General features: G+C 46.1%; 187 protein-coding genes and 2 tRNA genes (1 of these 189 cut by a window edge). 87 read left to right on the top strand and 102 right to left on the bottom strand.

Translation table 11 applies throughout. The annotated features are described in order from the left end of the window. Positions 1-205: 205 nt before the first annotated feature. The 11 genes from DW896_RS04970 to DW896_RS04920 are packed head-to-tail and all read left to right on the top strand — an operon-like array spanning position 206 to position 8,686. On the top strand, positions 206-1,231 hold the full coding sequence (locus DW896_RS04970) for a hypothetical protein (protein WP_005644320.1): 1,026 nt from the start codon (positions 206-208) through the stop codon (positions 1,229-1,231). A gap of 39 nt (positions 1,232-1,270) precedes the next feature. Beyond that, complete coding sequence (locus tag DW896_RS04965) at positions 1,271-1,900, top strand: DUF4141 domain-containing protein (RefSeq protein WP_005644326.1); 630 nt, start codon at positions 1,271-1,273, stop codon at positions 1,898-1,900. Positions 1,901-1,919: 19 nt separating this feature from the next. After that, positions 1,920-2,924 (top strand): conjugative transposon protein TraJ, encoded by a 1,005-nt coding sequence (gene traJ, locus DW896_RS04960; protein WP_009276388.1) that lies wholly within the window; start codon positions 1,920-1,922, stop codon positions 2,922-2,924. A gap of 23 nt (positions 2,925-2,947) precedes the next feature. Then, a complete protein-coding gene (gene traK / locus DW896_RS04955) occupies positions 2,948-3,571 on the top strand; it encodes a conjugative transposon protein TraK (RefSeq protein ID WP_005644329.1) in 624 nt (207 codons plus the stop codon). Positions 3,572-3,583: 12 nt separating this feature from the next. Then, a complete protein-coding gene (locus DW896_RS04950; protein WP_005644331.1) occupies positions 3,584-3,889 on the top strand; it encodes a TraL conjugative transposon family protein in 306 nt (101 codons plus the stop codon). Continuing rightward, a complete protein-coding gene (traM, locus tag DW896_RS04945) occupies positions 3,882-5,150 on the top strand; it encodes a conjugative transposon protein TraM (RefSeq protein ID WP_009276387.1) in 1,269 nt (422 codons plus the stop codon). The genes DW896_RS04950 and traM overlap by 8 nt, the downstream gene beginning before the upstream one ends. A gap of 23 nt (positions 5,151-5,173) precedes the next feature. Next, positions 5,174-6,157, top strand: a complete 984-nt coding sequence (gene traN / locus DW896_RS04940) for a conjugative transposon protein TraN (protein ID WP_009276386.1) — start codon at positions 5,174-5,176, stop codon at positions 6,155-6,157. A 2-nt stretch (positions 6,158-6,159) separates the two neighbouring features. Next, the gene (locus tag DW896_RS04935) at positions 6,160-6,732 is read left to right on the top strand and encodes a conjugal transfer protein TraO (protein WP_009276385.1); all 573 of its coding nucleotides are present in this window, start codon (positions 6,160-6,162) and stop codon (positions 6,730-6,732) included. A 12-nt stretch (positions 6,733-6,744) separates the two neighbouring features. After that, positions 6,745-7,611 (top strand): toprim domain-containing protein, encoded by an 867-nt coding sequence (locus DW896_RS04930; protein ID WP_009276384.1) that lies wholly within the window; start codon positions 6,745-6,747, stop codon positions 7,609-7,611. 39 nt (positions 7,612-7,650) lie between these two features. Further along, positions 7,651-8,157: a DUF3872 domain-containing protein gene (locus DW896_RS04925; protein WP_119992927.1), complete on the top strand. Its 507-nt coding sequence runs from the start codon at positions 7,651-7,653 to the stop codon at positions 8,155-8,157. A gap of 13 nt (positions 8,158-8,170) precedes the next feature. Further along, positions 8,171-8,686 (top strand): glycoside hydrolase family protein, encoded by a 516-nt coding sequence (locus DW896_RS04920; RefSeq protein WP_008779475.1) that lies wholly within the window; start codon positions 8,171-8,173, stop codon positions 8,684-8,686. 76 nt (positions 8,687-8,762) lie between these two features. Here DW896_RS04920 and DW896_RS04915 read toward each other — a convergent pair whose 3' ends face one another. Both DW896_RS04915 and DW896_RS04910 read right to left on the bottom strand, forming a co-directional pair. Next, on the bottom strand, positions 8,763-9,689 hold the full coding sequence (locus tag DW896_RS04915; RefSeq protein WP_009276382.1) for a hypothetical protein: 927 nt from the start codon (positions 9,687-9,689) through the stop codon (positions 8,763-8,765). Positions 9,690-9,733: 44 nt separating this feature from the next. Next, the gene (locus DW896_RS04910; protein WP_009276381.1) at positions 9,734-10,024 is read right to left on the bottom strand and encodes a DUF4120 family protein; all 291 of its coding nucleotides are present in this window, start codon (positions 10,022-10,024) and stop codon (positions 9,734-9,736) included. 322 nt (positions 10,025-10,346) lie between these two features. Between DW896_RS04910 and DW896_RS04905 the strand changes: the two genes are divergently transcribed. After that, the gene (locus DW896_RS04905; RefSeq protein ID WP_005647127.1) at positions 10,347-10,691 is read left to right on the top strand and encodes a hypothetical protein; all 345 of its coding nucleotides are present in this window, start codon (positions 10,347-10,349) and stop codon (positions 10,689-10,691) included. Between the two features lie 60 nt (positions 10,692-10,751). On the opposite strand, the gene DW896_RS04900 is transcribed toward DW896_RS04905, so the two are convergent. The 15 genes from DW896_RS04900 to DW896_RS04830 all read right to left on the bottom strand — a co-directional run bounded on the left by DW896_RS04900 (position 10,752) and on the right by DW896_RS04830 (position 21,977). Beyond that, positions 10,752-11,462 carry a hypothetical protein gene (locus tag DW896_RS04900; protein ID WP_009276380.1) on the bottom strand — a complete coding sequence of 237 codons (711 nt, stop codon included), beginning with the start codon at positions 11,460-11,462 and terminating at the stop codon, positions 10,752-10,754. Positions 11,463-11,464: 2 nt separating this feature from the next. Then, entirely contained in the window at positions 11,465-11,830 is a 366-nt protein-coding gene (locus tag DW896_RS04895; protein WP_009276379.1) for a hypothetical protein, read from the bottom strand. A 10-nt stretch (positions 11,831-11,840) separates the two neighbouring features. Beyond that, complete coding sequence (locus DW896_RS04890; RefSeq protein ID WP_106624701.1) at positions 11,841-12,863, bottom strand: LPD29 domain-containing protein; 1,023 nt, start codon at positions 12,861-12,863, stop codon at positions 11,841-11,843. Between the two features lie 12 nt (positions 12,864-12,875). After that, positions 12,876-13,085, bottom strand: a complete 210-nt coding sequence (locus tag DW896_RS04885) for a hypothetical protein (protein WP_005647134.1) — start codon at positions 13,083-13,085, stop codon at positions 12,876-12,878. Between the two features lies 1 nt (position 13,086). Continuing rightward, the gene (locus DW896_RS04880) at positions 13,087-13,719 is read right to left on the bottom strand and encodes a hypothetical protein (protein ID WP_106624702.1); all 633 of its coding nucleotides are present in this window, start codon (positions 13,717-13,719) and stop codon (positions 13,087-13,089) included. Next, positions 13,716-14,300, bottom strand: a complete 585-nt coding sequence (locus DW896_RS04875; RefSeq protein WP_106624703.1) for a hypothetical protein — start codon at positions 14,298-14,300, stop codon at positions 13,716-13,718. The genes DW896_RS04880 and DW896_RS04875 overlap by 4 nt, the downstream gene beginning before the upstream one ends. Before the next feature lie 37 nt (positions 14,301-14,337). Further along, entirely contained in the window at positions 14,338-15,267 is a 930-nt protein-coding gene (locus tag DW896_RS04870; RefSeq protein ID WP_106624704.1) for a hypothetical protein, read from the bottom strand. A 90-nt stretch (positions 15,268-15,357) separates the two neighbouring features. Next, positions 15,358-15,645 (bottom strand): hypothetical protein, encoded by a 288-nt coding sequence (locus DW896_RS04865; RefSeq protein ID WP_005647140.1) that lies wholly within the window; start codon positions 15,643-15,645, stop codon positions 15,358-15,360. Between the two features lie 21 nt (positions 15,646-15,666). Next, a complete protein-coding gene (locus DW896_RS04860; protein WP_005647142.1) occupies positions 15,667-16,035 on the bottom strand; it encodes a hypothetical protein in 369 nt (122 codons plus the stop codon). 12 nt (positions 16,036-16,047) lie between these two features. Further along, positions 16,048-16,362 (bottom strand): hypothetical protein, encoded by a 315-nt coding sequence (locus DW896_RS04855; protein ID WP_106624705.1) that lies wholly within the window; start codon positions 16,360-16,362, stop codon positions 16,048-16,050. 20 nt (positions 16,363-16,382) lie between these two features. Beyond that, entirely contained in the window at positions 16,383-16,880 is a 498-nt protein-coding gene (locus DW896_RS04850; RefSeq protein WP_005647144.1) for a hypothetical protein, read from the bottom strand. Between the two features lie 11 nt (positions 16,881-16,891). After that, positions 16,892-17,092, bottom strand: a complete 201-nt coding sequence (locus DW896_RS04845) for a hypothetical protein (protein WP_034530148.1) — start codon at positions 17,090-17,092, stop codon at positions 16,892-16,894. Between the two features lie 15 nt (positions 17,093-17,107). Continuing rightward, complete coding sequence (locus DW896_RS04840) at positions 17,108-20,110, bottom strand: N-6 DNA methylase (RefSeq protein ID WP_117880949.1); 3,003 nt, start codon at positions 20,108-20,110, stop codon at positions 17,108-17,110. A 79-nt stretch (positions 20,111-20,189) separates the two neighbouring features. Then, the gene (locus DW896_RS04835) at positions 20,190-21,131 is read right to left on the bottom strand and encodes a hypothetical protein (RefSeq protein WP_009276376.1); all 942 of its coding nucleotides are present in this window, start codon (positions 21,129-21,131) and stop codon (positions 20,190-20,192) included. Positions 21,132-21,149: 18 nt separating this feature from the next. Then, positions 21,150-21,977, bottom strand: a complete 828-nt coding sequence (locus DW896_RS04830; protein ID WP_009276375.1) for a DUF4121 family protein — start codon at positions 21,975-21,977, stop codon at positions 21,150-21,152. Positions 21,978-22,588: 611 nt separating this feature from the next. On the opposite strand from DW896_RS04830, the gene DW896_RS04820 reads away from it, so the two are divergent. The 12 genes from DW896_RS04820 to DW896_RS04765 all read left to right on the top strand — a co-directional run bounded on the left by DW896_RS04820 (position 22,589) and on the right by DW896_RS04765 (position 45,427). Further along, positions 22,589-24,076: a TolC family protein gene (locus DW896_RS04820; protein ID WP_022402419.1), complete on the top strand. Its 1,488-nt coding sequence runs from the start codon at positions 22,589-22,591 to the stop codon at positions 24,074-24,076. 103 nt (positions 24,077-24,179) lie between these two features. Beyond that, complete coding sequence (locus DW896_RS04815) at positions 24,180-25,430, top strand: efflux RND transporter periplasmic adaptor subunit (RefSeq protein WP_005837154.1); 1,251 nt, start codon at positions 24,180-24,182, stop codon at positions 25,428-25,430. An 11-nt stretch (positions 25,431-25,441) separates the two neighbouring features. Then, complete coding sequence (locus tag DW896_RS04810) at positions 25,442-27,847, top strand: FtsX-like permease family protein (protein WP_057281060.1); 2,406 nt, start codon at positions 25,442-25,444, stop codon at positions 27,845-27,847. Between the two features lie 30 nt (positions 27,848-27,877). Then, a complete protein-coding gene (locus tag DW896_RS04805; protein WP_117713675.1) occupies positions 27,878-30,265 on the top strand; it encodes an ABC transporter permease in 2,388 nt (795 codons plus the stop codon). 14 nt (positions 30,266-30,279) lie between these two features. Further along, complete coding sequence (locus tag DW896_RS04800) at positions 30,280-32,655, top strand: ABC transporter permease (protein WP_117713676.1); 2,376 nt, start codon at positions 30,280-30,282, stop codon at positions 32,653-32,655. 18 nt (positions 32,656-32,673) lie between these two features. Beyond that, the gene (locus tag DW896_RS04795; protein ID WP_008664546.1) at positions 32,674-35,073 is read left to right on the top strand and encodes an ABC transporter permease; all 2,400 of its coding nucleotides are present in this window, start codon (positions 32,674-32,676) and stop codon (positions 35,071-35,073) included. A 23-nt stretch (positions 35,074-35,096) separates the two neighbouring features. Then, positions 35,097-37,454 (top strand): ABC transporter permease, encoded by a 2,358-nt coding sequence (locus tag DW896_RS04790; protein ID WP_005837160.1) that lies wholly within the window; start codon positions 35,097-35,099, stop codon positions 37,452-37,454. 37 nt (positions 37,455-37,491) lie between these two features. Next, the gene (locus DW896_RS04785; protein WP_005837161.1) at positions 37,492-38,166 is read left to right on the top strand and encodes an ABC transporter ATP-binding protein; all 675 of its coding nucleotides are present in this window, start codon (positions 37,492-37,494) and stop codon (positions 38,164-38,166) included. A gap of 159 nt (positions 38,167-38,325) precedes the next feature. Continuing rightward, positions 38,326-38,613 carry a RyR domain-containing protein gene (locus DW896_RS04780; protein WP_005837162.1) on the top strand — a complete coding sequence of 96 codons (288 nt, stop codon included), beginning with the start codon at positions 38,326-38,328 and terminating at the stop codon, positions 38,611-38,613. Positions 38,614-38,637: 24 nt separating this feature from the next. Continuing rightward, a complete protein-coding gene (locus DW896_RS04775) occupies positions 38,638-39,033 on the top strand; it encodes a hypothetical protein (protein ID WP_022402415.1) in 396 nt (131 codons plus the stop codon). Between the two features lie 13 nt (positions 39,034-39,046). Next, positions 39,047-40,975, top strand: coding sequence for a hypothetical protein (locus DW896_RS04770; RefSeq protein ID WP_243634821.1), 1,929 nt, complete (start codon positions 39,047-39,049; stop codon positions 40,973-40,975). A gap of 99 nt (positions 40,976-41,074) precedes the next feature. Next, on the top strand, positions 41,075-45,427 hold the full coding sequence (locus DW896_RS04765; RefSeq protein ID WP_119992925.1) for a hypothetical protein: 4,353 nt from the start codon (positions 41,075-41,077) through the stop codon (positions 45,425-45,427). Here DW896_RS04765 and DW896_RS04760 read toward each other — a convergent pair. The 3 genes from DW896_RS04760 to DW896_RS04750 all read right to left on the bottom strand — a co-directional run bounded on the left by DW896_RS04760 (position 45,405) and on the right by DW896_RS04750 (position 48,528). Continuing rightward, positions 45,405-46,091: a hypothetical protein gene (locus DW896_RS04760; protein WP_119992923.1), complete on the bottom strand. Its 687-nt coding sequence runs from the start codon at positions 46,089-46,091 to the stop codon at positions 45,405-45,407. The genes DW896_RS04765 and DW896_RS04760 overlap by 23 nt on opposite strands. Positions 46,092-46,434: 343 nt before the next feature. Next, positions 46,435-47,241 carry a M48 family metallopeptidase gene (locus DW896_RS04755; RefSeq protein WP_119992921.1) on the bottom strand — a complete coding sequence of 269 codons (807 nt, stop codon included), beginning with the start codon at positions 47,239-47,241 and terminating at the stop codon, positions 46,435-46,437. Between the two features lie 99 nt (positions 47,242-47,340). Continuing rightward, the gene (locus DW896_RS04750) at positions 47,341-48,528 is read right to left on the bottom strand and encodes an aminotransferase class I/II-fold pyridoxal phosphate-dependent enzyme (protein WP_022402410.1); all 1,188 of its coding nucleotides are present in this window, start codon (positions 48,526-48,528) and stop codon (positions 47,341-47,343) included. Between the two features lie 207 nt (positions 48,529-48,735). Here DW896_RS04750 and DW896_RS04740 point away from each other — a divergent pair, with 207 nt between their 5' ends. The 3 genes from DW896_RS04740 to DW896_RS04730 all read left to right on the top strand — a co-directional run bounded on the left by DW896_RS04740 (position 48,736) and on the right by DW896_RS04730 (position 52,070). Next, a complete protein-coding gene (locus tag DW896_RS04740; protein ID WP_005827827.1) occupies positions 48,736-49,779 on the top strand; it encodes a diacylglycerol kinase family protein in 1,044 nt (347 codons plus the stop codon). 131 nt (positions 49,780-49,910) lie between these two features. After that, positions 49,911-51,668, top strand: coding sequence for an aspartate--tRNA ligase (gene aspS, locus DW896_RS04735; RefSeq protein WP_005837170.1), 1,758 nt, complete (start codon positions 49,911-49,913; stop codon positions 51,666-51,668). A gap of 21 nt (positions 51,669-51,689) precedes the next feature. Then, entirely contained in the window at positions 51,690-52,070 is a 381-nt protein-coding gene (locus DW896_RS04730; RefSeq protein ID WP_005827823.1) for a GtrA family protein, read from the top strand. Between the two features lie 26 nt (positions 52,071-52,096). Here DW896_RS04730 and DW896_RS04725 read toward each other — a convergent pair whose 3' ends face one another. The 3 genes from DW896_RS04725 to DW896_RS04715 all read right to left on the bottom strand — a co-directional run bounded on the left by DW896_RS04725 (position 52,097) and on the right by DW896_RS04715 (position 54,815). Further along, positions 52,097-52,984, bottom strand: coding sequence for a carbon-nitrogen hydrolase (locus DW896_RS04725; protein ID WP_005827821.1), 888 nt, complete (start codon positions 52,982-52,984; stop codon positions 52,097-52,099). Positions 52,985-53,024: 40 nt separating this feature from the next. After that, positions 53,025-54,140 (bottom strand): agmatine deiminase family protein, encoded by a 1,116-nt coding sequence (locus DW896_RS04720; protein WP_005837171.1) that lies wholly within the window; start codon positions 54,138-54,140, stop codon positions 53,025-53,027. A gap of 138 nt (positions 54,141-54,278) precedes the next feature. Continuing rightward, positions 54,279-54,815, bottom strand: a complete 537-nt coding sequence (locus DW896_RS04715; RefSeq protein WP_022402408.1) for a ferredoxin domain-containing protein — start codon at positions 54,813-54,815, stop codon at positions 54,279-54,281. A 92-nt stretch (positions 54,816-54,907) separates the two neighbouring features. On the opposite strand from DW896_RS04715, the gene DW896_RS04710 reads away from it, so the two are divergent. Both DW896_RS04710 and DW896_RS04705 read left to right on the top strand, forming a co-directional pair. Next, the gene (locus DW896_RS04710) at positions 54,908-55,531 is read left to right on the top strand and encodes an ATP-binding cassette domain-containing protein (protein WP_022402407.1); all 624 of its coding nucleotides are present in this window, start codon (positions 54,908-54,910) and stop codon (positions 55,529-55,531) included. A gap of 11 nt (positions 55,532-55,542) precedes the next feature. Further along, positions 55,543-56,352, top strand: a complete 810-nt coding sequence (locus tag DW896_RS04705; RefSeq protein WP_005827813.1) for an ABC transporter permease — start codon at positions 55,543-55,545, stop codon at positions 56,350-56,352. Between the two features lie 2 nt (positions 56,353-56,354). Here the strand turns inward: DW896_RS04705 and DW896_RS04700 are convergent, their stop codons facing one another. The 3 genes from DW896_RS04700 to DW896_RS21655 are packed head-to-tail and all read right to left on the bottom strand — an operon-like array spanning position 56,355 to position 57,565. Next, positions 56,355-56,765, bottom strand: a complete 411-nt coding sequence (locus DW896_RS04700) for a DUF4891 domain-containing protein (RefSeq protein ID WP_005837172.1) — start codon at positions 56,763-56,765, stop codon at positions 56,355-56,357. Positions 56,766-56,789: 24 nt separating this feature from the next. Next, positions 56,790-57,236, bottom strand: coding sequence for a hypothetical protein (locus DW896_RS21660; RefSeq protein ID WP_243634820.1), 447 nt, complete (start codon positions 57,234-57,236; stop codon positions 56,790-56,792). Further along, positions 57,215-57,565, bottom strand: a complete 351-nt coding sequence (locus DW896_RS21655) for a DUF4377 domain-containing protein (RefSeq protein ID WP_243634819.1) — start codon at positions 57,563-57,565, stop codon at positions 57,215-57,217. The genes DW896_RS21660 and DW896_RS21655 overlap by 22 nt, the downstream gene beginning before the upstream one ends. Before the next feature lie 188 nt (positions 57,566-57,753). Here DW896_RS21655 and DW896_RS04690 point away from each other — a divergent pair, with 188 nt between their 5' ends. The 8 genes from DW896_RS04690 to DW896_RS04655 all read left to right on the top strand — a co-directional run bounded on the left by DW896_RS04690 (position 57,754) and on the right by DW896_RS04655 (position 68,623). Further along, a complete protein-coding gene (locus DW896_RS04690) occupies positions 57,754-58,848 on the top strand; it encodes a Nif3-like dinuclear metal center hexameric protein (protein WP_005827806.1) in 1,095 nt (364 codons plus the stop codon). A gap of 5 nt (positions 58,849-58,853) precedes the next feature. Next, positions 58,854-59,693, top strand: coding sequence for a zinc ribbon domain-containing protein (locus tag DW896_RS04685; RefSeq protein WP_005827804.1), 840 nt, complete (start codon positions 58,854-58,856; stop codon positions 59,691-59,693). Between the two features lie 145 nt (positions 59,694-59,838). Then, positions 59,839-60,993, top strand: coding sequence for a PCMD domain-containing protein (locus DW896_RS04680; RefSeq protein WP_005837174.1), 1,155 nt, complete (start codon positions 59,839-59,841; stop codon positions 60,991-60,993). A gap of 25 nt (positions 60,994-61,018) precedes the next feature. Continuing rightward, positions 61,019-61,801: a porin family protein gene (locus DW896_RS04675; RefSeq protein ID WP_119992929.1), complete on the top strand. Its 783-nt coding sequence runs from the start codon at positions 61,019-61,021 to the stop codon at positions 61,799-61,801. A gap of 93 nt (positions 61,802-61,894) precedes the next feature. Next, positions 61,895-63,328, top strand: coding sequence for an efflux transporter outer membrane subunit (locus DW896_RS04670; RefSeq protein WP_009038382.1), 1,434 nt, complete (start codon positions 61,895-61,897; stop codon positions 63,326-63,328). A gap of 25 nt (positions 63,329-63,353) precedes the next feature. After that, on the top strand, positions 63,354-64,457 hold the full coding sequence (locus DW896_RS04665; protein WP_119992919.1) for an efflux RND transporter periplasmic adaptor subunit: 1,104 nt from the start codon (positions 63,354-63,356) through the stop codon (positions 64,455-64,457). A gap of 25 nt (positions 64,458-64,482) precedes the next feature. Beyond that, positions 64,483-67,596, top strand: coding sequence for an efflux RND transporter permease subunit (locus DW896_RS04660; protein ID WP_055288554.1), 3,114 nt, complete (start codon positions 64,483-64,485; stop codon positions 67,594-67,596). A gap of 136 nt (positions 67,597-67,732) precedes the next feature. Next, entirely contained in the window at positions 67,733-68,623 is an 891-nt protein-coding gene (locus tag DW896_RS04655; protein ID WP_005837179.1) for a CblA family class A beta-lactamase, read from the top strand. 30 nt (positions 68,624-68,653) lie between these two features. Here DW896_RS04655 and DW896_RS04650 read toward each other — a convergent pair whose 3' ends face one another. After that, a complete protein-coding gene (locus DW896_RS04650) occupies positions 68,654-69,103 on the bottom strand; it encodes a type I restriction enzyme HsdR N-terminal domain-containing protein (RefSeq protein WP_044467574.1) in 450 nt (149 codons plus the stop codon). A 64-nt stretch (positions 69,104-69,167) separates the two neighbouring features. Between DW896_RS04650 and DW896_RS04645 the strand changes: the two genes are divergently transcribed. The 5 genes from DW896_RS04645 (at position 69,168) to DW896_RS04625 (ending at position 74,170) form a co-directional block, all read left to right on the top strand. Continuing rightward, complete coding sequence (locus DW896_RS04645; protein ID WP_005837181.1) at positions 69,168-69,944, top strand: AMP nucleosidase; 777 nt, start codon at positions 69,168-69,170, stop codon at positions 69,942-69,944. A gap of 42 nt (positions 69,945-69,986) precedes the next feature. After that, positions 69,987-71,006, top strand: coding sequence for a DNA polymerase III subunit delta (holA, locus tag DW896_RS04640; protein WP_119992917.1), 1,020 nt, complete (start codon positions 69,987-69,989; stop codon positions 71,004-71,006). Positions 71,007-71,915: 909 nt separating this feature from the next. Next, a complete protein-coding gene (locus DW896_RS04635; protein WP_119992914.1) occupies positions 71,916-72,377 on the top strand; it encodes a helix-turn-helix domain-containing protein in 462 nt (153 codons plus the stop codon). A gap of 117 nt (positions 72,378-72,494) precedes the next feature. Next, positions 72,495-73,271: a dihydroorotate dehydrogenase electron transfer subunit gene (locus tag DW896_RS04630; protein ID WP_005827777.1), complete on the top strand. Its 777-nt coding sequence runs from the start codon at positions 72,495-72,497 to the stop codon at positions 73,269-73,271. Next, positions 73,259-74,170, top strand: a complete 912-nt coding sequence (locus DW896_RS04625) for a dihydroorotate dehydrogenase (RefSeq protein ID WP_009038379.1) — start codon at positions 73,259-73,261, stop codon at positions 74,168-74,170. The genes DW896_RS04630 and DW896_RS04625 overlap by 13 nt, the downstream gene beginning before the upstream one ends. Positions 74,171-74,263: 93 nt before the next feature. Here the strand turns inward: DW896_RS04625 and trmD are convergent, their stop codons facing one another. After that, positions 74,264-74,941, bottom strand: coding sequence for a tRNA (guanosine(37)-N1)-methyltransferase TrmD (gene trmD, locus DW896_RS04620; protein ID WP_119992912.1), 678 nt, complete (start codon positions 74,939-74,941; stop codon positions 74,264-74,266). An 89-nt stretch (positions 74,942-75,030) separates the two neighbouring features. Between trmD and ligA the strand changes: the two genes are divergently transcribed. Together ligA and dapA are read left to right on the top strand one after the other, a co-directional pair. Beyond that, positions 75,031-77,028 carry an NAD-dependent DNA ligase LigA gene (gene ligA, locus DW896_RS04615; protein WP_119992910.1) on the top strand — a complete coding sequence of 666 codons (1,998 nt, stop codon included), beginning with the start codon at positions 75,031-75,033 and terminating at the stop codon, positions 77,026-77,028. A gap of 103 nt (positions 77,029-77,131) precedes the next feature. Further along, positions 77,132-78,025: a 4-hydroxy-tetrahydrodipicolinate synthase gene (gene dapA, locus DW896_RS04610; RefSeq protein ID WP_005827769.1), complete on the top strand. Its 894-nt coding sequence runs from the start codon at positions 77,132-77,134 to the stop codon at positions 78,023-78,025. A gap of 494 nt (positions 78,026-78,519) precedes the next feature. Here dapA and DW896_RS04605 read toward each other — a convergent pair. The 5 genes from DW896_RS04605 to DW896_RS04585 form a co-directional block, all read right to left on the bottom strand. Beyond that, a tRNA-Arg gene (locus tag DW896_RS04605) sits at positions 78,520-78,593 on the bottom strand. Positions 78,594-78,616: 23 nt separating this feature from the next. Further along, a tRNA-Arg gene (locus tag DW896_RS04600) sits at positions 78,617-78,690 on the bottom strand. A 75-nt stretch (positions 78,691-78,765) separates the two neighbouring features. Further along, positions 78,766-81,063, bottom strand: coding sequence for a patatin-like phospholipase family protein (locus tag DW896_RS04595; RefSeq protein ID WP_008664510.1), 2,298 nt, complete (start codon positions 81,061-81,063; stop codon positions 78,766-78,768). A gap of 181 nt (positions 81,064-81,244) precedes the next feature. Further along, complete coding sequence (gene htpG, locus DW896_RS04590; RefSeq protein WP_009038377.1) at positions 81,245-83,293, bottom strand: molecular chaperone HtpG; 2,049 nt, start codon at positions 83,291-83,293, stop codon at positions 81,245-81,247. Between the two features lie 111 nt (positions 83,294-83,404). After that, positions 83,405-85,933, bottom strand: a complete 2,529-nt coding sequence (locus tag DW896_RS04585) for an ATP-dependent Clp protease ATP-binding subunit (protein WP_009038376.1) — start codon at positions 85,931-85,933, stop codon at positions 83,405-83,407. 301 nt (positions 85,934-86,234) lie between these two features. On the opposite strand from DW896_RS04585, the gene gyrA reads away from it, so the two are divergent. Both gyrA and DW896_RS04575 read left to right on the top strand, forming a co-directional pair. Then, positions 86,235-88,763 (top strand): DNA gyrase subunit A, encoded by a 2,529-nt coding sequence (gyrA, locus tag DW896_RS04580; protein WP_005827761.1) that lies wholly within the window; start codon positions 86,235-86,237, stop codon positions 88,761-88,763. Positions 88,764-88,793: 30 nt separating this feature from the next. Further along, positions 88,794-90,035: a M48 family metallopeptidase gene (locus tag DW896_RS04575; protein ID WP_005837195.1), complete on the top strand. Its 1,242-nt coding sequence runs from the start codon at positions 88,794-88,796 to the stop codon at positions 90,033-90,035. 184 nt (positions 90,036-90,219) lie between these two features. Here the strand turns inward: DW896_RS04575 and DW896_RS04570 are convergent, their stop codons facing one another. The 19 genes from DW896_RS04570 to tsaD form a co-directional block, all read right to left on the bottom strand. After that, entirely contained in the window at positions 90,220-91,350 is a 1,131-nt protein-coding gene (locus DW896_RS04570; protein WP_005827758.1) for a universal stress protein, read from the bottom strand. 80 nt (positions 91,351-91,430) lie between these two features. Next, entirely contained in the window at positions 91,431-91,706 is a 276-nt protein-coding gene (locus DW896_RS04565; RefSeq protein WP_085929906.1) for a DNA-binding protein, read from the bottom strand. Between the two features lie 249 nt (positions 91,707-91,955). Further along, positions 91,956-92,801 carry a tetratricopeptide repeat protein gene (locus tag DW896_RS04560; protein WP_005827754.1) on the bottom strand — a complete coding sequence of 282 codons (846 nt, stop codon included), beginning with the start codon at positions 92,799-92,801 and terminating at the stop codon, positions 91,956-91,958. Between the two features lie 10 nt (positions 92,802-92,811). Continuing rightward, a complete protein-coding gene (locus tag DW896_RS04555) occupies positions 92,812-94,656 on the bottom strand; it encodes a BatD family protein (protein WP_009038374.1) in 1,845 nt (614 codons plus the stop codon). Positions 94,657-94,678: 22 nt separating this feature from the next. Continuing rightward, positions 94,679-95,389 (bottom strand): tetratricopeptide repeat protein, encoded by a 711-nt coding sequence (locus tag DW896_RS04550; RefSeq protein WP_008664501.1) that lies wholly within the window; start codon positions 95,387-95,389, stop codon positions 94,679-94,681. Continuing rightward, positions 95,386-96,414, bottom strand: coding sequence for a VWA domain-containing protein (locus tag DW896_RS04545; RefSeq protein WP_005827751.1), 1,029 nt, complete (start codon positions 96,412-96,414; stop codon positions 95,386-95,388). Before DW896_RS04545 ends, DW896_RS04550 begins: the two co-directional genes overlap by 4 nt. Before the next feature lie 80 nt (positions 96,415-96,494). Then, positions 96,495-97,478, bottom strand: coding sequence for a VWA domain-containing protein (locus tag DW896_RS04540; RefSeq protein ID WP_009038373.1), 984 nt, complete (start codon positions 97,476-97,478; stop codon positions 96,495-96,497). A 95-nt stretch (positions 97,479-97,573) separates the two neighbouring features. Then, on the bottom strand, positions 97,574-98,653 hold the full coding sequence (locus DW896_RS04535; RefSeq protein WP_009038372.1) for a hypothetical protein: 1,080 nt from the start codon (positions 98,651-98,653) through the stop codon (positions 97,574-97,576). Between the two features lie 7 nt (positions 98,654-98,660). After that, complete coding sequence (locus DW896_RS04530) at positions 98,661-99,530, bottom strand: DUF58 domain-containing protein (protein WP_005827747.1); 870 nt, start codon at positions 99,528-99,530, stop codon at positions 98,661-98,663. 168 nt (positions 99,531-99,698) lie between these two features. After that, positions 99,699-100,694, bottom strand: coding sequence for a MoxR family ATPase (locus DW896_RS04525; protein WP_005827745.1), 996 nt, complete (start codon positions 100,692-100,694; stop codon positions 99,699-99,701). Between the two features lie 193 nt (positions 100,695-100,887). Then, entirely contained in the window at positions 100,888-102,069 is a 1,182-nt protein-coding gene (locus DW896_RS04520; protein ID WP_009038371.1) for an HU family DNA-binding protein, read from the bottom strand. Positions 102,070-102,096: 27 nt separating this feature from the next. Next, positions 102,097-102,369, bottom strand: coding sequence for an HU family DNA-binding protein (locus DW896_RS04515; protein WP_005827742.1), 273 nt, complete (start codon positions 102,367-102,369; stop codon positions 102,097-102,099). A 78-nt stretch (positions 102,370-102,447) separates the two neighbouring features. Further along, on the bottom strand, positions 102,448-103,746 hold the full coding sequence (gene rimO, locus DW896_RS04510) for a 30S ribosomal protein S12 methylthiotransferase RimO (protein ID WP_009038370.1): 1,299 nt from the start codon (positions 103,744-103,746) through the stop codon (positions 102,448-102,450). Beyond that, on the bottom strand, positions 103,743-104,702 hold the full coding sequence (gene ftsY, locus DW896_RS04505; RefSeq protein WP_005827738.1) for a signal recognition particle-docking protein FtsY: 960 nt from the start codon (positions 104,700-104,702) through the stop codon (positions 103,743-103,745). The genes rimO and ftsY overlap by 4 nt, the downstream gene beginning before the upstream one ends. 251 nt (positions 104,703-104,953) lie before the next feature. Next, complete coding sequence (locus tag DW896_RS04500; protein ID WP_005827735.1) at positions 104,954-105,112, bottom strand: DUF4295 domain-containing protein; 159 nt, start codon at positions 105,110-105,112, stop codon at positions 104,954-104,956. 14 nt (positions 105,113-105,126) lie between these two features. Further along, positions 105,127-105,315 carry a 50S ribosomal protein L33 gene (gene rpmG / locus DW896_RS04495; RefSeq protein ID WP_002560155.1) on the bottom strand — a complete coding sequence of 63 codons (189 nt, stop codon included), beginning with the start codon at positions 105,313-105,315 and terminating at the stop codon, positions 105,127-105,129. Between the two features lie 20 nt (positions 105,316-105,335). Then, on the bottom strand, positions 105,336-105,596 hold the full coding sequence (gene rpmB, locus DW896_RS04490; protein WP_004291052.1) for a 50S ribosomal protein L28: 261 nt from the start codon (positions 105,594-105,596) through the stop codon (positions 105,336-105,338). 121 nt (positions 105,597-105,717) lie between these two features. Continuing rightward, complete coding sequence (locus DW896_RS04485; RefSeq protein ID WP_009038369.1) at positions 105,718-106,185, bottom strand: CinA family protein; 468 nt, start codon at positions 106,183-106,185, stop codon at positions 105,718-105,720. Between the two features lie 13 nt (positions 106,186-106,198). Next, a complete protein-coding gene (gene tsaD / locus DW896_RS04480; RefSeq protein WP_117713683.1) occupies positions 106,199-107,221 on the bottom strand; it encodes a tRNA (adenosine(37)-N6)-threonylcarbamoyltransferase complex transferase subunit TsaD in 1,023 nt (340 codons plus the stop codon). A gap of 204 nt (positions 107,222-107,425) precedes the next feature. Between tsaD and DW896_RS04475 the strand changes: the two genes are divergently transcribed. Continuing rightward, the gene (locus tag DW896_RS04475; protein ID WP_117713684.1) at positions 107,426-111,898 is read left to right on the top strand and encodes a translocation/assembly module TamB domain-containing protein; all 4,473 of its coding nucleotides are present in this window, start codon (positions 107,426-107,428) and stop codon (positions 111,896-111,898) included. A 157-nt stretch (positions 111,899-112,055) separates the two neighbouring features. On the opposite strand, the gene dnaB is transcribed toward DW896_RS04475, so the two are convergent. Further along, complete coding sequence (dnaB, locus tag DW896_RS04470; protein WP_008664493.1) at positions 112,056-113,627, bottom strand: replicative DNA helicase; 1,572 nt, start codon at positions 113,625-113,627, stop codon at positions 112,056-112,058. Positions 113,628-113,924: 297 nt separating this feature from the next. On the opposite strand from dnaB, the gene ispE reads away from it, so the two are divergent. Together ispE and DW896_RS04460 are read left to right on the top strand one after the other, a co-directional pair. Beyond that, positions 113,925-114,758, top strand: a complete 834-nt coding sequence (ispE, locus tag DW896_RS04465; RefSeq protein ID WP_009038366.1) for a 4-(cytidine 5'-diphospho)-2-C-methyl-D-erythritol kinase — start codon at positions 113,925-113,927, stop codon at positions 114,756-114,758. Between the two features lie 83 nt (positions 114,759-114,841). Continuing rightward, a complete protein-coding gene (locus tag DW896_RS04460; RefSeq protein WP_005827722.1) occupies positions 114,842-115,336 on the top strand; it encodes a PepSY-like domain-containing protein in 495 nt (164 codons plus the stop codon). Positions 115,337-115,405: 69 nt separating this feature from the next. Here the strand turns inward: DW896_RS04460 and purT are convergent, their stop codons facing one another. Further along, positions 115,406-116,572, bottom strand: a complete 1,167-nt coding sequence (gene purT, locus DW896_RS04455) for a formate-dependent phosphoribosylglycinamide formyltransferase (protein WP_005827720.1) — start codon at positions 116,570-116,572, stop codon at positions 115,406-115,408. A gap of 138 nt (positions 116,573-116,710) precedes the next feature. Next, positions 116,711-118,228: a DUF4301 family protein gene (locus DW896_RS04450; protein ID WP_008664488.1), complete on the bottom strand. Its 1,518-nt coding sequence runs from the start codon at positions 118,226-118,228 to the stop codon at positions 116,711-116,713. A gap of 105 nt (positions 118,229-118,333) precedes the next feature. Between DW896_RS04450 and DW896_RS04445 the strand changes: the two genes are divergently transcribed. Together DW896_RS04445 and DW896_RS04440 are read left to right on the top strand one after the other, a co-directional pair. Further along, positions 118,334-120,553, top strand: a complete 2,220-nt coding sequence (locus tag DW896_RS04445; protein ID WP_005827714.1) for a bifunctional (p)ppGpp synthetase/guanosine-3',5'-bis(diphosphate) 3'-pyrophosphohydrolase — start codon at positions 118,334-118,336, stop codon at positions 120,551-120,553. Between the two features lie 16 nt (positions 120,554-120,569). Beyond that, entirely contained in the window at positions 120,570-120,941 is a 372-nt protein-coding gene (locus tag DW896_RS04440) for a diacylglycerol kinase family protein (protein ID WP_008664485.1), read from the top strand. Here DW896_RS04440 and DW896_RS04435 read toward each other — a convergent pair. From DW896_RS04435 to DW896_RS04425, 3 genes are all read right to left on the bottom strand, one after another. Next, entirely contained in the window at positions 120,917-121,894 is a 978-nt protein-coding gene (locus tag DW896_RS04435) for an MFS transporter (protein WP_009038365.1), read from the bottom strand. The genes DW896_RS04440 and DW896_RS04435 overlap by 25 nt on opposite strands. Next, positions 121,875-122,696 carry a 3-methyl-2-oxobutanoate hydroxymethyltransferase gene (gene panB / locus DW896_RS04430; protein ID WP_034523185.1) on the bottom strand — a complete coding sequence of 274 codons (822 nt, stop codon included), beginning with the start codon at positions 122,694-122,696 and terminating at the stop codon, positions 121,875-121,877. Before panB ends, DW896_RS04435 begins: the two co-directional genes overlap by 20 nt. A gap of 76 nt (positions 122,697-122,772) precedes the next feature. Next, entirely contained in the window at positions 122,773-123,420 is a 648-nt protein-coding gene (locus DW896_RS04425; protein ID WP_005837215.1) for an HAD family phosphatase, read from the bottom strand. Between the two features lie 118 nt (positions 123,421-123,538). Here DW896_RS04425 and DW896_RS04420 point away from each other — a divergent pair, with 118 nt between their 5' ends. After that, entirely contained in the window at positions 123,539-124,894 is a 1,356-nt protein-coding gene (locus DW896_RS04420) for an MATE family efflux transporter (RefSeq protein ID WP_005827703.1), read from the top strand. A gap of 151 nt (positions 124,895-125,045) precedes the next feature. On the opposite strand, the gene DW896_RS04410 is transcribed toward DW896_RS04420, so the two are convergent. From DW896_RS04410 to DW896_RS04395, 4 genes are read right to left on the bottom strand one after another with little or no spacing between them, the layout of a single operon-like run. Further along, the gene (locus DW896_RS04410) at positions 125,046-127,349 is read right to left on the bottom strand and encodes an ABC transporter permease (RefSeq protein WP_117688998.1); all 2,304 of its coding nucleotides are present in this window, start codon (positions 127,347-127,349) and stop codon (positions 125,046-125,048) included. A gap of 19 nt (positions 127,350-127,368) precedes the next feature. Beyond that, positions 127,369-129,672, bottom strand: coding sequence for an ABC transporter permease (locus DW896_RS04405; RefSeq protein WP_008664474.1), 2,304 nt, complete (start codon positions 129,670-129,672; stop codon positions 127,369-127,371). Positions 129,673-129,693: 21 nt separating this feature from the next. Beyond that, positions 129,694-130,377, bottom strand: a complete 684-nt coding sequence (locus DW896_RS04400; protein ID WP_057097889.1) for an ABC transporter ATP-binding protein — start codon at positions 130,375-130,377, stop codon at positions 129,694-129,696. 24 nt (positions 130,378-130,401) lie between these two features. Beyond that, positions 130,402-132,717, bottom strand: coding sequence for an ABC transporter permease (locus DW896_RS04395; RefSeq protein WP_035448587.1), 2,316 nt, complete (start codon positions 132,715-132,717; stop codon positions 130,402-130,404). Between the two features lie 284 nt (positions 132,718-133,001). On the opposite strand from DW896_RS04395, the gene DW896_RS04390 reads away from it, so the two are divergent. The 6 genes from DW896_RS04390 (at position 133,002) to DW896_RS04365 (ending at position 140,824) form a co-directional block, all read left to right on the top strand. Further along, entirely contained in the window at positions 133,002-133,808 is an 807-nt protein-coding gene (locus tag DW896_RS04390) for a metallophosphoesterase (RefSeq protein WP_008664467.1), read from the top strand. After that, complete coding sequence (locus tag DW896_RS04385; protein ID WP_005827685.1) at positions 133,783-134,520, top strand: hypothetical protein; 738 nt, start codon at positions 133,783-133,785, stop codon at positions 134,518-134,520. Before DW896_RS04390 ends, DW896_RS04385 begins: the two co-directional genes overlap by 26 nt. A gap of 307 nt (positions 134,521-134,827) precedes the next feature. After that, entirely contained in the window at positions 134,828-136,198 is a 1,371-nt protein-coding gene (locus DW896_RS04380; protein ID WP_057097888.1) for a sigma-54 dependent transcriptional regulator, read from the top strand. Then, positions 136,188-137,495, top strand: a complete 1,308-nt coding sequence (locus tag DW896_RS04375; protein WP_119992908.1) for a PAS domain-containing sensor histidine kinase — start codon at positions 136,188-136,190, stop codon at positions 137,493-137,495. The genes DW896_RS04380 and DW896_RS04375 overlap by 11 nt, the downstream gene beginning before the upstream one ends. A gap of 94 nt (positions 137,496-137,589) precedes the next feature. Continuing rightward, positions 137,590-139,041, top strand: coding sequence for a potassium/proton antiporter (locus DW896_RS04370; protein WP_005827676.1), 1,452 nt, complete (start codon positions 137,590-137,592; stop codon positions 139,039-139,041). A gap of 115 nt (positions 139,042-139,156) precedes the next feature. Further along, positions 139,157-140,824 carry a long-chain fatty acid--CoA ligase gene (locus tag DW896_RS04365; RefSeq protein ID WP_005827674.1) on the top strand — a complete coding sequence of 556 codons (1,668 nt, stop codon included), beginning with the start codon at positions 139,157-139,159 and terminating at the stop codon, positions 140,822-140,824. Between the two features lie 343 nt (positions 140,825-141,167). Here the strand turns inward: DW896_RS04365 and DW896_RS04360 are convergent, their stop codons facing one another. From DW896_RS04360 to DW896_RS04330, 7 genes are all read right to left on the bottom strand, one after another. Beyond that, positions 141,168-143,321 (bottom strand): glycoside hydrolase family 97 protein, encoded by a 2,154-nt coding sequence (locus DW896_RS04360; protein ID WP_005827672.1) that lies wholly within the window; start codon positions 143,319-143,321, stop codon positions 141,168-141,170. 21 nt (positions 143,322-143,342) lie between these two features. Beyond that, positions 143,343-145,841, bottom strand: coding sequence for a glycoside hydrolase family 31 protein (locus DW896_RS04355; RefSeq protein WP_005827670.1), 2,499 nt, complete (start codon positions 145,839-145,841; stop codon positions 143,343-143,345). 34 nt (positions 145,842-145,875) lie between these two features. Further along, positions 145,876-147,681, bottom strand: a complete 1,806-nt coding sequence (locus DW896_RS04350; protein WP_005827668.1) for a glycoside hydrolase family 66 protein — start codon at positions 147,679-147,681, stop codon at positions 145,876-145,878. Between the two features lie 13 nt (positions 147,682-147,694). Then, positions 147,695-149,191 carry a SusF/SusE family outer membrane protein gene (locus tag DW896_RS04345; RefSeq protein ID WP_005827666.1) on the bottom strand — a complete coding sequence of 499 codons (1,497 nt, stop codon included), beginning with the start codon at positions 149,189-149,191 and terminating at the stop codon, positions 147,695-147,697. A 19-nt stretch (positions 149,192-149,210) separates the two neighbouring features. Further along, positions 149,211-150,701 carry a RagB/SusD family nutrient uptake outer membrane protein gene (locus DW896_RS04340; RefSeq protein WP_165859033.1) on the bottom strand — a complete coding sequence of 497 codons (1,491 nt, stop codon included), beginning with the start codon at positions 150,699-150,701 and terminating at the stop codon, positions 149,211-149,213. A 14-nt stretch (positions 150,702-150,715) separates the two neighbouring features. Continuing rightward, positions 150,716-153,718, bottom strand: coding sequence for a TonB-dependent receptor (locus DW896_RS04335; RefSeq protein ID WP_005827660.1), 3,003 nt, complete (start codon positions 153,716-153,718; stop codon positions 150,716-150,718). Between the two features lie 249 nt (positions 153,719-153,967). Further along, entirely contained in the window at positions 153,968-155,626 is a 1,659-nt protein-coding gene (locus DW896_RS04330; protein WP_008664452.1) for a DUF6377 domain-containing protein, read from the bottom strand. Positions 155,627-155,832: 206 nt separating this feature from the next. Between DW896_RS04330 and DW896_RS04325 the strand changes: the two genes are divergently transcribed. From DW896_RS04325 to DW896_RS04315, 3 genes are all read left to right on the top strand, one after another. Continuing rightward, on the top strand, positions 155,833-157,134 hold the full coding sequence (locus tag DW896_RS04325; RefSeq protein WP_117588861.1) for a GNAT family N-acetyltransferase: 1,302 nt from the start codon (positions 155,833-155,835) through the stop codon (positions 157,132-157,134). A gap of 34 nt (positions 157,135-157,168) precedes the next feature. Further along, complete coding sequence (locus tag DW896_RS04320) at positions 157,169-157,636, top strand: hypothetical protein (RefSeq protein WP_005827650.1); 468 nt, start codon at positions 157,169-157,171, stop codon at positions 157,634-157,636. A gap of 245 nt (positions 157,637-157,881) precedes the next feature. Further along, entirely contained in the window at positions 157,882-158,325 is a 444-nt protein-coding gene (locus DW896_RS04315; RefSeq protein WP_005827646.1) for an Hsp20/alpha crystallin family protein, read from the top strand. An 80-nt stretch (positions 158,326-158,405) separates the two neighbouring features. On the opposite strand, the gene DW896_RS04310 is transcribed toward DW896_RS04315, so the two are convergent. The 6 genes from DW896_RS04310 to DW896_RS04285 form a co-directional block, all read right to left on the bottom strand. Then, entirely contained in the window at positions 158,406-159,542 is a 1,137-nt protein-coding gene (locus DW896_RS04310; RefSeq protein ID WP_005827644.1) for an acyltransferase, read from the bottom strand. A 312-nt stretch (positions 159,543-159,854) separates the two neighbouring features. Further along, on the bottom strand, positions 159,855-160,970 hold the full coding sequence (locus DW896_RS04305; protein WP_005827641.1) for an ABC transporter permease: 1,116 nt from the start codon (positions 160,968-160,970) through the stop codon (positions 159,855-159,857). Positions 160,971-161,082: 112 nt separating this feature from the next. Next, a complete protein-coding gene (locus tag DW896_RS04300) occupies positions 161,083-162,186 on the bottom strand; it encodes an ABC transporter permease (RefSeq protein WP_005827637.1) in 1,104 nt (367 codons plus the stop codon). 47 nt (positions 162,187-162,233) lie between these two features. Continuing rightward, on the bottom strand, positions 162,234-163,691 hold the full coding sequence (locus DW896_RS04295) for an ATP-binding cassette domain-containing protein (RefSeq protein ID WP_005837247.1): 1,458 nt from the start codon (positions 163,689-163,691) through the stop codon (positions 162,234-162,236). Further along, positions 163,669-164,559 carry an HlyD family secretion protein gene (locus DW896_RS04290; RefSeq protein WP_005827632.1) on the bottom strand — a complete coding sequence of 297 codons (891 nt, stop codon included), beginning with the start codon at positions 164,557-164,559 and terminating at the stop codon, positions 163,669-163,671. Before DW896_RS04290 ends, DW896_RS04295 begins: the two co-directional genes overlap by 23 nt. Before the next feature lie 34 nt (positions 164,560-164,593). After that, positions 164,594-165,856, bottom strand: coding sequence for a TolC family protein (locus DW896_RS04285; RefSeq protein WP_005827630.1), 1,263 nt, complete (start codon positions 165,854-165,856; stop codon positions 164,594-164,596). Between the two features lie 191 nt (positions 165,857-166,047). Here DW896_RS04285 and DW896_RS04280 point away from each other — a divergent pair, with 191 nt between their 5' ends. Then, positions 166,048-166,941, top strand: a complete 894-nt coding sequence (locus tag DW896_RS04280; RefSeq protein ID WP_034529753.1) for an AraC family transcriptional regulator — start codon at positions 166,048-166,050, stop codon at positions 166,939-166,941. A gap of 2 nt (positions 166,942-166,943) precedes the next feature. On the opposite strand, the gene DW896_RS04275 is transcribed toward DW896_RS04280, so the two are convergent. The 5 genes from DW896_RS04275 to glmS all read right to left on the bottom strand — a co-directional run bounded on the left by DW896_RS04275 (position 166,944) and on the right by glmS (position 175,943). After that, positions 166,944-167,492 carry a methylated-DNA--[protein]-cysteine S-methyltransferase gene (locus DW896_RS04275; protein WP_005837253.1) on the bottom strand — a complete coding sequence of 183 codons (549 nt, stop codon included), beginning with the start codon at positions 167,490-167,492 and terminating at the stop codon, positions 166,944-166,946. Positions 167,493-167,529: 37 nt separating this feature from the next. Beyond that, complete coding sequence (carB, locus tag DW896_RS04270; protein ID WP_005837254.1) at positions 167,530-170,766, bottom strand: carbamoyl-phosphate synthase (glutamine-hydrolyzing) large subunit; 3,237 nt, start codon at positions 170,764-170,766, stop codon at positions 167,530-167,532. 217 nt (positions 170,767-170,983) lie between these two features. Continuing rightward, the gene (gene carA / locus DW896_RS04265) at positions 170,984-172,060 is read right to left on the bottom strand and encodes a glutamine-hydrolyzing carbamoyl-phosphate synthase small subunit (RefSeq protein ID WP_005827621.1); all 1,077 of its coding nucleotides are present in this window, start codon (positions 172,058-172,060) and stop codon (positions 170,984-170,986) included. Between the two features lie 8 nt (positions 172,061-172,068). Next, a complete protein-coding gene (locus DW896_RS04260) occupies positions 172,069-173,952 on the bottom strand; it encodes an amidophosphoribosyltransferase (RefSeq protein WP_119992906.1) in 1,884 nt (627 codons plus the stop codon). A 146-nt stretch (positions 173,953-174,098) separates the two neighbouring features. Then, positions 174,099-175,943 (bottom strand): glutamine--fructose-6-phosphate transaminase (isomerizing), encoded by a 1,845-nt coding sequence (gene glmS / locus DW896_RS04255; protein ID WP_057256482.1) that lies wholly within the window; start codon positions 175,941-175,943, stop codon positions 174,099-174,101. 365 nt (positions 175,944-176,308) lie between these two features. On the opposite strand from glmS, the gene gltB reads away from it, so the two are divergent. From gltB to asnB, 3 genes are all read left to right on the top strand, one after another. Next, complete coding sequence (gltB, locus tag DW896_RS04250) at positions 176,309-180,862, top strand: glutamate synthase large subunit (protein ID WP_371413377.1); 4,554 nt, start codon at positions 176,309-176,311, stop codon at positions 180,860-180,862. Between the two features lie 84 nt (positions 180,863-180,946). After that, positions 180,947-182,305, top strand: a complete 1,359-nt coding sequence (locus DW896_RS04245; RefSeq protein WP_117589607.1) for a glutamate synthase subunit beta — start codon at positions 180,947-180,949, stop codon at positions 182,303-182,305. 41 nt (positions 182,306-182,346) lie between these two features. After that, a complete protein-coding gene (gene asnB, locus DW896_RS04240; RefSeq protein WP_057256479.1) occupies positions 182,347-184,074 on the top strand; it encodes an asparagine synthase B in 1,728 nt (575 codons plus the stop codon). A gap of 68 nt (positions 184,075-184,142) precedes the next feature. On the opposite strand, the gene DW896_RS21435 is transcribed toward asnB, so the two are convergent. From DW896_RS21435 to DW896_RS04145, 21 genes are all read right to left on the bottom strand, one after another. Beyond that, the gene (locus tag DW896_RS21435) at positions 184,143-184,235 is read right to left on the bottom strand and encodes a smalltalk protein (protein ID WP_005837261.1); all 93 of its coding nucleotides are present in this window, start codon (positions 184,233-184,235) and stop codon (positions 184,143-184,145) included. Positions 184,236-184,275: 40 nt separating this feature from the next. After that, positions 184,276-184,779: an HU family DNA-binding protein gene (locus tag DW896_RS04235; protein WP_005827604.1), complete on the bottom strand. Its 504-nt coding sequence runs from the start codon at positions 184,777-184,779 to the stop codon at positions 184,276-184,278. A 164-nt stretch (positions 184,780-184,943) separates the two neighbouring features. Then, the gene (locus tag DW896_RS04230) at positions 184,944-186,185 is read right to left on the bottom strand and encodes a DegT/DnrJ/EryC1/StrS aminotransferase family protein (protein ID WP_119992904.1); all 1,242 of its coding nucleotides are present in this window, start codon (positions 186,183-186,185) and stop codon (positions 184,944-184,946) included. A gap of 70 nt (positions 186,186-186,255) precedes the next feature. Beyond that, positions 186,256-186,846 (bottom strand): sugar transferase, encoded by a 591-nt coding sequence (locus DW896_RS04225; protein ID WP_005827596.1) that lies wholly within the window; start codon positions 186,844-186,846, stop codon positions 186,256-186,258. A 14-nt stretch (positions 186,847-186,860) separates the two neighbouring features. Next, entirely contained in the window at positions 186,861-187,667 is an 807-nt protein-coding gene (locus DW896_RS04220) for a glycosyltransferase (protein ID WP_081027380.1), read from the bottom strand. Continuing rightward, a complete protein-coding gene (locus DW896_RS04215; RefSeq protein WP_005827594.1) occupies positions 187,639-188,907 on the bottom strand; it encodes a CDP-glycerol glycerophosphotransferase family protein in 1,269 nt (422 codons plus the stop codon). The genes DW896_RS04220 and DW896_RS04215 overlap by 29 nt, the downstream gene beginning before the upstream one ends. A 90-nt stretch (positions 188,908-188,997) precedes the next feature. Continuing rightward, positions 188,998-190,770, bottom strand: coding sequence for a transposase (locus tag DW896_RS04210; RefSeq protein WP_119992902.1), 1,773 nt, complete (start codon positions 190,768-190,770; stop codon positions 188,998-189,000). Positions 190,771-190,842: 72 nt separating this feature from the next. After that, entirely contained in the window at positions 190,843-191,178 is a 336-nt protein-coding gene (gene tnpB, locus DW896_RS04205) for an IS66 family insertion sequence element accessory protein TnpB (RefSeq protein ID WP_117952054.1), read from the bottom strand. Beyond that, entirely contained in the window at positions 191,172-191,534 is a 363-nt protein-coding gene (locus tag DW896_RS21430; protein ID WP_165852962.1) for a hypothetical protein, read from the bottom strand. Before DW896_RS21430 ends, tnpB begins: the two co-directional genes overlap by 7 nt. Positions 191,535-191,609: 75 nt before the next feature. Next, complete coding sequence (locus tag DW896_RS04195; RefSeq protein ID WP_005827593.1) at positions 191,610-192,986, bottom strand: bifunctional cytidylyltransferase/SDR family oxidoreductase; 1,377 nt, start codon at positions 192,984-192,986, stop codon at positions 191,610-191,612. Then, the gene (locus tag DW896_RS04190; RefSeq protein ID WP_005827592.1) at positions 192,983-193,978 is read right to left on the bottom strand and encodes a glycosyltransferase; all 996 of its coding nucleotides are present in this window, start codon (positions 193,976-193,978) and stop codon (positions 192,983-192,985) included. The genes DW896_RS04195 and DW896_RS04190 overlap by 4 nt, the downstream gene beginning before the upstream one ends. Before the next feature lie 4 nt (positions 193,979-193,982). After that, entirely contained in the window at positions 193,983-195,365 is a 1,383-nt protein-coding gene (locus tag DW896_RS04185) for an O-antigen polysaccharide polymerase Wzy family protein (RefSeq protein WP_005827591.1), read from the bottom strand. Next, complete coding sequence (locus DW896_RS04180; RefSeq protein WP_005827589.1) at positions 195,362-196,456, bottom strand: glycosyltransferase; 1,095 nt, start codon at positions 196,454-196,456, stop codon at positions 195,362-195,364. Before DW896_RS04180 ends, DW896_RS04185 begins: the two co-directional genes overlap by 4 nt. Beyond that, a complete protein-coding gene (locus DW896_RS04175) occupies positions 196,453-197,340 on the bottom strand; it encodes a glycosyltransferase family A protein (protein WP_005827587.1) in 888 nt (295 codons plus the stop codon). Before DW896_RS04175 ends, DW896_RS04180 begins: the two co-directional genes overlap by 4 nt. After that, positions 197,324-197,950 carry a CatB-related O-acetyltransferase gene (locus DW896_RS04170; RefSeq protein ID WP_057097879.1) on the bottom strand — a complete coding sequence of 209 codons (627 nt, stop codon included), beginning with the start codon at positions 197,948-197,950 and terminating at the stop codon, positions 197,324-197,326. Before DW896_RS04170 ends, DW896_RS04175 begins: the two co-directional genes overlap by 17 nt. Continuing rightward, entirely contained in the window at positions 197,947-199,191 is a 1,245-nt protein-coding gene (locus tag DW896_RS04165) for an oligosaccharide flippase family protein (RefSeq protein WP_165491347.1), read from the bottom strand. Before DW896_RS04165 ends, DW896_RS04170 begins: the two co-directional genes overlap by 4 nt. A gap of 176 nt (positions 199,192-199,367) precedes the next feature. Continuing rightward, positions 199,368-199,985: a transposase gene (locus DW896_RS04160; RefSeq protein ID WP_158562836.1), complete on the bottom strand. Its 618-nt coding sequence runs from the start codon at positions 199,983-199,985 to the stop codon at positions 199,368-199,370. A gap of 326 nt (positions 199,986-200,311) precedes the next feature. Further along, a complete protein-coding gene (locus DW896_RS21425) occupies positions 200,312-200,464 on the bottom strand; it encodes a hypothetical protein (RefSeq protein ID WP_005827578.1) in 153 nt (50 codons plus the stop codon). A gap of 10 nt (positions 200,465-200,474) precedes the next feature. After that, positions 200,475-202,043, bottom strand: coding sequence for an ATP-binding protein (locus tag DW896_RS04155; RefSeq protein ID WP_057097876.1), 1,569 nt, complete (start codon positions 202,041-202,043; stop codon positions 200,475-200,477). 73 nt (positions 202,044-202,116) lie between these two features. After that, complete coding sequence (locus DW896_RS04150; protein WP_057097875.1) at positions 202,117-202,602, bottom strand: UpxZ family transcription anti-terminator antagonist; 486 nt, start codon at positions 202,600-202,602, stop codon at positions 202,117-202,119. Between the two features lie 23 nt (positions 202,603-202,625). Next, the gene (locus DW896_RS04145; RefSeq protein WP_057256474.1) at positions 202,626-203,162 is read right to left on the bottom strand and encodes a UpxY family transcription antiterminator; all 537 of its coding nucleotides are present in this window, start codon (positions 203,160-203,162) and stop codon (positions 202,626-202,628) included. 615 nt (positions 203,163-203,777) lie between these two features. Here DW896_RS04145 and DW896_RS04140 point away from each other — a divergent pair. The 11 genes from DW896_RS04140 (at position 203,778) to DW896_RS04090 (ending at position 215,085) form a co-directional block, all read left to right on the top strand. Continuing rightward, positions 203,778-204,137, top strand: coding sequence for a hypothetical protein (locus DW896_RS04140; protein ID WP_008664386.1), 360 nt, complete (start codon positions 203,778-203,780; stop codon positions 204,135-204,137). Positions 204,138-204,317: 180 nt separating this feature from the next. Beyond that, positions 204,318-204,683, top strand: coding sequence for an SH3 beta-barrel fold-containing protein (locus DW896_RS04135; protein ID WP_022401220.1), 366 nt, complete (start codon positions 204,318-204,320; stop codon positions 204,681-204,683). A gap of 24 nt (positions 204,684-204,707) precedes the next feature. Continuing rightward, positions 204,708-205,409, top strand: coding sequence for a Lin1244/Lin1753 domain-containing protein (locus DW896_RS04130; protein WP_005827562.1), 702 nt, complete (start codon positions 204,708-204,710; stop codon positions 205,407-205,409). A gap of 59 nt (positions 205,410-205,468) precedes the next feature. After that, on the top strand, positions 205,469-206,233 hold the full coding sequence (locus DW896_RS04125; RefSeq protein ID WP_005837303.1) for a glycerophosphodiester phosphodiesterase family protein: 765 nt from the start codon (positions 205,469-205,471) through the stop codon (positions 206,231-206,233). Between the two features lie 340 nt (positions 206,234-206,573). Next, positions 206,574-207,422, top strand: coding sequence for a diaminopimelate epimerase (dapF, locus tag DW896_RS04120; protein WP_117990767.1), 849 nt, complete (start codon positions 206,574-206,576; stop codon positions 207,420-207,422). Positions 207,423-207,449: 27 nt separating this feature from the next. After that, positions 207,450-208,682 carry an LL-diaminopimelate aminotransferase gene (locus tag DW896_RS04115; RefSeq protein ID WP_117951993.1) on the top strand — a complete coding sequence of 411 codons (1,233 nt, stop codon included), beginning with the start codon at positions 207,450-207,452 and terminating at the stop codon, positions 208,680-208,682. Between the two features lie 85 nt (positions 208,683-208,767). Beyond that, positions 208,768-209,493: a hypothetical protein gene (locus DW896_RS04110; protein WP_117951996.1), complete on the top strand. Its 726-nt coding sequence runs from the start codon at positions 208,768-208,770 to the stop codon at positions 209,491-209,493. A 78-nt stretch (positions 209,494-209,571) separates the two neighbouring features. Beyond that, complete coding sequence (locus DW896_RS04105; protein WP_005827548.1) at positions 209,572-209,928, top strand: P-II family nitrogen regulator; 357 nt, start codon at positions 209,572-209,574, stop codon at positions 209,926-209,928. Between the two features lie 232 nt (positions 209,929-210,160). Then, complete coding sequence (locus tag DW896_RS04100; RefSeq protein WP_371413376.1) at positions 210,161-211,378, top strand: ammonium transporter; 1,218 nt, start codon at positions 210,161-210,163, stop codon at positions 211,376-211,378. A 45-nt stretch (positions 211,379-211,423) separates the two neighbouring features. Continuing rightward, positions 211,424-213,613 carry a glutamine synthetase III gene (locus DW896_RS04095; protein ID WP_117952000.1) on the top strand — a complete coding sequence of 730 codons (2,190 nt, stop codon included), beginning with the start codon at positions 211,424-211,426 and terminating at the stop codon, positions 213,611-213,613. Between the two features lie 173 nt (positions 213,614-213,786). Next, positions 213,787-215,085, top strand: coding sequence for a S28 family serine protease (locus DW896_RS04090; RefSeq protein ID WP_117952003.1), 1,299 nt, complete (start codon positions 213,787-213,789; stop codon positions 215,083-215,085). 109 nt (positions 215,086-215,194) lie between these two features. Here DW896_RS04090 and DW896_RS04085 read toward each other — a convergent pair whose 3' ends face one another. After that, the gene (locus DW896_RS04085) at positions 215,195-215,779 is read right to left on the bottom strand and encodes an HdeD family acid-resistance protein (RefSeq protein WP_117952006.1); all 585 of its coding nucleotides are present in this window, start codon (positions 215,777-215,779) and stop codon (positions 215,195-215,197) included. 627 nt (positions 215,780-216,406) lie between these two features. Here DW896_RS04085 and trpB point away from each other — a divergent pair. The 11 genes from trpB to DW896_RS04025 form a co-directional block, all read left to right on the top strand. Next, positions 216,407-217,582, top strand: a complete 1,176-nt coding sequence (gene trpB, locus DW896_RS04075) for a tryptophan synthase subunit beta (RefSeq protein ID WP_182020408.1) — start codon at positions 216,407-216,409, stop codon at positions 217,580-217,582. A gap of 62 nt (positions 217,583-217,644) precedes the next feature. After that, positions 217,645-219,045 carry an anthranilate synthase component I family protein gene (locus DW896_RS04070; protein ID WP_117952012.1) on the top strand — a complete coding sequence of 467 codons (1,401 nt, stop codon included), beginning with the start codon at positions 217,645-217,647 and terminating at the stop codon, positions 219,043-219,045. Between the two features lie 118 nt (positions 219,046-219,163). Then, the gene (locus DW896_RS04065; protein ID WP_117945590.1) at positions 219,164-219,790 is read left to right on the top strand and encodes an aminodeoxychorismate/anthranilate synthase component II; all 627 of its coding nucleotides are present in this window, start codon (positions 219,164-219,166) and stop codon (positions 219,788-219,790) included. A gap of 49 nt (positions 219,791-219,839) precedes the next feature. Next, on the top strand, positions 219,840-220,835 hold the full coding sequence (gene trpD / locus DW896_RS04060) for an anthranilate phosphoribosyltransferase (protein WP_005837316.1): 996 nt from the start codon (positions 219,840-219,842) through the stop codon (positions 220,833-220,835). 4 nt (positions 220,836-220,839) lie between these two features. Further along, the gene (gene trpC, locus DW896_RS04055) at positions 220,840-221,667 is read left to right on the top strand and encodes an indole-3-glycerol phosphate synthase TrpC (protein WP_117952015.1); all 828 of its coding nucleotides are present in this window, start codon (positions 220,840-220,842) and stop codon (positions 221,665-221,667) included. A gap of 96 nt (positions 221,668-221,763) precedes the next feature. Continuing rightward, positions 221,764-222,387, top strand: coding sequence for a phosphoribosylanthranilate isomerase (locus DW896_RS04050; protein WP_057089591.1), 624 nt, complete (start codon positions 221,764-221,766; stop codon positions 222,385-222,387). A gap of 185 nt (positions 222,388-222,572) precedes the next feature. Next, complete coding sequence (trpA, locus tag DW896_RS04045) at positions 222,573-223,352, top strand: tryptophan synthase subunit alpha (RefSeq protein ID WP_117652637.1); 780 nt, start codon at positions 222,573-222,575, stop codon at positions 223,350-223,352. A gap of 141 nt (positions 223,353-223,493) precedes the next feature. Further along, positions 223,494-224,534, top strand: a complete 1,041-nt coding sequence (gene ansA / locus DW896_RS04040; protein WP_005827512.1) for an asparaginase — start codon at positions 223,494-223,496, stop codon at positions 224,532-224,534. Positions 224,535-224,714: 180 nt separating this feature from the next. Beyond that, positions 224,715-226,997, top strand: a complete 2,283-nt coding sequence (locus DW896_RS04035) for an LruC domain-containing protein (protein WP_118358053.1) — start codon at positions 224,715-224,717, stop codon at positions 226,995-226,997. Between the two features lie 25 nt (positions 226,998-227,022). Further along, on the top strand, positions 227,023-227,382 hold the full coding sequence (locus tag DW896_RS04030) for a PleD family two-component system response regulator (RefSeq protein ID WP_005837322.1): 360 nt from the start codon (positions 227,023-227,025) through the stop codon (positions 227,380-227,382). An 18-nt stretch (positions 227,383-227,400) separates the two neighbouring features. After that, a protein-coding gene (locus DW896_RS04025) for a sugar transferase (RefSeq protein ID WP_087333155.1) crosses the window boundary here: on the top strand, positions 227,401-228,405 show its 5' portion. 162 nt of this gene lie beyond the right edge of the window; the window shows 1,005 of its 1,167 coding nt (coding positions 1-1,005); its start codon is at positions 227,401-227,403; its stop codon lies off the right edge, out of view.

The raw sequence follows: 228,405 nt of genomic DNA, 5'->3' as shown, positions 1-228,405 counted from the left end.
GGAAACCTACCATAGAAATATGACAAGGCGCTGGGTGCTTAGCCTACTGCTACACCACTGAAGAGACCGAAAAACTTGAGCTGATGCGGCTTACGGAGAAACTCGGAGGCAATATAGAGCTTGCCATCAGGCAGTTGGCTGATAGCAAGCGGAGCCAGGTGAAAGGGATTGGAATCACATGAAAACCGAAAAACAATCACGAATCATGGAAATGAAAGAATGGATAAAAGAACAGCAGCGCCGCTATCTGGACGAGCCGCGCCTCAAGGAGTTGACGGAAGTGATGAAACAGACAAGGGTACTTGTCCGGAAAAAAGAGTACCGGAAGCTGACGGAACTGGTCAGGCGGTACAGGAAGTCGGAGGATGTGATTACCCAAGTCTCCTGCCTGTTGTCAGCCTCGTACCTGTTCCCAACACCGGAAAAAACGGCGGAAACGGCCAGGTCGGAACTGATGGAGGCATTGAAAGATACTTATTTCATGGAGAAGAACGGTTCCCGGCTTATGGATATCAGACCTGAAGAAGCCGTCCCTGTCCACCGAATGCTTGCCATGTACACATTCATGCAGGATGTTTACTCGAAGGAAAATCCGGAAAGCAAGCAGGAACGTCCGTCACCGCAAGAAGTGCGGTCATCTGTCCGGATTCTGGACTTCCATCGGAAAGAGAGCGACATGTGGGAACTCTGCAACCTGGCCGTGCATCTTATGCCACCTTCACGGTATGTGGCACTCAGGTACGGGCTTGCGGATGATTATGACAGGCTTGACAGGCTGAACCGTTCCGGGCCGGAATCGGCATATGATGAGGGGGTGATATTGGAAAGCCGTCTATGCAGGAATGCGGAAAAGGCTGCGGAAAGCATCAAGGATGTCCGTCTGCCGGATTTCTATTTGGAAAGACTGGATGGAGAACTGGAGATTTTGGGACGGATTGCGGCCTCACCGGATGTGGTTCACGACATCCTGCAAATCAGTCCTGACTTTCTCGCCAAGTACGGCATAGACAAGAACGTTTCCGCGACGGAACGCTCGTGTCAGGCAGAGAAAGCCTACCGGGAGCTGGATGCCCGTTTCGTCAGAATGACCGGACGCAGGCCGTATGCAGACGAACTCTTCGCCTCCATCAGACGCAAGAGGGAGAATTCCGGAATAGAGAACCGACCGAGACAGGCGCAACGGACCATCCTCCGGAACCCGCCGTCCAAAGGGCGGAAAATGGGAATCTGACTTTTAACAGAATTATTCACAATTAAAAATAGAAACATCATGAAAAAGAAAATTCTTATGCTGTGCATGGGCTGCTTCCTTGTCAGCCTCACAGCGAAAGCCCAATGGGTAGTGAGCGACCCGGGCAATCTGGCGCAGGGAATCATCAATGCTGCCAAGAACATCGTTCACACATCCTCCACTGCCACCAATATGGCGAATAGTTTTCAGGAAACCGTGAAAATCTACCGGCAGGGCAAGGAGTATTACGACGGGCTTCGCAAGGTCAAGAACCTTGTCCGTGATGCCCGCAAGGTACAGCAGACCATCCTGATGGTGGGCGATATCACGGACATCTATGTCACCAGCTTCGAGCGTATGCTCAGCGACCCGTATTTTACGCCGGAAGAACTGAGCGCGATTGCTTTGGGATACACCAAACTGCTGGAAGAAAGTGCCCATTTGCTGAACGATTTGAAGACGGTGGTCAACGAGAACGGGCTTTCCATGAACGACAAGGAAAGGATGGATATCATCGACCGCTGCTACAACGACATGTTGCAAAACCGCAGTCTGGTACAGTATTACACCAACAAGAACATCGGGGTGTCCTACCTGCGCGCCAAGAAACAGAACGACCTAGACCGCGTGATGGCACTCTACGGCTCACCGAACGAACGTTATTGGTAATTCCTAATCCGCTTTCATTATGTTATTGTTGGCTATAGATTTTGACAACCTGCATCAGATTTTACAGAATCTGTATGTGGAAATGATGCCGCTCTGCTCAAAGATGACCGGTGTGGCAAGAGGCCTTGCCGGTCTGGGAGCGCTTTTCTATGTGGCGTATCGTGTATGGCAGGCTCTGGCACGTGCCGAGTCTGTGGATGTCTTTCCGCTTTTGCGTCCGTTCGCTTTGGGGCTTTGTATCATGTTCTTTCCGACACTCGTTCTGGGTACGCTGAACAGCATCCTCTCGCCCGTCGTGAAAGGGACCCATACCATATTGGAGTCGCAGACCTTTGACATGAACGAGTACCGGGCACAGAAGGACAAGCTGGAGATTGAGGCGATGAAACGGAATCCCGAGACAGCCTATCTGGTCGACAAGGAGACTTTTGACAACAGGCTGGACGAGCTGGGTGCGTTTGACGCTATAGAAGCCTGCGGGATGTATGTGGACCGCGCGATGTACAACATGAAAAGGGCCGTACAGAATTTCTTCCGGGAACTGCTGGAACTCCTGTTCAATGCGGCGGCGCTGGTCATCGACACGCTGAGGACATTCTTCCTGATAGTCCTTTCGATACTCGGTCCGGTTTCTTTCGCCATCTCCTGCTGGGACGGTTTCCAAGCTTCTCTCAGCCAGTGGTTCGTCCGCTATATCAGCATCTACCTTTGGCTTCCTGTCAGCGACCTGTTCAGCAGTGTGCTGGCGAGAATCCAGGTGCTGATGCTACAGAGGGATATCGAGCGGCTTTCCGATCCGGATTTCATCCCCGACAGTTCAAACGCGGTTTACATCACTTTCCTCATTATCGGCATCATCGGGTATTTCACCATACCGACCGTATCAAACTGGATTGTGCAAGCCGGAGGCGGTGCAGGCAACTACCTCAAGAATGTGAACCAAAGGGCATCCCAGGCCGGTTCCCTGGCGGCTGGTACGGCAGGAGCAGCGGTGGGAAACATTGCCGGAAGGCTTATCAAGTAATAACAGTATAAAACATTTACAGAATGGAATTCAAATCATTGAAGAATATCGAGACCAGCTTCCGACAGCTGCGTCTGTTCGGGATTGTCTATCTGTGTGTATGCACGCTACTTGTGGTTTTTTCCGTGTGGAAGGCTTACAGTTTTGCGGAAGCGCAACGGGAGAAGATCTATGTCCTGGATGAAGGAAAGTCGTTGATGCTGGCCCTTTCACAGGACTTGGAGCAGAACCGTCCGGTGGAGGCAAGGGAGCATGTCAGGAGGTTCCATGAACTGTTCTTTACGTTATCCCCTGACAAGAGTGCGATTGAGGGTAATATCCAACGGGCCATGTTCCTCAGTGACCGTTCTGCCTATGCCCATTATGTGGATTTGGCAGAGCAGGGATATTACAACCGGATCATTTCGGGAAACATGAGCCAGCGGATTGGGATTGACAGTGTCAGGTGCGATTTCAATACCTATCCGTATGAGGTCGTGACCTATGCGAAACTCTCCATTATTAGGGAGAAGAGTGTGACCGAACGCAGCCTTGTCACACGTGGCAGGCTGCTGAACTCCACCCGCAGCGACAATAATCCGCACGGTTTCATCCTTGAAGCCTTCCGTGTGGTGGAGAACAGGGATATCAAAGTGTATGACCGTTAAAATTTTGAATGTATGAAACAAATGTTTGTAAGAATCAAGGAAACCGTTGCAGAAAAGCTTCGGGGTTTGTGTGCCGGGCTTTCTCCGGAAAAGAGAATGTTGACAGTCATCGTGCTGGCTGTCCTGTTTGCTCTCGGAAATTTCTATCTGATTTTCCGCGCCATCTATGACATCGGGCGGGAAGATGTACAGCGGGACATCATTGAGATAGCCCCGTTGGACATTCCGGATATCGTTCCTGCCGATACACTCCCGGATAAAAGGGTGCAAGAGATGGAAGAGTTTTTTAACCGATTCAATCAGAAAGAAAATGAGTAATGATATTAATAAATTAAAACAGAGGCTGGAAATCAGGAAATACCTGGTTTTTGCCGGGATGTTCCTTCTCTTCCTCGGTGCGATGTGGCTCATTTTCGCACCGTCCGAAGAGGACAAACAAAAGGAGGAGAAAAATGCGGGCTTCAATACCGAACTGCCTGACCCGAGAGGAGCCGGCATAGAGGAAGACAAGATTGCCGCCTATGAGCAGGCTGACATAAAGCGCAAACAGGCGGAAAAAATGCGTACACTGGGAGACTTCTCAGGTGTTGCGGATGAAAACTCCGGAGCTGTCGTGGCATTGTCATCGGATGCGGATACCAAGGATGGCAGTCCACGTGCAAGTGACAGTAGGAATGAAGCCCGCTCTTCATCCGTCTCCGCCTACAATAACATCAACAGGACTCTCGGCAACTTTTACGAGTCACCGCAGGAAGACCCGGAAAAGGAGGCGTTGAAAGCCGAGGTGGAACAACTGAAGCAGACGGTTGCCGCACAGAATGCACAGCCGGGTTATGAGGAACAGGTGGCACTTTTGGAAAAGTCCTACGAGCTCGCAGCCAAGTACATGCCGGGTAATGGCGGCAAAAGGATGGACAGCCGCCCGGAGGATGAAGAAGCCGGACGGGATGGGAACATGAAGGCCGTTCCCGTCGGGCTGGTCTCCACTCCCGTGGTTTCATCGTTGCCGCAACCGATCCGGGATTCCGTGCCATTAACGGGAAGGAGATTGGCGGAAAAATTCCATACCCCGATTGGTCACAGGGATGAAAAAGACGTGAGGAATACCATACGGGCCTGCATCCACGGGAACCAGACTGTAATCAGCGGTCAGGGCGTGAGGATGAGACTGCAAGAACCGATGCGTGTAGGAAAGCATGTCCTTCCCAAAAACTCCTTGCTCATCGGAGAAGGGCGCATACAGGGAGAAAGGCTTCACGTCAATATCCTTCAGGTGGAATATGGCGGTACCATCATCCCCGTGAAACTTGCCGTGTATGACAATGACGGACAGGAAGGCATCTTCATTCCGGGATCCATGGAAGCAAACGCCGTCAAGGAGGTTGCCGCCAATTTGGGGCAGAATCTCGGCACGAGCATCTCCATCACCAACCAGTCTGCAGGCGACCAGCTGCTTTCCGAACTCGGGAAGGGTGCCATACAGGGTGTCTCGCAGTACATCTCCCGGAAGATGCGTGAAGAGAAGGTGCATCTCAAATCCGGCTATACCCTGATGCTTTATCAGAATGACAATCAATGACAACCCATTAAAATTCAATCAACATGAAAAAGTTATTTGTAATGCTTGCCCTTGCAGGGGGCACCATGGGTGCCTTTGCCCAGACTGAAACCGACAGTACAGCGGTAGTAAACAAAGGAATCACACCGGTCAAGGAAGTGTATCCCCAAAAAGAGGAAGACGGGGACCTCTATCACGGGCTGACCCGAAAACTCACTTTCGACCGGATGATACCGCCGTACGGTCTGGAAGTGACTTACGACAAGACCACGCATATCATCTTCCCGTCTTCGGTGCGTTATGTGGACCTCGGATCGCCGAACCTCATTGCAGGCAAGGCGGACGGTGCGGAAAATGTCATCCGTGTAAAGGCTACCGTAAAGAATTTCCGTGAGGAGACCAACATGTCCGTGATAACCGAAAGCGGAAGTTTCTATACATTCAATGTAAAGTATGCGGAAGAACCGTTGTTGCTGAACATCGAGATGAAGGATTTCATCCATGACGGAAGCGAAGTGAACCGTCCCAACAACGCCCTTGACATTTACCTGAAGGAACTCGGCAGCGAGTCTCCGAAACTGGTATATCTCATCTCGAAGTCTGTCCACAAGGACAACAAAAGGCACATCAAGCATATCGGGAGCAAGGCGTTCGGCATCCAGTACCTGCTGCGCGGTCTTTACACCCATAACGGGCTGCTGTACTTTCATACACAAATCAGGAACCGGTCCAACGTACCTTATGAAGTGGATTTCGTGACATTCAAGATTGTGGACAAGAAGGTGATGAAACGTACCGCCATCCAGGAACAGGTGATATTTCCTTTGCGTGCTTACGACTATGTAACAACTGTCGCAGGGAAAAAGGACGGGCGCACCGTTTTCGTCCTGGACAAATTCACCATTCCCTCGGACAAGGTGCTGGTGGTGGAAATGCACGAGAAAAGCGGTGGAAGGCACCAGACCTTCACCGTGGAAAGTGAAGATATCGTGAGAGCCAGAGTTATAAACGAACTTAAAGTGAAGTAGCCATGAAGAAGTATCTGTTCCTATTCGTTACAGCCGTGTCGCTTGCCCTGTTCCCGGGGCGGGCACATGCCCAGCGGTATCTGCCCGGGATGAAGGGCGTGGAACTGCGCGGAGGATTTGCGAACGGCTCGAAATCCCCCTTGAATCATTATGCCGGATTTGCCGTTTCAGGATATACCAAAAGAGCCGACCGTTGGGTCATAGGTGCCGAGTATCTGATGAAGAATTACGGGTACCGGAACGTGAATGTGCCCTGCGCACAGTTTACGGCAGAAGGCGGCTATTACCTGAAATTCCTGTCGGACCCGACCAGGACGGTCTTTCTCTCCATCGGCGGTTCCGCACTGGCCGGCTATGAAACCGTGAATTGGGGAGACAGGATGCTGTTTGACGGTTCAACGCTGCTCGCCAAGGATGCGTTTGTCTATGGCGGTGCGATAACCCTGGAACTTGAGACTTACCTGACAGACCGCATTGTCCTGCTTGCCAATATCCGGGAACGTGCCTTGTGGGGAAGTTCCCTGGATCTGTTTACAACCCAATTCGGATTGGGAATCAAATTCATTATCCATTAAAACTGTACATCTATGACTATAGAAGAGATAAAAGCTATCCCTATCGCCGCTTTTCTGGCAAGGATGGGATATGAACCGGCAAGAAGACGGGGTGACGAATACTGGTATCTGGCCCCGTACCGGGAGGAACGCACCGCCTCGTTCCAGGTGAATGTACGAAAGGAAATCTGGCATGACTTCGGCACCGGGCAGGGAGGTGACATATTCAATCTTGCCGGGGAGTTTATCGGCAGCGGGGATTTCAAGGCGCAGGCCAGGTTCATCACAGAGACATGGGGCGGCCTCGCCCCCGAGCACAAGACCGTTTCCCGCACTGATGAGAATGACAGGGAGGATCTCCTCAAGAAGGAGAGTTTCACGGATGTACGCTTCGGGCCTCTATACAACAGAGTCCTGCTCCGATATCTGGCGGAACGCGGCATTAGCAGCGATGTGGCTGTACCGAACTGTCGGGAAGTCAGATATACCTTGCACGGGAAACGGTATTTCGCCATCGGATTCAGGAATGTCAGCGACGGATACGAGTTGCGCAACCGGTTTTTCAAGGCCAGCCTGTCACCTAAGGACATTTCACTGATGGATAACGGTTCGGACACATGCAACCTCTTCGAGGGGTTTATCGACTGCCTTTCGTGGCTGGAACTCGGTCTGGGATATGGAGACGACTATCTTGTGTTGAACTCGGTGTCATTGCTGGAACGCTCGTTCCCTATTCTTGACAGGTACGAGAGGGTCAACTGTTATCTGGATCGGGATGAAGCCGGACGGCGCACGCTGGAGGCACTCCGCAAACGCTATGCGGATAAACTGGTGGATTGTTCCTCTTTGTATAAAGGCTACAAGGACCTGAATGAATACCTGCAACATAAGTTCCTGTAAGTGTCGAATAAAGTATAACGTATTAAAATCTGATAGAATATGAATGCAATGAATAAAAAAAGAGGATTGGCCGGAATGGTGGCAGTCCTGTTCCTGGGTCTGGCGGTTTTGCTGTTGTTCGCCTGTTCTGATGAAATGGAAATACAGCAGTCTTATCCGTTCAAGGTGGAGAACATGCCTGTTCCCACACGTATAGTAAAAGGCGAGACGGTGGAAATACGCTGTGAACTCAAACGTGAAGGACATTTTTCCGATGCCCGCTACACCATCCGCTATTTCCAGCCGGACGGCAAGGGTACGCTCCGCATGGATGACGGGATGGTGCTGCTGCCCAATGACCGCTATCCCCTTGACAGGGAGGTGTTCAGGTTATACTACACTTCTGAATGCGAAGATCAGCAGACAATTGACATCTATTTTGAGGACAACAGCGAACCGGCACAGCTTTACCAATTGACTTTTGACTTCAACAACGAGACGGAGGACGAGGATTCCGTCGTGACTGCGGATAGTAAGGAATTGCCGGTCACAATTGTCGGACACTAAGCCGGTCCTGCCTATGATGAAGTTAAAAGCAATATGGTTTGCGGTACTTTCCGCCACGGTCTTTTTTCCGGGTATGCCTTCAAGGGCGGAGAATCCGGTAAAGGCAAGTCCGGACAGGTTCAGTCTTGCGGTCGAGTGTGTCAAGCGATTCGAGGGCTGGCATGGAGAGAAAAAGCATTGGCCTTATGTCGGGTGGGGTCACAAGGTTCTTCCCGGGGAGAGGTTTACCAACAGCATCTCCAAAGCGCAGGGAGACTCCATTCTGAGGGAAGACCTCCGTAAGCTGTGCCGCATGTTCAGTTATCTGGGGCGTGATTCTTTATTGGCAGCAGTCCTTTCATATAATGTGGGACCCTACAGATTAAAAGGATATGGAAAAAGACCGAAAAGCCGTCTGTTAAAGAAGCTGGAGTCGGGAGACCGCAATATTTACAAGGAATATGTCTCTTTCAGGTGCTATAAAGGAAAAGTGGTTCCGAGCATCGAACGGAGAAGGAAGGTGGAATTCATGCTGCTTTTTGAAGAGTAAATGAAAAAGGGAGAATCTTTCAGTTGTTATCACTGTCAGGTTCTCCCTTATTTCTTTGGCTTGAGAAGCTTGCATGTCAGTTTATCGGAACGGCATACTGTACTTCCACCTCTTCAGAGAGACGGGAAAGCAGCAGTTCCGCCATGGCTCCGTTCTGCGGAATGAGAGCCGGAAAATCTGTTTTCCCGGGCTTATATATTTCAGTGGCTACATTGTACAGGTCCCATGCGGTAATCTGTCCTTTGCTCATGGCCAGTTTCAGCACCTCTTCCGTGAAGACAGAAATCTGGCTCTGGTTCAACGGGTAGGTTTCCACAGTGGATGACAGGTTTCTGTCCGAACTGTCATGGGAAACGCGCAAGGCTGTCAGCAGGCCGATGTACAGGTAGATTTCCTCCATCGGGACAATCCTGCGTTTCAACCGCTGTATCCGTTCGATGTCCTCGTTCATGTTCACCTCGAAATTGGCCAGCCAGCCGTCCACGGTTTCGAAGAGCTCATCGGTTGTCACCTTCTTTTTCCCGTAATTGCAGATGCTCCGCTGCGGTGAGAGGATGCACTGGTTATGGCATATCTTCACGCAGGGGCCTATGGCTGCCTGTATGCCGTCCTGGTGGTAGGCGACGACCAGTGTGGTTGTCAGCTCGTCTGTCTCCCAATCTCTGATCCGGATAGTAGCGAAAATACGGCGCAGGATATGGGCTTCCACGGCTTTTTCGCCATGTGTCTGTTCTACCTGCGGGAGGATGCTCACTCCCGGCTGTGTCTTGTTTCTGTTCTGGGCAGCGAAGATTTCTTCCACCTCATAATCGAGATTGTATTTCTCGCAGATGTCCATCATGCGCCGGATGACCTGATAATGGTAGATGCCCTGCACCGGATTGTTGTAGATGTCATTTTCTTTATAGGTGCGTTGAAGTGTCTCGAAGTTCATCACTTCAATTCCGTTTTTCTGGAAGTCAAACTGCTGTTGTCTTTCCATTACTGCCAATGTCGTTTCCATATTGAATTGAATTTTATAAAGTTAATATTGTCGTTTGCCTCTCATCAGGTGTGTATCTGCCATCCATGGAACGGCTGTAGTGTCACGGCGAAAGAACGGTCCGGTATTCCGTGATAGAGCAGGCCGCCCACGATGCCCGTCCTTCCATCGGGATAGCATTGGGTGAAGCCGAACGAGTACGGGGCATGGTCATAGTAGAGTGAGATTTCGCTGGGACAGTCAGGATTTTCTTCCCAGCTCTTCAACCGTTCCAGGCATTTCTGGAGTGAGGTGTCACCGATGGATTCGGCATAACGCTTAACATTCTCGAAATGTTCTTGATTCAGGATTTTCATGATTCATTGTATTTTATCTGTTAAACATGTCCGGCTCCGGGAGCCGGTATTTTTATTTCTCACCTGCCTGACTGTCCCGTGGCAGTACCCGCAAGGTTTGGCGAAAGAAAATACCGCAGCCGTCAGGCGAGGATGATTTTCTTTCAGCCAACCCCGCAAGGGGCCTGACATTGACAGGGTACACCGGACACGGGACTACCTTTGCAGGGTGGGAAATAAAATACACGGTAGTGTGCTTTGCATGGTCTGTGGCGATTCTCTTCCTGATTTGTTCGCCATTGCCGGACAAAAGATGTATTTTTGCAATTCTAATTTCAGTTTTATGGAAAACTATATAAAGAAAGCGGCGGATGCTTTCCTTGTGGAGCGTCCGTACGGTATGCGTGTGGATTACAGGAAGAAAGGATTCGTGCTGTTTAACCGTAACCTCAATGTGTTGGGAAATGCGGAACAGACCCGTCTGGAAGAACTGCCTCTGGAGCGGTTCAATGTGGAGGAGATTCCGTTGGAGGGTGAAGTCGTGGAGGAACACGCAGGATTTACCGATGTATTCTTCTATACCGATCTGACCAATCCCTATGCCGGATATGTGCTGAATTTGCAAAAGCTTAAAGCCTATAACCGGTTGATGTTTCCGCTGGCAATGGCGCTGAACCGTGAATTGTGAGGCCGGAAGCCGGTAGCGGTAACAGCTGCATGGAGCAGACCGTTACCGCTCCGGATTTAATTATTTGCCCTCTTTTTCTGTAATGAACGCCAGATAGGCGGACACGGCCTTATGGCATCCGGTAAAGTCCGGAGTCCGGCAGCCCTTGATTTTCCGGAAACTGACGGTGCCGTTCCTGTCAATGCCCCTCACATGCCTATTGAATGTCCCTTTGGTTCTGATATGGATGTCAAAACCGTCCCTTCCGGTGATTTCAAGGAACATTTCTCCCGTGATCCGTTCCCCGTCCAGGAATTTCCGTTTCTGTTCATTGAGCAGCCACTGATGTTGCTCTTCCTGCACTCTGCGCTCTTTCGCCTCTTTCTCCTTCTGCTCCCTGCGTTTCTGCTCCTGTATTCTTTTATACTCCTCACGGGCTTGCACCAGGGAAGTGGTATCAAGTCCGAGAGCCTCGAACACGCGGACGGAGATCAAATTGACGAAGGCTCCTCTTTCCGCACTTTGAAGCGTATCCGCAATCCAGTTCCTGCAATAGGTGGCGGCTTCCTCTCTGCAACCTTCTCCCTTGAGAAACCGGCGTGAATACTGCCCGCTGGAAAAATAAACGTTTTCAATCCGGCAGACCACATGGAAACAGTCATCGTCTTCATTCCCGTATTCGTTCTTTCTCGACAGGGAGAGATATACATTCTTCGCATACGGCTCCAGTTCCATATAAGAAGCCACGACGGTATTCCCGTCAGACTTGTACTTGAACACTTTTGCTTTCATTGTTACATTTTTTTTGATTGTCCGTTCATATAATCCGTAATTCTCATTTCCAGTTCATCGTATATCCGGTTGAACAGTTCCTGGTACTCTTCCAGAAAAGCCCCGTCCGTATCGCACATGTCTTCGAGTGTCTTTCCATTTGCACGGCACAGCTCCGTATCGGCCAGCTCACAGACAATTTCGTTGAGCATCGAGCGGTCCTTGTCTTCGGGAAGCAGCCCTCCTTTTTTCAGGAGGCAGTAATTACGGATATTGATTCGCAAATACAGGTCCGCCTCTTTCCACCGTCCATCGGGAAAAAGAGAGAATGCCTGTTTCAGTCCGTCGGGCTGTCCGCCCCACCATTCGTTCAAATTGTTCGGTTCCATATTGATAAGTTTAATTGATTACTGTCTGTTTGGTTTGCCATTGCCGATGGGCGGTGATGTATTCCTGTCGTTCCTTCTCCAGTAACGCTTCTGCTTCGGGAGTGTAGCCGATAAAACGAATGTAACCGCCGTTATATCCGGTAAGCTTGCACCGAATACCGGCTTTCTCCAATTTGTCGATCCGTTTCTGAGCCAGTTTCGCGCTTGAATAATCCTTCGGCCAGAAATAATGCTCTCCGTGTGAGCCGTAATGGTCTTCTCCGAGTATCATTTCGCCGGAATGCCTCCTGTGTTCGATGAAATCGAAACGGGCTGTGCCCAACGCCTGCCTGATGGCCTTGTGTGCCGGACCTTCGGGATGCTTGAACACTTCCGGCTTGTCCTTTCCCTTGCAGTCAAGTTTCGGCAGTTCCACCTTGTAAGGCTTCCGGTAACTCCCTATAGCCAATGTCAGGTAGAAATTGGTATGGAAATAATCCGTCATCGCATCGCTGTCATCGAAGTTGTATGACATGACAAAGTCACAGACATTCAGCATCACCTCCTTGGCACGGTCTGTAAGATCGGGGTTCCGCTCTATGTTGTAGTGGTTGATATGATCCTGCACTTTGCCGGATTCCCTGGTGAACGCCTCAAAGTCCGCACTCATTAGTTTGATGTAAATGGAATTGTAGTTCTCCCGTCTGACGGAGAACTTATATCTCGGATAGGTTTCCTTTAGCCAGGTTCTCACAAGTTCTACGATTTCAGGGGCATGTTGCCCTTTGTAGTTGTGACCTTTCCAACGGTATTCATTATACACGTACTCGGTATATTCCTTTGCCGTGGCACCCGAATAGTCATGTTCATACCCGGTTGATGCGGCAGAGACATCCGGTTTGTCTTTCCAGACTTTAAAGAGCCTTTCAAACTCGGTGTTCACCTGTTGCATGATGGCAGTGTCACCACCCTTGTCCGGGTGGTGCTGCAATGCCAGACGGCGGTATTCCTTCTTCAGGTCCGCCAATGAATGTATGTTATGAAAATAAGCCATAGCTATAGGTATTTATGCCCCTGCGAGGCGGTTGATAAAATATTCCTGGTTGTCAAGGTCAAGCCCGAGGTTGCTGCACGCCATTTCGATGTCATCTTCCCTCAGGTCGTCCGCCTCTTGCAACTCGCGCAGGTACCGGATTTCAGAATCCAAGTATTCCTGCGCTTCCATATGGCTGCAACTGCATGAGTTGCTAATCTGTTCAATGATGTTAATCTGCATATTATTCGTTTTTAGAATTATACCTGTTGTAAATTTCCCGTTTATGTTCGTAGTCCCGGCTGTTCCACCATTGGTCTGCCGCATCAATGAATGTCTGCGTATTTTCTGAAGGCGGAGAGTCACAGACTTTCAACCCTGTGATTTGTTCCTTTGTTTCAAAACCGCACGACTTCCACCAACCCTGCATCTTTTGTGTGAACTCCGCCTTAGTACAGAAAAAGACCTGAACGCCACATTCTTCGCACCATTTCCCATCGCACCACAGCCCGTTATTGTCATCATGCACATATCTGATACGTTCATCCGTATTGGCGTTTATCCATGCTTGGATTTCCAACTGCCGTGAACCGCATTCTTTACAGACAAGGATGTCGGAATCGTCCGGCTCTTTTCTGAAAGCCCTGCCGTCATAGAGTGCAACGGCACGTTCCACGAGTAGTTTCTGGTTGTTTTCCGATAACTCGGCAAAGAACCGTTCCGCCGCACCGAATATGGACTTGTCCGCCAATGCGGACCATTTATCCCAGAAGTGCCGGTACATATCTCCAAATACGGCCTTGCATTCTTCCTTGCTCCAGGCGTTCCACATATAGTAGAAGAAGCTGGAGACTGCATTTTCCGCTTGATATTTCATTGTTCTTCAGTTTGTGGTTCTACTTTGCTCTCTTCCAGTTGCTGCCATACAGCCTCATACATTCCGGAAAGCCAGTCGATGTTACTGGCTCCGAGTTCGAACGGGCTGTAACATTCCACTTCATCACCGCTTTCTTTCTCTTCGGCAAGGACGGTCAGGCTGCAGTCCGTTACCCGGAGTCCTGTCACCCTGCATTCGTAGGGGGCTCCGTTCTTGCCAAACCATATCACCCAGACCGGATCATAATCCTCTTCCGGAAACCGTATCGCATTCATGGCATGGTCATGGAGCAACTGCCGTATCGCTTCGATGATGTCTTTTCGCAGTTCTTCGATCCTGTCTCCGAATACCGACATGGGGGATTTCCCGCCTCGCTGCCTTACGGAGAGAACCTGGAAGTCCGGATGACAACCGAACTTCCAGTCCGTCACTTCATCGTCATCCCGCGTTGTGTGGATGTTGCCGCCCAATACCAGGCCGCAGTCTTCCGCCACCATGCTTTCCGCTTCTTCACGGTCTTCCGCCACCACTGTATAAGTACCCTCGAAGATGTACCTTACTTTTACATCGTATTTTTCCATAATCTTCTATGATTTGATTGTTGATTAGTTGATTTTATCAGGATACAATGCGAACCGCATCTCCGAAAAAGGAGTCGTCCACCCCATATACATGCCGGACCGAACAGTCATATTTGGAACGTTCGTCATCCAGCCGGAAGCGGAAACCATGATAGTCCTTGACTTCCAATTTCAGCTTTACGTCCCGTTTCAGTTCCATTTCAAGCAGGCTTCCACCACCATACGTCGAACTGAAAAGTCCGCAACAGTTGCCTTTGGGGATAATGACCTCTTTCAATGAAAAGTCGGCTTCATACAGCTCTTTCAGGCTTACCCTGCCGATGTAAGTCAGCAGGTTCGCCCCGCAGCAGGAATTGATAAGTTCCTCGTAGAATTGTTCGTAGGAAACCTGCTCCTTGCCGTTCCGGTTCTTACGGTTCGGGAAACGCCCGTAAGCCCTGTAGCCGTGCTCTGTCAGGATTTTCTTTACTCTCGCCGGATTGAGGTTCAGGCTGTCCACCATGTCCCCGAAGTAGGATTCCTCGTACCTGTAACCGCCTTGCGATTCAAACCAGTTGGAGTTGATGCAGTCATAGTTGGAAAGCATCTCCACACGGATAGGAATGTCGTCCGTGTGCCTTACCAATTCCTTCACCACGTCCGAATCGTTGCGGCTGTAAATCTCGTCACGGATTTCATCTTCGTATTCATCGAAGAAGTCATCGACCGCTTCCCCGTCAAAGTCATGGAATACGGTACATTCCTCTTTCAGTTTCGCAATAATCTCACGGACAGCTTCCCATTCGGCATCGCTGTACCACTCGTCTGCCTTTTCCCACAAATGTTCGCGGCTCTTGCTGTCAAGGCATTTTTGAATCAGTCCGCAATGGTTGTCAAGATTGTCATTGTAGTCCGTCCATATTAGTGTATAGGCCGGTTCCATCAGGGATTTGATGAAATCCAATGTCAATGTTTTCTGTTCATCCATTTCTGTTACCTGTGTACGGCAGGATTCCTTTTCCCGTACATACCGTTATAAATGACGGAAGCGGCCTTCAAGCCGCCTCCGTGTTGTTTCCTAACCATACAGTTCCTTCACGATCTTGTCATATATTTCCTTTGCCATTTCCGTATTCCGGTTGAAGTGGAAATAAGCCGTGTATCTGTATCCTGTTCTTGGCACTCCTCCGCACTGCTGTATTGCCCTGTCTATCTCCCAGTCGATATCACCTATGCCAAGAGATATGCTTGTGCCATGCAGCATACACCGTGCGAGTTTCAATGCGGAATCTGTCTTGTCTTCCTTGCGCAACCGGTCGAAAGCCATCAGCGCGATTTGTCTGTTTGAAATCTTTATCTCTTCCATGATATTTTGCATCTGTTTGGGTCAGACAATCCCGGTAAGTTGCCTGAATCGCGCAACTATTTCATTGCATTTGCTTTGGGCAAGTTCCTCATATTTTTTGCAAATGGCACAGTATGCCTTCCAAGGTTGGCCTCTAAGCTCGTGCTCGTATGAGGACCTGACCAATTCCGGATATTCTTCAAAAAGTGTCTTGAATGCTTTACGCCATTTGCGCCCTTGCCACAATCCGTTTGCTATCAATGTTATGAATTCAAACATCTGTTCGTCTGTTTTCACATCCAATGCATAAAAATGGTCTGTTGTCGGCCACACGTTGTTGGAATGCTGCCAAGTTTCTATCTGCTTGGTTTTGGCATTGTATGCCATTCTTGTAATTACCTGGTGACTCATATTGATATGTTTTTAGTTCATTACCGTATTGTCTCTTTTCCTGTCACGGCTTGCCAGCATCCCGAAATGGATGCTGAATATGCGCCGGCTGAAGCAGAGCGGCGAGTTGTATTCCACCCGTTGCCACAGGGTAAAGTGGTTGTCGGAGAATGACCATCTGAAATATCCTGACAACGAGCCGAATCGCGGGTTTGCATTCCTGTTTATCAGGAACCTGTTCACATCCACGATGTGCCCTGCCGTCAGGAGAATGTTCAGTATCTCCACAAACGCCATTTGCGAATAGGGGTCAACCGGCATTACCGGTCCTTTGAAGTTGATTTCCATCTTGTATATGTTTATATGCTTTAATCGTAATTGTCATCGAATACCTCGAAGCGGGGAATACCCGTGTCGAAATAGTTGCTTGATATGCCCGGACAGTACAGCAGGCTGTCATCCCCGCTGTCCGGGCAAGGCTCATCGTCGATATAGGCCGCATTTCCATAAAGTTCGATATAGTGCGCCACCAGCAGGTGCGGGTCTTCCGTACTGATGTCATGCCCGTAACGGTCACACCAGTCGAAGAAGCAATCCTTGTCGGGTTCCTCCAGCTGTTCCATCGCCTCCCTTATCTCGAAGAAGTTGGGACACAGCCATTCCCGGTTGATGAGCAGGTCCGGGATTTCCTCCCATTTCGTGTACCTGTATTCCGGAGTTTCCTCTTCGGGGAACAGTTCGGAGCAGGTGCACAGGAATTCCCCCATGTCGCCGAAGTCGGACATTTGCAGCAGGTTGTCTTTTTCCTGCCCCATGTCTATGAGATGCTGCGTGGTCACTGCCACTTCTGCCTGATTCAAGTCCATGATATTCTTCATTATAGTTTATGATTCGGAACCGGGGATTTCATTCCACAGGCTCCAAAAGGTCCGCACCCCGGCAGTGCAGGGTTTTTCGGGAAAATACCGGAGCCTCCGGCGAGGATGATTTTCCCGAAAACCGCTTGCGGCATGACCTTGCCCTGCCGGTAAGGGGGCGGGCTACCTTTGCCTGTGGAATGGAATCTGCGGTTTCTCATTTGTTTTTCCATTTTTCAGTTCATGATGCGCTGGCTTCCCCAGCTGATGTGTATCTTGCCTTCGCTGTCCCGTTCCCTGACCAGCAGGCTCTCGATGACGGACATGGTGACGTCGAACTCCTCGAAGATTTCCGACTGTTCCTTTACTTCGCCCGTCTTGATGAACTCGTTCAGCCGCTCTTTGGTAAGCACCAGCGCCATCAGGTTCTGCTCCACGGAGTCCTTGTAGGTGACATAATGCACGTCCTTCAGCTCTTTGGAGTCGAGACGGATGAAACGGAAGTAGAACTGCTCCATCTTCGGGATGTTCCATTGCAGGGATTCAAGTATCACGTCGTTGCAGGTGGGTATGTTCACCGAACTGCTCAGGCTCTGCTGCGTGCATACCAGTATGCCGTTGATGGTGGAATCGAACTCCGTCACGATGCTTTGCCGTTTCTTGAACGCCACGTCTCCCTTGACCACAAATACGGGACGGTCAGGAAAACATTCGCGAAGACGGCTCTCGTAAAGGTCGAATGCGGCTATGGACGTGCAGCCGACAGCCACCTTGCCGGGTATCTTCCGTACCAGCCTTTCGATGTACCTTGTCTTGTTCGGAATCCCGTCTCCGGAATAGCCCTCTATCAGGTGTGGGACGGAGCAGGCCTTGATGAGCAGCTTGATCTGGCGCATAAGCCGGAGTCCGGCATCCTTCTTTGCATCCCCCGTGCTGTTGTAATACAGTTCGCAGATGCGGCAGAACTCCTCGATGATGACACGGTAAACCTCACGCTCGCCGTCGGACGGGCTGACGGTATGTGTCCGTATCTTGTATTTCTCTCCTGCAAAGTCCCTGAACTTGCGTGTAATGACGGTCTTCCCGATAAGGCCGGCCAGCTCCTCCTTGTTATAGACATCCTGGTTCTGTTTCTCAATGCCGAACACGGTGGATTTCCCCGGACAGTGGCAGGCACGGAAAAGCACATGCCCCCTGAAAGCGGGGAACGGCTCACCATAGTGCGGATTGTTATCTTCCTCTATCTCCTTGTCCCTGCTCTCGTGGTACACTCGACTGCTCCAACAGACCATGTTTATGGAATTGTTATACAACAATTCAAACTGGCTGTACAGTTCGGCGATGTTGTTGCGTGTGGTCGTACCGGTGTCGAGTATCTTGTATTTGAGGCGGCGGAAGAGACCGAGGATATGCCTTGTACGTTGTGACGACGGGTTGGTTATCTCGTCCGACTCGTCGAAAACAAGGCACAGTTTTCTTGAACTGCGTTTGACAAACCTTGCCATGCCCCGTTTCAGCTTGCCGAGCATGGAGGTGGATAGGACGAGGAACACGCCTTCCGGCACAGTTTCCAGGTCGGCATTCTTCCTTGCCACCCGGAACTGTTCCCTGTTTATCGAGAGGAAGGGTATCCATGTCATATTGGTGGCGATGGCAGGAGCCAGTATGATGACATTCCGTACTTTGCGGAATTTGAGCAGGTATTTGGCACGATGGTACACGGCGGCTGTCTTGCCCGAGCCTTGCTGCCAGTTCAGCAACGCGTGGCGTTTCTGCAAGACGAGGTTCAGGTCGTGTTTCTGGAGCGTGGTAAACTCGCAGGTCTCGCCGTCCTTGTTGATGAATGCACACCGGTCCAGGTATTCTTTCAGCCTGTCATCTTCCTCCATTTCCGGGAACTGCCGGTTCTGCATTTCATATTCTCTCCGTTTGCGTCGTATCAGTTTCTCCGCCGCACGGATTTGATGCATGTTCTTTTCTGTCGGCACTTCCGGTATGGGCAGTTCGGCACGCTCCAGCACGAGGTCGTTGATACTCGCCGCCTTGTGCGGAACTTTGTCAAGGAGTCGCGGAGCATATTGTTTCAGTTTGAAGCCGTATGAGGTCTTCACCAATGCCACTTCCTTGCGAGGTACGGTATTTTGCGAGGTGATGTACCTGCGGATGACGGCAAGCACTTTCTTCGGGGTCAGCTTGTTCTTCTCCCATTGCTCCACCTGCTCCCGCGTGGCGTTCTCAGGCGGTTTCTGGTTACGGAACTTCGTGACCAACGCTTCCGCCTTGTCTATATGTTTGTTCAACTTGGCGTGCGCCTTCAGCTCGTACAGGTACTTGGCAAGTTTGTACTCGAACAGCTCAAGTTCTTCCTTGTCGATCCGGTTGGTTTCGCGCATCAGGTCGAAACGCAACCGGTGTTTCATCGCCCTTGCCTCGCCGATGCGCTTTTTCAGCTCGTCCGCCGTTATGAATTCCTCCGCGTTGTAAGCCTGCATCTTGATGTGGCCCGATTTACGGAGAAATACCATGATTTTCGTATTGAAGTCATGGACTCCGACTGCGGCAAAGGCTGACGGGGCCAACTTCGTCTGACCGACAAATGAGAAATTGCCGTTTATACCGGTTATCCGTGTCTTCTCCCAGAACTCGCTCTGCATGAAAGAGCATGGCACGATGACCATCAGGATTCCTGCCGGATTAAGCACATCGTAAGCCTTGTCCATATAGTATTCCTGCGACAGTTTGTAGTCGAACTTCAAGTTAAAAGGAGGATTGCCGATGATAACATCGAAACGTTGTTCCGGATAGTATTGCCGGATGTCGCATTTCTCGATATGGGCTTCCGGGTAGAGGTATCGTGCGACAGACACGGCCTTGCCGTCTATGTCGAAGCCGTAGGCATTATGCGGGTTGGGCAGATGGTTGAAGAAATTGCCCATACCGCAACACATGTCAAGAACCATTTCGGATGAGACAGGACACAGCATATCCACCATGTCCCGGCATATTTCATGCGGGGTGAAGAACTGTCCCATCTCGAACTCCTTCTTCGCCTGGGCATACTCATGGTAGTTGGCAAAGTCGGACTGTTTGAGGTTGTGCAGCCCTCCGATACCGGTATAGCAGTTGTAGATGCTCTCCGCCGGAATGAGGTCCTTGCCGGAGTCTATGGCGAAAAGTATCTTCTCGTTGACTTCGGCACGCATACCTTGCGGTATCTGTTGGGGGATGATGGCATACATGACTTTATCTGTTTATCGTTAAAAATGAAAACACCCCGCAAGGATTGCCTTACGGGGTGCTGTGTAAATCTTATCATGGTCAGTTTTCTCTTAGGGTGATTTCATCCAGATGCAGACGCTTGAAACAACTTTCGGCTGCCGCACTGTCCTTGAACCGGACATCGATACGTCCGTTCTTGTAGAATCGGATTTGCTCGGCATTGGTGGTCGTAAGGTCGTACCAGTCTGTGACAGAAATGTCGTTGTCATCAAAACGGATAATCATCTTTGAATTTCCATTCAGTATGTCATCCGCACCGTAGGCAATGCCGGCACACAGGGTTTCCAGTTCTCCGCCGTAGTTGTAGGAGATTCTGTTCCTTTGGTTGTATTGCATGGAAAAATCGTCGAAACGGATGATTTCGGGAAAGATTATCTTGTCCTTCTTCAACTCCGTCTTGACTTTGCTCCAGTATGCCGGTCTGACAACTTTGTTCAGGCGTGCGAGCAGTTCTTCCACGGCCGTTTCCCGGAAACTCTTGCCGCCCAAGTGTTCGATGACTACATCTACATATGTGTCATAAACAGGACGGAAGCCCATCGGAAGGGTTTTTTCGTCTATTTTATACTCAGGAACCGACACTTTGTAAGTCCTGTTGAAATAAGAAATGATGCGGTTCGCAAAATTCGCGTTGGCGTTTCGGTTCTTATCTACCAGATCGTTAATCAGATCAAACGGTTTGAACTCGTTGTGTGAATAGTCTTCCCTGTCGTTATGGTAAGTGTAGAAATCACGCATGGAAACCTTGCCGTTTTCTTCGTAATGGGACTTACGTTCGGCTTGGTATTGTTCGGCTTCTTCCTTGAAGACGGCGTACCAGCGGTCAATCTGGTCGAGTGTCTTGTAAAGCAGGTTTTGCTGCGTCTGGCAATAGACACGGTCCTGTTCCGTAATCTTGTCCTCGTTTCTCACTTGTACGCTCAGAATGCCTTGAAGCAGGTCGGGAGCGTTGCCGGCCTTGGGTGCTGTTGTCGTTTGCATATCTGTTAGGGTTAAATGTTAAAAATTATCCGGTTTAATCCGGTAGAAATAAGTGATGTGCTTTTCCATGTCCTTGACTATCTTGACCTGCTCGGGATGGAAGTTGAGCCTCCGTTCTTCGGCAGGGGCATCAACCTTCTCCCATTCGGCGGATGGCAGGAACACATATTCCCGACGGAAACACCATAACACGATTTGATTATCCCAATTTCCCTTGAACACCGTTCCTTCGTAGTCCTTCAGGAACTGCCGGAACTCGGCTTCGTCCCGGAAAGCGATGTCAAAGCCTTGATAGAGATTGCCGTTTTCCGATTCCTCCCTTTTGTGTAGGTAGAACTTCCGGTAGGTCTCGGTCGTGAAATCTCCATACCTGGGATTGGGTTCGGCATAAAACCATAACGGTACCTTAGCCAGAAATGACACCGAACCGTTGGCGCAAGCACCGCAATGCCCCCATTCCTTGAATACCCCTTCCGTCCATTTCAGGAATTTCAGTTCCTCCGGATTCACGGAATGGAATGCGCCTCCGCTGACACTCAGACGAATATTGCCGTCCTCTTCCCACACGAAAGGCACATACGGCTGTTCGCATACGGAAAGATATCCTTCTTTTGCACTCCTGCTGTCAATAAGGGCGTTTCCGTAATAATCCCCGTGTTCGGTTACATATACCAGCCTGTCTCCAATTTGAGGTGTAATTTCGGAGCGTGTCCGCTCAATGAGTTCAACATAACTGTTGGCCATATCCACATCTTTCTGTGTCAGCCAATGCTGGTGGTCGTATGAAACATTCCGCTCTCTGAGTGTTTCGATACTGTACTTTTCTTTTGTTACCTGCTGTGACATAACAATTTATTTTTAGTGATCCGGCTTTTCGGGGCCGGAGTTCCCGTAACTACAGGCCATAAAAGGTCGTGTCCCGTACATGCAAGGTTGGCGGGAAAAATACCGCAAGCCCTCCGGGCGAGGATGATTTTTCCACGACACCCGGAGGGCTTGACCTTGCTTGTACGAACAGGACACGGGTTACCTTTGCCTGTGAGTTACGGGGATTCGGCTACGGTATGGCTGTCATGTCCGCTGTATATGTTTCTTGAAATGACCGTGATATTTTATGCCCGAAAATTACCGGCAATCACGAAAAAATGCTACCTTTGCATCAAGAAAAAAGAGTTATTTGAAAGCATGAGGAATATAGTGATTCTAAACAGCTTGGAATTTTCTTATCCGTTGCCCGTTCTTATGCGAGTTTTCTACAAAGCGTTGATAATCAAATAAGATACTTCAGATTACAACAAATATAAGTATAATATCCATGTGTTGTGCGTGCATTATCGCACTATTTTTGTGCGCAACTGCACACGTTTGGAAAGCTTCGAACCACAACAAACACTTATAATACAACAACTTATACTTATGGCATAGAATTTGAACTTTATAGAGTAAAGAAAACAACTATGCACCGGAATATATTTTTATTGCTTATTACATTCAGTCTGATGTCGAGTGCCGTTGCTCAAGAGCACACGCTGGAGCTGACTTTGGAAGAAACCATCGAGCAGGCCCGCCAGCAGTCGCCCGACGCCCAAAATGCCCGCCATAGCTTCCGTTCCGCTTATTGGAACTACAAATACTACTGTGCCAACTACCTGCCGACGCTCAAGCTTACTTCCAATCCCTATCTGGACCGTGCTATCAACAAAGTGACCCAAAGCGATGGCAACGTCAAGTTCATAGAGCAGAACCTGCTGAGCACTGACCTGACACTGAGCCTGACACAAAACGTGCCGTGGACCGGAGGAACCTTTTTCATTGAAACGGCTGCGCAGCGCCTCGACCTTTTCAGCAGTGACACCTATTCCTGGCAGACTTCACCCGTCAACATCGGATACAGCCAGTCCTTGTTTGGCTACAACAGCCTGAAGTGGGACCGGCGCATCGAACCTATCCGTTATCGCGAAGCCAAGAAAACCTACGTAGAAACCCTTGAGCTTGTTGCCGCCAATGCCACAGAGAAGTTCTTCAACCTGGCCAAAGCACAAAGCAACTACGAAATAGCCAACGCCAACTACGCCAATGCCGACACCTTATATATATATGCGCAAGGACGATATAACATCGGCACCATCAGCGAAAACGAAATGTTGCAGCTCGAACTCAACAAACTGACCGAAGAAACCAACTGCATGAATGCCCGCATCGAAGTGGAAAACTGCATGCAGGAACTCCGTTCCTACCTCGGCATCCAAGAAGACCTCCTTATAAAGGTGAGAATAGACAACCGCGTGCCCGACCTGCACATCGACCTGGATGCCGCGCTGATGCTTGCCAACGAAAACAGTCCGGAGATACAGAACATGCTACGCCGCAAGGTGGAAAGCGAGAGTGCCGTGTCGCGCGCCAAGGCCAATGCCGGACTGAAGGCAGACATCTACCTGCGCTTCGGCTTGACACAAACTGCCGACAAGCTGAAAGATGCCTACCGGAATCCACTGGACCAGCAGTACGTCAGCTTGGGCATTACCCTCCCAATCCTGGACTGGGGGCGCGGAAGGGGACAAGTACGCGTGGCCCGTTCCAACCGAGACCTTGTCTACACGCAGGTAGAGCAAGACAAGACGGATTTCGACTTGAACGTACGGAAACTCGTAAAGCAATTCAACCTGCAGGCGCAACGGGTAAACATAGCCGCCCGCACGGACCATACAGCCCAACGACGCGCCGAAGTAGCCCGAAAACTCTATCTGCTCGGCAAGTCCTCGGTACTCGACCTCAATGCATCCATCACGGAAAAAGATACGGCCCGGAGAAGCTATATAACGGCTTTGTACAACTATTGGAGTTTGTACTATGCACTGAGAAGCATCACGCTATATGACTTTGAAAAAGAGAGGCCACTGGCAGAAGACTTGGAAAGGGTTACTAATGAAGAATCTATACAGTAATAGAATCGTGGAATAGTTTTAGTAAAACTCGGAACCCTTATTCAGAAGTACTTCTGAAGGGGGTATCTGAAAAGTAAAAAAAGAGTATATAAAATATTGCATTATGGATATAAAACTTGAAAAGAAACCCTGGTACATCCGTTACCGCTACTATCTGGCGGGAGGCGTTGCCTTCCTTGCCTTCCTGATTTATGTAGTCACCCTTTCGCTGGGTCCCAGCAAACTGCGTATCGAGCAAGACAACATACAGATAGCCGAAGTCAAGAACGGCAAATTTATGGAATATGTAGATGTGGAGGGAGTGATTCAGCCCATCCTTACCATCAAGGTCAATGCACGTGAAGCCGGAAGCGTGGAACGCATCATAGGAGAGGAGGGGAGCCTGCTCCGGCAAGGAGATACCATCCTCGTCATGGAAAACCCCGACCTGCTGCGCAGTATCGAAGACCAGCGCGACGACTGGGAAAAGCAGCTTATCACCTACCGCGAAAAAGAAATTGAAATGGAGCAGAAAAGCCTGAACCTGCAACAACAAGCCCTGCAGACCGATTATGACCTCAACCGCCTGCGCAAGAGTTTTGCCCTTGACAAGGAGGAGTACCGCATGGGCATCAAGAGCAAGGCGCAGCTCGAAGTTTCCGAGGACGAATACAACTATAAAGTGAAAAATGCCCATCTTCAAAGGGAAAGCCTCCGTCATGACTCTGCCGTCACCGTCATCCGCAAAGACCTCATCAGGAACGACCGCGAACGGGAACGGAAGAAGTATGAACGCGCCTGCGAACGGCTCGGCAACCTGGTGGTGAAAGCTCCCGTCGCCGGCCAGCTCAGTTTTGTCAAGGTGACTCCGGGACAGCAGGTCGCTTCCGGTGAAAGCATTGCGGAAATCAAGGTGCTGGACCAATATAAAGTGCATACTTCCCTGAGCGAATACTACATCGACCGCATTATCACCGGATTGCCTGCCACCATCAATTATCAGGGAAGAAAATACCCGTTGCGCATCACGAAAGTGGTTCCCGAAGTCAAAGACCGCACGTTCGACGTAGACCTCGTCTTCACCGGTGACATGCCCGACAACGTACGTGTAGGCAAAAGCTTCCGGGTACAGATAGAACTCGGCCAGCCGGAGGAGGCGCTCGTCATTCCGCGCGGCAACTTCTACCAGAGTACTGGAGGACAATGGATTTACAAACTGAACGCCGCAAAGACAAAAGCCGTGCGCGTGCCGCTTGGCATCGGTCGCCAAAATCCGCAACAATACGAGATTACGGAAGGTTTGCAGCCCGGAGATTGGGTAATTACAACGGGATATGATACCTTTGGCGAGGCGGAAGAATTGATAATGAAATAAAACTACGCACTATGAGACAAATAATCTTAGCCATCAATGCATTGCTGAAATTCAAAGCATACACCCTTATCAATGTATTGGGACTGGCGTGCAGTTTGGCTTGCGTACTCACCGTAGCCCGATATATCCACCAAGAAAATACAGTGAACCAATGCTTTCCCGAATATAAACGCATTTGCCTGATAAAAACCTCTACCAGCAGTGGTGAGAACTTCTTGGGAGGCTACCGGTCGGGATTGGAAAAGGATCCTGCCGTAGAACAATTTACGGTGATTTATCAAATATCGGATATGCCCGTTCTGTTCGGTGAACAAGAAATTGCAGCGAACGCTTTTTCTGTAGACAGCACCTTCTTCAAAATCTTTCCATATAGGGTGATTGCCGGAAGCGGAAGAATAGTCCGCTCGAGGGATGTTGTCATCACCCGTTCTTTTTGGAAGAAGAAGCTGGGAGGGAAGAATGCCATAGGCGCTACTTTCAAAAACACAAAAGGGAATAAATTCACTATTATAGGAGTGGTGGACGACCCCGATACCAAGACATCATGGATGCCGGATATATTTATGTCGGATGAACTGGATGAATTCCTTTTTTTCGACCCTATATACGCCATGCTGATGGCACCGGATACAGACATTGCACTGCTGAATAAAAAGTATTCAAAAGAACACCCCCGCAGCAAATGGAGTACTTATGAGACAGTACGCTATCAGTATTTGCCTTTGAAAGATTTATATTACGATAAAGACCACGGAAAAGAAAACAAGAACTATCAATATGGCAACCAAAGCTATGTCCGGGTATTGATGGTAGTAGCCTTCCTGGTAGGTATCATAGGGCTGCTGAACTTCATCAACATCTACACTGTCATCATGTCCAAGCGGTCAAGAGAGTTTGGGGTGAAAAAAGTGTTCGGTGCAGGCAGGACAGACATTTTCCTGCAAATATATGCCGAGAACATCTTATTGACGGGACTGGCATTACTCCTTTGCTGGGCTTTAATAGAAATAACCAGGTTTTTCTTTTTCCATGAACTTTATATACCTACCACAACAGACTCCGGCTTTGACCGGAAGGTCTCTGCCATCGTACTTTTAGGATTGCCATTGCTGACTACTGTTTATCCGTTCTTGAAATACACATGTAGCAGACCCGTCAACTCCATACGCGAGCTGGCATCTTCACGCTTTTCCACACGGTCACGCATGATATTACTGTGTTTTCAATATGTCGTAACCATCTTTATAATAACCGTTTCTCTATTCTTTGTACGGCAGTTGGAGTATATGCTCTGCGCCGACCTCGGTTTCCGCTCGCACGATGTGATAACTTGCCGGATGTATGTCGATAAATTGGGCTTATATAAAACAACTAAAGAGGAGGGATTGGATGAAGGAAAAAGACAATATATAAGTAATGCTTTGGTCAATAAACGAATGAGTGAAAGCACTCTGTTTGAGCATTGGAGCAGAGGAAACGACTTGCTGTTCACCGACTTCCGTTTTGACAGTTTTGCGCTCAACAGAGCCGAAAACGGTTTCCATCCGGCATTATCTGCACATTTAACGACCCACTCCATGGCAATATACGATTTTCAACTTGTAGAGGGGCGCCTATGGAACGACTCCATAGATGAAGCGTTCACCAAAAACAGTTTCAAGGTAATTATCAACGAAACCGCTAAAAGAGTCTATGGAATAAAAGACATCACCAAAGACAAGCTGCAACCTGAAGAACCACACTACGCCTCAAGCAGCTTACCGGATTTCTACAATCCACCTTGCGAGATAGTAGGGGTCATAAAGGATTTCAATGTTCGGCACCTTTCACAATCCATCCAACCGGTTGTCATCTATTATCACGATGCAAGCATAGGCGGAATTTATACTGTTACAGCCTCGTATAAGCACGAGAATAAAGCCAAAGTCATTGATTTCCTGCGCCGCTTATACGAAGAATCTACGGGAAGAACCGACTTTGAATATACGCTGATAGAAGATGAACTCCAAAAGATGTATCGTGAAGACCGTCAAGTGGTGAACATTTATACGCTCTTTGCCGGAATAGCCATTTTCATCTCTTCATTGGGATTATTGTCAATATCCTTGTTCGATATTCGGCAACGTTACCGTGAGATAGGTTTACGCAAAGTGAACGGTGCGCAAGCAAAGGATATTTATCCCTTACTCATTAAAAAGTATCTCTCGGTCATGGGAGTCGCCACTTTGCTATCCATACCCTTGTCATGGATTGCCATTACCCTCTATTTGCAGGATTTTGCCCACAAAGCCCCTTTGACATTCGACTTGTTTGCCGTAGCAGTAGCCATAACAACTGCCATCTCCTTGTTGACTATTATTGGGCAAATCAGCAAGGCTGCCAACATCAATCCGGCAAGCATTATGAAAAACGAATAAAAGACATAAAAATTATAAATTTGACATATAATGAAAACACTGAAATACGCTTGGCGTTTCCTGATACGCTCAAAATCATACACGGTTATAAACTTGCTGGGTCTCGCCTTCAGCCTTGCCTGCTGCATCATGCTGATGCGATATATACATAGAGAACTGACGGTAGATACACATTGCATAGACCGGGAACATGTCTATGGAGTCATTCAGGACATGGATGGCAATAGAGGAATGGCAACAATAGAAAACACGAATAAAGACAGTATATACATTGACCACCGTTACATAGAGAAACGCACTTCTTTAATTCTGATGGAACAGGATTTTGTGAGCGACGAAGCATCCCGTTACACAGTGCGGACACTCGTAGCAGACAGTTGTTATTTTCAGCTTTTTCCTTACCGCATAGTGCAAGGAACTCCTATAAAATCTCCTGAATCTGCACTACTGACGGAAGTATGTGCACGTCGTATTTTTGGCCATGACAATCCTATAGGTAAAGTGTTACATTATTCAAATGGGAAAGATATTACCGTAAGTGGCATTATAGCCGAACCGACTTGCAAGACAATGATACAATTTGACATTGTGGTATCAAATACGCTTTCCTCATTTTGGGAACGTATGCCTATTGAATTTGTTCGTTTCACGCCGGGTACAAGCATCAAGAAAATGAACGAACTTGGGAAACAAGCACGTTGGGTAAATCCGAATTGGAAAAATATAGATGCACGACAATATACATTTTCGTTCATGCCTATAGCAGATATTTATTGGGAACCAGCTTATGTGCAAGATGCCGGTTGCCCTGCCATGCTCACTTATGGAAAACGTTCTCATATTTACATTTTATCTTGTGTATGCTTATTGTTATTGCTTACCGGCATTATAAACTTCATCAATCTTTATTTGATAGGCACACAACGGAGGGGAAAAGAGTACGGGCTTAAAAAAATGTTCGGTATAAAAGGAACGACACTTTTCCTGCAGATATTAACAGAAAACGGACTTTTAGTTGGTTGTGCTTTATTACTGGCTTGGTTACTGATAGAGATAACGATAATCCCTGTCAGCCGTTTGTTGGAATATCCTTTCACTTATACATCTTTCGACTTTTGGCTTTCTGCCGGGATTTGGGTAATATTACCCATATTGACCTCTATCTATCCGTTTGTAAAATACAATTATGCATCACCCGTCAGCTCAATTCGTGATGCCACCCAAAGCAAACGTACTGTACACACACGCATTCTTTTTCTTTTTATACAATACATCTTCACATTCCTGCTCATCAGTCTTTCCCTTTATTTCAACAAGCAGCTTTCGCTCTTATTACACACGCAACCAGGATTTCGCATAGAAAATGTACTGATAGCCAAGTTAGGGTATGAATCGGAATCAGCGATGCCACGCGAAAAATGGCAGGAAGCCAGAGAAGCTATGTGGCAACGCAGACATGAACTATGGGAGGCACTTGCACAGTGTCCTTTTATAGAACATTTTGAAATGGAAAAACGACATATACTTTCCGAAGGTTTTAAAGTAACCTACTATAACAATAGAGAGGAAAAAGTAGAGATGAAGTTTTGGTATGCTACCCCCAACTTTTTTAAGTTGTACGGTATCAAAATAATAGAAGGTAGTATTCCCAGTTTTGAAGGAGAAGGAAACAGAGGAGAGGTTTTGATAGCCAACCGAGCAGCTATGAAAGCTTTGCACTACGACAACCTGTCTGAAGCTTTGGTACAGGAAGAGAACGAGCGTCGGTTAAGTCCCAATGCTCCTCTGCATCCCATTGTTGCCGTTGTTGAGGATTACTATGACCGCCACTTGAGTGCAGGACATCGCCCCATTATCTACAATGTATGCAAACAGCGCAGTGACGATATGTGCCAGATAGCCTATACCCCCGGACGACTTAAAGATGTACTTGACTATTTGCGCGACACAGAGCTGCGTATCTATGGTTGTACAGACTTCGAATATACTTTATTGGAAGATGAATGGCATAAACTATATCAAAAAGACCGGCAGATAGCGGTTATCTATTCTTGTTTCGCACTGATAGCTGTCTTGATATCTTGTTTAGGGCTATTTGGCATTTCACTTTTTGACATTCGTCAGCGTTATCGGGAAATAGGTATTCGCAAGATTAATGGAGCCGGAATGTGTGCTCTCTACCAATTATTGTTCCGCAAATATATTCTTGTATTAGCTGTGGCATTTATTATAGCCGCTCCTCTGACTTACTATATCATATACCTATATACACAAGATTTCGCAGTGAAGGCATCCGTGGGTATAGGAATATATGTTATATCGTTACTGATAGTGGCTTTCATCTCACTGGGAACATTATTTTGGCAAATACACAAGGCTGCGAAGATAAATCCGGCAGAAGTAATCAAAGCGGAATAAAATAAAATTAAGATATGAAGTTGGTACAGTTATCTATAAGGACATTATATCGTTTCAAGATATATACAGCCATCAATATATTAGGATTGGCTTTAAGTCTGGCATGTGTCATCATAATCTCCCGCTACGTGAAGCAGGAAAATGATGTAGATTGTTATAGTCCCAACAAAGACCGGATAGGCATCATGGTGCAGGAATACAAAGATGACAACAATAAAACGGCAGTTATCGGAGGTCCCCTCGAAGATGCAGACATAGAAGCGATGTCCACTTTCGTATGGTTCAATAAAGACTATATCATAAAGGAAGAAAAACATATTGATGTAGAAACGATTGTAGCAGACAGCTTGTTTCTAATAGTGACTGATTTTCCCATGAAATATGGAAAAGCCGAATCATGGGCGGCGTCTCCACAAACCGCCTTTATCACAGAAGAGCTGAGTGAGAAACTATTCGGGAACATAAATTCTATCGGCAAAACCATTGAATACTCTACCGGTGACCCTCTTACGGTGACCGGAGTTATCGGCAAAGACAGAGGGAAACGCTCGCTTCATTTCGACTTGCTTGTTCCTGAAACATTGCAGAAGGATTGGGAGTTCCGTTTCCCGATGAAAATGGCATTAATTCATAAAGGGGCTTCCTTTACGAAGATAAATGCACGGCATGCAGCGTTCCGGCAATCTCCACGTGCTGCGGATGTTGAATTCAGGTATCAACTGCTTCCCATGCGTGAAGTGTATTTTCATCCAGCCATTGATGTTTGGCAGGACATGCTGCAAAGGGGGAATTTACCACAGCTACATCTATTGGCACTTGTTGCTGTACTAATTTTAATTGTAGGCATCTTCAATTTTATGAGTCTTTATACGGTTGTATTATTGAAACGAAGCAAAGAATTCGGACTAAAGAAGGTTTTTGGAAACAATTCAGCACAGCTATTCTCCCAACTATATATCGAGAATTTATGTCTGACACTTGTATCATTGTTTATAGCCTGGTTCCTTGTCGAGATTTCTGCCTTTCCCTTAAATAAATATTTTGATGTCATTCAACAGCCTAATGGTATATTTGACATAGGAATAACCATAGCTATCCTGATTTTACTGCCATTGACAGCTTCAATCTATCCGTTTTTTAAATTCAAATACAACACGCCTATCCATTCATTACGGAAAATAGGCAGTGGTGAAAAATCGTCTGTTGTAAGAAACCTCTATCTGAGTATTCAGTATATCGTGGCATTCATTCTAATAGTTGTTTCCATGTTCTTCGCCAAACAACTGTATGAAATGACTCACATAGATTTAGGCTATGACACAGATTCTATCGTTAAAGTCCATTTTGAACGCTATGAACGCAAACAGCCTACCACTGAAGCAGAATATCTGAAACAGACCTCCTTGCGCAAAGCCTCCAAAGAAAATATATCCACTGCAATGAATGCCTCTCCTTTATTCACGGCATGGAATTACTCTTTATCCCCCTATGAATATTTCACCGAATCTCCGGTACTTTTCCGCAAGTTCGGAGAAACCAATTTCAAACAATTGTATTGCATTCCCATTACAGAAGAAGAAATAAGATTTCATGGCTTCCGTTTATCCCAGGGACGTTTATGGGATGCCGACATCGACCATGAAGGTGAAGCCAAACTGATTCTCAATCAAAAAGCCATGCAACTCTTCGGACTCGAAAGCGCAATCAATGCCCGGCTGGAACCCCAACAACCTTTATGGCCGCGTAGGGATTTGAACCCTTATCAGATTATAGGTATCGTCGAAGATTTTTATTGCGGACATTTATCCCAACCGGTTCTTCCTATAGCTTTTATATACGGTGAAACATATCTTTCACAAATTCCTTTGCAAGCTAAAATTGCTCCAGGACATCAAAAAGATGCCGTTGCCTTCCTGGAAAACCTACACAACGACAATGCTGATGGAGCCTTCAATTATACTTTTGCAAAACAGGAAGTTGAGAATCTCTATAAGTCAGACAAGCAAATAACCATCACCTATTCCTTTTTCGCCTTTATGGCCATTCTAATATCCTCAATAGCTTTGTTTGGATTGTCCTTATTTGACATACAACAAAGATACCGGGAAATAGCTATACGAAAAGTACATGGCGCTACACATAAGGAAATTTTATTGTTATTACTCAAAAAATACATTATCATATTAGCAATGTCATTTTTGATTGCCATTTCTATATCTTATTGGGGAATAACCATTTATCTGAAAGATTTTGCCTACAAAGCCAACATCAGCAGCTGGTTGTTCATTATTGCAGCAATCATCATATCATTAATTTCCATATTAACATTGGTTTATCAAGTAAAAAAGGCTGCACGACAGAATCCGGCGGAAGTAATCAAAAGCGAATAATACAATAATGATACTATTATGATAAGACATTATATTAAAACAGCATTCAGAAACCTATTAAAGTACAAGGCACAGAATATCATCTCTATCATCGGACTGTCGGTAGGTATACTTTGTTTTAGTATCTGCCTATATTGCAGCCGCTATATAAATTCTACCGACAAGTGCTTTACCCACTGGGAACGCATTGCAGACATAAACCTATACACTCCAGCAGAAGAACCTTATTCCGGAACTCCCGCTACGTTGTTTGAGAGTCTGCGCCAATTGCAATTCCAAGAAGTAGAAGCATTTACTTTTGTTGCCTATCCCCGCCCACGTAGCTACAATGTGGAAACTATCGACAAGGAAGAACTGCCTTACGAAGATTTATATGCTATGGAAGTAGATACAGCCTACCATAGCGTGTTCACCCCGGAAGTATTACAAGGTTCATGGGCTGTAGCATCGCAAACTCCCAATGCCGTGATACTGACACGCTCTCTGGCACACAAAATATTTGGTCTCGGAGAGAATCCGATAGGAAAGCGAATGACCTTAGCACAACGGCTTTTCTCTTCACCTGATACCACACCACGAACAGGAGGTACCATCTATACCATACAAGCGATAATAGAAGATATTCCATTGAATACCAGCCTTAGCTTTCTCCAAAAGATTGATATGTTAATCTTGAACGACAGCGAAGGACTTATACAATTCGATGGACGAGACAGTATGACCGGTGGACTTACTTTTGCTCTTCTTCGTCCGGGCAAAACATCCGCGCAACTTGAAGCCAGTTTCCGTGCAATGGACTTGAAGCACACAATATTCAATGAGAAAAATACCGTATCAGCCTCGAATTTCGGAAAACTTTTTCGGGAGAAATCCGTTGCCCCTTACTTTGCCGGAATCACATTCATTGTCGGCCTTTTGATTCTACTGACTGGTCTACTCAACTTTTTTCATTTTTTGACGGGGAGTTATCTGAACCGTTCGCACGAGTTCGGCATTCGTAAAGTGAATGGAAGTAATGGCAACAAACTATTTTGGTTACTTTTTACCCAAGCCATTATCATTTCGTTCATAGCCTTCTTATTGACTTTCTGTCTGATAGAAATATTTACCCCTTACCTTTCATTCTCTTTATTTGATTTCACATTAGTCATTGAACGGGACCTATTATTGATACAGACAATAGAATATATGGCAGGCGTTATTTTACTATGCTTATTACTCTGCTTGTTTACCGTATGGAGGATGAAGCATGCCTCCATCCAGTCAAGTATTTACAAGAACAAATCCAAACGCCACAAACAGAAGATACGAAATTGTCTTTTGGGTATCCAATTTTTCATCTGTTGGTTATTCATAGTCTTTACAGTCGCTTTATATTTGCAGGCTAACAAGACCGGTTCCACACTGTTCAACACACTGACAGAAAAAGAAAAGTCCGAAATCATCAGTATTCCTATGGATTACCGTTTTATGAAAAATGACGAAAAGCTTGCTCTCATAGAGCGCATCAGTCAACATCCGGATATAAAAGATAAAATGCTGACAGATATTAATTATCTGAAAGGTATTTCGGGAACAAGCATGCAGACAGAAAAAGATAACCGGGAAAGTAGCCTTGAAGTCAATATAATGAATGTTCCTAATAACTTTTTCGAGTTTATGAATATCCCCATTCTCTCCGGGCATGTCCTGAAGACAAATAGTGACATGGTAGCAGACCGTAAATTGGTAGAACGTATAAAGAAGGATTTACTGGGAACCACCTTGTACAATTATCAAGATAGCTACACGGTATGCGGCATTTGTTCCGATTTTGTAGCCGACACTTACAATCAGAGCCAGGGCTTCGTCTTTCTGCCTTGTGATTTCAAATATTATGTAGGTCATTGCTATTTGAAGTGTGTACCCGGAAAAGCAGAAGAAGTAGAGGCTTTCGTTAAGAAAATGCTGGAAGAGAATCTTCCACCGAGTATACAATTACACATTTCGACCTTGCAGGAAGACATTCACCAAGCGCAAGCCATCGAGAACAACATGAAAGGGATAATCTTATTCTTCTCATTTGTCAGCCTTATAATCACTTTATTAGGCGTCTATTCGGCAATCACACTGGATACGGAACGCAGACAAAAGGAAGTGGCAATCCGTAAAGTAAATGGTGCAGGATTGAAACAGATTATCATATTGTTTGCCCGTACGTATATTTATCAGCTTGTACTCTCGGCAACAATGGCATTTCCTTTATGTTATGCCATACTGCAGTTATGGAAAAACATGTATATCGTATTCTTTAATGACGGCCCGCTATTTTGGATTTCAATCTTCATAATCGTAGCTGTCATTACTACTCTGACTATTATTTTCCGTATTCTGAAAATAGCAAGGACAAATCCGGCAGAAGTCATTAAAAACGAATAAGAAAATATATTTACCTAAAGATTATGACCATACTTACAATCCTAAAAATAATTACCCGCAGTTGGTGGAGAAACAAAGTTTTCTTCTTCATTTCTATAGTCAGTCTGGCTATAGGGCTAGCATGTACAAACTTGCTGTTCACCTATTATGTACATGATTACAATATAGAGAGTGGCAATCGGGACAAGAACCGTATTTTCTGTCTGCGTCAGGATAATCCGATGCAGGACGGAAGCAAGGTGGCCTATGCTGATGCCAATATTCCCCCTATGCTGAAAGAAAAATATGCAGAAGTGGAAGACTACCTGCGTATCAATTCTCTGGTTCCACAATATTGTAAATATGGAGGGGAGATTTACCACGATATAACCTTTATATCTGCCGATACTACTTTGCAACATTTCTTCCACTATCATCCCATTGCCGGTAGTTTAAAGCAAGTATTGGAACAACCGGGCAAAGTAGCACTCAGTGAAGCTTTTGCACATAAACTGTTTGGAGATAAAAATCCATTAGGAGAATTGCTGGAAATAAAAACCATGACTGATACCCAAAGTTATGAAGTGGCAGCCATATTAAAGTCACGGTCACAATCATTGCTCCAATTCGACATGATTACCGGGAATAACAAAGACTTTTGGGGTGGAATGACGTTTCTGAAACTAATTCCAAATACCGATGCCCAACAGTTTACCGAAAAAATCAACCACGACAAGATTCCCACTTTGATTCCGGAAAAGACACAATATTACGTCGACCCTCTGTCCGACATCTACTTTACTACACCGGACTACGATACACAACAACCTCTGCCGTATATCAATCAAAGTAATGTGCAATTATTGTATATCAGCCTTGCTGCCGCCTTGTTGGTACTTATCATAGCCTGCTGCAACTATACCAACATGAGCCTGAGCCGTGTATTGCAACAGCTCAAAATGATACATGTGGAGAAACTGATGGGAAGCAGCTTGAAGGATATCCGCATCCAACTGTTTGGTGATGCATTCCTCACTGTGCTGCTGGCATTCGGATTATCTTTACTCATCATCAACGACTGTCTGTCTTTTTTCAATGGATTATTTGCATCCCATTTAAACGTACATTTCTTTTTCAGCCTACAGATGCTACCCTTGTTAGTGCTCTTTGTACTAGTTATGTCCATTGTCCCTGCCTGGTATATCAGCCATAGACTTTCACAACTCTCATTCAGCGAATACAAGACACTTTACGGAGGTAAAAAGAAACAACGTTTCATAGCTTTGCTGGTCATTCTTCAGTTTTCCATTTCTATAGGGCTGATATTCGCTACTCTCGTTGCCAATGAACAAATCAATCTCATCAAGGAACGGGCCTACTGTTACGAAAATCGGATTGAAATAGGAGATTTCAATGCCGCACCGGCTACAATACTTAAAGAAGAGCTGGAGAAACATGTACAAGGAATAGAGTCCATCGCCCTGTCACAAGGCTCCATATTGAATTCATGGATACGTGAGCTATCCATCAAACAAGCCGACGGTACGGAAAAAAGTTCCTACCTATTAATGCTGTATAGTGATGCCAATCTGGTAAAAACGATGGGGTTCAAACTCTTGTCCGGCAACGCTCCCGAACAACTGCAAAAACAATATGCCTATCCTGCACTGGTCAACGAAAGCTATGTCAGAATGCTGATTCCAGCAGGAATAAATGCCATTGGAAAACCTTTGAAAGAATTTGACCAGTCTGCCGATTCTTTATACATCATCGGCGGTGTATTAGAGGACTTCCCGTTCAGTTCATTGGAAAATGAAATTACCCCGGTCATACTTTACCTTCCACCTACAGAGAGAATGTCGGGTGCCAACTATCTGCAGATTAAGCTGATTGAAAGCAATAAACAAGAAACACTACATCAAATAGCCCAAATATGGGAAAAGATGAATGAAGGGGAGATATTTCAATACACAGACATGCACCAAGACTTTATGAAACGCAATGGTAAAGTCTTGTCTCTCTCCAAACTCCTTATCGCCTATTCTCTGATTGGCTTGATATTGACCTGCTTCGGCTTATTCGGCATTTCATGGTATGCCACTCGCCAGCGTATCCGCGAAATCAGCATTCGCAAGATTCATGGAGCAACATCCCGACAAATCGTGCTGTTGCTGAATAAACCATTCTGCCTGCAAATTCTGCTTGCATATATTCTAGCTGTCCCCATTGTCTATTGGCTCATGCACCATTGGCATGAACAGTTTGCCTATAAAGCCCCCTTCACCGTTATGGACTTTCTATTGCCACTATGTATTGTCTGGATAATATCTGCCGTCACAGTGTGTCTGCAAAGTTATTTGCTGAACAAAACAAATCCGATTGACTGCATCAAATCCGAGTAAGAAATAATATATTTATAACCCATAAAAACAAAGCATTATGATTAAGACAGTAAACTTACAGAAGATTTTCAAGACCGAGGAAGTACAGACTCTGGCTTTGAACGACGTAAACATTGAAGTGAAAGAAGGGGAGTTTGTTGCTATCATGGGACCTTCAGGCTGCGGAAAATCCACTTTACTGAATATCCTCGGTCTGTTGGACAATCCTACATCCGGAGAATATTACTTGAATGGGACGGAAGTATCCAAATATACAGAAGCCCAACGTACCAACTTGCGTAAAGGAGTCATCGGCTTTGTATTCCAAAGTTTCAACCTGATTGATGAGCTGAATGTATACGAAAACATCGAACTGCCGCTACTCTACATGGGCATTCCTGCCACCGAACGCAAGCGCCGGGTGGAAACCGCTATGGAGCGTATGGCAATCATGCACCGCAGCAAGCACTTCCCGCAACAATTGTCCGGCGGACAACAGCAACGCGTGGCAATCGCCCGTGCAGTCGTATCAAACCCTAAACTGATACTTGCCGATGAGCCTACCGGTAACCTCGATTCAAAGAACGGAAAAGAGGTAATGGAACTACTGAATGAACTGAATAAGGAAGGCACTACGATTGTCATGGTGACACACTCACAACATGATGCCGGATTTGCCGGACGTATCATCAATCTGTTTGACGGGCAGGTAGTGACGGAAGCTAACTTATAATTCACGCTTCTCCCGATTTATATGCAGGTTGCAATGTTTTTTCCATTGTAATCTGCATGTTTTTTTGGAAATAGCTTTCCTTTTTTTTGTTTCTGTCGTCCGAAATGCCTAATATTGCTACCAATAAACTTTTTACTTCCACATTTTAAATAACAGAAAATGAAAACATACACACCGTCCCCTTTGAACGCAGAAAATATCACTTTACCGGATAATTTGACGGAACTCACAGAAGCCATGGCACGCAATGTGCATGAAGTATGGGCTTTGGGAAGAGTGAAAGAAGGATGGAAATACGGAGAGACACGCAATGATGAATTAAAGACACATCCCGGACTTGTACCATACGAAGAGTTACCGGACTCAGAACGAGAATACGACCGGCAAACAGCCATACAGACACTGAAACTGATTATGAAACTGGGATTCGACATACAGAAGAAATAATAATCCAATATCTATTATAGTACTATGAGGACGAGTGAGAACAAGTATTATCCTATCCGGCACTGGTGGAAATTCGTGATTCCTGCCTTTATCATTCTCTTTCTGGTTGCAGCATTGATTGTGACATGCACTACATTCCAAAACCTTATTCAATTCTTTCCATCGCGTGGAATGACCTACCTGATGACACTCCATGCCATCATTTCCCTTAGCGTATGCATCTGTTTTTTTCTATGTATCAAGAGATTAATAGATGTATTCTCATTGAATCTGGAACAAGAAAGAAACATTCTTGCATCCTTGTATCAGGAAAAAGAAAAACGGGAGATTATCAATAACGATGAGAAAGAAATCAATAAACTGAAAGAGAATATCAGAAAAGAATTGAAACAAGAAACTGAAAAAAAGGAAACTGCCTAATGACAAAACAAATATGAATCTGCTAACAAGACTTTTTGCCCTTCATTTTGACCGCTCTTTTTCCGGAAAAGGATGGAGGCAGCTTGCTTGGCTTTTCGGAGTCATAGTAACTGTTTTCTTATTGATATATCTGGTAAGTTTTGCATTTATCTTTCCTGAGCCGTCTCTTGAAGAATGGACCGGTATTGATAAAGACGTACCTATGGGGCGTTTGCTTCAGTTGATTTGTCTGTTCATTGATCCGGGGAATATTGTGGAAGTACCACCTTATCTGCGTTGGTTCTCTCTATTGGTCGTAGTGCTGGGATTAATTTTGTTCTGCGGATTATTGATATCCGTAATCTCCAATATGCTGGAACGCAGAGTTGAGCGATATCGTGAAGGCGATATCGTTTACCCTTTGCAAAACCACATCGTCATTATCGGTTTTGACAACATGGTCCCCACTCTTATCCAGCAAATTTGCGATGACACACATTATGGGAATTGCCATATTCTGATTCAGAGTACCCAACCGGCACAAGAAATCCGTAGCAAAATCCATACGGAACTGGATGCCAAAAATGAAAAAAGAATTGTGGTGCTGCGTGCCCGGCGCGACTCTATCGAGGAGTTGGAAAAACTCTATACTACCAAAGCGCGCGAAGTATTCCTTATCGGAGAGAGGAACGAACATGACCATGACTCACTGAACATAGACTGCCTGAAAAAGATAGTTGACATTCATAAACGATGCAATAAATGTTCCCTCATACCATTCACCGTTCTTTTCGAATATCAGACTACTTTTGCCGCTTTCCAACTGACCGATTTGTCTGCCGAATGGAGAAAATATATAGAATTCCATCCCTTTAACTTCTACGAGGGCTGGGCCAAAAAGATATTGGTAAGCCGGCAATACGGAAAAGGGGAGAACTGCATTGAATATCCTCCTCTCGACCGTGAGGCAATAACCTACGAAAGCGAAAAACATGTTCATCTTGTTATCATCGGTATGAGCCGTATGGGAGTGGCAATAGGAGTGGAAGCTGCCCATCTGTTGCATTTTCCAAACTTCTGCCGGGACAAGAACATAAAAAGTGTCATTACCTTCATTGATGAAAATGCCGACCGGGAAATGAATTTCTTTTGTGGACGATACCGCCATTATTTCGAGATATCGTCTACCCATTATTACGACATGAGCAAGGACGAAAGCCACGAGAGATTTGTCCTTCCCACCCGTTTTAAAGGAAAAGATGCAGACTTTCTGGATGTGGAATTCGAATTTATCAAAGGCCGTGCGGAAACTCCTGCCATCCAGAACCTAATTAAAGAATGGGTACATGACTCAAGCCAGGTATTGACGATTGCCGTCTGTCTCAATTATCCTCCTCAAAGCATGGCAATGGGATTATATCTGCCGGACGATGTATATGATGAAAACATCCCAGTTTTTGTCCGTCAGGAAACCTCCAGTGCACTGCTCAATATGCTTAACAGTAAAAAGAAAGATGAAGCGATTCATAAATATTCCCATGTTTTTCCTTTTGGAATGCTGGACAACTGTTACGACTTGGACAAAAAAAGCCGGAGGGAGGGACAAATCATCAATTATATATACGATTTCAAGAATAAATATGGAAATGTGCCTCAATCATGCCCACCTGACAATGAGCTGAAAGACTCATGGAACAAACTGTCCGTATCCCTTCAGTGGTCCAATTTGTACAGTGCATATTCCATTAGTCCCAAGCTACGCTCCATAGGCATTACGGATGGTTACGTGAAACTGGACAACGACCAGATAACATTGCTTGCCGAAGTCGAACATAACCGTTGGAACATGGAGAAGCTGCTGCTTGGCTTCCGTAAACCCACCGCCGATAATCTATGGCAGCAAGGAAATGGGAGACATCTTCAAAAAGAAACGCTTTGTGCATCCCGATATACGTCCGTATGATGAATTGAAGGAAAGCTCAAAAGCGTATGACAGATGTATCACAGCCGGCATTCCGCTAGTCGTAAACAACAACACATAGGAAGTAACCAACACTATATTATGAAAACATACCATGTATTTATAGCCTCTTCGCTGAGTTTTCAGAAAGAAAGGGATTTAATGGAAAAAGTCCTGACGGAAAGAAACAACAGCGAACTCAATATTGTAGTGCACCGGCACGAAAAAAATGGAGACAACGATTTAGCTAAAGGCGATACGCAGGAAATCATAAATTCAGAGATAAGGCAATGTGACGTCATCATCTTCTTCGCCGGAAACTGGATACGCTCCAAGACCATCGGAGAGTTTAATGTTGCCATCGAAAATGCATCCAACAAACATATCTATTTCTATCAGAATCCGACATTGGAATACACCCAGGAAGACTGGACAAACACTACTTTATGGAAAGACTTCTATGCGGAATACATGCAAAAGCACCTGGACGACGATACCGTTATCGAGCGGTATGAGAAGCAGTGCAATACGCTGGAGCAGCTAAGGGACGCGTTGGTCAAGGATCGTGAAAGTTTTCTCAATAATCCCTTTTGCGCAATCTCTTGCCATAAGATGGAGTATGATAAAATTATTCCCAACAGCCAAGCCAACCGTCGCAGAGGCAACCTGGACTACTATTTTATCCGTCCGGAAGTAGACAACAAACTTAAAGAGGAGTTTGACAGCACAAACAAGACAATCATCGTCACCGGTCAATCCACTTCGGGAAAGACTATTGCCGTTTGCCGAATGCTGAAAAAGCTCCCTCAGGAATATTATGTGGTCATTTTGAATGCCGATACGACCAAAGAACAGTTAGAACGGCTTTCTGTATCCCAATTCCAGCATGGCAAAAAGATTCTTCTACTGGACGATTTGCAGCTGTTGTTTTGGAAAGAAGAGAATGAAAAGCCGATACCCATTGACAGAGAATTACTTCGCAAGTTATCGGAAATCCTTCACATCGGCAATCCGGACTTCAAGGTTATTGCCACTACAAGCTATAGCTTCAAGGAAGTGAAATCCATGCTTACTTTCAATGAAATGGTTCCTCCGGCCATAGTCGAAGTGGGCATCAAACCTTTATCCTTCAAAAAAATAAATGAATATGCCCGCGAGCTTAGGACATACGGCTATCTTAAACTCCGACCCGAAGCCGGCATGACTATCGGTTCCTTGTTTTTCGACATAGACAGAATCAAGACCAGATATAACAACCAGTTCCAGAACAGCAATTTAAGCAACCTGCAGAAATCCATGCTTCGACAACTCTGCCACGCCATAAAATGTTTGTGGATGTGGAAAAAGAGAAGCCGCAATAAAATAGACCTATTGCTCGATTTCCTCAAATTCACCTATGAGAACAGTTACGAAAAGGCCGACAGAAGCACCATCTGTGAATTGGCAGGCAAAGTAGATGATTTGATTTATTATCAGGACATTGAAAAGGACACATTTGAAGTTGAAGACATCATAGTAACCCAGGTTTTCCAGTACTATAGCAGTGAACCGTCCGATGACCTACTGGCAACTGAAAAGAAAGCCATAAAGGGCATATTCCGCTATATCTACTACAAAGACAGACCGAACTTTTTCAAAAATACAACCAAGATCCTGCATCGGGTGAAAAACTGTTCGGTAAATGCCCCCGAACTCCAACAGTATATCATCAATGATGTTGTAAGCCGCATTTATAAAAACGAACAAACGCTATATACAAGTAAGGAACTGGGAACAAACCCGGAAGGCGTTTCCATTGATTGGGTGGACGCCTATATTGGCAATATAGCCAATTTTGCTCCTACCAATGCAGAGGCCATCCATATTTGGAAATTAACAAAAAAATATAATAGGAGAGAGCTGAATGTGCTGCGGTGGCTTTTGCCCAGACTGCAGACACAACAAGATAAGGACATTGTACACAAGGATTTGCTCAATGAACAAGGGCAAATGCAAGACAAGTATATAGAAAACTCGTATATTGAATTTCAGACAGAATTGGTACGGTTCCTCGACATGGACGAAGCCAAAGAAATATACCTCAACGCTTCCTTTATATACGAAGCTTCCCCAAGTGCCGATGATGACGACATAGATGATTTCTTCTCCGATTCTGCAGAGAGCGCCCATGGGCAGGAAAGCAACAATGAGACTTATCTGACAGAACTGAAAGAGAAAAGAATACGTAATTTCGCCAGGCAGCTTATGCATAAAGCACAGACTCTGGCTGACATACACGACATCAAGAACTTCTTGCAGAAGAATGATAAAGGGGTAGTTCCCCACGACGATGCAGTCTTTTTCTTCAACTTTATTGCTCCCTACACCTGGCTGGAAGTTTTCAAAAGATTCAGCCAGCCGGAAGAGCTGGTTGCATTCTTCAACGAACTGACAGAACTGTCTGTCGACAAAAAAGAGGATACCAGTATGTTCCTGAACAAGACCGAAGTGTTGAATGGAGCACTCGAAAACATACCGTCCTCTTATGCCTATGATTTATGGAACCGTATGGGGAATAACTGTGATGGCTACTCATTGAACTTTATGCTCCAAAAGGCTAAAAATTTTGAGCAAGCCAAAGGAATCTTCAACACTTTTATGGAAAGGTTGGAGCAGCAAGAAGAAGAAAACAAGACCAAACTGAAAGTGGGTGAAATCTACCTGAACGACTTATTGGATACGACCTCCACTTATAGAGGGATTAAGGAATGCGAGGAACTGTTCCATAAATACCATTTACTGGAAGCAGACCAGTCTTTACTGGATTACCCGAGCCAGCACACACAAGGTATCCTATACCAACGCATGACCCTAAAGGAAATCAAGGCACATATGAAGAGACATCGTCCCCAAAACGGCGATGAATCTCGAAATATAAGAACAATCGTACAATTCATTCTGAAAATATCAAATTATGAAGAGGCGTATCAGGCACTGTTCGGAGAAACTCCCGATTGTATTACTCCGGAAGAACAACAGATTTTGAATCATTCGCCCTACGTTGTCTCCGAAATGTTCAATAAGGTAAAGACTCCGGAAGAAGGAGGAGTCGCAAGGGATTTCTTCGAGAACCGGCTGGACAAGTCACTGCTCAATCATCCTGATGCCAATATCTTGAATATCATTATCAATAACCGATTCATATATCCCTATTATGAACAAAAAGTGGACATGATAAAGCGGATGTCCGAAAAATACACCGTACAACAGAACAGTTATACACATAAACATTTACTCTATCACCTGACCAACCACACCCAAGGTTCACTTCCTCCGGAAGAAATACAACTGATTATAAATGAGGAAATAATGAAAAGCCTGGATGCGCCAAAGGATATATTGAAGCAAATGCTTATCCAGCGATACTATGCCGGAAGAGCACAAGACAACGTTCCGCAGCCTTTTCCCATTTATACATCGGAAGGGTGGAAAATTAAAGAAAGCACTATTCTGGAATATGTGTATTGTCTGCTGGACGTGGGCGTATATGATGGAGGAATTATCTTCTGTTGCATGAAGGCATTGCTCCGTCAGAATGATAAGGAAAACGCCCAACGGCTGCAAGAGCAAGCAATCAGTAAAAAGGTTTTTATCAATTACGATTCATATTGTATGTTGAAAAAGGTAGGAGCCGTCATTCCTAAACCCTACCTATTTGTCGAACATTATCCAATTATGAAGGACATATGCTATCAAATGCGGGAACGCGGCATGACCTTCGAAGAAGCCGAAAGCCGTATAAAAGAGATGGAAGATGATTTACATATTTCCATTGCACGCACACAAATCTACTGGAACAATGTCATCAGCCGCATGGCCAACAACAGAACAAACAAAAAACTGGTGCTTCAGAATACTCTGAAATTCATTGATGAACACCATGTGCCGATGAGTCCGGAAATATATTACTCCCTTTTACACACAATCACTTCCATTGAAGACTATACAAAAGTCAAAGGTTTATATAAAGGCGAATTGAATATAGGACATATCTTCGTACTTCTAAAGAAGATTCCAGAATTTGCCAAATATAGAATTGCCGAATGGGCATTTGTCGCCTGCTTGCGTCAGGAGTTTGATGAATGGTATGACATTCTATGTTCCATCAGTGAGAAAGAACAGGAGAAAAGAATTAAAATCATGTTACAGTCCGAGCGCTACAAGCAACTGCAAGTCATCACCCCCAAAGGGTATCTTAACCAGACTTTCTTGTTCTGGTGGACTATCCGCTACGCCGTCTCAGAGACTGAAGAGCAACGGAAGGCAGAATTGGATACCCTTGTCACAATGATACCCAAACCCTTTGTACCTCAGTATCCGAAAATGATAGAGAAGTTCTTTATACCTTATCCGCAAGACTTGCTTGAAATCATTCGAGAATATATAGGCCGGATTATTTCATCCGAGCCGCAATAGCCAGCAATACCCCGAGCACCACACCCAATATCGCTGCAAACAGCACCCGCATTTCTCCCGGCAGGAGGAATGTGATGGTGTGTGCCGGATACCAGAAGAAAGAAATTGTTTTCTTGAAGACAAAATTCCATTGTGCATCCCAATTCAGATGCGTAATGATGCGGGTCATCGGGATAGGAGTGAGGAGGCTGCGAGGCGAACCGCCACAATCCAGGATATGCGTATCCGTAATCTTATGGAATGTCATGAATACCGGAGCGAAAATGGTATTCATAGCAACTGAAATGGCGAGGGCTATCCATAATTTGTCCAGGCAGAATTCTCCGTTTATAATGGCGGCGGCATTTGCCATTCCCATATATTCCATGAATTGCGGCACACCTTTGGAGAAGATTATCATGGCCGCATTGATACCCATTCCCAGCAGTCCCCACACTATGGCACGCGGCAGTACGCCAAATCCTTTTCGGTTATAGACTCCGGCACTGATACGAAGTCCCAGCATCTCACCCAGTGTAGCAAGAATTCCAAATTTAATGAAACTCATCACCATGCCATGTGCAGCGTTGAAAGACTTATACCAATCGTAGATGGATTCACTCACAAAGAATGGCAGGAATATTATCACCAGAACAAAAATAAAGAGGAAGTCTTGTTTTTTCATACAAAAGTCATGTTTTTCATAAATAATGTGGCAAACATACTAAAATTATTCTAATTTAAAAGCAAATAAGTAAATAAAAGAAGTTTTACCAAACAGAACAAAGTGTTTCCCTTAACCGAACAGTGTGTTTCATTAAAGAGAACACTTCGTTTCCCTTAAAAGAACAGTTTGTTTCCTATAAGAAAACACTTTGTTTTCTATAGCTAAAACAAAGTGTTCAGCACTGTGAACTAACGAACTATCCCATTAGCTTCCTCAGAAGCCCATATCATAGTCTCGGCACAAAAAAAGTGGGATTCAGAGAAACCTCTGATCCCACTTCATCATAGTAAGCAACGGATAGTTATTTCTTATCCTTCATATATTCATCCGCTTTCTCCTTGGCACGTGCCACGCGCTTGGCTGTATCCGGATGAGAAGAGAACATCTTCTGGAACTTGGATTCCTTCGGTGCCTCCGCTGAAAGTTCAAGCAATTTGTTCAAAGCATTGTACATGGCATACGGATCGAGATTATTCTTGATGCAGAATTCAAAGCCGTAATCATCCGCTTCCGTCTCCTGCTTCTGGGAGTATTGAGCACCTGCCAATGCCTCGGCCATGGCACCCAGTTCAGAATCACTCAATTTGGATACCGTAGAACTTGCCGCACCGGCAGCATTCTTCACAGCCGAACGAAGGTAAGCATTCTTCATCGCATCTTTGGAATCCGTATGGGTGACGTGACCTATCTCGTGGCCGACAACTGCCATCACTTCATCATCCGTCATGATGTCCATCAGTCCGGCACAGATGCGTACACTACCATCACCGCACGCAAAGGCATTCACATCTATTACTTCATAAACACCGAAGTTCACCTTCAAGCCGTCCACTTCCTTGATATTTCCGGTCAGCTTCTCCAGACGCTTGCCGTAATCCGTATCGGGCTTTGTCAGCGGATTGTGCGTATCCATCCATTCCATATATTCCTTGCTCATCGCTGCAATGTCAGCATCGGACAATGAAATGGCCTTGACGGCATCTGTACCGGCTTGGACAACTTTGGTCACATTGATTTTCTTTCCACCGATTTTGAACTGCGCATAGGCAGTGGTGGTACAACTCATTCCGCATACTACAGCAGCAATGATGAAGAAGTTCTTTTTCATATACTTTACGATTTAATCTTAACCCTATTCCGTTTCGTATTAAACAAAAAGCCGCCTAATCATTATTAAACGGCTTTCCTAATATCTGTTTGAATCAGTTTACTTGATAATATCCAGTGCCTTGAAGCATTTGGTCAACTTCTCTACAGCGTAATCCACTTGTTCTACGGTGTGGGTAGCCATCAACGCTACGCGCACCAGCGTATCTTGTGGGGCACACGCGGGCGGAATAACCGGGTTGATGAAGATACCTTCGTCAAAAGCCAGCTTCGTTACTATAAATGTCTTCTCTGTATCACGCACATAGAGAGGAATGATAGGAGATTCTGTCTCACCGATTTCGAAGCCTGCATCGCGGAACTTCTTCAAAGCATAGTTAGTGATGTCCCACAGACGTTGGATGCGTTCAGGTTCGGACTTGATGATGTGAAGCGCCTCGCGAGCTGCAGCCGTAGCAGCAGGTGTGCTACTTGCCTGGAATATATAGGAACGGGCATTGTGGCGCAGCCAATTGATTACCGCCTTGTCTCCAGCCACAAAACCGCCGATAGAAGCCAACGACTTGCTGAATGTACCCATAATCAGGTCTACATCTTCGGTAACACCGAAATGATCGCAAACGCCACGGCCTTGTTTTCCGAATACTCCCAAGCCGTGAGCTTCGTCCACATAAATGCTGGCATTGTATTTCTTCTTCAGGCGGACAATCTCAGGCAGATTGGCCAAGTCACCTTCCATGGAAAATACTCCATCCACAACAATCAGCTTTACAGCATCCGGTTCGCATTTCTGGAGTTCTTTTTCCAAAGCCTCCATATCGTTATGCTTGTACTTCAACTGAGTGGCAAATGCAAGACGGCGGCCATCTACAATGGAAGCGTGGTCACGGTCATCACAAATAATATAATCCCCACGGCCTACAACGGCAGGAATAATACCTTCGTTTACAGTAAATCCGGTAGAAAAACAGAGTGCTTCATCTTTTCCTACGAATTCAGCCAATTCCTTCTCCAGTTCAACATGTATATCGAGTGTTCCGTTCAGAAAGCGGGAACCTGCACAACCGGTGCCATATTTTTCTGTGGCAGCTATCGAGGCATCAATGATACGCTTGTCATATGTCAGTCCCATATATGCATTAGAGCCGAACATCAGAACCTTTTTACCATCCATCATTACCTCTGTATCCTGATGGCTGTTAATTGTGCGGAAATAAGGATATACGCCTTTTGCCATAAACTGCTGCGGCAGGTCGTATTTCGCAAATTTGTCTTGTAGTAAACCCATGAAATATCTTTTATATAATGAATATTTAATTCTATTAAATACAAGTCTTAAAAAACAGGGGGCAAAGATAGCAAAATATGTCGGTATATGTTCTATTTACATTAAAAAAACTACTTATACTTATTTTAAAAAGAATTATGTGGTTAATTTTTCAGATATTTATATTACTTTTGCCAGTTGGAAAACCTGCATAGCAACAACCCTTGCATGAACGAAAACAAGAAGAAAATAGCATTCATCATAAACCCCATATCCGGCACTCAGAGTAAGGAGCAGATACTGAAGTGGCTCGATGAAAAACTGGATAAGGAAAGGTATGCACAAGAAGTGATTTATACCGAACGGGCAGGCCATGCCGTAGAGATAGCGGCACAGAAGGCACAAGAAGATGCACATGCCGTCATCGCCATAGGAGGAGACGGCACCATCAATGAGATAGCCCGCTCACTGGTACATACAAAAACCGCTTTGGGCATCATTCCCTGCGGTTCCGGCAACGGACTTGCCCGCCATCTGCAGATTCCGATGGAGCCGAAAAAGGCCATCGACATCATCAATGACGGACTGATAGACATCATTGACTACGGAAAAATCAACGATGTGCCTTTCTTCTGCACCTGCGGCGTGGGATTCGACGCATTTGTAAGCCTGCAATTCTCCAAGGCGGGAAGGAGAGGACCACTCACTTATCTGGAAAAGACTCTGCTCGAAAGCCTGAAGTACCGTCCGGAAACCTATGAACTGGAAATGGACGGCAGCACCCTGCGATACAAGGCGTTCCTGATAGCCTGCGGAAACGCATCGCAATATGGAAACAATGCGTATATTGCCCCACAAGCCACCTTGAACGACGGACTGCTGGACGTCACCATACTCGAGCCGTTCACTGTGCTCGATGTACCGTCGCTCTCTTTCCAGCTCTTCAACAAGACCATTGACCAGAACAGCCGGATTAAGACGTTCCGTTGCCAGACACTCCGTATTCACCGTTCTAAACCGGGGGTAGTCCACTTTGACGGCGACCCGATGATGATGGGAGAGAATGTAGATGTAAAGATTATGAAGAAAGGACTGCAGGTCATTGTTCCCCGGGATGCGGAAAAAGACACTTCGAATGTCTTGCAGCGGGCACAAGACTATATCAACGGACTGAAACAAATTAATGATGCTTTTGTGGAAGACATCGCCCATAAAAACAAGATGATACTGGATAAAGGCAAAAGGCAATTCAAGAAACTGACAAAAATGTAATGTTGTAAAAAAGGTACTAAAGGAGTTTCTGAAAATAACTTTCCCCTTTTGATGCGCCATATAATATGTTTTATGTATTTTTGCATGTTCAAAATAGTAAATAAGTAAATCGTCAAACAGTAAATAAAAAGATGTATAGATCACACACCTGCGGAGAACTCCGTATCTCCGATGTTAACAAGCAAGTGACGCTGGCAGGTTGGGTACAGCGCAGCCGTAAGATGGGAGGCATGACTTTCATTGACCTCCGCGACCGTTACGGAATTACCCAATTAGTGTTCAACGAAGAGGTGAATGCCGAACTTTGCGAGCGTGCCAACCGCTTGGGCCGTGAATTCGTAATCCAGGTTAAGGGTACCGTCAACGAACGTTTCAGCAAAAACCAGCATATCCCGACGGGAGACATTGAAATCATCGTATCGGAACTGGATGTTCTGAACTCATCGCTGACCCCTCCCTTCACCATCGAGGAAAATACGGACGGTGGCGACGATATCCGCATGAAGTACCGTTATCTAGACCTGCGCCGTGCCAATGTACGCAGCAATCTGGAGCTTCGCCATAAAATGACAATTGAAGTACGCAAATACCTGGACAGCCAGGGATTCATCGAAGTGGAAACTCCGATTCTGGTAGGCTCCACACCCGAAGGTGCACGCGATTTCGTCGTTCCTTCACGCATGAACCCGGGACAATTCTATGCCTTGCCTCAAAGCCCGCAGACACTGAAACAGTTGTTGATGGTTTCCGGTTTCGACCGTTACTTCCAGATAGCCAAATGCTTCCGTGACGAAGACCTGCGTGCCGACCGCCAGCCGGAATTCACACAGATTGACTGCGAAATGTCTTTTGTGGAGCAGGATGACGTCATCAACCTCTTCGAAGGCATGGCCAAATATCTGTTCAAGGAAATCCGTGGCGTAGAGATGAACGAGCCGTTCATGCGCATGCCATGGGCAGACGCCATGAAATATTACGGCAGCGACAAGCCCGACCTCCGTTTCGGCATGAAGTTCGTGGAACTGATGGACATCATGAAGGGACACGGATTCCCGGTATTCGACAATGCCGCCTACATCGGCGGTATCTGCGCAGAAGGCGCCGCACACTATACACGCAAACAGCTGGATGCACTGACCGAATTCGTGAAAAGACCGCAAATCGGTGCCAAAGGTATGGTATACGCGCGCGTAGAGGCAGACGGCAACGTAAAATCAAGTGTCGACAAGTTCTATGCGCAGGAAGTATTGCAGGAAATGAAGGCTGCTTTCAACGCCAAGCCGGGTGACCTGATTCTGATTCTGAGCGGTGACGACGCCATGAAGACCCGCAAGCAACTGAACGAGTTGCGCCTTGAAATGGGTAACCAACTGGGATTGCGCGACAAGAACAAGTTCGTCTGCCTTTGGGTGGTTGACTTCCCGATGTTTGAGTGGAGCGATGAAGAAGGCCGCCTGATGGCTATGCACCACCCGTTCACCCATCCGAAAGACGAAGATATTCCTTTGCTGGATACAGACCCGGCAGCTGTCCGTGCAGATGCATACGACATGGTGTGCAACGGTATTGAAGTGGGTGGAGGTTCCATCCGTATCCACGATGCACAGTTGCAGGCAAAAATGTTCGAGATTCTCGGATTCACTCCGGAGAAGGCTCAGGAGCAGTTCGGCTTCCTGATGAATGCCTTCAAATACGGTGCACCTCCTCACGGTGGTCTGGCATACGGTCTGGACCGTTGGGTCAGCATCTTCGCAGGTCTCGACAGTATCCGCGACTGCATTGCATTCCCCAAGAACAACAGTGGACGCGATGTAATGCTGGATGCACCTTCGGCTATTGACCAGAAGCAGCTGGATGAACTGAATCTGATTGTTGAAGTGAAAGAGTAAAAGCAGGTACGGAGTAGGAGAGTGAAAGAGTCTGCACGCATTTTTCGTTTTGCGGTAATCGGCACGCTGAATGCCTTGATTATGGCTGTTACCGTTTGGGTAATGATGGACGAACTGGACATCAACTATATGCTCTCCAATGTAACCGCATATATACTTGCACAGATACACAACTTCATCTGGTGCAAGTATTGGATATTCCCTACAGAAAAAAAGAGCAACACTTGGCGACAAGTGCTGCTCTTTTCTATAGCTTTCGGAATGGCTTACGGAGCGCAATTCCTTTTCCTCATAGGGCTGGTGGAGGGACTGGACTGCAACGAATACCTTGCCCAGTTCCTGGGATTATTCATCTACGGAAGTGTCAATTTCCTGATGAACAAACGGGTGACATTCCGTTAGTTCTCCCCCAGAGATCCCCGTCGTTATCAGTCAAGAAATCGTTTTGTCAATCCGGCATAGGCATCAATTCTGCGGTCGCGCAGGAAAGGCCACCAACGGCGTACATTTTCCGAACGTTCCAAGTCCACCTCTACAACGATATTTTCCGGCCGTTCGTTTCCTGCTTGGGCCAGGAACTCGCCTTGCGGTCCGGCCACAAAACTATTTCCCCAAAACAAGATACCATTGGTCTGCATGGAAGGATCCGGCTCATGTCCCACACGGTTCACTGAAACAACCGGCAAGCCGTTGGCCACAGCATGTCCACGCTGGGAGATAATCCAAGCATTGAGCTGACGCGCCTTTTCATCATCCGTATCACTGCTTTCCCAACCGATAGCCGTAGGATATATCAGTATTTCAGCTCCCTTCAGCGCCATCAGACGTGCCGCTTCCGGATACCATTGGTCCCAGCACACCAAAACTCCCAATTTGCCCAAAGATGTCTGAATAGGTTCGAAGCCTATATCACCGGGAGTAAAATAGAATTTCTCATAATAGGCGGGGTCATCAGGAATATGCATCTTCCGGTATTTCCCGGCAATGCTGCCGTCACGTTCAAAAACAACCGCTGTGTTATGATACAATCCGGGAGCGCGTTTCTCGAACAGAGAAGTGACCAGCACAATATCGTTGGCAGCAGCCAACTCTGAATAGAATCCCGTAGAAGGACCGGGAATCGGTTCTGCCAAGTCGAACAACTGCGTGTTTTCCGTCTGACAGAAATACAGAGAGTTATGCAGCTCCTGCAAAACAACCAATTGAGCCCCATGCGCCGCACATGCCTCTATACTTTTGGCCAAATTCATTAAATTAGTCCTGAGGTCCTTGGTATTGGCCTGCTGGATAATACCTACTTTTATTTTTCTTGTCATCTTATTCTATGGTTTATTGTTTTACTATGTATAATCGACATTACTTCAACACCCCTACGGGATATTGCATGGTAACACAATGCAAAGAGCCGTGTTGCTTAATCAAAGCACGGCAATCTATCCCGATAATTTCATAACCGGGAAAAGCCTCCCGCAACACTTCCCCCGCGCGGGCATCATTCTCCGGCTGGCGATAGGTGGGGTAAAGCACTGCATCATTCAGAATCAAGAAATTAGCGTAAGTGGCAGGAAGCCGTTCCCCTTCCTCTTCTATCTTATCGGCCATGGGCAAAGCCAGCAAACGGTAAGGTTCCCCCTTCAACGTACGGAAAGTCTTCAGTTGCTCCTCCATGCGATGCAGTTCTTCGTAATGCTCATCATCCGCATCCTTGCATTGTACATAGGCTATCGTGTCGGCAGGGCAGAAACGGGCCAGCGTGTCTATATGACTGTCCGTATCGTCACCTGCCAAATAACCGTGGTCCAGCCAAAGAACACGTTGCAGGTGAAAAACGGAACGAAGATATTCCTCAATTTCCACCCGGTTCATCTGTCCGTTCCGGTTAGGCGAAAGCAGGCATTCGGAGGTGGTGAGCAACGTACCCATGCCGTCACTTTCGATGGAACCGCCTTCAAGGACAAACCCCAAGCGATTTACATACTTTCCTTTCATCACTTCCGACTCCACCGCACGACGCGTAATCAAATTATCCTTATCGGATGCAAACTTCAATCCCCACCCGTTGAACTTAAAGTCGAGCAGAGATACACCGTCAGCATCCAGTAGGGTGATGGCTCCATGGTCGCGTGCCCAAGTATCATTCGTCTCACACTTCAGGAAACGGACATTTTCCATATTCACCCTGCCGAGAATCTGTTTCTTCACCTCATCCGGTTCTGGGGTTACAATCAGCAATGTCTCCCGGGCGGCTATTTCGTGGGCAATGGCTACAAAACATTCCTGCACTTCGTCCAACATATAGGTCCAGTCTGTACCCGCATGGGGCCATGTAAGCTGTATGCCGCTTTGCAAAGCCCATTCGGCAGGCAAGTGGGGAGCACGTGTCTCTACCTGAAAAGTCATATTCTTGCCAAAACGCACCTGACAGTCCTTCTCTGCGGCACCACCCAGCGGCAGTCCTACAAAATATCCCATATTATTTATCTTTTCTAATTCGTTACTTTTTAAGTTAGCAGAGAGAGGGAGAATAAACCTTAGGTTTAGAATTGCCAAACCTCTACTTCAGACTTCTAAACCTCTACTCTATGATTGTAAACCTCTACTCGTCAATTATCACTTATCTTCCTTCGGTTTCCGGTCGAAGAACGGATTCTTGGAGGATGCACTCACCGGAATGGCAAAGACTGTCTTGCATTCTTTCAGCCAATCCAAACGCTGGGCGGCAAGTCCGGCAGAAAACATCACACGGGTATCCACCCTCAAATCGGCAGCCATGGCACAAGCCGAACCTACAGCTATCCCTACATCCACCGTATTCAAGGCACAAGGTACTCCCTCCGGACGACCGGCACAAGTGGGAAAACCGCAGTGTCCGCAATTCAAACCTTGCGTCTGCTCGCGCGTACCTATTATAATTACACATTCAGCCTGCAAAATGTTGTCCGCATCACGGAGAAAGAACTTCATACCGTGCTCTTCAACCATAGCGACCATCTTTTCAGACAGCTTCTTAATGTCTTCACCCGTAACCAGCGCAGCTTCAATCACATCAATACCTTTTCCTTTCGGTGCCGTGCGCGCAGCAGTCAGCATTTGCCTTGCCACGTCAAGCACATGTTCGTGGCGGCAATCCCGTTCATTCTGTATCATAGTCTTTCTTTCCTGAATTAATTAGTGCGTCAAAGATAGCACAAATATTTTTTTGCACTATCTTTGCGATACAGAAAGATTAAAGGAACACCATGCTGCAAATAGAAAATGCCAGTATCGCCTACGGCAACGATATACTTTTCTCGGGTTTCAACCTGCAATTGGAAAGGGGAGAGATAGCCAGTATCTCCGGCCCTTCGGGATGCGGAAAGTCGTCACTGCTGAATGCCATACTTGGATTTACTCCGTTAAAAGAAGGACGCATCGTCTTGAACGGCATTCTGCTGGATAAAGGAAACGTCGACGTTGTCCGTAAGCAGACTGCATGGATTCCACAAGAACTGGCATTGCCGCTGGAATGGGTAAAGGACATGGTACAATTGCCCTTCGGTTTAAAGGCAAACCGGAGTACACCCTTTTCTGAAACCCGTTTATTTGCATGTTTCGAGGATTTGGGTCTGGAACAAGAGTTATATTACAAACGGGTGAACGAAATATCCGGAGGCCAACGCCAACGGATGATGATAGCCGTAGCCTCAATGATTGGCAAACCACTGACCATTGTCGATGAACCGACTTCCGCTCTCGACTCCGGTTCCGCGGAAAAAGTACTCTCTTTCTTCCGCAGGCAGACAGAAAATGGAAGTGCCATACTGACCGTATCCCATGACAAAAGATTCGCCAACGGATGTGACCGACATATAATCATGAAATAACATACACACTATTGGGAACCATAGATATATCATACCTCAGCCTGGGCATCGGATTATTGCTATTATTAATACCGCTGTTTTACATCTGGAAGTTCAAGACCGGACTGTTGCGCGCTACTGTGATAGGTACGGCACGCATGATTGTCCAGTTGTTCTTCATCGGCATATACTTGAACTACCTCTTTTTATGGGATAACCCGTGGATAAACTTTCTATGGGTAATTGTCATGATATTTGTAGCATCGCAGACGGCATTGGCACGAACACAATTGAAGAGGAAGATTCTGCTCCTGCCCATATCCGCAGGTTTCTTATGCAGTGTAGTATGTGTAGGCTTGTACTTTATCGGAATAGTACTGAGAGTGGAAAACGTATTCAGCGCCCGGTATTTCATCCCTATTTTCGGCATACTGATGGGCAACATGCTATCCAGTAACGTCATAGCCCTCAACACCTATTATAGTGGACTGAAACGGGAACAACAGCTTTACCGGTATCTTCTCGGCAATGGTGCTACAAAAGCGGAAGCACAGGCACCTTTCATCCGCCAAGCCATCATCAAATCCTTCAGTCCGCTGATTGCCAATATATCCGTGATGGGGCTGGTTGCTTTTCCGGGAACCATGATTGGCCAGATATTGGGTGGCAGCAGCCCGAATGTGGCCATCAAATATCAGATGATGATTATGGTCATCACCTTTACCGCCTCCATGCTGTCACTGATGATTACAATCTCTCTGGCTTCCCGCAAGTCGTTCGATGCCTACGGCAAGCTACTGCCGGTGATGGTAGAGAAGAAGGGAAAAAAGGAGCATAAATAACTTCAACGGTGATGGGCATCCAGTTTTCCGGGGAGATAGCGTAGCTGCACATATTGTACGCCCGGTTTCACAAAGCCGCTGTCCAACATCACTTTCTTTACACGGAATACTTCAAGCCTATACTGCAGGTAACTTTTGATGCGTTGACTTTGCGGCTTGGTATATGCCAACAGATTAACTTTTCCCAGCGAATCAATCTCTACCCTTGCCTTGACGGTGCGTAGAGAAAGAGGACCGTCTTTTTTCTTAGCCTGATAATCTTTATCCTTGTCTACCCAAAAGATAGCCGTAGCCTTGGGAGTAGTATCTACCGGCTCCTCCATATCCTCAGATACATCTTTACCGGAACGGTTCGTATCCTGACAAGACAATAACGATAAAAGGAAAAGAAACAAAACAAGTAATGTTTTCATAATAAAGGAGATTAATGTGTCCAACTAATCAAACGTACCCGATGAAGCATATATTATCGGATATATAAAATGTTCTTCACCTTCCGTTTGCGGTTGTTCAAACAATTGTTTGTAGATAGGTTCCGGCTCTGTTTCAGAGAAAAAATCTGCATCAGCAGGATAAATACCATAATACCACCAGGGAGTTCCTTCCATATTATAAGGCTCAATACCCTCGATTACAAACTTATATAATCCAACTGTATCACCATCTTTTATAATGCTTGTATAGGTTCCATAATTGGTCCCCATATTATATCTCAATCCTTTTAAAGGAGCATATTCTTCTTCAGTAAACTCGCCTGCTACATATTTTTTTCTTTTGCATGCAAAAGGAATCTCATATTTTCCTCCATCAGGAGAAAGAATAAAAGGATTGGGTCCATCAACCTCTATTGTATATTCATATTCTACTCCGACTTTTGATAACACCTCGACCAGTTCGTATGCAATATTACTGGCATCGGCGGGAGGGTTGAGCAAAGTTGTTTTTTCACCAATAAGGTGTATTCATACCCCTTGCTATAATCAAACCCGGCAATTCCTAAAAAGTCCAACGCTTCATATTCATTTTTACCTTCCTCCTTTACCAACATACAATCAATGAAATGATCACTTCCCCAAGGCTGGTAAGTGCCAATCTCGGAAGAGACCTTCATTTTAATGTTTTCTACATTGTCTTGTGGAGTATCACTGTTACAAGAGGTCACACCAATTATAATCAAGAGCGATAAAATTCCGAATAGTTTTTTAGTTTTCATAGATTTAGTTTTATAATAATCGCTCGCAAAGATAGTCTTTTTCGTGATAAAACATTTTTCGATAAGAGTTTTTGTTGGAAGAAAACCGTCTATTACTCAAATTTGTTACTGATATTTTATAAAAAGAATAAAAAACATTCTCAATCCATTGCTTTTTACTATATTTGCAACCAAATTTTCTGTTCACAATGAAAATTAAGGAATTAGTAAGCGCCCTTGAACGGTTCGCGCCTCTGCCATTGCAAGACGGATTTGATAATGCCGGCCTGCAAATCGGATTGACAGATGCGGAAGCAACAGGGGCTTTGTTGTGTCTTGACGTTACTGAAGCTGTACTGGATGAAGCCATTGCATTGGGATATAATGTGGTTATATCACATCACCCTCTCATTTTCAAAGGGTATAAATCCATCACGGGCAGGGATTATGTGGAACGTTGTATCTTGAAAGCCATCAAGAATGACATCGTTGTTTATGCTGCGCACACTAACCTGGATAATGCACCGGGAGGAGTGAACTTCAAGATTGCCGAGAAAATCGGTTTGAAGAATGTCCGTATCCTGGAAGCCAAGGAAAATGCGCTGGTAAAGCTGACCACATTTGTACCGACCGCCCAAGCGGAAGACGTGAGGAAAGCCTTGTTCGACGCTGGATGCGGCAATATCGGCAACTATGATTTGTGCAGTTATAACATGGAAGGCGAGGGGACATTCCGAGCCCGGGAAGGTGCCACCCCATACTGTGGAGCGATAGGGGAGCTGCATACCGAACGTGAAGTACGTATTGAGACAATCATACCCGCCTACAAAAAAGCGGCAACTGTCAAGGCACTGCTTGCGGCACATCCATATGAAGAACCGGTCTATGATATTTATCCCTTGCAAAACTCATGGCCACAAGCCGGAGCCGGTGTCATTGGCGAATTGGAAGTACCGGAGACAGAACTTGAATTCCTGAAACGGATAAAGAAAACCTTCGAAGTAGGGTGTCTCAGACATAACAAACTCCTCGGGCGGGAAATACAGACTGTTGCATTATGTGGCGGCGCCGGCGCTTTCCTAATGCCGCTTGCCATCCGCAACCGTGCAGATGTCTTTATCACCGGCGAGATAAAATACCATGACTATTTCGGACATGATACCGATATATTATTGGCTGAAATAGGGCATTATGAAAGTGAGCAATATACGAAAGAAATATTTTATACAATAATCCGGGATTTGTTTCCTCATTTTGAGGTCCAAATGACCAAAGTGAATACAAACCCCATAAAATACATGTAAGTAAAATGGCTAAAGAAGCAAAAAAAGATCCTCAGGAATTAACCGTAGAACAGAAGTTGAAAGCTTTGTTCCAATTGCAGACAATGCTGTCCAAAATCGATGAAATCAAGACGTTGAGAGGTGAACTTCCACTGGAAGTACAGGACTTGGAAGACGAAATAGCCGGTCTGAGTACCCGTATAGACAGAATCAAGGCAGAAGTTGCCGAGTTGAAATCCTCCATTGCAGGAAAGAAAGTTGAAATTGAAACCGCAAAGGCTTCTGTAGCTAAATATAAAGACCAGCAGGACAACGTACGCAACAACCGCGAATATGACTTCTTAAGCAAGGAAATCGAATTCCAGACATTGGAAATCGAACTCTGCGAAAAGCGTATCAAGGAATTTGCCGCACAAGAGGAAGAAAAATCTCAGGAAGTAGCAGAAAGCACTGCTGCTCTGGAAGAAAGACAAAAAGACCTCGACGTAAAGAAGAGCGAACTGGACGAAATCATCTCCGAGACCAAGCAAGAGGAAGAGAAGCTGAGAGACAAAGCCAAAGAACTGGAAACAAAGATTGAACCCCGTCTGCTTCAGTCCTTCAAACGTATCCGTAAGAATTCACGCAATGGACTGGGTATTGTATACGTACAGCGTGATGCTTGCGGTGGTTGCTTCAACAAGATTCCGCCCCAGAGACAATTGGACATCCGCTCACGCAAGAAAATTATCGTTTGCGAATATTGTGGCCGTATCATGATTGACCCGGAATTAGCAGGTATAACTCCCGAACAGAAAGTAGAAGTTGTAAAGGAAAAGCCAGTAAGAGCCAAAAGAAAAATCGTACATATCGGCTCAGATAATTAAAAATAGAACATTTTCTATATATAAAACGGCAATAGTAAAGCACCTATTGCCGTTTTTTTGTTAAATAAGCTCATAAAAACCTGCTATTAGAGAAAAAAGAAGTAGTTTTGTTGCTTGAAAAATTAATAGAATTAAATTAAAAAGCATGAGACTAAACAAATTATTCATACTCTATTCACTTTTCGGAATATTGATGGCATCGTGCATAAAAGATGAAGCACCCAATGCTGAAGCTGATATAACAGGCATCTCTTTTGAAGAAGATGTACTGGCAAATTCATACATTGATCTGAACCCGTCGTACGACGAAAGCCAGAACGCCTACCCAATACGGATCAGTGTGAAAGAAGGTACGGACATGACAAGTCTGGCCCCCATATTTGAATTGACTCCGGGAGCTACCATCAGTCCTGCCAGTGGGAGTGTTCAGAACTTCACGACTCCAGTACGATATACAGTCACTTCGGAAGACAAGGCCTGGCATCGTGTCTACGCCATTACTGCCAGAGAACAAAAGGCAAGTAACATTCCGACCACATACCACTTTGAAAAGGTAAGAATCATGCAAAATGTATGGCAGGAATTCTACGAAGAGCAAGATTCCGGTAACGAATTGACATGGGCAAGTGGTAATAAGGGATTCAAATGGGCTATGAGTGAAGCCGCAACAGAAGATTATCCTACTACCCAAATAGACAATGGCAAAACTGGAAAATGTGTGAAATTGGAAACACGCCTCACTGGCGACTTAGGTAACATGGTAGGTATGCCCATCGCCGCCGGTAATCTGTTTATCGGCAGTTTCGACATGCTGAATGCTATTACCAATCCGCTTAGTGCTACGCGCTTCGGTACTCCTTTCTACAATAAACCTTTACGACTGACTGGATACTATAAGTATAAGGCCGGAGAACAATTTTATGAAAATGGCGAATATACCTCCCGAAAAGATATATTCAATATCTATGCAATATTTTATGATGGAGTAAAATATGACAGTGCAGGAAAGGGGACAGATGTAACACTGGATGGAAATCTGCCGAATCAAAACTACGAACACTCCAGCATGGTGGCTCTTGCTTTAGTTTCCAATCCGCAAGAAACAGAAGGAGACGAATGGAAATTCTTTGATATACCTTTCGACTACCAACGGTACGGAAAGAAGATTGACGAAGCCAGACTGGCTAAAGGAGAATATAAGATAGGCATCATATTTGCCTCAAGCAAGGATGGTGCCACTTTTGAGGGTGCTCCAGGAAGCACTTTACTTATAGACGAAGTGGAACTGATTTACGAATAAGAATCATATAGAATTGGAATACAACATGATAAAGAAAATATTAGCATTTATCGTACTGGTGGGATGTATGCAGACTGCCTTATACGCTCAAGAAAACCAGAACCGTACGCTTATAAACGCCGCTCTACACGGTTGGGAATATGAAATAAGGGCCGGTGTCAGTATCGGCGGCACTTCTCCGCTTCCATTACCCGTAGAAATACGAAGTATCGATGCCTATAATCCTACCTTAGCCTTTATGCTGGAAGGAAATGCCATCAAATGGTTGGGCAAAACAAAAAAATGGGGTGTAATAACCGGTGTAAGACTGGAAACCAAAAATATGATTACCAAAGCGACAGTAAAGAACTATGGCATGGAAATCATAGGAAATGACGGTAACCGTTTGAAAGGCAACTGGACTGGGGGAGTAAAAACTAAAGTACGCAATGCCTACATCACCGTCCCCGTGCTGGGTGCATATAAAATCAACTCACGATTGCGGACCAAAGCAGGTATATATGTCTCATATCTGATGGATGAGGAATTCTCCGGACATGTATATGAAGGCTATTTGCGTGAAGGAGACTCCACCGGAGAAAAGGTAAACTTCTCCGACGGTGCCATTGCCACTTACGACTTTTCGGATGACTTGCGCAAGTTTGCCTGGGGCGTGCAAGCTGGTGTAGACTGGCGTGCCTTCAAACATCTGAGTGTATTTGCCGACCTTACATGGGGATTGAATGATATTTTCAAGAAAGATTTCAATACAATTACCTTTGCCATGTATCCCATCTACTTGAATGTGGGTTTCGGGTATGCCTTCTAAGATACTCGGGTATACCGAGTAAATACTCATAAACAAATAAAGGTTTAGGTTGTTATCAATCCCATAAAAAGATAACCACCTAAACCTTTATTTATGAATATAAAAGTTTGGAGCACTGCGTTGCTCATATTATGCCTATGTCCTGCGGCTATGGCACAGAAAGCTAACCGCTATCTTGAGAAACCACTCCCACAAGGCTGGGGAAAGGACGCCTCCCATGCCATTCCCGGAGATGACAATCTGTTCAGCGGACAGATACCACCCATTGACGACAAGTGGTGGAAAGCCTTCGATGACCCGATGCTGGATTCATTGATTACGGTAGCCTCCACTCAAAACTATTCCGTACTTTCTGCCATGGCCCGTATGGATATGGCTAAATCCAACCTGCGGATAGAACGCGGCAGCTTTTTCCCTTCCATCTCATTGGACGGAGGATGGGCACGGCAGCAAAGCAGCGGCAATGTCAACGCACTTCCGCAATCCATTACCGGTGCATACAGCGCCTCGCTCAACGCCAGTTGGGAGCTGGACGTATTCGGAAGTATCCGCCAACGGGTAAAGGCACAGCGGGAAACCTTCATGGCAAGCAAGGAGGAATATACCTCTGTCATGGTATCCCTCTGTGCCCAGATAGCTTCTGCCTACATCGGACTCCGCGAACTGCAGCAAGAGCTAAGTGTAGTGACCCACAATTGCCATACCCAGGCAGCCGTACTTAACATTACCGAAGTACGCTACAAAACCGGACTGGTGTCCAAACTGGACGTTTCACAAGCCAAATCCGTATATTACAGTACCAAAGCCTCCATCCCACAACTGGAGGCAGGCATCAACCAATACATCACGACGCTCGCAATCTTACTCGGTACTTACCCCCAACATATCCGCCCCATATTGGAGAAGCCCGGCAAACTGCCCGACTATATGGAACCCATAGGCATCGGTGTTCCTGCCGACCTGCTGCTCCGCCGCCCCGATATACGGCAAGCCGAACGCCAAGTCAACGCGCAGGCGGCAACACTCGGCGCATCTCAAAGTGACTGGCTGCCGCAAGTGTTCCTAAAAGGTTCCATCGGCTATTCCTCCCATGACTTGAAGGACTTGACTAAACGGAACAGTATGACGTTTGAAATTGCTCCAAGCATCAGCTGGACCTTATTCAGCGGTACCAAACAGGTGAATGCCACCCGTCTGGCACGTGCCCAGCTCGATGAATCCATTCACCAGTTCAACCAGACAGTGCTTACCGCCGTGCAGGAAACGGATAATGCCATGAACTCCTATCGCAACTCCATCCAACAGATTGTTGCCATGCGCGAAGTATGCAACCAGGGAGAAGAAACTCTGAAACTCTCCCTCGATTTGTACAAACAAGGACTTACTCCCTTCCAGAACGTACTGGACGCACTACGCTCACTCCTGACATACGAAAATCAGCTGGTGCAGGCACAAGGCAGCTCCTTGCTGCATCTGATAGCCTTATACCAGGCATTGGGAGGTGGATATGAAATGAATCAGAAATAAGAATATAAACTAAACCGAACCGTATATGAAAAATCAAATGTACATCACCCTGCTCATCCTGCCATTGCTGGCAACGGGATGCGAGGGAAGGAAAGAAACGGCACAAACGATGCCCGTTCCCGAGATAAGCGTGACCCGTCCGACAGTGCAGAACATTACGCTGACGAAAGAATATCCGGGCTACCTGACTTCTGAAAAGACCGTAGACCTGGTAGGCAGAGTCAGCGGAACCTTACAGACCATCGCTTACGCTCCCGGCAGCCGGGTACGCCAGGGACAAGTACTTTTTGTCATCGAACCGACAGTCTATCAAGACAATGTGCGGCAGGCAGAAGCAGAACTCAACACTGCCCGCGCCAACCTGGAATACGCCCAAAACAACTACACACGTATGCAGGAAGCCGTGAAAAGCGATGCTGTAAGCCGTATACAAGTGCTACAAGCACAATCCAACGTGGCAACTTCGCAGGCTGCAGTGAGCAATGCGGAAGCAGCCCTGAACACAGCACGCACCAATCTGAGCTACTGCACCGTACGTGCTCCCTTCGACGGCATCGTAAGCCGTAACCTGGTGGATGCCGGAGGCTATGTAGGCGGCAGCGTGCAGCCCGTCACATTGGCAACCATCTACAAAGACGACCATTTGTACACCTACTTCAATGTGGCAGACAACCAATGGCTCTCCATGCTGATGCAGCAGGGAGACAGTATCCCCCGGCAAGTGAGTGTCAGCCTGGGTAAAGACGAACTCCTCACTTATCCCGCACAGCTGGACTATCTTTCGCCCAACGTAGACTTGAACACCGGAACTTTGAACATCCGCGCCCGTCTCGACAACCCTAAAGGACTGTTGAAAAGCGGCCTCTACGTCAGCATCACCTTGCCCTACGGAGAGCAACAGCAGGCCATCCTGCTGCCGGACGCCTCCATCGGTACCGACCAGTTGGGGAAATACATATACGTAGTCAACGATTCGAATATAGTGCGCTACCGCCATATAGAAACCGGACAACTGATAGGGGACAGCCTGCGCCAGATAAGGGCAGGCATCACTCCCCGGGAGCGCTACGTCACCAAAGCACTGATGAAGGTAAGGGATGGAATGAAAGTACATCCCATTGACAACTAATATGAATTGATTAATACCAAAGCCTATGTTTTCAAAATTCTTCATAGACCGTCCTATCTTTGCTACCGTATTGGCGCTGCTCATCGTCGTAGCAGGACTGGTCACACTGGGCATCCTGCCCATTGCCCAATATCCGGACATCACACCACCCACCGTGCAGGTCAGTGCCGTATATCCCGGAGCCAATGCGCAGACGGTGGCACAAACCGTCGGCATCCCCATCGAGCAGCAAGTCAACGGAGTGGACGGAATGCTTTACATGTCCTCCAACTCCAGCTCATCGGGCGCTTACTCTCTTACCATTACTTTTGCCGTAGGCACAGACATTGATATGGCTACCGTGCAGGTCCAGAACCGGGTAAGCGTGGCCCAGTCGTCACTGCCTACTCCCGTTGTGGTGCAAGGCGTCACTGTGCAGAAACAGTCATCGAACATCGTGATGTTCCTCACGATGACGTCGGACAGCAAAGACTACGACGGACTTTACCTCAGCAACTATGCCAAGCTGAATCTCGTAGACCAGTTAACACGCGTGCCCGGTGTAGGCGCCGTCAATGTGATGGGAGCAGGGGACTACTCCATGCGTATCTGGCTCGACCCTGCCGCCATGCGCATCCGCTATCTTTCGCCGGCCGATGTATACCAAGCTATCCAATCACAGAATGTGGAGGTCAGCGCAGGTAACGTAGGGCAACCCATCGGCACAGACAATAAAAATGCCTATCAATACAGCCTGACCGTAAAAGGGCGCCTTACCTCACCCGAAGAGTTCGGCAACATTATCCTGCGTACCGAAACCGGAGGGAAGATACTCCGTCTGCGCGACGTGGCGCATATCGACCTGGGCTCGGCCTCTTACAGCGTAGTATCCCAACTGGACGGGAAACCCACCGCTGCCATCGCTATCTATCAGCAACCTGGCAGCAACTCGCTGGACGTTTCCAAAGGAGTAAAGGCAAAAATGCAGGAACTCTCGCAAAATTTCCCTGCAGGCATACAATACAATGTAACCCTGGACACTACGGATGTCATTCATGCTTCCATAGACGAAGTGATGGTGACGTTCCTTGAAACAACCCTGCTGGTAGTTCTCGTCATCTTCCTGTTCCTGCAGAACTGGCGGGCGGTCGTCATTCCCTGCATCACTATTCCGGTATCACTCATCGGCACACTGGCCGTCATGTCCTTGTTCGGCTTCTCCATCAATACGCTGACACTATTCGGACTGATACTTGCCGTGGCCATCGTGGTAGATGATGCCATTGTGGTGGTGGAGAACTCCACGCGTCTGCTGGACACGGGGCGCTACACCTCCCGCCAGGCTGTGACCGAAGCGATGGGAGAGATTACCGGCCCCATTGTCGGGGTAGTGCTGGTGCTGCTTGCCGTATTTATCCCGACAACACTCGTCAGCGGCATATCAGGACAACTGTATAAACAGTTTGCCTTGACCATTGCAGCCAGCACCGTACTTAGCGGATTCAACTCATTGACCCTTACTCCGGCACTCTGTGCCTTGATGCTGCAACCTACCCGGCCTTCCAAAAATCCCCTATATCGGGGGTTCAACCATCTGTACGACAAGACACAAGGAGTCTACGACCGGATAGTGGAGTACCTGCTCCAACGCCCTGTCGCTTCCATCGTTTCATATGCGGTTTTCACATTGATTGCTGTCCTGCTGTTTGTCAAATGGCCGTCCACATTTGTTCCGGAAGAAGATGACGGCTATTTCCTCGCAGTGGTACAGCTTCCCCCTGCATCGAGCCTGGAGCGCACCCAAGCCGTAGGAAAGCAGATAAATAAGATTCTCGATTCTTACCCCGAAATAAAGGACTACATCGGCATATCCGGCTTCTCCGTGATGGGAGGTGGAGAGCAAAGCAATGCGGCCACTTACTTCATCGTACTGAAAAACTGGAATGAACGCAAGGGAAAGGAACATACGGCTGAAGCCGTAGTACAGCGCTTCAATATGGAAGTATATGGCATCCAGGAAGCAGAGATATTTGCCATGGTCCCGCCTGCCATCCCCGGACTGGGAGCTACCGGAGGCCTGCAACTCCAATTGGAAGACCGCCACAACCTCGGCGCCACCGAGATGCAGCGTGCTGTAGAGACCTTGATGGAGCATTACCGCAATTATCCGGCACTGGCATCGGTCAGCAGCCAGTACCAAGCCAATGTACCGCAATATTTTTTGAATATAGACCGCGACAAGGTACAGTTGATGGGTATCCCGCTGAACAGTGTATTCACCGCCTTGGGTTACTATATGGGGGAGGCCTACGTCAACGACTATGTACAGTTCGGACACATCTACCAAGTGAAATTGGGGGCGGGCGACCGTGCCCAGCGTGTCATCGACGATGTTCTGAAATTGAGCGTTCCCAATGCATCGGGAGAAATGGTGCCTTTCTCTTCCTTCACCCGGGTGGAAGAGCAGTTAGGCATGGACCAGATAAACAGATATAACATGTATTCCACAGCAGCCGTGACCTGCAATGTGGCTCCGGGCAGTAGTTCGGGAGAGGGTATCCGGCAAATGGAAAGTCTAATCAAAGAGCATCTCGGAGACGAGTTCGGCTATGAATGGACTTCGGTAGCCTATCAGGAGACGCAGGCGGGAACCACGACGACTGTCGTATTCGTCATGGCACTGCTGGTTGCCTTCCTTGTACTCGCCGCACAATACGAAAGCTGGACCAGTCCGGTAGCTGCCGTAATGGGACTTCCGGTTGCACTGCTCGGTGCCATGCTGGGATGCTATGTCATGGGGACTCCGGTCAGCATCTACACACAAATTGGAATCATTCTGCTTGTCGCCTTGTCTGCCAAAAACGGTATTCTGATTGTGGAGTTTGCACGTGACTTTCGTGTACAAGGCAATTCAATCCGCGATGCGGCATTCCAGGCCGGACATATCCGCCTGCGACCTATTCTGATGACATCGCTTGCATTCGTATTCGGGGTTATGCCGCTGCTTTTTGCAACCGGAGCAGGGGCGGGAAGCCGTATTGCACTGGGAGCCGCCGTAGTGTTCGGTATGGCACTGAATACCTTGCTTGCCACGGTCTATATTCCTAATTTCTACGAATTGATGCAGAAGTTGCAAGAGAAGTTCAGTAAGAAACAATAGGGAGGATGAGCTACAAGTTATGGATTATGGTTATAAGCTATCACACTTATAGCCCATAATCCATAACTCATTTTAGCAACTTGCTGCTAAAAGTTGTATCTTTGCGTGCGAATTGCCTCTTAAAGAAATTGAAGTTATGAAAGCATATTTCATCGCCATACTTACCTTATTCACTTGTATAGCTACCGTCGTCCGGGCGCAGCAAATGTCTGAACTTAAAAACCGGATTGACAGTCTGCTCAATGGCAAGAAAGCCACCGTTGGTATAGCCGTATGGACAGACAAAGGAGACATGCTCCGGTATAATGACCATGTACACTTCCCCTTGCTCAGTGTATTCAAATTCCATGTGGCACTGGCCGTACTGGACAAGATGGATAAGCAAAGCATCAGTCTGGACAGCATTGTTTCCATAAAGGCATCCCAAATGCTGCCCAATACCTACAGCCCCCTGCGGAAGAAGTTTCCCGACCAGGATTTCACGATTACGCTTAGGGAACTGATGCAATACAGCATTTCCCAAAGCGACAACAATGCCTGCGACATCTTGATAGAATATGCAGGAGGCATCAAACATATCAATGACTATATCCACCGGTTGAGTATCGACTCCTTCAACCTCTCGGAAACAGAAGACGGCATGCACTCCAGCTTCGAGGCTGTATACCGCAACTGGAGTACTCCTTCCGCTATGGCCCGACTACTGAGAACGGCCGATGAAAAAGAGTTGTTCTCCAACAAGGAGCTGAAAGACTTCTTGTGGCAGACCATGATAGATACTGAAACCGGTGCCAACAAACTGAAAGGTATGTTGCCAGCCAAAACCGTGGTAGGACACAAGACCGGCTCTTCCGACCGCAATGCCGACGGTATGAAAACTGCAGATAATGATGCCGGCCTCGTTATCCTTCCCGACGGCCGGAAATACTACATTGCCGCCTTCGTCATGGACTCATACGAGACAGATGAGGACAATGCGAACATCATCGCCCGCATATCACGCATGGTATATGATGCGATGAGATGAGAGAGGCAAGGGGGCTATTGGTAGCTCCTCCTATAAGTTTTGATACTCGGGTATATCCTGCAGAAAAGTATAGCTGTTGTGCTCGTAATCTATGCGGCAACAATAATGCTGAAGCCCGTTGCTGACAATCAGATAATCCACTTTCAGCACCATGTTGTAGCGGGTAATCTGGTCGAAAACCTTTTGGGTGATTTCTATTTCAGGCGCCTTGTATTCCACAATCATCCGGGCGGTAAGGTCGCGCCGATAGAGCACTGTATCACAGCGTTTCTTTGTACCGTTCAGCTGTACCTGCACCTCATTTGCCATAAGCGCCTGCGGATACCCCTTGTGAGCAAGAAGAAAGTGGACGAAGTGCTGCCGCACCCATTCTTCAGGGGTCAAGGCGACATAACGACGACGGATTATATCGAAAATAACATTTTTTCCGTTCCTTGCGGCAATTTTAGCATCGAATGCTGGTAGGTTTAACGATAACATTTACTACATTTGTAAGTTAAATAATGGTTCCCGTCTTTTGGGAACACAAATTTAATGAAATCTTATGAAAACAAAAGAAGAAATCGTAGCCAATTGGCTGCCCCGTTACACAAAGCGTAACCTGGAGGATTTTGGAGAGTACATTCTGTTGACCAACTTCAACAAGTACGTAGAGATTTTCGCAGAAAAGTTCAATGTTCCCATTCTCGGTAAAGATGCCAACATGATATCTGCCAGTGCAGAAGGAATGACCATCATTAATTTTGGTATGGGAAGTCCTAATGCCGCCATTATCATGGACTTGCTGAGTGCTATCAGGCCCAAGGCATGTCTGTTTCTGGGTAAGTGCGGCGGTATAGACAAGAAAAATAGAATAGGGGACCTCATCCTTCCCATTGCCGCCATCCGTGGCGAGGGTACCTCCAACGACTACTTCCCACCTGAAGTCCCGTCACTCCCGGCATTTATGCTGCAACGTGCCGTTTCTTCTGCCATCCGCGATTATGCCCGTGACTACTGGACCGGTACCGTATACACCACCAACCGCCGCATTTGGGAACATGACGAGGAATTCAAAGAATATCTGAAGAAAACCCGTGCCATGGCTGTCGATATGGAAACAGCAACCCTATTCAGCTGCGGTTTTGCCAATCATATTCCCACGGGAGCCCTTCTGCTGGTTTCAGACCAACCGATGATTCCGGAAGGTGTAAAAACCGATAAAAGCGACAATCTGGTGACCCAGAATTATGTAAAGGAGCATGTTGAAATCGGCATCGCATCCTTGCGCATGATTATTGATGAAAAGAAAACCGTAAAACACTTGAAGTTCGACTGGTAATCCGTTACGGGATATCCCCTCGTATAGCACTTACTTTATTATATGGCAAAACAAGAAACAACCTGTGATGATATTCTAAAAGAGTTGAGAGCCAAGCAATACCGCCCCGTCTACTATCTCATGGGCGAGGAATCGTATTACATAGACCTCATCTCCGACTATATTGTAGACAACGTTCTCACTGACACCGAAAAGGAATTCAACCTGACCGTAGTCTACGGTGCAGATGTCGATATAGCCACTGTCATCAATGCGGCCAAGCGCTATCCGATGATGTCCGAACGCCAGGTCGTAGTCGTAAAGGAAGCGCAGGCCATCCGCAACATGGAGGAGCTTTCATACTACCTGCAAAAACCGTTGAACTCCACCATTCTTGTTCTATGCCACAAACATGGGGTGCTGGACAGAAGAAAGAAGCTGGCGGCCGAAATAGAGAAGGTGGGAGTTCTATTCGAATCCAAGAAGGTGAAGGATGCCCAGTTACCGGCATTCATCACCTCATACATGAAGCGCAAAGGTGTAGACTTGGATCCTAAAGCCACCTCCATGCTTGCCGATTTCGTAGGTACGGACCTCAGCCGCCTTACAGGAGAACTGGAAAAACTGATTATAACTCTTCCAAAAGGTCAGACACGCGTCACCCCCGAACAGATAGAACGTAACATCGGAATCAGTAAGGATTATAATAACTTTGAACTTCGCAGTGCCATTGTAGAAAAAGACATACTAAAGGCCAATAAAATAATAAAATATTTTGAAGAAAATCCGAAAACAAACCCTATCCATATGACTTTATCTTTACTTTTCGGCTTCTTCTCCAACTTGATGTTGGCTTATTATGCACCCGAAAAGACGGAGCAGGGTATTGCCAGTTTCATAGGATTAAAGACTCCCTGGCAGTCGCGCGAATACCTAAGTGCCATGCGCCGTTACAGCGGAGTAAAGACCATGCAGATAATCGGAGAAATTCGATATGCAGATGCCAAATCCAAAGGAGTAGGAAATTCCTCCCTAAGCGATGGAGATATCCTCCGGGAATTGGTCTTTAAGATTCTACATTAACTTCCATACAGCATCCTTTTCCATAAAAGGGGAAAAGCATAAAACAGACTGATTTGATATCATTATGTCATTTTTAGGGGGATTTATCCCCCTTTTTCTATTTCGGTCCTTAGCATAGACAGTAAAATAGGAGATAATAATCATATTTACAGCAAATTACGTTCATTTATAAGCTCTGAGAATCGCGTTTTTATAACGAATCGACCAATTATACAGAAATAAAGCAAGGATTTAAGTCTTGAAGACTAGAAAATAAATAAAGCATCTTATTTTCTTATTTATGTCACATCTTTTCTCCTTTAGTAAAAAGAAGAGATGGAGCAATTCAGCTTTAAATCGTCATATATGAAATCTGTTACACTTTTCAAGAGTACAATAGTTGTAATACACAACTAGGATAATTGACTATTGTGAATTTAATACATTACATAAATATCTATATGACGGGTGTGTTATAACATATGTGATATTACACTTGAAAAACACAAATGTAATAAGTAATATTTAATATCGCAAACTGATGGTTTACAAAAATAATAGAGTAGGGGTTAACCCATATAATTATAAGCAATAAATATGTATATATCAATTACATACGACGATTAATCAAATTATTAAATTATATATTATATAAAATGAGCGACAAACAAATGTAATACAGCATTTACCATCAAAAAATAACCATATAATATGCTAATAACTAGACAAATATATTATTTTATTAAACTTACGATAAACACCTATTTTACTCGTAATTTGTATTATAGCATTTGTAATGATGAATATTGTAATAACAGCATTTCATTTGTAAACTTTAAAATATTACATTTTTAATTTGCTTTTGTGATGTCGTTTTTTTACTTTTGTAATCCAATAAATAACATGTACAATTGTAATAACACATAAACCATGAGTATAAAAGACAGGTTCAAAATGGTTATGGACCGGGAGAAACTGACAGCAGGAGCTTTTGCCGAGAGTATCGGCGTGGCCCAAGCCACCATTTCTCACATCTTGGGTCCGCGTAACAAATATCCAAGTACGGAAGTCATTCTCCGATTGCATCAACGATACAACGACATAAACTTGGAGTGGCTGCTTACCGGAAAAGGTAATATGAGTAATAATCCGGATTCACCCGAAAACGATGGATTCGACTATCCTTTATTCTCCGAGAATCCGGAAAATCTGTCCAACGGGCCGGAAGAATCTAAAAATCGCAAGGAAATTGCATTAGAGACAGCCCTAAAATCGCCTAAAGAGATTGTAAAACAAGAGATTATCTACAAAGAAAGACCTCCCAGAAAAATCACAGAAATAAGAATTTTCTTTGATGACAATACCTACGAGACTCTCAAACCGGAAAATTAAGGAATGAGAATGGAAATAGACTAACGCCCCGGCATAAAAAAGAAACGGGTTCATTTTATTCTGCACTCGGTTTACACTATCTTTGCACCCGAAAGAAAAACATCCCTCTTTATAGATATGAAAAAGTATATTTTAGATCTGACAGTGACAGAGAACCTCCGCTTGCATGCCAACTACGTGTTGTTGAAGCTGACTTCTCCATCCCCACTTCCGGAAATGCTTCCGGGACAATTTGCAGAGATTCGCGTGGACGGCTCGCCTACCACTTTTTTGCGCCGCCCCATCTCCATCAATTATGTAGATAGACAACGGAACGAGGTCTGGTTCTTAATCCAACTTGTAGGCGACGGAACCAAGCGATTAGGAGAAGCAAAAGCAGGCGATATAATCAATGTAGTGCTTCCGTTGGGAAACTGCTTCACAATGCCTGAAAAGCCCTCAGACAAGCTCTTATTGGTAGGTGGAGGTGTAGGTACAGCTCCTATGTTATATTTAGGCGAACAGCTCGCCAAGAAAGGTTGCAAGCCAACATTCCTGCTGGGTGCCAGAAGTGACAAAGATTTGCTTCAATTGGAACAATTTGCCGCCTATGGCGAGGTGTATACCACCACCGAAGATGGCAGCCACGGAGAGAAGGGATACGTAACACAACACTCCATATTAAATAAGGTGTGCTTTGAGCAGATATATACTTGCGGCCCCAAACCGATGATGATGGCAGTAGCAAAGTATGCCAAAAGTAAAGGCATCAGTTGCGAAGTATCTTTGGAAAATATGATGGCGTGTGGCATAGGCGCTTGTCTATGCTGTGTAGAAAATACCACGGAAGGTCATTTGTGCGTATGTAAAGAAGGTCCGGTTTTTAATATAAACAAACTATTATGGCAGATTTAAGTGTAAATATTGGTGAATTACAAATGAATAATCCGGTGATGACTGCATCCGGAACATTCGGATATGGTGAAGAATTCGCCGATTTCATCGAACTATCGCGAATAGGCGGTATTATTGTAAAGGGAACCACTCTTCACAAACGTGAAGGCAATCCATATCCGCGCATGGCAGAGACTCCTTCGGGTATGTTAAACGCTGTGGGACTGCAAAATAAGGGTGTTCATTACTTTGTTGAACACATCTATCCCCGCATCAAGGACATTCAGACCAACATGATTGTGAATGTTTCGGGTTCTGCCATCGAAGACTATGCCGAAACAGCCGCAATCATTAATGAACTTGACAAAATTCCTGCCATAGAATTGAACATCTCTTGCCCCAACGTGAAGCAAGGAGGAATGGCATTCGGTGTTACCGCCAAGGGCGCCGAAGAAGTGGTGAAAGCCGTGCGCTCAGTTTACAAAAAGACACTTATCGTAAAGCTCTCCCCGAACGTTACCGACATCACTGAAATAGCCCGCGCAGCCGAAAATGGCGGTGCAGACAGTGTTTCCCTCATCAATACCCTGCTGGGAATGGCTATAGACGCGGAACGCAGGCGTCCGATACTCTCCACTGTAACCGGTGGCATGTCCGGTGCGGCCGTGAAACCCATTGCCTTACGTATGGTATGGCAAGTAGCCAAAGCGGTAAAAATCCCCGTCATAGGCTTGGGAGGTATCATGAACTGGAAAGATGCTGTGGAATTCATGCTTGCAGGTGCCTCTGCCATCCAGATTGGTACGGCAAACTTCATTGATCCGGCGGTTACAGTGAAAGTGGTAGAAGGAATAAATGACTATCTTGACAGACACGGTTATCAGTCTATAAAGGATATTATCGGTGCACTCGAGGTATAAAGAATAACAAGAGATCGCCATTCGCAATATATATTCATAAAAAAGGACATTCATTGACGAATGTCCTTTTTCTTTTTATTTACATCAGTAAACTTACTCTCCCAACAAATCCGGACGCAATCTACGGGTCCTTTCCAACGACTGTTGCAGCTCCCATTCCTTAATCTTGGCCTCATGTCCGGAGAGTAAAATATCCGGAACCTTCCATCCATTGTAATCAGCGGGACGTGTATAGACCGGTGCGGCCAGCAGATTGTCCTGAAAAGAATCTGAAAGTGCAGACTGCTCATCGGAAATCACTCCCGGAATGATACGGACGATGGCATCTGCCATGACAGCCGCCGCCAGTTCTCCGCCAGTCAACACATAGTCGCCGATACTGATTTCCTTGGTGATGAGATGCTCGCGAATCCGGTAATCTATCCCTTTGAAATGCCCGCAGAGAATGATGAGATTCTGGGCAAGGGAAAGAGTATTTGCCATCGGCTGATTGAACTGCTCACCATCGGGGGTCGTAAAGATAACCTCGTCGTAATCCCGCTCGGCCTTCAAGGCGTTGATACACCGCTCTATCGGCTCTATCTTCATGACCATTCCGGCAAAGCCGCCAAACGGATAATCGTCTACACGACGGTACTTATCTTCCGTATAATCACGAAGATTATGGATATGTATCTCTACAAGCCCTTTATTTTGAGCACGTTTCATAATGGAGCAGTTAAAGAATCCCTCAATCATCTCCGGCAAAACTGTGATAATGTCAATGCGCATATAACTTTATTTTAGCTATTTCAAGCTGCAAAAGTACAAATATTCGGGGAGAAACCCGTATTTTTGCGTTCAAACAATCCGAAAACCCTATGACTGTAAAAGAAAAAATAGACCAGCTCCGTGCGGAATTACACCAGCACAACTACAATTATTATGTGCTGAATGCTCCTGAAATATCCGACAAGGAGTTTGACGACCTGATGCGCGAGCTACAAGACTTAGAGAAAGAACATCCTGAATACCAAGATGATAATTCGCCCACGATGCGTGTAGGGAGTGATTTGAATAAGAACTTCACACAAGTGGCACACAAATATCCCATGCTTTCATTGGGAAACACCTATTCCGAAAACGAAGTGACCGACTTTTACGAACGGGTAAAGAAAGCGTTGAATGAGGATTTTGAAATCTGCTGCGAGCTGAAGTATGACGGTACTTCCATCTCGCTGACTTACGAGGATGGCAAACTGGTGCGTGCCGTCACCCGTGGCGATGGCGAAAAGGGCGATGACGTGACGGACAATGTAAAGACAATCCGAACGATTCCACTGGTCCTCCATGGGAATTATCCTAAATCATTCGAAATCAGAGGGGAAATCCTGATGCCCTGGGTGGTTTTCGAAGAACTGAACCGGGAAAAGGAAGCACGTGAGGAACCGCTTTTCGCCAATCCGCGCAACGCTGCTTCCGGTACCTTGAAGTTGCAGAATTCCGCCATCGTAGCATCCAGAAAGCTGGATGCTTATCTCTACTATCTATTGGGAGAGGAATTGCCCTGCGACGGCCATTACGAGAATCTGCAAGCCGCCGCCAGCTGGGGATTTAAAACATCAGAGCACACCAGAAAAGCCCACAGCCTGGAAGAAGTCTTCGAATACATCAATTATTGGGACACGGAGCGTAAGAACCTTCCGGTAGCTACTGATGGTATTGTACTAAAAGTCAACAGCTTGAGACAACAAAAGAATTTGGGATTCACAGCCAAGTCCCCCCGGTGGGCCATCGCATACAAATTCCAGGCAGAACGTGCACTGACACGCTTGAATAGGGTTACCTACCAAGTAGGACGTACCGGCGCAGTCACTCCGGTTGCCAATCTGGACCCCGTACAACTGTCCGGCACCATTGTGAAACGTGCCTCCCTGCACAATGCAGATATTATCGAGGGGCTGGACCTGCATATAGGCGACATGGTGTATGTGGAAAAAGGCGGTGAAATCATCCCCAAAATAACCGGTGTCGATAAGGATGCCCGCAGTATGCTTATCGGTGAAAAAGTGAAGTTCATCACCCATTGTCCCGAATGCGGCAGCAAACTGATACGTTTTGAAGGAGAAGCAGCCCACTATTGCCCCAATGAAACCGCTTGTCCTCCGCAGATTAAAGGGAAAATAGAGCATTTCATCAGCCGCAAAGCCATGAATATAGACGGACTGGGACCTGAAACAGTAGATATGTTCTACCGATTGGGGCTGATAAAGGATACTGCAGATTTATACCAGCTCAAAACCGATGACATCAAGAACCTGGAACGGATGGGCGAAAAATCGGCAGAAAACATAGTCAACGGTATTGCGGCAAGTAAAGAAGTGCCATTCGAAAGAGTGCTCTTTGCACTGGGCATACGCTTCGTGGGAGAAACGGTTGCCAAGAAAATAGCCAAGTCCTTTACGGACATCGAAGAGCTGGAAAACGCAGACCTCGAAAAGCTGAAAAACATCGATGAAATCGGTGAAAAAATAGCGCAGAGCATTATAACCTACTTCTCCAATCCTGTCAACAGAGAGCTGGTGGAACGGCTGAAATCGAACGGTCTGCAACTCCACCGGACAGAAGAAGACCTCAGCGGATACACCGACAAACTGGCGGGCCAGTCCATCGTCATCAGCGGCGTATTCACCCACCACTCACGGGACGAATACAAAGAGATGATTGAAAAGAACGGTGGAAAAAACGTCGGCAGTATCTCCTCCAAAACCAGCTTTATCCTGGCCGGAGAAAATATGGGACCTGCCAAACTGGAGAAAGCGCAGAAACTGGGAGTAAAGATTATGAGCGAAGATGAGTTTTTGGCATTGATATCCTAACAAATTTCCACAAAAAGCTTTTTTATGGCTTATATTTGTAGGGTAAATCGAAAAAATTCGTACTTTTGCGAGTCATTTAATTAGAGATTACTTTATAATACTCATGATACAGACAAGATTGAAAGGAATGGGGGTAGCGCTGATTACTCCATTTAAAGAGGATGAAAGCGTTGATTACGATGCGTTGATGCGTTTGGTAGACTATCAACTTCAAAACAATACCGACTTTTTATGTGTGCTCGGCACCACGGCAGAAACTCCGACTCTGACTGAAGAAGAGAAAAAGAAAATCAAGAAAATGGTCATCGAGCGAGTGAACGGAAGAATTCCTATCCTGCTGGGCGTAGGTGGAAACAACACCCGGGCCATAGTGGAAACACTGAAAAATGACGATTTCACCGGAGTAGATGCCATTCTATCCGTCGTTCCATATTACAACAAGCCATCGCAAGAAGGTATATATCAGCATTATAAGGCCATTTCTGAAGCAACGGATTTGCCGATTGTGCTTTATAATGTCCCCGGTCGTACCGGCGTGAACATGAAGGCAGAAACAACCCTGCGCATTGCACGTGATTTCAAGAATGTGATAGCCGTCAAAGAAGCTTCGGGCGACATCACGCAGATGGACGACATCATCAAAAACAAACCGGCCAATTTCGACGTTATTTCGGGCGATGACGGCATCACCTTCCCTCTGATTACCCTGGGGGCCGTCGGCATTATCTCGGTCATCGGAAACGCGTTCCCACGTGAGTTCAGCCGTATGGTACGTCTGGCACTGCAAGGGGACTATGCCAATGCATTGACCATTCACCACAAATTTGCCGAATTATTCAAGCTTCTGTTTGTAGACGGCAACCCTGCCGGAGTAAAAGCCATGCTGAATGTAATGGGAATGATTGAGAACAAGCTCCGCCTGCCATTGGTGCCGACCAGAATCACTACTTTCGAAGCCATGCGCAAGATTCTGGATGAATTGAACATCAAATGCTAAGGCCTTATACCGCCCCTATAGGATATTAATTTCCAGTATACAACATATTAATATCAGATATGCAAGGAGTTAATTTTGTGGAAACACGGAATTAACTCCTTCTTTTTTTCCTATGTGACTATATTTATCAGTACAATAATCCCAAAACAGTCTACTGATTACGTTATAAAGCAAAAAGACATCTGGTTAAATCGAGAAAAAGACGTCTCTAGCTCAATCAAGACAAGACTATTATTTCAGCTAATCTATTAGTTCACAACACTGAACACTTTGTTTCAGCAGAGAAAAACACTTTGTTTTTATATGATGGAACAAAGTGTTCAGTCAAGGGAAACAAAGTGTTCTCCATAATGAAACAAAGTGTTTAGTTAAGGGAAACAGTTTGTTTCATTATGGAGAACACGCGCCAGTGCCATACAAGGGAAGAACATCAACTATATGCCATTGCTGTAAAAACAAAGAACCTCCGCAAGTTTTCTTGCGGAGGTTCTTTGTGATCGCGACAGGATTCAAACCTGTAACCGGCTGATCCGTAGTCAGCTACTCTATTCAGTTGAGCTACGCGACCCTTAAAAAAATTATGAAAACTTGTGACCGCGACAGGATTCAAACCTGTAACCGGCTGATCCGTAGTCAGCTACTCTATTCAGTTGAGCTACGCGGCCTCTTTGTTTAACGGGTGCAAAGATACGTACTTTTTCCGAATTAGCAAACGATATACAAACTTTTTTTGAAGAAATTTATTCGACAAAGCGATAATTAAACAACTGCCAGCCGATGGTCATCCCCACATTCCACTCCCTTCTCGGTGAGCTATAATGATTTACATAAGCAGAGATGGCTCCGAAGGGCAAATGACAAATAACAGAAACTTCTCCCATATACTCAAAGCGGGAGAATGCTTTTCCATAATATGCTTTATTCAATGCATTCTTTTTTATCGGAAAAATCGGTGTAAAGCCATAAAATTCTGTCCGGAACTGGAACATGTCGTTCAAAACATATATGGGTTTGATACCGGCAGCCACATACTGGTTGGCACGAAAAGCTTCATTGTACATCAGTTTACTATGCGGAGTCGGTGCAAATTCTCCTGCCTGCATCATGGTTGCCGTATAATTCTCAGAGAAATTTTTCGACGAATACAGTGCTTCTGCCATCCATCCCAGGGTGAACTTCGGCCCCATTGTGTGATATGCCTCTTTCATATAAGAAATTTGCAACCATGATTGCCGTTCTTGCGGAGAAGGACTGTACCCTTCTTGCGGATTCCCCGGTTCAAATCTTTCCCTCCCGGTAAATACCTGGGCTATCAGTTTCTCCAGATAGCCTTTTGTCGCGTATTGCCGCGTATTCAGGGTACTCCCATAGAAACCGATGGAACCTCCCAAAAGTTTGTAGGTACTTCTGTCCGAACGGTCCTTATCGAAATCTATTACGCTGGATTGAAAGTAGTTATCTTCCAGTTGGCCATATCCCAGACTGAACTCCGCACGCTTATTGGCCAAAAACGGCAAGGCAACCATCAACTTCACAAAACGTTCGTCCTTTGAATTGAATGAAGGTTTGTCATTCCTGGAAAACAGCTTGTCCTTCTTGTAGTAATCGAAGGTACTGATTGAAGCAATAAAACGAAAGGACGTAGATATGTGGGTAGGCAAATCAATCTTACCCATCAACTGGGCATTATTATAAATCTTACCCAACTGACCGTCAAAAGTGATTTCCTTGGAATAATAATTCAAGTTCTGATATCCTATTCCCAAATAGATTTGATTTGAGCTCGTGGTAGAGACACTGCCCCCCAGACGCACGGAAAAATTATCCTCCATCTTCACCTTCAAATGCAGCTCATACAAATCGGATTCCGAATCATACACAGCATGAGGAACTATTTCCGAAATCATATTATCTGCCAGCAAACGAAAATACCCGCGCTTCAAGTCTTCATAAGTAAAGACTTCATGCTCTTCATCATGGAACTCTTTTTTGATGTAGGCTTGCTGTTGGGCATTCGCCCCTTCAATAATGATATCCCGAAAACGGAATTGAGGCAGGTTACTCCGGAAGACAAGACGCCTCAAACGCACATTATCAGCATTCACCCTACGATGAACACGGCTTTTGATGGAATCCATCATATTAAGGGTACGATTGTAACCTATATCGTGCAATTCCTGCAGACGGTCAAAATCCAGCAAGTTGACATCATCATATTTGAAGGTCATGACTATACCCAACGAGTCCGGAATGGAGTAATCGGTCTTCTGCATAATCATATTCTCCAATTGGCTCATCAGGTCATTCTCCTTCGGCTTACCGGGATTGGCCGCTACCACACTGCCAATAATGACATCCGGATGAAAATCCTCCCGCATCACATCCGTAGGGAAATTATTGTAAATGCCGCCATCATAAGCAAGCGTACTGTCTATTTCTATCGGTTTGAAGACAAATGGAAAGCTCATGGAAGCACGTACCGCATCTCCCAAATCCCCTTTACTCAATACCAATGGCTTTTTATTGTACACATCGGATGCTATACAGCGAAAAGGAACAAACAGTTTGTTGAAATTACCGCCACATGCAGCCGTAGCACGTGCAAACAATTCCACAAATACCAGGTTCATCTGTATGGGGTTGACCATGCTTGTGGGAAGTATCTGGGGCTTTATATGCAGCGAGTCCCTAAAAGCAAAACGGATATTAAAAAATTCCGGTGAAGGACGATTCTTCTTAAAATAATACTCGTATTTAGGCTCCACTTTGCCCGAATACCAACGCTTAAAGTCGGGAGAGCGCAACAGCGCCTCCATATCGTCCGGGGAATACCCCATAGCATACAGAGAACCGATGATAGCTCCCATAGAGGTTCCGGTTATATAATCAATGGGGATATTATTCTCTTCCAAAGCCCGGATAATGCCTATATGAGTCATGCCTTTTGCTCCACCGCCACTCAGTACAAGCCCCACTTTCTGAGCTTGTAAAATAAAGCCACATAGAAGAAACGAAAAAAACAATAAAACTCTTTTCATAACTATGCTATTCCGAGTAAGATAAATGTTCATTGCCCCAAATATAAACAATAGTTTCTAAAAATGCCGTATTCAACGAAGAAAATCACACCCTAATTGGTGAAAATGAATAAAAAAAGGGTATTGCGACTCCGAAGAATCACAATACCCTTGCATATATTAAATGCAAATTTAAAGGGGCTTATTTTATCAGGTCAATGCTTCTCTTGACAAAGTTGTTCAAAGCTTCACCTTTCAACATACCATTCTGCAGCAGTGCCAAATCTATCAGTTGACGGACAACCTTATTCTTGGCAGCATAATCGGCGAAGATGCCTTCTTTCTGTGTTTTCAGTTCGTCCCACTTCTTATCCAGCTCATTCACTTTATCCTTTTCGGCAGTCGGTATATCCTCATCTTTCTTGCCTTCCTGCTTCTTTTTCAGGTCAGTACGCTGCTTGTTCACTTCATCCATCTCTGCCTGAACCGGAGCAACGGCAGCAGCACATTCCTTATCTTCATCTGCCAGAACTTCTTTTACCAGCTTATGGTCTGAATTCAATACCAGGTTAAACATATCCGGCATTTCGCCATAGAAGCTCATTCCAGCCTGGATATTCGCCATTTCCTTCATACGGCGCATGTACTCGCTCTGAGTTATCATGATAGGAGTGGCATTTTCGCCCAAAGCCTGCGCCGTGATGTTGAACTCCGTCTTATCCATCTTGGGCAACTGGCTCTTGAAGATGGAAGAAAGAACTTCCTGCTTGCCGGCTTCCAACGCTTCGTTCTTCTTGTCTTCCTTGACAATCAGATTATCAATAATATCGCTGTCTACACGAGTGAAGCGAACCTTTTCGAACTTCTGTTCCAACATGCTCACCACCGCAATGTCCAGCTGTCCATCCATCAACAGCACATTGTATCCTTTATTCGTAGCGGCCTCTATGTAGCTGTATTGTTCATCTTTATTGTTGGCATACAGATAAATCAGATTTCCATCCTTATCCGTCTGGTTATCTTTAATCAACGTCTTATACTCTTCGAAAGTATAATATTTGCTGTCTGTATCGGTGAAAAGGGCAAAATCCTTGGCTCTATCATAGAAATCTTCCTGCGTAAGCATTCCGTAGTTGATGAAGATTTTCAAGTCATTCCACTTTTCCTCAAACTGTTTACGGTCATTCTTGAAGATAGACTGCAAACGGTCTGACACCTTCTTCGTGATATATGTAGAAATCTTCTTCACGTTGGCATCGCTCTGCAAATAAGAACGGGAAACGTTCAATGGAATGTCCGGTGAATCGAGCACACCATGCAGCAGGGTCAAGAAGTCGGGAACAATACCTTCTACCGAATCCGTCACATATACCTGGTTGCAATAAAGCTGAATCTTATTCTTGTTCAACTCGATGTTGCTTTTCACTTTGGGGAAGTACAGAATACCGGTAAGGTGGAACGGATAATCCACATTCAGATGAATCCAGAATAAAGGTTCGTCGGACATAGGATAAAGGTCACGGTAGAACTTCTTGTAATCTTCATCTTTCAATTCGCTGGGTTTCAGCGTCCACAACGGGTTGGAGTCATTGATGATATTATCCTCGGCAGTTTCAACCTGCTTGCCGTCTTTCCATTCTTTCTTCTTGCCGAATGCAACCGGAATAGGGAGGAAGCTGCAATACTTCTTCAACAAAGAAGAAATGCGCGCTTCTTCAAGGAACTCCTTGCAGTCATCGTCTATATAGAGAACGATATCCGTACCACGTTCAGCCTTATCAGTGTCTTCAATCGTAAACTCCGGACTGCCATCGCAAGTCCACTTTACAGCCTGGGCGCCTTCCTGATAGGACTTAGTGATGATTTCGACTTTCTTGGCAACCATAAAAGCCGAATAGAACCCCAATCCAAAATGACCGATGATGGCATTGGCATCGTTTTTATATTTCTCAAGGAAGTCATTGGCACCAGAGAAAGCTATCTGGTTAATATACTTGTCTATTTCTTCAGCCGTAAGCCCAATACCATGATCGGACACCGTAATGGTATCTTTTCCCAGCGAAACATGTACGGTTAAATCGCCAACTTCACCCTTGAACTCACCGATAGAGGAGAGTGTTTTCAGCTTCTGTGTAGCATCAACCGCGTTAGAAACCAACTCACGGAGAAAAATTTCATGATCACTATACAAGAATTTTTTAATGACGGGGAAGATATTCTCAGTAGTTACCCCAATATTACCTTTTTGCATACTACATTTATATTTTTTAGATTTATATTTTTAATTATTCCGGCAGATATAGCACAAAAAAAATGCCAGCCCATAAGGACTGACATTTTGACGGTTTTTATAAAGAACAGCTTATGCCTTCCTGATGCTCAGCTCGTCTTTTTCTTTGTCTACTGATACGTTTACCGTATCACCCGGCTGTAACTCCTCCGCCACTATCAGCTCGGAAAGTCCATCCTCCAAGTGGTTCTGAATGGCGCGCTTCAATGGGCGCGCACCAAACTGTACATCGTACCCTTTCGAAGCAAGGAATGTCTTTGCATCATCCTCCACAACCAGCTTGTAACCAATTGCTTCAACCCGTTCGTACAAACCTTTCAGCTCAATGTCCACAATCTTTGTGATGGCCTCCAAAGAGAGCTGGTCGAAAGTAATGATTTCATCCAAACGATTCAAGAATTCGGGAGCAAAGGTCTTGTTCAGAGCCTTTTGTATCACGCTGCGCGAATGTTCATTGTCATCCGTGCGGTTTTGTGCCGCAAAACCTACGCCACGGCCAAACTCCTTCAACTGCCGCGTACCGATATTGGAGGTCATAATGATAACCGTATTCTTGAAATCGATGGTTCTGCCATAATTGTCAGTCAAACGACCTTCATCCAGTACCTGGAGCAAGATGTTGAACACGTCCGGATGGGCTTTCTCAATCTCATCCAGCAAGACAATGGAATACGGCTTGCGACGCACCTTTTCAGTCAACTGGCCGCCTTCCTCATAGCCCACATATCCCGGAGCGGCACCAATCATACGAGATACGGTGTATTTCTCCATATACTCGCTCATATCGATACGTATCAAGGCATCGGCAGAGCCAAACATATATTTTGCCAATTGCTTTGCCAAATGCGTCTTACCCACACCAGTAGGGCCAAGGAACATAAAAGTTCCGATGGGATGGTTCGGGTCTTTCAACCCTACACGGCTACGCAAGATTGCTTTGGTAAGTTTCTCTATCGCAGCATCTTGAGCTATCACCTTCGCCTGTAGTTCTTCCTTCATTCCGACCAGTTTAAGTCCTTCTGCCTGCGCCATGCGCTGTACGGGTACACCGGACATCATTGAAATAACATTGGCTATTTCCTCTTCACCTACCGTTTGGCGGTCATCCTTCAAACGGGCTTCCCACTCAACCTTCATCTCCTCCAAGCGGACAGAAAGTTCCTTCTCACGGTCGCGGTAGCTGGCAGCCAGCTCAAAATTCTGTGACTTTACAGCTTCAGCCTTCAGGCTACGTGCCTCTTCAATCAGCTTTTCCTGTTCCTCAATTTCTTTCGGAACATTAATATTCGTCAAATGCACACGCGAACCCGCCTCGTCCAAAGCATCAATAGCTTTATCCGGGAAGTTGCGGTCGGTTATATAGCGTGCTGACAACTTGACACATGCTTCCAAGGCTTCATCCGTGTAGCTCACGTTATGATGGTCTTCATACTTCTCCTTGATATTCTTCAATATCTGAAGCGTTTCTTCAGCTGTGGTAGGCTCTACAATCACCTTTTGGAAACGACGTTCCAAAGCACCGTCTTTCTCGATATTCTTTCTGTATTCATCGAGAGTGGTAGCTCCAATACACTGTATTTCACCACGCGCTAAAGCTGGTTTCAGCATATTGGCAGCATCCATGGAACCGGCAGCAGCACCGGCACCTACAATCGTATGGATTTCATCGATGAAAAGGATGACATTCGGATTTTTCTGCAACTCGTTGATGATAGAGCGGATACGTTCCTCAAACTGACCACGGTATTTTGTTCCCGCCACCACAGAGGCCATATCAAGCATCACCACGCGCTTTTCAAACAAAATGCGCGAAACTTTCTTTTGCACAATACGCAATGCCAAACCCTCTACGATGGCAGATTTTCCGACTCCAGGTTCACCGATAAGCACCGGATTGTTCTTCTTACGGCGGCTCAAGATTTGCGCCAGACGTTCAATCTCGCGTTCGCGACCCACAACCGGGTCCAGCTTGCCTTCTTCGGCAGCCCGCGTCATGTCTACGCCGAAATTGTCCAGCACAGGAGTATCATTGGACGGCTTTCTGGATGCAGCCTGTGCAGCCGAAGCCGAACCAGCTCCCCCAGTACGGGAGGAGCGGGACATATTCATATCTTCTTCATCCTCTTCATCATCCTCGGTGAATCCCATTCCCGCATTCGGATTGGTCGATTTCATCGAAAGCTGTTCAAATACAGCCTGATAATCCACCCGGTGTTCTTCCAAAACAGTTGCAGCAAGATTGTCGCCATCTTTCAAGATAGCCAGCAATACATGTTCCGTATCGGCAGTTGCACTTTTCAGCAAACGCGCTTCAAGCATACACATCTTCAATATCTTAGCCGTCATCGGGGACAAGGGCACTTCAGCGTCCGGCAAGAGAGTATCGTCCTCGGCATCCTTTAGGAAACCCTCCAGACGACTTTTTACTCGTTTTAAATCTATATCAAGTTTCAACAATATTTCAATAGCTTTTCCTCCGCCATCACGCAGCATGCCGAGCAGAAGGTGTTCCGGACCAATATAGCGATTTCTCAATCGATTGGCTTCTTCCTTGCTATAAGTAATTATGTCTGAAACTCTTTGTGAAAATTGATTGTTCATATTTTATAATTCTCCTCAATTAAAAAGGTTATCCACGACAAAGATACGCATTTATTAATTCAGCGTATCATATTTAACTGATTTAATAGTATACAAATCCCGTGCCATAAATTTCAAATCTGTTTTTCCACTTTATACCTTATATATTAATAGCAATTTGGTGAGGAAGGGAGGGAGTACTTCCATATTTATGTTGCAGGCAACAAAGTTTATGGAGGAAAACTTTTGTATATCGTAAAAAAGCAGTACTTTAGCGTGGTTTTTCACGAACCCGAAAATGTATAATTAATAATCTTTTTAAATGCTTGAACAAGACAGAATTATAAAGATTAACATCGAGGAGGAAATGAAGTCATCGTACATTGACTACTCTATGTCGGTCATTGTTTCACGTGCCCTTCCGGATGTTAGAGATGGTTTTAAACCCGTTCACCGAAGAATTCTTTTCGGAATGATGGGATTAGGAAATACCTCCGACAAACCTTATAAAAAATCAGCCAGAGTTGTAGGTGAAGTATTAGGTAAATATCACCCTCATGGCGACTCGTCCGTTTACGGAGCTCTTGTACGTATGGCTCAGCCTTGGGCAATGCGTTACATGTTGGTAGATGGACAAGGTAACTACGGTTCAGTAGACGGTGACAGTGCTGCTGCCATGCGTTATACAGAGTGTCGTTTGCGAAAAATTGGTGAAGACATGATGACAGACCTTGAGAAAGAGACTGTTGACATGCAGAACAATTTCGATGACTCTTTGCAAGAGCCTACCGTCATGCCGGCCCGTATTCCGAATCTTTTGGTAAATGGTGCATCTGGTATTGCCGTAGGTATGGCTACCAATATGCCGACCCATAATCTATCTGAGGTTATTGACGCTTGTATTGCATACATTGAAAACAATGACATCGATATAGAAGAGCTGATGACGTATGTCAAAGCTCCTGATTTCCCGACCGGAGGCTATATATACGGTATGAGCGGTGTTCGCGAAGCCTATCTCACGGGACGCGGACGTGTCATAATGCGTGCTAGAGCCGAAATTGAGACTGGTTCGACGCACGATAAAATCGTTGTGACAGAAATTCCCTATGGTGTCAACAAAGCTGAATTGATTAAGAATATAGCCGATCTGGCCAACGAAAAGAAAATTGAAGGTATTGCCAATGCTAATGACGAATCCGACCGTGAAGGTATGCGTATCGTTATTGATGTAAAACGTGATGCAAATGCCAGCATTGTACTCAACAAGCTCTACAAGATGACAATGCTGCAGACATCTTTTGGTGTGAACAATGTTGCATTGGTACATGGCCGTCCACGTCTGTTGAATCTGAAAGATTTGATAAAACACTTCGTTGAGCACAGACACGACGTAGTCATCCGCCGTACTCAGTATGATTTGCGCAAGGCCAAAGAACGTGCACATATTCTGGAAGGATTAATCATTGCATCTGATAATATCGACGAAGTAATCAAGATTATCCGTGCTGCTAAAACCCCGAATGATGCTATATCAGGTTTGATGGAGCGATTCCAACTCAGTGAAATTCAGTCACGTGCCATTGTTGAAATGCGTTTGCGTCAGCTCACAGGATTGATGCAAGACCAGCTGCACGCCGAATATGAGGAAATTCAGAAGCAGATTGCTTATTTGGAAGAAATCCTTGTCAATGACGAACTCTGCCGCAAAGTCATTAAAGATGAACTGATTGAAGTAAAAGAGAAGTATGGTGACGAACGTCGCTCGGAAATTGTCTATTCATCAGAAGAATTCAATCCGGAAGACTTCTATGCAGATGATGAAATGATTATCACCATCTCGCACATGGGATACATCAAACGCACACCGCTGAGCGAATTCCGTGCGCAAAACCGTGGTGGGGTAGGCTCCAAAGGTACCGAAACCCGCGATGCAGACTTTGTAGAGCATATTTATCCTGCAACCATGCATAATACCATGATGTTCTTTACACAGAAAGGTAAGTGTTACTGGCTGAAGGTATACGAAATCCCCGAAGGTACTAAGAATTCGAAAGGTCGTGCCATCCAGAATTTGTTGAATATCGACTCTGACGATGCTGTAAACGCCTATTTGCGCGTGAAGAACCTGAACGACCAAGAATTTATCAACAGCCATTATGTATTGTTCTGTACTAAGAATGGTGTCATTAAGAAAACATTGCTTGAGCAGTATTCACGTCCTCGCCAAAATGGTGTAAATGCTATCACTATCCGTGAAGACGACCGTGTAATCGAAGTGCGTATGACAAACGGCGACAATGAAATCATCATTGCCAACCGTAACGGACGTGCCATTCGTTTCCATGAAAGTGCTGTGCGCGTTATGGGACGTACTGCCACCGGTGTACGTGGTATGACATTGGATGAAGACGGTCAAGACGAAGTAGTAGGTATGATATGCATCAAAGATCCTGAAGCGGAAACAATTATGGTTGTATCGGAACAAGGATATGGCAAACGTTCGGATATTGAAGATTATCGCAAGACCAATCGTGGAGGTAAAGGTGTGAAAACAATGAATATCACCGATAAAACGGGTAAATTAGTAACTATCAAGTCTGTTACAGATGAAAATGACTTGATGATTATTAATAAATCCGGTATTACCATCCGTCTGAAAGTCGCCGATGTTCGTATCATGGGACGTGCTACACAAGGTGTGCGTCTAATCAACCTTGAGAAACGTAATGACGAAATCGGCTCTGTATGTAAAGTCACTTCAGAAAATGAAGAGGAACTTATAGAGGAGGGGGAAGAAAATACCCTTGAAAGCCCTCAGAACGAGGTAAACAATGAAAATGAAGAATAGACATAATATTAATTTAAATTTTCTACAATCATGAAAAGAGTATTATTTTCAATGGTTTTACTACTTGTCGCAAGCTTTACTTTCGCCCAAGAAAAGAACGTAAAAGAGGCTAAAAGTATTGCTAACGGAGTAAATCCTGACTTTGCCAAAGCAGAGGAACTGATAAATCAGGCTTTAACCAATCCCGAAACAAAGGACAATGCCGAAACGTGGGATGTAGCAGGTCTTATCCAAAGAAAAAGAAGTGAGAAAGAAATGGAAAATGCCTATCTGAGAAAACCTTATGACACTCTTCAGGTATATAATAGCGCATTGAACATGTGTAAATTCTACTTCAAATGTGACGAATTGGCACAAATTCCCAATGAAAAGGGCAAAATCAAGAATAAATATAGAAAATCTAATTCTGCTACAATTTTAGCAGAACGCGGTAATCTGATCAATGGCGGTATCCAATTCTTTAATTTGGCCTCACAGAAAGAAGGCGATGCAGCCAATGAAGACAATAAAAAAGCATTAGATTTCTTTGCAACATACATTGATATTGCTATCAACCCGATGTTTGAAAAGGAAAATCTATTACAAACAGATACTGTATTACCCCAAATAGCATATTATGCAAGTTTAGCAGCTGCTAAGATGGAAGATTATCCTAGTATTTTGAAGTATGCTCCTTATGCGCAAGATGATAAAGAAGTTGGGAAATACGCAATGGAATTTATCTCTACTGCATTGAAAGCTGAAGGTGATACTGTTAAATGGATTGCTTCTTTAAAAGAAGGTATCCAGAAATATCCTGAACATTCATTCTTCTTCGGTCACTTGATTGATTATTATAGCAATAACAACAAATATGACGAAGCTATGCAGTTTGCTGATGATATGTTGGCTAAAGATCCTAACAATACATTCTATTTGTATGTAAAAGGCTACCTTTATCACAATATGAAGGACTATGATAAAGCTATTGAATTCTATAAAAAAACTATAGAAGTAGATCCTAATTATGCAGAAGCATACTCTAATTTAGGCTTGATTTACTGCTTACAAGCACAAGATTTCTCAGAAAAAGCAACTACAGATATTAATGATCCGAAGTATAAAGAAGACCAGGCTACTCTGAAGACTTTCTATGAAAAGGCAAAACCTTATTATGAAAAGGCAAGAGAACTGAAACCTGATCAAAAAGATTTGTGGTTAAATGGTCTATATAGAGTGTATTATAATTTGCAAATGGGCCCTGAATTCGAAGAAATTGAAAAGTTGATGTAATACTTTATAATAAAAGCCTAATTAATAATTTAATTAGGCTTTTATTATTGTTATATCATTAAGTAAAGAATGTTATTTCTTAAGTGAGGGAGAGAAGAAATTAAAATTAGATTAAATTATTCCAGCGCCATATTAAACATAATGCTGATATTGGATAGAAACCATATATACCTATATTCAACACCTAATTCGGTCTTCCGTAAATTACCAACAATGGTGTATCAGAATGGAAAATCATCTTTCTGGCAATGCCAGGGTTAAATAAGCGCGAAAATATATTTCTTTTATAAGAAGTTAATGTTATAATATCAATATGATTACTTTTGATATAACTGTCTAAACTACTAAGCAGATTATCGTTCTTTACCACATCATAGTATATTTCCAATTGTGGATATTGTTTTTGAAAATATTCCTTAATACCAGCCAGTTTTATTTCATTCCATGTATTCTGAACATCTGAAAGATGTATCAGAGACACTGAAAACTTAAATGATTTCAGATTATTTATTAGCGAATCAAAAGCTATTAAATCACGTTGATCAAAATTAGTAATGAATGCAATACGCTTAGCCTCAGAAAATTGCTTGAATGGAGTATTTTCAGGAATGGCCAATACCGGTACACGGCTACGTTCAATCACTTCAGCCGTTACACTACCGATCAAATCAATATCCTTCTGACTTTTACCACGAGTTCCCATTATGATAATGCGTGGTCGATATTCCTTGGTATAGCGGAGTACCTCTTCTTCAGGAATACCTTCACGCAAAACACAAGTATATTTAATATCTGGAAACTCGCCGGAAGCTACCTTCTCTTTTACTTTATCAGATAATGCATTCAAATCAGCATGAACTTTTTGTAAGATACTCCTTACATTCTCCTCATCACTTAGCTGATAGTTAAATACGTCTCCGTATGGCAAAGAAGTTGCATATATAGGAGTAAAATAAACATGTAGCAAAACAACTTCTGCACCTATATTCTGAGCGAAATTGAAACCGAACTCGCAAGCCTTCAAAGAATAATTGGAAAAATCCACTGGAATCAGCACTTTATTACTAACCTTCTCCAGTTTAGGTGACTTCCCCCCCACTACCTCTTCAGATAACCACGCAGAGCTTTCAGTAATTTTCAGAGCATGAGGTAAGTCACTCTCCTTAATACGTACACGTACGCCAGAAGAAACAACCGGTTGTATCTGGTTTACATTGTGAATATAAGTCTCAATACCTTCATTTTCAAGAACATTTTTCAATATTTGAGCTTTCGCGTACGTTAAGATTGCCAAAGTAACTAATTTATCTTCCATATATCATTGATTTTGAGATTAAAACAAACAAGAAATCCCAATTGTTGTCAGCAATTGGGATTCTATCTAACTTTCTCTTCTTAAGCTCGAACAGCTTCTTCAGTCTTACCTGCCATTTCATCTAAAATTTTTAAAGCTCGCTCTAAAACAGTAGTATCATCAATCATAACCAATCCACCATCTGGTCCAGGTTCCAAGTGAATCCCAACACTTTTCCCCTCCTTAAAATTGTGTCCACCAAAAAAATTTCTTACAGTGTCAACATTCAGTCCAAGTTCATCGGCTATTCTATGCATACTACCACTAGGCAATGAGTCTTTAATCTTACGTAATTCATTAAATGTTATTGTTCTCATATTCATAAATTTAATGGTTAATACTCTGTACTTTTTATTATCACGCTATAAACTTAAGGAAAAAAAAGGATAAAACAAACTATTTCTTTATCTTTTTTCAAAAAGAATATTGCCTCTCCAAAAAATAATCATTTTCAAGTATGCAGAATTATAAGTACAGAGAAAAAGCTCCTAAAAATAGACAGAAACAGCTCGTATAAAGCAGAATTATCGGGTTTATACGAGCTGTTTTTAGAATACAGGGAAAATTTAAATACCTTCTATGGCAGAAGCTGGAACCCACCCTACTTTACCATCTTCCAAACGAATTTCTTTCCATTCACGCATAGAGTTGTCTTTTATCTCAACTTTACGTCCCTCATGAAGAATGAACAGACTTGTACCACTTTCACTGGGAGTACTACGCACTGTGACACTAGGTGCCAACACTATAGCTTCGTTACGTTCCATCAGTTCGCCTTTTTGCTGAGCAGCAAACACATTACTCAATATAACAAGAACCAGGAATACTATTCCTGCAATAAATCCCACTTTCTTTCCCGTAATCTGTTTTGAAAAGAAAAAGAGATAGAACGAAACGAGTAATAGTACAAAGAACACAATCCCCAACTTAGCCCATGCGTCTACGCTAAGACAATTAATCAACGATTTAGTCCAAGATACAAAGAAAACCTCAGGAACTGGGATTACCTTATCGATTGTCTTAGAACGTGCTATCTCCAAATTTGCACGAATATCAGCATTACCAGGTTCCAACAACAAGGCACGCTCATAATTCAATATAGCTCTTGCTATATCATCTGCCTTATAATAACTGTTGCCAAGATTATAATAGACCTCTGCAGCCTCTCCCTTCTTTAACAGATTCTCATATATTTGAATGGCAGAAGCATAATCATTCCGTATATAAGCGCTGTCACCTTCAGCCTTTGTCACATTGCTTTCTTGCCTTGCAGCAGAGAATTCCGCATGTGAACCGACGGATGTAGAGTCACTAGCAGTCTGTAATGTATCTACAGATGCAGAATTCTGCCCATAGGCAGTAATTGCCATCACTAGACTAAGAGTAAAAAACAATATTTTATTCATTACCATTTCCTCCTGATTAATGTTTTATCGAGTTTTCCATTTTACTGATAACTTCCAAAGAAGCTGAATATACCTTATCCATAGCCTGGTTATCATCACCCGGAGCAAAGCGGGCAAACTCACAGTTATTCAATGCATCGAGGAATTCCTTTATCAACGCATCATTCACACCATAATTACGAAGTTCCTCTTCGATATTATCCTTAGACAAACGGGATACCGGAATGTTCAGTTTATCACTGATATACCCCCAAAGAGCCTTCAAAACCTCATCATAAAACGCATCTTTCTTATTCTCAGCCAATAATTTACCAGCTTGCTTCATACGTTTCACCGCCACTTTATTGGCTTTCTTGGTACGCATCTTTGCTACATTTGCATTGGCTGCTATTTGCTTACGATAGATGATAAAGAATGTAATGAATGCAATACCCGGTATCAAATAAAGTAACCAATACGTCAACGAACCGAAGAAGAAATCACCTTTGGGAGACAGAGTTACGTTATTCTGCTTGATAAAACGAATATCCTCGTTCAATACTTTCAGTTCTTCCTTGCTTGTAAAGTTTGCAATAGTCTGAGCAGCATTGCCTGCTCCCTTTTCCACATGCAATTCATACTCTTCCGTAGTCAACGTTTTATACGAACGGGAATTAATATCAAAATAACTGAACTTTACGGCAGGAATCTTATAAGTTCCCGCATTACGAGGAATTGCCAGATACTCAATGACCTTACTACCGGAGAGGCCCGAATTTGTCAGACGAAATTTATTGTCCACCTTCGGATCATATACTTCAAAATCCTCGGGGAATTTAACTTCCGGATTAGAAAGCAATTTCAGATTACCAGTACCAGAAATGACAAGTTTGACAGTAACAGCATCATTGGTCTTGACATTTGTACTATTGATAGAAGAAGTTATATTGAACTCTCCCACTCCTCCCGAAAAATCGGCTGGCTTACCTGCCGGCAAGGGCTTTACGTCAATTGTCAGTTGCGGAGTCAAAATAGTCTTTTTCACCTCTACGTAATTGCTTCCTCCATTGAAAAACGCCTCGAACGGATCGGATACTTGTGTAGCCTTGGCTATAGAAGCGTCAAAACGTGCTGCATCAATTGTCAGTTTACCGGCTTGTTGCGGGAACAACACAAACTGACGATAGATTGTAGACTGATAATTTCTACCTTTATAATGCTCCAATCCCCATCTTCTGTCATTAGGCAATTCTACTTCCTGAGAATGGAATCCTTTGAAGTCGGGCAATTTCACATTATCAAACATACGTAAGTCCACCAAGGTATATATCTTGTATGTCAGCAGAAAAGCCTCTTGTTCATACACCGTCATCTTACTGGCAGTAGCTGTAATAAACAAATCACTATTCGATACAGATGTCCCGGAAGAAGCGCGGCTGGCAGTGCCCTCACTCTGTTTGCCACCATTTCCAGAAGCTCCATTAGCAGCCTGATCTGCCGGAAGAACCCTTACTTGTACAGAATTCGAAACCATTTGGTTACCATCAGCAGTGATAGTGGCTCCTGGAATAGTAAAATCACCTTCTGCAGTCGCCATTAAAATATAAGTGAATGTAATACTGCTGGTTGAAGTCGTCTGCCCATTAATCATCTGCACGCTACTCTGTTGCGAGCGGCTGGGCCCCATCAACACATCAAATTCCTTCATAGAAGGAGCACGAAAATCCCTTACCTTTTGTGTAGTCACCGTATACGACAGTCTGAACTGGTCTCCTACCGCCACAGCGTCAGGAGCAGACGCAGTAAACGATACCTTGCCATCGGCAAAGACATTCATACCGACTGCAATCAGTGCTATCCATAAGAAAACTATTTTTCTCATATATTATTTCCTATTATGTTTGTTACCAATCTTTTTCCAGACGACCTCCTTGAAGTACCTGCTGCTTTTTCACTTTATCCTGCACATCCTTCTCGTCTTGCATGACAGAGTTCAATAGCTGCTCGGCATTTTCCTTAGACATCTCATTATCTTTCTTTTCCGGCTGAGAAGGTTGTTGTTGCTGGTCTTGATTCTGTTGCTGGTCTTTCTGCTGATCCTGCTGTTTATCCTGCTCCTTCTGTTGGTCCTGTTTATCCTGATCTTGATTCTGATCCTGGTTCTGCTGCTGGTCTTGCAACTGTTTCTGTGCCAAAGCAAGGTTATAGCGCGTTTCATCATCTTTCGGATTATTACGTAACGACTCCTTATAGGCTTCTACCGCCTTTGCATAATCCTTCTGAGAATGAAAGATGACTCCCATATTATGATAAATCTGTGCTAAGTTCGATTTGTCCTTTTCTATCTTGGTAGCTCCCACATATTGCTCCATCGCTTCCTGCAGCTTGTTCTGCTGGGTCAATGTATTTCCCAGGTTGAACATGGAAACCGTTGACTTCGGGTTTACCTCCAAAGCCTTCCGATAGTTCACTTCTGCATCCACATATACGCTATCCTTAAAAAAACGGTTTCCCTTACGGATATAATCGCGTTCCGCCTTCTGTGCAGAAGCTGAAACTGCCACTAACAGCAGCAAAACTATTCCAATATATTTTTTCTGTAACATACGCATCATTTCTTATTAGAGAATAAATGAATGTTGCGGAACAGAGGATTCTTGCGCTCCAATATCAACATCTCAGCCAGTAACAACAGCAGAATAATCCATGCCACTGCCTGAAACTGTTCATTGAATTCCGTGTACACCTGTGTTTCCACATCTGCCTTTGCCATCTTGTTGATTTCCTGACTAATCGCTTTCTGTGCACCGTTGGTATTGTCTACGCGCACATAAATACCATTTCCTGCCTGAGCAATTTCCTGACACATCTGCTCATTCAAGCGAGTAACGATTACATTACCTTCACGGTCACGACGATAATCATTAGTACCCTCTATTGGAATGGGAGCACCCTCAGGCATACCTACCCCTAATACATTGACCTGGATACCTTTCTCTGCAGCAGCCTTAGCAGCTTCTACGGCACCACCTTCATGGTTTTCACCGTCGGTGATGACAATAACAGTACGTCCCACTCCTTCTTGAGGTGTAAAACTCCGGGCAGCCAGATTTATTGCAGCTCCAATTGCCGTACCTTGCTTGGAAATCAGCGAAGGATCGATGGACTCCAAAAACATCTTGGCAGAAATATAATCACTCGTAATAGGCAACTGGGTAAAAGCGTCACCTGCAAAAACAATCATACCGACCTTGTCATTCTGCATCTTATCTACCAACTGCGCCACCAGCCGTTTTGCCTTCTGCAAGCGGCTTGGCTGTACGTCTTGTGCCAGCATGGAATTGGATATATCCAACGCAATCATCACTTCCACTCCCTGGCGTTTTACCGTCTCCAGTTTGGAACCAAACTGCGGACGTGCCAGCAGTACCGTGAACAACCCGATAGCCGCAAAAACCAACCAAAACTTCACATCCGGACGGTATTTGGAAACATCCGGCATTAGCTGTGCCATCAGTATAGGGTCACCAAATTTACGAATGGCTTTCCTCCTCCGATAATTGGAGTACAAGTAGAAGGCCGCCAATAAAGGCAGCAGCAGCAACAAGTACAAATATGCAGGTTCTTCAAATCGAAACATCTTTTTATTTACAATTTAGCAATTTACAATTTACAATTTGGCTACGCAATGACTGATACACTAAAAGACATTCTCCGTTTTTACGGTATCTTCTTCAATATAGAGTTGCGTAACAGTACCTCCAGTAATACGCACAAGAAAGCAGCCAACGCAAACCAGCGGTACTCTTCCTGGCGCTTGCTGTATTCTTTTACATTCAATTTTGTTTTCTCCAGCTTGTCTATCTCTTCGTACACTTCCTTCAACTTCGAGTTGCTGGTGGCACGGAAATAGTTACCTTCCGTTGTTCCGGCAATCTGTGTCAAAGTCTTTTCATCAATTTCGACGGGCATATTGACATATTGCACTGTTCCGCCTACCGGATAAGGATAAGGAGCCATACCATTGGTTCCTACCCCAATAGTATAAACGCGAATGCCAAAACTCTTGGCTATTTCAGCAGCCGTCAAAGGAGAAATATCACCTTTATTATTGACACCGTCCGTCAGCAGAATAATGACTTTCGACTTTGCCTTGCTATCCTTCAAACGGGTAACGGCATTGGCAATACCCATACCGATTGCCGTTCCGTCTTCAATCAGCCCGCACTTCATATCTTTAAGCAAGTTCAACAATACGGCATGGTCTACTGTCAACGGACATTGCGTAAAGCTTTCTCCAGCAAACAAAGTTATACCTATATTGTCATTCGGACGTCCGTTAATAAACTCTGCCGCCACATCCTTCGCCGCTTCCAACCGGTTAGGTTTCAGGTCTTCGGCCAGCATACTGGTAGAAACGTCCATAGCAAGCATGATATCAATACCCTCAATCTCACTGTTCTGCCAGCTATCGGTGGTTTGCGGACGTGCCAAAACAAGAATAATCAGTATCAAGGCAATTATCCGCAATACAAACGGTACATGCAACAAATAGTTCTTATAGCTTTTAGGGGTATGGGCATACACACGGGCATCCGAAATCTGAAGCGTAGCTTCACTATTCGTCCGCTTCATAATATACCATACTATATAAGGTATAAGCAACAGCAGCAAAAATAAATATTCAATATTGGCAAAAACCATATTTATGTACGATTTAACGATTTACAATTCAGCTTCGCTCCAAACATCCTTCATTTTTCACTCATGTATATCCGATTGAAGTCACTTTTCCAGCATTAAGCAAAATAATTATACAACTCCAATCCGATATATATCAATGAACAGGCAAGAGCTACAGCCAACACCACAATACCCGCTCCCAGCAAAATCTTGGTACGCAAAGAACGTTTCTCGATAATGGTAATCTCAGTAGGTTGCGGCTTGGCATTCTCCTCTTCTTTCTCCTTGGTTTCATTAATAAAGTCAATGGCATTAATCAGGTTAGCGTCATTTTCGTTCATCAATGGATTATGCTTGGCAAATTTCACCAAATCAGCAGTCTGGAACAATTCACGCAAATCCGATATTGCTTCCTTATCTTTCATTTCCAGCAACTTATCTATGATTTCCGTAGAAGTCATTTCCAAAGCATTGAAACCAAAGCGGTCTTTTATATATGTACGAAGAGCATCAGTCAATTCCGTATAATATTCCTTCGGTTCCCCTTTCTGCCATACCTTCTCATTCTTGATACGTTCTATCTCCTGCATAGCCAACTGATGGGGAGGCAGCTTAGGTTCTACCTTCACCTTACGGATAATAGGCTTATTGTCGAAGAAGCGCATTATCAGATAGACAAGTAATATCCCTATCGGGATAATCAGCGCACCACAAGCCATAAGACCATACCAGTCTTCCCAGGCAAAAGGCGCTTGCATCACTGTTTTGGGACCGAAGAACTGTTCCGGATTCTCCGGGTCTAACGGGACATTCACCGAATATACTTTCAAGGCCAACGCTTTGGAGCGATACTTCTCATTATCCACTGTCACTTCCATAGGCGGCAGATAATAAAGAGCCGAGTCGAAAGAGGTAACTGTATACTCTTGAGTTATCAATGCACGCCGGCCATCATTCAGCAGTTGCGTATCCGGCTTGGCCACATCAATAATTTCAACCCCATTCACCAGCGTATCGGTATATACCGGGAATATGGCACGCTTATCGGCATCCAGAGATACTTGAAGCTTTATCTTTGCCTGCTCTCCAATAAGAATCTGCAAAGAGTCAATCGTAGCATCTACCGTTACCGACTGGGCTACTACCCTTCCCGACCATGCTATCAATAACGCTATCAGAAATAAATATCTTTTCATTTTCCGATTAATTTCGTTTCGCAAACAAATTCATCAATGCCTTGACATAATCCTGGTCGGTACGTACCGACACATTGTCGACATTACTCTTGGTAAACGTTTCATTCAATTCCGCCTGCTTGTTCACCCACCAATCATGATGGGCACGGCGCACGGCACGCGAGGAGGTGTCAATCCACTGCTCATGTCCCGTCTCGGCATCCCTAATCTTCATCAGTCCCACGGGTGGCAATTCTTCCACACGACGGTCGTACACCTGAACGGCAACCAGGTCATGCTTACGATTGGCAATGGTCATGGCGTTCTTGAAACTTTCCTGGTCGATGAAGTCGGACAAGACAAATGCCGTGCAACGGCGTTTCATCACATTCGTCAGATATTCCAATCCCAAACGGATGTTCGTCCTCCGGCTTTCCGCATGAAAATCTATCAGTTCGCGGATGATGTAAAGTATATGCTTACGTCCCTTCTTGGGCGGAATAAACTTCTCAATCCGGTCCGAAAAGAAGATGACACCAATCTTGTCATTATTCTGAATGGCAGAGAATGCCAGTGTAGCGGCAATTTCCGTCACCATATCCTTCTTCATCTGCTTTACCGTACCGAACTCCAAACTACCGGAAACATCTACCAACAACATCACTGTCAATTCGCGCTCCTCCTCAAACACCTTGACGTAAGGCTTGTTGAAGCGGGCGGTCACATTCCAGTCAATGTCGCGTATGTCATCGCCAAACTGATACTCGCGCACCTCGGAGAATGCCATACCTCTACCCTTGAAGGCAGAGTGATACTGCCCGGCAAAGATATTGTTGGACAATCCGCGCGTCTTTATCTCAATCTGACGGACTTTCTTCAAAAGTTCTGTTGTTTCCATTGATTTATTTTAATAATCTCATTTAAGCACACAAGCGCAATTTAGTTTATAACAGAAACTTCCCTATGAAAAGGGGTGAGGTTTTCGGTACTCAACCCTAAGGTTTACGACGCTAAGCCTCAGGTATAGGATTGTAAACCTCAAGTTTACGAAAACCTCTATTATGCGTTAGGGCACTTCAACCTTGTTCAGTATCTTGCTGACGATTTCATCAGATGTCATATTGCTGGCTTCCGCCTCGTAAGTCAAGCCGATACGGTGGCGAAGTACGTCATGTGCCACAGCGCGCACATCCTCCGGAATGACATAACCGCGACGCTTGATGAACGCGTAGCTACGGGCAGCCAAGGCCAAGTTGATGGAAGCACGGGGCGAACCGCCGAAACCAATCATGTCTTTCAGTTCTTTTAAATCATATTTTTCCGGATAACGGGTAGCAAATACAATATCAACAATATATTTTTCTATTTTCTCATCCAGATACACCTGGCGAACCACTTTACGAGCTTCAATAATTTCGTCTGCCTTCAAAATGGGCTTCACTTCAAATTTATCACCATTGATATTCTGACGGATAATCAGTTTCTCCTCTTCCAGCTTCGGATAGTCTATTACGACTTTCAGCATGAAACGGTCCACTTGCGCTTCGGGCAGCGGATAAGTACCTTCCTGCTCGATAGGATTCTGTGTGGCAAGCACCAGGAATGGTTTGGGCAACCCGAAAGTTTCATTGCCGATAGTAACTTGACGTTCCTGCATGGCTTCCAGCAAAGCACTCTGTACTTTGGCCGGAGCACGGTTGATTTCATCAGCCAAAACAAAGTTTGCGAAGACCGGACCTTTTTTTACTTGGAACGTTTCATCCTTCTGGCTGTAAACCATTGTACCTATTACGTCGGCAGGCAACAAGTCAGGCGTAAACTGAATGCGGCTGTATTGCGCATCAATCAACGAAGCAAGCGTCTTGATAGCTAAAGTCTTTGCCAAACCGGGCACACCTTCCAACAACACATGTCCATCGGACAACAAACCAATTAACAACGACTCTACCAGATGCTTTTGTCCTACAATGACCTGGTCCATACCTGTGGTAAGATTGGTAACGAAAGCACTTTGTCTTTCAATCCGCTCATTCAGTTCGCGGATGTCAATTGTTTCAGCCATAAATCAATCTATTTTTTAATGTTTAATTTCTTCATTTATCCGGTTTTGAACCGGCAATTATTTTTTTCGCTCCCAAAAGTACGGGAATAAATTAACCATACCAACTAATTTTTATTAAAAAACTATGCGAAACCTTTTAGATTAAACTACTTTCATAGAGTTTAGTATTTAACAAAAAAGAAGCAGTAATTTTTTACTGCTTCTTGGCTAATTTCGGTATCTTGATAGTGGTACCATAAGGTACATTATCCGGATTCTTGATTACGCCGGGATTATGCTTCACGATATAAGGCCAAAGAGCTTTTGTCCCATAAAAACGAAGCGCTACCCTAGTCAGCGTTTCCCCTTCCTTGATGGTATAAGTGGTTTCTGTTCCCACAATCGTATACCCCACAGAATCCGGTTCAAACGGTGCAACTGTCTTTTTCTGCTCTTTTTTAGGAGCGGGAGACTGTACCTGTACATTTTCCTTTGGAGTTGTTGTAAGCGCAGGAGTTGTTGTAGCAACAGTTTCTGCCACAGTATCTGTCCGGGCAGGAACTACAACATCTTTTGAAACAATGCTGTCTGTCAAGGCAATATTGTCTTGACCGGCAGGGACATCCACCTTTTCAGTAACAGATTCCTTCACATCCGAGTCTGCAACCTCTTCTACAAGAGGCTTTGCAGTAAGTTTGTCAAGCAAGTCCGGATAATACATGAAAGCTACGGCACCACCACACAACAACACTACAAATACAACGATGCCTATAAAATATTTCATAGTCGAAGAATCTGCCGTATCTTTTATCACTGGCTCAGACGGTTCCGGTTCAACAGCAACTATATTTTCAGGCATTGCTTCAGGTTCAGTTTTTTCCGGTTTCTCCTCTTCAACTTCCGGTTCGGGCTCAACTAACGGCTCTTCGACTACAGTTTCCACCAAAGGTTCTTCTATCGTGGCTTCTTCCACTAAGGCAACCTTCTCCTCCACCTCTTGTTCCGGAGTTTTGATTTCAGTATCTTCATCATCTTCACTGTCATTTTCCTGCAGGGTGTCCTCAAGCACCGTAGCGTCATTCAAAACTACAGTTTCAAAATGCGAAAATGGTCTATTGATAATATCTTTCAAAGCCGGTTCCGGTGTAAACGACACTTTTGTATGCCCTTGTATCTCAAACCTTTCCCCCGTATTCACATTAACGCTTTCACGACTCCCGACATCTATCAGCTTGAAAGTCCCCAAACCTCGTATCTTCACATACTTGTCCTTCTCCAAAGACTCCTCAATCAGCTGGAAGAATTCTTTCACAAAACTATCCGCATTCTTCTTGCTCATGCCATGCCTTTCAGCCAGCGTGTCAATCAGGTCTTGTATGTTCAGTTTCTCATTCATAATACGGGAGATTTTTTTAAAAGCCGGTTACTTAAACTTATCCTTTAACAATGTACTCGGCTTATAAGTCAACACCAATTTGGGAGGTACCAGCATACGCTGCTTTGTAGTCGGATTCACAGATATACGCTCTGCCTTCTTTTTCACTTCGAATGTACCGAACCCTTGTATAGAGATAATATTTCCCTCCTCCAACTGCCGTGTCATATCTGCCAGCAATGAAGCAACCAGTTCAGAAGTATCTTTCAATGTGTATCCTAACCTCCGCGACAATTCAGAAGTAAACTCTTTGTTATTCAAAATGTAAGCCTTTAAATTGAACTACGGTGCTATATTAGCAAATCTTCTTCACATATGCAAGAAGATAAGGAAAAATCTTTAAATTATTCGTCCAAAAAGGTCGAAATCATCGGAATTTACTATCTCTACGTGGTAAAAGTTACCTATATGCAACGCTCTGTCTCCACGCTCAATCAAAACCTCAGGATCCACTTCGGGAGAATCAAATTCTGTACGTCCAATATAATATTCGCCTTCCAGCCGGTCAATGATTACTTTCATCTGCCTGCCTACTTTCTCCGCACTCAACTCCCCTGAAATGCCTTGTTGAATAGACATTAACTCATCCAAGCGCGCTTGTTTCACTTCCTGGGGAATAGAATCCTCATATTCAGCAGCGGCATACGTCCCTTCTTCTTCCGAATACGCAAAAGCCCCCATTCTATCGAAACGCACTTTACGGACAAACTCTTTCAGCTCCTCAAAATCGGCTTCAGTTTCTCCTGGATGCCCCACCATCAGTGTAGTACGGAGATGGATACCGGGAACCTCCTCACGGAATTGTTCTATCAGCTTATACGTCTCATCCTTCGTCACATGGCGGCGCATCTTTTGCAGCATATTGTCGCTGATATGTTGCAGGGCAATATCCATATATTTGCATACATTGTCACGCTCGCGCATCACACGGAATAAATCAGTCGGAAAATGTGCCGGATAGGCATAATGCAAGCGTATCCACTCCACTCCGGGAATATCCGAAATCCGCTCAACAAGCTCGGGCAACATTTGCTTCTTATATAAATCTACTCCGTAATAGGTCAACTCCTGGGCTATAACCTGGAATTCCTTTACACCCCGTGCAACCAGATACTTCACCTCGTCAAGTATTTCCTCCATCGGGCGCGACACATGCCGTCCCGTAATGATGGGAATAGCGCAATAAGAACATTTACGGTCACACCCTTCGGATATCTTCAAATAGGCATAATGCTTGGGAGTGGTCAATGTGCGCTCTATGTGCAGCTCGTCATGATAGGCCTTTCCCAAATCCTGCAACAACTCTCTCCAATTGAATTTACCATAGAATTTATCCACCTGGGGAATTTCAACGGCCAATTCCTTCAGATAACGTTCCGAAAGGCAACCCATTACATAAAGCTTCTCCAAGTTTCCTTCCTCCTTGGCCTGCGCAAATTCCAGAATCATATTAATGGATTCCTCCTTGGCGTCACCGATGAAACCGCAAGTATTGATTACGGCAATCTGTCCCTTCGGTCTTTCCGCATCATGTGTCACATGGAATCCCACTTCCTCCAACTGACGCATCAAATGTTCCGAATCCACCAGGTTTTTAGAACATCCTAAAGTGATGATATCTATAGTCTTCCGTTTCATGCATTCTCCCCGAACAGTGAATCAACAAATTCCTTTTTACGGAACACCTGCAAATCTTCCATTCCTTCACCCAATCCAATATATTTAACCGGAATTTTAAACTGGTCTGAAATGCCGATGACTACGCCACCCTTGGCTGTTCCGTCCAACTTTGTAACAGCCATTGCCGTAACCTCCGTTGCCAGAGTGAACTGCTTGGCTTGTTCGAATGCATTCTGCCCGGTTGAGCCATCCAACACAAGCAACACCTCATTCGGAGCATCAGGAACAACCTTCTTCATCACATTCTTGATTTTCGTCAGTTCATTCATCAAACCGACTTTATTATGAAGGCGTCCTGCCGTATCTATAATTACCACATCGGCATTATTGGCAGTTGCGGAACTCAGTGTGTCAAAAGCGACAGAAGCCGGGTCAGCACCCATTTTCTGCTTTACAACAGGTACACCTACCCGTTCACCCCATATCACCAACTGCTCCACAGCAGCAGCACGGAAAGTATCGGCAGCACCCAGATAAACAGACTTTCCGGCTTTCTTGAACTGATAAGCCAGTTTGCCAATCGTAGTAGTCTTCCCTACACCATTGACGCCCACTACCATAATGACGTATGGTTTCTTCGCAATCGGTGCTTCAAAGTCATCCACATCCTCCGAATTATTCTCTGTAAGCAACGCTGCGATTTCATCACGTAAAATATGATTCAGCTCAGTGGCATTCATATATTTGTCGGCTGCTGCACGCTTTTCGATACGTTCAATAATTTTCAGTGTCGTTTCCACGCCCACATCCGAAGTTATCAACACCTCTTCCAGATTATCCAATACTTCATCATCAACTTTTGACTTTCCTGCCACGGCACGCGCAATCTTGCCAAACACACTTTCTTTGGTCTTAGATAATCCTTTATCTAATGTTTCCTTTTTTTCCTTGGAGAAAAAACTAAAAAATCCCATACACTAATTATTTTTATGCAACCTGTTTTCGCATTCCCTGCAAAGATAGTGCAAACCGGATGCAGAATAAAATGAACCCGTTCATTTTTTATGCCGAGGTGCAGCCTATCTTCGCATTTTCAGCAAAGATATAACAAAACTGACGAATATTAAAAACTTCGTCCTCTTTTTAAAAAGAAATCCCCTTACCGGAAATACCGACAAGGGGGATCTTTATAAGTCATCAGCGCTTTACAGCCACTGTATTTATCTTATTTCTTAAAGAAGTTCTGAACATCTTCATTACGGACCATCTGTTCATCAAAGATGTAAGCACCAGTCTTAGGAGACTTCACCATTTTGATAACCTTTGTATAAGAACGTCCTTCTTTGCTTCCTTCGTGCAAGGTTGCTACCGCTTTCTTTGCCATAAGTTATAGATTTATTATTTAATTTCTTTATGTACTGTCACTCTCTTCAGAATCGGATTGTATTTCTTCAACTCCAATCTCTCTGTGGTATTCTTTCTGTTCTTCGTCGTAATATAACGAGAAGTACCCGGCATACCGCTATCCTTGTGTTCTGTGCATTCCAGAATCACCTGTACTCTGTTACCTTTTGCTTTCTTTGCCATAATCAGTATTCTCCTCTACTTTAGCCAATAACTTTAATGCTTTTCCAATCACAATAACCTTTAGCTACCGCATCTTTCAAAGCAGCGTCCAGTCCTTTCTTATTAATAATGCGCAAACCATTAGCGCAAATGCTAAGGCTGATCCAGCAATCCTGCTCTACATAGTAGAACTTCTTGTTAAACAAGTTCAAATCAAAGGTTCTCTTTGTTCTTCTCTTTGAGTGTGAAACATTGTTGCCAATCATGGCCTTCTTTCCGGTAATTTGACAAATCTTTGACATTTCTATCTTAATTTTATAGTTTTCTTTTTTGCCTATTTCAAACAGAGCGCAAAGTAAGCACTTTTATCGTTACCAAACAAGTTTTTCTTAAAATAATTCACTGTATGATAGCATTTTTTCCTCATTTCAGCTTCTCACAAAGCAACAAAAGGGCATTTTGAATTGCTTTTTCCACATTTCCCTTTCTTCCCTCGTCCCCCTCCTGCTTCATGGCAACTATTTCATTTTTATAGGCAGCAGCTATCCACACCGTACCCACTGGTTTTTCCGGAGTCCCACCTCCAGGACCTGCAATACCGGAAGTAGCCACTGCACAATCTGTTTTCAGCGTTTTCATCGCACCTTTCACCATTTCTGTAACAGTTTCGCGGCTTACTGCTCCATGTTTTTCCAAAGTTTCGGCAGATACATGCAGCAAAGACATCTTTATTTCATTGGAATACGCCACTATACTACCATTAAAGTATTCCGAACTGCCGGGAACGGAAGTAATCAGAGCGGCAATCCCTCCACCCGTACAACTTTCTGCGGTGGAAAGGGACAATTTCTTTGCTTTCAGCAGCTCTCCTACCTTTTCTTCCAACTTCATACCTTATTATATATTATCCTAAAGTTACGCGTGAATAAGCAGGTGCTTCCATCGGACAAAAATCCTTATCCACATACTTGAAGTATCCGGTAATGGCAATCATGGCAGCGTTATCCGTTGTGTAGCTGAACTTCGGAATAAATATTTTCCAACCATACTTCCCGGCATGCTCACGGAAAGCATTACGCAATCCGTTATTGGCAGAAACGCCTCCTGCAACAGCCACTTCCTTTATTTTATATTGTTTGGCAGCTTTGCGCAACTTATCCATCAAGATATCTACAACGGTAGCTTCCAGTGATGCCGCCAAATCCGTCTTGTGATGTTCGATGAAATCGGGGTCGTCCTTCATCCAGTCGCGCAGAGAGTAAAGAAACGAGGTCTTAAGTCCGCTGAAACTATAATCCAACCCTGGAATATGCGGTTTGCTGAACGAGAAGGCTTTAGGATTACCTTGCCGAGCCAGTTTGTCAATAATCGGACCACCCGGATATCCCAATCCCATTACCTTCGAGCATTTGTCAATGGCTTCACCGGCGGCATCATCAATGGTCTGCCCCAAAATTTCCATATCGTTATAGGCTTTCACCAAGATAATCTGTGAGTTTCCACCGGAAACCAGCAAGCAGAGGAAAGGAAATTCCGGCTGCACATTATCTTCACCTTCTGCTTTAATGAAATGAGCTAACACATGACCAGTCAAATGATTAACATCAATCATAGGAATACCTAATGAACGGGCGAACCCTTTGGCGAAAGATACCCCCACCAACAATGACCCCATCAATCCCGGTCCACGTGTAAAAGCCACAGCACTCAATTCCTCTTTGGTTACTCCGGCGCGTTTCAATGCCTCATGCACTACCGGAACTATATTTTGTTGGTGCGCGCGGGAAGCCAGTTCAGGCACTACCCCGCCGTATGCTTCATGCACAGCTTGGCTGGCCACCACATTCGAAAGCAGATAACCATCTTTGATGACAGCTGCAGAAGTGTCATCACAAGAAGATTCTATTCCCAAGATTATTGTACTCATAATGTTTATTTACGTTTAAACGCTGCAAAAGTAGTGATAAAAGTACGATTCATAACGTATTATTTCATATTTTTGTTGGCTGATTATAAAAATTAACCGCCTATCAGAAAGCTAAAAAAAACAGTACGCTGGGTACTCGGTATTGTATTGGGATTGTATATCGGTACCATATTGTTGCTGAACATTCCATCCGTTCAGCGACAAATGTCTGTATTTGTTGCCAATGAACTGGCTTCCATACTGGACAGCAAGATTTCCATTGGGCGAATAAACATAGGATTGCTGAACCGCATCATCATCGACGACCTGCTCCTGGACGACCAGTCTGGCAAGGAAATGCTGAAGGTGACCCGTCTTTCTGCCAAATTCGATATTCTCCCCCTATTCAGCGGCAAAATATCCATCAGTAACATACAATTGTTCGGCTTTAACATCAATCTGAACAAGCAGACTCCCAAGGATAAACCTAATTTTCAGTTTGTACTCGACGCATTCGCATCCAAAGATACGGTTCAAAAGAAAAACAACCTGGATCTCCGTATCAATTCCTTACTGATACGCCGCGGAAAGGTTTCGTATGATGTGCTGTCCGAGAAAGAGACTCCGGGAAAGTTCAATCCACAGCATCTCCGCTTGCGTAACATTATTGCAAACATCTCCCTAAAAGCATTGCAAAATGATTCTATCAATGCCGCCATCAAGCGTCTGAGCATCGAAGAAGAACATTCCGGATTTGAATTGAAGAAACTAAGCCTAAAGGTTATCGGCAATGACCAACGGATGAAAATCGAAAATTTCGCCATCGACCTCCCCAACACCTCTTTGGCAATGGATACTATACACATGGATTATGACAGTCTGGGGGCGTTTGACAATCTTGCCCAAGATGTCCGTTTCTCATTCCATTTGCTGCCCTCTCAAATCGCCTTGCAGGATTTATCGGCTTTTGTTCCGGCTTTTGGTTCCTTCAAGGAAAAATTGCAAGTAGAGGTACAGACGGACGGCACTGTCAATCAACTGAATTGCCCGCACCTTTCCGTCTCTGTCGGAAATCATTTTTATCTGAGGGGAGACGTATCACTACAAGACCTTTCCCATCCGGAAAATGCTTATATATTCGGCAATTTGTCCAATTTGTACGCAGACCCGGAAGGAATTGCCTTCTTTGTCCGGAATTTCAGCAAGAACTATAATGGAGTACCTCCCGTCCTGCAACACTTAGGAACGGTTTCCTTCCGTGGAGAAGTATCGGGCTACTTCACAGACCTCGTAACTTACGGACAAGTACGCACTGACATCGGAACCATCCAAACTGACGTAAAACTAAGTTCTAACAAAGATAAAGGTTATTTTGCCTATTCCGGTGCAGTGAAAACCAAAGAGTTTGAGCTGGGCAAGATGCTGGGTAACAAAAAACTGGGTAAAGTAACTTTCAATCTGGATGTCAACAGCAGCCATTACGAAAACCAATACCCATCCGTACTGCTGAAAGGGCTGGTTGCCTCCATTGATTACAGCGACTACAATTACGAAAATATCACCCTGGATGGAGAATACAAGCAGGGAGGCTTCACGGGAAAAGTCGCCTTGGATGACACCAATGGTTCTGTTATTTTGAACGGTACCATCAATACCGCCAGTCGGGTACCGACTTTCAACTTTCAGGCAAGCATCGACAAATTTCGTCCTCATGCCCTACATCTGACACCCAACTATGAAGATACGGAAATATCAGTCAAAGTCAAGGCTGACTTCACCGGCGGTTCCATTGACGAGATGAACGGTGAAATCAACGTTGACAGCTTACTGTTCGCAGCTCCGGAAACACAATACTTCCTGGACAATCTGAAGATATCCGCCATCAGAGAAAGCGAAGACCAGAAACGGCTGACCATCCAATCCAACTTTCTCCAAGGTCGCATAGAAGGCGATTATTCTTATCGTACCCTGCCTGCCAGTGTACTGAATATCATGCGTCGTTATATCCCCGCCTTGATTCTGCCAGACAAGAAACCCATAGAGACGGAGAACAATTTCCATTTCGACATGCACATTTACAATACGGAACTACTCTCCACCGTCTTTCAGATTCCGGTAAAAGTATATACCCATTCCACCATTAAAGGATACTTCAATGACAAGGCACAGCGACTCCGTGTAGAAGGCTATTTTCCCCGTCTCCGCTATGAAAACAAATTCATCGAATCCGGAATGTTCCTTTGCGAGAATCCCGGTGACCAGTTCCATACACGCCTACGCTTCAGCAACCGCAAATCAAGCGGCGCTGTCAATATAGCTTTAGAAGCGCAAGCCCAGAACAACAGCATACAGACCACGCTGAACTGGGGTAACAGCAGCACTGTAACCTACAGCGGGAAACTCGCCGCCGTCGCCCACTTCATCCGTGAACAGAAAGAAGCGAATGAAAGCAAGAGGAAACTTCCCCCCTTAAAAACCGTCATTGATGTCCAGCCCACCAACGTGATACTGAACGATACACTGTGGGATATACATCCTTCCCAGGTAGTACTCGACTCCGGCAAAGTGTATGTCAATGATTTCTACTTCAGCCATAAAGACCGGCACTTGCGTATCAATGGCATCGTTTCACCACATCCCGAAGATACAGTACGTCTGGATTTGAAGGAAATCAACATCGGTTATGTGTTCGACATTGCAGACCTCGGAGTCAATTTCAAAGGAGAAGCCACCGGTCCGGCTTTCGCCAGCGGAGTACTGGAAAACCCCGTCATGAGCACCGACTTGTTTATCCGCAACCTCGGATTGAACGAAGGCTTGCTGGGTGATGCCAACATACACGGAGAATGGCACCACGACGTGAAGGGCATCTATCTGGATGCCCATATCAGGGAGAAAGATATCGCCAAAAGCCATGTGTATGGCTATGTCTATCCCTTGAAGCCCACCAGTTCATTGGATCTCCAAATTGAAGCGGGCGGTACCAACTTGAAGTTTATACATCATTATATGAGCAGCATCACGCCCGAATTCAACGGACGTGCCACCGGCCATGTACATTTCTATGGCAAATTCAAGGCTCTCACCATGGAAGGGCGTGTATTCGGCGATGCTTCCATGAAGGTAGACGTGCTCAACACCACTTTCTCCGTCAAAGACAGCATCTACATCGAGCCCGGCGGGTTGACCTTCCGCAACAACCGCATTTTCGACACGCAAGGGCATCAAGGCAGCATGAGCGGCTATCTGCACTATCAGCATTTCAAGAACCTGGAGTACCGTTTCAATTTCAATGTCAACGACATGCTGGTGATGAATACCAAAGAATCACCGGACTATCCCTTCTACGGCACCGTCTACGGTACGGGGAATGCCACTATTGCCGGTAATGCCCAAGATGGCGTTAACATTGACGTTGCAATGACTACCAATCGTAACACCACCTTTACCTATATAAAGGATAACGTATCTACAGCAGTCAGCAACCAGTTCATCAAGTTTGTGGACAAGACGCCACGCCGTGCCGTACAAGACTCTGTTCGCCTTTCCGACTACGAGATTGCCCAAAAGGAAATCGAGGAAGAGAAAGAGAGCGACACTGACATCCGGCTGAATCTCTTGGTAGACGCCACCCCCGACGCTACCATGAAGATTATCATGGACCCTATCGCCGGCGACTATATCAGTGGACGGGGAACCGGAAATATCCGTACTGAGTTCTTCAATAAAGGAGATGTAAAAATGTTCGGCAGTTACCGGATAAGCCAGGGAGTCTATAAATTCAGTCTGCAAGAGGTTATCCGAAAGGACTTTATTATCAGGGATGGAAGTACCATTACATTCAACGGTTCGCCGCTGGATGCCACTCTGGACATAAAAGCAGGCTATACGGTCAACTCAGCATCCTTAAATGACCTAATGCCCAACGAGGCAACCTCCGGCTACATCAGCCAAACAAATGTAAAAGTGAACTGTATGATGGACCTTACCGGACAATTGACTTCACCCGATGTAAAATTCGACATCGAGCTGCCCAACGAACGCGATGAAGTGCAGGCCATTGTCCGTAACTATATTCCTACTGACGAGCAAATGAACATGCAGATACTCTATCTGTTGGCTATCGGCAAGTTCTATACCCCGGAAAACTTGGGAGCCACCCAGAATTCGAATATGATGTCCAGTGTTGTTTCATCCACCCTTTCCGGACAGTTGAATAACGCTTTATCAAACATTCTCGATGTCAATAACTGGAACTTCGGCACCAATTTCAGTACCGGTGAAAGAGGCTGGACAGACATGGAGTTCGAGACCATGCTTTCGGGACAATTATTGAATAACCGACTACTTATCAATGGTAATTTTGGCTATCGTGACAATCCGATGGCAAATACCAATTTTGTGGGAGACTTTGAAGCGGAATGGCTCGTCAACCGTTCCGGAGACATCCGCCTGAAAGCGTACAACGAAACGAACGACCGCTACTACACCCGGACAAATCTGACAACACAAGGTATTGGCATTATCTTCAAAAAGGATTTCAACAAATGGAGTGAGCTCCTTTTCTGGAACAGATGGAAACTCAACCGGCTGAGAAAGGAACAAGAAATAAAACAAGATACTCTATCCACTGATAAAATAAACACAGAACAGCAGATGCCTGAGGCACAATCAAAACGGAAAAGGGAGCAAAAGTAAAATTGACGTTCTTACTGTCCACATTGAAGGTTTTAGAATAAGTAAATAGGCTCAAATACAGTATTTAACATGGCTACACCCTTTGTACCTAAAGGTGTAGCCATCACTCTACGATGGTATAGGCATTCAAGGCAAAGGGTGTAGCCATAAAAATACATCAGAAAGGTAATGGCCCGTCCGACCCCACACCTCCAAACGGGTTGTCCGTCTGTGGCGGAAAATCAGCAGCCGATGGAGGTGGCGGTGTTGCCGTACTTCCAATAGGCGCATTCATACGTGAACCGAATGTAGCTCCTCCACCCTCCGTCGGAGGTGGGATAACCATATCATCCTCCGGATTCTGGAAACGGGTGTACTGTCCGATAAATCTCAGACGCACATCCCCCACAGCACCGTTACGGTGCTTTGCTATGATGATTTCCGCCATACCGCGCAAGTCACTGCCATCGGCAGAAGTATAAATCTTGTAATATTCGGGACGGTGAATGAAGCACACCATATCGGCATCCTGCTCGATGGCACCGGATTCACGAAGGTCACTCAACTGGGGACGCTTGCCTTCCTCGCCTTCACGGTTCTCCACACCACGGTTCAACTGCGACAGAGCGATGATAGGAATGTTCAGCTCCTTGGCCAAACCTTTCAATGAACGCGAAATGGTACTAACTTCTTCCTGACGGCTACCGAAAGACATTCCGCTTGCATTCATCAGCTGAAGGTAGTCGATGATGATAATCTTCACTCCGTGCTCACGTACCAGACGCCGTGCCTTCGTACGGAGTTCGAATACCGACAAAGAAGGCGTATCGTCCACATAAAGCGGAGCATCCAGCAAGTCACGCAGTTTGTAATCCAACTGCTGCCATTCATAGTCTGCCAACTGGCCACTCTTGATTTTCTCACTCGGAATCTCGCACACGTTGGATATCAGACGGTTCACCAGCTGCACGTTACTCATTTCAAGCGAGAACAGTGCTACGGGATTGCGGAAATTCACGGCAATGTTTTTTGCCATGGAAAGTACGAACGCCGTTTTACCCATGGCAGGACGGGCTGCAATAATGATGAGGTCGGACTTCTGCCATCCGGAAGTCATCTTGTCCAGCTTGGTATACCCACTTTCCAAGCCACTCAAACCATCGGTACGGGCAGCAGCTTTCTGAATCAAATCATAGGCTTCGGCAATGACAGGATTAATTTGTGTATAATCCTTCTTCATGTTCTGCTGGGAAATCTCGAACAGTTTTCCTTCGGCCTCCTGCATCAGGTCGTCCACATCCAGCGTCTCGTCGAAAGCCTTGCTCTGGATATTGCTGGTAAAAGTAATCAGTTCACGTGCCAAAGCTTTCTGTGCAATGATACGTGCATGGTATTCGATGTGTGCAGAAGATGCCACCTTACTGCTGAGTTGGGTAATATAGAACGGGCCGCCCACTTCCTCCAATTCTCCCCGCTTGGAAAGTTGCTCCTTCACGGTGAGGATATCGACCGGCTTCTGATTCACGGCCAAATCGGTAATAGCGGAATATATCAACTGATGTCTATGCTCATAGAATGACTCCGGACGAAGAATTTCACTTACCAGCGAATAAGCGTCCTTCTCAATCATCAAGGCTCCCAAGACAGCTTCTTCCAGCTCCGGCGCTTGCGGCTGGATACGTCCGTAGTCTGTTACGGGCTGTGGTGCCTTTCCTTTCGGAGTACGGGATGTTCTTCTTTGTTCTGCCACTTTAAGAATTAAAAATTGAAAATTAAAAATTAAATGAATTTCCCTTTTAGAAAGGGAAAGCAAAGATAGTGCAAACCGAATACATAACTTTCATGCTTGCATGAAAAAGTTATGTTGAGGTGCAGCCTATCTTCGCTCGTATGGCAAAGATAAGCGAATTTATTTATAAGCAGTAAATAAATCATTGTTAAGTTTTCAATCTACTATGAACAGAAATCACTAACTTTGTCTTCGGAAGCTGCACTCCAATAGCTTCTCCTTTTAATTTTAAATTATTAATTCTTAATTTTCAACGCCATGCTGACTTTTCCAAATGCCAAAATAAACCTGGGACTGAATATCACAGAAAAGCGTCCGGACGGATACCATAATCTGGAAACCATTTTCTATCCGGTTCCCATAGAAGATGCTTTGGAAATAAATATCTTGAACGAAGGAAACGGAAAGTTCCGTCTGCATCAAGCAGGTCTGGAAATTGAGGGAGAAGCAGAGAGTAACCTGGTAGTGAAAGCCTACAAGTTACTGGATGACCGGTTCAACCTTCCTCCGGTAGATATTCATCTCTTCAAGCATATTCCCTCGGGAGCCGGACTGGGTGGCGGTTCGGCCGATGCAGCCTTCATGCTGAAGCTTCTGAATAATAAGTTTGAACTCGGACTGCCGGATGACACTCTGGAAGAGTATGCCGCCAAGCTGGGTGCCGATTGTGCCTTCTTCATCAAAAACCGTCCGACTTACGCAGAAGGTATCGGAAACATATTTTCTCCCCTTCCCCTCTCACTGAAAGGATATCGGATATGGTTGGTGAAGCCGGACATTTTCGTCTCTACACGGGATGCCTTTGCAAAAATAAAACCGCATCATCCGGAAATGTCCCTGAAAGAAATTGCCCAACTTCCCGTAGAAGAATGGAACGGACGAATGGTCAATGACTTTGAAGAAAGCGTATTCCCCCAATTCCCGGCTATTGGAGAAATCAAGGAAGAGATGTACCGGCAAGGAGCTGTATATGCCTCCATGAGTGGTTCGGGGTCATCTGTTTACGGATTATTCAAGGAAGATGCCGTATTACCGGAAGTGGATTTCGGAGAAAAAGCTTTTGTATACAAAGGCCGGTTCACTGATATTTAAAAATGTATCAACCAATATACTGATTTCCGGAAACAAAAATACAACAAGGTTGTTCTTACAGAAAACTCAAAACAACCTTGATTATGAAAAAGTTCAAATTCTGTATTCTGGCAGGACTACTTGCCTTGCTGTCGGTGTCCGCTTTTGCGGAAGGACGTCTTCCTGCAAATATACAAACAGCTTTTCAAACGCTCTATCCTCAAGCAACGGATGTAGAATGGGAGCAAATGGCCGGTTGCTACGTGGCAGAATTTATTGCAGATGGTCAGGAAATTGATGTCTGGTTCAATAAACAAGCGGAGTGGGTTATGACTGAAACGGATGTAGAGTCACTGGAAAAAGTGCCGGCTCCCGTGGCAGAAGCATTCATGAGCAGTACAATGACCGGCATGAGATTAAGGGATATAAGAATCATCACCTTTCCCAAACATCCCACAGTGATAATAATTGAGGTGGAACAATACAATTCCGATGAAGAATTCCAACTGTTCTATGCTCCGGATGGAAAACTATTACAAAGCCTCGATGTAACAGAACTTGGAGGAGAGATTTATCCCGGACTCTTTTTCAATGATTAATACTGACGATTGGTGATTTGTTAATGATATCCATTCATCAACAAATCACCAATCATACATCACTAATCATTAATATACCTCTACCCTATCAGCAATACGCTTCGCTTTGTCGCGCAGCGTGTCAAGATCACTGTCAAGAGGTGCATAACACAGCACTACACCCATACGGCGGTTTACGCGGGTAGTAGGCTTACCAAAAATACGCAGATAAGTATCCTCTTCTTTCGTAACCTCTTCCATGCCACGATAATTGGGACGTTCCTGACTGGCTATCGGAGAAAGGATGACAGCACTGGCTCCTATACGCTCCTGCTTGATGCCAGGGATAGGCAGACCAAGCACCGCACGACAGTGCAATTCAAACTCATTCAGATTCTGGGTTCCGGCCAGGGTTACCATACCCGTATCGTGCGGACGTGGAGAGAGTTCGGAGAAATAGACACCGTTCTCATGGCTGAGAAAGAATTCCACTCCCCACAATCCGGCACCGGTCAAGGCACGGGTCACTTTCTCTGCCATATCCTGCGCCTCCCTTAGATGGGCAGGGTCAATATGGGCAGGCTGGAAGCTTTCACGATAGTCCCCACCCTTCTGTACATGGCCGATAGGCGGGCAGAACAAGGTCGGACCATTCTTCTGTGTTACGGTGAGCAGTGTTATCTCACTGTCGAACTTGATGAACTCTTCAATGATAAGTTCTTTGATGTCTCCACGGCTACCATTACAGCCATACTCCCAGGCATGCTCCAGTTCGTCGGCACTCTTTACGAGAGACTGGCCTTTACCGGAAGAGGACATCAGCGGTTTCACCACACACGGGAAACCTATCTTTTCAGCAGCAGCTTTCAGTTCATCCAAAGATTTGGCATAAAAATATTTAGCAGTCTTCAATCCCAGCTCTTTAGCTGCAAGGTCACGTATGGCTTTACGGTTCATGGTAAAGTTCACGGCGCGTGCACTGGGCACTACCTGAATGCCTTCTTTCTCGAAATCATACAGACGTTCCGTACGGATAGCCTCAATTTCCGGAACAATAATATCCGGCTGGTGTTTGCGTACTACACGTTCCAAAGCATCTCCATCGAGCATGCTGAATACCTCACATTCATCTGCCACTTGCATGGCAGGCGCTCCGGCATACGAGTCGCAAGCAATGATATACTGGCCCTTACGTTGGGCGGAAATAACAAACTCCTTGCCCAACTCACCGGAACCTAACAATAAAATCTTTTTCATCAATTCTTTTATTTACAATTTTATATATTTACGATTTGACGACGTACGATGTACGATTAGAGTTACTTTAGACAATAAACCGCCACAAGCCAAAGCAATCCCAATCGTACATCGTAAATCGTCTAATAGTAAATCCTCTTATTGGTGCTGGTCTCTCAACAAGTCATTCACCGTCTTTACCGGATTGAATGTAGTCAGAGGCACTTCTACAAATACTGTGTTCCAATCACTCATGGCTCCGTTCCACAAACCGGGAAGTTCAAGCGCTTTCAGGTCCTTGCCGTTCTTGGACTTATAGGAGATGAACCCCGTCGCTTTATCCACATACTTCACAAGATTGAACTTATGTCCTTTATAGTCACGTACGGCGCAAACCAAATCCACCGGATTGAAATGGGTACCTTTTTCAAACATTTCCTTCTTTTCCGGGTCGTCCATATCAATCTGCGAACTTTCCAGAATCTGCAGAGAGATAGTACCGTCACTGTTGTATGCCAAGAACGGACCTCCGCCCGGTTCGCCTACGTTCTTCACCATACCGCAAACACGCATCGGACGGTTCAGCTTCTCTTTCAGATATATAACCAACTCGGCATCTTCCAGATTCTTTGTCTCCGGATTCTTGCAATAGAGTTGTTTCTGCAGGAATTGCAGAACTTCAAGAATTTGCTCGTGTGTATACTTCCCGCTGTCAAGCAACTGCAGATAAGCAAACGCTCTCTGCTGTAACGCTACCAGCACACCGGCAATCAGTTTCTTATATAATACGGTGTCACCTTTCAGCTTGTCGGGTACCACATTGTCTATATTCTTTATGAAGATAATATCCGCATCAAGGTCATTCAAGTTTTCAATCAAGGCGCCATGACCGCCGGGACGGAACAACAATTTGCCATTGTCGCGGAAGGGTTTGTTTTCCATATCGGCGGCAATGGTATCGGTGCTCGGTTTCTGTTCCGAAAAAGAGATGTTATAATCCACCCCATACTTCTTTGCATAAGCGGCAGCCTTTTCGTCTACCAAAGCCTTGAACAAGGCACGATGTTCGGGCGAAACCGTGAAATGCACATTCACCTTACCGTTCTTATTGGCAGCATACAATGCTCCTTCTACCAAGTGCTCTTCCAGCGGCGTGCGGCTACCGTCTTCATACTTATGGAACTTAAGCAATCCTTTGGGCAGAGCACCATAGTTCAGTCCGGCCCCTTCGAGTAAGGCAGCAACAACCGCCTTGTAGTTTCCAGCGGCAACCAAAGTCGGTATATCCTTTCCGGCAGTCCTCTGGCAAGCGGTATTCAAGTCATCATAGAAGGCAAACTTCTCTATTTTCTCAAAGAAAGTCTTTTCAAAGTTTGTCTGGGGAGTGTCATAGTCTGCCCCGAGAAATTCAAACAAGTTCTTGAACATACGGCTGGCAGCACCCGAAGCAGGCACAAACTTCACCACCACTTTATCGGTTTGTGTATATGCCTCCCAGGCATCCAGGTATTTCTTCTGTTCATCCGTATTCGGAGCCAGTATACCCTTTTCTACAGAAGCGGCGGCAGACAGCTTCAAGTATGGAAAACCTTTTTCGAAACAAGCCAACTGTTCGGTTATTTGTTCTTCGGAGATGCCTTTATTTTCGAGCAACTCTTTGTCTTGCGGTGTTATCATAATATCTTGTTTTATTAATTCATGCCCAAAAATACAAAAAAAGCAGAACTGCCGTCAAGAAAATGAAGAAAAAACTTACCTTTGAAGCATAAAATACGGACGATTATGGAAACTGATGAATTTTTCACTATCAAAGAGAAAGATTTACTCTTCTCGCTCTACCGCAAACTGTTGCAACTTTCCGGAGAAACCCTCCAGAAGGGGGACTGCAAAAAGCTGAAAACACATCTTGTCAATACTATACAGAACAACCGTATCCAGCGTGATATATTCGGTTTGAATCCCGTCATCAAAGATATGCAGACGGCTGTCATTGTAGCGGAAGAAATCGGAATGAAGCGTGCTTCTATCCTGGGGCTCATGCTGCACGACTCCGTGCGCTGCGGCACTTGCACCGCTTTGGAAGTGGAGCAAATCTATGGCGAGGATGTGGCAGGCATCATCCGGGGATTGATACGTGTAAACGAACTTTATTCCAAAAGCCCTACCATCGAGTCCGAGAATTTCCGCAACTTGTTGCTGACTTTCGCTGAGGACATGCGTGTCATTCTCATCATGATTGCCGACCGCGTAAACATCATGCGGCAGATAAAGGATTGCAAGAACGATGAAGCCCGTCGGCAGGTAGCCAACGAAGCGGCTTATCTCTATGCGCCCCTTGCCCATAAGCTGGGTCTGTACAAATTGAAGTCGGAACTGGAAGACCTCTCATTGAAATATACAGAAAAGGAAGTTTACTACCATATCAAGGAAAAACTGAATGAGACCAAGGCATCGCGTGACAAGTACATTGCCGCCTTCATTGCACCGGTACAGAAGAAGCTCGAAGAAGCCGGACTGAAGTTCCATATCAAAGGACGCACCAAGTCCATCCACTCCATCTACCAGAAAATGAAGAAGCAGAAATGCCCCTTCGAAGGCGTGTATGACCTGTTCGCCATCCGCGTCATCCTGGACTCTTGCCTGGAAAAGGAGAAACTGGAATGTTGGCAGGCCTACTCCATCGTAACAGATATGTACCAGCCTAACCCGAAAAGGCTACGCGACTGGCTGTCCGTACCTAAAAGCAACGGATATGAATCACTGCACATCACCGTGATGGGCCCCGAAGGCAAATGGGTGGAAGTACAAATACGTACCGAACGCATGGATGATATTGCCGAACGAGGCCTGGCCGCCCATTGGCGATACAAAGGAGTGAAAGGTGAATCTGGTCTTGACGAATGGCTGACTTCCGTACGCGAAGCCTTAGAGAGCTCGGACAGCAACGGACTGGAAACGATGGACCAGTTCAAACTGGATTTGTACGAAGACGAGGTATTTGTATTTACTCCCAAAGGTGATTTGTTCAAACTTGCCAAAGGCTCCACCGTGCTCGATTTTGCGTTCCACATCCATAGCAAACTGGGCTGCAAATGTATCGGTGCAAAAGTGAACGGCAAGAATGTACAGCTGAAGCAAATGCTGCATAGCGGTGACCAGGTGGAGATAATGACATCGAATACGCAGACGCCCAAGCAGGACTGGCTGAACATCGTAACCACCTCCAAGGCACGCACCAAAATACGCCAGGCATTGAAGGAAATGGCTGCACGCCAGCACGCCTTCGCTAAGGAAACCCTGGAACGCAAGTTCAAGAACCGGAAGATAGAGTATGATGAAGGAACCATGATGCGCCTCATCAAGCGCCTCGGTTTCAAGATAGTGACCGACTTCTATCAAGCCATAGCCGATGAAGAACTGGATGTCAACGAGATTATAGACAAATACCAGGAACAGCAAAGACGGGAAAATGATACGCGCGACGATATTGTCTACCGCAGTGCTGAAGGCTATAACCTTCAACAAGGCATACCGGAAGAGATAGGTACCAAAGAAGATGTACTGGTCATTGATCAAAATCTGAAAGGATTGGATTTCAAGTTGGCACGCTGCTGCAATCCCATCTATGGAGATGATGTATTCGGCTTTGTCAGTGTGACGGGAGGTATCAAGATACACCGTTGCGATTGTCCCAATGCCAGTGATTTGCACTCACGTTTCGGCTACCGTATCGTGAAGGCACGCTGGGCCGGAAAGTCACAAGGTACACAGTACCCCATCACCCTGCGCGTAGTTGGACACGATGACATCGGCATCGTGACCAACATCACTTCCATCATTTCCAAAGAAACGGGCATTACTTTGAGAAGCATCGGCATTGACTCGCATGACGGGCTGTTCTCCGGAACACTGACCATCATGGTGAGCGATACGGGACATCTGGAAGCGCTCGTCAAGAAACTGAGAACAGTAAAGGGAGTGAAACAGGTTTCAAGGAATTAAGCAACAACTATAATCCATGAAGTACGACTTTAAAAAGCAGTTGCGCAGTTTCGGATATGCTTGGAAAGGTATCCGGTGTTGCATAGGAAAAGAACAGAACCTGAGCTTCCATCTGATAGTTACGGCTGTGGTAGTCATTGCAGGATTCGTTTTAGGCATTACCCGCATGGAGTGGATGATAATCATTCTCTGCATCGGAGTGGTGATAGCAGCCGAACTGTTCAATACCGCCATTGAGAAGCTGGTCGACCTGGTGTCTCCCCAACAGCATCCCGTGGCAGGGCAAGTAAAAGACATAGCCGCCGGAGCAGTACTGGTATGTGCTGCAACGGCGGCCATTATAGGATTGATTGTATTTATCCCTTACCTCACCCGCTTCTTCTTATAATAAGGATAGGTCAGAAGTACAAAGAAAAATACGGCAAGCATAGCAGCAACAGACGCCACATGGTATATCTGCGCTTTGTCCATCAGGTGGCAAGCCACAGCCATGCCCACCAGCAGCCCTGCCTCCATGAACAAATGGCAAGTGGTGTTTGCCGTTCCACGCTGGCAATGGTGCGACAGCTTGACGAACATCTTCATGAACGGGACTGTAATGAACACCAATACAGCCAATGCCGCCAATGACCAGTAATCGCCCACAAACATCAGTGGCAGCAACGCTCCCGGTACAAAAGCAATCAACTGCATATTGATGGCAGGTACCCATGCACGCGGCAATAAGAAGCGGTCCATATTGCACAACGACACGCCTATCGGAGCACGGAAAGCCACATATACCCTCGATGCGAAAAATATGCTAGCCAGTCCGGCCGCTACGGACAGATAGGTCACCATACGGAAACCATACATCTTATACATTCCAATGCCCAACACAACACCCACCAGCATGCCCAAGCGTGCAGCCCATGCATATACCATGTTTCCTGCGCTGCGGCGCGCGGAAGTCGTTATGTCGATGGCCACCGTAATGCCCGCTGTGGTTGCCAGCCCGAAACATGCTCCCTGCACAGCGGCAAGCAGCAGAAATTTCGTATAACCATCCACAAAGGCATATCCCAGAACAGCCGCCAGCATAATGAGTGCGGAGTAAAGGAGCACGTGTTTCCTTTTATATTCATCGACCAGATAGGCATGGAAAGGACCGACAGCAAACATGGCCACCGCAAAGACCAGAAACATGCTGCCCGCCTGCCCGACGGAAACACCCAACTGCTCTCCCATCACAAAAGGAAGCAAAGGGAAAAGCATATAGACGGATATGAACAGCAACAGATTTGCCGTACACATCCGCCAAAAATTGAGTGTCATGAGTTTGTTAGTACTGTTCTTTCTCATTCGGGAAATCTAAATTCTTCACATCGGAAACATAACGGCTGATGGCATCCGTCATCACTGTATGCAGGTCGGCATAGCGACGCAGGAAACGGGGACGAAAACCGTTATTCATACCCAGCATATCCTGAACCACCAACACCTGGCCGTCCACATCGCCACCGGCACCGATGCCTATAACGGGTATAGTCAGCTCGCTTGCCACGCGGGCAGCCAATGCGGCAGGAATCTTCTCCAATACCAGTCCGAAGCATCCGGCTTCTTCCAGCAAATGCGCATCGCGTACCAGTTTCTCGGCTTCGGCATCATCCTTGGCACGGACCGTATATGTTCCATACTTGTTGATGGATTGGGGCATCAGTCCGAGATGTCCCATGATGGGAATACCGGCGCTGAGGATACGCTTCACCGTACCGATGATTTCCTCGCCTCCCTCCAGTTTGAGGGCGTCGGCATGGCTTTCTTTCATAATACGGATAGCGGAAGCCAATCCCTCCAGTTCGTTGCCCTGATAAGAGCCGAAAGGCATGTCGACAATGACCATGGCACGCTTCACACCTCGAACCACGGATTTGCCATGATAAATCATCTGGTCGAGCGTGATGGGAAGCGTGGTGACATTGCCTGCCATTACATTGGAAGCGGAATCTCCCACCAGAATCACGTCTACCCCGGCACCGTCCACAATCTGCGCCATAGTATAGTCGTATGATGTCAACATTGATATTTTTTCGCCTCTCTGTTTCATTTCGATAAGGCGATGTGTAGTCACTTTACGAGTGTCGTCTGAAATATAACCCATGATAGTATTTACAATTTGGCAATTTACAATTTACAATTACTCAATTTAATTTTCGGCGCAAAGGTAATCCTTTTTCTGATTACTTGTACAATTGAGTTAATTTATCGTAAGTGAATCCCTGAAAGTCATCCAATACATAATGACACAACGGAGCTATGTCTTCACGGGAATTGGTGGTTGCCAACCCTATAACGGTAGCTCCTGAAGCCATGCCGGCTTTCAGCCCGTTGAAGGAATCCTCGAATACATATGTGGTGTCGGGAGTTGTGCCGAAAACCTCCATACCCAACAGAAAACAATCCGGTGCAGGCTTGGAAGCCGTAAACATCTCGGCCGTAAGGATACGGTCGAAAAGAGTCTTTATTTCGGGATGAACCCGATAGACAGCTGCCATCTTCGCTTCGTTGGAGCTGGTCACTACGGCAGTCTTCACCCCATTCCGGTGTAGGTCGGCAATGAAGTCAAGCACTCCGGGAATAAAGTCGAATGACATTTCCTGTTCAAAGCGGTTCAGCCGTTCGGTAATTTCGGCCTGTTCCTTCGCCATGCCCGGAAAAAAGGTATCATAAATATAGACCAGCGTCTGGCCCTTCACCCTGCCTTCAATATCATCCATACCCAAATACTGCTTTCCCATTTCATGCCAGAAGTGACTGTACTGTGTTTCCGTGTCTACCACCACGCCGTCAAAATCAAAAAGTACGGCGGTTGCTTTTGTTGTGTCCATAAACTTTCTTTTACCTAAATCTGTTAATACCAAAACATTATAGTGTACAAAGGTGGGAATAATCTGCGAATCAAACAAATATTTCTTACCTTTGTGCTCCTTAATTGACTCATATCAAATGAACAACGCGCATATATTAGGAACCGAACGTATTGGCAAACTGCTTGTGCAGTACTCCATTCCGGCCATTATAGGCATGACGATTACTTCGTTGTACAACATCATCGACAGCATTTTCATCGGTCATGGCGTAGGTCCTATGGGCATTGCCGGACTCGCCATTACTTTCCCTCTGATGAATCTGGTCGTGGCTTTCTGTACGATGGTATCGGCAGGCGGTTCCACCATTTCGTCCATCCGTCTGGGGCAGAAAGACCTGGACGGAGCAACGGAAGTATTGGGAAACACACTGATGTTCTGCCTGGTCAACGCATTCATATTCGGCAGTGTTTCATTCATCTTTCTGGATGATATTCTGCGCTTCTTCGGTGCCAGCAATGATACGTTGCCATATGCCCGCGACTTTATGCAGGTGATATTACTGGGTACCCCCGTCACTTATACCATGATTGGCCTAAACAATATCATGCGTGCCACGGGATATCCCAAGAAAGCAATGCTCACGTCTATGGTAACGGTAGTCTGCAACATAATCCTCGCTCCCATTTTCATCTTCCAATTTGACTGGGGAATACGGGGAGCTGCAACGGCAACGGTCATCTCGCAGTTCATCGGCATGGTGTGGGTAGTGAGCCATTTCCTGCAAAAGACAAGTGTGGTACGTCTGCAACGGGGGTTCTGGAAGATGAAGAAACGCATCATCAGCAGTATATTATCCATCGGTATGTCACCGTTCCTGATGAACGTCACGGCATGTGTCATTGTGATTATCGTAAACAACAGCCTTCAACAGTACGGAGGAGATATGGCCATCGGGGCATATGGCATTATCAACCGACTGCTGGTACTCTATGTAATGATTGTATTGGGGCTGACGATGGGAATGCAACCGATTGTAGGCTATAACTTCGGTGCGCAAAAGCACGACCGTGTGAAGGCTACCCTGCGCCTGACCATCATTGCCGGAGTATGTATCACCAGTACCGGCTTCCTTATCTGCGAATTGTTCCCCCATGCCATATCTGCCATCTTTACCAGTGATGAAGAGTTGATAGATATTGCTTCCAGAGGCGTACGCATTGCCGTAGCCATATTCCCGCTGGTAGGTGCACAGATTGTCATCGGCAATTTCTTCCAAAGCATCGGGAAGGCGAAAATCAGTATCTTCTTGTCGCTGACACGCCAATTACTGTATCTGTTGCCGGGACTACTGATATTCCCGCATTACTTTGGGCTGGACGGCATCTGGATATGTATGCCGGTATCGGACTTCTTTGCTTTTGTAACGGCAGCGGTGGCATTGTGGATATATGTAAAAAGATTACCCACAGGAATTACCGAAAAAGCGAGGTGAAAGTGATTTATTCTACTGCAAATATTGCATTTTATGTTATAACAAACAAATTGTTCGAAAATATATCATTCATTCAGCCCAAACACATCATCTATTCGCCCCAAACAGATGGTCTGTCTACCCCAAACGCATGATGTATGTTGCGGCAACTTTATTCGCTCTTGATGCTCTTTACCGGATTTTCATTGGCAATGCACCATGCCTTCAATACCACGGTAGCAACGATAAACAACAGCAACAGACAACCTACAAGAATATATCCGCCTATAGGGAATGGCACAACATCAGAGAACTGGCTCGCCCAAAGCTTTCCGGCCCGGCATGCTCCCCCAATACCTATGGCGACAGACGGAATGGCCAGCCAAAGCACATCTCTTGACAATAACAGCAAAATACTTTCCGTCTCCGCTCCATTCACTTTACGAATGGCAATCTCTTTTGAACGCAGGCGGATTTCATCATTCACATAGCCTATCAGTCCCATCAGAATGATAAAGAGTATGGTCAATGAAACCAGCAGGGTGACATCACGAAATACCCGTACAGACTCGGCATAACTGCGCATTTCCTGCTCCACCGAACGGAATACGAGGCTTTTCTGAGGATAAATCCGATGCATCTCTTCATTGAGGCGGGCGAGATTTTCATCCAATGGCTCTTTGAGGCGAACATGCAGGGTGGCAGCTGTCTTCCCCGTCCATTCCACCATCACCGGCAAATTATCGTTGGGCATATCGGCAAAACTGAAACTGTCTAACAGCCCGACAACAGTGCCATAATCATTCACCCGCTTGCCTATGGGGCTGTCTGTCCAATTCATCTTCTCACAAAAGACACTGTTGACAAGCAACTGACCTTCTCCCGTCAAGTTATGCCCCTCTTTCAGTCTCAGACCAATGAAAGGAAGAAAATCACTGTCGAACCAAGTATTACGAGGATAGAAAAGCTCGTTACCCTGATTGTCAAGAATTGGCTGGTTAGAACCGAACCACAATATAGGGCGTTCTGCCGAAGCAACCCCTTCCACATAAGGCAAACTGCCGACAAGACTACGCAGGCTATTGCCATCCACTTCCCGCTGGGTGGTATATACCACACGTTCAAGACGCCAACCACGGTCACGCGTCGTTACATAACTGTACTGTGAAACGACCATCAGCATCATCCCCAGAATGAATGCCGCTCCGATGAACTGAACAAAAAGCAGTACCCGTTTCCAGCCACGACGCCCGGAAGTGTAGCGGCGGAACACTTGTGTCACCGGAATACGAGCGAAAAGCATGGCAGGCAGGCAACCACCTAAAATAAACAGTAACAGTATCACCGACAATGGTGCCCAAAGATTCTGCCAGTCAAAAAGAGCACTGAGAGGTACAGCTGCCAATTCTTCCATTTTTTCGTGGAAAATATACACCAGCAGTCCAATGAGCAGCAAGGCAAGCCCTACTACTATAGCAGTCTCTACCATGAACATGGAAAAGATGCTACTTCCCGAAGCACCGCTGCATTTGTGTACACCGATGGCCTTGGCACGCTGTGTCAGCGAAGCCACGGAAACGAGTACATAATTCAATGCGGTCGTAAAAAGCAGCACGATACCCAGGAAGAACATAATCCAAATCATCTTCCGTACTTGAGGAGTCTCGACATGCAGATTATGGATAGGGACAATACGTACGCTCAATTCTAAACCACTTTCCGGTGGAATATGACGGGCAATAGCTATGGACATACGCTCATTCAGCCAATCAGCATCCTGCGGGCTGCGCAGCCTGAGATAACCGTCGTAGTTTCCGCCGCTTTGCCAACCTAGGTTCCACTTCAGATGCCGCCCTATAGTAGGAAAGGAAATGATTGCCTCTGGACGCCTCTCCAAAGAAGTGTTCAACGGAATATCGGCAAAGATACCCTTCACGAGCAGTGTAGTCTGATATCCCCAAAAATCATAACGCAGTGTTTTCCCTATCGGATTTTCGTCACCGAAGGCCTCCTTTGCTGACTTGGCAGAAAGGAATACGACATCCGGACCCGCCAAATCCTGTGGATTGCCTTCTATCATCTCCAAACCGAGTACAGAAAAATAAAGTGTATCTGCCATCACCGTGGACATATCTAATTGGCGCTCACCCAACTGGAAACTATTATCAAAAAGAGAACAGCTCACTGTGCTACTTTCCACTTGTTCCGGAAACTCTTCGGCAATGGCAGCCGGAATCGGAATGATGGTAAAGCGACTTTCGTTACCTTCCAACACTCCATTTTTCAACCAACCCGTCTTCACAATATAAAGGTTATCCGAATCATGATAAAAGTTATCAAAACTCAACTCGAATGCAATCCGTGCAAATAGAAATACAGACATCAGCAGTCCCAATGCCAAAGATACAATCTTAATGGCATTGGAACCTTGCTTGTGCAACAAGCTTTGTAATGTATAATAAATGTGCCGCCTCATAATTTCCTGAAGTTATTCTTTATTCACTCTTGATACTGTCTACCGGATTCTCATTGGCAATCCGCCATGCCTTGAATACTACACAACCGATGATGAGCAATAGTACAATGCATGCAATAAGCAAGAATCCGCAGATACCAAAATCCACTCCCTCCACAAACTGCTCTATCCAGACACCGCCTATATACCAGGCTCCCAGCCCTCCAAGAAAAACGGCCGGCAAGGATATCCAGAATATATCCTTCGAGAAAAGCCGGAGAATGGATGACGCTTCCGCACCATTCACTTTACGGATGGCAATTTCCTTGCTGCGGCGTTGTATCTCGTCATTGATGTAGCCAATCAACCCCATTAACGTAACAAAAAGGATGGTTATGGCAGCCAGTAAAGCTGCATTACGGAAATCCGTGACGGTACTGTTCTGGTCGTCAATGACCTTTTGGAACGAGGAAAATACAATGTCACGGGTGGGAAACAGCTTTTCCATGTCTTCGTTCAAACGCTTGAGGTTATCGTCAAAAGGCTCTTTCAGACGTAATTGGATGTTTCCGGAAAATCGGTCAAGATAAGTTGCATACATAGGTTGCACCGCCACATAAGCGGCATTGGATGTAGCAAAGTCTTTCAGTACACCTACAATATTGCCCGCTATGCGATCGCCGTTGCGCACTTGCCTGCCTATCGGTTTATCTTCCCAATGCATCATTTTCAAAAATGTTTCATTGACCAATATCTGCCCAGGGGCATCCATATTCTTGCCTTCCGCAAATTCCAACTTCATAAACGGGGCATAGTCCTTGCCAAATTCCACCCAACGCATGCTCATCCACTGCCCGTTATCAGTCGTAACCCCTTCTCCGCTCAATCCGTCTGTAAGAAGATTACCGCTACAAGCTCCATCTTCCACATAAGGCAAAGAAAGCATCACACTACGATTTGCATCGCTTTCCGCATCCGAGTCAAAGGATACGCCCGAAGCATAAGCCACCCGGTGGTAATCGAATCCACGTTCTTTATTGGTGATGTAATGGCTCTGCATAAGCACCAGCCCCAACAAGCCGAAAATAAAAGAGGTACCGGCAAACTGCACAAACAAGAGCGGACGTTTCCAGCCTTTCTTGCCTTCGGTGTACCGGCGGAAAACCTGCGTCACCGGAATGCGGGCAAAAAGCTGCCCGGGCAACATGCCGCCTATCATAAACAAAATGACTATCACTGAAAGCGGTGCCCAAATGTTTTCCCAAGAGAAAAGACCGGCAAGACTAACGTCGAGCATGTCCTCCAACGGCTCACGGAAATTAAATAGAAGCAGCGCTACGAGCAGCAAGGAAGAAAGCATGATGACTCCGGTCTCCCATAAGAACATACCGAAAATAGTTCCCGTATTTGCCCCACTACATTTATGTACGCCTATAGCTTTGGCACGACGGTTCATGGCTGAGATGGAAATAAGCACATAATTCATCGCCACAATAAAAAGTATGGCGGTTCCCAGCGTCAACAGAATCCATACCATACGCATGGTACTGATACCAAATTCCATACGGTAGTCCTTTATCGGAACCAGACTGATAAACACATCATCGCTCTTGCGCACCTGCTCGGCAAGTTTCTCTATTCGGGTGTTCACATCGTCCAATTGCACCCCCGGGCGCAGACGGACAAAGGACATATAGCTGTCTCCACCTCCCCACCCCCAGTATCCCCAATGATGCTTGAAGGAGGTAGCCAGAGACATCACGACACCACTTCCATAGAAACTGGAGTTTTCGGGAAAATCTTCAAAAATGCCCTTCACGGTCATTGGCATCTGTTTGTTATAGACCACCGTCTGCCCGATGGGATTCTTATCGGCAAACATGCTGCCGGCCAGCTCCCTGCTGATGAAGACCACCTCCGGATTATTCAGCTCGCGAGGGTCTCCACTGACAACATCAATGCCCATAGTGGCAAAGAAACAAGAATCGGCCGTCATGGCATTGGTCTGGAAACGGCGTTCATTGGCAAACCAAGCCGAATTGCTCCACCATTGCTGGGTGACGGTAACACTCTCCACCTCGTCAGGCAGGTTTTCGGCAATGGTACCAGCCACCGGTCCAAGAGTTATATGCGAAGGATGATACTCGTTGTTGTAATACCATACTGTTTTGACAAGACACAAACGTTCATGGTCCTTGTAGCAGGTATCATAATTGAGCTCGAATGCCTGACGGGAAAAAATGAGGATACTGACTGCCAACCCCAGTCCCAAGGAAATAATCTTGATGAGGTTGGAGCCTTTTCCTCGTATCAGTGTCTGAAGAGTGTAATATAGTTGTCTCATGGAAGTTGTTTTAAAAGTCTGTTACAAATCCTGCGCTGCCACACTTGCCACCACACTACCGTCGAAAAGATGTATCGTGCGGTGTGCAAACGAGGCGTCGTGCTGGCTGTGGGTCACCATAATAATCGTAGTACCCTCTTTATTCAGTTCTGTCAACAGATTCATCACCTCAGCTCCGTTCTTGGAGTCCAAGTTACCGGTAGGCTCATCGGCGAGTATCAGCTTGGGATTGGTTACGACCGCACGGGCTATCGCCACACGCTGCTGCTGACCGCCGGAAAGCTGTTGCGGGAAGTGTTTGGCACGGTGGCTGATGTTCATCCGCTTCAGAATATCCTCTACCATGCGTTTGCGCTCACTTGCCTTCACGCCGAGGTACGTAAGGGGAAGTTCCACATTCTCGTAGACGTTCAGTTCGTCTATCAGGTTGAAGCTCTGGAACACGAATCCCAGTTTCCCCTTACGTACGCGTGTACGTTCCTTTTCTTTCAAGTCCGCCACTTCCTGGCCGAGTAGCTTGTAACTGCCCTCAGTAGGATTGTCCAGCAGTCCCAGAATATTCAGCAAGGTGGATTTGCCGCAACCGGACGGCCCCATAATGGCTACAAACTCTCCCTCCTTTACATCGAGGTTTACGTGATTCAATGCTACCGTCTCTACTTCCGAAGTACGGAATACTTTGCTGATGTTGTTAATCTCAATCATGATATTTAATGTTTTAATATTGTTTTATTCGCTCTTAATACTATTCACCGGATTCTCGTTCGCTATCCGCCAGGACTTCCAAAGTACGCAGGCTACGATAATCACCAAATTGGCCATCACTACCAGTACGTATACTGCCCAACTGATGTGAATACGCTCCGCAAACTGTTCCATCCACATTCCGTTGACATACCATGCCAATACCGTACCGATGACAACTGCCGGAGCCGCCACCACAAGTATATCCCTCGACAGCATTTCCAAGATACCGGAAGCCTCTGCCCCGTTCACTTTACGGATGGCAATCTCCTTACTGCGGCGGCGCACCTCGTCGGTGGTATACCCAATCAGCCCCATCAGCATAATGAAGAACATGGTCACTGCCGCCATCAAAGTGGCATTGCGGAATACACGGACAGAATTATAGCTGTTCTCTATCCTTTTCTCATAACCGGTAAAGTCAATGGTCTGGTCATGGAAAGCCTCGGCTACATCGTGGTTCAACTTCTGCAGATTTTCGGTAAAGGGTTCTTTCAAACGAACATGTACCGTTCCATAAAAATTCTTGTTCCCACGGGCTATGAAAGGCATCTTCTCGGTTCTGAAACTCTCTATCTGGAAATCCTTCAACTGCCCTACGACCTTGAATGTATTCCCTTCGGTATATACCGTACGGCCTACGACGTCGTCTCCCCAACGCATCATCTCGGCAAAGGTCTCGTTCACCACGACTTCCTCTTTATCGCGCGCCATACGTCCCGTCTTCATAGTCATGCCCATCAAAGCAGGAAAATCCTCGCGCATGAAATAAGAAGAACGGCAAGAGAAAAGTGCCTGCCCGCTCTCACTATGAATCATCGAACCGCTATATCCGCTAATGGGTGTGCTGTTGGCGCTGGACACCGCTTCCACGTAGGGCAATCCCTTGAAGAACTGATAAGCCGCGTCACGCGTCGCTTCATTATCCCAGTAGGCATTACCTATGGCTATCTGCTTGGGATTATACCCCATATCCTTTTTCAGTACATACTGATATTGCGACATCACCACACACATCAATCCACTGATGAATGCCACGCCTGCAAACTGCACAAACAGCAACGGACGCTTCCAGCCCTTTTTCCCCTCGGTATAGCGGCGGAACACCTGCGATACGGGAATACGCGCAAAGAGCCGGCCCGGCAACACGCCTCCCACTATAAACAGCAGAAGCACTACCGACAACGGTACCCAGATACGCTCCGGAGCCAACAAGGTGGAGAGCTTTACAACGACCGTGTCTTCCACAAAATCGCGGAAGTTGAGCATTATCAACGCCATCAGCAGCAATGCTGCCGCAATGATGATACCTGTTTCCAGCAAAAACATGCTGAAAACCGTGCCACCGCTCGCACCGCTGCATTTATGTACGCCTACCGACTTGGCGCGGTAGCTCAAAGAGGAAATGGAAATCAGCACATAGTTCAACGCCGCAATGAAAAGAATGGCAAAACCAAGAATGCTCATAATGACACGCATCCGCTGCACATCATCATAATTGCGGTATGTATCACGGATGGGCTGCACAAAAGCCGTGTAACCGTACTCTTTCTTATCTTCTGCCGGGCGATATTTGTCTATCATGGCATCAATACGCGCATTGACAACAGATTTGTCGGCACCGGGACGAAAACGGATAAACTCTACCCAACTGTCTCCCCCGCTCCACGAGTAGTTATTCCAGTTGCGGCTCCACAAGGTAGGCATCGAGATAACCGCTTCCGGATTGATTGTGGCGTTCTCAGGCAAATTGGCATAGATTCCCTTCACCGTCAGGTCAAACTGATGGTCATAATTAAGCGTTTTCCCTATGGGATTCTCCTCACCGAACACTTTCCTTGCAAAGCGTTCACTCAAGAAAATAATATCCTTCTGCACCAAGTCCTTTTCGGGATTCCCGTTCAGGACGTCGATGCCCATAGTACGAAAGAACAGCGAATCGGCTGCAATCTTCCTGTCATCAAGACGCACGCTTCCATTGTAAAGAGGAGCAGATACCATAGACGTGCTCAAACTTACTGCCGACTCCACCTCTTTGGGGAAATTCTCCAAAATAGCTCCTGCCACGGGACCGCAATTCCACTCCTGAGGCTCAAACTTCTCTCCTTTCACCGAGAATATCGACCATACCTGATACAAGTTATCATAATCCTTGAAGCAAGTGTCAAAACTCTGTTCATATGCCACGCGGGAGAAAAGCAGAATACTCATCGTCAATCCCAATCCCAAAGAAATGACCTTGATGATATTCGAACCACGTCCCCGCAGCAAAGTCTGAATTACATAATAGATTTGTTTCATTCCGTTTATCGTTTATTAGATATATTTTCTTGCTTTCTATATTGCAGAAAGCGTGCCAAAGAATGCACAAACCTGATTATCAGCATACATCTCATAATTAAAGAAGAAAAAAGTGTCTAATTTTTAGACACTCCCGTCTAAAAATTAGACAGAGGCCGAATCTCTGTTCAGCCTCATAGAACAAAAAAAAGGGAAATTAGAAAAGAATCCATAAGAATAAAAACTTTACCTTTGCCCACAGTTTTCTAAAGATAGAGTATAAACGTAAAATGAAGCACCTGCACATGAAATTCCCCAAACTCTTATATCCTTCATTCCTATGCCTGCTTATAGCCGGCTGCGACATGATAGATTATCACCCTTACGATGTACACATCAGCGGTGAAACCGATGTCAATGCCCACAACATTGCCCAAATAGAGCAGAACTGCCAGAACAAGACAACAATCCGGTTCGTAACAATGGGTGATTCCCAGCGCTGGTATGACGAGACCGACGACTTTGTAAGCCACCTCAACAAGCGGGACGACATAGATTTCGTCATTCATGGCGGAGACGTCAGTGACTTCGGTGTAACAGACGAGTTCCTTTGGCAACGGGACATTATGAACAAACTCAAGATACCCTATGTGGTACTTCTCGGCAATCACGACTGCCTGGGCACGGGCGAAGAGACTTATCGTGCAATATTCGGAGACCCCAATTTCTCCTTCATTGCAGGACGGGTAAAGTTTGTCTGCCTGAATACCAACGCCATCGAATTCGACTACTCCCGCCCCATTCCCGACTTCGAGTTTCTTGCCGCACAGATACGCGACCATGAAGAGGAATTCGATAAAACCGTTGTGTCCATGCATATACGCCCGTTCTGCAACGAGTTCAACAATAATGTGGCACACGTATTCCAGCGTTACATCAAGGAATTTCCCGGACTGCAGTTCTGTACATCCGCACACGAACACCATCGCTTCGAGAAAGACCTCTTTGAAGATGGGATAATGTATTACATGAGCGACTGCATGAAGAACCGCAATTACTATATATTCACCATAACCCCCGACGGATATGAACGCGAAGTGGCATATTATTAATCACCTGGCATGCGCCGTCGTCTTCTTGTCGGTATGCTCTTTTTCTGCTTTTTCACAAGAGAGAGATACCATCTTCATCATAGAACACGATACCGTATGGATGGACCTGCAACCGGATGCCGTCATTGAAAGCCAGACCAGAGAGAACCGTTATGACCGCCGCGTACACCGCTACCGCAGGCATTGGGAGGCCTTGATTCCGACGCACACCAAAATTCAGTTTGCCGGCAATATGGGGTTGCTGTCATTCGGTACCGGATGGGATTACGGCAGAAGAAACCAATGGGAAACAGACGTATTCTTCGGAGTATTGCCCAAATATGACTCCAAACGTACCAAGCTGACATTCACCGTCAAGCAGAACTACCTTCCCTGGAGCCTGCAAATCAAGCAGAGCCGTTTTTCTGTAGAACCGCTGGCTTGCGGCATGTATCTGAACACGGTATTCGGCGATGAATTCTGGGTCAATGAACCGGAACGCTACCCTAAAGGATATTATGGTTTCTCCTCTAAGGTACGCATCCATGCATTCTTAGGACAGCGCATCACTTACGACATCGACCCGCAACGACGGTTCACGGCCAAAGAAATCACTTTCTTCTATGAAATAAGTACATGTGACCTATATGTAGTCAGCGCCTTCACCAACAAGTATCTGAAACCCAAGGATTATCTGAGCTTGTCATTTGGCATCAAACTGCAACTGCTATAAATTTTTTCAGTACCGCCATGAGCTCTTACTGAAGTTGCTACAAACTAATTTCTGTTTTACTTAAATCTATTCGTCCCACAATCGTTATATTATCGTCCGACAGCTGTTGAATTATCGTCCAACAGTTATCGGACGATAATTCAACAGCTGTCGGACGATTAATTCTTAGCAAGCAAAAATATAAAATAAAGCGGCATAAGGATTTGCTAAATGAGAAGGAGAATCTTAATACTTTGAAAACTGAGAGATTTACCGAATATAATGCAGATAAATCATTAACTTTGCCTGCAGAAAACAGAAATAGTTTATGGCAAAAAAAAATGGAAACATCCTGATTGTCGATGATAACCGAGGCGTACTTACCGCCTTGCAGCTTTTGTTGAAGCCATATTTTGAAGGGATAATCACACTTCCCTCTCCCGTAACCCTGCCCAGCGTATTGCGGGAAAGGTCATGGCAAGTGGTTCTTCTTGACATGAACTTCACCTCGGGCATCAACACCGGCAACGAGGGACTATACTGGCTCCATAAAATAAAGAAGCAATGTCCCACCCTGCCCGTAGTGCTGTTTACCGCCTATGCCGACATTGACCTTGCCGTACGGGGAATCAAGGAAGGAGCCACAGACTTCGTCGTGAAACCCTGGAACAACCAGAAACTGGTGGAAACCTTACTGAATGCCGTATCAGCTTCTGAAACAAAATCTCCGGCCAACGGCCCAAATGCCGGACGTACGGCAGAAAGCAGCCACCTGTTTGCAGATACCCGCAACATGTATTGGGGAAACAGCCCCGCCATGCAGCAGCTCCGCCTTTTGGTGGAAAAAGTGGCCTCTACCGATGCCAATATCCTTATTACGGGCGAGAACGGTACCGGTAAAGAGATGCTGGCACGCGAAATTCACTCCCTTTCACCGCGCAACCGGCAGGAGATGGTAAGTGTGGATATGGGTGCAGTCACCGAAAGCCTTTTCGAGAGCGAACTGTTCGGCCACATGAAAGGCTCTTTCACCGATGCCCATGCCGACCGTGCCGGCAAGTTCGAAGCAGCCAGCCGCAGCACCCTCTTTCTCGATGAAATAGGCAATCTCCCCTACCATCTGCAAGCCAAACTGCTGACCGCCATCCAACGACGCAGCATTGTCCGTGTAGGCAGCAACACTCCCATTCCCGTAGACATACGGCTGATTTGCGCTACAAACCGCAATCTGCCCGAGATGGTGGCAAAAGGCGAATTCCGCGAGGACCTGCTATACCGCATCAACACGATACATCTTGAGATACCCTCGTTGCGCGAGCGGCCCGAAGACATCATCCCCCTTGCAGAACTTTTCATCGCCCGCTTCTGCAAGCAATATGACAAGCCCCCCGTCCGCCTGACGGACGGCGCTTGCGAGAAACTTACGCTCCACCCCTGGTACGGCAATATCCGCGAACTGGAACATGCCATCGAAAAAGCCATTATTATCTGTGACAACGAAACCCTTCCCGCAGAACTGTTCCAGCTGGCACGGCGAACCGGCACTCCCGAAGCAGCCGCATCCACGCTCGAAGAAATGGAAATGCAGATGATACGGAAGACGCTCGACAAATGTAGCGGAAATCTCTCTGCCGTCGCCGCACAGCTGGGTATCACCCGCCAGACGTTGTACAACAAAATGAAGAAGTATGGCCTTTAATTATTCATTCCGCGTTGCCGTCAGTCTGGCAGTAGCGCTCCTTGCAGGGGTGATGTGGACTGTGGACGTATTTTGGGGCGCGCTCTGTACTGCGCTGCTTTCCATAGCCCTGTACTGGCAGCAGAAGCTATACCGCCATCATGTGCGGAAGGTGCTTTTCATGCTCGACGCCATCGAAAACAACGACAATGCCATCCACTTCTCCGAAACGGAAAACACTGCCGACGCACGCCTCGTGAACCGTGCATTGAACCGGGTTGCCCATATACTTTATAATGTGAAAAGTGAAACAGCCCAGCAAGAAAAGTACTACGAACTCATCCTGGACTGCGTGAATACCGGTATCCTTGTCCTGAACGACAATGGTGCCGTATATCAGAAAAACAGCGAAGCCCTCCGTTTGCTGGGCCTCAATGTCTTTACCCACGTCAGTCAGCTGAACCGCGTAGACCCGCGTCTTTCGTCCCTTCTTGCCAATTGCCGCCCGGGAGACAAATTGCAAATGCCTTTCAACAACGAGCGAGGCACTGTCAACATGTCTGTCCGCGTCAGCGACATCACAGTCCGTAAAGAACATCTGCGCATCCTCGCCTTGAACGACATCAACAACGAGCTGGATGAAAAGGAAATAGATTCCTGGATTAGGCTTACCCGCGTACTGACGCACGAAATAATGAATGCCGTCACTCCCATAACCTCCCTGAGCGATACACTGCTGGGACTGACCGAAGCGCAAGTTTCCAAAGAAGAAATCAGAAACGGCCTGCAGACTATCAGCAGTACAGGCAAGGGCCTGCTCTCTTTTGTGGAATCATACCGGAAATTCACCCGTATTCCCACCCCCGAACCATCCTTGTTCTACGTAAAAAGCTTTATCGAGCGGATGGTCGAACTCGCCCGTCACCAGCACCCCGATGTCCGGGTCACCTTTCATACGGACATCGCGCCAAGCGACCTTATTCTATATGCCGATGAAAACCTGGTATCACAAGTGGTCATCAACCTACTGAAAAATGCCATACAAGCCATCGAATCGGATAAAAATACAGATAAAGAAGGACATATCAACATACGTGCCTACTGCAACGAAGCGGAAGCCATACTGATAGAAATTTCCAACAACGGACCTGCCATTCCCAATGACATTGCCGAACACATATTTATCCCCTTCTTTACGACCAAAGAGGGCGGAAGCGGTATTGGATTGAGTATTTCCCGGCAAATAATGAGGCTTTCCGGCGGAAATTTATCCTTATTGCCTGGTAAAGAAACCACCTTTATTTTAAAATTCAATTGAACTATTTTAGATTTGTATTTGTTAAACACATTGCATATCTTTGTACTATTAGACATAAGAAACATCACATTTCAAACTATATAGCATAGAATTTATGATATTTACAGCAGGAAACATACTACTTATAGGTTCCATATTACTTTTCGTCAGCATCATTGTCGGCAAGACCGGCTACCGTTTCGGAGTGCCTGCGTTATTGCTTTTCCTTGTCGTCGGTATGCTGTTCGGCAGTGACGGATTGGGATTGCAGTTCCACAACGCCAAGGAAGCACAGTTCATCGGCATGGTTGCACTCAGCATCATTCTGTTCTCCGGTGGCATGGACACCAAGTTTACGGAGATAAAGCCCATATTGACTCCCGGCATTGTTTTGTCAACTGCAGGAGTGCTGCTCACGGCCCTCTTTACCGGATTATTTATCTGGTGGCTGTCCGGCATGAGCTGGACCAACATCCACCTGCCGTTGATAACCTCCCTTTTGCTTGCATCCACCATGTCATCTACCGACTCAGCCTCTGTATTCGCCATTCTGCGTTCACAAAAAATGAACCTGAAGCATAATCTGCGCCCCATGCTGGAACTGGAAAGCGGTAGTAACGACCCGATGGCATATATGCTGACAATCGTGCTGATTCAATTCATCCAGTCCTCCGGAATGGGAGTTCCCCAGATATTGGGCTCTTTTGCCATACAGTTCATTGTCGGTGCCGCAACCGGTTATTTCCTCGGAAAGCTGGCCATCCTTATGCTGAACCGGCTGAATATAGACAACCAGGCACTCTATCCTATCCTGTTGCTGTCCTTTGTATTCTTCACCTTCTCCATCACCGACCTGCTGAAAGGCAACGGTTACCTGGCCGTGTATATCGCCGGAATGATGGTAGGCAATAACAAAATCATGCACCGGAAAGAGATTTATACTTTTATGGACGGACTGACCTGGCTTTTCCAAATCATCATGTTCCTCTGCCTCGGTCTGCTTGTCAACCCCCATGAGATGCTGGAAGTTGCAGTCGTGGCATTGCTCATCGGCGTATTCATGATTGTCGTGGGACGTCCTCTCAGCGTTTTTCTTTGCCTGCTGCCTTTTGGCAAGAGAATCACCCTCAAGTCACGGCTATTCGTATCGTGGGTAGGATTACGTGGCGCAGTACCCATTATCTTTGCCACCTATCCCGTGGTGGCTAATGTGCCCGGTGCCCATGTCATCTTCAACATCGTATTTTTCATAACCATCGTCTCACTGGTCATCCAGGGTACCACAGTCTCCTGGGTAGCCCGGCTGCTTGGCCTCTCCACCCCGCTGGAAAAGACCGGAAATGATTTCGGAGTTGAACTGCCCGAAGAGATTGACTCCAACCTGCACGACATGACCATTACACAAGAAATGCTGGAGCAGGCAGACACCCTGAAAGACATGAACCTGCCCAAAGGCACACTGGTGATGATTGTAAAACGTGGCGATGAGTACCTCATTCCGAACGGAACATTAAAACTTCATGCCGGTGACAAGCTGCTTCTTATTTCGGAAAATAGCAAGGAATAAGAATTACAGATAAGTTTCTATCCGTTTCAGGGCAAGAAAAAAGTGGAAACTATTTGCTTTGCATCACTATAAGACCTATCTTTGCGCAGTTTTAACTAAAGTGTGCAACAGCTGAATGGAACAAGAACAAGGGTTCATCGATTATATAGAACAAAGCATTATTAAAAACTGGGATCGCAACGCCCTGACAGACTACAAAGGAATTACACTGCAATACAAAGATGTAGCACGGAAAATAGCCAAATTCCATATCGTATTGGAAAGCGCCGGCATTAGGCCCGGTGACAAGATTGCCGTTTGCGGACGTAACAGTGCACATTGGGCAGTCGCTTTTCTGGCTACAGTTACCTATGGAGCTGTCATTGTTCCCATTCTGCATGAGTTCAAGGCCGACAATATCCACAACATCGTCAATCATTCCGAAGCCAAGCTGCTGTTTGTCGGCGACCGGGCATGGGAAAACCTCAATGAAGAGGCAATGCCCCTGCTGATGGGTATCGTACTGCTGACGGACTTCACTCCGGTAGTTTGCCGCAACGAGCAGCTGATGGAGGCTTTCGAGCATCGCAACGTCCTCTATGGCACACGTTTCCCCAAGAATTTCCGCCCCGAGCATATCAGCTACCGCAAGGAGGAATCACCCGAAGAACTGGCTGTCATAAACTATACTTCGGGCACCACGGGATATTCCAAAGGGGTCATGCTCCCCTATCGCAGCCTTTGGTCCAATGTTGCATATTGCCATGAGATGCTCCCCGTACGTCCGGGCGACCATATTGTATCCATGCTGCCTCTGGGACATGTATTTGGTATGGTGTACGATTTTCTATACGGTTTTTCCGCAGGCGCCCATCTGTATTTCCTTACCCGTATGCCGTCTCCCAAGATTATTGCACAGTCATTCTCCGAAATCAGGCCACGGGTCATTTCGTGTGTACCGCTCATCGTAGAAAAGATTATCAAGAAGGATATCCTGCCCCGGATAGACAATAAAATAGGCAAGCTGCTATTGCGGATGCCCATTGTCAACGATAAAATCAAGGCTGACATGCGCAAAAAGGCAATGGAAGTATTCGGCAGTAATTTCGATGAAATAATCATCGGAGGAGCACCGTTCAATGCCGAAGTGGAACGCTTCCTGAAGCAGATAGGCTTCCCCTATACCATTGCATACGGAATGACGGAATGCGGCCCCATCATTTGTTCCAGCCGCTGGGAAACATTGAAACTGGCCTCTTGTGGCAAGGCAACCACCCGCATGGAAGTAAAGATAGACTCTCCCGACCCTCAGAACGTGGCAGGAGAAATAATCTGTAAAGGTGCCAATCTGATGCTGGGCTATTACAAAAATGCCGAAGCGACTTCCCAAATCATCGATGTAAACGGCTGGCTGCACACCGGCGACCTTGCAACGATGGATACCGAAGGATATGTCACTGTCCGCGGACGCAGCAAAAACATGTTGCTCACAGCCAGTGGTCAGAACATCTACCCCGAGGAGATTGAAAGCAAACTGAACAACATGCCCTATGTGTCCGAATCACTGATCGTATTGCAGAAAGACAAGCTCGTGGCTCTTATCTATCCGGATTTTGACGATGCATTCGCCCATGGTATGGAACAATCGGACATCGAAAAGGTTATGGAGGACAATCGGAATGAATTGAATCTGCAATTACCGGCCTACAGCCAGATTACAAAAGTCAAGATACACTTCGAGGAGTTCGAGAAAACGGCAAAGAAGAGCATTAAAAGATTTATGTATCAGGAAGTAAAAGGGTAAGGGGAATGTGTCAAAACCTTCTTTAACGCTTTATTTTAGGCGCGGATGACGCAGATTTCACGGATTTAGTTTATTGAATCCGCATTATTCCGCGTAATCCGCGCCTAATATTATAACATTATAAAAGTCTTCATGTGCTTTTGACACATTCGCATCCTTTTTGTTAACAAAAATAGAAGCAAAGGAATAAACGGCTAATAAGTGTTATAAAACATACTTTTTTAGTTGGATAATTTGCAGATTTATCAAAAGTCCGTATCTTTGCAATGTGTTTTTCATAGTATTAGATTTAAGGTTAACAAAGGTTGGAGTACAGCGGTACTCCTTTTTTTATGCCCGTAAATCAGATATTCCCGGAAAGCCTCTTCAGTCCCTTCAATACAGATTTATCTTTCACCTCCATGATGCTGATGGCATAGCCGCCACCGGAAGCAGCTTTCAGTTTCAAGACCGTTTTGGGAGAAACGATACCTTCACGGATAACATAAGCTTGCGGATTTGTCTTATAATCGGCATCTTTTGCATCGGCATAGACGGTTGCAATATACTGCTTGTCTGCATCCAGGAAGTCCAGTTTCAGAGTTGAAGCATGTCCGTGCTCACTGCTGGTGCAACCGATAAACCAGTCATTCGTACCTTTTGCCTTACGGGCAACAGTGATGTAACGTCCCGGCTCAGCTTCCAGATAGCGGCTGTCGTCCCAATCCACAGCCACATCTTTGATGAACTGGAAAGCATCCATGAAACGCTCATAATTCTCAGGAAGGTCGGCAGCCATTTGTAGAGGGCTGTACATAGTGACATAAAGTGCCAGCTGACGCGCCAAGGTAGTATTGGCATGCGTATGGCTGTTCGGATTCAACTTATTGATGTCCATTTCAAAGATACCGGGCGTATAGTCCATCGGACCACCCTGCAAACGGGTAAACGGAAGTACCGTTGTGTGGAAGGGCTTGTTACCGGCAAAAGCCTCGTACTCCGTGCCTCGGGCAGATTCATTGCCTATCAGATTGGGATAGGTACGGCATAAACCAGTCGGACGTACCGCTTCATGGGCATTGACCATTATCTTGTGTTTGGCAGCTTCGGTCACGGCGTATAGGTAATGGTTGTTCATCCATTGTCCATAGTGATGCTCGCCACGGGGAATCATATTGCCTACGTAGCCACTCTTTACCGAATTATATCCATATTTATTCATCAGACGGTAGGCAGCTTCCATGTGCCGCTCATAGTTACGGACGGAAGCCGATGTTTCATGGTGCATCATCAGACGGACACCCTTGGAATGAGCATATTCATTCAGATACTTGATGTCAAAATCGGGATAAGGAGTCACGAAATCGAAAACATAATCCTTGGAATTACCGAACCAGTCTTCCCAACCCGTATTCCAACCCTCCACCAATACCTGGTCAAAACCGTGTTCGGCAGCAAAGTCTATGTACTTCTTCACATTAGCCGTGTTGGCCGGATGAATGCCGTTCGGTTTCACCTTGGAATAGTCCGTATCATCCAGTTTCACAGAAGGGAGGTCAAAAGTATATGCCCAGGGCTTTCCCCCTGCAATCATTTCCCACCATACGCCGACATATTTCACCGGCTTAATCCAGGAGGTATCATCATACTTACAAGGCTCATTCAGATTGAGAATCAAATTGGAGGCCAGTATCTCGCGGGCATCATCACTGACTATGACCGTACGCCAGGGAGTATGGCAGGGAGACTGCATATACCCTTTATTTCCTTGAGCATCCGGAGTCAGCCAGGATTCAAAAACGAGGTTCTTGTCATCCAGGTTGAGATGCATGCAAGAGTAGTCCACCAAGGCTGCCTCGTGCAGGTTAAGGTACACTCCATCAGCTGTTTTAAGCTGTATGGAAGTCTGGACACCTGTCGGCGAAAAGACAGTTTGTGACGCATTGTCACTCACAGCTCCCTGCAGCAGTCCACGGATTTCAGAGAGTTTGGACTCCGTGTAATCATATTCCTGGGTATCATAATCTCCCGGAATCCACCAGGCAGTATGGTCGCCGGTCATGGCAAACCGGGAATGCTCTTCCTTTATCACAAAATAAACCAGATTCTTCTGTTGCGGAAACTCATAACGGAATCCCACGCCGTCATCATATACCCGAAAACGGATATTCATAAAACGAGTGGTAGACGGTTGTTCAAGTTCTACCAGCAATTCGTTGTAGTGGTTGCGGATATCTTTTGTTTCCCCCCACACCGGTTGCCAGGTTTCATCGAAAGTGGAAGTAGAAGTCTTTACTACTTTGAAACCATCCATCAGGCTGGTAGCTCCTTTCAGTTCCAATCCCAACGTACTGGGATTGATGACGGGAGTCCCTTTATAATCCACCTGATAGGCTAGTCTCCCGTCTTTTGTCAGTTCAAAATCCAGCTTCACCATGCCCGAAGGGGATGAAATGCCTTCAGCATTCCCCGCCAGGGCAGAAAAAAGCAAAGCTGCGCTAAGTACAAATTTCTTCATAATAATGATATGTTTTTTGTGTTAATAGACAAACTCAATGATATGTTCCTTTCCATCATCCGGCAACCTCAGCAGGCAGGTCCCCTGCTTCTTGTCGGGACACCAGGCAGTTATCGTAAACTCTGTCTCCCGATTTTCTTCCAGCTTTCCGACATTCGTTTTCTTGATTTTCTGACCGTCCAGCAAAGCTGTTTTCGGCATCTGTTCCGTATAGATGCAGAACATCAGGTTTCGTTGGCCGGGTAAGCTATATTTCTCACCGGTCCGTGTACCTACTTTCAGCGTATAGCCTGTGTCGGTAGTCTGGCAAGTAATAGGAGTGCGCATGAACTCTCCACGCAAATATCCTAAATCAGTTCCTGCATCTTCATAAAGCGAGAAGGTAGTTTCACTGCCCGCTGCAGCAGGAAATATCTCAAACGTAACCGGATAGACCGGTTTCTCATCCGTATAGTTCATGACCGGCATTTGAGGTATGATACTTCCCTGCTTTACAAACATAGGAATAGTATTGAGGGGAGCATCCACCGTCATCCATTGCTCACCGCTATATGCTGTGTGTTTGTTGTTGTAGTCAATCCAAGTTCCTTCAGGAAGATACACATTCTTGTTTCGCGCTCCTTTCTTTACCACCGGAGCAACCAGCAGTTCGCTGCCAAACATGAACTGGGCATCCGTAGAGAACGTTTCCATATCTGCCGGATATTCCAGAAACATCGGTCGCATGAGAGGCAACCCCGTTTCGTGTGCTTCGCGGGCATACGTATAGATATAAGGCAAAAGACGATACTTCAATTCGATGGCTGCCTTGGCATTCTTCTCGGCCTCTTCGCCGAACAGCCACGGCTCCACAGCCACGTTGCCCTCATGATGAATGCGGCTCAGGGGATTGAAAGCGCCCATCTGTATCCACCGCGTATAAAGTTCAGCCATCGCAGGATAATCCTCTATATCTCCGCAATAACCGGTAATGTCACAAGTAGTAAAAGGAATAATTCCCAAACCGGCAGACAACAGTACCGGAATCTGATTGGCCATCTGTCCCCAACCCTGCGTCACGTCATCACCGTTTCCACAGTCACCGGTCCAGCCGAAAGTATAGCGTTGCAAGCCCGCAAAAGCGGCACGTGTCATCTGAAATACGCGACGGTTAGGATTCCGTTTTTCAAACTGCTCCTTCACCACCTTATCCCACGTAAGACCATAAACATTGTGAATCTCATCATGCATGCCCAAATGGTGTTTCATCACCAGGCGTTCCGTCTGCTCCTCATTGCTCCAGGCAGGTTCACCCATATCAGTCCAGAAACCGGCAATGCCATCATCAATGGGCTTCTGCTGATAAGCTCCCCACCAGTCTGCCACAGCAGGAAGGGTGAAGTCCACTACGCCACAATTACCGCCCCAGGGCCAGGGCATGTCATAACTCCTGCCGTTGGTGGAGTCCTTTACCAGATACCCTAACCTATCGGCTTCCTCCCATTGCCGCTTATTGGCTTGTGAAATGACCGGATCTTGCGAAACCACCACCTTGAAGCCCATATCCTTGAGGTCTGCAAGCATCTTTTTCGGATTCTCGTAGTTCCCTTTCCGCCACTCAAAATCCTGCAAATACTGTGTCCAGCCTATGTCCTGGTAAATAACATCACAAGGAATTCCGCGCTTACGATAGCCTTCAGCTATTTCATAAGACAATTTCTCGCTCGTCAGCAGTCCCCGGCATTGTGCAAAGCCCAATGCCCATTTAGGAGGCATTATGGGTTTTCCCGTCAGGTCGACATATTGTTTCATGATTTCCTTATAATCCTTCCCGAAGATGAAATAATAAATCATCTCTCCCCCAGGAGCCTCGAAACTGTAGTAATCGCGGCTTTCCGTACCAAACTTAAATTCGGTTTTATACGTATTGTCCAGGAAAATACCATAACGATAACTGCTCATAAAGAACGGAATACTCTTGTAGAGCGGGTCCTCAACGGCACTATAACAAGGCTTGTCACTGTTCCACATCTTGTAGGCTTCGCCGCGACGGTCCAGCTTGCCGGTCTTTTCTCCCAAGCCGAAGAAGTGTTCGTCACGACGGAGGGTCTTGTATTCCAATTTGCGCTGCCCGTTACTGATATGCCCCTTATCGGCATAATCACTGAACAGCAGTTTCTGATACTTGTCGAATATCTGTAAGTTAAACGGAGACTTGTTTACCCGGATACGGAGTTTAGGGGTAAAAATCTCGTAGCAGGCATTCTGCTCGTCCACATGGACGGTACCGACATCCTCCAAGTCCTCATTGACGACGGCAAAGGAAGGATTACTCCGCTGGAAACTACCGTCGGGAGAAAACCATATACGTACCGTAGACTGGCTACACAGACGTAATTGTATGGCAGAACTGTCATTTAAATAGAAGGTCACACTCCGGTCATCACTGGTATAGGAAGTGCAGTCTCCGGTGCGGTTCTGTGCATTCGCATATACTGAAAATGCACAGACGGCAAAAAATAAAAATATATATTTCTTCATTACTATAATCTGTTTGTTCCTTTATTGGATACTCTTATTCCATCACAAGCATGCTCCAGTACTTCAGCAAAGGCAAGATAAAGGTAACCGTGCCGTCCTTCTGTTCGAATGACAGTTCCTGCGAAGCACCGGCATGGAAATCGGGCGATGCAACCCATATCTTGTTCACTTTACCGGAAACATTCATCTTCAACGGCACGTCGGACACCAGACGCGGTTCGGGCATTGTTCCGTTCAAATCCCTCCAGCTTAAGTTATCCGCATTGAGGAAGTTGAGCAGATGAATGACTTGCCTGCCATTTACATTCTTGGCATATACAGTGATGGCAGACTTCTGCGGCGGCCATGCATTCAGAGAAAGATTCCGCGCAGCATCCGTACAGTTCAGAGAAACGGAAATCTCCGCCTCCGTATCTTTATCACGAAGCAGGTTCTGATAAGCCGTCATAAAGTCATAATAACGAATCATGGCTGTTTTCAGTACATCGTTCATCTGCAAAGCCGTGCTTGGAAAGTACTCGCGGCATAGCATGTGGTCACCCAATTCCAAATGAGAGCCTCCCAAAGCAAATATCACAGCATCCGTCAGCAGCACACCCGGTGTATTGAACTCACCGGTACTGCTACCTGCCTTGTCATAGTTCATATATGCGGCAAACACCGTTTTCAAGGCATGGTTGCCATACTGGTCGTTCGCTTTGATAATGGTGTGCAGATCCTTGAAGCCTGCCTCATCGCCCCATACTTCATTATAAAGGAAATCCACTTTACCCGTACCAGCTATCTGGGAAGCTCCATAGCTGGAGACGGCATTCATCACCAAACGCTTGTCCGGATGCTTCTGTTTCATGGCTTCGATGAACGAGGCATATCCCTTAGGCAGATTTACCTTATTGCCATCATAGTCATAGCGGTCACCCCGGTTTCCCAGTTGGTCTATCTGATAACCGTCAAAGTCCAGATTGGCATAAACATCATCGTTTTTCTGGGCAATATATGCCTGCCATTCCGTATTGGTGGGATTGAGCAGGAAGATATTACTTTTCCAACTGGAGGGCAAGTCATGCGAATCCTTATCCATGCGTCCCGTGTTCTTGAATATGTACCATTCTTCCTTTACTCCGTCGGAAACGGCATCGTCCAAAGCTCCGAAACATAGATTGTAAAACATGGACTTCATGCCCAGGCTGTGTTGTGTAGAGATATACTTCTTCACTACCTCGGTATAGACCTCCCGGTTGGCAATGTCCTTATAGACCTCGTCCAGATGCTCACGCGTACCGCCCAACGGCCAATGATGCTTGTTGTGCCAATCCTGAAACTGTACCCCGTTAATGTGGCAACGGTTCAGGAAAGCCATCTCCTTCTCTATCACTCCATCCACCTTTTTCGAAGCATCAAAAGTGGCAACGAAACCATAACGTGGAAAACGTGTCCAGTCACTGGATACATCTACGGCAATAGTACCAAGAATAACCTCTGTTCCATTCTCTTTTGTACGGTATACATCCACCAGATAACCGGTATAATCGGTTGCCGGAGCAGTCCAAGTCCAAGTAGTACCGACAGCAGCCTGCTCCGATACAACCTTGTCCATTGTCCGGTAGCGGATTTTAGCTCCGGCAGGAAGGGCGTCAGCTGTAAAAGAAACACTCTCGCCCGGCCGGTAACATGCCTTGTCGGTAGTGAGATTGACCGTCAAGTCCGAGGTGACTGGGGTTACTTCCGTAACCCCTCCACTCTCTCCGCCTCCACCGGTACCGCTACCGGTATCATCACTCTCCTTGCTGCATGCAACCAGCAGCAAGGCTACCATTGTTGTATAAACTATCTTCTTCATCTATTGTAGATACCTATTGTTTCACGATTGAAATTGTCTCTTCCAGCTGATTCAAAGTAATCAGATAGGAACCTGCTGTCGTAATCTTCCACTTCTGGTCGATGCCGCCTACCATCACGTCCAGATATTGCGCTTTGAACGCTTCGTCTGATTTATCAAGGAAAAGCATCGGTTCTGTTTCTCCTGCAGGCTGTTTGTCTGCTACAGCCGGCATGAACCAAGCTCCATTCCAATCTTCCTGCTTATCACAAGTAAATTTCAACTCACCGGCATTCAGCGTACCTTTCCAAGTAAACACATACGGATTATCCGTTGTCTGCATCGGCGTAGCATCACCAATCGTCCAACCGGCCGGAGTAGCATCACCTACCATATAAATCATCTCATACGGAGTAAATTCGCTCATCATCATGCGTTCCTTACCACTACGGATATCCATGCAAATCTTGTAGGCCTTGCCGCATTCCCCGTCTTTCAGCACCCATTTATTGTCCGGGTCGAACCCTTTCACAAACACCACTTCTGTATCGGTATAAGCAGCATCGGCATTCTTGGCCTTATACATGTTCTCCCAACTTCCATCGGAGGTTCCGAACTTGAATTCCCCTCCTTTGCCCACTTCAAAGAACTTGCCGAAGCGGAACAAGTATGGATCGAGCACATCTTGTTTCATCTTCACGAATCCCCAATCCGTAGCGTTACCCACAAAATAAAGCTGGTCGTAGGCAGGTGCCAACGTCTCTGTCTGGGTCAATGTAAGAACACCGGTAAACAGATTGGCTTCGACGATGTAATTATGGTCTTCTTCGACAACAAAAGGTTCATCCGGCTGGTCATCACTGCTACGAAGAACCAGCAATCCATCTGTTCCTTTGTTGTAAGAGGGCAGGAATGAGCCTAAGGTCGTGATGAACTTAAACTCACCGGCCACAAGCCGGCCCGTCCATGTAAAGATACCATTGTCCTTGCGGGTCATCTCTGTCGCATCATCGGCACTCCAGCCGCCCGGAGTGGCACTACCTATCAGATAAAGGGTGGATGTGAGCGGTTTATAGGCTGTAACACTGAAAGCAGTGGTAGACACCTGTTTTTCGTCCCGTTCTGTTACAGTAGCTGTCAAGCGCGCTTCCAACGAAATGTTCTCCCCGGCAGTTGCCCCAAAATGGTTGCGTAGGATGTCATTCAATTCCTCCACGCTCTTTTTCCATGAGTATTCTTGTACGGCATTCTCCACAGCTACATAAGAATCTGCAAAATCACTGCCGGTCTTGGTCAATTCCAGCGTATAGGAAATTTTATTACCCGTCCCATAATTGGTTCCCGTAGTCCAGGAAAGCTCCAGGGCATCATCGGCATGTGCCTGCTCATTCAAAACAACTTCCGTCTTGCTGGCCGTCAGTACAAGTTCATTCTGTCCTTTATCCAATTCCATGTAATCATCATCTACACAAGCAGATAAGGCTGCACAGCCCAGTAAGGCAAATACAAGGTGTGAAATATATTTCTTCATATTCTTCTGATTAAATTAATTAATAACCCGGGTTCTGCACCATTAAGGTATTAGCATCCATCTCCGTCTGCGGAATAGGGAACAGCAAGCGGTTCTTGTTCACGTTGCTCTTTCCAATGGAATGCAGGAATTTAATGGCATACTCTCCATTGTTGACACGAATCATGTCGAACCAGCGATGCCCTTCGAAAGCTAGTTCCATGCGGCGCTCATGGATAATCTTTTCACGCATGGTTTCCTGTGACAAGCCCGAAACCTCCGGCAGTCCGGCACGCTTACGTACAATATTCAAAGGCACGGCAGCCTGGTCAGGGCGTCCCATTTCATTCAAAGCTTCGGCCTTCTTCAGCAGGACGTCCGCATAACGATAAATCACGAAGTTGGCAGGATTGGTATTGTATTCCGGAGAAACCGTTTTCGACACCAGAAACTTGCGTACATTGTATCCCGTATTGGAATAAGAGCTTTTGTAAGCCTTACCGTCAAAATCCGGACATCCGGCATAAAGCACGGTCAAATCCTTACGTTTGTCACCGCTCTCATATTGACCCACAAATTCTTCTGTAGGCTGGTTCCAGCCATAACTGCCGGCAACAAAGTCCGAATTACGGGGACCCATGAAAGTAGAAAGCCAGGAAGACTGCGGATTGTTTCCCCAAAAATCATATTCCGTATTGCCCGAATACTGGACCTCGAACAAAGATTCCGGCCCGTTATTGACCAATGCATCGAAATTGTCCTCATACTTGCAGGAAGAAAGGTCATACCCCAAATTTGTTATCTCATCACACAAATCAGACACCTCCTGATAATATTCCGTATGATTAGGAGCCAGCGTCAGATAAATATCTGCCAACATGGCCAAAGCTGCATCTTTGCAGGCACGTCCCACGTTCTCGTCGTCGTAAGAAGACTTGGCAGGAAGCAGGTCAACCGCATTCTTACAATCGGAAATTATCTGGGCATAAGTCTCTTCGACTGTAGCGCGTGCAATGTCTGTCGGTTCTCCCGGATTATAAGGAGCCAAACGCAGTGGAACACCACCGTACAGACGTACCAATACATAGTAATAATGTGCACGGAGAAAATAAGCCTCTCCCAGACAGCGGTTCTTGATTCTCTCTGACACAGCTTCAGCCTCCAGAAGACTATTCAACACAATGTTGCATTGTCCTATCCCCACCCAGGGAGAACGCCACATGTACAATGCCATGCCATTGTCGCTCTGCGTTATGAAGTTAGAAGCTTGTATCGTTTCAAGGCCGTCGGTACCGCCACCGGCACCCACCAAACTGTTACCCGCCACAATATCCAGTGTCCAGATACGCTGGTTGTACATATTGGAAGACTGAAGGGTGCGATAGCAGGCATTGGTCAGAGCAATGGCCACATCATCGGTCACCGTCGTTTCCGGGTCAACCGTATTTTTAGGAGACTTGTCCAGAAAGTCGCTGCAGGAAGCCAGCAGCAATACTGCCAGCATATATAGTAAATTTGTTATCTTTTTCATATCCGAGTCAATCATTAAAAGTTAAAGTTTAATCCTAAGCTGAACGTACGGGAAATGGGGTAACGGTTCTGGTCTATTCCGTTAATACCCACTTCAGGGTCGAAACCGGAATATCCGGTGATGGTAGCCACATTCTCACAAGATAGGGAAAGGCGTGCATTTTCAATCTGGGCTTTCTGTAACCACTGCTTCGGGAAAGTGTATGAGAGTGTGATATTCTTCAAACGCAGATAAGAACCATTCTCCACAAAGCGGTCTGACACGCGTGTATTCTGATTGGGGTCGCCGAACACGGCACGCGGCATCGAATTGCTGGTCCCCTCTCCTTGCCAACGCTTCAGTACGTCGGTAGTCTGGTTATAGGCAGCTGCCATACCGGTATTGTCGATATTGTTGGCATTGTATATCTTATTTCCGGCTATACCTTGTAAGAAAACAGAAAGTTCGAAACCCTTATAGGAAAGGCTATTGTTCATGGAGAACAGCCAACTTGGGTTCGGGTTACCGATGACGGTACGGTCACTATCATTGATGACACCATCGTTGTTCAAATCCCTGAAACGGATATCACCCGGCTCAGCTCCCGGCTGCACGGCATGTGTATTCACTTCAGACTGGTTCTGGAAGATTCCGTCCGTAACATAGCCGTAGAAGACATTAATGGGATAGTCCTTTGCCAGCATCGTTACATAGGAGTTATTGATTTGGTTAATGTAATAAGGAACGTCGCTGTTCAAATCCTTAATTTTATTCTTATTGTAAGTGGCGGTCAGGTTCGTTTCCCATCCCAGTTCACCGGTAAGATTGATGGTATGCAGACTCATTTCAATACCTTGATTACGTACTTTTCCGGCATTGGTATACGTGGTTGTAGTATCTTCAAATCCCGATGTGATGGGGATAGACGCCTTTACCAGCATGTCTCTCGTCTCCTTCAGATAAGCATCGAACGAGAACATAACGCGTGAATTGAACAGTGAGGCATCAAAACCGATGTTGGTTTGTGCCACCTCTTCCCAATGGATATACGGGTTGGCGAGAGTAGAAGAAACCAGCGCTGTCTGATTGCCGCTCGAAATGCCGAAAGGATATACACTGGTATTGTAGGATGCCAGATAGCTGTAGTTTCCAACACTTGCCTGGCTACCGGTCACACCGTATCCCGCACGCACTTTCAGGTCATTGATATAGTCGTTTTTTGGAAACCACTTTTCCTGAGAGGCACGCCATGCCACAGATACGGAAGGGAAAGTACCCCAGCGATGTTTCTTACCGAAACGGCTGGAACCGTCACGACGAATGGTTGCAGTCAGCAAATAGCGGTCTTCGTAAGAGTAGTTGACACGTGCCATGTAAGAGAGCAATGCCCACTCTGTCTCGTTTCCACCGATGGCATACATTTCCTCGCCATTATCCATTTCGTGCACATTGTCGAACATAAACACATTCTTCTGCGCATTCAGGTAGTCGTTGGTGTTCCATTGGGCAGACATACCGGCCATCAATCCCACACGATGTTTTTCTGCAAAAGTATGGTCGAATAGGAAATAGTTGTCCCACAAATAAGTGAACGACTTGTTATCGCTCTTATAACGTGAAGTCTCCTCTGTGGGAGTGGGTTTCCAGTTATACTTGGGGGTAAAGTTGTCTATGAACCAGAATTTGGCATCGTAGCCGAAAGTACTTTTAAACTTAAGCCATTTGGTAAAAGTAAGTTCTGCCGTCAAGTTGGCCAGGAAGTTATATCCATCAGTCTGACTCTTGTTCAGTTCCGTCGGTCCAATGGGGTTGCGCGTGCTGCCATACCATTCCGAGTTACCATCAGGGCCACTCCAACTGCCATCTTCATTCTTCACCGGATAAATGGGGAGCGCTTTCAGCGCATCACCTATATTATAGCTGCCCGACTTCTTCGTATCGGCACTGAACGTAATGTTATTGGAGAACTTCAACCATTTCAAGACTTGCGCATCACTGTTGGACTGGAATGTGAAGCGACGGTAATTCACACTCTTCACGATACCGGACTGATCCAGAAAACCACCGGACACATAATAATGGGATTTCTCGTTACCGCCGGAATAACTTACCGTATAGTTCTGCATCACACCCGTACGGAGCAATTCATCCATCCAGTCGGTACCTGCACCCAATTCAGAAGGATTGGCCCATTCCGGATTAGGATTGCGTCCACTGTTCACCATCATGTCATTACTCAACTCGGCATACTGCGCCGCGTTCAATAAAGAAGGTACGTTCGTAGCATTCTGGAAAGAGTAATTGGCAGATACAGCAAGTTTTCCTTTTCCTTCCGTACCGCGTTTGGTGGTAATCATCACAACTCCATTAGCTCCCCGGGAACCGTAGATGGCTGTGGCCGAAGCATCCTTCAATACATCCAAACGTTCCACATCGGCCATATTTAAGGAAGACAAGCCCAAGTCGGTAGGCACTCCGTCAATCACGACCAGCGGGTCGCAGTTGTTGATAGAACCCAAACCACGAATCTTGATGGATACATTGTCTCCCGGTTTACCGGCATCTACAATCTGCACACCTGAGATTTTTCCCTGGATGGCTTGTCCCAAATTGGATACGGGGGAATCCTTGATATCCTTGTTACCGATGGAGGACACTGCTCCTGTAAGGTCGCTTTTCTTCATGGTGCCATACCCTATCACCACCACTTCATCCAGCATTTCGGCATCTTCAGACAAAACTACCTGAAGCTGTTTCTGTCCCTTCACCTGCACCTCTTGAGTCTTATAGCCTACAAATGAAACGACAAGAGTACCGTTCGGAGACATGTTCAAAGAGAAATCACCGTCAATACCGGTTATTGTCCCATTTGTGGTTCCTTTTTCCATTACACTGGCGCCAATAACCGTTTCACCGGTCTGGTCTTTCACTACACCTTGTACTGTAATTTGCTGTGCGAACATGCACATCGGAAGTAACATTCCTATCAGACAAACCATCATCCGTAGCCTGCTGATTGGCATTTTGTACTTTTGCATAATATAAGAATTTAAAGTTAATAATAAAAACATAAATCACATGTGTCACTCTTTCCGAAGAGGGACAATGCAAATGTATCAGATAAGAGAAGCCAATAGTGGAGGAAAGAGTAAAAAAGTAGTGGTTTACATCATTCAAAAATACTTAAACCACTATATACCAATAATATATAAAATTATTACCCAACTAAAAAAGTAGTGAAAATATAAGCGTAAAAGAGACACTTCCAAGCTTCAAAACCCCTATTCTCAGTTCTTCGACTTGCCAATTGTCATCACTTCCTGTTCCAACAAGTCGCGGTCACCGGCAGCCTTGTTGCGAACCTTCGTACGATAGTTATAAATGGTGGTAACAGAATATCGAAGGAATTGGGCTATCTTCACGCTGTCAGTAATACCCAAACGTATCAATGCAAAGATGCGCAACTCTGTATTCATCCGTTCGCCGGCTTTCAAGGATATTTGCTCATCATCGGCAAGCAGGGCATTGAAGTCTTCTACAAAAGTAGGAAACAGCTGCAGGAAGGTATTATCAAAGTTGGTATAGAATTCCTTTAATTCCCCCTCTATGAATTTAGAAGACTTGATGTTCTTGTAGAGTTCCTCCACATTTCCGGTAGCGGCAATCTTTCCCAGCGACCGGCGGTAATTGTCCATCTTTTCCAAATAGACCGAGCACTGGTCCATATAACGGCCGATATACTCCTCCTTCAGATAGGAGTTTTCGGCAATGCTGTGGTTGGCCTCCTTGAGTTGTGCATTGGAAAGGTGAAGCTCATCATTCAGCTCCTTCAACCGTTTGTTGGCGTCAATCACTTCCCTGCGGGCGGCAGCCACTTTCTTCATCTGCTTGTATACATAAAATATGGCAAGCAACAGAAAAAGTGAAAGCAGGCTGATAGATACCAGTGCCCATTTCATCTGCTCCTGCTGCTTCTCCGTCTTTTGCTGGTAAGCATCATTAATGATGGGAAAGATTTCCAGAATCTCCAGCTTGCGCAACCGGGCATTGCAGGCGGCTGCATCTTCCATACATATCTTTACATAAGAATAGGCACGCTCGATGTCTCCTTCCTGGTAAAGCAGTACGGCGAGCTTGCGTAAAGAGATATATTCACGGACAGCGGTTTTCATATCCGCCATAGCAGAAACAATCAGGTATTCCTTTTCCTTCTCTTTGTCCCCTTTCAGCCGGTAAGACTCTGATAAAGTATAGGCACAAATCGCAACGTCGTGTTCATAGTCCTTCTGCAGCGCCAGATAATCCGTCAGCAAACGGATGGCCTTGTCATATTCATTGCGTACATTATACTGGTCGGACTGAATCAAGGTATGTATCAGAAGATTATCTTTATTGACCAACAGCAACGAATCACGATATTTGTCCGTAAGCTCCGTATAAAGCTTCTTTTCATATGCCGTCACGGCATAATCGGCCATAAGGCCATAGACCGTACGGTAGATATGGTAATAATATGGATGGATATCCACCGGTAACCGGTCTATATGGATATTCCGCATCAAATCCATAACTTCCTTATACATACCGGTCATTCCCAAAACATCTGCTTTATTCATGCGGGCATTGTCTATGTATTCCCGGTTTCCAAGACGTATGGCTATCTGTTCCCTTTCCTCGGCCATGTGCAATGCAGAATCCGTATTGAACGAACGGTACTCATCCAGCAATGTGCCAAGAATGGCAAAACGTTCTTCATCCGGTATCTGCCGATGCAACTGTCTTTTCAGTTCCACCAGTTTCAGCTCTTTCTGCTCCATGTATATGGGACGCTCCTTTATCGCCTGGTCCAGTTTCAGCAGCAAAGAATCCGCCCGGCTGCTGTCTGCAGCATGAAGGCGGCACATACAGATGGTACAAAGACACAAGAATATGATTATATTTTTCATCCGGCTTTCCGATTAGTTAAAGGCAATACTTTTTGAGAATCCTCATGCAAAAGTAATTAAAATACCATAAAAACCTATTCTACTATCATTAAAAGCTCGAAAGCAGAGTGATAAAAAGGCATACTGCAAGCAAAAGAATCAAAATATTGAATTACCTTTACGGAAAATCCAAAGAAAGACCATATCATAAATATCATCCGAGCATCATGGATATACACACATTTATTGCCAATTATCAGGAAGCTTTCGGCCAACACGCCGAACTCCCCATCGCCTTTTGGTATTCAGACCGAATGGGGGCATCTACAGAGAAAGTAACCGGTTGTCTCTTCAAATGCATGAAACAAGTCAGAGACGGCAAAATCGTCAGTCTCAGCAACAAAACAATTACCTGCGGAGGAGGCAAGTTCTATACCGGATTTACTGAAATGCCCGAGCGCGTCCCGGGGTTTGTCTCTTTGAAAGAGAAATACAAGAAGACTCCCGAAATGGTGGTAGATTTTGTCAATGAGCTACAGATTTCCAGAACTGACAAAGCCTATCTGCATTTTGCCCGCATAGACAAGATACCTTCCTTTGATGAAGTGGAAGGACTGCTGTTCCTGCCAACTCCCGACATTCTATCCGGACTGGCGACATGGACCTTCTTCGACAACAATGCATCGGATGCCGTAGCAGCCCCATTCGGCTCCGGCTGCTGTTCCGTCATTACCCAAACCATCATTGAAAACCGGAAACAAGGGAAACGTACTTTCCTGGGATTCTTCGACCCCTCCGTCCGCCCATACTTCGAAGCGGACTTATTGAGCTTCACTATCCCCATGTCCCGATTCAAGGAAATGTATCACACCATGCGCGAAAGCTGTCTGTTCGATACACATGCCTGGGGAAAAATCAAGGAAAGGATACAGCTGTCCCAATCAGGAGACGTACATATCCTCCCCTCTCCCATTTCCTTCCCCATCCTTCCGGACATTTATCTGCAGGAAATCAGAATAGAAGATGCCGCAGCCATCTACCATGCCATCGACACACACCGGGACTACTTAAGAACATGGCTGCCATTTGTGGATAATATGCGCACAATAGCTGATGAAGAAGCTTTTTTACGTCAGGTATTATCTGCTCCTGCCGAACGAAATGAGCCAATATTCGGTATTTGGAACCAACAACATGAAATCTGCGGACTGATAGGTTTCCATTTCTCCGATTTCGACAACCACCGTACAGAACTCGGCTATTGGCTACTGCCGGAATACCAGCATCGGGGCATCATTACTGAAAGTGTCCGCAAGCTGTGTCTGTGGGCCGTACAAGAAAAAGAGATAAAGCGGATACAAATTCGCTGTGCCGTGGGCAATGCAGCCAGTAACGCCGTACCGGTTCGCCTCGGTTTCGTCCATGAGGGAACAGAACGTTGCGGAGAACTGCTGGCTTCTGGAGAATATACAGATATACATATATACAGCATCCTGAAAGAAGAAGTGCTGGCCAACCTCAAACGATAAAATATCAAATATATATCAACTATTGAAATTATACATGGAACAACAACCTCATCTCAATGACCACAACAAGCAGGAGTACCCTCCTATGCACACCACGGAGCACATCATCAACCAGACCATGATAAGGTTATTCGGTTGCGGCCGCTCCATATCAGCACACATAGAACGGAAGAAGAGCAAGCTGGACTATCTCCTTGCCGCCTGCCCCACAGAAGAAGAAATAAAGAAGCTGGAAGAGGCCGTAAACGAGGTAATCGCCCGACAGCTGCCCGTCACAACAGAATTCATTACGCAAGAGGAAGCGCAAGGACGTTTCGACTTGGAACGCCTGCCCGATGGTGCTTCGGAAACGGTACGTGTCGTGAAAGTAGGCGATTACGACGAATGCCTCTGCATCGGAGTACATGTGGAGAATACATCAGAAATCGGAACCTTCAAAATCATCAGTCACGATTGGGACGAAGAAGCCAAGCGTTGGAGAATGCGTTTTAAATTAGTCTGAAAATCTATCAATTTTTAATAAATAAGATAGCAAAATGGCATTAAACAAGCAAATAAGTCAGTTTTTCAATGACAAATAGTCAATAAAGTCAGTGAAAACTGGTTGGCATAAGGTTTGCAATATTGTTAGCGAACGACGGTTCAAGAAACGGATGGTGAAAACCCAAAAGGCAGACACCCGAAGACAAAGAACCGGAGTTCAAAACTAAACAGCATGTTTAACTTAAACAATAGGAGACTATAACTATGATGCCTGTAAGAAGAAACCAAAATTGGTTACCGAGTATTTTTAATGATTTCTTTGACAATGATTGGATGGTAAAAGCAAATGCCACCGCCCCTGCCATCAACGTATTCGAAACAGCAAAAGAGTACAAAGTTGAATTGGCTGCTCCCGGTATGACAAAAGAAGACTTCAACGTTCACATCGATGAAGAAAACAATCTGGTCATCAGCATGGAAAAGAAAACAGAAAGCAAGGAAGAGAACAACAAGGACGAAAAGAAGGAAGGCCGCTACTTGCGCCGCGAATTCTCATACACCAAGTTCCAGCAAACCATGATTCTTCCGGACGATGTCGATAAGGAAAAGATTGGCGCCCATGTAGAAAACGGCGTGTTGAACATTACATTGCCTAAGTTTACAGAAGCAGAAAAAGAAAAGGCCAAGAAATTCATCGACGTAAAATAACGCCCGGCCATTAAAAAGAAAATCTCCCGCTGCACAAGATAATGCAACGGGAGATTTTTTATATCCATAGCCATACGGAACTATTTCTTCTTCCCTTTCAGAAAACGGTCTGTCAGCCACTTGCGCACCGGTTCGTCGTACAGTTTCAAACAAGCATAAGCAAGGACAACGGCTCCCACGAAAGTAAGTATCATATAAGGGATACCTTCCGCCATTGTAGCGTTATTGTTGCATACCCAAGCCGTATAAGTATATACCAGCGGATAATGGGTGATATAAATCGGATAGGAAATATCTCCCAGGAACTTGCATACGGCAGTAGAGCGCTTACCGGTCACCTTGCCGCCCGCTCCCATCGAAACAATGACCGGGAAGATGCAGATAATACAGAAAGCCTCGTAAAGCCCGTTCATCCAGTAACCATCCTCACCTCCGATACGGGGAATGGAAAGAACCACCACAATCAGCAGGCTGCACCACCAGAAAGCACGCTTTTCAAGCCGTATCAGCCAGCCGAGGCGTGACAGAAGCAATCCGCCGAAGAACGGATACATCAGCCGGACCATACCCACATACTGCTGTTCCCAGTTCAAGGCCCAACCACCCACAATATCGCCGGCAGGAGCAGTCAGACAACGGTACACCGTAAAACACCCTGCCACAAATACCAGCACCGACAGGGCCACCTTATTGAACTTGCGTACAAACAACGCATACAGGATATTACCGATATATTCATAATAGAGCGACCATGCCGGGCCATTCAACGGATGCATTTCCGTCCAGCCGCGAATGTCGAACTTCAGCGGAAGAGGAAGCAAGGTACAGCCCAGCAACATCACCAGCAGCATTGTTCCGATGGACGTATTCTCGATAGGTGGAAAACAAGGCGACTCCTGAAAATAGAAAAAGGCAGCGCCCACAATGCTTCCCATAATCACCATAGGATGCAGGCGGATGATACGGCGTTTGAAGAAAGTGCCCACGGTCATCCGGTTCCAACGGTCATCATAAGCATAGCCGATAACAAAACCGGAAAGCATGAAGAAGAAATCCACTGCCAGATAACCATGATTGATAATTTGAGTAAGATGGCTGCCACCTGCATGTGCTTCAAAAAGATGGAAGATAATAACCATGACAGCCGCCACGCCACGAAGTCCGTCAAGAATCTCATAATGCGGTTTCGAGGCAAGATAAGTAGTTCGTGTATTCATTTTGGTATAAGATATTTATTTATTCGCGTACAAAGATAAGAGTTTTTTCCAATAAGGGAACTGATAGATATCATATAAACTCTATCAATTAATTGACAAGTATAACAGTTGTCTTTATCATTAGATACATATCACTACTTGCACCTTTTTTTCCGCACAAAAAACAGCTTTTATTATCCATAATAAAAGGGCTACACCTTTTCCTCCTCATGGTGTAGCCTTAAACACAAAAGGGTGTAGCTATCCAAGGCAAATGGTGTAGCCCTTCTTCAAAAAAGAGAGCCAAATAGGATAATAATAAAGAAAAATCAGTTAACTACTTTTCTTATAACTTTTTACCGCCCACAGATTGAAGACCAATGCAAAGACCAACACGGCTCCCAGTTGCGGAAGCAGTTCGGCAAATCCGCCACCACGGAGATAGATGGTACGCATCACCTCCACAAAATAGCGTAGCGGATTGATGCGCGTAATCCATTGCGCCCACTCAGGCATACTGTGGATAGGGGTGAAAAGACCACTCATCAGAATAAGGATAAGCATGAAGAACCACATGACAAACATGGCCTGCTGCAACGTGGTCGAATGATTGGATATGACCAGCCCGAACCCCGACACCACCGGTAGAAAAAACAGCGCCATGCCGTAGATAGTGAGGAAATGTCCCGCCGGCAGAATGCCGTAAAGTACCCATGCCAGAACGAAACAGATGGTCAGCACCACAAAACCTATCAGCCAGTAAGGTATCAGCTTGGCGGCAATGAAAGTGAACTTGCCGACGGGGGTGACATTTATCTGCTCGATGGTGCCCGCCTCCTTCTCGCCCACCACATTGAGGGCAGGGAGAAAACCGCAAATCAGCGTCAGCAGCATTACCATGAGGGCAGGAATCATGAAAAGCTTGTAGTTCAGCGTGGGGTTGTAAAGATTCTGCGTAGTGATGTCCACCCGGGGAAGCGGCTTCCCGGCAAGCCCTTGCGAAGACGACTCCGAACCCAGTTCACGGGTATAGTCACTGATGATGGAAGACAAGTAGGATCCTCCCAGACTGCCCTTCGTGCCGTTCACGGCATTGGCCGCCACCAGCAGACGAGGCGCCTCTCCCTTCACCCAATCCTTTTCGAAATCACGGGGAATCTCCAGCACGACATCTGCCGAACCTGCTTCAATGGCCAGCAAAGCCTCATCGTATGTATCGGGAAGCGCTGTCAGGCAGAAATAAGTGGATGCACCGATTTTATCTACCAGACGGCGAGACAAGACGCTGTGGTCATTGTCCACTATATTCAGATTGATGTTCTTTATCTCCAGATTGGCGGCCCAGGGCATCAGTATCATAATCATGCACGGGAAAATGAAAATCAGCTTGGGCAGGAAGGAGTTGCGGAACAACTGCTTGAATTCCTTTTCAATGAGAAACTTTATCATAAGACGATATTTTAAAGATTTTAGACATAAGAACAAAAGAACAGATTTCCCGTATCCTTTTGTCCTTATGTTCTTCTGCCTGAATAATTAATATAAAATTCATATCCGCTCTTTACTCAAGCCGATGCTTGAATTTCTTGAAACTCACCGTTATCAGCAATACCGCCATCGTGGCAAGTATGCCGACCTCCATCAGCACAAGCGAAACATCCACTCCCTCAATCATCAGCTTACGCACCGCCTGGATATACCAGCGTGCAGGAAGCACAGCTGAAATGGCCTGCAGGATAACGGGCATACTCTCAATGGGGAATATCATGCCCGAAAGCAACATGGTGGGCATCATCAGCATCAGTCCGGACACCAGCATGGCGGCAACCTGCGTCCGGGTGACCGTGGAAATCAGCAGCCCCAGCGCCAGGGAGACAAAGATGAATAGCAGCGACACCACCACCAGCCAGAACAAGCTGCCCGCCACGGGAACATTGAGCACATAGACCGAAAGCAGAAGAATGGTGGTCAAGTTGACAAACGACAGCACAAAATAGGGCACCGCCTTTGCCAGAATGATGAAAAGCGGTTTGACGGGAGAAACCAGCAGGACCTCCATCGTCCCCTTCTCCTTCTCGCGCACAATGGAGATGGAGGTCATCATGGCGCAAATCAGCATCAGAATAAGCCCCATGACACCCGGCACGAAGTTGTAGGCACTCTTCATCTGCGGATTGTACAGCAGCTTGAGCTGGGGTACAATGGCAGCGGCATGCACTCCCGGCGGAAGCATCTCCTGCCCGGCAGAGGAGATGATGTTTGCGGCATAGCCTGCCTGCATAGTCGCCATATTGGGGTCTGTGGCGTCGGAGACAAGCTGCACGCGCGCCTCGCCGGTATAAAGCTTGTCCGAGAAACGCTCGCTGAAAACAAGCGCCATGTCAATCTCCCCTCTTCCGAAAGAAGCCTCCATATCGGCGGGAGAATGCAGGCGGCGGATGACGGTGAAGTATTCGCTTGCATCCATGCGGTCGATGATACGGCGGGTAACTACGTCATTCGACGGGTCGAGCACCGCCACACGCACGTTCTTCACCTCGGTGGTGATGGCAAAACCGAAAAGGATTATCTGCACGATGGGCATGCCCAGCAGAATCAGCATCGTGCGCCGGTCGCGGAAGATATGGAAGAACTCTTTTCGGATGAAAGATATGAATTGTTTCATTGTCTATATTTATATTTAGGCTCGGATAATGCGGATTTCACGGATTTTCAGTCGGCGGTTCGCACAGCTTGACGAGCCAGTTGTTGGAATACATCGTCCATCGTAGTGGCATTGAACTGCCGTTTCAGCTCCCCGGGAGTGTCGAGTGCACGGATGACGCCGTCTACCATGATGGAGATGCGGTCGCAATACTCCGCCTCGTCCATAAAGTGGGTGGTGACAAAGACGGTGATGCCCTCGTCGGCAGCCTGGTAAATCAGCTCCCAGAACTGGCGGCGCGTGGCAGGGTCCACCCCACCCGTAGGCTCATCCAGAAAGACAATCTTGGGACGGTGGAAGATGGAGACGGAGAAGGCCAGCTTCTGCTTCCAGCCCAGCGGAAGGCTTTTCACCAGTGTATCCCGTTCCTTTTCCAGCCCGAGGCGGAGGAGCAGCTCATCCGTCTTGGGGGCAATCTCCGCTTCGGGGATGCCGTAGATACCGGCAAAGAGGCGGATATTCTCCCACACCTTGAGGTCTTCGTAAAGGGAAAATTTCTGGCTCATGTAGCCGATGTTCTTCTTCACTTCTTCGGGTTGGGAAGCCACATCGAAACCTGCCACACATGCCTTGCCGCCGGTGGGGCGGCTAAGTCCCGTAAGCATGCGCATGGCGGTGGTCTTGCCTGCCCCGTTGGCTCCCAGGAAACCGAAAATCTCGCCCCGATGGACTTGGAAGGAGATGTGGTCTACAGCGGTGAAATTACCGAACCGCTTGGTCAACCCTTCCACTTCAATCACCTTGTTTTCGTGGTTTTCCACCCGTTCGTGCTGCAAGCCCGGAGGGCAGAGGATGCCCGCAAAGCGTGTCAGGATACGGTCGGGGGTATCGATGCCTTTTATCTCTCCTTCGTTGATGAAGGCGATGCGGTCGCATTGGCGCGCTTCGTCGATGATGGGGGTGGAAGCAATGATGGTGATACCCCGCTCCTTCAGTCGGCGAAGCATTCCCCAGAATTCCTTGCGGGACACGGGGTCGACGCCCGTAGTGGGTTCGTCCAGAAAGAGGACATCCGGTTTATGGATAAGGGCACAGCTAAGGGCGAGTTTCTGCTTCATGCCGCCGGACAACGCTCCGGCGCGGCGCTTGCGGAAAGGTTCTATCTGCCGGTAAATGTCGCGCACCAAATCATAATTCTCCTCGATGGTGGTGTGGAAGACGGTGGCGAAGAAATTGAGATTCTCCTCCACCGTCAAGTCCGGATAGAGGGAGAAGCGTCCGGGCATATACCCCACCCGCCTGCGGATGGCTTTGTAGTCCTTCACCACATCCAGACCGCAGACCGAAGCCGAGCCTCCGTCGGCAAGCAGCAAAGTGGTGAGGATGCGGAAAAGCGATGTCTTGCCCGCACCGTCCGGCCCGATGATGCCGAAAAGCTCACCGGGAGCCACTGACAGAGAGACACCCCGCAGGGCTTCCACGCTGCCGTAACGTTTGGAGATATTAGTTAAAGTTACAGCCTCCATACATTCCTATTTTCAGCATCCCGTCATTCTTCACGGCAATCTTTACGGCATAGACCAGATTGGCGCGCTCGTCTTTCGTCAGGATAGTTTTTGGAGTGAATTCGGACGTATCGGAAATCCAGGTGACGATGCCGGGGTATTCTTTCCGCACTTCCTTTCCATAATCCGCATAAACCTTCACTTGCTGCCCCAGCTTGATTTCGGCAAGCTGCTCGGAGGTGATGTAGGCACGGAGGTAAATCTGCTCCATATCCGCCACTTTGAAAAGAGGGGTGCCGGGAGCAGCCAGTTCTCCGGCTTCGGCATATTGGGCAAGGACGGTTCCCGTCAGCGGAGAGGTGATGTGGCATTTGCGCAACTGGTCTTCTATCTGCGCCACCTGGATGCCGACAGAGGAACTTTGCCACGTCAGGCTCCGGTCACTGTTGCGCAGGGTGGAGTTCTGTGCGTCGAGCTGCTTGCGGAGGACTTCGAGAAGGGACTCGGCATCATCCAGTTGCTTCTGGTTGGCGGCACCCACACGGAGCAGGTTGGACACACGGTCGCGCTCGCGCCGTGCCTGCACAATCTGTTCCTGAGTGGCGGCTACTTGCTTCAGGATATCAGGCCGCTGGCCTTCCACGGACTTGACACTGGCCTCCAACTGGAGTTTCTTCAGATAGAGTTGGACGGTATCTATAATGCCTACTTCCTGCCCGTCTATCAGTGTCGTACCTTCCTCGATGTCGAAACTCAGCAGTTTTCCGGACGCCTCGGCAGAAACGATGACTTCGGTAGCCTCGAACGTTCCCGTCGCATCATATTTCGGAGTACCGCCGGTACAGGCGGCAAGGAGAAATAAAAAAGGAAATAATTTCAATGATTTCATACTATTTCAAGTTATAAATTACGGATTATAGTCATTAATTGTTCAGCGTATATTTCAGCTGCCAGATGTTCATCAGCAACTGCACCTCATGCAATGCCTTGGTCTGTCGTGCCATACTTTCATTGGTAATCTCCCGCAGCATATCGGTCACGGTCATTGTCCCGTTCTGCACCTTGGCCTCGGCTGCACGGCGGATATTCCCACGCAGACGGATAATCTCGTCATCATCCGCCATCTGGCGGCGCATGGATACAATGCCCGCATCCTGCTGCGTAGCCTGCAGGCGAATGTTGAAAAGGAACACATCCCGGCCGGTTTCTATCTGTTGGCGGGTATTGTCTATCCTGCGGCGGTCGTTCTTCAATGTATACAGACTGCCGAAATTCCAGGACATGCGCACCCCCGCCATGTAATAGGCGTTGAATTCATCCTTCAGCATATTCAACCCTGGATTGCCGTATGCCCCTTGTACAAAAAGGCCGAAACGCGGCATCAACCGGGTGTTCAAAGCTGCCTCCTGCTGGCGGAGTTGCTCTCCCTGCGCATCGTACCAACGAAGTTCGGGGCGGTTGTTCATCTGCCGGTCTATGTTTTCTTCGGCAGCCGGTTTCAATAAAACCGTTTCGGAAGAGAGATCCTTGCCCGTAAAGGCAGCAAGCATGCTGAGGTATGCACGGCGGGTGGTCTCCAATTCCACACGGTGCTGCCTGGTGTTCAGTTGCTCTACGCTGACTGCATCCAGGTCGCTCAGGGTGGCGATGCCATTGGCTATATAGTCGGCTACCTGCTTGTGGGTTCTTCCTAAATCTTCTTGCAAGAGGCTGTTCTGTTTCAGCTGTTCGTCCAACAGCAGGATGCCGAAAAAGAGCTGGTTCACCCGGTCAGTCAAGGCATACATGTCTACATGCTGTTTTTCCAGTTCCACTTCCGAGGCGGCACGCGTCAATCGTTTTCTGGAACGTATATCCCCACCATCCCAGAGGGTCTGCTGCACTTCGAGCATCACCTGGTACTGGTCTTTCGAAGCAGTCTTGATGTCGAGATTAGGGATTTCGACCGGTAGCCGGGTGATGTCACTCTGGTACGTGGCCTTGCCGGATAGGGAAAACTGGGGCAAGTAACCTTTTCCGGCATTGGAGAGGTCGTACCCGCGTGCCTTTTCTATCAGTCCGTATTGCCTGACCAACGGATAATTGTCTTGCGCCCGGCGCTGGCACTCTTCCAACGTGAGCTGGGCATGTGCCAGCATGGCGGCAAGAGAAAGGGTAAAAAAGAAAACGGTTCGTTTCATATCCATTCTGTTTCTTGTTTATTCTACATGGTTTTGTTCTATACACATGCAAAGATAAAGGCATAACCCTATAACCTTACAATCCATTTGTGCGCAAAGATGTTCTAATAGTACGACATTTCGTAGAAAAAGACAAATAATAGGAACACTTTATTATCTTTGCGGTGGAAATATACATTATTCATAAAGGGAAAGATATGGAAAAGAACAAACCGATAAGCGTCGCATTCGAGGACATCCGCAACAATCCGGATTTTATAGAACATTCCGAATACAGATTTATAAACGACGATTTGGGAATGGTCATCAGTTTTCAAGCAATGGGATTCAGGCTATTCCGCACCCAGCAACCTTATCGTGCCAAAGAAGGAAGGATTGTACGCATCATGCAAGGTAAGGGCCGAATCTCCATCAATCTTATCGAATATGAAGCTACAGCCCACGATATTATTATCATCCCTGACAATTCGCTGATAGAAATATCGGAAGTCAGTCCCGACTACGAATTCCAAGTCATCATGCCCACTGCCAATTTTCTGCCCGTACTACAGAATTCCATTCTTTCGGAAGCTTATACACGAAACGGAATCCGCCTTTCATGCAACAACGAGGAATGGGCACACATCAGCAGCTTCTTCTCTTTATTGTGGAATATACTACATTGTTTGCCCTACCGCCGCGGAGCTGTACAGCACTTGATTGTCTCACTTCTCTATAACCTTAAGTATATCCACGAGCACACATGCAAGTCAACTCCGGCACGCCTTTCACGCCAGGAAGAGCTATTCCGCCGCTTCATCGCTTTGGTGAACCAACACAGCAAGCACGAACGCAGCGTCAACTTCTATGCCGACAAACTATGCCTGACACCGCACTATCTGAGCTCGGTGATACGTGAAACAAGCGGACAAACCGTGATGCAATGGATTAATCAAGCAGTTATCCTCGAAGCCAAAGTATTGCTGAAACACAGTAATCTACTGGTGTTTCAAATATCAGACGAACTGAACTTTCCCAATCCGTCGTTCTTCTCGAAGTTCTTCAAACGTATGACGGGGATGACACCGGCGGAATACCAGAAACAAACCTGACCTCAAAACAGCTGTCCTATACGGGAGCCTGACGGTCCGTCGCAAGAGTCCGCTTCCAATGCCAGCATCCCTTGTTTGGCTGCCAGTCCACCGGCATAGCCTATCAGCGTATGGTTGCTGCCCACCACACGATGGCAGGGGATGAGTATGGAGAGGGCATTTGCCCCATTGGCAGCCGCCACCGCACGTACGGCTTTCGGATTGCCCAGCTTTCGTGAAAGCTCGCCGTAGGACACTGTTTTTCCGTAAGGGATGTTCTGCAACTCCTGCCACACCGTCCGCTGGAATTCTGTTCCGACTGCAAGCAGTGGAACATCGAATATGGTCCGCTTACAGGCAAAATACTCATCCAACTGAATGATTGCCCTTGCAATCACTTCCGAAGTGCCTTCCTCATAATCGGCATGCAGCGCCTGCCGTATACGCTTATCAACGGGTACTCTACGTTTCTCGTTCAGCATCCAGTCGCATAGGCAGAGTTTATCGCCGAAAGAGCCGAGGAGCAACTCGCCATAAGGAGATTGATAGTATTGGGTCAAAATTGTTTCCATCGAACTTAGTTTTCAGCAAAGATAGCAAATTAAATCATCATTTGTACTCCGCCCACGACTTGATAGCCAAATCATCCGGCATCATCGTGCAGAATGCATTGATGAACGCACTTGCCAGACGGGCATTCGTTATCAACGGAATATTGAGGTCGATGGCGGCACGGCGTATCTTGTAGCCGTTATCCAACTCGCCTGCGGTGAGGTTCTTCGGAATATTGACCACCATGTCTATCTCCTTGCGGTGCAGCATGTCGAGTGCCTGCGGCTGGCGTTCGGGTTCGCTGGGCCAGTAGACGCGCGTATTCTCCACACCGTTCTCCGTAAGGAAGTTGCTGGAACCACCCGTGGCAAATATCTTATACCCCTTCTTCTGAAGCATACGCGCGGCAGAAAGCATGTCCACTTTCTGCTTCGGAGTACCGGTAGAAAGCAGGATATTTTTCTCTGGAATACGATATCCCACGGAGAGCATCGCCTTGAGAATGGCGCAGGAAGTATCGCTGCCGATGCAACCCACCTCGCCCGTGCTTGCCATATCCACACCCAGTACCGGGTCGGCCTTCTGCAGACGGTTGAAGGAGAACTGGCTCGCCTTGATGCCTACGTAATCCAAATCGAACAGATTCTTGTCCGGCTTCTGTACCGGAATGCCGAGCATCACCTTCGTGGCAAGTTCAATAAGGTTTATCTTCAGCACCTTGCTGACAAACGGGAACGAACGGCTGGCACGGAGGTTGCACTCAATCACCTTGATGTCGTTCTCGCGTGCCAGATACTGGATATTGAACGGACCGGAGATGTTCAGCTCACGGGCAATCTCGCGGCTGATGCGCTTGATGCGGCGCACCGTCTCCACATACAACTTTTGTGGCGGGAACTGGATAGTGGCGTCACCGGAATGCACTCCGGCAAACTCGATATGCTCACTGATGGCGTACGCGATAATCTCTCCATCTTGCGCCACAGCATCCATCTCCACCTCCTTGGCATGCTCAATGAACTGGCTCACCACTACGGGATGTTTCTTGCTGACATTCGCCGCCAGCTTCAGGAAGCGTTCCAGCTCCTCCCGGTTGGAACAGACGTTCATCGCAGCGCCGGACAATACGTAGGAAGGACGGACCAATACCGGGAAGCCCACCTTATCCACAAAGGCGTTGATGTCCTCCAGGGAGGTCAGCGCCCGCCATTCGGGTTGGTCTACACCAATGCGGTCGAGCATGGCGGAGAACTTGTCACGGTCTTCGGCATTGTCGATGCTCCTGGCGCTTGTGCCGAGAATAGGTACCTTCTGCGCATCGAGGCGCAGGGCAAGGTTATTCGGTATCTGACCACCGGTAGAGACAATCACCCCGTGGGGATTCTCCAGTTCGAGAATATCCATCACGCGCTCGAAGGTGAGCTCGTCGAAGTAAAGACGGTCGCACATGTCATAGTCCGTAGACACGGTTTCGGGGTTGTAGTTTATCATGACACTGCGGTAGCCTTCCTGGCGAATGGTGTTCAGGGCCTGCACGCCGCACCAGTCGAACTCTACGGAAGAACCGATGCGGTAGGCGCCGGAGCCCAATACGACGATGGACTTGCGGTCGCCGAGGTAACGGACATCATTTGCCGTGCCACTATACGTTAGGTAGAGATAGTTGGTCTGTGCGGGATATTCGGCGGCAAGGGTATCTATCTGCTTCACTACGGGCAGAATGCCTGCACTCTTGCGGAAATTGCGGACGGCAAGGATGGCTTCTTCGCCGTCCATTGCTTGTTCCAAGCCGAGGGCACGGGCTATCTGGAAATCAGAGAAGCCTTGTACTTTGGCTTTACGCAATAAGTCCACGGGAATCATTGGCAACTCTCCATCAGCCATAAAAGAGTGCAGTTCCCTGCTGGTATCCATGATGTTCATCAACTTCTCCAGGAACCAACGGTCTATCTTGGTCAATTCGTGCACCTGGTCCACCGTATACCCGGCACGGAAGGCTTTGGAGATGACAAAGATACGTTTGTCGGTAGGTTCGCGCAGAGCCTTGTCCAAATCGGCAATCACCAGTTCCTTGTTCTCTACGAAGCCGTGCATGCCCTGGCCTATCATGCGAAGCCCCTTCTGGATGGCTTCCTCGAAAGTACGGCCGATAGCCATCACCTCGCCTACCGACTTCATGCTCGAACCCAGCTCTTTGTCCACCCCGTGGAACTTGCCCAAATCCCAACGCGGTATCTTGCAGACCACATAGTCCAGGGCGGGTTCGAAGAAAGCGCTTGTGGTCTTTGTCACAGAGTTGTTCAAGTCGAACAAGCCATAGCCCAAGCCGAGTTTTGCCGCTACAAATGCCAACGGATAACCCGTTGCTTTAGAGGCAAGTGCAGACGAACGGCTCAAGCGTGCATTTACCTCGATTACCCGGTAGTCCTCGCTCATCGGGTCGTAGGCATACTGCACGTTACACTCTCCCACAATGCCGATGTGACGGATAATGCGGATAGCGAGTTCACGCAATTTATGATAGTCCGTATTGCTCAACGTCTGTGACGGGGCAATAACGATGGACTCACCCGTATGGATGCCCAGGGGGTCGAAGTTCTCCATGTTGCAGACCGTGATGCAGTTGTCGAAGCGGTCGCGCACCACCTCGTATTCCACTTCCTTCCATCCCTTCAGCGATTTCTCCACCAGCACCTGTGGGGAGAAGGAGAAGGCTTTCTCCACCAGCACATTCAGCTCTTCTTCATTGTCGCAGAAGCCCGAACCCAGTCCGCCAAGCGCATATGCGGCACGGACAATGACCGGGTATCCCAGTTCCCGGGCTGCGCGACGGGCATCCGCCGCATTCTCCACGGCTTCGCTCTTGATGGTCTTCACATCAATCTCATTCAGTTTCTGCACAAAGATTTCACGGTCCTCCGTGTCAATGATGGCCTGCACGGGAGTGCCGAGAACCGTCACGCCGTACTTCTCGAAAATCTTGTCTTTATAGAGGGAGACACCGCAGTTCAGTGCCGTCTGTCCGCCAAAAGCAAGCATGATGCCGTCCGGGCGCTCCTTCTCTATCACCTTCTCCACGAAGTAAGGAGTGACGGGCAGGAAGTAAATCTGGTCGGCAACTCCTTCCGAGGTCTGTACCGTGGCAATGTTCGGATTGATGAGAACCGTGTAGATGCCTTCCTCCTTCAATGCCTTGAGCGCCTGCGAACCGGAGTAGTCAAATTCTCCTGCCTCACCGATTTTCAGTGCGCCGGAACCGAGCAGCAGGACTTTCTTTATATTGTTTTCTTTCATTTGCATATCTGTTTATTAAAAATGTAATAGTAGTAATAAAACCTTATCTTTCTCTTACCTTACACAATCAGTCACTAATTGAATGGCATTCAGTATAGGACTGAAAGGTATTCACTCTGGGACTGAATGACATTCAGTATGGGACTCATTATACCGTCTTTTACATACTGATTATCAAGAGATTATGAACGCAATCATTCTTGATAAAATTCTCTTACTAAAGCAACTTCACAAAGTCATCAAAAAGAAACTCCGTATCCGTCGGCCCGCTGGCAGCTTCGGGATGAAACTGTGCGGAGAACCAGGGATTGCGTTTGTGGCGGATTCCTTCATTAGAACCATCGTTCATATTGATGAAAAGCGGTTCCCAGTCTTCTGTCAGCGTGTTGTTGTCTACGGCATACCCATGATTCTGTGAGGTGATGAAGCAACGTTCCGTACCCACCATACGCACCGGTTGGTTATGGCTGCGGTGGCCGTATTTCAATTTGTATATCTTGGCGCCCCCAGCTTTGGAAAGCAACTGGTTTCCCATACAGATGCCGAAGATGGGCAGTTTCTCGTTCTGCATTGTCTTGCGGATATGCTGCACGGCAGCATCGCAGGTATCGGGGTCGCCAGGGCCGTTGGAGATGAACAACCCGTCGAACTCCATCCCAGTATAATCATAGTCCCAGGGAACGCGAATCACTTCCACGTCACGTTTCAGCAGGCAGCGGATGATGTTATGCTTGACGCCGCAATCCACAAGGAGCACTTTCTTCTTACCGGTTCCTTCGTTGTAACGGATAACCTCCTTGCAGCTAACTTTATCCACATAATTCACATCGGCATAAGAGGCCTCAGGCATTTCATCCGATTCATCATCAAAGGCGATACGTCCCATCATCACCCCATGCTCGCGAAGCACCTTTGTCAGTTCGCGGGTATCGATGCCCGTGATGCCCGGAATCTGTTCGCGTTTCAGCCAGTCACCGAGGCTTTCCACCGCATTCCAATGGCTATAATTTTCACTATAATCGCTTACAATAATGGCTTCGGCATGGATATGTTCGCTCTCCATAAAAGTGGCAAGCCCATTCGGTTCGAGAGTAAAAGGCGGCACACCGTAATTGCCCACCAACGGATAGGTGAGCGTCATCAGCTGTCCGGCATACGAAGGGTCGGTCAGGCTTTCGGGATAACCCGTCATGGCTGTGTTGAAGACCACCTCTCCCGCTACCGGTTTTTCAAAGCCGAACGACTTGCCGTGGAAGCGGCTCCCGTCGTCGAGGATTAGAGTTACATTTCTCATTGATTCAATTAAAATTGATAAACTTGTTCTATATAATCAATAAATGCCTTATTCAGCAGCTTCACACCGCCCGGCGTAGGATAATCGCCGCTGAAGTACCAGTCACCCGGATGCTTGGGGCAGGCCTCATGCAGCCCCTCGAGAGGCTGGTAGACAATCTGCACTTTGGCTTTCGTCCCTTTCGGAGTAAGAAGCTCCACCATCTTGGCAGAGATTTCCTCATCAGTGAAAGGAGCATAAATCTCCTTCACGTAATTCACCATCTGTTCTTTGGGCAGGCCTACCTGCTCCTTAGACTTGCGGTAGGCGGCGGCAATTACATCGCGCATCTCACGCTCCTTCAGCAGTTCCACAGCAGCCTTGAAGGCAATGAATTCACTCATCTTAGCCATATCGATGCCGTAGTAGTCGGGATAGCGTACCTGCGGTGAAGAGCTTACAATGACTATCTTCTTTGGCTCCAGACGGTCAAGGATGCCGATGATGCTCTGCTTCAGGGTGGTTCCACGCACTATCGAGTCGTCGATGATGACCAGATTATCCACTCCCGGGACAAGGCTTCCGTAAGTGATGTCGTACACATGGGCGGCAAGGTCGTTCCGGCTGTTTCCTTCGGCAATGAAGGTACGCAGCTTGATGTCCTTGATGGCTACCTTCTCGCTCCGTATGCGCCGCGACAAGATATGCTCCAGTTCGTCGTGGCTGGGACTATGCCCCAAGGCGGCAATCTGCTGCACCTTCTCCTCGTTGAGGTAGTCGTCCAATCCCTGCAACATACCGTAGAAGGCGACTTCTGCCGTATTGGGGATGAAGGAGAAGACGGTATGGTCCACATCGTTGTCGATGGCTTTCAATATGTTGGGTACAAGTTTCTCACCCAGCAGTTTACGTTCCCGGTAAATGTCCACATCACTGCCCCGACTGAAGTAGATGCGCTCGAAGGAACAAGGCTTCACCTCGCGCGGCTTGTTGATTTGCACGGTGCGCACCTTGCCGGCCTTGTTGATAAACATGGCTTGTCCGGGTTGCAGCTCCTTGATGGATTCGACAGGAACATTAAGGGCTGTCTGTATCACGGGACGTTCGCTGGCAAGCACCGCTATCTCGTCGTCCTGATACCAGAAGGCTGTACGGATGCCCCATGGGTCGCGTACGGCAAAAGTCTCTCCGCTGCCGGTAAGTCCGCACATCACGTATCCCCCGTCCCACTCCTTGCTCGAAGTGCGCAGCACGTTGGCAAGGTCGATGTGGTTTTCTATATAACGGGTGATGTCCATGCCTGCCAGCCCTTCCGCTTCGGCAAGGTTGAAGAGGCGCTCCACTTCGCGGTCGAGGCGATGTCCCAACTGCTCCAGCATGATGTAGGTATCGGCATATTTGCGCGGATGCTGGCCGATGGCGGTAATGCGTGCGAAGATTTCATCCACATTCGTCATGTTGAAGTTGCCGCAGAGGGCAAGATTCTTGGCACGCCAGTTGTTTCTCCGGAGGAACGGGTGCACGTACGAGATACCGGACTTTCCGGTAGTGGAGTAACGCAGGTGTCCCATATAGACCTCCCCTGCAAAGGGCAGCACACGCTTGGCATAGTCCGCATCGTGCAGCTGTTCCTTGGTCAAGTCCTTGAAATGGCCCTGCACCGTACCGAAGATTTCGGTAATGGCGCCCGAGCCGAGAGCACGTTCACGGAACATATATTCCTCACCGGGATTGGCTTCCAGTTTCACGCAGGCCAGTCCGGCACCTTCCTGCCCACGGTTGTGTTGTTTCTCCATCAGGAGATAGAGCTTGTTGAGTCCGTACATCCATGTTCCGTACTTCTCTTCATAGTACTCCAAAGGTTTCAGCAGGCGTATCATGGCGACGCCGCATTCATGCTTCAGTTGTTCCATCTATTTATTTACTATTTACCATTTACAATGTACAATTTTAAGTGTACAATTTTCTTTTCCTTATTATAGCATACAATTACCATTTACATTTACCCCTCCCAAGCGCAGCCCCATTGTACATTGTAAATGGTAAATTGTACATGTCCTCATTCTACAGTCACCGACTTAGCAAGGTTCCTCGGCTGGTCCACATCCATTCCCTTGCACACGGCAATGTGATAGGCAAGCAGTTGCAAAGGTACCGTAGTTATTAACGGATCAAGGCACTCCATTGTTTCGGGAAGCTCGATACAAGTGTCGGCTATTTTACTGATGACCGTATCTCCCTTTGTCACAATGGCGATAACCCTGCCTTTACGCGCCTTTATTTCCTGGATATTGCTCAGCACCTTTTCATAAAGCCCATTCCGGGTGGCAATGACCACTACCGGCATTTCGGTATCCACCAGAGCAATGGGGCCGTGCTTCATTTCGGCGGCAGGATAGCCTTCGGCATGGATATACGAAATCTCCTTCAACTTCAAGGCGCCTTCCAAGGCTACGGGATAACTGTATCCGCGTCCCAGATAGATAAAGTTGTGTGCATAGGTGAATATCTTGGAAAGTTCCGCTATGCGGTCGTTCAATTTCAAGACCTCTTCCATCTTGTCGGGAATATGCCCCAGCTCCTTGACAATTGCCAGGTATTGCCCTTCGTCCATCGTCTTTTTCTCTTTGGCAAGTGTCAGGGCCAGCATGGTAAGCACCGTTACCTGCCCCGTGAAGGCTTTGGTGGATGCCACCCCTATTTCCGGTCCCACGTGGATATAGGAACCCGTGTGCGTGGCACGGGGAATGCTGGAACCGACGGCATTGCAGATGCCGTATATAAATGCCCCACAGCTTTTGGCAAGCTCCACGGCGGCCAGCGTATCGGCCGTTTCTCCGCTTTGCGAGATGGCAATCACCACATCGTTGCTGTCAATCACCGGGTCGCGGTAACGGAACTCACTGGCATACTCCACCTCTACCGGAATACGGCAGAAGCTTTCAATCAAATGCTTGCCGATGAGGGCGGCATGCCATGACGTACCGCATGCCACGATGACGAAGCGTTTGGCCGCCAGCAGACGTTCCTTATAATCAATCACTGCAGAAAGAACCACGTTCGTACCCTCCACATTGATACGCCCGCGCATGCAGTCGTGAATGCAGCCGGGCTGTTCGAAGATTTCCTTCAGCATGAAGTGCGGATAACCGCCCTTCTCCAGCTGGCCGAGATTGAGCGCTACCGTCTTTACCTCGTGCGGACATTCCACATTCTTCAGGTTAACAACCTTCAGCTTCTCTCCCCGACGGATGAGGGCAATCTCTTCGTCTTCCAGATACACCACCTTATCCGTGTATTCCACAATCGGCGTGGCATCCGAAGCCAGGAAAAACTCTCCTTCACCGATGCCCACCACCAGCGGACTGCTCTTGCGTGCAGCGATTATCCCATCCGGATTGTCCTTGTCGAGCACCGCAATGGCATACGCCCCAATCACTTCCTGCAAGGCAAGTTGCACCGCCGTCAGCAGGTCAATATGGTTTGTCACCTGAATGTATTCAATGAGCTGTACCAGCACCTCGGTATCAGTGCTGCTTTTAAATACATAACCTTTGGCTTGAAGTTTTTCTTTAAGGACGGCGTAGTTTTCAATAATGCCGTTATGGATGAGGGCGAGGCGTTCGGAAGAGGAATAATGGGGATGGGCATTGACGGAACAAGGTTCTCCATGAGTGGCCCAACGTGTATGTGCAATACCAATGCTACCGGAAATATCTTTTTGAGCAACGAAAGTTTCAAGTTCCGAAACCTTACCTTTCGCTTTGTACACGTTCAACTGTCGGTTATCACTGATTAATGCTACCCCCGCACTATCATATCCACGGTACTCCAACCGCTTCAGACCCTTGATAAGAATGGGGTAGGCTTTCCTTTGACCTATATAGCCTACTATTCCACACATAATGTATCAGTATTTGATTTTGCGTTGCAAATATACATATTCTTAAGAACATAAAGTTAATCTTTCCACTATTTATTTATCAAAAGAATAGAAAAAAGTTGTTTTTACATCAAAAAGTTAAAGAAAGTATTATTTTAAAAGCAAAAGGCTCAATTTATAAATCCAAATCAAACCGTCTGATTTTGATTTAGGATTAAAAGAAAACAGAGGGTGTTTTCTATCAATTCATAACTTCATCTTCTATCGCAGGAATTTTGCAAGAAAGAAGGCAGGAACACATATTATCATTTTGCAATTAATACCATATATTTGCCGAACATTTTGAAACCACAAACAATATTATACAGCAATAAAGAAAGCTTATAATCATGAAACAAGAACTTTTTAACAACAAAACAAAAGCAGAGGATTACCAGCGACAGCCCAAACAGTTGGGCTTGTATGAGGCATCCCATGAGCACGATGCCTGCGGAGTAGGCATGCTGGTCAATATCCAGGGAGGAAAATCACATGAACTGGTAGAATCGGCATTGAAGGTACTGGAAAATATGCGCCACCGTGGAGCGGAAGGGGCGGACAACAAAACCGGAGACGGTGCCGGCATCATGCTGCAGATACCGCACGAATTCATTCTGTTGCAGGGCATTCCCGTTCCCGAGAAAGGAAAATACGGCACCGGCCTGCTTTTCCTTCCCAAAGACGGAAAAGACCAGGCTGTCATCTTGAGCGTCATTATCGAAGAGATTGAAAAGGAGGGATTGACCCTGATGCATCTGCGCAACGTGCCCACTTGCCCCGAAATATTGGGAGAAGCGGCTCTTGCCAACGAACCGGACATCAAGCAAATTTTCATCACCGGATTTACGGAAAGCGAAACCGCCGACCGCAAACTCTATATAATAAGGAAAAGGATAGAGAACAGAATACGCAAGTCGGACATCCCCACCCGCGAGGATTTCTACATCGTCTCGCTCTCTACGAAGAACATCGTCTACAAGGGCATGCTCTCTTCCTTGCAGTTGCGCAACTACTTCCCCGACCTCACCAACAGCTACTTCACCAGCGGACTGGCATTGGTGCACTCCCGTTTCAGCACCAACACTTTCCCCACCTGGGGACTGGCACAGCCTTTCCGCCTGCTGGCACACAACGGCGAAATCAATACCATCCGCGGCAACCGCGGCTGGATGGAAGCCCGTGAGAGTGTACTCTCCTCTCCCGCCCTGGGAGACATCCGGGAGATACGCCCCATCGTGCAACCGGGCATGAGCGACAGTGCCTCGCTGGACAATGTGCTCGAGTTTCTCATCATGTCGGGCCTGAGCCTGCCGCACGCCATGGCCATGCTCGTGCCGGAATCTTTCAACGAAAAGAATCCCATCAGCGAAGACCTGAAAGCTTTCTATGAATACCACTCCATCCTGATGGAGCCGTGGGACGGACCGGCGGCACTGCTTTTCAGCGACGGGCGCTATGCAGGCGGCATGCTCGACAGAAACGGACTGCGCCCTGCACGCTACCTGATTACGCAGGGCGGCATGATGGTAGTGGCCAGCGAAGTCGGCGTGATGGATTTCGAGCCGGGAGACATCAAGGAAAAAGGACGCCTGCAACCGGGCAAGATACTGCTTATAGACACCGAGAAAGGCGAAATATATTATGACGGCGAACTGAAGAAACAACTTGCCGAAGCCAAACCATACCGCACTTGGCTGGCCGGCAACCGCATCGAGCTGGACGAACTGAAAAGCGGTCGCAAAGTCTCCCATAGCGTGGAGAACTACGACAGCATGCTGCGCATCTTCGGCTACTCCAAAGAAGACGTGGAACGGCTGATTGTCCCGATGTGTACCACCGGTGCCGAACCCATCAACTCCATGGGCAATGACACCCCGCTGGCAGTACTCTCGGACAAGGCGCAACTACTGTACAACTATTTCCGCCAGCAGTTTGCCCAAGTCACCAACCCTCCTATCGACCCGATACGCGAAGAACTGGTAATGTCGCTGACCGAATACATCGGAGCCGTAGGCATGAACATACTGACACCCAGCGAAAACCATTGCAAGATGGTGAGGTTGAACCATCCCATCCTGAACAACGCCCAGCTGGATATTCTCTGCAACATCCGGTACAAAGGCTTCAAGACCGTGAAACTGCCCCTGCTCTTCGAAGTGGCAAAAGGGTGCCAGGGATTGCAGCAAGCATTGGCAACCCTCTGCAAGCAGGCGGAAGAATCCGTCAACGAAGGAGTGAACTACATCGTGCTTTCCGACCGCGACGTAGACGCCGCCCATGCCGCCATTCCGTCACTGCTTGCCGTGTCGGCGGTACACCACCATCTTATCTCCGTGGGCAAACGGGTGCAGACGGCACTGATTGTAGAAAGCGGCGAAATCCGCGAAGTGATGCACGCCGCACTGCTGCTGGGTTTCGGAGCCAGCGCACTGAATCCGTATATGGCTTTTGCCGTCATCGACAAACTGGTGAACGAAAAGGAAATACAGCTCGATTACGCCACTGCCGAAAAGAAATATATCAAGTCCGTCTGCAAAGGCTTGTTCAAGATTATGAGCAAGATGGGCATCAGCACCATCCGTTCTTACCGGGGCGCGAAAATTTTCGAGGCCGTAGGACTGAGCGAGGAGTTGAGCAATGCCTACTTTGGCGGACTGAGTTCACGCATCGGAGGCATACGCCTGGATGAAGTGGCACGCGACGCCATCGCCTTCCACAAGGAAGGGATGGAGGTTCTTAAAAAGAAGGGGGAAGCGGAGCTATTGCCGAACCGCGGACTGTATGCCTTCCGCAAGGATGGTGAGAAGCACGCCTGGAACCCGGAAACCATCAGCACACTGCAACTTGCCACACGCCTGGGAAGCTATAAGAAATTCAAGGAGTTCACTGCCATGGTAGACAGCAAGGAATCTCCCATCTTCCTACGCGATTTCCTCGACTTCCGCCGCGCTCCTATCAGCATAGACCGGGTGGAACCGGTAGAGAACATCGTACAGCGCTTTGTCACCGGCGCCATGTCCTACGGCTCCATCAGCCGCGAAGCCCACGAAGCCATGGCTATTGCCATGAACAAGCTGCATGGCCGGAGCAATACGGGCGAAGGAGGCGAAGACCGGGCACGCTTCATGCCGCGCGAAGACGGCACCAGTCTGCGCAGCGCCATCAAGCAGGTGGCCTCAGGACGTTTCGGTGTCACCGCTGAATATCTGGTGAATGCGGACGAAATACAGATAAAGATTGCCCAAGGCGCCAAGCCGGGCGAAGGTGGGCAGCTGCCGGGCTTCAAAGTGGATGAAGTGATTGCCAAGACACGCCACTCCATTCCGGGCATCTCGCTGATTTCCCCCCCGCCCCACCACGACATTTACTCCATCGAAGACCTGGCACAGCTCATCTTCGACCTGAAGAACGTGAACCCACGGGCAAAAATCAGCGTGAAGCTGGTGGCAGAAAGCGGTGTGGGCACCATTGCCGCCGGTGTGGCAAAGGCAAAGGCCGATTTGATAGTCATCTCGGGTGCAGAGGGTGGTACGGGAGCTTCTCCTGCATCATCCATCCGCTATGCAGGTATCTCGCCCGAACTCGGTTTGAGCGAAACGCAGCAGACACTGGTGCTGAACGGCCTGCGCGGACAAGTGATGCTGCAAGTGGACGGACAGCTCAAAACAGGCCGTGACATCATACTGATGGCAATGCTCGGAGCCGAAGAATTCGGTTTCGCCACCAGCGCCCTGATCGTACTGGGTTGCGTAATGATGCGCAAATGTCACCAGAACACCTGCCCCGTAGGGGTGGCGACACAGAACGAAGAACTGCGCAAGCGCTTCCGCGGACGCAGCGAGTATCTGGTGAACTTCTTCACTTTCCTGGCCCAAGAGGTACGCGAATACCTGGCGGAAATCGGGGTGGAACGCCTGGACGACATCATTGGACGTACAGACCTTATCGTCCGCAAGCCGGATGACGGAATCAGGAAACATCAGTTGATAAGCTTCGACAAACTACTGGCACGCGTAGACAATGAAGCCGCCATCCGCCACGTCACCGACCAACAGCATGGCATCGACCATGTGAAAGATGTAGAGATGCTACATGCCGCCGCCGAAGCCGTAGAGAACCAGAAGGAAATCTCGCTGGAGTACACCATCGCCAATACCGACCGTGCCTGCGGCGCCATGCTCTCTGGTGTCATTGCCGCAAAATACGGAGAAAAAGGGCTGCCCGAACATACGCTGAACGTGAAGTTCAAAGGCTCCGCCGGGCAGAGTTTCGGGGCATTCCTTGTCCCGGGTGTCAACTTCAAGCTGGAAGGCGAGGCCAACGATTATCTGGGCAAAGGTCTGAGTGGCGGACGTATCGCCGTCCTGCCTCCGGTACGGAGCAACTTCGAGGCGGAGAAAAACACGATTGCAGGCAACACCCTGCTTTATGGCGCCACAAGCGGTGAAGTCTACATCAACGGCCGTGCAGGCGAGCGCTTTGCCGTCCGCAACTCCGGTGCCACAGCCGTAGTGGAGGGTGTAGGCGACCACTGCTGCGAGTATATGACCGGCGGGCGCGTGGTAGTACTCGGACAGACGGGACGCAACTTTGCCGCAGGCATGTCCGGCGGTGTGGCCTACGTATGGAACCGGGACGGCAACTTCGACTATTTCTGCAACATGGAAATGGTGGAACTGAGCCTCATCGAAGAGGCCTCCTACCGCAAGGAACTGCACGAGCTCATCCGCCAGCACTACCTGTACACCGGTTCCAAACTGGCACGCACCATGCTCGATGACTGGCCACGCTATGCCGACCAGTTCATCCAGGTAGTCCCTATCGAATACAAAAAAGTGCTGCAAGAGGAGCAGATGCAGAAATTGCAACAGAAGATTGCAGAAATGCAACGCGATTATTGAATCGCGAATTAATAATGAAAGAATGAAAGACTAAGGAAATTCCCCTTTCATTCTTTAATTCTTTAACTTTTTAATTTGTTCATCATGGGAGATCCAAAAGCATTCCTCAATATCCCCCGCCAAGAGGCGGGTTACCGTCCGATACACGAACGTATCACAGACTTCAGCCAAGTGGAACAGACACTGAACAGCCACGACCGCAAACTCCAGGCCTCGCGCTGTATGGACTGCGGCGTACCCTTCTGCCACTGGGCATGTCCGCTGGGCAATAAAGACCCGGAATTCCAAGACGCGCTCTACCGGGGCAAATGGCGCGAAGCCTATCAAATACTGAACAGTACGAATGATTTTCCGGAATTTACGGGACGCATCTGCCCTGCCCTTTGCGAGAAGTCGTGCGTACTGAAACTCTCGTGCAACGAACCGGTCACTATCCGCGAGAACGAAGCCGCCATCGCCGAGGCTGCTTTTCGCGAGGGCTACATCACCCCCCTCCAGCCCGAACGCAACGGAAAGAAAGTAGCCGTCATCGGCGCCGGCCCTGCCGGATTGAGCGTTGCCGTACGGCTGAACGCCAAAGGTTACGAAGTTACCCTATTCGATAGCAAACCGATGCCGGGAGGACTGCTGCGCTATGGCATCCCCAACTTCAAGCTGGACAAAGCCGTCATCGACCGCCGCATGAAAATCCTCGAGGCCGAAGGAATCTTGTTCAAGATGGGAGTCCATGTCGATGTACAGAAACTGCCTGCCGGATTTGATGCCTACGCCATTTGTACCGGTACGCCCACCGCCCGCGACCTCTCCATTCCGGGCAGGGAGCTGAAAGGCATCTACTTTGCCCTCGACATGCTGGCACAGCAGAACCATATTCTGGATGGAGATACCTTCCCGAAAGACCAACTCGTCAACGCCCGCGGCAAACGGGTACTCGTCATCGGCGGCGGCGATACCGGGTCTGACTGTATAGGCACCAGCATTCGCCAGGGAGCCGTCAGCGTAACCCAGATTGAAATTATGCCCCAACCGCCCATAGGACACAACCCGGATACTCCCTGGCCGCAATGGCCCGTCGTACTGAAAACCACCAGCAGCCACGAAGAAGGCTGTACCCGTCGATGGTCCCTCGCCTCTACCCGGTTCATCGGGAAGAACGGCAGGGTATGCGGTGTGGAAGTGGAAGAAGTGGAGTGGCTTCCGGCAACAGACGGTAACCGCCCTATCATGAAATCTACGGGTAAGAAAGAGGTCATCGAAGCCGATATGGTGCTTCTTGCCATGGGTTTCCTCAAGCCCGAGCAACCGAAGTTTGCAGAGAACGTATTCGTGGCAGGCGATGCCGCCCACGGCGCCAGCCTCGTGGTACGTGCCTTGGCCGACGGACGACGAGTGGCAACAGAAATAGATCGTTACCTCGAACCTCTAAAAGAAAACAAGAAATGATTTCCCTTTCTTTAATTTTTAACCTTTAATTTTTAATTCTCATGTGTGGAATAGCAGGAATCTTCAACATACAGTCTCAAACTCCTGAGTTGAGAAACAAAGCGCTACGGATGGCGCAGAAAATCCGTCATCGTGGGCCGGACTGGAGTGGCATCTACGTAGGCGGCTCCGCCATTCTCGCCCACGAACGCCTCTCCATTGTCGACCCGGAATCCGGCGGACAACCCTTATATTCACCCGACCGCAAACAGGTGCTTGCCGTCAATGGCGAGATTTACAACCATCGCGACATCCGTGCCCGCTATGCCGGAAAATACGCCTTCCAGACAGGTTCCGACTGCGAAGTCATCCTTGCCCTTTACAAAGACAAAGGCATCCGCTTCCTCGAAGAGCTGAACGGCATCTTCGCCTTCGCCCTCTATGATGAAGAAACGGACGATTACCTCATCGCTCGCGACCCCATCGGCGTAATCCCCCTTTATATAGGACGCGACAAAGACGGACACATCTACTTCGGCAGTGAGCTGAAAGCTCTTGAGGGTTTCTGCGATGAGTACGAGCCTTTCCTTCCCGGCCACTACTACCGTGGGCGCGAGGGCAAGATGCACCGCTGGTACACCCGCGACTGGATGGACTATGCCGCTGTGAAAGACAACTACACCCCTGCCGCCGAACGCAATGCCGCGCCGGCTTCGATAGGCCGGACAGCCTACAGCACACAAGTCACGGCTGTGCACGACGCACTTGAAGCCGCCGTACAGCGCCAGTTGATGTCCGACGTCCCCTACGGTGTCCTGCTCAGTGGCGGACTCGATTCTTCCGTCATCTCTGCCATCGCCAAGAAATATGCCGCCAAACGCATCGAGACAGACAACAAGGCAGATGCCTGGTGGCCGCAGCTCCATTCCTTCGCCGTCGGCTTGAAGGGTGCTCCCGACTTGATTAAAGCCCGCGAAGTGGCCCGTCATATCGGTACCGTGCATCACGAGATAAACTATACCGTTCAGGAAGGCCTCGATGCTGTCCGCGACGTCATCTATTTCATTGAGACTTATGACATAACCACTGTCCGCGCCTCCACCCCCATGTATCTGCTGGCACGTGTCATCAAAAGCATGGGCATCAAGATGGTACTCAGCGGCGAAGGTGCGGACGAGGTGTTCGGCGGTTACCTTTACTTCCACAAGGCGCCCACCCCGCAAGCCTTTCACGAAGAAACCGTGCGCAAGCTCTCCAAACTGCATCTGTACGACTGCCTCCGTGCCAACAAAAGCCTTGCAGCCTGGGGAGTGGAAGGACGTGTCCCCTTCCTCGACAAAGAATTCCTGGATGTTGCCATGCGCATCAATCCGGCAGTCAAGATGTGCCCCGGCAAGGAGATAGAAAAGAAAGTAGTCCGCGAAGCCTTTGCCGACATACTCCCCCAGAGCGTTGCCTGGCGGCAGAAAGAACAGTTCTCCGACGGTGTGGGCTACAGTTGGATTGATACGCTGAAAGCCGTCACTGCCGCTGCCGTCAGCGACGAACAGATGGCACATGCCGCCGAACGCTTCCCGATACATACCCCGCAAAATAAGGAAGAGTATTACTATCGCACCATCTTCGAAGAGCATTTCCCCAGTGAAAGCGCAGCCCGGAGTGTTCCCAGCGTACCCAGTGTGGCATGCTCCACCGCCGAAGCGCTGGCATGGGACGCCTCTTTCCAAGGAAAGAACGACCCCAGCGGACGAGCAGTAGCGGGGGTACACGAAGAAGCATACAAGGATTAAAAAAAGAGCTGCCGACAGATTTCCTGCCAGCAGCTCTTCTCATTTTTTATTTATCAAATCCTATCGGACTAAAACATCATTGTCTGTCCGCCAATCACACCTGCCACAGCACTCGCTACGGCAATAATAAGTTTCAAAATCACATTCCACGTTTTCTTCATAAAGATTATCCATTATCTGATTAATAATTCATCGCTACTGTTATCCCAGTGGATTCTCACCTTGGTCTCCATCCGAATCCGAGCCTCCTCCTTCCGAACCGGAGCCGCCATCTGTAGAAGTCTTCCCCTTAAGATAATCATCCAAACTCACCAAATCCAGCCTTTCTCCAGCACGGGTAGCAGCCTTCGATATCTTCAGTTCCCTATTCGCCTGAAAACAGATACGGACGCTCTCCACACTCTTGGCTGTCACGTCATCAGCCTTTTCCTCACCTTTCGATTTGGCTGCCAGTATAAAGACACCCAGCCCGGCTATATTAACCGTCTTTCCTTCCAGCAACTGCTCTTTCAGCTTTTCCACAAAGTTCTGCATCGTACTCTTGATGTCACCGATAGACAGAGAAGAGCGGTCCTGCATCTTCTGTGCAATAAACGCCAAATCCACGCTTTGCCCCAATGTCACCAACTGCGGATAATACTTCTTGGGAGAGTTTTCAACCCTGGGGTCCGACGGTCTCTCCACCGTCCTGAAAATTACACTCATACTTTTTTTCTTTAGAGATTTAAATTCATTTTCCTATTCACACGTTTCGTTGATCAACGATGCAAAGGTGAGGATTAAAAACTATGTAGCCAAAGAAAAAAGGTGCTTGGGAGTAGTTTTTCTGAGAAAAGTGATAAAGTGCTATAAATCAACAAAAAATATTTCTACAATATACAATTCTTCATTTCATCTACTATGTATCTCACATCCTCATCCATCACATAAGGACCGCTCGGCAAGCAAAGACCACGCTTGAACAAGCCCTCACTGACACCATTCACATAGGCAGGATTAGCCGCATAAACCGGCTGGAGATGCATGGGCTTCCATAAGGGACGGCTCTCGATACCGGCTTTATCCAAACAAACACGCATGGCCTCCACATTACGGTTAGGCTCACAAGAAGTATGGGCATTCACTGACTCATGAGTAACACCCGCAGCACCACCAACGGCACCTTTCACTGTCTCACGGTAGGCATCCTCCTCACCTCTCACATGCAGATTCCCGTCAAGCAGTACCGTGTTCAGCCAATAGTTGCTGGCATAACGTCCGGAAGGATTCTCATGAAGCGTGATTCCCTCCACATCGGCCAACAGCTCACGATACAGACCGCACAGATGCTTATGGTGTGCTATGTGCTCATCCACCACCGTCATCTGGCCGCGACCGATACCCGCACAAATGTTACTCATGCGATAGTTATAGCCTATCTTCTCATGCTGATAATAAGGATAAGCCTCACGTGCCTGTGTGGCATAGAACATAACCTCCTTCTTTGCCTCCGCATCCGGACAAATCAAGGCACCGCCACCGCTGGTGGTTATCATCTTGTTGCCATTGAAAGACAGCACACCATATTTGCCAAACGTACCACAAACCCGTCCTTTGTACCTACTGCCGAAACCTTCCGCAGCATCCTCAATCACCGGAATGCCATACTTCTCCGCCACAGCCATTATTTCATCCAACTTGGCTGGCATACCATATAGATAAACCGGGACAATAGCCTTTGGTTTCTTACCAGTTTTAGCGATGCGGTCTTTGATTGCCGCTTCCAGCAGCTGCGGATCCATATTCCAGGTATCCCCTTCTGAGTCCACAAACACAGGAGTAGCACCCAGATAAGTCATAGGATGGCTCGATGCGCAAAACGTAAAACTCTGCACCATCACTTCATCACCCTGTCCCACTCCACAAGCCACCAAAGCCAAGTGTACAGCAGCCGTACCGGCAGACAAAGCCACCACATGCTTATTCTCACCTACAAAAGCCTCCAAATCCTGTTCAAAGCCGCTTACGTTCGGACCGAGTGGAACCACCCAGTTCGTATCGAAAGCTTCTTGTATGAAGCCCATCTCCTTGCCGCTCATGTGAGCGAGGCAAAGATAAATTCTCTTATCCATAAAATATATGTGATTATTCTAATGATTCGATTTCCTCACGTAGTGGGGAATAAAAAGGAAAGAAAGGATTTTATAAATCTTTCCCAAGCACTGTGTAAATGATGATTTTGATGTCATTCCAAAAAGACCAACTATCCAAATATTCAATATTTATCCGCACTTTGTCCGGAAACAAAAACTCATCATTATATTTTTGAGGTTCCTTCTGTTCTGCCAATAATTCTTCCTCGTTCCGATACTTTAAACTTGCGGGGCCGGTAATGCCGGGTTTTAAGAGAAGTATTCTCCGATGCTCCCCCTCAAGCCTATCAGCATAACCGGGAACATCGGGACGAGGGCCAACGAAACTCATGTCACCAATCAACACATTCCATAACTCCGGCAATTCATCCAATTTATATTTCCGGAGTACTGCTCCTAACGGAGTGATACGACTCTCTCCTTTTACAGAAATGGAACTTCCAGAATGGGCGACAGTCATTGAACGGAACTTATACATCGTAAACAACCGCCCATATTGTCCAACTCTTTTCTGTTTAAATATGACAGGACCTCCGGGCATCTTGATACGAATCAAAATGCTGATTATAATTAAAACCGGGAATAAAAAGATTAAACCGAAGAGTGATGCACCACGGTCAAAGAGAGATTTGATAAACATTCAATCTTGTAAAATTATCTTAAAAACTTATAAGCAAATTGAGTTACATGAGGGATAGGAATAATAAATATAACAAAACGAGCACAAGCAAATATATAATTCACATATGATAAGTTCAGTTTTCTAATAACAAGACATCTATTTTTCAAATCAGATAGACTTTTTGATAAACCATTTCTTCTTAAATAAAAATCCTTATTTACACGTACCCGTACCAACACTTCATCTATATTGGCAAACTTACATCCTGATAAAAAACCATTTAGCCAAAATATTGTATCTTCATCTTTATCCGTATCAACGGGATATAAACCTGCTTTATGAAAATAAGATTTTCTAAAAATAACACTCATATGTGCCAATGGGTTTCTTTTCCCAAAGAAACATTTCATTTCATCATGTGATAGAGGATATCTTATAACCCCTATAGATTTTTTGTTTTCATCCATTTCTTCAATATGTCCTCCACATATATCTATATTTTTATGATTGTTCATATAGATTATTTGTTTTTCAAATCTATTTGAAAGACAAATATCATCAGCATCCATACGGAGAACGTAATCATACCCTTTAGATAGTACAATAGTTAACAACTCATTCAATGAATATGCCAACCCATAATTTTCATCTCTACCATAAACATGAAACCGACTATCATTTAACTCCATGAAGAAGTGTTCTATACCACTTTCAACAACTCCATCATATTGAACATAAACATGAAAATCCTTGAATGTTTGTTTTAGCAAACTGTCAACACATTGTGCTACATATATCAATTTATCATTTTTATAAATCGACATTATTACTGCTACCATTATTTATAATATAACGAGTTAATACCTTACATGAATTTTGCATCGGAATATCTCCCCAAAATATTTTTTTTATTCTGTTTTGTTCAGTAGTCAAACTATTACCATAATTCCAATCAGATAATATTTCCATTAATGAATCAAAACTATAGGCTCGAACACCTGGAGTATAATCATCAAAATCAAAAGCCAAATCCCTACATTGACAAATATATTTTTCATAATCAAAAGGGAATAAAACAATACCTTTATCCAATAACAAATAATCGTAAAAAATAGAAGAATAGTCTGTTATTAGTAAATCCGTAAATGGTAATATTGGATAAACATCTACATCCTTATCTAAGAAACGAATGTTAGAAAATATACTTGAAACATTAGATACTACAGTGGCAGGATGTAACTTAAATAAAAAAAGTTCATCACGTTTCTCCAAAAAATCATTCAATAAATCCAAATTAATACCTGAGGCTAACATAAAATCAGATTGGTCATCTCTGAAAGTTGGCATATAAATAATAGTATGGGAAAATTCTTGTATATCCTTTATCAGCCTATTAACTCCTTGCGGTTCATATTCTTCTACATATTTCTTTATTAAATTTGCATTTAAAAAGAATAACTCACATCTAGGATATCCCAAATTAAGACATTTACGTATATCTATTTGAAAGCATTTAGAAAAATGCATTGACATAAACACTGAAGTAGAAAGGAATAAATCAGGCTTACGAAATAAATAAGGAAATAAAATACGATTAAATATATTTTTTACATATATCTTAGAATCAATGCCAACAGTTGTTGCAAACTCAATTTTTTTTATTCCAACACCGTGCCATAGATTTACAGCAAAGCATCCTCCCGAAGTCCAATAATTAATATCTGATAAATGAGAAGAAAAAATATAATAGTAGGATGTCAAACAATGATATAGCCCATATAAACTCCATCTATAATATGCATTAATACCTTTTTCTCTTAATAACAATATTTCCGATTTATTAGAAGATATCCAAATAGGAATTACTGTTTTCTCATATTTATATAAATATCTATATAAATATTTCACATTGTCCGTAAAACCCACTTTATATCCCAAAACCCATTTTCTCTTACTTCTTGGAATTAAGTATGAAAGTAACAATAATGGATATCCTAGAAATAAGGAAATTAAACGATATATTATATCAGTATAATTTCTATTACTAAATACCCATTTTATAAAATGAAGATTATTCATAGTCGTAAGCACTCAATTTAGGGCATCCCCCTTCGAAAGGGCACTTTTCAGTGCCCTAAACCGAGTTTTGTTAATTAATTAGTCTTGAATTTAACATTGGCTGGCAGCCAAAGTGATTTTGTCAGGAACCATGTTAACATAATCCCTGCACCCGTTAAAGATATTTTTGAAAAAAGTTCCGATGAAGTTCCAGATAGAACTGCCATGAAGCTTTACCGTTCCTATCACACTGTGATAAGTTGCTGCCATCTCTGCACCGGCATCACTACCATAATGAAGTGAATTGTTGCGTTGAGTGGTCAGCTTTCGAATGGTTCGCTCAGCCAGGTTGTTGTCTATCGGTAATTCACCATCATCCAAGTAAGCAAAGATCTCTTTCCAGAACCGGTTCAGATAATTGAGAGCTTCTTTATAATACCGGCTTCTAAATTCTGAATCCTTTGTCAGTTCACTATCTAACAAGCTGCGTAACTCTATCAGAAGTTCCTTCGTTGCCAGGCTTTGCCTTTCTCGGAACCTTTCCTTGGGAGTTAATCCGGCATCATCGTATTTACGCTCCCTCATAAAGAACTCCTTTAAAATTTCGGAAAAGCGTTCTGCATTCGGTTCACCACCCTGATTGGAAGCCTTGACAAACTTGTTCTTGGCATGTGACATACAAACCTGGTGTACAGTATCTTTAAACCGGGCTGATTTCAGCTCATTGCCGATAAATACATAAGCATTGTATCCGTCGGACATAATACTCTTCAACTCTGCATCGCCCAAAAAGTCTGTAAGTACATCACGACCGCGCGAGCCATTCTCATAGAAGAAAATGGCTGTTTTCTGAGCCTTGTTGACCAGAACCCAAATGTAGCACTTCTTATAGTGATCGTATTTGCGCAAGTTCACAATCGAATCTTTTTCCAAAGCTATAGACTTCAATACACAGACCAGTTCGTCCAGGTATGTCTTACCTTTCTTAAGCCAGTTGCGCAACGTGTTTTTAGAAATGGTCATGCCCATATCTGTCAGCCATTGGTGAAGAAGACCAAAAGTCACATTCTTTACATAAACTTCATAGGCAATAGCCTGCAGAAATTCAGGAGTGGCCCTAGTGCCTTCAAAACTGGTTACTACCTCCGGATGGCCTTCAGAAGGGAAATAGCCCCACTTCGGCTTTTTACCAGGCTCTGCATAATGAACCATCTCAAAACATTCTTCCGTCAGGAAAGTACGAAAACTGAATACCCGTACCATTCTTCTTTCAATGAGGCGACCGGGAACCTTTGTCAAATCGGAAGGATGCTCTGTCGCCTCTCCAACTACTCCCATCCTTTTATAACCGTCAGGGCGATTGGATAAATCACGCTCTTTCCTGGAAGACTCTTTTACCTCTTGAGATGGAGCATGATCAACCGAATCCGTACGAAGCGTATCATCGGTTCCATCATAATCATCTTTCTCCTTCCGGCGGTCTGAATCACTTGTTTTAGCTTTAGATTGTATCTTTTGACGTCTATCACCAAAACGTTCCTGATAGGCATAATCAAGTTTTTCTTGAAGTGATTTTATCTTACGCTCAGCCGATTTGCGAAGTTTATGCTCTTCCGATAACCGATTTTCAAGGTCAGCATGTTTCGATTCCATAGAGGACACCTGAGCCTTCAGATCCTTCATCTGAGCCATAAAATCCTCCAAAACAAGCTTCATGGCATCACTTGTCAACCGAAGATCCTGATTCTGTTCGGCAAGGTATTGTATGTATCGCTCTTTCTGATCCTCTGCCATACCTGCACTATAATTTATAGGGTTGCGTGAGTAGGTTTCCCTACTCAACAACTCTCGTTTTGTTGTAATTATATCTTGCAGATCGATCATACTTAAACCTTTGATTTACAGCATTAGAGGTAATAAAATAATCACAAAACCGCAAGTGGATAAATAGATTGATTATCTGATTTTTAATGTTTTAACTATAGGATTCTCAAGAATCAAAACCACGTCCTTCCAGGCAATCCGATAAACAGTATCTGCTCCGTTCCGCTCCACCTTCATGAACTGATAGCCTGCCACAAACTTCTTTTCGAACAGACTATATGAACGATTATCAAATGAAAACATACGGACTATTCTGCGATTGCGAGACATGACTATAAAGACGTCTCCATCATTGGGCTCACGGTGAAGCCGTTCACGAATGACAGACAGCACACGGCTGTGCTTACAACGCATATCGATAAAATCACGGACATAATAAAAATGATTCAGACCGGTAACACTCAACATAACCCCTCCAGTTTCTCTACCATACGAACCAAATCCGGGTAGCTTAAATTCTTTTGGGACAAATGCAAGCCATTGCTGATACGAATCTCAACCCAAATACGAACCGGGTGATCATTTCTGCCTGGTGATACCGGTTGAGATTGATCAATGGCACTGGATTTTTCCTCATGACCGATTACAGGAACACCATCAACCTGGACTTCAACTACTTTTTTCCGGGTATCCCTGTACCATTTCTGAAAGATGTTATAAGGAACTTTGTTCTTAACACAAAACGATTGGAGAGATTCTCCATGAGGCAAAGCCTCGGTCTGGTACTGAAAGTAAAACCTTTCAAGATCTTCACTGCTATACATAAATTCTAAAATTTTTGTTCGCAGCGAAGATAGAGATTTCAATTATGAGCCAATTTTTGACTGCTTACTTCATAGTCAGTCTGTTTTACGTCTGACATCTATAACTTGTCCCGTCAATCCAGAAAGTAATGTCATTATTGAAGTTTCTGCAACAAATTGGGGACTTAATAAACTATTTTCCGGTTCTATACCAAAGTTTTGGATACGCATAGGTGTTTTAGTTCTTTCCGGATTAATACAATTAATCTTTATATTATAACTTTTCCATTCTTCAGATAAAGCCTGAACTAAATTCACAATTGCAGCTTTTGAAGATGAATATAGGCTATACATCGCTCTGCCTCGTGTATATGAACTGGAAGTAAATAGTAATAAACCTCCATGAGACTTCGCTAAATATGAGAATGATTCCTTCGCCACATTTATCGCTCCCAAATAATTTACACGTATTAAATTTAAAATATCATCATATTTCATTGTCATCAAAGGAATTTTCAATAATATACCTGCTGTATTTATAACGAAATCAATCTTTTTCTCAATCAGATATACTTTTTCCAAAGCTTCTTTTACTAATGATGCATCAGCAACATCTGTTCCAGTCTCACTTCGACTAAACGAATAAACCTTAGCTTTCAATCCGGTACACAGTTCTGCAATACTATGTCCTATACCATAACTTCCCCCAAAAATGACTATAACTTTATGCTCTAATGCGGTTTCTTGTCCATATAAAGAAACATCACTTACAGATTTTAATTGAAAAAGCTTATCCAACAAAAACAAATCTTCTTTATGCGTTAACTTCATATTAAATTTCTCTCCCGGTACAACTCCTATTGGTATATCAGGCATATATTTTAAAACAACCCCACAATCATCGGTTGTTTTAAAATTAGGATCTACCAATGCACGTTTATATGCTTCCCTAATAACGGATAATTTAAATGCTTGTGGGGTCTGTCCATTGTATAAAAATTGTCGGTTAGGAATATCCTCTATTTCATGCGTATTCAGATTCATTTTGATAATGGTATCTGTTGCAGGAATTGCAACATCAACAGCTCCATACTTACCCAACATAGTAATACAATCTGATATTATTCTTTTAGTAACTAAGGGACGTACACTATCATGAAATATTAAATTAATATCATTCTCTGTAGAAGCATAGGCATTTATAGCTGACAAACTTGAATAATAACGTTCACTTCCTCCTTGTAGAATTCGTCCTACTTTCTTAAAATTATTAATGCAACACAATTCCTCCACTTTTTCAAGATAATTAGGGTGTACCACAATTGCAATTTCATCAATAAGCGGATGGTTATCAAATACAGAAATGGTATGTTCTAAAACTGTTTTTCCCGAAACTTTAAAAAATTGTTTAGGCATTGTCCCTCCCATACGAGTTCCGACACCACCTGCTAAAATTACAGCAACATTTCTCATGCTAATTTCTTTATTCTAACTAATAATCCAATTAAAAAATAGTAAACATAAAACATTCTTACCTGTAACCAAGACAAAATCCTCCTCTTAAACCCTATTACATGGCAAGTACTACAATATAATAAAACTGATTTGTACCTGGAGTCTTGAGTTATAATTCGAGTTATTGAAATAGCTTTCTTATTGAATATGGCTATTCGAGGATATTTATAACTCACTGCATTAGAAACCCAATCATAAATAATCCAATAAAAAACATCTTTAATAACTGGATATTTATATTTTTCATATATCACAAATAATTCATTAACAGTAAACAAAATATCCAAATCCTTTTCTTTTATAGTATTAATAATACTATCGTTACGTCCTATATAATAATTATATAACAATTCATTTAACACATAAACTCGTGCCCCTTGTATCATACATTGGAAATTGAACAACAAATCTTCATAAACAATTCCCGATTTAAAGTTCAACCCTCTTTGTCGTAAAAATGATAATTTATATAATCTGTTACAGGCTGATGCGCTAAAGCGATTATTCAGCTTAGCCTGGACCAAATATTCCTTACCATCTAACAGATTATTTCCCCAATACGCAGGATCTCTAACTTTTTCTATGCAATCCTTTATCAAATATCGACCAAAAACCACTATATCAACCTCAAATCTCTCTATTACTTGCGATAACTCATAACATGTATTAGGCTCTATAGAATCATCACTATCTAAAAATAAAACATATTCTCCTGATGCTATATTTAATCCTGTATTACGAGCTTCACTTAAACCTTTATTTTTCTGATATATATATTTAATTCTTTCATCAAATAAATAACTTTTTATGATATTATCACTATTATCCGTCGAACCATCGTTTACCAATATAATTTCAATGTCCTGAAAAGACTGTTTCATGACACTATCTAAACATCTGTTCAAATATTTTTCAACATTATATATAGGAATGATAATTGAAATAAGCATAAAACTAAATGAATTTTATTTTAAGTTTCGGAACATATAGAATTAAACTATAAAAAAATAAGAATATCAAAATATTTATCAATGAAGGGAAAAATGAAGCACGAGGCATATACACTATATTAGGAACTAATATAAAAGCCAAAAACATGATAACACGAGTATTACGAACACTTTTCTCAAAATAACGAATAATATATCCAGCTAAAAAACTCATTAGTAGAAATCCGATTAATCCCAAATCCCAAAACTCTCCGAGAAAACTAGAACCAACTCCCTCTCCCCCCAAGTATGCATCCGGTGCTAAAAAATAAGTCAATCGATGTCCTAAACTATTAGTTTGCTCCACAAATTCCATAGATTGACCTTCAAAAGTTGATGTTAAGGATAAAGGATACAAAATATATGGTAATCCAGTATTTACAAATGTTGATTTATAAAATATCATATATGCAAATACTAATAACGAAACCCCTTGTTGAGAAAAAAACATCATAAATAAATCAGAATCATAACCAGTATCAACGTCCCCCCTCCGGAACTCCAATAATACTTGTGACAGAATAATACACACAATTGAAATCAATAATAATTTGCCTATTTTTTGTTTTTGTTGTTCAGAATAAAATGAATAATAATACCATAATAAAAATATAATAGGTAAAAATAGTTTAGAACGTCCACCCTTTAAAACATCTGCAATTCTTAAAGCAAAGAAAATTGACGATATGATAAAGAACTTCTTTTTAGAAGGTTTCGATGCTAAAAATAAGCAATATGAAAATTCAAAAATAGATATTGCTCCCGTCGTCCATATTGGATATTTCAAATTTGCAATAGTTCCATCATATACAGCTAAATATCCATGCTCCAACACAGCTTTAAACTGAATCAAATATTTAATAAAAGTACCTGGAACGGAGAATAGAAATAAGAAAGTAGATATTTTATCTAGATACCTCGAATATTCAAAATTTATCTTTCTATAAGACAAATATTTTCTACCCATCAAGCATCCAAGATGCATAAATAGCAATGAAAATGTTAACAATATTAATATTTGAAACTGTACGTTTATAGGGAAAATGAAATCATTATATTTATCTGCCCATGTCCAATTAAACAAACCATAAATATCCAAGAATATACGCGAATAAATAAACACACATAGCATATATAGAAAAAGAACATACAAATTGAATGTTCCACTTTCATGTATCGCAGAAAAAAGTGACCACAAAAAAATGAGTAACAATTCATATTGTAGTATATTAATTGTTACATCATTATATCCAAATCCAATACAAAATAAAAATTGGAGAAAATAGCAAATAATAATAAAAATCTGTATTACTTGAAAAATGGAATATTTCCACGTAAAACTTATCATCTAAATAAAGTATTAACTTTACATATTTGCTGATTCAAATCAAAATCAGATAATCTATGCCTTAATTTAGTGGATATCAACAAAGAATGTTCTGACGCTTTACAAATTGCTTCCGAAAAAGAATTTATATCCAATGAAGCCACATATCCAAACTCTCCATTACACAATACTTCTTCAGCACCTACACAAGGAGAGGAAACAATATTTCTTTCTAAAATTAAAGCTTCTATTATTACAGTCGGTAATCCTTCATATAGGGAAGATAAAACAAATACGTCACAGGATTTTATTAAAGGATATGGATTTTCTTTAAACCCTAAAAAATGTACATAATCTTGCAATCCCATATCATCTCTCAGTTTTTCCAACTCAACTTGTAAAGGCCCCACCCCTAAAATCCATAATGTAAAATTTCCCTTGTTCAACAATAAAGGCATACACTCAATCAAAAATCGATGATTTTTACCTTTGTCAATCCTACCTACAGCCAATAAATTTATTCTATCCCGACTAAATGGTACATTAATATGTACATTTGATTTTTGTATAATATCAGAAATATCAATAGGATTATATAAAACAATCGATTTATTTTTGACAGCAGGGCATAAATTTATCAATGTCTTTTGACAAGCTTTAGAAACACATACTATTTGATTTAAAGAAGGAAGGTCACGAAAATATCTCCGCTTATTAGTTGTTTTACAGTAGGTATGCTTTATTAAATCTGTATGTAGCCAAGCCACTCTTTGCGCAGTAGCAGGAGCTTTAAATAAAATTCTGGTAGCAGTATCCTCTCTAAAAGCAATATAACAATCGTATAGTTTCCTTATATGAAAGATATAGAACAAGCTAGGAAACGTTAGTAAAATACGTCTCTTAATTTTATTTATTAGCAGATTTGAATCCCCCAAAGCAGAATATAAACATATATTCCGAGGAACACTATCAAGATAAACACCCTCTCTATTTATTAAAAAAAGATCTACATTATATTTTTTTGCATCAAGATGTTGAAGTATTGTTATCAATATCCTTTCTGCTCCACCACCTTTCAAATTATCTATAATGAATAAAAGATTTTTTTTCATGACCTACTTTTATCTTTAATATATAATAAAATTCCTAAGAAACAGGCTATTATAAAAGTCCATCTTCTATTTATAGCTTCTTTATATATATTCCTAAAACTTTTTCCTGCAAATAGACTATAACGCACATAACTTGCAGCATTAATAACATAGTTAGTAAATGATAAATTAAAATAATTCCTCTCATTTATATACAGAGCATAACCATTAGGATTTCTTAAACACAGATGTCTGTATTTGCTAGACAGACCATCTCTTTGATAATCTTTTATTTCTAAACTTCGCTTAATACAACATATTTTATATCGCAAAGAAATTCTATTTAAAACCAATGCTTCTGTTACAAAGAATTCATTCTCAAATTCAGGGAATGGATATTCTTTCAAAATACGAGTATAATAAATTAACCCTTTATCTCCTTTTACTGACAATGAATTGTAAAGGTTATAATGTGAAACAACCAACTCGTCTACAGGTAGCGAAGTTCCTATTAGATTTCCATGTAAATCTAAAGAATTACATGAAAATCCTGCTATCCAAGGATTATCCTTATGTATCAAATGATATGAATAAATTATTTCTAGTGCAGTTTCAATATAATAATCGTCAGAATCTAAACAAATAAAGATTTCCCCTTTAGCTATCTGCACTGCTCTATTAAATGCACGATGCTTTCCCCCATTCTCCTGCTTCAAATATACAATGGAAATTTTATTTGTATTTATCCATTTCTGAACTATTTCTTCTGTATTATCTGTGGAACCATCATCCACAATAATCCATTCAAAACTACGTAATGTTTGTTTACACAAATATTCATAGGTACGTCCTATAGTATTCGCTCTATTGTAAGTCGGAGTAAATACACTAAAGAGAAATTCCATATTTTTCCATTAAACAATTAACATCTGAAAAAAGTAAACTATTACTTCTTATCCATTCCTCATCCATATTCCACCACTTTAATTTTAACAAAAAATCTATTTGATTCTGCTCAAAGCGCATTCTAATACATTTAGCCGGTACTCCACCATAAATTGAATAAGGCGGTATATCTTTAGTTACAATAGAATTTGCTCCTATTACTGCACCATCACCAATTGTAACTCCATTTACAATAGTCACATTAGCACCAATCCATACATCATTTCCAATAGTAACTATAGCAAACTGGTCATACCTATCTTCTAAAAGGAACTTTCCTTTTAAAAATAACCTCGGAGAAGTCGTAACGTTCTTTTCTACTGGATGATTACCCAAGCCAGCTACGACATTAGGACCTATTGAACAAAACTTTCCTATATGGCAACAATGTATAATAGAGTTATAATTTACATATGAATAATCTCCAATAATAGAATTACTGAAAATAACGCGAGCTGAAAAAGAACAATCACAGCCTATAACAGTATTTCCTAATAATTGTACATCTCGTCCTATATTGACAGTCCTTCTCCTAAAGAGTCTCATAAACCGATTTATGAAATTCATCATATTATACCATATTTTTTACAATAATACCATCTCTGTAAAGTTTCAAAGAAAACAGATATTACCAATGATATAGATAAAGTATATATATTTAAACAATCAATAATTCCCAAAAACATTATTACGAACAAATACACGAACATACTATAAAACATATTGACAATAACATCTTTTACATGATTGTGACTTATTAATATAACAGTTCCAAGAAAATAACTTAAATGGCGATATATAAACAGAGTTCCCAACATCCAATACACAGGAATTGCCATTAGCATATCATTATTAAAAAATAAAAGAATAAATGATTTCAAAGAACATCCAACAATAAAATATAATAAAACTCCTATTACAGTAGTATATATTAAAAGTTTACGGGCAAATATTTTATTAGCATTTTTATTATAATATGGAAATACAACATTACTTATTGTATAAAATATAGTAGATAATACATTTACTATTTTTTCTACAAAATCATAATAAGCTACTTCTCCCATTCCCAAAACGCTACCAATAACTATAGTATTAGTCCTATCTTTCACTATACCTGTTATTGACGTTAAGAGAAGTTTGGTTGAATCTTTTGTATGATAAAATATAGTCGCTAAAGACTGCCATCTAAACTTAATTTTAAATTTATATATTAGTATATATATGGCTATAAGAGATGTAATAATAGCTCCAATGCCATTTATAAGTGGAACCAATAAATAATCTTGCGGTGTAGTGACCCATATAAATATCAATAGAATAAACACTACACGTCCTATGAAAGAAAAAATTGCAATATATTTCATTTTTTCTATACCTTGAAAAAACCATATAGGAAATAAACATTCATAAATACATTGCCACATTGAAAAAATATATAATAATTTATATTCTCGAATTTCAGGAAAAAGAAATATTAAAAATAAGAATCCAAATACTATAATTAAAAGCAAGGTTTTTACAATATATACCACACTAACTATTTCGTTTATCTTCTTTGAATCTTCTCTATTAATGCTAATATATTTCGTAGCTGAGATATTAAATCCCCAGTTTACAAATATTGCTAAATAACTAACTATTGCCTGAGAATATATGATTACACCATATAAATTTTTTCCTAAAGTATTAATTAAATAAGGATATGTAACAAGTGGTATCAATAAATTACATATCTGTAATAAAGTTAGATAGCCAAAATTTTCAATTAAGGTTTTATACCTATATATATAGTCAGATATATTTTTCACTTTGCAAATTAACATCATCGTAAGCACTCAATCACTTTGGACTCTTCTGAAAATAAGTAAGCAGTCATTTTAGACCTGAAAAGGTTTAAAAGTAAGCACTCAATACCTTTTTCCCTACTGAAAATCAGCGAGAAAGGGAATTGGTCTTATTATATTTGACTTCGATTTAACTTAATTCAAACCGAAATGCCTGATGGAATCAGCATTTCGTAGTTCTTGTTTCCTGACAATAGTTCACGGAATACATGTATAAGATATCCCTTGATATCCGAGAGGTACATCTTGGCCGTTTCGATAATGGTATAGAAAGTCATTGCCACATTGACACCCTCCTCACTGCTGAAGTGAAGAGAATTATTTCGCGATACGGCAAAGGGACGTATCGCACGTTCCGCCACCATGTTGTCTATCGTGTAGTCGCCCCAGTGGCGATATTTAAGCAGGTCATCCCAGCCGTTCAACATATAAGCCAAAGCTGTCTCCATCATTTTACCGTAGTGACAGCGTTTATCCTGCTGAAGTTCCAATACCTGTTTCCTCAAGCCTTTCAATATCTCACTGACATCGGATTTATTTCTTCTTTTCCTTATCTCCCCGAGAGTGAGCCGACGCATCAAACATTCAGCCTCTATCAGATACAACCGCCCAATTTGTTCCACAAACCATGCCGCCTCTTCGTCTTTGGCGATGTCTGCAGCAAGTTTGAACTTTGCCCGGACATGAGAGATGAACTTGGAAACTCCCTCCTTTTGATAGCGTTTCCATAAATTCTTGAAATCCGTGCTGCTTGCCATAAGCATTCGTTTTATCTTTATGGCACAAAAATCTAGCATACGGGGCGGTAAAGCAAATAAACAATTGAGTGCTTACCGTCCATATGGGTAAGCAATAATACGTTATTTTTTGAATCCGGCACCAACTCTCCCTATCCAAAAAGCGATGCAACGCCATCCGCATCCGGATTTCCTTTACCGAAGGTATCAGCTGGCCGGCATTTATATAATTCATAAACTGAGGGACGAGGTCCGAAAGGGAATCTCGTACAGAGTCAGGCATCAGCATGTGCCATTCACCTTTAACATCATCCTCATATGTCAGCACAAGACCGAACTTCTAGAGTTTATAGGGAGTTTTGCGTATTGCGTACCACGTATGCATTGGCACCGACCGTGACAAACTCCTCAAGCAACTGATGTTCCGCCTTGCAAAGAGAATTGCAGATGGCAGCAAGGCTGATATTAGAACCGTATTCCTTATTTTTGATGGTAACCATATTTCCAATTTTAGAAAACAAAATCTTCCACAATATACCTGTCTACATTACGCCTTTCCTTGCTGAAATTCACCCCCACTTTGACAAGACGCCTCCCGTCCAACCTATAAGGAATCAGATACCCTTTTTCATCAATCTGCCGTAAAGCCTCCTCGGCACTGCCGTTCAGTTTAAACTCAAAAACATAAATGGTATCTTTCGTCTTCACCACGGCATCGGCACGACCGTGGGCACTACGGATTTCCGTCTCAACAAATTGTCCCATCAAAGTGAAAACCACATAAAAGACAGCCTGGTAGTGACGTTCCGTATTATCGCTCAAATCGTATGGCATACCGGCAAAAAACACCCGGAGACGTTCCATGAAAGCATCCACATCACCGGAACGGAGTTCACGCATAAACTTGGCTATGTGGAAACCGGTTTCATCATCGGTCACTTCCGTATAATAAGGTACCAGAAAATTCAAGAAACCATAGCGTACCTCATCATTGGGAAAACCCAAAGTGTACAATAAAACATCCCTGTCGTAGTCTTTGATGGTCAGATAACCACTCTGGTAAATCATGGGAAGCGGGTTCTTTACTTCTGCACGATACTCAAAAAAAGCAGAAGCCGTCACTTCAACTCCCTCAATCAAAAGGCGCAAATCATAATCACTCTTTTTCAACAAGTTAGCCAAGTAGGTAGGAGTACCGGTCTGAAACCAGAAATTATCCAAAATCTTCGACTTGCATGCATTCAACACACTGAAAGGATTAAAAACCCCTTCACAATGAGGGTAAAAATGATAACCGTCATACAGCTTCGTCATCCGCTCCAAAGTTGTATCGAAGTCCATCCCATTGGAAACACCCAAACGTTCTATCTCCGGAGTAAACGTTGTGAGCAGTTCTTCCTTAGTAATACCACATAAAGAAGAATAGTCGGGCCATGTACTGATGTCCTGCAACTGATTTAAATCACTGAACACGCTAATCTGCGCAAACTTCGTCACACCCGTCAAAAAAACAAAGCGGAGATAACGGTCGGCACTTTTCAGTACCCCATAAAAGGCTTTCAATATCCGACGATACTCTTCCGTTAACTTTTCATCCGAAAGAGCTTGAAGCAAAGGCTTATCGTATTCATCAATCAACACTACCACTTGCTTACCCGTCTGGGCATACGCCTGCTCTATCACATAGGCAAAACGCTCTTCGGGACTACGCTCCTGCTTTTCCGCACCATATTTCAATTCCCACTTTTCCAGATATTGATTAAGCATGGCTACCAAATCTCCGGCTGTTTCATATTTACGTGCATTCAAGTCCAGATGCAATACAGGGTATTCCTCCCACCGGGTTTCCTGTTTTTCGATGGCAAGCCCGTGAAACAAATCTTTACGTCCTTGAAAGTAAGCTTCGAAGGTAGATATAAGCAAACTCTTACCGAAACGGCGAGGACGGCTCAAAAAATAGGGAGTGGAATTGGATGCTATCTTATAGACCATTGCTGTTTTGTCTACATAAAGATAATTTTCTTCACGCAGCTTTTCAAAAGTCTGTATACCAATTGGCAGTTTACGCATCTGTTCCATCTTATTTCTCTTTTTTAGAAGCTATATGCAAATATACGTTTTTTCTTCAAAGAGAAATCCTATTTATACATTTTTATTCCATTTCCTCCCATGGATAAGGATTATCCACCACATTCTGAAACTCGTCAACTGCTTCCTGCTGCTCGGCAGTCAGTGATGCAACACTCCAAGAAGCAATGATAGAACGGCCTTCGTCGGCCAAAGGCTCATCGAAAACCTCTCCATAACAAGCCGTAAGCAAGCGGAGTTTCAGCAAAGAGGAAGGAAGGGAATCAAGGGTGTCCCAGCAACGCCTCAATACCTCCTGCACATGCTGTAGTTTTTCACCATGGTCAATGAACGAGGCACTATACCCCTTCAAGAGAGCAAGACAGACATTTGCCTGCTCCTCCACCGTGGTGCCCCAGGTGCCGGAATTATACAAAGTTGTGGTCAAGCGATAGACTTCACTGTTACGACGAGACAAATCATCGCTATAGATAGGACTACCGTCCATACCCAAATACATCAGATCGTGCGCGGCACGCTGAAGGAGGAGTGCTTCTTCTAAAAGAGACATGAGTAGTAATTATAAATTAAAGACTAGCGGATTACTTCAATGAGGTCTGGATGGATGGTCGCCATGGCAACGGCAATGATACCTTGTATAGCAATCACTACACGACGATCACGGGCACCTTTTACCTTTAGAAAAACACCTTCTTGACCCTCGAAGTCGCCACCGGTGATACGGACTTTCGTACCTTTGGAGAGATTCAGTTCTTCGGGCTGGAAATAGAGAAGATGGTCATTATAGGTACCGGCAACGGCTATGAAACGCTGCATATCATGGTCGGGAATGATTATTTTCTGGCCGCTACGGGTATCAGTAATATATTGTAAATAAGTAATTTGAGACTTAAATCGCTGCACTTCGGAAGGACGTGCGTGGACAAAAACCAGATTACGGATGACGGGAACCAAAGCACGGACTTTCCTGCCCCTACGGATACTTATCTTATATTGCATGGGAATGAAACAGCCAAGATTTGCCTTTTCGAGAAGATGCATAGCTTCAAGCTCCCTGCGGTATGTGGCACGCATGGCAAACCAAACTTCGGTCTCTTTATCCATTTCTATTCTTGCTAATTTTACTTAGAAAAAGGTATTCCTTGGGGGCTTTGAACTACTATTACAGAACTGTAGTTCAATCACTTGCGAGCATTTTATGGGAAGTTTGACAAGCACTATGCCCTTCTTGTCAACAGATTCTCTGCGGTTGTTCATTACCTTTTGGTAAGAGACTATAAACGAACGTATTAGAAACAAAAAAGCGTTTTTTAATCGTACGTTTAAAAAACACCTATTTCGAACTTATACAAGACATACTCAAAGAGCTAAAAATAAGAAGATTTTAACTGATTACACATATTGCATATACTGCTGAAATTCAATGTAATATACTTATCATTATTTATTATTAGGAACATTTTTCTATCAAACATTTTGCCATTACAAAAAACGTCTCTATCTTTGCGTTCATTAAACGTACGTTTTTTAAACAGCATATCATCTTATATATCAACCATTTACAACTCACCCTTCACATTTCCCTCCAAAATTCCCTTATTTCTCCCTCACTTTTTATACTTTCGCATTTTTTAACCAGAATAAAAAACAGTTAAACGAACAAAGAATTACACAAATGAAAGAACTCAAAAAAAGAAGCATCTCAACAGTAACGAACAGAGAAGCATGTCGTATCAATCTGATACACAGAAACTAAGAGCAACAAAAGTAAAAGAACACAGCTCCATAGTGGATGAAAAGCTATTGGCAGAACGGGTTTACTACGGAGACCAGACCCATGTTTATGTAGGTTACTTAAGAGCCTTTAAATCAGGCTATTTTGAAGGCACAAAAATTAGAAAAATAACGGATATAGCCAAACTGCTCGTAGCATCCGAAAACTTCACAAAGAGAGCCAGAGGAGAGCAAAAGCCTTTGACTTACAGTACGATAATCACCGAATTGGAGAAGGTATGGGCCATCATAAAACAGGAAGACACCACACTGATTGACCCATACGGATATGATGTAAGGATAAATCACTGATAGTTCAGTACCTGGAAAGGCAGTAATTTTGCCGCCGTCAGCAACCGGACAGAAGGGCTACACCTTTCTTGTCGGATGGTGTAGCCTCAACAAGGCAAGGGCATAGCCATCCGTACTGAAAGGAGTAGCCCTTTTTCATTGCTGATTATCATACATTTACTAACCCTAAAAACATAAAAAATGGGAAAAGAGAAAACTGAATTTGAGGAGCAATTTGTATCCAAAACAGAAAAAGCAAAAAAGCTATGGGAAAAACGGATTACGGAAAACACGACATTGAGCATGGAGTCTGTACAATGGATGGCACAGCGCATAAATTCCCTACTGGAATACATGCAATACGGATATGCATTGATAGCCTACCGAAAGCAGGACGGCAGCTTCTACATGGGAAGAGGAACCCTTGTTTCCTACGAAAGCGACTTCAAAAAGAAACATGACATGACAAGCATTAAAGCTCACGTAGCCTATTGGGACGCGGAACAACAAGGCTGGCGGACTTTTCTGATTGAGAATTTTATGGAGTGGAGACCGATAGTAAACTAACAAAAAACACCAATATCAAAAGCTATGGAGGCTTATTTACTACATGATGCCAATGCCGGCAGCAACCTAAAATTAATGATTATGATACAAGAAGAAGGTATGAAAGGATATGGCATCTACTGGACAGTGCTCGAATTCCTCAGATTGCAGAACGAATATAAAGCCAGCCTGAAAGTGATTCCCATACTGGCACAAAAAGCAAGGGTGACAACCGCCACACTGAAGCGAATCATCTATGACTATGCGCTGTTCGAGGTGAACGAGACAAGCTTCTCATCCCCCGGACTAAGCCGCCGCATGGAGCCATGGGACGCCCAACAAGAAGCTAAAAAGGAGGCCGGACGTCGCGGTGGACTGGTTAACCAGCAGAGAATCAGGGATGCCAAAACAAGCAGCGCTTTAGCAAATAAACTAAATAAAGAGAATAAAGAAAACCCCTCTCTATCTCCCCAAGGGGAGACGGGAAGAAGGAAGGAGGAGATTCTTCTGACTCCACCGGAGTACACGCTCAACAGACAGACACATAATTACCAAGGCCTGATGGAAGAGCTGGCAAGGCAGAAAGTAACCGACATCCACGATTTGAATGCCATCCTGAGACTGACAGATTTTGGAAAACTGGGAGGGAAAATCTGGAAAATCCTATATGAGTTGAACAGCTCACCCCAACTGAAAGCCCGCATCGTGATGCCCGGAAAGTACATACTGAAATTACTCAGGGGTTAGATTTAATAAAAGAAATATAATACTTATCTTTGCGTTCAAAACAAAACACCCTAATCATTATGAATCTGAAAAAACTATTTTTTGCTTCCGCCCTGCTCTTTGCTGCATGCGGCACTATCCAGGCCCAGGAAGTCATTGCCCACCGTGGTTTCTGGACTACGGACGGCTCGGCCCAGAACTCCCTTGCCGCACTTGTAAAGGCTGATTCTATCCACTGCTACGGCTCCGAGTTCGACGTTTGGCTCACCACAGACAATCAGCTGGTTGTCAATCATGACGCCACCTTTAAAGGCGTAACTATGCAAGATGCCACAGCCAAGGTATGCACCGCCGTACAACTGGACAACGGCGAACAACTCCCTACCCTGCAACAGTATCTGGACAAGGCAAAAAGCCTGAAAACCCGCCTTATCCTCGAACTGAAAGCCCACAAGACCCCCGAACAGGAAACACGAGCCGTAGAGGGTATCGTAAAAATGATAAAGGACAAAGGACTGGAGGACCGTACGGAATATATCACCTTCTCCCAACATGCCACCAAGGAGTTTATCCGTCTGGCACCCAAAGGCACCCCCGTCTACTACCTGACCGGTGACCTTACCCCCAAGGAGTTGAAAGCATGGGGTTGTGCCGGTCCCGACTATCACTTCAGTGTCTTCCAAAAACATCCTGAATGGATAAAGGAATGCCACGACCTCGGCATGAAAGTAAACGCCTGGACCGTAAACGAAGCCAAAGACATGGAATGGCTCATCAGCCAAGGAGTAGATTTCATTACAACCAATGAGCCGGTAGTGCTGGAAGAAATTTTAAAGAAAAAATAGCCGCTCCTTATACATTTAGAAACAAAAACCAAACAAACCGCTTCATTATGTCCGCAATGGAGCGGTTTATTGTTTTCAAAAAGATAGCAATTAGCCCTATAAAAAATCTTTTTTCTTATTTTGAATCAAACTAAACTTTCACATGGATTACAATTTATATAAAAACAAAGCCATATGCTTTTAAATTGAAAGCCTGACAGTAGATATTCTCATTGAATGAAAGTTTCGCTAAAAAATAATAGAAAATAGATATGCTTTACAGTTAATTATAAAACAAAACGTCGTATATTTGCATCGAAATAAAACAAAAGGATATATTAACCAACCGATAAAGGACAAAATGACAAGAGCTATAAAATTCACCAAGATGCACGGTGCCGGAAACGACTACATTTATGTAGATACGACCCAATATCCTATCAGCCATCCGGAAGAACTTGCGAGGGCATGGAGTGCACCGCATACGGGAATTGGAAGTGACGGTCTGGTACTTATCGGTTCTTCGGACAAGGCCGATTTCAGCATGCGGATATTCAATGCCGACGGCTCGGAGGCCCGGATGTGCGGCAATGCAAGCCGCTGCATCGGAAAATATCTTTTTGACTACGGACTGACCTCCAAAACAGAAATCGCACTCGATACACTGTCAGGTATAAGGATGCTAAACCTGCACTTGGCAGACGGAAAGGTCAACTCTGTAACCGTAGACATGGGCATACCTGCCGACGAACCGGCAGACTACGACGGCAAAGGAGCCAAACCGATGAAAGAACAGCCCATCGAAGTGGACGGAGAACGATATGTAGGGACCACCGTATCCATGGGAAACCCGCATCTGGTAATCTTTGTCAATGATATTGAAGCCATCGACCTTACAGTCATCGGTCCCAAACTGGAGAATCACCCTCTCTTCCCCGGACGCATCAATGTAGAATTTGCCCAGATATTGGGAGAAGGAAAAATAAGGATGCGTGTCTGGGAACGAGGCTCGGGCATCACCCAAGCCTGCGGAACCGGAGCTTGTGCCACCGCCGTGGCAGCCTTCCTCACCGAACGCGCAGGAAGGGAATCCATCATCGTCATGGACGGAGGCTCACTCACCATCCGATGGGACATCGCCACCAGGCATGTACTGATGACGGGAGAAGCCACCAAAGTATTCGACGGCAAAATTGAATTAATTGACTAACCACCAACTATCAACCAAGAAAAGATTATGGCATTAGTAAACGAACATTTTTTAAAGCTACCGGGCAGTTATCTGTTTTCAGACATAGCCAAGAAGGTAAATACTTTCAGGATAACACATCCCAAGCAAGAGGTCATCCGTCTGGGTATCGGAGACGTTACCCGGCCACTGCCACCGGTCTGCATCGAAGCGATGCACAAGGCAGTGGAGGAGATGGCTGACGCACGGACATTCCGTGGATATGGTCCCGAGCAGGGATACGACTTCCTGATAGAAGCCATCCTCAAGCACGATTACCTTCCGCGAGGCATCCATTTCGGTCCTACGGAAATCTTCGTGAACGACGGAGCAAAGAGCGACACGGGAAACATCGGCGACATTCTCCGCCACGACAACAGCGTAGGCGTGACCGACCCTATTTATCCGGTCTATATAGACAGCAACGTGATGTGCGGACGTGCCGGAGTACTGGAGGAAAACGGCCAGTGGAGCAACGTCACCTACATGCCTTGTACCGCCGAGAACGACTTCATCCCGGAGATTCCGGACAAGCGCATCGACATCGTCTACCTCTGCTACCCCAACAACCCCACGGGCACCACCTTGACCAAGCCCGAGCTGAAGAAATGGGTGGACTATGCGCTCGCCAACGACACGCTGATTCTGTTCGATGCCGCCTACGAAGCCTTCATCCGCGAAGACGACGTGCCCCACTCCATCTACGAGATAAAGGGAGCGAAGAAATGCGCCATCGAGTTCCGCAGCTTCTCGAAGACTGCCGGATTCACGGGAGTACGCTGCGGCTACACCGTTGTGCCGAAAGAACTCACTGCCGCCACGCTGGAAGGCGAACGCATCCCGCTGAACAAGCTCTGGAACCGCCGCCAATCTACCAAGTTCAACGGCACCAGCTACATCACCCAGCGGGCGGCGGAAGCCATCTACACACCGGAGGGACAGCGGCAGATAAAGGAAACGATAGATTATTATATGGACAATGCCCGGACCATGAAGCAGGGCCTTGAAGCGGCCGGGCTGAAAGTCTACGGCGGTGTGAACGCTCCTTACATCTGGCTGAAAACACCTGACGGAACGGGCTCCTGGCGGTTCTTCGAACAGATGCTGTACGAAGCCAATGTAGTGGGCACACCGGGTGTAGGTTTCGGCCCCAGCGGTGAAGGATATATCCGGCTGACGGCCTTCGGCAAGCACGAAGACTGCGTGGAAGCCATGAAGCGCATCCGGAAGTGGCTGAAATAAAAAAACAATTGAATTAGCGAGGTACTTGCTATAATCGAGTCGGACTGATCATCCGGAATTTTTCTAAACTTAAAGGTAAAAAGGTATGAAAACAAAAAGTGTAAAATGGGGAATAATGGCAATGGCGCTGTTATCAATGGCAATGCCTTTCACGGCAAAGGCTCAGGATAAAGTGGAAGCGTCGGCAGGTGTCGACCTCGTAAGCGGTTACGTGTGGCGTGGCCAGGATTTGGGAGGGGTAAGTCTCCAGCCGAGCGCATCCATCGCCTACAAAGGTTTCTCTCTGGGAGCTTGGGGCTCCGTAGGCATCGAGAGTTCGGACACGAAAGAGTTCGACCTCATACTGGGATATTCAACCGGAGGCTTCAGCGTATCGGTGACGGACTACTGGTACAATGTGACCGGAGATGGGGTGACAGCCAAATACTTCCAGTACGGTGCACACAATGCTGCCAACTCACATCTGTTCGAGGCGCAAATCGGCTATGATTTCGGCCCCGTAGCCGTAAACTGGTACACCAACTTTGCAGGCGACGACGGTGTTGACAAAGACGGTGATCGTGCTTATTCATCCTACATCTCCGTGGCAGCCCCCTTCACACTGGGCGGTCTGGACTGGACGGCCGAGATAGGCGCTACCCCTTGGGCCACGGACTTCTATGGAGCCAACGGATTTGCCGTATGCGACGTCAGCCTGGGAGTATCAAAAGACATCAAAATCGCCGATTCCTTCTCCCTCCCGTTGTTTGCCAAAGCAACCTGGAATCCAAGGTCTGAAGGTGCCTATTTCGTAGTCGGACTAAGTTTCTAAGATGAAAAACCTATGATTTACACACACCGAAAGGCAAATAGTAAATCGTAAATTGTCTAATCGTAAATTATTTAAGGTATGAAAAAGATTGAAGCTATTATCCGAAAGACCAAGTTCGAGGACGTGAAGGACGCGCTGCTCGAAGCGGACATCGAATGGTTCTCCTATTATGATGTACGGGGCATCGGGAAATCCAGACAAGCCCGTATCTACCGTGGTGTCATGTACGACACCAGTTCCATCGAGCGCATCCTTATCTCCATCGTGGTGCGCGACAAGAATGCGGAAAAGACCGTACAAGCCATCATCAAATCTGCACAAACCGGTGAAATCGGCGACGGACGTATCTTCGTCATCCCCATTGAGGATGCCATACGCATACGTACTGCAGAGAGAGGCGACATCGCACTCTACAATGCCGAACAAGAAAGATAACGGGCAGCTACAAACCACAACCAAGAAAATACAATACAACTAAAAGCAACAAGAAATTATGGACAAACATAGTAAATGCAGTCTCTACAGACTGCGTATGGCCCTTGCCATATCCATAGCATTCTGCTTCACTACAGATATATTTGCACAAGCCACCTCAACCACAGACAGTACAGCCATTGCCACTCCCGATACGGTAGGTGAACTGACCAACGGACTGAACACTGTATGGATGCTGCTTGCAGCCATGCTGGTATTCTTCATGCAGCCGGGCTTTGCACTGGTCGAAGCCGGTTTCACCAGAGTAAAAAATACGGCCAATATCCTGATGAAGAACTTCGTTGACTTCATGTTTGGCAGCCTGCTCTACTGGTTCATCGGTTTCGGACTGATGTTCGGTGCAGGCGGATTCATAGGAATGCCCCATTTCTTCGACCTCTCGTTCTACGACGGCGGCGGGCTTCCCACGGAAGGTTTCCTGGTATTCCAGACTGTATTCTGCGCAACGGCTGCCACCATCGTGTCCGGCGCTATGGCAGAACGTACCAAATTCTCCATGTACCTGGTTTACACCATCTTCATCAGTGTGCTGATTTATCCCGTTTCCGGTCACTGGACTTGGGGCGGCGGCTGGCTGATGAACGGTGAGGCAGGTTCCTTCATGATGGAAACATTCGGAACAACTTTCCATGACTTCGCAGGTTCCACCATCGTCCACTCCGTAGGCGGCTGGATTGCCCTGGTAGGTGCGGCCATCCTCGGCCCGCGCATCGGGAAATACGGCAAAGACGGCAAGTCAAGAGCCATTCCGGGACATAACCTCACGATTGCGGCACTGGGTGTATTCATCCTTTGGTTCGGATGGTTCGGCTTCAACCCCGGTTCACAGTTGGCAGCAGCCACTACGGACGATGCAAGGGCCATCTCGCATGTATTCCTCACCACCAATCTGGCAGCCTGCGCAGGCGGTTTCTTTGCATTGGCGGTAAGCTGGATGAAATATGGCAAACCCTCCTTGTCTCTGACACTGAATGGCATTCTGGCCGGATTGGTAGGCATCACGGCCGGTTGTGACATGGTTTCTCCCTTCGGGTCGGTAATCATCGGCACCATCTGCGGCATCCTGATGATTTATTCGGTGGAATTCATCGACCGGACACTGAAAATTGACGACCCCGTAGGGGCCAGTTCCGTACACGGCGTCTGCGGTTTCACGGGAACCATCCTCACCGGACTGTTTTCCACCAGTGAGGGACTGTTTTACGGTGCAGGCTGGAGCTTTCTCGGAGCGCAGGTATTCGGTGCACTCGTAGTAGGCGCATGGGCAGCAGGCATGGGATTCATCATCTTCAAAGGACTCGACAAAATCCACGGCCTCCGCGTTTCCAAACGTGTGGAGGAAGAAGGACTCGACATTTACGAACACGGCGAGTCTGCCTACGGTGCATAATGATTTCATATTTTATTAAACCAACAATTACAACTCTAAGGTATTATGTCAAAATTGAGATTCAGAGTAGTAGAAACGGCGTTTAAGAAGAAACCCGTTGCAGTGGCAGTCCCGGCGGAACGTCCGTCAGAGTATTTTGCCAAGTATGTATTCAACAAGGAGAAGATGTTCCGCTATCTGCCGAGCAAGGTGTATGCCAAACTGACGGATGTGATTGACAACGGAGCTCCGCTGGACCGCAGCATAGCCGACGAGGTTGCCGCAGGTATGAAGAAATGGGCGGTTGAAATGGGGGCGACCCACTATACGCACTGGTTTCATCCGCTGACCGAAGGTACTGCCGAAAAGCACGATGCTTTTGTGGAACACGACGGCAAAGGCGGCGTGATGGAGGAATTCACCGGCAAACTGCTCGTGCAGCAGGAACCGGACGCTTCCAGTTTCCCGAACGGCGGTATCCGCAATACGTTCGAGGCACGTGGCTACTCGGCATGGGACCCCTCCTCCCCGGCATTCATCGTAGACGACACGCTCTGCATCCCGACTATTTTCATCGCCTATACCGGTGAGTCTCTGGACTACAAGGCACCGTTGCTGAAAGCCCTGCGTGCCGTAGACAAGGCTGCCGTCGACGTATGCCACTATTTCAATCCGGAAGTAAAGAAAGTGGTTGCCTATCTGGGCTGGGAGCAGGAATATTTTCTGGTTGACGAAGGGTTGTACGCCGCACGCCCCGACCTGCTGATGACCGGACGCACGCTGATGGGCCATGACAGCGCCAAGAACCAGCAGTTGGAAGACCACTACTTCGGGGCCATCCCCAGCCGTGTGGCCGCTTTCATGAAGGAGCTGGAAATCGAAGCGCTGAAACTCGGCATCCCCGTCAAGACCCGTCACAACGAAGTGGCTCCCAACCAGTTCGAGCTGGCTCCCGTCTTCGAGGAATGCAACCTGGCGGTAGACCACAACATGCTCATCATGGCCTTGATGCGTAAAGTGGCACGTAACCACGGTTTCCGCGTACTGCTGCACGAAAAGCCCTTCAAGGGTGTCAACGGTAGCGGCAAGCATAATAACTGGTCGCTGGGTACGGACACCGGTATCCTGCTCCACGCACCCGGCAAACTGCCCGAAGAGAACCTGCGTTTCATCACCTTCGTAGTGAATACGCTGATGGCCGTATACCGTCACAACGGATTGCTGAAAGCCTCCATCTCCAGTGCGACGAACGCCCACCGGCTGGGTGCCAACGAAGCGCCTCCGGCCATCATCTCTTCCTTCCTGGGCAAGCAGTTGAGCCAGGTGCTGGAACACATCGAAGAGAGCACCAAGGACGACCTCGTCAGCCTCAGCGGCAAGCAAGGCATGAAGCTGGACATCCCGCAGATTCCGGAACTGATGATAGACAATACCGACCGCAACCGCACCAGCCCGTTCGCCTTCACCGGCAACCGCTTCGAGTTCCGCGCCGTGGGTTCCGAGGCCAACTGCGCCAGTGCCATGATTGCGCTGAACTCCGCCCTTGCCGAGCAGTTGACGGAATTCAAGAAAGATGTGGACGAACTGATTGAAAAGGGCGAGCCGAAAATCTCCGCCATCCTCGAAGTTATCCGCAAGTACATCAAGATTTGCAAACCCATCCACTTCGATGGAAACGGTTACAGTGACGAATGGAAAGCTGAAGCTGCCCGTCGTGGTCTGGATTGCGAGACAAGTGTCCCCGTCATCTTCGACAACTACCTGAAACCGGAGAGCATCCGGATGTTCGAGTCCATCGGCGTCATGACGAAGAAGGAACTGGAAGCCCGCAACGAGGTGAAATGGGAAATGTACACCAAGAAAATACAGATTGAAGCCCGTGTGCTCGGAGATTTGGCCATGAACCACATTATTCCCGTAGCTACACAGTATCAGTCGGATTTGATTGACAATGTCTACAAGATGAAAGACCTGTTCCCCGCAGAGAAGGCTGCAAAACTGTCTGCCAAGAATCTGGAACTCATCGAAGAGATTGCCGACCGTACCGCCTTCATCAAGGAGCATGTGGATGCCATGATCGAGGCGCGCAAAGTGGCCAACAAAATTGAGAGTGAACGTGAAAAAGCCATCGCCTACCACGACAACATCGTACCGATGATGGAGGAAATCCGTTACCACATCGACAAGCTGGAACTCATCGTCGACAATCAGATGTGGACGTTGCCCAAATATCGCGAGTTACTGTTTATAAGATGAAAAATGAAGGATGAATCCTTAATCCCTATCTCATTCTTTTGTTGGTTGTTTTAAGTTTGCAGGGGGGAGAGGTGCCGCGAGGCAGTTCTCTCTCTTTTTTCGTCCATGCCAACAGTTGGCGGTAAGCCGGAAATAACCTATCTTTGCCCGTCAGATAAAACAATCCTGTCATCATGAAGAATTTACGTAATTGCTATGCAGCGTTCCTACTGTTTGCCTTGCTGTTCGTTTCGGCTGCTGCCCCGGCACAAACCGATCTGCAGCAAAAACTGGGTCGGATTTCCACCATTACGGAAACCCGTCCGTTGGAGTCTACCCGGTTCTCCGAGAAGTATGTAACCTATTTCACCCAGCCGTTGGACCACCGTCATCCCGAAAAGGGCAGTTTCCACCAACGTGTAATTGTCTCCCACGTCGGCTTCGACCGTCCCACGGTGATTGTAACCGAAGGCTATGGAGCCGCCTATGCCCTCAACCCCAAGTATCGCGAGGAACTTTCCGAGCTGCTCGATGCCAACATGATTTTTGTGGAATACCGTTATTTCCTGGAATCCACCCCTGAGCCTAAAGACTGGCAATACCTCACCGCCGAGAATTCTGCCGACGACCTCCACGCCGTCCGCAACGCCTTTAAAAGCATCTATCCCGGCAAATGGATTGCGACCGGCATCAGCAAGGGCGGACAGACTACCCTGCTCTACCGCACGTTCTATCCGGACGACGTGGATATTTCCGTGCCTTATGTAGCTCCGCTCTGCTACGGGGCAGAAGACGGACGCCACGAGCCTTTCCTCAGGAAAGTGTCTACTCCGGAGGACCGCAAACGGATTGAGGACTTCCAGTTGGAAGTGTTGAAACGGAAAGCCGCACTGCTCCCCCGCTTTGAGAAATATTGCGATGAAAAAGGACTCAAGTTCCGTGCACCCGTTGAAGAGATATACGACTATTGTGTGCTGGAGTATTCTTTTGCCCTTTGGCAGTGGGGAACTCCCGTCAGCAGCATCCCTGCCACCACGGCCTCGGACGATGAGATATTTGCCCATCTGCTCGACATCAGTAATCCCGACTACTTCATTGCCGACAGTCCCACAGCCTCGTTCTTCGTACAGGCCGCCCGCGAACTGGGCTATTATGGCTACGATACGAAGCCTTTCAAGAAGTATCTTTCCATCCAATCGAGTAAGGATTACCTGCATCGCCTGATGCTTCCCGAAGAGCTGAAAGACATGCCCTTCGACAAGACCCTAAGCAAGAAAATCACGAAGTTCCTGAAAGAGAATGACCCGAAGATGATATTCATCTACGGACAGAACGACCCGTGGACAGCTGCCGGAGTGACCTGGCTGAAAGGAAAGAAAAACATCCATGTATTCGTAGAGCCCGGAGGAAGCCATCGGGCACGCATCGGTACACTGCCCGACGTTCAAAAGCAAGAAGCCATTTCACTGATAAACAAGTGGCTGCAAGAATAAAAAGACAGATGGTCCGCTTGATTGAAACAGACCATCTATTCAATGCCAACAGACCATGCGTTCAGGGTAAACAGACCATCTGTTTACAACCAACGCATGGTCCGTTTTTTTATTCTACGATTTCAGCATCTTCAATGTTATTGATTTCTCTTGAAGAGGAGTCCTTTGTACCCGATGCTTTGGGACGGCGACGCGTAAACTTGAACCAGTTCAGCAGTTCCGAAGCCGCATAGACCAGACTGCTGATGCCGATAATAATAAATGCCGTGGAGCGTACTCCCGTAGGATTGAACAGCGCAACCAAGCCGGCAAGCAGAATCAATACCGGAACCACATAAAAACCTCCCGGTACCGGCATCCAGCGACGGGCAGCGGAAAGCGAAGCAATCTGTTGCACTCCTCCCATCACCAAGATAAATCCCAATACAAATGTCAGCAAATCGGCAAAGAAACCGGGCATGATAATCAGCCACAAGCCAAACAGCAGGCTGCCTACTCCCTCGATAGGGAAGCGGCGGCGCATCTCCGTGCTCTGTGCAAAGTAGCCTATGATGCTGATGAGCGAAGGCACCAGGAAAATGACACCTATCGTAATCACAAAGTAATCACCGGCTTGGTCGGGAAACATCACCAGCACCAAACCGATAACCAGTGCACATATAGCACGCAAAAATGAATAACTTAATCCTTTCATGAGTCTATGTTTTTTTGCGAAGATACATCTTTATCCGAATAACTCCACACGAAAATCCCGAAAAATCAGTTTACATTCAGCCAGGCATTCATATCTTCGGCCACAAAGAGCCAGTATAATAACAACAGTACAGCAATAACCACGCCTATGGCAACTAAATGTTTTCTATTCATAGTTTGTTCCTTTCTTTTTTTGAATGAATATTCGTTTTTACTACACTTATAAGAACAATATTTCAAGAAAAATGTTCTTATCCAGAAAAAAAGTCATATTTATTTTGGCAGTTAAAACAAAGTGCTTATATTTGTCGCGAAAACGAAGACAGGCTGCACCTCAGCATAAAAAATGAACAAGTTCATTTTATTATACATTCGGTTTGCACTGTCTTTGCCCCCGATAAAACAAAAAAGTCAATGAAAACAATGTTAGTAAATACATATTGGTGGTGGCACCCGTTACAACTCCGACAGTCGTAAGGGAGCAGCGCTCGTATGTATATATGTAATATATAGTAAAAAACAAAAAGAGCCCTGTCGCACCAAGCGACGGGGCTTTTTTCGTTTAAGCAATAATGCGTTTTGATTTCTGAAATAGTAAATAGTAAATCGTCAAATAGTAAATAACATGATGAATTTCTTAGTTGACAAAGAAGGTTATTACGGAGAGTTCGGCGGGGCATACGTTCCCGAAATCCTCCACAAATGTGTAGAAGAGTTGCAGAACACCTACCTCAAGGTGCTGCAAAGTGAGGACTTCAAGCGTGAATACGACCAGTTGCTGCGCGACTACGTGGGACGCCCTTCCCCACTCTACTTGGCACACCGCTTGTCCGAGAAGTACGGTTGCCGGATTTACCTCAAGCGTGAAGACCTGAACCATACCGGTGCCCACAAAATCAACAACAGCATCGGGCAGGTATTGCTGGCACGCCGCATGGGCAAGCGCCGCATCATCGCCGAAACCGGAGCCGGACAGCACGGTGTGGCCACAGCCACCGTCTGCGCCTTGATGAACATGGAATGCATCGTCTACATGGGTAAGACCGACGTAGAGCGCCAGCGCGTCAATGTGGAGAAGATGAAGATGCTCGGCGCCACCGTCGTTCCCGTCACCAGTGGTAATATGACGTTGAAGGACGCCACCAACGAAGCCATCCGCGACTGGTGCTGCCATCTCTCAGACACCTACTACGTGATAGGTTCCACCGTCGGCCCGCATCCGTACCCCGACATGGTGGCACGCCTGCAGTCCGTCATCAGCGAAGAAATCAGGAAACAACTTCTTGAGCATGAAGGACGTAGCTGCCCCGATTACCTCATCGCCTGCGTAGGTGGAGGAAGCAATGCAGCCGGCACCATCTATCACTACGTCAACGACCCGCACGTGCAAATCGTCCTCGCCGAAGCCGGAGGAAAAGGCATTGAAACGGGAATGACAGCCGCCACCATCGCCCTCGGCAAGATGGGCATCATCCACGGCTCGCGCACCTACGTCATCCAGAACGAGGACGGACAGATAGAAGAGCCCTATTCCATCTCTGCCGGACTGGACTATCCGGGCATCGGCCCCATGCACGCCAACCTTGCCAAGCAGAAGCGTGCCATCGTCCTCGCCGTCAACGACGACGAAGCCATCCGCGCCGCCTACGAACTGACCCGGCTCGAAGGCATCATCCCCGCATTGGAAAGTGCCCACGCACTGGGTGCGCTGGAGAAGATGAGGTTCAAGCCGACGGACGTGGTGGTGCTGACGGTGTCGGGACGGGGGGATAAGGATATAGAGACGTATTTGAGTGATGAGTGATGAGTTATAAGTGATGAGTTATTTGAAAATACGAGATACAATGAAATAAAATACAAGATACAATGAAACAATATGATTATAAAACAATCAGCCGCACCATGCTCGGTGACTTGCATACGCCGGTGAGCACGTATCTGAAGGTGCGTGACATCTTTCCGCAGAGCGCACTTATGGAGAGTTCCGACTATCATGGCAGTGAGAACAACCGCTCGTTCATCGCTCTGTGTCCGCTGGCAAGTGTCAGCATAGACCACGGCACGGCTATCTTCCGCCTGCCGGACGACAGCCGCGAAGAGCATCCCATAACCGATACATACCGGGTGGAGAATGCCTTGAACGATTTCCGCGCCCGCTTCCGCGTGGAGGGCGAATACAGCAATTACTGCGGACTCTACGGATACACCTCCTTCAATGCTGTCCGCTACTTCGAGAATATCCCCGTGAAGGACAGCCGCGAAGCTACCAACGATGCGCCGGACATGCTGTACATATTATATAAGTACCTCATCGTCTTCAACGACTTCAAGAATGAGATGCTGCTTCTCGAGATGCTGGCGCCCGGCGAGACCAGCGAACTGGACCAGGTGCAGAAGGCCATCCATAACCGCAACTACACCGCCTACGATTTCCGCGCCATCGGCCCCACCACCTCCCCACTTACGGACGAGGAGCACAAGGCGAATATCCGCCGCGGCATCGCCCACTGTCTGCGCGGCGACGTTTTCCAGATAGTCCTCTCCCGCCGGTTCGAGCAGCGTTTCACGGGCGATGACTTCAAGCTCTACCGTGCCCTGCGCAGCATCAACCCTTCTCCCTATCTGTTCTATTTCGACTTCGGGGGCTTCCGCATTTTCGGCTCGTCTCCCGAAACCCATTGCCGCATCGAAGGCCGCCATGCCTATATCGACCCCATTGCCGGAACCACGAAGCGCACCGGCGATGCAGAGCAGGACGCCCTCAATGCCCGGTACCTGCACGACGACCCCAAAGAGAACGCCGAACACGTGATGCTGGTGGACCTTGCCCGCAACGACCTCTCCCGCAACTGCCACGATGTAAAGGTGGACTTCTATAAGGAGATGCAGTATTACAGCCATGTCATCCACCTCGTCAGCCGTGTCAGCGGAACGCTCCGCGAAGAGGCCGACCCCGTCAAGGCCTTCATCGACACCTTCCCTGCCGGTACCCTGAGCGGCGCCCCCAAGGTACGCGCCATGCAACTCATCAGCCAGCTGGAACCGCACAACCGTGGAGCCTACGGCGGCTGCATCGGTTTCATCGGACTGAACGGCTCGCTGAACCAGGCGATTACGATTCGTACTTTTGTCAGCCGCAACGGTGTCCTCTGGTTCCAGGCAGGCGGCGGCATCGTAGCCAAGAGCAACGACGAGTACGAACTGCAAGAGGTGAACAACAAGCTCGGCGCACTGAAAAAGGCGATTGAGATGGCAGAAAAAATGTGAGTTCATGTACGATTTGACGATTTACGATGTACGATTTGCCATGCGGCGTACATTGCGCAGCCAAATCGTACATCGTAAATCGTCAAATAGTAAATAAAATAGATTGTAAATACAAAAGATGAAAACAGTTATCATAGACAATTACGACTCCTTCACCTACAACCTTGCCCATCTGGTGAAAGAGCTTGGCGCAGAAACGGATGTGCTGCGCAACGATAAATTCCGGCTCGAAGAATTGGAGCCATACGATAAAATCATCCTCTCACCCGGCCCCGGTGTCCCCGAGGAAGCCGGACTGTTGCTGGATGTCATCCGCACCTATGCCGGACGGAAACCCATACTCGGTGTCTGTCTGGGCGAACAAGCCATCGGACAAGCGTTCGGTGGAAAGCTGGTCAATCTGGAAGAGGTGTTCCATGGGGTACAGACGGAGATAAGGAGGAAGGAGGAAAGACTAGGGACAAGGGATGAAGGATTAGGGGGAAAGGATTATGAAGGTATTTCTCTCGAAGAAGACTATATCTTCTGCGGTTTACCCAATAGGATTCCCGTCGGACGATACCACTCCTGGGTAGTGGATACGAAGGAGTTTCCCGACGAACTTGCCATTACCGCCATCAGCCCCGAAGGACAAATCATGGCGCTGAAACATCGGGAATATGACATACACGGCATCCAGTTCCATCCTGAATCGGTACTGACACCCGACGGAAAAACAATCGTAAAAAACTGGCTTTTCAAATGAGGCACTTCAGAAAAAGAGTAAATTCAATCGTCAAATCGTAAATAAAAAGATGAAAGCAATACTCACCCGTCTCTTCAACCACGAAGAGCTCACGTCGGAGGAGACCAAACAAATCCTCCTCAACATCACCAAGGAAATGTATCCTGAGGCGCAGATAGCAGCCTTGCTCACTGCCTTCCAGATGCGGAGCATCACTGTGGACGAGCTTATCGGTTTCCGCGAAGCACTGATGGAGACACGCCTTCCCATCGACTTCGCTCCCTATCGCCCCATCGACATTGTAGGTACGGGCGGCGACGGAAAGAACACCTTCAACATCTCCACCTGCGCTTGCTTCGTAGTGGCGGGAGCCGGCTACAAGGTTGCCAAGCACGGCAACTACGGAGCCACTTCCGTGAGCGGAGCCAGCAATGTCATCGAGCAGCACGGCGTACGCTTCACCAACAACCCCGACACGCTGAAACGCAGCATGGAGGAGTGCAACATCGCCTACCTTCATGCCCAGCTTTTCAATCCGGCGATGAAGTTTGTCGGTCCCGTACGCAAGACGCTGGGAGTACGCACCTTGTTCAATCTGCTCGGCCCGTTGGTGAATCCATGCTGTCCGGCATACCAGCTGCTCGGTGTGGCAGACCTCTCGCAGATGCGCCTATACACCAACGTATTCTATAAACTCGGCATTGACTTTGCCGTGGTCAACAGCCTCGACAGCTACGACGAAATCTCCCTAACGGACGAGTTCAAGGTGATGACCCGCAACTACGAGCGCATCTACCGTCCGCAGGCTCTCGGCTTCAAGGATGCCCGTCCCGAAGAACTCTTCGGCGGCGCATGCAAGGAAGATGCCGCCCGCATCTTCGACAATATCCTTACGGGGCATGCCACACCTGCACAAACGCAATGCGTCATTGTCAACGCCGCCTTTGCCATCCAGGTGATGGAGCCGCAGAAAGAGATTGAAGAGTGCATCGCCATCGCACGCGAATCACTGGATAGCGGACGGGCGCTGGCGACACTGAAAAAATTTATCGAGATTAATAAATGAAGCAATGAAAGATATACTGTCCGAAATCATCGCCCATAAGCAAACAGAGATTGAACTGCAGAAGCAGACCGTCTCTCCGGAACAGTTGCAGGAGCAGGCCGGAATCATCATCCGGGAGAATGCGGCCCACCACCGCAGCATGAAGCAGGCCCTTGCCGCTTCTTCTACAGGAATCATCTCCGAGTTCAAACGCCGTTCACCCTCTAAAGGCTGGATAAACGAGGCTGCCCAAGCAGAGGAAATACCCGCCTCCTACGAAGCCGCCGGCGCCGCCGCCCTCTCCATCCTGACGGATGAGAAGTTCTTCGGCGGTACGCTGCGCGACATCCGCACGGCCCGTCCGCTCGTCCGCATCCCCATTCTGCGCAAGGACTTCATCATCGACGAGTACCAGCTTCTGCAAGCCTGCATCGTAGGTGCCGACGCCGTACTGCTCATTGCCGCCTGCCTCAGTCCGGAGCAGTGCAGCACCCTCACCGCCCAAGCCCACGAACTCGGGCTGGAGGTATTGCTCGAAATCCACAGCCCTTCGGAACTCTCCTATATAAATAAGGAGGTCGACATGGTGGGTGTCAACAACCGCAACCTCGGCTCCTTCGTCACCGATGTAGAAAACTCCTTCCGGATAGCCCGGCAACTGCGCGAAGCCACCCACGGACCGGCATCCCCGCTCCTTGTTTCCGAAAGCGGCATCTCCGACCCCGAAACCATCTGCCGCCTGCGTGCCGCCGGCTTCCGCGGTTTCCTCATCGGCGAAACCTTCATGAAAACAGCCAATCCGGGCGAAACCCTGAAAGAGTTCATCCAAGACAGTCTCTTAATTGATAATTAAAAGTTGAAAGTTGATAATTGTAAATACAAAAGTCTCTCATACAGCGTTACATCGCGCAGCCAAATTGTAAATAGTAAATTGTAAATCGTAAATAAAATGTCTCCTCTCATCAAAGTATGCGGAATGACCGAAGCAGAAAACATCCGCAATGTAGAACTGCAAGGTGTAGATATGATTGGTTTCATCTTCTACCCAAAATCTCCCCGTTGTCTGTGCCAGATGCCCGGGTATCTGCCAGCCTGCGCCAAGCGTGTCGGCGTCTTTGTCAACGAAAGTAAGGAAAACATCCTGATGTATACCGACCGTTTCGGCCTGGACTACATCCAGCTGCATGGCAATGAAGCTCCCGAGTACTGCCGTTCCCTGCGCAATGCAGGCCTGCACCTCATCAAGGCTTTCTCCATCTTGCTGCCCAAGGACCTGCTTTCCGTATCTGCCTACAATGGTCTGTGCGACTATTACCTCTTCGACACCAAGACCCCGCAGTACGGCGGTTCCGGCAACCAGTTTGACTGGAACCTCCTGCACCGTTACAACGGTCCCACCCCGTTCCTGCTCAGCGGTGGCATCAACCCCTACAGCGTAAAAGCCCTCCGGGAGTTCCGCCATCCCTATTTCGCAGGTATCGACATCAACAGCCGTTTCGAGACGGCACCGGGAATAAAGGATGTGGAACGCATCTCAAACTTCCTGAAAGAACTCAAGGGAGGTACGATTTGACGATTTACTATTTACTATTTGGCTGCGCAATATACGCCACATGGCAAATTGTACATTGTACATGGTAAATAGTAAATAGTAAATTGTAAAATTGTAAAATTGTAAAATTGTAAATCGTACCATGCAGCATATATTGCGCAGCCAAATAGTAAATTGTAAATTGTAAAATTGTAAATAGAAATAGTATGTTGAACCGCATTAACCAACTTTTCCAGGACAGCCCCAAGAATCTGCTGTCCATTTACTTTTGTGCAGGCTGTCCCAACCTCGACGGTACTGCCGACGTTATCCGTGCCCTCGAAAGAAACGGAGTCAGCATGATTGAAATCGGAATTCCGTTCAGTGACCCCATGGCCGACGGCATTGTCATCCAGAATGCTGCCACCCGCGCCCTGCACAACGGCATGTCCCTCCGCCTGCTTTTCGAACAATTGCGCGACATCCGTCGCGATGTCCGCATCCCGCTTGTCCTTATGGGATACCTCAATCCCATCATGCAGTTCGGCTTCGAAGCCTTCTGCCAGAAGTGCGTGGAATGCGGCATCGATGGCGTCATCATTCCCGACCTCCCTTTCCGCGATTACGAAGAGAGTTACAAAGCCATCGCCTCGAAGTATGACATCCGTGTCATCATGCTCATCACCCCCGAAACCAGCGAAGCCCGCGTCCGCGAAATAGACGCCCACACCGACGGATTCATCTATCTGGTGTCCAGTGCCGCTACCACCGGTGCCCAAAAAGACTTCGACACCCGGAAGCAAGCCTACTTCAAGAAGATAGAGGATATGAACCTCCGCAATCCACGCATGGTAGGCTTCGGCATCAGCAACAAGCAGACATTCGATGCCGCTTGCGCCCACTCATCCGGTGCCATCATCGGCAGCCGCTTCGTCACGCTGCTCAACGAGAAGGAAGGAGATGCGGAAAAGGCTATCAGGCAGTTGAAGGAAGATTTGAAACAGTGAGCTTATTCAAATTTCATACAATATATTTTTCGCAATGAAAAAATAAAAGAGACAAAATCTGCAAAGACTTGTCTCTTTTATTTTCTCCCCATCTCATATTTCACTATCTTTGTGCCCGAAAAAAGCTCTAATACGAATATCATGAAAGTCGATTGCCCTTCCGTACTATTGATTTACACTGGCGGAACTATCGGAATGATAGAAAATCCCGAGACCGGTGCGCTTGAGAACTTCAACTTCGACCAACTGCTACAGCATGTTCCCGAACTGAAGCGCTTCAACTACCGCATCTCTTCCTATCAGTTCGACCCACCGATCGACTCTTCCGACATGGAGCCTTCCCTCTGGGCAAAGATTGTAAAAATCATCAACTACAACTACGACAATTTCGACGGCTTCGTCATCCTGCACGGTACCGATACGATGGCCTATACAGCCTCCGCCCTCAGTTTCATGCTCGAGAACCTTTCCAAGCCGGTCATCCTCACCGGTTCCCAGCTTCCCATCGGCACCCTGCGCACCGACGGGAAAGAGAACCTCATCACCGCCATTGAAATAGCCGCAGCCAAGCATCCGGACGGTACTCCTATCGTCCCTGAAGTGTGCATCTTCTTCGAGAACGAGCTGATGCGGGGCAACCGTACCACCAAAATCAATGCCGAGAATTTCAATGCTTTCCGCTCCTTCAACTATCCCGCACTGGCAAAGGCAGGCATCCATATCCGTTATAACGAGCACCTCATCCACCGTCCCGACCCGTCACGCCCCATGAAGCCGCACTACCTTTTCGACACCAATGTCGTAGTGCTCACCCTCTTTCCCGGCATCCAGGAAAGCATCATCAACTCCGTGCTTCATGTTCCCGGCCTGAAAGCTGTTGTCCTCAAGACCTTCGGTTCCGGCAATGCCCCCCAGAAAGAATGGTTCATCCGCCAGCTGAAAGAAGCCAGCGAACGTGGCATTGTCATCGTCAACATCACCCAATGCCAAAGTGGCGCCGTCGAGATGGGACGTTACGAAACCGGTCTGCAACTTCTCCAGGCAGGTGTCATCAGCGGCTATGACAGTACCCCCGAATGTGCCGTCACCAAACTCATGTTCCTCCTGGGGCATGGACTGGACCAAGCCGAAATCCGCCACCGCATGAATTCCGACCTGGCAGGAGAAATCACCAAGATTTAGTAAAGCGGCAATACAGAGGGCATTTAGTAATATTGATAATTTTCAAGACAAACTTGCATTATCTATCCATACAAAATCGTTAAAAAGCGTTAACCAACACGCTTTTATCCCCCATTAATAAAGCTTATTAGTTTAAATAAACGTACTTTTGCTTACAATCAAGCAAAACAAATGTAAAATATGGGAGAAAATACCCTATACAAACGCTTTCTGCCGCTTGTTATTCTTACAGTAGGCATACTGCTGCAGGGTTGTAAAGACGATGTTTTTAACCCCGAAAAAGTGAAAGCAGCCTATCAGGATAGGTTTCCGGTCAAGAACATAGACCCGGCTATGGATTGGAAAATGACTCAGCAGGTCCGGGTCAATGTTTCTGTATCCGAAGATACCGGCATCGACTACACCATACGTATTTACGACAAGAACCCCTTAATCAGCCGGTCATCCGCCAAACTGCTGGCAGAAGGCACCGCCAATAATACAACAGTATTTACTACCGTCATGGACTGCCCTTCTGTGCTGACGAGCGCTTTCGTGTGCCGCACCGATGCACACAGCCGCAACATAGTAAAATACGTATCCATCCAAAACGGTCAGCTCCATGCCGCTTTCGGCAGTTCCCCCACAACTACACGTGCCGCATGGACACGCAGTGTCAGCATCGAGACCTATTCACCGGAAAAGTCTGAGGCAGAAATCACCGCAATGCTATCAAGTGCCGAAGAAATAAGGCCGAATACCGATTTTCAAAACGGAAAAGCCTACAAAATCTCCAAAGACAATATATATAGGAATAAAATCAGCAAGGACGGCATGGGAAGTGACAATCCGGCCATCATCATCATTGAAGGCAGCTGGGAACCCAATGGAAACAACATGACCGTTGAACGAGGCTTCGAATTCTATGTGATTGACGGAGGGGAAATCGTGATACCGGACGAGCACACCTTCACTTTAGTGCAATCCAGCCGGTTTATCGTCTACGCGGGTGGAACCATCAAAGGGAACGACATCGAATTGACCAATGCATCCGGAGGCAGCTACAACTACAATGCCGGCACTATGGAAATAGATGATTTCCATGTCAGCCAGGGAGGAGCATTCTATAATTGCGGTACCGTGCGTGTCGATGAAATGAATTTCGACAGCGGATGCAAATTCATCAACCAGGGCAAAGCCTATATCGGGAAAACCGACAGCAACATCACTATAGACAACGGATGCTATCTATATGCGGAAGAATTTGTAGGCACACTGAACATGGGAGACACCTCTTCTGCAGAGATAGAGGATTTCGGGGACCATAGCAACAATTACAACACCCAAATCACGATGGGTGACAACTCCATGATAACCGTACTTGATGAAGCAGAATTGTCACAAGCACAATTTATGGGTCCAAACAATGAATATGCACTGGTAAAAATCAATAAAATTGAAGATATAGGAAATTTCTCCAGTCAGGGAAACATTCATTATGAAGTGAAAGAAATTGACGATGATATCACCGAGGATATCTGGTGGGAAGCCAAATTCCTCGATGCCATCAAGAACACCGAAGGAACCATATCCAAATGGGGAGAATCCCCCATCACCATTCCTGCCGGAGACTGTACGGGCGAAGGCAATACTCCGGACGAGTCCGGCTCAGAAACCCCTACAGACCCGGTCTCCTATACGTACGTATTCGAAGACAACTTCCCGTTGGTAGGCGACTATGACTTCAACGACGTGGTCTTGGACGTGGAGACCTACTATCACCGCGAGAAAAAGACGAACCACATCAAGCGCATACAGCTCGACGTGACCCTTGCTGCAGCAGGAGCAAGCAAGCCGTTGGGCGTAGGGCTCCGGATTACCGGAATCAATAAATCCGATATCCGGGAAGTCAAGACCGGAGGCGACGATTCGCGTTTCCAGGAGTCATTCAACAGCTCGTACAACAAATTCAGGTACAATAACGTTACTTACATGGAAGATTCCGATCCGAGTGTCGTAATCCCCATCGCAGGCGAGGTGCACAATGTATTCGGAGTTGAACCGGGTGAGATGGTAAATACCGGCATTGGAGTAACCGCCAAAAAGTACACTTATGAAGTCATTATTGAACTGGCAGACCAAACCCGGACAGAGCCCCCATTCTCAAAAGACAATCTGGACTTCTTCATCTGTTATCAATATAAAAGCATGGAACAACGCATGGAAGTCCATCTTTACGAATTTTGGGGATATGGCGCCACTGCCGCCGGAACCATACAGCAAGAGAATCTTGACTTGGCAGGCAACAACACGTGGGCAATCTGCGTGCCGTATGGCTTCCGCTATCCCAAAGAAACAATCAATGTGTCACGTACTGATATCCCCGAGGCAAGCGCATATCCGGAATTCATCTATTGGGCCCAAGACAGAACCCAGTATACGGAATGGTACGAACACCCGGTAGAAGAAAATGTATATAGATAAATATAGCAAACAACTATCATAAACAATGAAACAAATATTATTTGTAGATGACAAACCTGCCATAGGCAAGGTACTCTCGGTCTATTTAGGGAAAGAGAATGAGCTGGTTTATTTCGAAGATCCCGTCAGGGCCATAGAATGGCTGAATGAAGGGAACGAGCCCGCTCTCATCATTTCGGACATACGCATGCCCAAGATGACCGGCAGTGAATTCCTGGCATATCTGAAAGGCAATTCACTTTTCAAGGACATTCCGGTTGTGATGCTTTCCAGTGAGGAAAGTACCACCGAGCGCATCAACCTGCTCGAAGCCGGAGCCGAGGATTTCATACTGAAACCTTTCAATCCTATGGAGCTGAAGGCCCGTATCAAGAAATTTCTCTAAACGACAAAATCAATGGATATGTTATATTATATCTACATAGGTAGCAACCGCGTCACCATCGACCACTTGAGCAAAATTGCGGGAGGCATGTTCATGGCTGTTTCATCCTGCAACAAAGCGGCGAAAGTCATCGACGGTATCCGCGAACGGTACAACACATCCATTCTTTACGAAGAAAGCACCCCTCAAAAGGACAGCCAGAACATCACTTTCCTGCACAAGCGCTTCCCCCGTGTCTACATCATCCTCATCACCGAAGGCCTGCAGAAGGAACACCGCAAGCTCTATCTGCAGGCAGGTGTCAACAACACCCTTTCCCCTATGGCCAGCGAAGAGAGCCTCCAGCAAATGACAAAATTCCTCCAACTGCGCAAGGAGCATAAGTTGCAGGAATTCAGCCAGTCACACCGTAAGATATTCAACACCTTCCACCTGCCTGTGTGGAAGCGTATCTTCGACATCCTTTTTGCCGTTGCCGTACTGATTGTGCTGTCTCCCATACTCATCGCGACAGCCATAGCCATCCGCGTGGAAAGCAAGGGAAGAGTGATTTACAAGTCCCAGCGTGTGGGCAGCAACTACCAGATATTCAACTTCCTGAAGTTCCGCTCCATGTACACCAATGCCGACAAGCGCCTGAAAGAGCTGAACGCCCTCAACCAATATAAGATAGAGGAAGAGCTTACGGACGAGCAGCCCGATATCCGCTTCGACGACCTGACCGGCACTTCCGAAGAAGAGGCTACCCTGCTGATTTCGGACGATTTTGTCATCTCTGAAGAAGATTTCCTTAAAAAGAAGGCCCAAGAAAAACAGAATACGTTTGTCAAGATAGAGAATGATCCCCGCGTCACCCGCGTAGGCCGTTTCATCCGCAAGTACAGCATTGACGAACTGCCGCAGCTGTTCAACGTCCTCAAAGGAGACATGAGCATCGTGGGCAACCGCCCGCTCCCCCTCTACGAAGCCGAGCTGCTGACCAGCGACGCATATATCGAGCGCTTCATGGCCCCTGCCGGACTG

It is taken from the genome of Bacteroides sp. AM41-16, from assembly GCF_003603495.1.
In the GTDB taxonomy this organism is placed as follows: domain Bacteria; phylum Bacteroidota; class Bacteroidia; order Bacteroidales; family Bacteroidaceae; genus Bacteroides; species Bacteroides uniformis.
The sequence above is the reverse complement of the archived record's forward strand: the minus strand, read 5'-3'. Positions and strand labels throughout refer to the sequence as shown.

What these genes read in the sequence shown, in the direction of transcription:
- DW896_RS04970 (WP_005644320.1), top strand. Translation starts at nt 206, where the DNA reads ATGGAAATGAAAGAATGGATAAAAGAACAGCAGCGCCGCTATCTGGAC.
- DW896_RS04965 (WP_005644326.1), top strand. Translation starts at nt 1,271, where the DNA reads ATGAAAAAGAAAATTCTTATGCTGTGCATGGGCTGCTTCCTTGTCAGC.
- traJ (WP_009276388.1), top strand. Translation starts at nt 1,920, where the DNA reads ATGTTATTGTTGGCTATAGATTTTGACAACCTGCATCAGATTTTACAG.
- traK (WP_005644329.1), top strand. Translation starts at nt 2,948, where the DNA reads ATGGAATTCAAATCATTGAAGAATATCGAGACCAGCTTCCGACAGCTG.
- DW896_RS04950 (WP_005644331.1), top strand. Translation starts at nt 3,584, where the DNA reads ATGAAACAAATGTTTGTAAGAATCAAGGAAACCGTTGCAGAAAAGCTT.
- traM (WP_009276387.1), top strand. Translation starts at nt 3,882, where the DNA reads ATGAGTAATGATATTAATAAATTAAAACAGAGGCTGGAAATCAGGAAA.
- traN (WP_009276386.1), top strand. Translation starts at nt 5,174, where the DNA reads ATGAAAAAGTTATTTGTAATGCTTGCCCTTGCAGGGGGCACCATGGGT.
- DW896_RS04935 (WP_009276385.1), top strand. Translation starts at nt 6,160, where the DNA reads ATGAAGAAGTATCTGTTCCTATTCGTTACAGCCGTGTCGCTTGCCCTG.
- DW896_RS04930 (WP_009276384.1), top strand. Translation starts at nt 6,745, where the DNA reads ATGACTATAGAAGAGATAAAAGCTATCCCTATCGCCGCTTTTCTGGCA.
- DW896_RS04925 (WP_119992927.1), top strand. Translation starts at nt 7,651, where the DNA reads ATGAATGCAATGAATAAAAAAAGAGGATTGGCCGGAATGGTGGCAGTC.
- DW896_RS04920 (WP_008779475.1), top strand. Translation starts at nt 8,171, where the DNA reads ATGATGAAGTTAAAAGCAATATGGTTTGCGGTACTTTCCGCCACGGTC.
- DW896_RS04915 (WP_009276382.1), bottom strand. Translation starts at nt 9,689, where the DNA reads ATGGAAACGACATTGGCAGTAATGGAAAGACAACAGCAGTTTGACTTC.
- DW896_RS04910 (WP_009276381.1), bottom strand. Translation starts at nt 10,024, where the DNA reads ATGAAAATCCTGAATCAAGAACATTTCGAGAATGTTAAGCGTTATGCC.
- DW896_RS04905 (WP_005647127.1), top strand. Translation starts at nt 10,347, where the DNA reads ATGGAAAACTATATAAAGAAAGCGGCGGATGCTTTCCTTGTGGAGCGT.
- DW896_RS04900 (WP_009276380.1), bottom strand. Translation starts at nt 11,462, where the DNA reads ATGAAAGCAAAAGTGTTCAAGTACAAGTCTGACGGGAATACCGTCGTG.
- DW896_RS04895 (WP_009276379.1), bottom strand. Translation starts at nt 11,830, where the DNA reads ATGGAACCGAACAATTTGAACGAATGGTGGGGCGGACAGCCCGACGGA.
- DW896_RS04890 (WP_106624701.1), bottom strand. Translation starts at nt 12,863, where the DNA reads ATGGCTTATTTTCATAACATACATTCATTGGCGGACCTGAAGAAGGAA.
- DW896_RS04885 (WP_005647134.1), bottom strand. Translation starts at nt 13,085, where the DNA reads ATGCAGATTAACATCATTGAACAGATTAGCAACTCATGCAGTTGCAGC.
- DW896_RS04880 (WP_106624702.1), bottom strand. Translation starts at nt 13,719, where the DNA reads ATGAAATATCAAGCGGAAAATGCAGTCTCCAGCTTCTTCTACTATATG.
- DW896_RS04875 (WP_106624703.1), bottom strand. Translation starts at nt 14,300, where the DNA reads ATGGAAAAATACGATGTAAAAGTAAGGTACATCTTCGAGGGTACTTAT.
- DW896_RS04870 (WP_106624704.1), bottom strand. Translation starts at nt 15,267, where the DNA reads ATGGATGAACAGAAAACATTGACATTGGATTTCATCAAATCCCTGATG.
- DW896_RS04865 (WP_005647140.1), bottom strand. Translation starts at nt 15,645, where the DNA reads ATGGAAGAGATAAAGATTTCAAACAGACAAATCGCGCTGATGGCTTTC.
- DW896_RS04860 (WP_005647142.1), bottom strand. Translation starts at nt 16,035, where the DNA reads ATGAGTCACCAGGTAATTACAAGAATGGCATACAATGCCAAAACCAAG.
- DW896_RS04855 (WP_106624705.1), bottom strand. Translation starts at nt 16,362, where the DNA reads ATGGAAATCAACTTCAAAGGACCGGTAATGCCGGTTGACCCCTATTCG.
- DW896_RS04850 (WP_005647144.1), bottom strand. Translation starts at nt 16,880, where the DNA reads ATGGACTTGAATCAGGCAGAAGTGGCAGTGACCACGCAGCATCTCATA.
- DW896_RS04845 (WP_034530148.1), bottom strand. Translation starts at nt 17,092, where the DNA reads ATGAGAAACCGCAGATTCCATTCCACAGGCAAAGGTAGCCCGCCCCCT.
- DW896_RS04840 (WP_117880949.1), bottom strand. Translation starts at nt 20,110, where the DNA reads ATGTATGCCATCATCCCCCAACAGATACCGCAAGGTATGCGTGCCGAA.
- DW896_RS04835 (WP_009276376.1), bottom strand. Translation starts at nt 21,131, where the DNA reads ATGCAAACGACAACAGCACCCAAGGCCGGCAACGCTCCCGACCTGCTT.
- DW896_RS04830 (WP_009276375.1), bottom strand. Translation starts at nt 21,977, where the DNA reads ATGTCACAGCAGGTAACAAAAGAAAAGTACAGTATCGAAACACTCAGA.
- DW896_RS04820 (WP_022402419.1), top strand. Translation starts at nt 22,589, where the DNA reads ATGCACCGGAATATATTTTTATTGCTTATTACATTCAGTCTGATGTCG.
- DW896_RS04815 (WP_005837154.1), top strand. Translation starts at nt 24,180, where the DNA reads ATGGATATAAAACTTGAAAAGAAACCCTGGTACATCCGTTACCGCTAC.
- DW896_RS04810 (WP_057281060.1), top strand. Translation starts at nt 25,442, where the DNA reads ATGAGACAAATAATCTTAGCCATCAATGCATTGCTGAAATTCAAAGCA.
- DW896_RS04805 (WP_117713675.1), top strand. Translation starts at nt 27,878, where the DNA reads ATGAAAACACTGAAATACGCTTGGCGTTTCCTGATACGCTCAAAATCA.
- DW896_RS04800 (WP_117713676.1), top strand. Translation starts at nt 30,280, where the DNA reads ATGAAGTTGGTACAGTTATCTATAAGGACATTATATCGTTTCAAGATA.
- DW896_RS04795 (WP_008664546.1), top strand. Translation starts at nt 32,674, where the DNA reads ATGATAAGACATTATATTAAAACAGCATTCAGAAACCTATTAAAGTAC.
- DW896_RS04790 (WP_005837160.1), top strand. Translation starts at nt 35,097, where the DNA reads ATGACCATACTTACAATCCTAAAAATAATTACCCGCAGTTGGTGGAGA.
- DW896_RS04785 (WP_005837161.1), top strand. Translation starts at nt 37,492, where the DNA reads ATGATTAAGACAGTAAACTTACAGAAGATTTTCAAGACCGAGGAAGTA.
- DW896_RS04780 (WP_005837162.1), top strand. Translation starts at nt 38,326, where the DNA reads ATGAAAACATACACACCGTCCCCTTTGAACGCAGAAAATATCACTTTA.
- DW896_RS04775 (WP_022402415.1), top strand. Translation starts at nt 38,638, where the DNA reads ATGAGGACGAGTGAGAACAAGTATTATCCTATCCGGCACTGGTGGAAA.
- DW896_RS04770 (WP_243634821.1), top strand. Translation starts at nt 39,047, where the DNA reads ATGAATCTGCTAACAAGACTTTTTGCCCTTCATTTTGACCGCTCTTTT.
- DW896_RS04765 (WP_119992925.1), top strand. Translation starts at nt 41,075, where the DNA reads ATGAAAACATACCATGTATTTATAGCCTCTTCGCTGAGTTTTCAGAAA.
- DW896_RS04760 (WP_119992923.1), bottom strand. Translation starts at nt 46,091, where the DNA reads ATGAAAAAACAAGACTTCCTCTTTATTTTTGTTCTGGTGATAATATTC.
- DW896_RS04755 (WP_119992921.1), bottom strand. Translation starts at nt 47,241, where the DNA reads ATGAAAAAGAACTTCTTCATCATTGCTGCTGTAGTATGCGGAATGAGT.
- DW896_RS04750 (WP_022402410.1), bottom strand. Translation starts at nt 48,528, where the DNA reads ATGGGTTTACTACAAGACAAATTTGCGAAATACGACCTGCCGCAGCAG.
- DW896_RS04740 (WP_005827827.1), top strand. Translation starts at nt 48,736, where the DNA reads ATGAACGAAAACAAGAAGAAAATAGCATTCATCATAAACCCCATATCC.
- aspS (WP_005837170.1), top strand. Translation starts at nt 49,911, where the DNA reads ATGTATAGATCACACACCTGCGGAGAACTCCGTATCTCCGATGTTAAC.
- DW896_RS04725 (WP_005827821.1), bottom strand. Translation starts at nt 52,984, where the DNA reads ATGACAAGAAAAATAAAAGTAGGTATTATCCAGCAGGCCAATACCAAG.
- DW896_RS04720 (WP_005837171.1), bottom strand. Translation starts at nt 54,140, where the DNA reads ATGGGATATTTTGTAGGACTGCCGCTGGGTGGTGCCGCAGAGAAGGAC.
- DW896_RS04715 (WP_022402408.1), bottom strand. Translation starts at nt 54,815, where the DNA reads ATGATACAGAATGAACGGGATTGCCGCCACGAACATGTGCTTGACGTG.
- DW896_RS04710 (WP_022402407.1), top strand. Translation starts at nt 54,908, where the DNA reads ATGCTGCAAATAGAAAATGCCAGTATCGCCTACGGCAACGATATACTT.
- DW896_RS04700 (WP_005837172.1), bottom strand. Translation starts at nt 56,765, where the DNA reads ATGAAAACATTACTTGTTTTGTTTCTTTTCCTTTTATCGTTATTGTCT.
- DW896_RS21655 (WP_243634819.1), bottom strand. Translation starts at nt 57,565, where the DNA reads ATGAAAACTAAAAAACTATTCGGAATTTTATCGCTCTTGATTATAATT.
- DW896_RS04690 (WP_005827806.1), top strand. Translation starts at nt 57,754, where the DNA reads ATGAAAATTAAGGAATTAGTAAGCGCCCTTGAACGGTTCGCGCCTCTG.
- DW896_RS04685 (WP_005827804.1), top strand. Translation starts at nt 58,854, where the DNA reads ATGGCTAAAGAAGCAAAAAAAGATCCTCAGGAATTAACCGTAGAACAG.
- DW896_RS04680 (WP_005837174.1), top strand. Translation starts at nt 59,839, where the DNA reads ATGAGACTAAACAAATTATTCATACTCTATTCACTTTTCGGAATATTG.
- DW896_RS04675 (WP_119992929.1), top strand. Translation starts at nt 61,019, where the DNA reads ATGATAAAGAAAATATTAGCATTTATCGTACTGGTGGGATGTATGCAG.
- DW896_RS04670 (WP_009038382.1), top strand. Translation starts at nt 61,895, where the DNA reads ATGAATATAAAAGTTTGGAGCACTGCGTTGCTCATATTATGCCTATGT.
- DW896_RS04665 (WP_119992919.1), top strand. Translation starts at nt 63,354, where the DNA reads ATGAAAAATCAAATGTACATCACCCTGCTCATCCTGCCATTGCTGGCA.
- DW896_RS04660 (WP_055288554.1), top strand. Translation starts at nt 64,483, where the DNA reads ATGTTTTCAAAATTCTTCATAGACCGTCCTATCTTTGCTACCGTATTG.
- DW896_RS04655 (WP_005837179.1), top strand. Translation starts at nt 67,733, where the DNA reads ATGAAAGCATATTTCATCGCCATACTTACCTTATTCACTTGTATAGCT.
- DW896_RS04650 (WP_044467574.1), bottom strand. Translation starts at nt 69,103, where the DNA reads ATGTTATCGTTAAACCTACCAGCATTCGATGCTAAAATTGCCGCAAGG.
- DW896_RS04645 (WP_005837181.1), top strand. Translation starts at nt 69,168, where the DNA reads ATGAAAACAAAAGAAGAAATCGTAGCCAATTGGCTGCCCCGTTACACA.
- holA (WP_119992917.1), top strand. Translation starts at nt 69,987, where the DNA reads ATGGCAAAACAAGAAACAACCTGTGATGATATTCTAAAAGAGTTGAGA.
- DW896_RS04635 (WP_119992914.1), top strand. Translation starts at nt 71,916, where the DNA reads ATGAGTATAAAAGACAGGTTCAAAATGGTTATGGACCGGGAGAAACTG.
- DW896_RS04630 (WP_005827777.1), top strand. Translation starts at nt 72,495, where the DNA reads ATGAAAAAGTATATTTTAGATCTGACAGTGACAGAGAACCTCCGCTTG.
- DW896_RS04625 (WP_009038379.1), top strand. Translation starts at nt 73,259, where the DNA reads ATGGCAGATTTAAGTGTAAATATTGGTGAATTACAAATGAATAATCCG.
- trmD (WP_119992912.1), bottom strand. Translation starts at nt 74,941, where the DNA reads ATGCGCATTGACATTATCACAGTTTTGCCGGAGATGATTGAGGGATTC.
- ligA (WP_119992910.1), top strand. Translation starts at nt 75,031, where the DNA reads ATGACTGTAAAAGAAAAAATAGACCAGCTCCGTGCGGAATTACACCAG.
- dapA (WP_005827769.1), top strand. Translation starts at nt 77,132, where the DNA reads ATGATACAGACAAGATTGAAAGGAATGGGGGTAGCGCTGATTACTCCA.
- DW896_RS04595 (WP_008664510.1), bottom strand. Translation starts at nt 81,063, where the DNA reads ATGAAAAGAGTTTTATTGTTTTTTTCGTTTCTTCTATGTGGCTTTATT.
- htpG (WP_009038377.1), bottom strand. Translation starts at nt 83,293, where the DNA reads ATGCAAAAAGGTAATATTGGGGTAACTACTGAGAATATCTTCCCCGTC.
- DW896_RS04585 (WP_009038376.1), bottom strand. Translation starts at nt 85,933, where the DNA reads ATGAACAATCAATTTTCACAAAGAGTTTCAGACATAATTACTTATAGC.
- gyrA (WP_005827761.1), top strand. Translation starts at nt 86,235, where the DNA reads ATGCTTGAACAAGACAGAATTATAAAGATTAACATCGAGGAGGAAATG.
- DW896_RS04575 (WP_005837195.1), top strand. Translation starts at nt 88,794, where the DNA reads ATGAAAAGAGTATTATTTTCAATGGTTTTACTACTTGTCGCAAGCTTT.
- DW896_RS04570 (WP_005827758.1), bottom strand. Translation starts at nt 91,350, where the DNA reads ATGGAAGATAAATTAGTTACTTTGGCAATCTTAACGTACGCGAAAGCT.
- DW896_RS04565 (WP_085929906.1), bottom strand. Translation starts at nt 91,706, where the DNA reads ATGAGAACAATAACATTTAATGAATTACGTAAGATTAAAGACTCATTG.
- DW896_RS04560 (WP_005827754.1), bottom strand. Translation starts at nt 92,801, where the DNA reads ATGGTAATGAATAAAATATTGTTTTTTACTCTTAGTCTAGTGATGGCA.
- DW896_RS04555 (WP_009038374.1), bottom strand. Translation starts at nt 94,656, where the DNA reads ATGAGAAAAATAGTTTTCTTATGGATAGCACTGATTGCAGTCGGTATG.
- DW896_RS04550 (WP_008664501.1), bottom strand. Translation starts at nt 95,389, where the DNA reads ATGATGCGTATGTTACAGAAAAAATATATTGGAATAGTTTTGCTGCTG.
- DW896_RS04545 (WP_005827751.1), bottom strand. Translation starts at nt 96,414, where the DNA reads ATGTTTCGATTTGAAGAACCTGCATATTTGTACTTGTTGCTGCTGCTG.
- DW896_RS04540 (WP_009038373.1), bottom strand. Translation starts at nt 97,478, where the DNA reads ATGGTTTTTGCCAATATTGAATATTTATTTTTGCTGCTGTTGCTTATA.
- DW896_RS04535 (WP_009038372.1), bottom strand. Translation starts at nt 98,653, where the DNA reads ATGAAAAGATATTTATTTCTGATAGCGTTATTGATAGCATGGTCGGGA.
- DW896_RS04530 (WP_005827747.1), bottom strand. Translation starts at nt 99,530, where the DNA reads ATGGAAACAACAGAACTTTTGAAGAAAGTCCGTCAGATTGAGATAAAG.
- DW896_RS04525 (WP_005827745.1), bottom strand. Translation starts at nt 100,694, where the DNA reads ATGGCTGAAACAATTGACATCCGCGAACTGAATGAGCGGATTGAAAGA.
- DW896_RS04520 (WP_009038371.1), bottom strand. Translation starts at nt 102,069, where the DNA reads ATGAATGAGAAACTGAACATACAAGACCTGATTGACACGCTGGCTGAA.
- rimO (WP_009038370.1), bottom strand. Translation starts at nt 103,746, where the DNA reads ATGAAACGGAAGACTATAGATATCATCACTTTAGGATGTTCTAAAAAC.
- ftsY (WP_005827738.1), bottom strand. Translation starts at nt 104,702, where the DNA reads ATGGGATTTTTTAGTTTTTTCTCCAAGGAAAAAAAGGAAACATTAGAT.
- DW896_RS04500 (WP_005827735.1), bottom strand. Translation starts at nt 105,112, where the DNA reads ATGGCAAAGAAAGCGGTAGCAACCTTGCACGAAGGAAGCAAAGAAGGA.
- rpmG (WP_002560155.1), bottom strand. Translation starts at nt 105,315, where the DNA reads ATGGCAAAGAAAGCAAAAGGTAACAGAGTACAGGTGATTCTGGAATGC.
- rpmB (WP_004291052.1), bottom strand. Translation starts at nt 105,596, where the DNA reads ATGTCAAAGATTTGTCAAATTACCGGAAAGAAGGCCATGATTGGCAAC.
- DW896_RS04485 (WP_009038369.1), bottom strand. Translation starts at nt 106,185, where the DNA reads ATGAAGTTGGAAGAAAAGGTAGGAGAGCTGCTGAAAGCAAAGAAATTG.
- tsaD (WP_117713683.1), bottom strand. Translation starts at nt 107,221, where the DNA reads ATGAGTACAATAATCTTGGGAATAGAATCTTCTTGTGATGACACTTCT.
- DW896_RS04475 (WP_117713684.1), top strand. Translation starts at nt 107,426, where the DNA reads ATGTCTGTATTTGTTGCCAATGAACTGGCTTCCATACTGGACAGCAAG.
- ispE (WP_009038366.1), top strand. Translation starts at nt 113,925, where the DNA reads ATGCTGACTTTTCCAAATGCCAAAATAAACCTGGGACTGAATATCACA.
- DW896_RS04460 (WP_005827722.1), top strand. Translation starts at nt 114,842, where the DNA reads ATGAAAAAGTTCAAATTCTGTATTCTGGCAGGACTACTTGCCTTGCTG.
- purT (WP_005827720.1), bottom strand. Translation starts at nt 116,572, where the DNA reads ATGAAAAAGATTTTATTGTTAGGTTCCGGTGAGTTGGGCAAGGAGTTT.
- DW896_RS04450 (WP_008664488.1), bottom strand. Translation starts at nt 118,228, where the DNA reads ATGATAACACCGCAAGACAAAGAGTTGCTCGAAAATAAAGGCATCTCC.
- DW896_RS04445 (WP_005827714.1), top strand. Translation starts at nt 118,334, where the DNA reads ATGGAAACTGATGAATTTTTCACTATCAAAGAGAAAGATTTACTCTTC.
- DW896_RS04440 (WP_008664485.1), top strand. Translation starts at nt 120,570, where the DNA reads ATGAAGTACGACTTTAAAAAGCAGTTGCGCAGTTTCGGATATGCTTGG.
- DW896_RS04435 (WP_009038365.1), bottom strand. Translation starts at nt 121,894, where the DNA reads ATGAGAAAGAACAGTACTAACAAACTCATGACACTCAATTTTTGGCGG.
- DW896_RS04425 (WP_005837215.1), bottom strand. Translation starts at nt 123,420, where the DNA reads ATGGACACAACAAAAGCAACCGCCGTACTTTTTGATTTTGACGGCGTG.
- DW896_RS04420 (WP_005827703.1), top strand. Translation starts at nt 123,539, where the DNA reads ATGAACAACGCGCATATATTAGGAACCGAACGTATTGGCAAACTGCTT.
- DW896_RS04410 (WP_117688998.1), bottom strand. Translation starts at nt 127,349, where the DNA reads ATGAGGCGGCACATTTATTATACATTACAAAGCTTGTTGCACAAGCAA.
- DW896_RS04405 (WP_008664474.1), bottom strand. Translation starts at nt 129,672, where the DNA reads ATGAGACAACTATATTACACTCTTCAGACACTGATACGAGGAAAAGGC.
- DW896_RS04400 (WP_057097889.1), bottom strand. Translation starts at nt 130,377, where the DNA reads ATGATTGAGATTAACAACATCAGCAAAGTATTCCGTACTTCGGAAGTA.
- DW896_RS04395 (WP_035448587.1), bottom strand. Translation starts at nt 132,717, where the DNA reads ATGAAACAAATCTATTATGTAATTCAGACTTTGCTGCGGGGACGTGGT.
- DW896_RS04390 (WP_008664467.1), top strand. Translation starts at nt 133,002, where the DNA reads ATGAAATTCCCCAAACTCTTATATCCTTCATTCCTATGCCTGCTTATA.
- DW896_RS04385 (WP_005827685.1), top strand. Translation starts at nt 133,783, where the DNA reads ATGAACGCGAAGTGGCATATTATTAATCACCTGGCATGCGCCGTCGTC.
- DW896_RS04380 (WP_057097888.1), top strand. Translation starts at nt 134,828, where the DNA reads ATGGCAAAAAAAAATGGAAACATCCTGATTGTCGATGATAACCGAGGC.
- DW896_RS04375 (WP_119992908.1), top strand. Translation starts at nt 136,188, where the DNA reads ATGGCCTTTAATTATTCATTCCGCGTTGCCGTCAGTCTGGCAGTAGCG.
- DW896_RS04370 (WP_005827676.1), top strand. Translation starts at nt 137,590, where the DNA reads ATGATATTTACAGCAGGAAACATACTACTTATAGGTTCCATATTACTT.
- DW896_RS04365 (WP_005827674.1), top strand. Translation starts at nt 139,157, where the DNA reads ATGGAACAAGAACAAGGGTTCATCGATTATATAGAACAAAGCATTATT.
- DW896_RS04360 (WP_005827672.1), bottom strand. Translation starts at nt 143,321, where the DNA reads ATGAAGAAATTTGTACTTAGCGCAGCTTTGCTTTTTTCTGCCCTGGCG.
- DW896_RS04355 (WP_005827670.1), bottom strand. Translation starts at nt 145,841, where the DNA reads ATGAAGAAATATATATTTTTATTTTTTGCCGTCTGTGCATTTTCAGTA.
- DW896_RS04350 (WP_005827668.1), bottom strand. Translation starts at nt 147,681, where the DNA reads ATGAAGAAGATAGTTTATACAACAATGGTAGCCTTGCTGCTGGTTGCA.
- DW896_RS04345 (WP_005827666.1), bottom strand. Translation starts at nt 149,191, where the DNA reads ATGAAGAAATATATTTCACACCTTGTATTTGCCTTACTGGGCTGTGCA.
- DW896_RS04340 (WP_165859033.1), bottom strand. Translation starts at nt 150,701, where the DNA reads ATGAAAAAGATAACAAATTTACTATATATGCTGGCAGTATTGCTGCTG.
- DW896_RS04335 (WP_005827660.1), bottom strand. Translation starts at nt 153,718, where the DNA reads ATGCAAAAGTACAAAATGCCAATCAGCAGGCTACGGATGATGGTTTGT.
- DW896_RS04330 (WP_008664452.1), bottom strand. Translation starts at nt 155,626, where the DNA reads ATGAAAAATATAATCATATTCTTGTGTCTTTGTACCATCTGTATGTGC.
- DW896_RS04325 (WP_117588861.1), top strand. Translation starts at nt 155,833, where the DNA reads ATGGATATACACACATTTATTGCCAATTATCAGGAAGCTTTCGGCCAA.
- DW896_RS04320 (WP_005827650.1), top strand. Translation starts at nt 157,169, where the DNA reads ATGGAACAACAACCTCATCTCAATGACCACAACAAGCAGGAGTACCCT.
- DW896_RS04315 (WP_005827646.1), top strand. Translation starts at nt 157,882, where the DNA reads ATGATGCCTGTAAGAAGAAACCAAAATTGGTTACCGAGTATTTTTAAT.
- DW896_RS04310 (WP_005827644.1), bottom strand. Translation starts at nt 159,542, where the DNA reads ATGAATACACGAACTACTTATCTTGCCTCGAAACCGCATTATGAGATT.
- DW896_RS04305 (WP_005827641.1), bottom strand. Translation starts at nt 160,970, where the DNA reads ATGATAAAGTTTCTCATTGAAAAGGAATTCAAGCAGTTGTTCCGCAAC.
- DW896_RS04300 (WP_005827637.1), bottom strand. Translation starts at nt 162,186, where the DNA reads ATGAAACAATTCATATCTTTCATCCGAAAAGAGTTCTTCCATATCTTC.
- DW896_RS04295 (WP_005837247.1), bottom strand. Translation starts at nt 163,691, where the DNA reads ATGGAGGCTGTAACTTTAACTAATATCTCCAAACGTTACGGCAGCGTG.
- DW896_RS04290 (WP_005827632.1), bottom strand. Translation starts at nt 164,559, where the DNA reads ATGAAATCATTGAAATTATTTCCTTTTTTATTTCTCCTTGCCGCCTGT.
- DW896_RS04285 (WP_005827630.1), bottom strand. Translation starts at nt 165,856, where the DNA reads ATGGATATGAAACGAACCGTTTTCTTTTTTACCCTTTCTCTTGCCGCC.
- DW896_RS04280 (WP_034529753.1), top strand. Translation starts at nt 166,048, where the DNA reads ATGGAAAAGAACAAACCGATAAGCGTCGCATTCGAGGACATCCGCAAC.
- DW896_RS04275 (WP_005837253.1), bottom strand. Translation starts at nt 167,492, where the DNA reads ATGGAAACAATTTTGACCCAATACTATCAATCTCCTTATGGCGAGTTG.
- carB (WP_005837254.1), bottom strand. Translation starts at nt 170,766, where the DNA reads ATGAAAGAAAACAATATAAAGAAAGTCCTGCTGCTCGGTTCCGGCGCA.
- carA (WP_005827621.1), bottom strand. Translation starts at nt 172,060, where the DNA reads ATGAGAAATGTAACTCTAATCCTCGACGACGGGAGCCGCTTCCACGGC.
- DW896_RS04260 (WP_119992906.1), bottom strand. Translation starts at nt 173,952, where the DNA reads ATGGAACAACTGAAGCATGAATGCGGCGTCGCCATGATACGCCTGCTG.
- glmS (WP_057256482.1), bottom strand. Translation starts at nt 175,943, where the DNA reads ATGTGTGGAATAGTAGGCTATATAGGTCAAAGGAAAGCCTACCCCATT.
- DW896_RS04245 (WP_117589607.1), top strand. Translation starts at nt 180,947, where the DNA reads ATGGGAGATCCAAAAGCATTCCTCAATATCCCCCGCCAAGAGGCGGGT.
- asnB (WP_057256479.1), top strand. Translation starts at nt 182,347, where the DNA reads ATGTGTGGAATAGCAGGAATCTTCAACATACAGTCTCAAACTCCTGAG.
- DW896_RS21435 (WP_005837261.1), bottom strand. Translation starts at nt 184,235, where the DNA reads ATGAAGAAAACGTGGAATGTGATTTTGAAACTTATTATTGCCGTAGCG.
- DW896_RS04235 (WP_005827604.1), bottom strand. Translation starts at nt 184,779, where the DNA reads ATGAGTGTAATTTTCAGGACGGTGGAGAGACCGTCGGACCCCAGGGTT.
- DW896_RS04230 (WP_119992904.1), bottom strand. Translation starts at nt 186,185, where the DNA reads ATGGATAAGAGAATTTATCTTTGCCTCGCTCACATGAGCGGCAAGGAG.
- DW896_RS04225 (WP_005827596.1), bottom strand. Translation starts at nt 186,846, where the DNA reads ATGTTTATCAAATCTCTCTTTGACCGTGGTGCATCACTCTTCGGTTTA.
- DW896_RS04220 (WP_081027380.1), bottom strand. Translation starts at nt 187,667, where the DNA reads ATGGTAGCAGTAATAATGTCGATTTATAAAAATGATAAATTGATATAT.
- DW896_RS04215 (WP_005827594.1), bottom strand. Translation starts at nt 188,907, where the DNA reads ATGAATAATCTTCATTTTATAAAATGGGTATTTAGTAATAGAAATTAT.
- DW896_RS04210 (WP_119992902.1), bottom strand. Translation starts at nt 190,770, where the DNA reads ATGATCGATCTGCAAGATATAATTACAACAAAACGAGAGTTGTTGAGT.
- tnpB (WP_117952054.1), bottom strand. Translation starts at nt 191,178, where the DNA reads ATGTTGAGTGTTACCGGTCTGAATCATTTTTATTATGTCCGTGATTTT.
- DW896_RS21430 (WP_165852962.1), bottom strand. Translation starts at nt 191,534, where the DNA reads ATGTATAGCAGTGAAGATCTTGAAAGGTTTTACTTTCAGTACCAGACC.
- DW896_RS04195 (WP_005827593.1), bottom strand. Translation starts at nt 192,986, where the DNA reads ATGAGAAATGTTGCTGTAATTTTAGCAGGTGGTGTCGGAACTCGTATG.
- DW896_RS04190 (WP_005827592.1), bottom strand. Translation starts at nt 193,978, where the DNA reads ATGCTTATTTCAATTATCATTCCTATATATAATGTTGAAAAATATTTG.
- DW896_RS04185 (WP_005827591.1), bottom strand. Translation starts at nt 195,365, where the DNA reads ATGATAAGTTTTACGTGGAAATATTCCATTTTTCAAGTAATACAGATT.
- DW896_RS04180 (WP_005827589.1), bottom strand. Translation starts at nt 196,456, where the DNA reads ATGAAAAAAAATCTTTTATTCATTATAGATAATTTGAAAGGTGGTGGA.
- DW896_RS04175 (WP_005827587.1), bottom strand. Translation starts at nt 197,340, where the DNA reads ATGGAATTTCTCTTTAGTGTATTTACTCCGACTTACAATAGAGCGAAT.
- DW896_RS04170 (WP_057097879.1), bottom strand. Translation starts at nt 197,950, where the DNA reads ATGATGAATTTCATAAATCGGTTTATGAGACTCTTTAGGAGAAGGACT.
- DW896_RS04160 (WP_158562836.1), bottom strand. Translation starts at nt 199,985, where the DNA reads ATGGCAAGCAGCACGGATTTCAAGAATTTATGGAAACGCTATCAAAAG.
- DW896_RS21425 (WP_005827578.1), bottom strand. Translation starts at nt 200,464, where the DNA reads ATGGTTACCATCAAAAATAAGGAATACGGTTCTAATATCAGCCTTGCT.
- DW896_RS04155 (WP_057097876.1), bottom strand. Translation starts at nt 202,043, where the DNA reads ATGGAACAGATGCGTAAACTGCCAATTGGTATACAGACTTTTGAAAAG.
- DW896_RS04150 (WP_057097875.1), bottom strand. Translation starts at nt 202,602, where the DNA reads ATGTCTCTTTTAGAAGAAGCACTCCTCCTTCAGCGTGCCGCGCACGAT.
- DW896_RS04140 (WP_008664386.1), top strand. Translation starts at nt 203,778, where the DNA reads ATGTCGTATCAATCTGATACACAGAAACTAAGAGCAACAAAAGTAAAA.
- DW896_RS04135 (WP_022401220.1), top strand. Translation starts at nt 204,318, where the DNA reads ATGGGAAAAGAGAAAACTGAATTTGAGGAGCAATTTGTATCCAAAACA.
- DW896_RS04130 (WP_005827562.1), top strand. Translation starts at nt 204,708, where the DNA reads ATGGAGGCTTATTTACTACATGATGCCAATGCCGGCAGCAACCTAAAA.
- DW896_RS04125 (WP_005837303.1), top strand. Translation starts at nt 205,469, where the DNA reads ATGAATCTGAAAAAACTATTTTTTGCTTCCGCCCTGCTCTTTGCTGCA.
- dapF (WP_117990767.1), top strand. Translation starts at nt 206,574, where the DNA reads ATGACAAGAGCTATAAAATTCACCAAGATGCACGGTGCCGGAAACGAC.
- DW896_RS04115 (WP_117951993.1), top strand. Translation starts at nt 207,450, where the DNA reads ATGGCATTAGTAAACGAACATTTTTTAAAGCTACCGGGCAGTTATCTG.
- DW896_RS04110 (WP_117951996.1), top strand. Translation starts at nt 208,768, where the DNA reads ATGAAAACAAAAAGTGTAAAATGGGGAATAATGGCAATGGCGCTGTTA.
- DW896_RS04105 (WP_005827548.1), top strand. Translation starts at nt 209,572, where the DNA reads ATGAAAAAGATTGAAGCTATTATCCGAAAGACCAAGTTCGAGGACGTG.
- DW896_RS04100 (WP_371413376.1), top strand. Translation starts at nt 210,161, where the DNA reads ATGCTGCTTGCAGCCATGCTGGTATTCTTCATGCAGCCGGGCTTTGCA.
- DW896_RS04095 (WP_117952000.1), top strand. Translation starts at nt 211,424, where the DNA reads ATGTCAAAATTGAGATTCAGAGTAGTAGAAACGGCGTTTAAGAAGAAA.
- DW896_RS04090 (WP_117952003.1), top strand. Translation starts at nt 213,787, where the DNA reads ATGAAGAATTTACGTAATTGCTATGCAGCGTTCCTACTGTTTGCCTTG.
- DW896_RS04085 (WP_117952006.1), bottom strand. Translation starts at nt 215,779, where the DNA reads ATGAAAGGATTAAGTTATTCATTTTTGCGTGCTATATGTGCACTGGTT.
- trpB (WP_182020408.1), top strand. Translation starts at nt 216,407, where the DNA reads ATGAATTTCTTAGTTGACAAAGAAGGTTATTACGGAGAGTTCGGCGGG.
- DW896_RS04070 (WP_117952012.1), top strand. Translation starts at nt 217,645, where the DNA reads ATGAAACAATATGATTATAAAACAATCAGCCGCACCATGCTCGGTGAC.
- DW896_RS04065 (WP_117945590.1), top strand. Translation starts at nt 219,164, where the DNA reads ATGAAAACAGTTATCATAGACAATTACGACTCCTTCACCTACAACCTT.
- trpD (WP_005837316.1), top strand. Translation starts at nt 219,840, where the DNA reads ATGAAAGCAATACTCACCCGTCTCTTCAACCACGAAGAGCTCACGTCG.
- trpC (WP_117952015.1), top strand. Translation starts at nt 220,840, where the DNA reads ATGAAAGATATACTGTCCGAAATCATCGCCCATAAGCAAACAGAGATT.
- DW896_RS04050 (WP_057089591.1), top strand. Translation starts at nt 221,764, where the DNA reads ATGTCTCCTCTCATCAAAGTATGCGGAATGACCGAAGCAGAAAACATC.
- trpA (WP_117652637.1), top strand. Translation starts at nt 222,573, where the DNA reads ATGTTGAACCGCATTAACCAACTTTTCCAGGACAGCCCCAAGAATCTG.
- ansA (WP_005827512.1), top strand. Translation starts at nt 223,494, where the DNA reads ATGAAAGTCGATTGCCCTTCCGTACTATTGATTTACACTGGCGGAACT.
- DW896_RS04035 (WP_118358053.1), top strand. Translation starts at nt 224,715, where the DNA reads ATGGGAGAAAATACCCTATACAAACGCTTTCTGCCGCTTGTTATTCTT.
- DW896_RS04030 (WP_005837322.1), top strand. Translation starts at nt 227,023, where the DNA reads ATGAAACAAATATTATTTGTAGATGACAAACCTGCCATAGGCAAGGTA.